At 67.1% G+C, this 229,294-nt stretch carries 199 protein-coding genes and 2 tRNA genes (2 of these 201 cut by a window edge); 113 read left to right on the top strand and 88 right to left on the bottom strand.

Annotated elements, in window-relative coordinates; all coding sequences use genetic code 11:
- The 16 genes from kdpB to rimO form a co-directional block, all read left to right on the top strand.
- Positions 1-1,261: the 3' portion of a potassium-transporting ATPase subunit KdpB gene (kdpB, locus tag ASE66_RS26970; RefSeq protein ID WP_057192790.1), read on the top strand. It extends 776 nt beyond the left edge of the window; 1,261 of the gene's 2,037 nt are visible here — the last part of the coding sequence; its start codon lies beyond the left edge, outside the window; its stop codon occupies positions 1,259-1,261.
- A gap of 22 nt (positions 1,262-1,283) precedes the next feature.
- Positions 1,284-1,865: a potassium-transporting ATPase subunit KdpC gene (gene kdpC / locus ASE66_RS26975; protein ID WP_057192791.1), complete on the top strand. Its 582-nt coding sequence runs from the start codon at positions 1,284-1,286 to the stop codon at positions 1,863-1,865.
- Positions 1,866-1,870: 5 nt separating this feature from the next.
- Positions 1,871-4,594 (top strand): sensor histidine kinase, encoded by a 2,724-nt coding sequence (locus ASE66_RS26980; RefSeq protein WP_057192792.1) that lies wholly within the window; start codon positions 1,871-1,873, stop codon positions 4,592-4,594.
- Positions 4,591-5,286, top strand: a complete 696-nt coding sequence (locus tag ASE66_RS26985) for a response regulator (protein WP_057192793.1) — start codon at positions 4,591-4,593, stop codon at positions 5,284-5,286. The genes ASE66_RS26980 and ASE66_RS26985 overlap by 4 nt, the downstream gene beginning before the upstream one ends.
- A 320-nt stretch (positions 5,287-5,606) precedes the next feature.
- Positions 5,607-5,960 (top strand): DUF2849 domain-containing protein, encoded by a 354-nt coding sequence (locus tag ASE66_RS26990; RefSeq protein WP_057192794.1) that lies wholly within the window; start codon positions 5,607-5,609, stop codon positions 5,958-5,960.
- Between the two features lie 3 nt (positions 5,961-5,963).
- Positions 5,964-7,634, top strand: a complete 1,671-nt coding sequence (locus tag ASE66_RS26995) for a nitrite/sulfite reductase (RefSeq protein ID WP_057192795.1) — start codon at positions 5,964-5,966, stop codon at positions 7,632-7,634.
- The gene (locus ASE66_RS27000; RefSeq protein ID WP_082613756.1) at positions 7,621-8,139 is read left to right on the top strand and encodes a DUF934 domain-containing protein; all 519 of its coding nucleotides are present in this window, start codon (positions 7,621-7,623) and stop codon (positions 8,137-8,139) included. Before ASE66_RS26995 ends, ASE66_RS27000 begins: the two co-directional genes overlap by 14 nt.
- 4 nt (positions 8,140-8,143) lie before the next feature.
- Complete coding sequence (locus ASE66_RS27005) at positions 8,144-8,383, top strand: hypothetical protein (RefSeq protein ID WP_156412343.1); 240 nt, start codon at positions 8,144-8,146, stop codon at positions 8,381-8,383.
- Complete coding sequence (gene cysG, locus ASE66_RS27010) at positions 8,380-9,837, top strand: siroheme synthase CysG (RefSeq protein WP_057192797.1); 1,458 nt, start codon at positions 8,380-8,382, stop codon at positions 9,835-9,837. Before ASE66_RS27005 ends, cysG begins: the two co-directional genes overlap by 4 nt.
- A 173-nt stretch (positions 9,838-10,010) precedes the next feature.
- A complete protein-coding gene (locus tag ASE66_RS27015; protein ID WP_057192798.1) occupies positions 10,011-11,048 on the top strand; it encodes a sulfate ABC transporter substrate-binding protein in 1,038 nt (345 codons plus the stop codon).
- Positions 11,049-11,051: 3 nt separating this feature from the next.
- A complete protein-coding gene (gene cysT / locus ASE66_RS27020; RefSeq protein ID WP_057192799.1) occupies positions 11,052-11,897 on the top strand; it encodes a sulfate ABC transporter permease subunit CysT in 846 nt (281 codons plus the stop codon).
- Entirely contained in the window at positions 11,890-12,783 is an 894-nt protein-coding gene (cysW, locus tag ASE66_RS27025) for a sulfate ABC transporter permease subunit CysW (protein WP_082613757.1), read from the top strand. Before cysT ends, cysW begins: the two co-directional genes overlap by 8 nt.
- A 12-nt stretch (positions 12,784-12,795) precedes the next feature.
- The gene (locus ASE66_RS27030) at positions 12,796-13,842 is read left to right on the top strand and encodes a sulfate/molybdate ABC transporter ATP-binding protein (protein WP_057192800.1); all 1,047 of its coding nucleotides are present in this window, start codon (positions 12,796-12,798) and stop codon (positions 13,840-13,842) included.
- Positions 13,843-13,907: 65 nt separating this feature from the next.
- A complete protein-coding gene (locus ASE66_RS27035; RefSeq protein ID WP_057192801.1) occupies positions 13,908-14,345 on the top strand; it encodes an OsmC family protein in 438 nt (145 codons plus the stop codon).
- Positions 14,342-15,199 carry a sulfurtransferase gene (locus ASE66_RS27040; RefSeq protein ID WP_057192802.1) on the top strand — a complete coding sequence of 286 codons (858 nt, stop codon included), beginning with the start codon at positions 14,342-14,344 and terminating at the stop codon, positions 15,197-15,199. Before ASE66_RS27035 ends, ASE66_RS27040 begins: the two co-directional genes overlap by 4 nt.
- A 248-nt stretch (positions 15,200-15,447) precedes the next feature.
- Positions 15,448-16,767 (top strand): 30S ribosomal protein S12 methylthiotransferase RimO, encoded by a 1,320-nt coding sequence (gene rimO, locus ASE66_RS27045; protein WP_057192803.1) that lies wholly within the window; start codon positions 15,448-15,450, stop codon positions 16,765-16,767.
- A 12-nt stretch (positions 16,768-16,779) separates the two neighbouring features.
- On the opposite strand, the gene ASE66_RS27050 is transcribed toward rimO, so the two are convergent.
- From ASE66_RS27050 to ASE66_RS27060, 3 genes are all read right to left on the bottom strand, one after another.
- The gene (locus tag ASE66_RS27050) at positions 16,780-16,992 is read right to left on the bottom strand and encodes a hypothetical protein (protein WP_057192804.1); all 213 of its coding nucleotides are present in this window, start codon (positions 16,990-16,992) and stop codon (positions 16,780-16,782) included.
- 102 nt (positions 16,993-17,094) lie between these two features.
- A complete protein-coding gene (locus ASE66_RS27055) occupies positions 17,095-18,147 on the bottom strand; it encodes a hypothetical protein (RefSeq protein ID WP_156412344.1) in 1,053 nt (350 codons plus the stop codon).
- Between the two features lie 126 nt (positions 18,148-18,273).
- Entirely contained in the window at positions 18,274-19,245 is a 972-nt protein-coding gene (locus tag ASE66_RS27060; protein ID WP_057192806.1) for a quinone oxidoreductase family protein, read from the bottom strand.
- Between the two features lie 179 nt (positions 19,246-19,424).
- Between ASE66_RS27060 and ASE66_RS27065 the strand changes: the two genes are divergently transcribed.
- Positions 19,425-20,597: a UbiH/UbiF family hydroxylase gene (locus ASE66_RS27065; protein ID WP_057193434.1), complete on the top strand. Its 1,173-nt coding sequence runs from the start codon at positions 19,425-19,427 to the stop codon at positions 20,595-20,597.
- Positions 20,598-20,600: 3 nt separating this feature from the next.
- Here the strand turns inward: ASE66_RS27065 and ASE66_RS27070 are convergent, their stop codons facing one another.
- Together ASE66_RS27070 and ASE66_RS27075 are read right to left on the bottom strand one after the other, a co-directional pair.
- A complete protein-coding gene (locus ASE66_RS27070) occupies positions 20,601-21,704 on the bottom strand; it encodes a CaiB/BaiF CoA transferase family protein (RefSeq protein WP_057192807.1) in 1,104 nt (367 codons plus the stop codon).
- 28 nt (positions 21,705-21,732) lie between these two features.
- The gene (locus tag ASE66_RS27075; RefSeq protein WP_057192808.1) at positions 21,733-22,704 is read right to left on the bottom strand and encodes an AEC family transporter; all 972 of its coding nucleotides are present in this window, start codon (positions 22,702-22,704) and stop codon (positions 21,733-21,735) included.
- Between the two features lie 232 nt (positions 22,705-22,936).
- On the opposite strand from ASE66_RS27075, the gene ASE66_RS27080 reads away from it, so the two are divergent.
- From ASE66_RS27080 to ASE66_RS27100, 5 genes are all read left to right on the top strand, one after another.
- The gene (locus ASE66_RS27080) at positions 22,937-24,622 is read left to right on the top strand and encodes a hypothetical protein (protein WP_156412345.1); all 1,686 of its coding nucleotides are present in this window, start codon (positions 22,937-22,939) and stop codon (positions 24,620-24,622) included.
- Positions 24,623-24,706: 84 nt separating this feature from the next.
- Positions 24,707-25,180 carry a nucleoside deaminase gene (locus ASE66_RS27085; RefSeq protein ID WP_057193439.1) on the top strand — a complete coding sequence of 158 codons (474 nt, stop codon included), beginning with the start codon at positions 24,707-24,709 and terminating at the stop codon, positions 25,178-25,180.
- Between the two features lie 170 nt (positions 25,181-25,350).
- Positions 25,351-25,848: a hypothetical protein gene (locus ASE66_RS27090; RefSeq protein WP_082613820.1), complete on the top strand. Its 498-nt coding sequence runs from the start codon at positions 25,351-25,353 to the stop codon at positions 25,846-25,848.
- Between the two features lie 15 nt (positions 25,849-25,863).
- Complete coding sequence (locus ASE66_RS27095; RefSeq protein WP_057192809.1) at positions 25,864-26,490, top strand: L,D-transpeptidase; 627 nt, start codon at positions 25,864-25,866, stop codon at positions 26,488-26,490.
- 44 nt (positions 26,491-26,534) lie between these two features.
- Positions 26,535-27,572 carry an amino acid ABC transporter substrate-binding protein gene (locus tag ASE66_RS27100; RefSeq protein WP_057193443.1) on the top strand — a complete coding sequence of 346 codons (1,038 nt, stop codon included), beginning with the start codon at positions 26,535-26,537 and terminating at the stop codon, positions 27,570-27,572.
- Positions 27,573-27,682: 110 nt separating this feature from the next.
- Here ASE66_RS27100 and ASE66_RS27105 read toward each other — a convergent pair.
- The 3 genes from ASE66_RS27105 to ASE66_RS27115 all read right to left on the bottom strand — a co-directional run bounded on the left by ASE66_RS27105 (position 27,683) and on the right by ASE66_RS27115 (position 31,139).
- Positions 27,683-27,757, bottom strand: a tRNA-Glu gene (locus ASE66_RS27105).
- Between the two features lie 93 nt (positions 27,758-27,850).
- Positions 27,851-29,653 (bottom strand): single-stranded-DNA-specific exonuclease RecJ, encoded by a 1,803-nt coding sequence (recJ, locus tag ASE66_RS27110; RefSeq protein ID WP_057192810.1) that lies wholly within the window; start codon positions 29,651-29,653, stop codon positions 27,851-27,853.
- 46 nt (positions 29,654-29,699) lie between these two features.
- Positions 29,700-31,139, bottom strand: a complete 1,440-nt coding sequence (locus ASE66_RS27115; RefSeq protein ID WP_057192811.1) for an MFS transporter — start codon at positions 31,137-31,139, stop codon at positions 29,700-29,702.
- Between the two features lie 293 nt (positions 31,140-31,432).
- Here ASE66_RS27115 and ASE66_RS27120 point away from each other — a divergent pair, with 293 nt between their 5' ends.
- The 10 genes from ASE66_RS27120 (at position 31,433) to ASE66_RS27165 (ending at position 43,970) form a co-directional block, all read left to right on the top strand.
- Positions 31,433-31,765 (top strand): hypothetical protein, encoded by a 333-nt coding sequence (locus ASE66_RS27120; RefSeq protein WP_057192812.1) that lies wholly within the window; start codon positions 31,433-31,435, stop codon positions 31,763-31,765.
- A gap of 269 nt (positions 31,766-32,034) precedes the next feature.
- Positions 32,035-32,496 (top strand): hypothetical protein, encoded by a 462-nt coding sequence (locus ASE66_RS27125; RefSeq protein WP_156412346.1) that lies wholly within the window; start codon positions 32,035-32,037, stop codon positions 32,494-32,496.
- Positions 32,497-32,676: 180 nt separating this feature from the next.
- Positions 32,677-34,170, top strand: a complete 1,494-nt coding sequence (gene guaB, locus ASE66_RS27130; protein WP_057192814.1) for an IMP dehydrogenase — start codon at positions 32,677-32,679, stop codon at positions 34,168-34,170.
- A 98-nt stretch (positions 34,171-34,268) separates the two neighbouring features.
- Entirely contained in the window at positions 34,269-34,679 is a 411-nt protein-coding gene (locus ASE66_RS27135) for an MAPEG family protein (RefSeq protein WP_162262538.1), read from the top strand.
- A 215-nt stretch (positions 34,680-34,894) separates the two neighbouring features.
- Positions 34,895-36,157, top strand: a complete 1,263-nt coding sequence (locus tag ASE66_RS27140; RefSeq protein WP_057192816.1) for an efflux RND transporter periplasmic adaptor subunit — start codon at positions 34,895-34,897, stop codon at positions 36,155-36,157.
- Positions 36,157-39,303, top strand: coding sequence for an efflux RND transporter permease subunit (locus ASE66_RS27145; protein ID WP_057192817.1), 3,147 nt, complete (start codon positions 36,157-36,159; stop codon positions 39,301-39,303). The genes ASE66_RS27140 and ASE66_RS27145 overlap by 1 nt, the downstream gene beginning before the upstream one ends.
- Positions 39,304-39,565: 262 nt before the next feature.
- Positions 39,566-40,675: a DUF2865 domain-containing protein gene (locus tag ASE66_RS27150; protein WP_156412347.1), complete on the top strand. Its 1,110-nt coding sequence runs from the start codon at positions 39,566-39,568 to the stop codon at positions 40,673-40,675.
- Between the two features lie 125 nt (positions 40,676-40,800).
- The gene (locus ASE66_RS27155) at positions 40,801-41,850 is read left to right on the top strand and encodes an HpcH/HpaI aldolase/citrate lyase family protein (protein ID WP_057192819.1); all 1,050 of its coding nucleotides are present in this window, start codon (positions 40,801-40,803) and stop codon (positions 41,848-41,850) included.
- A 112-nt stretch (positions 41,851-41,962) separates the two neighbouring features.
- Positions 41,963-42,292 (top strand): heat shock protein HspQ, encoded by a 330-nt coding sequence (gene hspQ, locus ASE66_RS27160; protein ID WP_082613759.1) that lies wholly within the window; start codon positions 41,963-41,965, stop codon positions 42,290-42,292.
- A 49-nt stretch (positions 42,293-42,341) separates the two neighbouring features.
- On the top strand, positions 42,342-43,970 hold the full coding sequence (locus tag ASE66_RS27165; RefSeq protein WP_057192821.1) for a phytoene desaturase family protein: 1,629 nt from the start codon (positions 42,342-42,344) through the stop codon (positions 43,968-43,970).
- 52 nt (positions 43,971-44,022) lie between these two features.
- Here the strand turns inward: ASE66_RS27165 and hflX are convergent, their stop codons facing one another.
- The 7 genes from hflX to dusB form a co-directional block, all read right to left on the bottom strand.
- On the bottom strand, positions 44,023-45,372 hold the full coding sequence (gene hflX, locus ASE66_RS27170) for a GTPase HflX (RefSeq protein ID WP_082613821.1): 1,350 nt from the start codon (positions 45,370-45,372) through the stop codon (positions 44,023-44,025).
- 62 nt (positions 45,373-45,434) lie between these two features.
- Entirely contained in the window at positions 45,435-45,683 is a 249-nt protein-coding gene (gene hfq / locus ASE66_RS27175; protein ID WP_057192822.1) for an RNA chaperone Hfq, read from the bottom strand.
- Positions 45,684-45,880: 197 nt separating this feature from the next.
- On the bottom strand, positions 45,881-47,248 hold the full coding sequence (locus ASE66_RS27180) for a sigma-54-dependent transcriptional regulator (RefSeq protein WP_057192823.1): 1,368 nt from the start codon (positions 47,246-47,248) through the stop codon (positions 45,881-45,883).
- Positions 47,245-49,491: a sensor histidine kinase NtrY-like gene (locus ASE66_RS27185; protein ID WP_244495075.1), complete on the bottom strand. Its 2,247-nt coding sequence runs from the start codon at positions 49,489-49,491 to the stop codon at positions 47,245-47,247. Before ASE66_RS27185 ends, ASE66_RS27180 begins: the two co-directional genes overlap by 4 nt.
- Positions 49,492-49,754: 263 nt before the next feature.
- The gene (gene ntrC / locus ASE66_RS27190; RefSeq protein WP_057192825.1) at positions 49,755-51,206 is read right to left on the bottom strand and encodes a nitrogen regulation protein NR(I); all 1,452 of its coding nucleotides are present in this window, start codon (positions 51,204-51,206) and stop codon (positions 49,755-49,757) included.
- A 26-nt stretch (positions 51,207-51,232) separates the two neighbouring features.
- Positions 51,233-52,285, bottom strand: a complete 1,053-nt coding sequence (locus ASE66_RS27195; RefSeq protein ID WP_244495098.1) for a two-component system sensor histidine kinase NtrB — start codon at positions 52,283-52,285, stop codon at positions 51,233-51,235.
- A gap of 107 nt (positions 52,286-52,392) precedes the next feature.
- Positions 52,393-53,430, bottom strand: coding sequence for a tRNA dihydrouridine synthase DusB (dusB, locus tag ASE66_RS27200; protein ID WP_057192826.1), 1,038 nt, complete (start codon positions 53,428-53,430; stop codon positions 52,393-52,395).
- A gap of 183 nt (positions 53,431-53,613) precedes the next feature.
- Between dusB and ASE66_RS27205 the strand changes: the two genes are divergently transcribed.
- Together ASE66_RS27205 and ASE66_RS27210 are read left to right on the top strand one after the other, a co-directional pair.
- Positions 53,614-54,807, top strand: a complete 1,194-nt coding sequence (locus tag ASE66_RS27205; protein ID WP_057192827.1) for a bifunctional 2-C-methyl-D-erythritol 4-phosphate cytidylyltransferase/2-C-methyl-D-erythritol 2,4-cyclodiphosphate synthase — start codon at positions 53,614-53,616, stop codon at positions 54,805-54,807.
- 4 nt (positions 54,808-54,811) lie between these two features.
- Positions 54,812-55,309 (top strand): CinA family protein, encoded by a 498-nt coding sequence (locus ASE66_RS27210; RefSeq protein ID WP_057192828.1) that lies wholly within the window; start codon positions 54,812-54,814, stop codon positions 55,307-55,309.
- On the opposite strand, the gene ASE66_RS27215 is transcribed toward ASE66_RS27210, so the two are convergent.
- From ASE66_RS27215 to ASE66_RS27270, 12 genes are all read right to left on the bottom strand, one after another.
- Positions 55,296-55,775, bottom strand: coding sequence for a type II toxin-antitoxin system RatA family toxin (locus tag ASE66_RS27215; protein WP_057192829.1), 480 nt, complete (start codon positions 55,773-55,775; stop codon positions 55,296-55,298). The two genes, ASE66_RS27210 and ASE66_RS27215, sit on opposite strands and share 14 nt — an antisense overlap.
- Before the next feature lie 14 nt (positions 55,776-55,789).
- A complete protein-coding gene (gene lipA, locus ASE66_RS27220) occupies positions 55,790-56,794 on the bottom strand; it encodes a lipoyl synthase (protein ID WP_057192830.1) in 1,005 nt (334 codons plus the stop codon).
- A gap of 95 nt (positions 56,795-56,889) precedes the next feature.
- Positions 56,890-57,165, bottom strand: a complete 276-nt coding sequence (locus ASE66_RS27225) for a GlsB/YeaQ/YmgE family stress response membrane protein (RefSeq protein WP_057192831.1) — start codon at positions 57,163-57,165, stop codon at positions 56,890-56,892.
- Positions 57,166-57,240: 75 nt separating this feature from the next.
- Positions 57,241-57,576: a GlsB/YeaQ/YmgE family stress response membrane protein gene (locus ASE66_RS27230; RefSeq protein WP_057192832.1), complete on the bottom strand. Its 336-nt coding sequence runs from the start codon at positions 57,574-57,576 to the stop codon at positions 57,241-57,243.
- A 46-nt stretch (positions 57,577-57,622) separates the two neighbouring features.
- Complete coding sequence (locus ASE66_RS27235; protein WP_057192833.1) at positions 57,623-57,871, bottom strand: GlsB/YeaQ/YmgE family stress response membrane protein; 249 nt, start codon at positions 57,869-57,871, stop codon at positions 57,623-57,625.
- Positions 57,872-57,941: 70 nt separating this feature from the next.
- On the bottom strand, positions 57,942-59,381 hold the full coding sequence (lpdA, locus tag ASE66_RS27240) for a dihydrolipoyl dehydrogenase (protein WP_057192834.1): 1,440 nt from the start codon (positions 59,379-59,381) through the stop codon (positions 57,942-57,944).
- Between the two features lie 74 nt (positions 59,382-59,455).
- Complete coding sequence (locus ASE66_RS27245; RefSeq protein WP_057192835.1) at positions 59,456-60,148, bottom strand: SGNH/GDSL hydrolase family protein; 693 nt, start codon at positions 60,146-60,148, stop codon at positions 59,456-59,458.
- A 6-nt stretch (positions 60,149-60,154) separates the two neighbouring features.
- The gene (locus ASE66_RS27250; protein WP_057192836.1) at positions 60,155-61,525 is read right to left on the bottom strand and encodes a pyruvate dehydrogenase complex dihydrolipoamide acetyltransferase; all 1,371 of its coding nucleotides are present in this window, start codon (positions 61,523-61,525) and stop codon (positions 60,155-60,157) included.
- 14 nt (positions 61,526-61,539) lie between these two features.
- On the bottom strand, positions 61,540-62,949 hold the full coding sequence (locus tag ASE66_RS27255) for a pyruvate dehydrogenase complex E1 component subunit beta (protein ID WP_057192837.1): 1,410 nt from the start codon (positions 62,947-62,949) through the stop codon (positions 61,540-61,542).
- 66 nt (positions 62,950-63,015) lie between these two features.
- A complete protein-coding gene (gene pdhA, locus ASE66_RS27260; protein ID WP_057192838.1) occupies positions 63,016-64,113 on the bottom strand; it encodes a pyruvate dehydrogenase (acetyl-transferring) E1 component subunit alpha in 1,098 nt (365 codons plus the stop codon).
- A 285-nt stretch (positions 64,114-64,398) separates the two neighbouring features.
- Positions 64,399-64,710 carry an FtsB family cell division protein gene (locus ASE66_RS27265; RefSeq protein ID WP_057192839.1) on the bottom strand — a complete coding sequence of 104 codons (312 nt, stop codon included), beginning with the start codon at positions 64,708-64,710 and terminating at the stop codon, positions 64,399-64,401.
- 34 nt (positions 64,711-64,744) lie between these two features.
- Entirely contained in the window at positions 64,745-65,827 is a 1,083-nt protein-coding gene (locus ASE66_RS27270; protein WP_156412348.1) for a hypothetical protein, read from the bottom strand.
- Positions 65,828-65,986: 159 nt separating this feature from the next.
- Here ASE66_RS27270 and ASE66_RS27275 point away from each other — a divergent pair.
- Positions 65,987-66,061, top strand: a tRNA-Lys gene (locus ASE66_RS27275).
- A 187-nt stretch (positions 66,062-66,248) separates the two neighbouring features.
- On the opposite strand, the gene glmU is transcribed toward ASE66_RS27275, so the two are convergent.
- Positions 66,249-67,604, bottom strand: a complete 1,356-nt coding sequence (gene glmU, locus ASE66_RS27280; RefSeq protein ID WP_057193449.1) for a bifunctional UDP-N-acetylglucosamine diphosphorylase/glucosamine-1-phosphate N-acetyltransferase GlmU — start codon at positions 67,602-67,604, stop codon at positions 66,249-66,251.
- 510 nt (positions 67,605-68,114) lie between these two features.
- Here glmU and ASE66_RS27285 point away from each other — a divergent pair.
- The 3 genes from ASE66_RS27285 to ASE66_RS27295 all read left to right on the top strand — a co-directional run bounded on the left by ASE66_RS27285 (position 68,115) and on the right by ASE66_RS27295 (position 72,224).
- Positions 68,115-69,647, top strand: coding sequence for a glucan biosynthesis protein (locus tag ASE66_RS27285; RefSeq protein ID WP_244495076.1), 1,533 nt, complete (start codon positions 68,115-68,117; stop codon positions 69,645-69,647).
- Positions 69,648-69,739: 92 nt separating this feature from the next.
- Positions 69,740-71,842: a glucans biosynthesis glucosyltransferase MdoH gene (gene mdoH / locus ASE66_RS27290; protein WP_057193450.1), complete on the top strand. Its 2,103-nt coding sequence runs from the start codon at positions 69,740-69,742 to the stop codon at positions 71,840-71,842.
- A gap of 124 nt (positions 71,843-71,966) precedes the next feature.
- A complete protein-coding gene (locus tag ASE66_RS27295; RefSeq protein WP_057192842.1) occupies positions 71,967-72,224 on the top strand; it encodes a hypothetical protein in 258 nt (85 codons plus the stop codon).
- Positions 72,225-72,255: 31 nt separating this feature from the next.
- Here the strand turns inward: ASE66_RS27295 and ASE66_RS27300 are convergent, their stop codons facing one another.
- Genes ASE66_RS27300 through ASE66_RS27315 form a run of 4 tightly spaced genes read right to left on the bottom strand, consistent with a single transcriptional unit; the run spans position 72,256 to position 75,365 of the window.
- Positions 72,256-73,131 carry a VOC family protein gene (locus ASE66_RS27300; protein WP_244495077.1) on the bottom strand — a complete coding sequence of 292 codons (876 nt, stop codon included), beginning with the start codon at positions 73,129-73,131 and terminating at the stop codon, positions 72,256-72,258.
- Between the two features lie 21 nt (positions 73,132-73,152).
- On the bottom strand, positions 73,153-74,319 hold the full coding sequence (locus ASE66_RS27305) for a glutathionylspermidine synthase family protein (protein WP_057192843.1): 1,167 nt from the start codon (positions 74,317-74,319) through the stop codon (positions 73,153-73,155).
- Between the two features lie 2 nt (positions 74,320-74,321).
- The gene (locus ASE66_RS27310; protein ID WP_057192844.1) at positions 74,322-74,954 is read right to left on the bottom strand and encodes a DUF1190 domain-containing protein; all 633 of its coding nucleotides are present in this window, start codon (positions 74,952-74,954) and stop codon (positions 74,322-74,324) included.
- 9 nt (positions 74,955-74,963) lie between these two features.
- Positions 74,964-75,365 (bottom strand): DUF350 domain-containing protein, encoded by a 402-nt coding sequence (locus ASE66_RS27315; protein ID WP_057192845.1) that lies wholly within the window; start codon positions 75,363-75,365, stop codon positions 74,964-74,966.
- A 117-nt stretch (positions 75,366-75,482) separates the two neighbouring features.
- Here ASE66_RS27315 and ASE66_RS27320 point away from each other — a divergent pair, with 117 nt between their 5' ends.
- Positions 75,483-75,863: a GFA family protein gene (locus tag ASE66_RS27320; RefSeq protein WP_057192846.1), complete on the top strand. Its 381-nt coding sequence runs from the start codon at positions 75,483-75,485 to the stop codon at positions 75,861-75,863.
- A 111-nt stretch (positions 75,864-75,974) separates the two neighbouring features.
- Here ASE66_RS27320 and ASE66_RS27325 read toward each other — a convergent pair whose 3' ends face one another.
- The 3 genes from ASE66_RS27325 to tpiA all read right to left on the bottom strand — a co-directional run bounded on the left by ASE66_RS27325 (position 75,975) and on the right by tpiA (position 79,015).
- Complete coding sequence (locus tag ASE66_RS27325) at positions 75,975-77,603, bottom strand: CTP synthase (RefSeq protein WP_057192847.1); 1,629 nt, start codon at positions 77,601-77,603, stop codon at positions 75,975-75,977.
- Between the two features lie 127 nt (positions 77,604-77,730).
- The gene (gene secG, locus ASE66_RS27330) at positions 77,731-78,135 is read right to left on the bottom strand and encodes a preprotein translocase subunit SecG (protein WP_057192848.1); all 405 of its coding nucleotides are present in this window, start codon (positions 78,133-78,135) and stop codon (positions 77,731-77,733) included.
- A gap of 118 nt (positions 78,136-78,253) precedes the next feature.
- Entirely contained in the window at positions 78,254-79,015 is a 762-nt protein-coding gene (gene tpiA, locus ASE66_RS27335) for a triose-phosphate isomerase (RefSeq protein WP_057192849.1), read from the bottom strand.
- Between the two features lie 149 nt (positions 79,016-79,164).
- Between tpiA and ASE66_RS27340 the strand changes: the two genes are divergently transcribed.
- The 5 genes from ASE66_RS27340 to ASE66_RS27360 all read left to right on the top strand — a co-directional run bounded on the left by ASE66_RS27340 (position 79,165) and on the right by ASE66_RS27360 (position 85,584).
- Positions 79,165-81,072, top strand: a complete 1,908-nt coding sequence (locus tag ASE66_RS27340; RefSeq protein WP_057192850.1) for a peptidylprolyl isomerase — start codon at positions 79,165-79,167, stop codon at positions 81,070-81,072.
- A 10-nt stretch (positions 81,073-81,082) separates the two neighbouring features.
- Positions 81,083-82,597, top strand: a complete 1,515-nt coding sequence (gene trpE, locus ASE66_RS27345; protein WP_057192851.1) for an anthranilate synthase component I — start codon at positions 81,083-81,085, stop codon at positions 82,595-82,597.
- Positions 82,598-82,818: 221 nt separating this feature from the next.
- On the top strand, positions 82,819-83,793 hold the full coding sequence (locus tag ASE66_RS27350) for an ABC transporter substrate-binding protein (protein ID WP_057192852.1): 975 nt from the start codon (positions 82,819-82,821) through the stop codon (positions 83,791-83,793).
- A gap of 76 nt (positions 83,794-83,869) precedes the next feature.
- Complete coding sequence (locus tag ASE66_RS27355) at positions 83,870-84,793, top strand: ABC transporter permease (RefSeq protein ID WP_057192853.1); 924 nt, start codon at positions 83,870-83,872, stop codon at positions 84,791-84,793.
- Positions 84,790-85,584 carry an ABC transporter ATP-binding protein gene (locus ASE66_RS27360; RefSeq protein WP_057192854.1) on the top strand — a complete coding sequence of 265 codons (795 nt, stop codon included), beginning with the start codon at positions 84,790-84,792 and terminating at the stop codon, positions 85,582-85,584. The genes ASE66_RS27355 and ASE66_RS27360 overlap by 4 nt, the downstream gene beginning before the upstream one ends.
- 5 nt (positions 85,585-85,589) lie before the next feature.
- Here ASE66_RS27360 and ASE66_RS27365 read toward each other — a convergent pair whose 3' ends face one another.
- Positions 85,590-86,504 (bottom strand): LysR family transcriptional regulator, encoded by a 915-nt coding sequence (locus ASE66_RS27365; protein WP_057192855.1) that lies wholly within the window; start codon positions 86,502-86,504, stop codon positions 85,590-85,592.
- Between the two features lie 106 nt (positions 86,505-86,610).
- On the opposite strand from ASE66_RS27365, the gene ASE66_RS27370 reads away from it, so the two are divergent.
- From ASE66_RS27370 to lexA, 14 genes are all read left to right on the top strand, one after another.
- Positions 86,611-87,798 carry an MFS transporter gene (locus tag ASE66_RS27370; protein WP_057192856.1) on the top strand — a complete coding sequence of 396 codons (1,188 nt, stop codon included), beginning with the start codon at positions 86,611-86,613 and terminating at the stop codon, positions 87,796-87,798.
- A gap of 37 nt (positions 87,799-87,835) precedes the next feature.
- A complete protein-coding gene (locus tag ASE66_RS27375; protein WP_057192857.1) occupies positions 87,836-88,870 on the top strand; it encodes an aldo/keto reductase in 1,035 nt (344 codons plus the stop codon).
- Between the two features lie 225 nt (positions 88,871-89,095).
- On the top strand, positions 89,096-89,461 hold the full coding sequence (locus ASE66_RS27380) for a YciI family protein (RefSeq protein ID WP_057192858.1): 366 nt from the start codon (positions 89,096-89,098) through the stop codon (positions 89,459-89,461).
- Positions 89,462-89,463: 2 nt separating this feature from the next.
- Entirely contained in the window at positions 89,464-90,726 is a 1,263-nt protein-coding gene (locus ASE66_RS27385) for an RNA polymerase sigma factor (protein WP_057192859.1), read from the top strand.
- Positions 90,727-90,928: 202 nt separating this feature from the next.
- Complete coding sequence (locus tag ASE66_RS27390; RefSeq protein ID WP_057192860.1) at positions 90,929-91,705, top strand: DUF899 domain-containing protein; 777 nt, start codon at positions 90,929-90,931, stop codon at positions 91,703-91,705.
- A 23-nt stretch (positions 91,706-91,728) separates the two neighbouring features.
- Positions 91,729-91,995, top strand: a complete 267-nt coding sequence (locus ASE66_RS27395) for a hypothetical protein (RefSeq protein WP_057192861.1) — start codon at positions 91,729-91,731, stop codon at positions 91,993-91,995.
- 125 nt (positions 91,996-92,120) lie between these two features.
- Positions 92,121-92,672 carry an SRPBCC family protein gene (locus tag ASE66_RS27400; RefSeq protein WP_057192862.1) on the top strand — a complete coding sequence of 184 codons (552 nt, stop codon included), beginning with the start codon at positions 92,121-92,123 and terminating at the stop codon, positions 92,670-92,672.
- 54 nt (positions 92,673-92,726) lie between these two features.
- Positions 92,727-93,263 carry a DUF1579 domain-containing protein gene (locus tag ASE66_RS27405; protein ID WP_244495078.1) on the top strand — a complete coding sequence of 179 codons (537 nt, stop codon included), beginning with the start codon at positions 92,727-92,729 and terminating at the stop codon, positions 93,261-93,263.
- Between the two features lie 134 nt (positions 93,264-93,397).
- Positions 93,398-94,015 (top strand): anthranilate synthase component II, encoded by a 618-nt coding sequence (locus ASE66_RS27410; protein WP_057192863.1) that lies wholly within the window; start codon positions 93,398-93,400, stop codon positions 94,013-94,015.
- Between the two features lie 14 nt (positions 94,016-94,029).
- On the top strand, positions 94,030-95,043 hold the full coding sequence (gene trpD / locus ASE66_RS27415; protein ID WP_057192864.1) for an anthranilate phosphoribosyltransferase: 1,014 nt from the start codon (positions 94,030-94,032) through the stop codon (positions 95,041-95,043).
- An 8-nt stretch (positions 95,044-95,051) separates the two neighbouring features.
- Complete coding sequence (trpC, locus tag ASE66_RS27420; RefSeq protein ID WP_082613761.1) at positions 95,052-95,921, top strand: indole-3-glycerol phosphate synthase TrpC; 870 nt, start codon at positions 95,052-95,054, stop codon at positions 95,919-95,921.
- The gene (gene moaC / locus ASE66_RS27425) at positions 95,918-96,406 is read left to right on the top strand and encodes a cyclic pyranopterin monophosphate synthase MoaC (RefSeq protein WP_082613762.1); all 489 of its coding nucleotides are present in this window, start codon (positions 95,918-95,920) and stop codon (positions 96,404-96,406) included. Before trpC ends, moaC begins: the two co-directional genes overlap by 4 nt.
- Positions 96,403-97,614 (top strand): gephyrin-like molybdotransferase Glp, encoded by a 1,212-nt coding sequence (gene glp, locus ASE66_RS27430; protein ID WP_057192865.1) that lies wholly within the window; start codon positions 96,403-96,405, stop codon positions 97,612-97,614. The genes moaC and glp overlap by 4 nt, the downstream gene beginning before the upstream one ends.
- A gap of 102 nt (positions 97,615-97,716) precedes the next feature.
- A complete protein-coding gene (gene lexA, locus ASE66_RS27435) occupies positions 97,717-98,448 on the top strand; it encodes a transcriptional repressor LexA (protein ID WP_057192866.1) in 732 nt (243 codons plus the stop codon).
- On the opposite strand, the gene ASE66_RS27440 is transcribed toward lexA, so the two are convergent.
- Positions 98,442-100,715: a ComEC/Rec2 family competence protein gene (locus ASE66_RS27440; RefSeq protein ID WP_156412349.1), complete on the bottom strand. Its 2,274-nt coding sequence runs from the start codon at positions 100,713-100,715 to the stop codon at positions 98,442-98,444. The genes lexA and ASE66_RS27440 overlap by 7 nt on opposite strands.
- A 158-nt stretch (positions 100,716-100,873) precedes the next feature.
- Between ASE66_RS27440 and gltX the strand changes: the two genes are divergently transcribed.
- From gltX to ASE66_RS27455, 3 genes are all read left to right on the top strand, one after another.
- Positions 100,874-102,292 (top strand): glutamate--tRNA ligase, encoded by a 1,419-nt coding sequence (gene gltX, locus ASE66_RS27445; protein ID WP_057192867.1) that lies wholly within the window; start codon positions 100,874-100,876, stop codon positions 102,290-102,292.
- 268 nt (positions 102,293-102,560) lie between these two features.
- Positions 102,561-103,850, top strand: coding sequence for a citrate synthase (gene gltA / locus ASE66_RS27450; protein ID WP_057192868.1), 1,290 nt, complete (start codon positions 102,561-102,563; stop codon positions 103,848-103,850).
- A 141-nt stretch (positions 103,851-103,991) separates the two neighbouring features.
- Positions 103,992-104,984: a Bug family tripartite tricarboxylate transporter substrate binding protein gene (locus ASE66_RS27455; RefSeq protein ID WP_057192869.1), complete on the top strand. Its 993-nt coding sequence runs from the start codon at positions 103,992-103,994 to the stop codon at positions 104,982-104,984.
- A gap of 3 nt (positions 104,985-104,987) precedes the next feature.
- Here the strand turns inward: ASE66_RS27455 and lpxB are convergent, their stop codons facing one another.
- The 11 genes from lpxB to frr form a co-directional block, all read right to left on the bottom strand.
- Positions 104,988-106,163, bottom strand: coding sequence for a lipid-A-disaccharide synthase (gene lpxB / locus ASE66_RS27460; protein ID WP_057192870.1), 1,176 nt, complete (start codon positions 106,161-106,163; stop codon positions 104,988-104,990).
- On the bottom strand, positions 106,160-107,029 hold the full coding sequence (locus tag ASE66_RS27465; protein ID WP_057192871.1) for an LpxI family protein: 870 nt from the start codon (positions 107,027-107,029) through the stop codon (positions 106,160-106,162). The genes lpxB and ASE66_RS27465 overlap by 4 nt, the downstream gene beginning before the upstream one ends.
- The gene (gene lpxA / locus ASE66_RS27470; RefSeq protein WP_057192872.1) at positions 107,026-107,835 is read right to left on the bottom strand and encodes an acyl-ACP--UDP-N-acetylglucosamine O-acyltransferase; all 810 of its coding nucleotides are present in this window, start codon (positions 107,833-107,835) and stop codon (positions 107,026-107,028) included. The genes ASE66_RS27465 and lpxA overlap by 4 nt, the downstream gene beginning before the upstream one ends.
- 52 nt (positions 107,836-107,887) lie before the next feature.
- A complete protein-coding gene (fabZ, locus tag ASE66_RS27475; RefSeq protein ID WP_057192873.1) occupies positions 107,888-108,346 on the bottom strand; it encodes a 3-hydroxyacyl-ACP dehydratase FabZ in 459 nt (152 codons plus the stop codon).
- Between the two features lie 91 nt (positions 108,347-108,437).
- Positions 108,438-109,502, bottom strand: coding sequence for a UDP-3-O-(3-hydroxymyristoyl)glucosamine N-acyltransferase (gene lpxD / locus ASE66_RS27480; protein WP_057192874.1), 1,065 nt, complete (start codon positions 109,500-109,502; stop codon positions 108,438-108,440).
- Positions 109,503-109,540: 38 nt separating this feature from the next.
- Positions 109,541-112,036: an outer membrane protein assembly factor BamA gene (gene bamA, locus ASE66_RS27485; protein WP_082613825.1), complete on the bottom strand. Its 2,496-nt coding sequence runs from the start codon at positions 112,034-112,036 to the stop codon at positions 109,541-109,543.
- Positions 112,037-112,376: 340 nt separating this feature from the next.
- A complete protein-coding gene (gene rseP / locus ASE66_RS27490) occupies positions 112,377-113,525 on the bottom strand; it encodes an RIP metalloprotease RseP (protein WP_057192876.1) in 1,149 nt (382 codons plus the stop codon).
- Between the two features lie 22 nt (positions 113,526-113,547).
- On the bottom strand, positions 113,548-114,729 hold the full coding sequence (gene dxr, locus ASE66_RS27495; RefSeq protein ID WP_057192877.1) for a 1-deoxy-D-xylulose-5-phosphate reductoisomerase: 1,182 nt from the start codon (positions 114,727-114,729) through the stop codon (positions 113,548-113,550).
- A gap of 7 nt (positions 114,730-114,736) precedes the next feature.
- Positions 114,737-115,555 carry a phosphatidate cytidylyltransferase gene (locus ASE66_RS27500; RefSeq protein WP_057192878.1) on the bottom strand — a complete coding sequence of 273 codons (819 nt, stop codon included), beginning with the start codon at positions 115,553-115,555 and terminating at the stop codon, positions 114,737-114,739.
- On the bottom strand, positions 115,552-116,301 hold the full coding sequence (locus tag ASE66_RS27505) for an isoprenyl transferase (RefSeq protein WP_057192879.1): 750 nt from the start codon (positions 116,299-116,301) through the stop codon (positions 115,552-115,554). The genes ASE66_RS27500 and ASE66_RS27505 overlap by 4 nt, the downstream gene beginning before the upstream one ends.
- A gap of 65 nt (positions 116,302-116,366) precedes the next feature.
- The gene (frr, locus tag ASE66_RS27510; protein WP_057192880.1) at positions 116,367-116,930 is read right to left on the bottom strand and encodes a ribosome recycling factor; all 564 of its coding nucleotides are present in this window, start codon (positions 116,928-116,930) and stop codon (positions 116,367-116,369) included.
- 245 nt (positions 116,931-117,175) lie between these two features.
- Between frr and ASE66_RS27520 the strand changes: the two genes are divergently transcribed.
- Positions 117,176-117,589 (top strand): VOC family protein, encoded by a 414-nt coding sequence (locus ASE66_RS27520; RefSeq protein WP_057192882.1) that lies wholly within the window; start codon positions 117,176-117,178, stop codon positions 117,587-117,589.
- Positions 117,590-117,610: 21 nt separating this feature from the next.
- On the opposite strand, the gene pyrH is transcribed toward ASE66_RS27520, so the two are convergent.
- The 4 genes from pyrH to ASE66_RS27540 form a co-directional block, all read right to left on the bottom strand.
- Positions 117,611-118,318 (bottom strand): UMP kinase, encoded by a 708-nt coding sequence (gene pyrH / locus ASE66_RS27525; RefSeq protein ID WP_057192883.1) that lies wholly within the window; start codon positions 118,316-118,318, stop codon positions 117,611-117,613.
- A gap of 108 nt (positions 118,319-118,426) precedes the next feature.
- Positions 118,427-119,350, bottom strand: a complete 924-nt coding sequence (tsf, locus tag ASE66_RS27530; protein WP_057192884.1) for a translation elongation factor Ts — start codon at positions 119,348-119,350, stop codon at positions 118,427-118,429.
- A gap of 171 nt (positions 119,351-119,521) precedes the next feature.
- A complete protein-coding gene (locus ASE66_RS27535; protein ID WP_057192885.1) occupies positions 119,522-120,532 on the bottom strand; it encodes a 30S ribosomal protein S2 in 1,011 nt (336 codons plus the stop codon).
- 195 nt (positions 120,533-120,727) lie between these two features.
- The gene (locus ASE66_RS27540; RefSeq protein WP_057192886.1) at positions 120,728-121,123 is read right to left on the bottom strand and encodes a pore-forming ESAT-6 family protein; all 396 of its coding nucleotides are present in this window, start codon (positions 121,121-121,123) and stop codon (positions 120,728-120,730) included.
- Between the two features lie 204 nt (positions 121,124-121,327).
- Here ASE66_RS27540 and ASE66_RS27545 point away from each other — a divergent pair, with 204 nt between their 5' ends.
- Positions 121,328-122,494, top strand: coding sequence for a sensor domain-containing diguanylate cyclase (locus tag ASE66_RS27545; protein ID WP_057192887.1), 1,167 nt, complete (start codon positions 121,328-121,330; stop codon positions 122,492-122,494).
- 10 nt (positions 122,495-122,504) lie between these two features.
- Here ASE66_RS27545 and pncA read toward each other — a convergent pair whose 3' ends face one another.
- The 3 genes from pncA to dnaE all read right to left on the bottom strand — a co-directional run bounded on the left by pncA (position 122,505) and on the right by dnaE (position 127,443).
- The gene (gene pncA, locus ASE66_RS27550; RefSeq protein ID WP_413814294.1) at positions 122,505-123,131 is read right to left on the bottom strand and encodes a bifunctional nicotinamidase/pyrazinamidase; all 627 of its coding nucleotides are present in this window, start codon (positions 123,129-123,131) and stop codon (positions 122,505-122,507) included.
- A 34-nt stretch (positions 123,132-123,165) separates the two neighbouring features.
- Complete coding sequence (locus ASE66_RS27555; RefSeq protein WP_057192888.1) at positions 123,166-123,888, bottom strand: FkbM family methyltransferase; 723 nt, start codon at positions 123,886-123,888, stop codon at positions 123,166-123,168.
- An 87-nt stretch (positions 123,889-123,975) separates the two neighbouring features.
- Positions 123,976-127,443 carry a DNA polymerase III subunit alpha gene (gene dnaE / locus ASE66_RS27560; RefSeq protein WP_057192889.1) on the bottom strand — a complete coding sequence of 1,156 codons (3,468 nt, stop codon included), beginning with the start codon at positions 127,441-127,443 and terminating at the stop codon, positions 123,976-123,978.
- Between the two features lie 469 nt (positions 127,444-127,912).
- Here dnaE and ASE66_RS27565 point away from each other — a divergent pair, with 469 nt between their 5' ends.
- Positions 127,913-128,824 (top strand): DMT family transporter, encoded by a 912-nt coding sequence (locus ASE66_RS27565; RefSeq protein ID WP_162262539.1) that lies wholly within the window; start codon positions 127,913-127,915, stop codon positions 128,822-128,824.
- A gap of 7 nt (positions 128,825-128,831) precedes the next feature.
- Here the strand turns inward: ASE66_RS27565 and ASE66_RS27570 are convergent, their stop codons facing one another.
- Together ASE66_RS27570 and ASE66_RS27575 are read right to left on the bottom strand one after the other, a co-directional pair.
- Positions 128,832-129,611 carry a hypothetical protein gene (locus tag ASE66_RS27570; protein WP_057192891.1) on the bottom strand — a complete coding sequence of 260 codons (780 nt, stop codon included), beginning with the start codon at positions 129,609-129,611 and terminating at the stop codon, positions 128,832-128,834.
- 1 nt (position 129,612) lies between these two features.
- Positions 129,613-130,113, bottom strand: coding sequence for a PAAR domain-containing protein (locus ASE66_RS27575; protein WP_057192892.1), 501 nt, complete (start codon positions 130,111-130,113; stop codon positions 129,613-129,615).
- A 190-nt stretch (positions 130,114-130,303) separates the two neighbouring features.
- Here ASE66_RS27575 and tssK point away from each other — a divergent pair, with 190 nt between their 5' ends.
- From tssK to ASE66_RS33470, 6 genes are read left to right on the top strand one after another with little or no spacing between them, the layout of a single operon-like run.
- Positions 130,304-131,641 carry a type VI secretion system baseplate subunit TssK gene (tssK, locus tag ASE66_RS27580; protein WP_057192893.1) on the top strand — a complete coding sequence of 446 codons (1,338 nt, stop codon included), beginning with the start codon at positions 130,304-130,306 and terminating at the stop codon, positions 131,639-131,641.
- Positions 131,638-133,161 carry a type IVB secretion system protein IcmH/DotU gene (icmH, locus tag ASE66_RS27585; protein ID WP_082613764.1) on the top strand — a complete coding sequence of 508 codons (1,524 nt, stop codon included), beginning with the start codon at positions 131,638-131,640 and terminating at the stop codon, positions 133,159-133,161. Before tssK ends, icmH begins: the two co-directional genes overlap by 4 nt.
- A 31-nt stretch (positions 133,162-133,192) precedes the next feature.
- Entirely contained in the window at positions 133,193-136,861 is a 3,669-nt protein-coding gene (tssM, locus tag ASE66_RS27590) for a type VI secretion system membrane subunit TssM (protein ID WP_057192894.1), read from the top strand.
- Positions 136,862-136,863: 2 nt separating this feature from the next.
- Positions 136,864-137,568: a type VI secretion system-associated protein TagF gene (gene tagF / locus ASE66_RS27595; protein ID WP_057192895.1), complete on the top strand. Its 705-nt coding sequence runs from the start codon at positions 136,864-136,866 to the stop codon at positions 137,566-137,568.
- A complete protein-coding gene (locus ASE66_RS27600; RefSeq protein ID WP_082613765.1) occupies positions 137,565-138,362 on the top strand; it encodes a PP2C family protein-serine/threonine phosphatase in 798 nt (265 codons plus the stop codon). Before tagF ends, ASE66_RS27600 begins: the two co-directional genes overlap by 4 nt.
- Entirely contained in the window at positions 138,359-140,326 is a 1,968-nt protein-coding gene (locus tag ASE66_RS33470; RefSeq protein ID WP_057192896.1) for a serine/threonine-protein kinase, read from the top strand. The genes ASE66_RS27600 and ASE66_RS33470 overlap by 4 nt, the downstream gene beginning before the upstream one ends.
- Before the next feature lie 123 nt (positions 140,327-140,449).
- On the opposite strand, the gene ASE66_RS27610 is transcribed toward ASE66_RS33470, so the two are convergent.
- From ASE66_RS27610 to ASE66_RS27630, 5 genes are all read right to left on the bottom strand, one after another.
- Positions 140,450-140,728: a hypothetical protein gene (locus ASE66_RS27610; protein WP_057192897.1), complete on the bottom strand. Its 279-nt coding sequence runs from the start codon at positions 140,726-140,728 to the stop codon at positions 140,450-140,452.
- 114 nt (positions 140,729-140,842) lie between these two features.
- Positions 140,843-142,432: a transglycosylase SLT domain-containing protein gene (locus tag ASE66_RS34055; RefSeq protein WP_057192898.1), complete on the bottom strand. Its 1,590-nt coding sequence runs from the start codon at positions 142,430-142,432 to the stop codon at positions 140,843-140,845.
- 68 nt (positions 142,433-142,500) lie between these two features.
- Complete coding sequence (locus tag ASE66_RS27620; RefSeq protein ID WP_057192899.1) at positions 142,501-144,066, bottom strand: methyltransferase domain-containing protein; 1,566 nt, start codon at positions 144,064-144,066, stop codon at positions 142,501-142,503.
- Positions 144,067-144,116: 50 nt separating this feature from the next.
- Positions 144,117-145,289, bottom strand: a complete 1,173-nt coding sequence (locus ASE66_RS33475) for an OmpA family protein (RefSeq protein ID WP_082613766.1) — start codon at positions 145,287-145,289, stop codon at positions 144,117-144,119.
- Positions 145,290-145,420: 131 nt separating this feature from the next.
- Entirely contained in the window at positions 145,421-146,938 is a 1,518-nt protein-coding gene (locus ASE66_RS27630) for a caspase family protein (RefSeq protein ID WP_057192900.1), read from the bottom strand.
- 141 nt (positions 146,939-147,079) lie between these two features.
- Between ASE66_RS27630 and ASE66_RS33480 the strand changes: the two genes are divergently transcribed.
- From ASE66_RS33480 to ASE66_RS27655, 4 genes are all read left to right on the top strand, one after another.
- The gene (locus ASE66_RS33480; protein ID WP_082613767.1) at positions 147,080-148,336 is read left to right on the top strand and encodes a DUF4399 domain-containing protein; all 1,257 of its coding nucleotides are present in this window, start codon (positions 147,080-147,082) and stop codon (positions 148,334-148,336) included.
- Positions 148,333-148,803, top strand: coding sequence for a DUF4399 domain-containing protein (locus ASE66_RS27645; protein ID WP_057192901.1), 471 nt, complete (start codon positions 148,333-148,335; stop codon positions 148,801-148,803). The genes ASE66_RS33480 and ASE66_RS27645 overlap by 4 nt, the downstream gene beginning before the upstream one ends.
- A gap of 59 nt (positions 148,804-148,862) precedes the next feature.
- Complete coding sequence (locus ASE66_RS27650; protein ID WP_057192902.1) at positions 148,863-150,632, top strand: SUMF1/EgtB/PvdO family nonheme iron enzyme; 1,770 nt, start codon at positions 148,863-148,865, stop codon at positions 150,630-150,632.
- Positions 150,633-150,822: 190 nt separating this feature from the next.
- On the top strand, positions 150,823-152,988 hold the full coding sequence (locus ASE66_RS27655) for a caspase family protein (RefSeq protein ID WP_057192903.1): 2,166 nt from the start codon (positions 150,823-150,825) through the stop codon (positions 152,986-152,988).
- Between the two features lie 75 nt (positions 152,989-153,063).
- Here ASE66_RS27655 and ASE66_RS27660 read toward each other — a convergent pair whose 3' ends face one another.
- From ASE66_RS27660 to ASE66_RS27690, 7 genes are all read right to left on the bottom strand, one after another.
- Positions 153,064-153,402, bottom strand: coding sequence for an SUF system Fe-S cluster assembly protein (locus tag ASE66_RS27660; RefSeq protein ID WP_244495099.1), 339 nt, complete (start codon positions 153,400-153,402; stop codon positions 153,064-153,066).
- Positions 153,403-153,479: 77 nt separating this feature from the next.
- A complete protein-coding gene (locus ASE66_RS27665; RefSeq protein WP_057192904.1) occupies positions 153,480-154,718 on the bottom strand; it encodes a cysteine desulfurase in 1,239 nt (412 codons plus the stop codon).
- 1 nt (position 154,719) lies between these two features.
- The gene (locus ASE66_RS27670; protein WP_057192905.1) at positions 154,720-154,929 is read right to left on the bottom strand and encodes a tautomerase family protein; all 210 of its coding nucleotides are present in this window, start codon (positions 154,927-154,929) and stop codon (positions 154,720-154,722) included.
- Positions 154,929-156,278: a SufB/SufD family protein gene (locus ASE66_RS27675; protein ID WP_057192906.1), complete on the bottom strand. Its 1,350-nt coding sequence runs from the start codon at positions 156,276-156,278 to the stop codon at positions 154,929-154,931. The genes ASE66_RS27670 and ASE66_RS27675 overlap by 1 nt, the downstream gene beginning before the upstream one ends.
- Entirely contained in the window at positions 156,278-157,030 is a 753-nt protein-coding gene (gene sufC, locus ASE66_RS27680; RefSeq protein ID WP_057192907.1) for a Fe-S cluster assembly ATPase SufC, read from the bottom strand. Before sufC ends, ASE66_RS27675 begins: the two co-directional genes overlap by 1 nt.
- Positions 157,031-157,165: 135 nt before the next feature.
- Positions 157,166-158,638, bottom strand: coding sequence for a Fe-S cluster assembly protein SufB (gene sufB / locus ASE66_RS27685; protein WP_057192908.1), 1,473 nt, complete (start codon positions 158,636-158,638; stop codon positions 157,166-157,168).
- Positions 158,639-158,698: 60 nt separating this feature from the next.
- On the bottom strand, positions 158,699-159,904 hold the full coding sequence (locus ASE66_RS27690) for a cysteine desulfurase family protein (RefSeq protein WP_057192909.1): 1,206 nt from the start codon (positions 159,902-159,904) through the stop codon (positions 158,699-158,701).
- 290 nt (positions 159,905-160,194) lie between these two features.
- Between ASE66_RS27690 and ASE66_RS27695 the strand changes: the two genes are divergently transcribed.
- The gene (locus tag ASE66_RS27695) at positions 160,195-160,866 is read left to right on the top strand and encodes an alpha/beta hydrolase (protein WP_057192910.1); all 672 of its coding nucleotides are present in this window, start codon (positions 160,195-160,197) and stop codon (positions 160,864-160,866) included.
- A 75-nt stretch (positions 160,867-160,941) separates the two neighbouring features.
- The gene (gene tyrS / locus ASE66_RS27700) at positions 160,942-162,192 is read left to right on the top strand and encodes a tyrosine--tRNA ligase (RefSeq protein WP_057192911.1); all 1,251 of its coding nucleotides are present in this window, start codon (positions 160,942-160,944) and stop codon (positions 162,190-162,192) included.
- A 36-nt stretch (positions 162,193-162,228) separates the two neighbouring features.
- Here the strand turns inward: tyrS and ASE66_RS27705 are convergent, their stop codons facing one another.
- Positions 162,229-165,708, bottom strand: coding sequence for a hypothetical protein (locus ASE66_RS27705; RefSeq protein ID WP_057192912.1), 3,480 nt, complete (start codon positions 165,706-165,708; stop codon positions 162,229-162,231).
- A gap of 227 nt (positions 165,709-165,935) precedes the next feature.
- Here ASE66_RS27705 and ASE66_RS27710 point away from each other — a divergent pair, with 227 nt between their 5' ends.
- Both ASE66_RS27710 and ASE66_RS27715 read left to right on the top strand, forming a co-directional pair.
- Entirely contained in the window at positions 165,936-166,394 is a 459-nt protein-coding gene (locus tag ASE66_RS27710) for a peroxiredoxin (protein ID WP_057192913.1), read from the top strand.
- A gap of 239 nt (positions 166,395-166,633) precedes the next feature.
- Positions 166,634-167,911 (top strand): M23 family metallopeptidase, encoded by a 1,278-nt coding sequence (locus tag ASE66_RS27715; RefSeq protein ID WP_162262540.1) that lies wholly within the window; start codon positions 166,634-166,636, stop codon positions 167,909-167,911.
- 81 nt (positions 167,912-167,992) lie between these two features.
- Here ASE66_RS27715 and ASE66_RS27720 read toward each other — a convergent pair whose 3' ends face one another.
- The 5 genes from ASE66_RS27720 to ASE66_RS27740 form a co-directional block, all read right to left on the bottom strand.
- Complete coding sequence (locus ASE66_RS27720) at positions 167,993-169,108, bottom strand: SGNH/GDSL hydrolase family protein (protein ID WP_057192915.1); 1,116 nt, start codon at positions 169,106-169,108, stop codon at positions 167,993-167,995.
- Positions 169,105-170,233 (bottom strand): peptide chain release factor 2 gene (gene prfB, locus ASE66_RS27725; RefSeq protein ID WP_156412353.1). Its coding sequence is split into 2 segments (ribosomal slippage): positions 169,105-170,163 and positions 170,165-170,233, totalling 1,128 coding nucleotides; the frame shifts between segments, so codons are not numbered across the junction. The genes ASE66_RS27720 and prfB overlap by 4 nt, the downstream gene beginning before the upstream one ends.
- 95 nt (positions 170,234-170,328) lie before the next feature.
- Entirely contained in the window at positions 170,329-170,466 is a 138-nt protein-coding gene (locus ASE66_RS32790; RefSeq protein WP_200964643.1) for a hypothetical protein, read from the bottom strand.
- Positions 170,467-170,591: 125 nt separating this feature from the next.
- Positions 170,592-173,039, bottom strand: coding sequence for a penicillin-binding protein 1A (locus ASE66_RS27735; protein ID WP_057192918.1), 2,448 nt, complete (start codon positions 173,037-173,039; stop codon positions 170,592-170,594).
- A gap of 155 nt (positions 173,040-173,194) precedes the next feature.
- A complete protein-coding gene (locus tag ASE66_RS27740) occupies positions 173,195-174,406 on the bottom strand; it encodes an N-acetylmuramoyl-L-alanine amidase (protein WP_200964644.1) in 1,212 nt (403 codons plus the stop codon).
- 696 nt (positions 174,407-175,102) lie between these two features.
- On the opposite strand from ASE66_RS27740, the gene ASE66_RS27745 reads away from it, so the two are divergent.
- The 4 genes from ASE66_RS27745 (at position 175,103) to ASE66_RS27760 (ending at position 178,916) form a co-directional block, all read left to right on the top strand.
- A complete protein-coding gene (locus ASE66_RS27745) occupies positions 175,103-177,874 on the top strand; it encodes an Rne/Rng family ribonuclease (RefSeq protein ID WP_057192919.1) in 2,772 nt (923 codons plus the stop codon).
- Positions 177,875-177,929: 55 nt separating this feature from the next.
- On the top strand, positions 177,930-178,295 hold the full coding sequence (locus ASE66_RS27750) for a hypothetical protein (protein WP_057192920.1): 366 nt from the start codon (positions 177,930-177,932) through the stop codon (positions 178,293-178,295).
- A gap of 92 nt (positions 178,296-178,387) precedes the next feature.
- Positions 178,388-178,645, top strand: a complete 258-nt coding sequence (locus ASE66_RS33485; RefSeq protein ID WP_057192921.1) for a type II toxin-antitoxin system Phd/YefM family antitoxin — start codon at positions 178,388-178,390, stop codon at positions 178,643-178,645.
- Entirely contained in the window at positions 178,635-178,916 is a 282-nt protein-coding gene (locus tag ASE66_RS27760; protein WP_057192922.1) for a type II toxin-antitoxin system RelE family toxin, read from the top strand. Before ASE66_RS33485 ends, ASE66_RS27760 begins: the two co-directional genes overlap by 11 nt.
- A 7-nt stretch (positions 178,917-178,923) precedes the next feature.
- On the opposite strand, the gene ASE66_RS27765 is transcribed toward ASE66_RS27760, so the two are convergent.
- From ASE66_RS27765 to ASE66_RS27785, 5 genes are all read right to left on the bottom strand, one after another.
- A complete protein-coding gene (locus tag ASE66_RS27765) occupies positions 178,924-181,209 on the bottom strand; it encodes a mechanosensitive ion channel family protein (protein WP_082613774.1) in 2,286 nt (761 codons plus the stop codon).
- Positions 181,210-181,268: 59 nt separating this feature from the next.
- Positions 181,269-182,459, bottom strand: a complete 1,191-nt coding sequence (locus ASE66_RS27770) for a pyridoxal phosphate-dependent aminotransferase (protein WP_082613827.1) — start codon at positions 182,457-182,459, stop codon at positions 181,269-181,271.
- Between the two features lie 64 nt (positions 182,460-182,523).
- Positions 182,524-183,090 (bottom strand): ImmA/IrrE family metallo-endopeptidase, encoded by a 567-nt coding sequence (locus ASE66_RS27775; protein WP_057192924.1) that lies wholly within the window; start codon positions 183,088-183,090, stop codon positions 182,524-182,526.
- Between the two features lie 61 nt (positions 183,091-183,151).
- Entirely contained in the window at positions 183,152-184,120 is a 969-nt protein-coding gene (locus ASE66_RS27780; RefSeq protein WP_057192925.1) for a Gfo/Idh/MocA family protein, read from the bottom strand.
- Positions 184,121-184,178: 58 nt separating this feature from the next.
- A complete protein-coding gene (locus ASE66_RS27785) occupies positions 184,179-185,390 on the bottom strand; it encodes a diguanylate cyclase (RefSeq protein WP_156412354.1) in 1,212 nt (403 codons plus the stop codon).
- Positions 185,391-185,564: 174 nt separating this feature from the next.
- On the opposite strand from ASE66_RS27785, the gene ASE66_RS27790 reads away from it, so the two are divergent.
- The gene (locus ASE66_RS27790; RefSeq protein WP_057192927.1) at positions 185,565-186,485 is read left to right on the top strand and encodes a MerR family transcriptional regulator; all 921 of its coding nucleotides are present in this window, start codon (positions 185,565-185,567) and stop codon (positions 186,483-186,485) included.
- A gap of 89 nt (positions 186,486-186,574) precedes the next feature.
- Positions 186,575-187,240: a thiaminase II gene (tenA, locus tag ASE66_RS27795; RefSeq protein WP_057192928.1), complete on the top strand. Its 666-nt coding sequence runs from the start codon at positions 186,575-186,577 to the stop codon at positions 187,238-187,240.
- 137 nt (positions 187,241-187,377) lie between these two features.
- Here the strand turns inward: tenA and ASE66_RS27800 are convergent, their stop codons facing one another.
- The 4 genes from ASE66_RS27800 to ASE66_RS27815 form a co-directional block, all read right to left on the bottom strand.
- Entirely contained in the window at positions 187,378-188,313 is a 936-nt protein-coding gene (locus tag ASE66_RS27800) for a serine hydrolase (RefSeq protein WP_057192929.1), read from the bottom strand.
- Between the two features lie 36 nt (positions 188,314-188,349).
- Complete coding sequence (locus ASE66_RS27805) at positions 188,350-189,162, bottom strand: ABC transporter permease (RefSeq protein WP_057193471.1); 813 nt, start codon at positions 189,160-189,162, stop codon at positions 188,350-188,352.
- Positions 189,163-189,166: 4 nt separating this feature from the next.
- Entirely contained in the window at positions 189,167-190,102 is a 936-nt protein-coding gene (locus tag ASE66_RS27810) for an ABC transporter permease (protein ID WP_057192930.1), read from the bottom strand.
- A gap of 146 nt (positions 190,103-190,248) precedes the next feature.
- Positions 190,249-191,775: an ABC transporter substrate-binding protein gene (locus tag ASE66_RS27815; protein WP_057193472.1), complete on the bottom strand. Its 1,527-nt coding sequence runs from the start codon at positions 191,773-191,775 to the stop codon at positions 190,249-190,251.
- A gap of 120 nt (positions 191,776-191,895) precedes the next feature.
- Between ASE66_RS27815 and ASE66_RS27820 the strand changes: the two genes are divergently transcribed.
- The 16 genes from ASE66_RS27820 (at position 191,896) to ASE66_RS27895 (ending at position 209,000) form a co-directional block, all read left to right on the top strand.
- The gene (locus ASE66_RS27820) at positions 191,896-192,771 is read left to right on the top strand and encodes a LysR family transcriptional regulator (protein ID WP_057192931.1); all 876 of its coding nucleotides are present in this window, start codon (positions 191,896-191,898) and stop codon (positions 192,769-192,771) included.
- Entirely contained in the window at positions 192,768-193,655 is an 888-nt protein-coding gene (locus ASE66_RS27825; RefSeq protein ID WP_057192932.1) for a LysR family transcriptional regulator, read from the top strand. The genes ASE66_RS27820 and ASE66_RS27825 overlap by 4 nt, the downstream gene beginning before the upstream one ends.
- Positions 193,656-193,760: 105 nt before the next feature.
- Positions 193,761-194,915, top strand: a complete 1,155-nt coding sequence (locus tag ASE66_RS27830) for a LacI family DNA-binding transcriptional regulator (protein ID WP_156412355.1) — start codon at positions 193,761-193,763, stop codon at positions 194,913-194,915.
- Between the two features lie 79 nt (positions 194,916-194,994).
- Complete coding sequence (locus ASE66_RS27835; protein WP_057192934.1) at positions 194,995-195,870, top strand: carbohydrate ABC transporter permease; 876 nt, start codon at positions 194,995-194,997, stop codon at positions 195,868-195,870.
- Complete coding sequence (locus ASE66_RS27840; RefSeq protein WP_057192935.1) at positions 195,860-196,693, top strand: carbohydrate ABC transporter permease; 834 nt, start codon at positions 195,860-195,862, stop codon at positions 196,691-196,693. Before ASE66_RS27835 ends, ASE66_RS27840 begins: the two co-directional genes overlap by 11 nt.
- 24 nt (positions 196,694-196,717) lie before the next feature.
- Positions 196,718-198,013 carry an ABC transporter substrate-binding protein gene (locus ASE66_RS27845; protein ID WP_057192936.1) on the top strand — a complete coding sequence of 432 codons (1,296 nt, stop codon included), beginning with the start codon at positions 196,718-196,720 and terminating at the stop codon, positions 198,011-198,013.
- A 74-nt stretch (positions 198,014-198,087) separates the two neighbouring features.
- Positions 198,088-199,527, top strand: coding sequence for an FAD-dependent oxidoreductase (locus ASE66_RS27850; RefSeq protein ID WP_057192937.1), 1,440 nt, complete (start codon positions 198,088-198,090; stop codon positions 199,525-199,527).
- 1 nt (position 199,528) lies between these two features.
- Positions 199,529-201,184, top strand: a complete 1,656-nt coding sequence (locus tag ASE66_RS27855; protein WP_057192938.1) for an FGGY-family carbohydrate kinase — start codon at positions 199,529-199,531, stop codon at positions 201,182-201,184.
- A complete protein-coding gene (locus tag ASE66_RS27860) occupies positions 201,181-201,909 on the top strand; it encodes an SDR family oxidoreductase (protein ID WP_057192939.1) in 729 nt (242 codons plus the stop codon). The genes ASE66_RS27855 and ASE66_RS27860 overlap by 4 nt, the downstream gene beginning before the upstream one ends.
- A gap of 156 nt (positions 201,910-202,065) precedes the next feature.
- Positions 202,066-202,887: a metallophosphoesterase family protein gene (locus tag ASE66_RS27865; protein WP_057192940.1), complete on the top strand. Its 822-nt coding sequence runs from the start codon at positions 202,066-202,068 to the stop codon at positions 202,885-202,887.
- Between the two features lie 83 nt (positions 202,888-202,970).
- The gene (locus ASE66_RS27870; protein ID WP_057192941.1) at positions 202,971-204,158 is read left to right on the top strand and encodes an ABC transporter ATP-binding protein; all 1,188 of its coding nucleotides are present in this window, start codon (positions 202,971-202,973) and stop codon (positions 204,156-204,158) included.
- 2 nt (positions 204,159-204,160) lie between these two features.
- Positions 204,161-205,084, top strand: a complete 924-nt coding sequence (locus ASE66_RS27875) for a carbohydrate ABC transporter permease (RefSeq protein WP_057192942.1) — start codon at positions 204,161-204,163, stop codon at positions 205,082-205,084.
- Positions 205,085-205,194: 110 nt separating this feature from the next.
- A complete protein-coding gene (locus ASE66_RS27880; protein WP_413814299.1) occupies positions 205,195-205,959 on the top strand; it encodes a carbohydrate ABC transporter permease in 765 nt (254 codons plus the stop codon).
- Between the two features lie 59 nt (positions 205,960-206,018).
- The gene (locus ASE66_RS27885) at positions 206,019-207,290 is read left to right on the top strand and encodes an ABC transporter substrate-binding protein (protein WP_057192944.1); all 1,272 of its coding nucleotides are present in this window, start codon (positions 206,019-206,021) and stop codon (positions 207,288-207,290) included.
- 86 nt (positions 207,291-207,376) lie between these two features.
- Positions 207,377-208,216: a phosphodiesterase gene (locus ASE66_RS27890; RefSeq protein ID WP_057192945.1), complete on the top strand. Its 840-nt coding sequence runs from the start codon at positions 207,377-207,379 to the stop codon at positions 208,214-208,216.
- Complete coding sequence (locus ASE66_RS27895; RefSeq protein WP_057192946.1) at positions 208,209-209,000, top strand: inositol monophosphatase family protein; 792 nt, start codon at positions 208,209-208,211, stop codon at positions 208,998-209,000. The genes ASE66_RS27890 and ASE66_RS27895 overlap by 8 nt, the downstream gene beginning before the upstream one ends.
- Before the next feature lie 6 nt (positions 209,001-209,006).
- Here the strand turns inward: ASE66_RS27895 and ASE66_RS27900 are convergent, their stop codons facing one another.
- Positions 209,007-209,948, bottom strand: a complete 942-nt coding sequence (locus tag ASE66_RS27900; RefSeq protein ID WP_057192947.1) for a sugar-binding transcriptional regulator — start codon at positions 209,946-209,948, stop codon at positions 209,007-209,009.
- A 155-nt stretch (positions 209,949-210,103) separates the two neighbouring features.
- Between ASE66_RS27900 and ASE66_RS27905 the strand changes: the two genes are divergently transcribed.
- The 9 genes from ASE66_RS27905 (at position 210,104) to ASE66_RS27945 (ending at position 219,944) form a co-directional block, all read left to right on the top strand.
- Entirely contained in the window at positions 210,104-211,144 is a 1,041-nt protein-coding gene (locus ASE66_RS27905; RefSeq protein WP_057192948.1) for a zinc-dependent alcohol dehydrogenase, read from the top strand.
- A 28-nt stretch (positions 211,145-211,172) separates the two neighbouring features.
- Positions 211,173-212,633, top strand: a complete 1,461-nt coding sequence (xylB, locus tag ASE66_RS27910; protein ID WP_057192949.1) for a xylulokinase — start codon at positions 211,173-211,175, stop codon at positions 212,631-212,633.
- A 73-nt stretch (positions 212,634-212,706) separates the two neighbouring features.
- Positions 212,707-213,381, top strand: a complete 675-nt coding sequence (locus ASE66_RS27915; RefSeq protein WP_057192950.1) for an HAD family hydrolase — start codon at positions 212,707-212,709, stop codon at positions 213,379-213,381.
- Between the two features lie 4 nt (positions 213,382-213,385).
- Complete coding sequence (locus ASE66_RS27920) at positions 213,386-214,333, top strand: sugar-binding transcriptional regulator (RefSeq protein ID WP_057192951.1); 948 nt, start codon at positions 213,386-213,388, stop codon at positions 214,331-214,333.
- Positions 214,334-214,488: 155 nt separating this feature from the next.
- Positions 214,489-215,802: an extracellular solute-binding protein gene (locus tag ASE66_RS27925; RefSeq protein WP_057192952.1), complete on the top strand. Its 1,314-nt coding sequence runs from the start codon at positions 214,489-214,491 to the stop codon at positions 215,800-215,802.
- Positions 215,786-216,787, top strand: a complete 1,002-nt coding sequence (locus tag ASE66_RS27930; RefSeq protein WP_082613777.1) for an ABC transporter permease subunit — start codon at positions 215,786-215,788, stop codon at positions 216,785-216,787. Before ASE66_RS27925 ends, ASE66_RS27930 begins: the two co-directional genes overlap by 17 nt.
- Positions 216,788-216,795: 8 nt before the next feature.
- A complete protein-coding gene (locus tag ASE66_RS27935) occupies positions 216,796-217,686 on the top strand; it encodes an ABC transporter permease subunit (RefSeq protein WP_057192953.1) in 891 nt (296 codons plus the stop codon).
- 27 nt (positions 217,687-217,713) lie between these two features.
- The gene (locus tag ASE66_RS27940; RefSeq protein ID WP_057192954.1) at positions 217,714-218,454 is read left to right on the top strand and encodes a glycerophosphodiester phosphodiesterase family protein; all 741 of its coding nucleotides are present in this window, start codon (positions 217,714-217,716) and stop codon (positions 218,452-218,454) included.
- A 5-nt stretch (positions 218,455-218,459) separates the two neighbouring features.
- Positions 218,460-219,944 (top strand): mannitol dehydrogenase family protein, encoded by a 1,485-nt coding sequence (locus ASE66_RS27945; protein WP_057193474.1) that lies wholly within the window; start codon positions 218,460-218,462, stop codon positions 219,942-219,944.
- A gap of 315 nt (positions 219,945-220,259) precedes the next feature.
- On the opposite strand, the gene ASE66_RS27950 is transcribed toward ASE66_RS27945, so the two are convergent.
- Positions 220,260-223,991, bottom strand: a complete 3,732-nt coding sequence (locus tag ASE66_RS27950; RefSeq protein ID WP_057192955.1) for a vitamin B12-dependent ribonucleotide reductase — start codon at positions 223,989-223,991, stop codon at positions 220,260-220,262.
- A gap of 713 nt (positions 223,992-224,704) precedes the next feature.
- Here ASE66_RS27950 and ASE66_RS27955 point away from each other — a divergent pair.
- Both ASE66_RS27955 and ASE66_RS27960 read left to right on the top strand, forming a co-directional pair.
- Positions 224,705-225,400 (top strand): NIPSNAP family protein, encoded by a 696-nt coding sequence (locus ASE66_RS27955; protein WP_057192956.1) that lies wholly within the window; start codon positions 224,705-224,707, stop codon positions 225,398-225,400.
- A 73-nt stretch (positions 225,401-225,473) separates the two neighbouring features.
- Entirely contained in the window at positions 225,474-225,884 is a 411-nt protein-coding gene (locus ASE66_RS27960) for an NADH:ubiquinone oxidoreductase subunit NDUFA12 (protein WP_057192957.1), read from the top strand.
- A gap of 75 nt (positions 225,885-225,959) precedes the next feature.
- Here the strand turns inward: ASE66_RS27960 and ASE66_RS27965 are convergent, their stop codons facing one another.
- Positions 225,960-226,856 (bottom strand): alpha/beta fold hydrolase, encoded by an 897-nt coding sequence (locus ASE66_RS27965; protein ID WP_057192958.1) that lies wholly within the window; start codon positions 226,854-226,856, stop codon positions 225,960-225,962.
- A 167-nt stretch (positions 226,857-227,023) separates the two neighbouring features.
- Here ASE66_RS27965 and ASE66_RS27970 point away from each other — a divergent pair, with 167 nt between their 5' ends.
- Entirely contained in the window at positions 227,024-227,614 is a 591-nt protein-coding gene (locus ASE66_RS27970) for a CGNR zinc finger domain-containing protein (protein ID WP_057192959.1), read from the top strand.
- A gap of 43 nt (positions 227,615-227,657) precedes the next feature.
- Here the strand turns inward: ASE66_RS27970 and ASE66_RS27975 are convergent, their stop codons facing one another.
- The gene (locus ASE66_RS27975) at positions 227,658-229,004 is read right to left on the bottom strand and encodes an Nramp family divalent metal transporter (protein ID WP_057192960.1); all 1,347 of its coding nucleotides are present in this window, start codon (positions 229,002-229,004) and stop codon (positions 227,658-227,660) included.
- Positions 229,005-229,263: 259 nt separating this feature from the next.
- Between ASE66_RS27975 and ASE66_RS27980 the strand changes: the two genes are divergently transcribed.
- Positions 229,264-229,294, top strand: partial view of a DUF2155 domain-containing protein gene (locus ASE66_RS27980; RefSeq protein ID WP_057192961.1) — the 5' portion only. The gene runs 575 nt beyond the window's last position; the window shows 31 of its 606 coding nt (coding positions 1-31); it begins with the start codon at positions 229,264-229,266; its stop codon lies beyond the right edge, outside the window.

Here is a 229,294-nt window from a genome sequence, read left to right on the forward strand (position 1 = left end):
CACGCTGATCCCGACCACGATCGGCGGCCTGCTCAGCGCTGTCGGCATCGCCGGCATGGACCGGCTTCTGAAAGTGAATGTACTGGCGACCTCAGGCAGGGCCGTCGAGGCAGCCGGCGACGTCGATACGCTGCTGCTCGACAAGACCGGCACGATCACCTTCGGCAACCGCATGGCTGTCGAGGTAATCCCGGTTCCGGGCGTGCGCCCGGATGCGGGCTTACGCGCAGCGCTGATGGCCTCGCTCGCTGACGAGACGCCGGAAGGCCGTTCGATCGTCGAGCTCGCCCGCAACCAGGGCGTCACCGCCGAGGCTCCGGCAGGAGCCACCACGATCCCGTTCAGCGCCACCACGCGCCAGTCCGGCCTCGACCATGACGGCAAGTCCTGGCGCAAGGGCGCGGTCGACGCCGTGATCAAGACGCTCGACCTTGCCGACAGCCAGGTGCCGGCCGAGTTTCGTCAGGCGGTCGACGGCATCGCCCGTTCGGGCGGCACGCCGCTCGCCGTCAGCGAGAACGGCGCGCTGGTCGGCGTCATCCACCTCAAGGACGTGGTGAAGCCGGGCGTGAAGGAGCGATTCGCCGACCTGCGCCGCATGGGCGTGCGCACAGTGATGATCACCGGCGACAATCCGGTCACCGCGGCGGCGATCGCCTCCGAGGCCGGCGTCGACGATTTTCTCGCCGAAGCGACGCCGGAGGACAAGCTGCGGATCATCCGCACCGAGCAGGCCAAGGGCCGCCTCGTCGCGATGTGCGGCGACGGCGCCAACGACGCCCCTGCCCTCGCCCAGGCCGATGTCGGTGTCGCCATGCAGACCGGCGCGCAGGCGGCGCGCGAGGCCGGCAACATGGTCGATCTCGACAGCGACCCGACCAAGGTCCTGGAGATCGTCGAGGTCGGCAAGCAGTTGCTGATCACCCGCGGCGCGCTCACCACCTTCTCGATCGCCAATGACGTCGCGAAGTACTTCGCCATCATCCCGGCGCTCTTCGTCGTCTCGCTGCCGGCGCTCGGCGCGCTCAACATCATGGGCCTGTCGAGCCCGCAGAGCGCCATCCTCTCGGCGGTGATCTTCAACGCGCTGGTCATTGTCGCACTGATCCCGCTGGCCCTGCGCGGTGTGCGCTACCGGGCGATCGGCGCGGCCAAGCTGCTCTCGCGCAATCTCACCCTCTACGGCATCGGCGGGCTGATCGCGCCCTTCGTCGGCATCAAGCTGATCGATGTCATCGTCTCGGCCTTCGGGCTCGTTTGATGGCCTGAACAGGACACATGTCATGATCGCCAATCTTCGCCCCGCCATCGTCTCGATGGTCCTCTTCACCGCCCTGCTCGGCCTCGCCTACCCGCTCGGCGTCACCGGGCTGGCGCAGGCCCTGTTCCCGGCCCAGGCCGGCGGCTCGCTGATCCGCAATGCCTCCGGCGAGGTCGTCGGCTCGCGCTTCGTCGGGCAGAACTTCAAGGACGAGGCCTATCTGCGCCCCCGCCCCTCCGCGGCCGGCAAGGACGGCTACGATGCCGCCGGCTCCTCCGGCTCCAATCTCGGCCCGCTGAACGAGGATCTCGCCGCGCGCATCAAGACCGATGCCGAGGCGCTACGCGCCGAGAGCAAGGCGCCGATTCCGGTCGACGCCGTCACCACCTCGGGCTCGGGGCTCGACCCGCATGTCTCGCCGGCCAATGCGGCGCGGCAGGTCGCGCGGATCGCAGCGGCTCGCAAGGCCCAGCCGAGCGAGGTCCTGGCCGTGATCGCGGCCAATACCGAGGGCTCGACCTTCGGCCTGCTTGGTGAGCCGCGCGTCAATGTGCTTGCGGTCAATTTGGCACTCGACGCGCGCTGGCCGCGCGCTCAACGTTAGGATCTATGGCAAGCGACGAATCTCAATTCCGCGAGGCAGGGCGGCCCGACCCCGACGCCCTGCTCGCTTCAGCCGGCCGCGGCAAGCGCGGCCGGCTGAAGATATTTCTCGGCATGGCGCCGGGCGTCGGCAAGACCTACGAGATGCTGACGCAAGGTCGGCGTGCCCAGAAGGAGCATGGCGAGGTCCTGGTCGGCGTGGTCGAGACGCATGGCCGGCGTGAGACCGAAGACCTGCTCGACGGCCTCGAGGTGATGGCGCGCCGGCCGCTCGAGCATCGAGGCCGGCTTATGATGGAGTTCGATCTCGACGCAGCCCTCGCCTTGAAGCCGAAGCTGCTGCTGGTCGACGAGTACGCCCATTCCAATGCGCCGGGCAGCCGCCATCCCAAGCGCTGGCAGGATGTCGAGGAACTGCTCGACTCCGGGATCGACGTCTGGACGACGCTGAACGTCCAGCACCTCGAAAGCCTGGTCGACGTCGTCTGGAAGATCACCGGAGTGCGCCAGCGCGAAACCGTGCCGGACAGCGCGCTCAGCCGCGCCGACGAGATCGAGCTGATCGACATCACGCCGACCGAACTTCGCCAGCGCATGGAGGAAGGCAAGGTCTACGTTCCCGAGACCGCCCGGCTCGCCGCCGGCAATTTCTTCAAGCCGGAGAACCTGACGGCACTGCGCGAACTGGCGCTGCGCCGGGCGGCGCAGACGGTCGACGACCAGCTCAGCCAGGCGATGAAGCGCGCTGGCGTCGAGGGCCCCTGGGCGGCGGGCGAGCGCATCCTCGTGCTGATCGGCCCTGACGCGATGGCCGGCTCGCTGGTCAGGGCCGGGCGGCGCCTCTCCGACATGATGATGGATGCGCCCTGGACGGTCGCCCATGTCGAACGGCCCAGCGGGGCGGAGCCGGATTCTGCCCGTGGCGCGCATCTCGCGGAGGCGTTGAAGCTTGCCGAACAGCTTGGCGGCGCGAGCGTCGTGCTCAATGGCGACGATCTCGTCGGCGCAGTGCTCGATTATGCCCGCCGCAACAACGTCACCCAGATCGTCGTCGGCAAATCGCATCGCAAGGGTTGGCGCGCCTGGTTGCGCCCTTCCCTCGCCCCAGAGCTGCTGAAGGCGCAGAACGGCGCCGCCCTGCACATCGTCACCGAAATTACGAGCGGGCCGGTGCAACAGGTGATGCCGAGCACGCCGCGGGGCCGATTCAACTGGCTCACCCATCTCGGCGCGGTCGCCATGGTCGGGGTCGTGATCGGCCTCGCCGAGCTGATCGACAAGCGGGTCGAGAATGTCAACCTCGCCATGCTGTTCATGGTCAGCGTGCTCGGCGCCGGTCTCGCCTTCGGCCTCTGGCCGGCAGTGACGGCAGCCGCGCTCGCGGCCTTCGCCTACAACTTCTTCTTTCTCGAGCCGCGCCTCTCCTTCTGGATCGGCCACCCGGCCGACGTGCTGACCTTCCTTGTCTTCTTTGCGGTGGCGCTGACGACGGGCGGCCTGACCGGGCGCATCCGCGACCAGGCCAGGGCAACGGCGCGGCGCGCCTCGGCGATCACCGCCTTGCTCGCCGCCAGCCGCCGGCTTTCGGCGGCGGCGCGGCGCGAAGATGTCGCGTCGATCCTGGCCGAACAGGTCTCGGCCGCGACCTCCGGCAAGATCGTGGTGCTGCTGCCGGCCAATGGCGAGATCGCCCCGGCCGCCGGCGCGCCCGAGCTCGAAGCCCTATCGACCGCTGACATGACCGCGGCGCGCTGGACCTGGAACCGCGGCGAGCCGGCCGGGGCCGGCACTGGCACCTTGCCGAACGTCGCCTGGACCTTCAGGCCATTGCAGGGCGTGCGAGCCCGCTCCGGCGTCGTCGGCTTCGAGCCGAAGGCGCTGGCGACGGCTGAGAATGCGCGCTTCGCAATGGCGCTGCTCGACCAGGGTGCGATCGCGATCGAGCGCGCCGAGCTCGCCGCTGCGGCCGTCGATGCGGAAGCGCTCCGCCGCAGCGACCGCCTGCGCTCCGCCCTGCTCAACTCGGTCAGCCACGATCTGCGCACGCCGCTCGCCACCGTGCTCGGCTCGGCGACGACGCTGATCGATTACGGCGATGGCATGAAGCCGGCCGTGCGCGACGATCTCCTGCTCTCGATCCGTGAGGAGGCCGAGCGGCTCAACCGCTATGTCGGCGATCTGCTCGACATGACCCGGCTCGAAGGCGGCGCGCTGGTGGCAAGACGCGACTGGATCGATGTGCGCGACGTGATCGCGGCGGCGCTTTCACGCGTCTCGCGCCGGCTCGGCCAACGGCGGGTCCAGCGCGATTTCCCGGCAGAGCTCTCTTTGGTTCGGGCCGACGCTGGCCTGCTCGAGCAAGTGCTGGTCAACATCCTCGAAAACGCCATCGCCTATAGCGAGGACGGCGCGTTGATCGAGGCGGCCGCCTATGAGGACCGCGGCAATGTCGTGATCTCGATCGAGGACGAGGGCCGCGGCATCCCGACTGCCGAGCTGGAACGCGTCTTCGAGAAGTTCCGGCGGCTGGAGGAATCGATCGATCGTGGCGGCGAGCGCGGCAAGGGCGCTGGGCTCGGCCTCGCCATCGCCAAGGGCTTCGTCGAGGCCATGGGCGGCCGCATCGCCGCCGCCAGCCCGATCCATGACCGCCCGGACGGCAGCAAGGGCGGCACCCGCATCCTGATCAGCCTGCGCAAGGACGTCGCGGGCGGAGAACCCAAGTCATGACCGCCTTTCGCCCCCGCATCCTCGTCATCGACGACGAGCCGCAGATCCACCGTTTCCTTGGCCCAGCGCTCGACGCGGCCGGCTACGAGCCGATCCGCGCCGACGACGCCACCACCGGCCTGCGCGAGATCGCCCGAAAGCCGCCCGACGCGGTCGTGCTCGACCTCGGCCTGCCCGACATGGACGGCAAGGAGGCGCTCGCCAAGGCGCGGGCCTTCTATGACGGCCCGGTGATCATCCTCTCCGCCCGCGACCGCGAGACCGAGAAAATCGACGCGCTGGACGCCGGCGCCGACGACTATGTCGAGAAGCCGTTCGGCGTCGGCGAGTTGCTGGCGCGCCTGCGCGTCGCGCTGCGCCATCGCCTCGAACGCCAGGGCTCGGAGCCTGCGCTGCAGGTCGGCGATGTCGAGATCGACCTGGTCAACCGCCGGATCAGCAAGGCCGGCGTTGCGGTGAAGCTCTCGCCCAAGGAATACGACCTGCTCGCCAGCCTGGCCGGCGGCAATGGCCGGGTCCTGACCCACAAGCAGATCCTCACCGCCGTCTGGGGCCCGGCCCATGAGCACGACGTGCAGTATCTGCGCGTCTTCGTCGGGCAGCTCCGGCAGAAGCTCGAGGACGATCCGGCCGAGCCGAAGCTGATCGAGACCGAGCCCGGCGTCGGCTATCGGTTGGGCGGGCTGGTTTGAGCGCGCTTGCTCTCCTCTCGTACTATCGCCCGTCATCCCGGACACAGCGAAGCGGAGATCCGGGATCCATGCCGGAGCCTTTCCGAATAAGGTTCCGGAATGGGTCCCGGGTCTCCCTCCGGTCGCCCGGGATGACTCGCGTATTGTGTGTCGCGGCAGCAGAATTTTTCCGGCCGCGTGCCGTATCGCAGCAAGGCGAAGAGAGATTTCCTCTTTTGGAACGGGAATAAGAAAAATCACACTACCTGACGTGAATTGATGCCTGAAGGCCTGTGCCTTATGCAAAACGTTCGAAATAGCGAACGTAGCGAGCATCATTCATGGCTGTCGCCAAGCGCCCTGCCCTACCGGTGATCCTGCTGGCCAACGACCTGCTCGACGGCGACGTCGTCTTCGCGGCGGGCGATGCGAACAGCCTCCACTGGTCGCGCGATCCCGGCGCGGCGCTGGTCGGTGACGATGATGCGACGGCCGATCGGCTCGACGCCTTCGCCACTGCCGAGCTCGGCAAGCAGCAGGTCGTCGACGCCTATCTCGTCGATGTCGCGATCGAGGACGGCGTGCCGGTGCCGCGCCATTACCGCGAACGGATGAAGACGACCGGCCCCAGCATCCGGCGCGACCTCGGCAAGCAGGCTGAATTGCCGCTCGCCCAAGCTTTTCTGAGAGCCTGACGCATGTATCGCTACGATGAATTCGACGAGCGTTTCGTCCGCGAGCGGGTCGCGCAGTTCCGCGACCAGGTTGGTCGCCGGCTTAGCGGTTCGCTGACCGAGGACGAGTTCAAGCCGCTGCGTCTGAAGAACGGCGTCTATCTGCAGCTGCACGCCTACATGCTGCGGATCGCCGTCCCCTACGGCACGCTGTCGTCGAAGCAGATGCGCCAGCTCGCGCTGATCGGCGAGCGCTATGATCGCGGCTACGGCCATTTCACCACGCGCACTAATCTCCAGTTCAACTGGCCGAAGCTGCGCGACATCCCGGACATTCTCGACCTGCTCGCCGATGTCGAGATGCACGCGATCCAGACCTCGGGCAACTGCATCCGCAATGTCACCGCCGACCATTTCGCCGGTGTCGCGCAGGACGAGGTCGAGGATCCACGCCCGACCGCCGAATTGATCCGGCAATGGTCGAGCCTGCATCCCGAGTTCGACTACCTGCCGCGCAAGTTCAAGATCGCGGTGACCGGCGCCGAGCATGACCGCGCCGTGATCAAGGCGCACGATATCGGCCTGCGCATCCTGCGCCATCCGGACACGCACGAGATCGGCTACGAGGTCATCGTCGGCGGCGGCCTCGGCCGCACCCCGATGATCGGCAAGATCGTGCGCGAGTTCCTGCCCAAGGCCGATCTGCTCGCCTATCTCGAGGCGATCATGCGGGTCTACAATCTCGAAGGTCGGCGCGACAACAAGTACAAGGCCAGGGTCAAGATCCTCGTCCACGAGATCGGCACGGAGGAGTTCTCCCGCCGCGTCGAGGAGGAGTTCGCCCGGCTCGATGGCCCCTCCGTCAACGCCGATCCGGCCGAGGTCGCGCGCATCGCCGCCTACTTCGCGCCGCCGGCCTATGAAAAGCTGCCGGCGACCAGCGGCGCTTTCGAAGCGGCCAGGGCCGGCAATCCCGATTTCGCCCGCTGGGTCGAGACCAATCTCACCCCGCATCGCCAGCCGGGCTATGCCGCGCTGACGATCTCGCTGAAGCCGATCGGCGCGCCTCCCGGCGACGCCACCAGCGAGCAGATGCGCGTCGTCGCCGATCTCGCGGACGAGTTCTCGCTCTCCGAAATCCGCGTCACCCACGCGCAGAACCTCGTCCTGCCGCATGTAAAGCTGTCGGACCTGTTCGCCGTCTGGCAGCGCCTCGGCGAGGCGGAGCTGGCGACGGCCAATGTCGGGCTGATCACCGACATCATCGCCTGCCCCGGCCTCGACTATTGCGCGCTGGCGACGGCCCGCTCGATCCCGATCGCGCAGGCCCTGGCGCAGCGTTTCGCCGACCCCGTCAGGCAGAAGGAGATCGGTGTGCTCAACATCAAGATTTCCGGCTGCATCAATGCCTGCGGCCATCACCATGTCGGCCATATCGGCATTCTCGGCCTCGAGAAGCGCGGCATCGAATCCTACCAGATCACGCTCGGCGGCGACGCGACCGAGAACGCGGCAATCGGCGAGATTCTCGGCCCCGGCCTCGCGGCCGAGGACGTGCCGGACGCGATCGAGCGCATCGTCTCGGTTTACCTGGGGCAGCGCCAGACCGGCGAGAGCTTCATCGACAATGTCCGCCGCATCGGCCTTGCGCCGTTCAAGGCGGCTTTTCAGGAGGTCAGCCATGCCGTTGCTTGATCGTCACGGCGCCAAGGCCGAGCTCTGGACACGCAGCGAGGGCGCGGCGATCGACAACATCTCGCATGCGCTCGTCGACTGGGCGGCGCTGCCGGAGGCGTTGGCGCAGAAGACCCGCGACCAGCGCATCGGCGTCGTCATCCCCAATACCGTCCGCATCCCCGAGCTCAAGCTGCTGATGCGCCAGCTCTCGCTGATCGCGATCAGCTTCCCGTCCTTCGGCGACGGGCGCGGCTTCAGCCTGGCGCGCTTGATCCGCAATCACGGCTTCACCGGCACGTTGCGGGCCAGCGGCCCGCTGATCGTCGACCAGTTCGCCTATGCCCTCGCCTGCGGCTTCGACGAGGTCGAATTGCCCGAGGCGAGTGCTGCGCGCCAGCCGGTCGAGCAATGGACCCGGGCGCTCGGCCAGATCAGCCATGGCTATCAGCGCGGCTATGGCGACAGCGGCAATATCCTCGACCGGCGCCGCTCGGCCCGGCTGAAACATGCCGCGGCGAGCTGAGACGATGCACGGTTCGGCCCAGACCAGCCTGCGCCGGCCGGCCGACCGCCATAGCGACGATGAATGGGAGGAGGCCATGCTGAACGACGCCTTGAGTCACTCCGCTCCCGGCCCGCGCGAGCGCTGGTTCGATCTTTGCTTCCGGCTTATCATCCTGGTGCTTGCCGGTCTGTGGCTGTTCGTGCCACCTGCGGGCGATAGCCGGGTGCAACCCGATGTGAAGGCCGCAGCGACGCAAAGATGAGCGCAAGACGCCCGCAAGCCACCGCCCCGCGCCGGATCGAACGGCTCGCGACCCTGCCACTCTTCCACAAACTGGAGGGGCGCAAGGTCGTGCTTGCGGGCGCGAGCGAGGGCGCGCTCTGGAAGGCCGAACTGCTGGCTGCAGCAGGCAGCAACCTGCTGATCCTCGCCGGCGACCAGCCTGATATCTTCTCCGGCCTTGCCGCCGATCCGCCCGCCGGTTCGGTGACGGTGTTGCCGCGCGCCTGGCAGGCCAGCGACCTCGACGGCGCCGCGCTCGCCATCGCGGACATCGATTCCCTTGACGAAGCCAAGGCCTTCGCTGCTGCAGCCCGCCAGAGCGGCGTGCCGGCCAACATCGTCGACAAGCCCGAATTCTGCGACTTTGCCTTCGGCTCGCTGGTCAACCGCTCGCCGCTGGTGGTCGCGATCTCGACCGACGGCGCCGCCCCCGTCTTCGGTCAGGCGATCCGCGCCAAGATCGAGGCGTTGCTGCCGTCCGGCCTCAAGGCCTGGGCCCAGGCCGCGCATGATTGGCGTCCGCTGGTCAAGGCGCGCGAGCTCGCCTTCCCGCTCCGCCGCGATTTCTGGGAGCGCTTCACCAGTCGCGCGCTTGCCGAGCCGCAGCGTCGGCCCGATGAAAGCGACCGGGACAGCCTCTCCGCCGCGCTCGAAGAGATCGAGCGGACCGGGACTCAGCATGGCCGCGTTACGCTGGTCGGCGCCGGCCCAGGCGATCCGGAGCTGCTGACGCTGAAGGCGATCCGGGCGCTGCAGAGCGCCGACATCATCCTCTATGACGACCTCGTCTCGGCCGGCGTGCTCGAGCTCGCCCGGCGCGAGGCCAAACGCATGCTTGTCGGCAAGCAGGGTTACGGCCCCGCCGTGAAGCAGGACGACATCAACGCGATGCTGGTCTCGCTCGCCGGCCAGGGCAAGCATGTGGTCAGGCTGAAAGGCGGCGATCCCGGCATTTTCGGGCGCGCCGGCGAGGAGATCGAGGCCTGCCATCGCGCCGGCATCCCGGTCGCGATCGTGCCCGGCATCTCGGCGGCGCAAGGCGCAGCGGCTTCGCTCGGCCTGTCGCTGACCCATCGCGACCATGCCCGCCGCCTGCAATTCGTCACGGGCCATGCCCGCGACGGCAAGCTGCCGCAGGATCTCGACTGGAAGGCGCTGGCCGATCCCGCCGCGACCACGGCGCTCTACATGGCGCGCGCCACCCTGCCGCTGTTTCGCGAGAAGGCGCTCGCCGCCGGGCTCGATCCGGCGACACCGGCGATCGCGGTCCTTGGTGCGACAACGCCGGCGGAGAGGCGGATCGCCACCACGATCCTGGACCTGCCGGAACGGCTCGGCGAGCTGCCGAGCAAGGGGCCTGTCCTCGTCCTGATCGGCCATGCGATGGGCGCCGCCTTGCCGGCTGCCGCCAGCGGAAAATTGGCTCACGGCTGAAACGAACCAAACCGCCGGAGATGCGTTTTCTCTCTGGCGCGAAAAGTTTGGAAGGGCTCTACTGCCGCCACCAGTTGAGCGATGACCGCCAATTCAGTACGTTCTGTTTGTTTTTAAGAACAGTTTTGAGCCGTTTCGGCGGCTTTCCGGACTGTCCGACACGGAGCACTGAGATGACGCGACAGAGACTTCACCGCCTGCTGCAAGCCGGCCTGACGCTCGGAGCCTTCGCCCTGTGCTTCGGCGTGATCAGCGGCGCTCGGGCCCAGACCGAGCTGCTCAACGTCTCCTATGATCCAACCCGCGAGCTCTATCGCGACATCAATACTGCCTTCATCGCCGACTGGAATGGCAGGAACGCCAAGAAGATCAGCACGATCCGGCAGTCGCATGGCGGCTCGGGCGCACAGGCCCGCACCGTCATCGACGGCCTCAACGCCGATGTGCTGACGCTGGCCCTCGCCGGCGACATCGACGCCGTCGCGCAGCGCTCGAAGAAGCTGCCGCTCGACTGGCAGAAGCGCCTGCCGCAGAACTCCTCGCCCTACACCTCGACCATCGTCTTCCTCGTTCGCAAGGGCAATCCGAAGGCGATCAAGGACTGGGGCGACCTGGTGAAGCCGGGCGTCCAGATCATCACGCCGAATCCGAAGACCTCGGGCGGCGCCCGCTGGAACTATCTCGCCGCCTGGGCCTATGCCGAGAAGGCCTTCAACAAGGACGAGGCCAAGGTCCGCGACTATATCGGTAAGCTGCTGACCAATGTGCCGGTGCTCGACACCGGCGCACGCGGCGCGACCACGACCTTCACCCAGCGCGGCATCGGCGACGTCTTCCTGTCCTGGGAGAACGAGGCCTTCCTAGCGCTGAAGGAGTTCGGCGAGGACAAGTTCGACATCGTCGTGCCCTCACTCTCGATCCTGGCCGAGCCGCCGGTCACGGTCGTCGACGGCAATGTCGATGCCAAAGGAACGCGTGCCGAGGCGCAGGCTTATCTCGAGTTCCTCTACACGCCGAAGGGCCAGGCGATCATCGCCAAGCATTATTACCGCCCGCGCAATCCGGAAGCTGCCGACCCGAAGGACATCGCCCGCTTCCCGAAGGTCGAGCTCGTCACCATCGACGAGAGCTTCGGCGGCTGGGCCAAGGCGCAGCCCACTCATTTCGGTGACGGTGGCACCTTCGACCAGCTCTACAAGCCGGCGCGCTGAGCCATGACGGCGGCAGTTTTCCGCTGGCGCGAGCCCAGCATCCTGCCCGGCTTCGGCCTGGCGCTGGGCATCACCGTGACGGCGCTGTCGCTGGTCGTGCTCATTCCCCTCGCCGCCTTGTTCCTCAAGGCGGCGAGCGCCGGTCCGGCCGATATCTGGGCGGTGGCGACCTCGCCGCGTACGCTCGCCGCCCTGAAGCTTTCCTTCCTGGGCGCGCTCTTCGCGGCGGCGATCAACGCGGTATTCGGGCTGATACTGGCTTGGGTCCTCGTCCGCTACGACTTTCCGGGCAAGCGCCTGATCGATGCGGCGGTCGACCTGCCCTTCGCCTTGCCCACGGCGGTTGCCGGCATCTCGCTCGCGGCGATCTATGCGCCCAATGGCTGGGTCGGCGGCCTGCTCGCGCCCTATGACATCAAGGTCGCCTATACGCCGCTCGGCGTGATGGTGGCTCTGATCTTCATCGGCCTGCCCTTCGTCGTCCGCACGATCCAGCCGGTGCTGGAAGAGCTGCCGGCCGATATCGAGGAGGCCGCGGCCCTGCTCGGCGCCAGCCGCTGGCGCACCATCTTCACCGTGCTGCTGCCGCCGGTGCTGCCGGCGCTGCTGACCGGCTTCGTGCTCGCCTTTGCGCGCGCCGTCGGCGAATACGGCTCGGTGATCTTCATCGCCGGCAACGTGCCGATGGTGTCCGAGATCGCGCCGCTGCTGATCGTGATCCGCCTGGAGCAGTTCGACTATGCCGGGGCAGCCGTGGTCGCGACGATCATGCTGCTTCTGTCCTTCGCCCTGATCCTGCTGGTCAACCTGATCCAGGCCCGCGCCCGCCGGAGATTCGGCGATGTCTGACGCCAGCCTGCCCTATCAGATCGAGGATCTCGCTCCCGCCCGCGCCGCCCGGCGCGTCAAGGGCGAATCCCGCCTGGTCCAGTTCGTGCTGGTTGCCGTCTCGCTCGCCTTCCTCTGCCTCTTCCTGTTCCTGCCGCTGATCTCGGTCTTCGTCGAGGCCAGCGCGCGCGGCTGGCATGCCTATCGCGAGGCGATCCTCGAACCCGATGCGCTGGCGGCGATCCGCCTGACCCTGTTCGTCGCGGCGGTCGCCGTGCCGTTCAACGTGGTCTTCGGCCTGGCGGCGGCCTGGGCGATCGCCAAGTTCGAGTTCCGCGGCAAAAACCTGCTGATCAGCTTCATCGACCTGCCTTTCTCGGTCTCGCCGGTGATCTCGGGCCTGGTCTTCGTGCTGCTCTTCGGCGCCCAGGGCTATTTCGGTCCGTGGCTCGCGGCCAACGACATCAAGATCGTCTTCGCCGTGCCGGGGATCCTGCTGGCGACGATCTTCGTCACCTTTCCCTTCGTCGCGCGCGAACTGATCCCGCACATGCAATCGCTCGGCTCGGCCGACGAGGAGGCGGCGCTGACGCTCGGTGCCTCCGGCTGGACCACTTTCTTCACGGTCACCCTGCCGAATGTGAAGTGGAGCCTGTTCTACGGGGTGCTGCTCTGCAATGCCCGCGCCATGGGCGAGTTCGGCGCGGTCGCCGTCGTCTCGGGCAAGATCCGCGGCCTGACCAACACCATGCCGCTGCATGTCGAGATTCTCTACAACGAGTACATGGGCGCCGCCGCCTTCGCGGTCGCCTCGCTGCTGGCGGGCCTGGCCCTCATCACGCTCGTCCTGAAAACCGTGCTGGAATGGCGCTTCGCCGACGCGATCGCCGCCAGCCGCCGTCATTGAGTGGAAGAGCCCATGTCGGTCGCCGTCACCATCGAAAGCGTCGAGAAGCGCTTCCAGAACTTTCCCGCTCTGCGCGGCGTCTCGCTCGACATCCAGCCGGGCGAGCTCGTCGCGCTACTCGGCCCGTCCGGCTCGGGCAAGACGACGCTGCTACGCGTCATCGCCGGGCTGGAACAGGCCGAGCGCGGCCGCGTGCTCTTCGGCGAGACCGATACGCGCGAGCTCTCGCTGCGCGAGCGCCGGATCGGCTTCGTCTTCCAGCACTATGCGCTGTTCAAGACGATGAGCGTCGGCGAGAACATCGCCTTCGGCTTGAAATCGCGGCCGCGCGCCGAGCGGCCGAGCCCCGCCGAGATAAGAAAGCGCGTCTCCGACCTCCTCGAGCTGATCCAGCTGCCCGGGCTGGAGAAACGCTATCCGAGCCAGCTTTCCGGCGGCCAGCGCCAGCGCATCGCGCTTGCCCGGGCGCTGGCGATCGAGCCGCGTGTACTGCTGCTCGACGAACCCTTCGGTGCGCTCGACGCCAAGGTCCGCAAGGATTTGCGCGCCTGGCTGCGTGAATTGCACCGGCACACCGGCCACACCACCGTCTTCGTCACGCATGACCAGGAAGAGGCGCTGGAGCTGGCCGACCGGGTCGCGATTCTCCATGACGGCCGGCTCGAACAGGTCGGCTCGCCCGACGATGTCTACGACCATCCGGCGACGCCTTTCGTCTGCCAGTTCCTAGGCGACGCCAATCATTTGCCGGTCAAGGTCGTCGGCAGCCAGGCCTTCTTCCAGGATCGTCCGGTGCTCGGCGGCCTGCGCCAGAATCTGGGCGGGCCGGCCTCGCTCTATGTCCGGCCGCAGCACCTGCGCATCGTCGATGATGCGCCGCTGGCTCTGCCGGGCGTGGTCGAGCATCTCAGGCGCAACGGGCCGCTGCGCCGCGCCGAAGTCGCTGTCGAGGGGCTGCCGAAGCGGCTCGATGTCGACCTTGCCAGCCAGGTCGCGCCGGCAATCGGAGAACGCATCCGGCTGCGCATCACGCATGGCAACCTGTTTGCTGCGGCCTGAAGCCGCCCTCGCCTCTGCCTGCCTGGCGGGTTATCCCTGAGGCAGAACGAACGGAGGAGAGCGCGATGAAAGCACGGGCACGCTGGGTCGAGGGCATGGCCTTCATGGGCGAAGCTGGCAGCGGCCACGCCGTGATGATGGATGGCGCGCCCGAATATGGCGGCCGCAATATCGGCATCCGGCCGCTGGAGATGCTGCTGATCGGGCTCGCCGGCTGCACCGGCTTCGATGTCGTGCAGATCCTCAAGAAGGGGCGCGAGGCGGTGACCGGTTGCGACGTCGAAGTCGAGGCCGAGCGCGCGACCGAGGATCCCAAGGTCTTTACCAAGATCCACATCGCCTACCGCGTCAGCGGCCGCGGCCTGTCGCAGGCCAAGGCCGAACGCGCCGTCACATTGTCGAAGGAAAAGTACTGTTCCGCTTCGATCATGCTGGGGGCGACGGCCGAGATGAGCACCTCGCTCACGGTCATCGACGAACTGCAAAAGGAGGCCGCGGAATGACGGATATCCCGACCTCGGGGCTGGTATCCCCCGAAGTCCTGGCCGGAGCGCTGGGCTCGCCCGAACTCGTCATCATCGACATTCGCGCCGCCGCCGAAGGCGGACGCCAGGCTTTCGAGGCCGGCCACATCCCCGGCGCGGTGCACAGCGACTACGCCGCCGATGGCTGGCGCGCCAAGGTTGGCAATGCGCCTGGCATGCTGCCGCCGCTCGACCATCTCGCCGCACTGGCTGGCCGGCTCGGCATCATCCCGCCGAGCAAGGCCGTGATCGTGCCGGCCGGGCTCACCGCCAGCGACCTCGCCGCCGCGACGCGCGTCTACTGGACGCTGAAGCTGATCGGCCACGGCCAGCAGGCGATCCTCGACGGCGGCTTCAAGGGCTGGCAGACCTCTCCGGGCCTGCCGATCGAGACCGGGCCATCCAAGCCGGCGTCGGCATCGCCCTACCCGGTCGTGGTGCAGCAGAAGCTGCGCAGCACCGCCGACGCCACGCTGGTCGCCTCGCGCAGCAAGCTCGCGACGCTCGTCGACGCCCGCTCGACCAGCTATTTCGAAGGCAAGGAGAAGGCGGCCGAGGCGACGCGCGCTGGACACATCCCGGGCGCCGTCTCGCGCGACTACGCCGCGGCCTTCGATCCGGCGACCGGACGGTTCAAGCCGGCCGGAGACCTAGGCGCCCTATTCGGCCCGGTGCCGAAGGGCCCGGCGATCTCCTATTGCAACACAGGCCATACCGCCTCGCTCAACTGGTTCGTGATGTCGGAGCTGCTCGGCCGCGACGAGGTCTCGCTCTACGACGGCTCGATGACCGACTGGACCCAGGATCCGGAGCGGCCGGTCGAGGCGGGCTGAAGCTGCAGCCGACCGCGCGACGTCATTGCGAGCGAAGCGAAGCAATCCTGGGGCACTTAGAGCTCTGCCGCCCCTGAATTGCTTCGTCGCTGCGCTCCTCGCAATGACGGAGAGGGTTGCGGTCGAAGCTTCAGCGCCCATCTGCCCGCCCCGCATTTGCAAATTTGTCCAAAAAGGATCAAAGGAGGCGCCAACGCGCCGGCTTCGCCGCGCCCTTCCCTTGCTCCGTTTTCCGAGTTCTGCCGCCGATGAATGCCGTCGCGCCGAAAATCTCGTTCGTCTCTCTCGGGTGCCCCAAGGCGCTCGTCGATTCCGAACGCATCATCACCTCGCTGCGCTCGGAGGGCTACGAGCTCAGCAAGACCCACGCGGGCGCCGATGTCGTGATCGTCAATACCTGCGGCTTCCTCGATAGCGCCAAACAGGAATCGCTGGAGGCGATCGGCTCGGCCATGGCCGAGAACGGCAAGGTCATCGTCACCGGCTGCATGGGCGCCGAGCCCGAGCAAATCCGCGACGCCTTCCCGAACCTGCTCGCGATCACGGGGCCGCAAGCCTATGAGAGCGTCGTCTCGGCCGTGCACCAGGCCGTGCCGCCCAAGCACGATCCCTTCCTGGATCTGGTCCCGGACCAGGGCATCAAGCTGACGCCGCGGCACTACGCTTATTTAAAGATTTCAGAAGGTTGCAATAACCGCTGCAGCTTCTGCATCATCCCGAAACTGCGCGGCGACCTGGTCTCGCGCCCGATCGGCGACGTGCTGCGCGAGGCCGAGAAGCTGGTCAAGGCCGGCGTCAAGGAACTGCTGGTGATCTCGCAGGACACCAGCGCCTACGGGCTCGACATCAAATACGCACCCTCGATGTGGAAGGATCGCGAGGTCCGCACCCGCTTCTTCGAGCTGGCGCGCGAGCTCGGCCAGATGGGCGTCTGGGTGCGGATGCACTACGTCTACCCCTATCCGCATGTCGACGAGGTCATTCCGCTGATGGCGGAAGGGCATGTGCTGCCCTATCTCGACATTCCGTTCCAGCACGCCTCCCCCTCCGTGCTGAAGGCGATGCGCCGGCCCGCCCATCACGAGAAGACGCTGGAACGCATCCGGAAGTGGCGCGAGATCTGCCCGGACCTCGCCATCCGCTCGACCTTCATCGTCGGCTTCCCCGGCGAGACCGAGGAGGATGTCGATTTCCTGCTCGACTGGCTGAAGGAAGCGAAGCTGGAGCGCGTCGGCTGCTTCAAATACGAGCCGGTCAAGGGCGCGACCGCCAATGATCTCGGCCTGCCGCTGGTCGACGAGGACGAGAAGGAGGCGCGCTGGCACCGCTTCATGAAGACGCAGGCCGAGGTTTCGGCCCGCATCGTCAAGGCGCGCGTCGGCAAGCGTATCCAAGTGATCATCGACGAGGCCGGGCCGACCGTCGCCAAGGGGCGCTCGAAATGGGATGCGCCCGAGATCGACGGCAATGTCTATGTGTCGAGCCGCCGGCCGCTCCGGCCGGGCGATATCGTCACGGTGAAGGTCGAGCGCGCGGACGCCTATGACCTGCACGGCATGGCGGTCTGATTCAGAATCGTCTCACGCAAGTGCCACAGGCACGGGCCGCGACATGCGACGCGCTTCGGTGACACGGCCGACGCGCGGCCGCGACGACTTCTCGAACACGATCTGCGCATCGCTGACCTGAGTGGCGAGCCGGAGCGTCGGACGGGCGGTGAGCTGCGCCTGGAGCGCCATCGCGACGATGGCGAAGGAGAGGATGAAACCGAGGCGGCGAAAAAACGGGGACATGACGTAGGGACCAAAGTTCTTGTTGTTGGTCCCGCTTTGCCGGCTCCAGGCAGGCTTTCGCTTTCAGGTTTCGGAATTTTCGTTTTTCTTGCTCCACCTACGTCAGGTGCTTGCCGCGGACGCCTCTGCGTGGGCCAGTGCGCGGCGCTTTCGGCCGAGCCCACCAAGCCACCAGCCGAAGCGCTGCGCCGCCATGGCAATGGCCAAGGCATAACCGAGCAGAGCCAGCATCCAGCCGGCTGCCTGCAGGCTGAGAGCGCCGAGCACGAGAGCCGAGCGTCCGAGCAGCTTCAGGACTGCGCGCGCCGTCGACGGCTTGGCCGCTGCGAGCTTCGCTGCCCGGCCGACGTCGCCGGCATCCTCGGCGACGGCGAGCACCTGGCGCAAGCCGCGCTGGCCGGTACGGGCGTAGAGCGCGCCGGCGTCCTGGCCGAGTGTGGTGAAGCGCGCCAGCGCCGCCGGCCGGACGATGCCGCCAGCGGCCGCTTTCGCCGCCGCGAGGTCCAGACGTGCTGCCGCGCCGAGGCTCGTCGCCAGGGCCGGCCGGTCGACCGCGCCCGCCGCCATGCGGCCGAGGTTGGCGGTGAGCACCGGGGAGAGCAGCTTGGCCTTGCTCGCAGCCTTGACCGCGCTGACGCCGCCGCGGGCGGGAAGGCCGCCGCCGAGGCTGATCCAGGTCGCAGCCGTGATCGCCAGGCCGACCGCGGCGAGCGCCAGCACCGTCTCATCCGTCCGCTCGCCGTCGATGAACTTGCGCCCCTCGCGGGCGAGATCGCGCAGGTCGCCGAAGCCGCTGATGTCCCCCACCAGCGCGCCGGCGAAGGCGGCATCGCTCTCGCGTTCGCCGGCAATGAAGCCGTGGCCGAAATCGGAGACGGCCTGAGCCAGCGCGTTCGCCTTCAAGGCTTCGGTCCGCGCGATGCGTTCGGGTGCGATGGCAATTCCGCGCTCGGTCGCCAGCGTGATGAAGCTCTCGGCGAGACCGAGATCGCCGGCCGCCAGCGCCCGATCGATCTCATGAGCGATGCGATCCTGCGTCGCGATGCCGGCAAGGCGAAGCCGCGACAGCTCGGCGGGATCATCTTTCACCTGTTGAAGCTGCCAGCTCTGCAGGGCCGGCGGAGCGATCACGGCACTGCCCACTGCGAGTGCCACGATGATGCTCGACGAGACAATGACCCTGGCGATGCGCAAGCGGGATACCTGAAACGGAAACGGTCCGGCCGCCTGGCCGGACCGCAGTTCGCATAACCTTCGATTCAGGCGGAAATTGCGCCGCCGCTACGGCACGATCACCGTCGAGCCCGTGGTGCCACGCCCTTCCAGCGCGCGATGGGCGTTGGCGGCGTCCTTGAGTGCGAAGCGGGCATTGATTGCGACGCTGACCTTGCCGGAACCGACGGCCTCGAACAGATTCTTCGCCATCGCGACCAGCGTGTCACGGTTGGCCGTATGCGTGTTCATCGTCGGACGGGTGACATAGAGCGAGCCCTTCGCCGAAAGGATGCCGAGATTGAACGCCTCGACCGCGCCCGAGGCGTTGCCGAAGCTGGCCAGCAGGCCGAAAGGCTTCAGCGAGTCGAGCGAGCCCATGAAGGTGTCCTTGCCGACGCCGTCATAGACGACATCGCAACGCTTCCCGGCGGTGATCTCCTTGACGCGCGCCGGAACGTCCTCGTCGCGATAGAGGATGACGTGGTCGGCCTTGTTCGCCTTGGCGAGCTCGGCCTTCTCCTTGCTGCCGACCGTGCCGATCACGGTCGCGCCCAGAGCCTTGCCCCATTGGCAGAGGATCGAGCCGGTGCCGCCGGCTGCGGCATGCACCAGAATCGTGTCGCCCGGTTTGACCGGATAGGTGCGGTGGAGCAGGTACTCGGCGGTCAGCCCCTTCAGCAGCATGCTGGCGGCAGCCTCGTAGGAGACGTTGTCCGGCAAGGCGACCACAGCCGAGGCCGGAACGATGCGCTCCTCGGCATAGGCGCCGTGCGCTGCGACGACGGCGATGCGGTCGCCCGGCTTGAAATCGCTGACGCCAGGGCCGACAGCGAGCACATCGCCAGCCGATTCATTGCCGAGCGTGATCGGCAGCGACGCCGGGTAGAGCCCGGTGCGGAAATAGGTGTCGATGAAGTTCAGCCCGATGGCGCGGTTGCGGATCAGGATCTCGCCCGGCCCCGGCGCCGGCAGGCTGACCTCCTCCAGCTGCAGAACCTCGGGTCCACCGGTCTTGTGTACGCGGATAGCTTTCGCCATGGCGATCTCCTGATGTCGATGGCCGCAACGATAGGGACTAGCCTTCCTCCGGCGCAACGGCGCAGTGCGTGTCAGGCAGGCGTACGGCGCCGAAGCGTGCCGGCAAATTTGCATGATCAGCTAGGAGCTGCGGCAAGCAGGCGCTCGCCAGTGCCGCCGGCTTGGGCTACCCAAAGGCCATGACGGATCAGCAGCATTGCGACATCGCCATCGTCGGGGCCGGCGCTGTCGGCCTCGCCGCAGCGCTTTCGCTCGCCGCAGCCGGGCGCGAGGTCGTGCTGTTCGGGCAGGCGAGCGCGCCGCGCGACGGCCGCACCGTCGCTTTGCTCGACGGCTCCTGGCGCCTGCTCGAAGCGCTCGGCCTGATTGAGGTGCTGGACCCGGTCGCGGCGCCGCTCGCGCTGATGCGGCTGGTCGACGACACCGGCAGCCTGTTCCGGCAGCCGCCGGTCGAGTTCAAGGCGGCCGAGCTCGGCCTGCCGGCCTTCGGCTGGAACATCGAGAACGCCGCGCTGGTCGAGGCGATGGCGGCGAAAGCGGTGGCCGAGCCGCGCATCCGCATGATCCCGCAGGCGGTGACGGAGATCACGGCAGGTGCCGACGCCGTCAATCTGGCCGGCGATGGCTTCGCACCGGTCGCGGCGCGGCTTGTCGTCGGCGCCGATGGCCGCAAGTCGCGCGTCCGGGAGGCCGCTGGCATCACCGCGCGCGACTGGAGCTATCCGCAGGTCGCTCTGACCGCGATCTTGAGCCATCGCCGCGAGCATCAGGATGCCTCGACCGAGTTCCACACCCGCTCCGGCCCGTGCACGCTGGTGCCGATGTCCGGCCGGCGCTCCTCGCTGGTCTGGCTGGTCGAGCCAGGCGAGGCCGAGCGCATCGCCGGGCTCGACGATATCGCCTTCGCCCGCGCGGTCGAACGCCGGACCCATTCGATCCTCGGCGCGATGACGCTCGCCGGCCCACGCGGGCGCGTGCCGATGGGCGGCCTCTCGGTCGATCGCTTCGCCGCTGCGCGCATGGCGCTGATCGGCGAAGCGGCGCATGTCTTCCCCCCGATCGGGGCACAGGGGCTCAATCTCGGCCTGCGCGACGTCGCGGCGCTGCGCGATGCCGTCGCCGGCGCGGACGATCCCGGCGAGGCGGACGCGCTCTCGGCATACGACCGCTCGCGCCAGGCCGATGTGCGCCTGCGCACCGGCGCGGTCGATGCGCTCAATCGGACCTTGCTGACCGATCTCCTGCCGGCCGATCTGATGCGCGGCGCCGGATTGCTGGCGCTGTCGCGGATCGCGCCGCTGCGCCGCCTGGTGATGCGCCAGGGGCTCGCGGGCGGCACTGCCGCAGGCTGAGCCTCAGATCTCGTAATCGCCGATCGGTGGGCTCGCCCGCAGCGCCGGGACGGCGTCGCGGAAGACCGGCGCGAGCGGCAGCGGCGTCGAGACCATGCGTCGCCCGCCCGGCTCCTCGACCTGCCGGTCGAGCAGGCCGCGCGCGGTCAGCTGCGGATCGGCCAGCGCTTCATCGAGCGTCCTGACCACGGTGCAGCAGCAGTCGAGCGGCTCGATCGCTATTCGCCAATGCTCCGCCGGCCGGGACGCGATGATCGCGGCGATTGCGGACTGCGTCGCCGTGGGATCACGCCGGTCGTCGCGCAATCCGGCATCGAGGCCGATGCCCTCGCAAAAATTCGTCCAGAACTTCTCCTCGAGCGCGCCGACGGCGAGGAACCAGCCATCCGCCGTCGCGTACAGGCCATAGCGCGGGCTGGCGCCGGTGAGCAGCCCCTCCCCGCCGTTGGGATAGCGGCCCGAGGCCTGCCCCTGCGCCAAGGCGTACCAGGAGAAGGCGAGCATCGCGTCGGTCATGGCGATGTCGAGATGGCAGCCCTGGCCGGAGCGGTCGCGTTCGCGCAAGGCGAGCAGGATGTTGATCACTGCCGGCATGGCGCCGCCGGCGATGTCGGCGACCAGGGTCGGCGGCAGGGGCGCCTGCCGGCCGCGCGCGAGCGACTGGCCGAGCAACCCGCCGATCGCCTGGTAGTTGATGTCGTGGCCAGCCTCGAAGGCGCGTGGGCCGTCCTGGCCGAAGCCGCTGATCGAGCAGTAGACCAATCGCGGATTGAGCCCCTTCAGCGCTTCGTAGCCGAAGCCGAGCCGCGCCATCACGCCGGGCCGGAACTGCTCGATGACGATGTCGGCCTGCTCGATCAAGGGCGTCAGGCGCGCCAGGGCATCGGGCGCCTTGAGGTCGATGGCGAGGCTCTGCTTGCCGCGATTGAGCGCGGCGAAGGGCGCCGAGGTCTCGCCGAAGCGCGGCGGGAAACGGCGCATGTCCTCGCCATCCGGCCGCTCGATCCGGATGATGCGTGCGCCGGCCTCGGCGAGGAAGAGGCTCGCCAGCGGACCGGGCAGCAAGGTCGAGAAATCGAGGACGAGAAGATCGGAGAGCGGCTGCATCGGCGGGCTCGCAAGCCCTTGCGGGCCGTCAGTGGAACAGGTCAGCCGGCATCCTGCCCGTCTTCACCAGCCACAGGAAGCCCGTCAGCGTCACCGTCGAAACGATGGTGCCGACGAGGATGCAGGCCGAGGCGCGCTCGATGCCGACGCGGTACTGTGTCGAGATGACGAAGATGTTCAGCGCCGGCGGCAGCGCCGCCATGATCACGGCGGCATAGACCCAGGGCGCCGAGAAATCGCCGAGGCCCGACAGCAGCAGCCAGACCAGCAGCGGGTGCAGCAGCAGCTTGATCGCGACGAGCCAGGGCAGTTCGCCGGGCATGCGCCGGATCGGCTGCAACGCCACCGTGACGCCGAGCAGGAACAGCGCGCAGGGCGCGGCCGCCTGCGAGAGCCAGAGCGTCATCTTGTCGAGCGCGGTCGGCAGTTCGAGCTTGAGAAAGGCCGCGAGCACGCCTGCGACGGTCGCGACATTGAAGGGATGGGTGACGACCCGCCAGGCCACCTCGCCCGCCGTGGCGGCAAAGCTCCTCTTCTCGACGCCAGCCAGCGCCATCAGGAACGGGATCAGCGAGAACAGAAGGAGGTTGTCGAAGACGAAGATCAGCACGACCGGCGCGCTGGCGGCGGGGCCGAGCGCCGCCAGGATCAAGGGCGGGCCCATATAGCCGATGTTCGAATAGGAGCCGGCGACGCCCTGCATCACCGCTTGCGGCATGTCGCCCTGGGTATGGCGCCAGCCGAGCGCGAAAGAGAGCACGAAGGCGCAGAAGGTCGCGAGCGTGGTCACCGCGACGAAGCGCCAGTTCGTGAGTTCGCTCAACGGCTTGTCGGCGATCAGCCGGTAGAACAGGCAGGGCAGCGCGACATAGATCAGGAAGAACTGCATCCAGGCCAGCCCTTCCCCGGGCAGGCGCTTGTAGCGGCCGATCAGGAAGCCGAGCAGGATCAGCCCGAAGAAGGGCGCAACCAGGTTGAACAGGCTGGCGATGTCGGCCATGCGGCAATCTCGAGCGACCGACGATGGCGACGGCGACGCCTTATAGGATGGGCGTCGGCGCCTGAGAACCCGGCCAGGCGCACGCCTGCGCGGGCCGCTGGACACTGCCCCGAGCGGCCGGTTGTCCAAGCGGCTCTCGATGCAACCGGTAATTGCAGCTGGCAGAGTCGCGGAAGCAATCGGGTAACATATTTCTGCCATGTTCCGCGAACGGCTCATGGAACAGGCGAAGATGACCAGCACTCAGGCGGCGGCAGGCAATCCGGCATCCGGGGCGCACTGGCGATATTTCATCGCGTCCCCGACGTTCTGGATCGTGTCGTTCCTGGTGGCGGTGATCCTCGGCCTCGCGCTTCCGATAAGGCTGCCGCTCGGGCCGAATTATTGGGACACCGACATCTATCTCGACGCCGCCCAGCGCATCCGGCAGGGGCAGATTCCCAATATCGACTTCTTCACGTCGATCGGCCCGCTCGGCTTCTATCTCACTGCCGGAATCAGGGAGCTGTTCCCGGACGCGCAGCCTGCCCTGCTCGCCAACTGGGCGATCGTGCCGGTCCTGCTGCCGATCGCGGCGCTGATCGCCTGGGATATCGACGCGCGCTCGCGCCGGCTGGCCCTGGCGATCCTGATCCCGCTCCTGTTCCTGACTTCGCTGCCGATCAACCTGCACAGCCTCTATCCGTCGCCGGGGTTCGACGGCTTCGGCTACTACAACCGCCACGTCGCCCTGCTGCTCTACCTGCTGCTGGCGGCGCTTCTCTTCGTCGAGAACCGGGTTTTGCTGACGAGCCTCGTCGCGGTCCTGATGACGGCTCTGTTCTTGGTCAAGGTCACCGGCCCCGTGTCGGGCGCCGTTCTTGTCGGCTACTCCGTTCTGGCTGGCCGCATGCGCTTCCGCGACGCCGCAATTGCCGCGGCGAGTGTCATTGGCGCCTTGATCACGCTCGAACTCTCGACCGGTGTGATCTATGCCTATGTCGAGGACGTCTTCGTCCTGGCGATGCTCAACACCGGATCGTTCCTGTGGCGCTTCCTGACGCTGGGCTCGATCAAGTTCAACGTCATCGCGCCCTGCCTGATGCTGCTCGGGGCGCTTGCCTTCGCTGCCTGGCGCGATAGGCCCTCGCTGGCAGAGCTGCTTGCCTCGCCATTAGGCTGGCTTGCTGCGAGCCTTGTCGCTTTGGTCTTGGGTGAAACGCAGAACAGCGGATCGCTGGAATTCATCGGGCTCTGGCCGGCGCTGATCCTGATCCTCAAGACCTACTATCCTCGCTCCGGGGATTCTCTGCGCCCTTATGTGCTCGTTCTCGTGATGGCCGTGTCGCTACCCAGCGCCATCATCTTCCTCGAACGAGGTGCGCGGGCGGTGATCGCCGCGCCGCGCTACCAGGCACTGGACGTGCCGGATGTCGGACCGCTCGGTCGAGTGAGCCTGAAACCGGAACTGGCCGAGCGCGCAATCACGCAGGTTGATCACTATCCGAAGTACCAGGATGCCTATGAGGATCTCGTTCAACGAGGCATCCTCCCGTCCGCCACCCTGTTCTCGGAAATCGATCATCAGGCGACCTGGTTGCTGGAGGTGCAACAGGGAATTGACGCGATCAAGCGCTGGGAGGCGGCCAACGGTCGCCAGCTGAACGGCTTCTTCGCGCTCGACTTCGTAAGCCCGTTCAACCACCTGCTCGGTCGCGCAGCACCGCTGCATGTCGCGCTCGGCATCGATACCGAACGCACCAATCCCAAGGTCACTCGCGAGATGCTCGAGGCCTTGCGCGGCATCGACGCCCTCTTGAGGCCGAAATGTCCCGTCGAGGTCAAACGTGCCGCGATCTGGAAGCATTTCGCTCAGGCTCGGGAAGGCCGCCGGCTCGTCTCCCTGTCGCCTTGCTGGGACATGTATCTGAAGCAGTGAATCCTTTCGAGTACCATTGCCGGCAGAGCCCGGTCGACGCTGCCAGCACAAGGCGGATCAGCCCAGGTGCTGATGGAGACGATCATGAGCGCCCCCCGCCGCTTCCTCTGCGAGGCCATCGCGCTCGCGCAGGCGAATATGGAGAATGGCGGCCGGCCCTTCGGCGCCGTAGTCGTCAGGAACGGCAGCATCATCGCCCGCGGCGTCAACGAGATCCTGCGCACCAACGATCCGACGGCTCATGCGGAACTGGTGGCCGTCCGGGCGGCCAGCCAGACGCTCGGCTCGCCGAATCTCGCCGGCTGCGCGGTCTACGCCAGTGGCCATCCCTGCCCGATGTGCATGGCCGCGATGCGGATCGCGGGGGTGGGCGAGGTCTACTATGCCTACTCGAACGATGATGGCGCACCCTATGGCCTGTCGACCGCGGCCATCTATGCCGACCTGGCAAAGCCCTTCTCCGAACAGTCGATGACGATCCGCTACGAGCCGGTTCGCCCCGAATCCGGGCCGGATCTCTACGAGGCGTGGCGGCAGAGGCAGGCCGGCAGAGGCTGAGCTCGACCGCCCCCGGCGGCGCCCTTGGGACGAGCCGCGATCACACCGATCAAGGAAAAGGGTTGATTGAGAGCGCACTTCCGGCTGTCTTAAGGCTGAGCCCGGGGGGCGCTCATCGCCCGGTGCCCTGGGATGCCGCGAACAAGCTGGCGACTTGGCGAGGAGTGATGATGAGAAAACAGCGTTTCGGGTTCGCAAGGACGAAGCCCTTCCCGATCATCGCCGTAGCCGTCGGGCTGCCGCTTCTCCTCGCCGGCTGCGGCGGCGGCGAAGGCCTGTCGTCCTCTGGGAGCAGCGCCGCGAGCGCCCCAGCGCCGACCGGCATCACGCGCGACGTCCTGGTCGGGCGCTGGGGCATCGCTTCCTTCCACACCGAAAAGGACCGCAAGCGCACCGAGGCGGAAGCGCGGGCGGGGTGCAAGCAGCCCTACACGATCACGCAAGGGGCCGGCGACGGGGTGATGATGCATGTCGCCGACGATCCCAAGCCCTATGAGCTCAGGCTCAAGGCCGGGGGCGGCAAGGCCTATGTCGGCTTCGAGGCGCCGGCCGGGGATCCGCAGGACCGCGAAATCCTCTCGCACAGCAAGTCGATGCTGGTGATGCGCTTCGTCGATCCGGATGCGCAGCGGCGCTACGGCACCTTCATCTATTACCGCTGCGCCTGATCGGAGACGACGCCCATGAGCACCACTCGCTTCATCCTGCGCAGCCTTTTGGCCTGCGGCCTCACTGCTCCCCTGCTCGCTTTGCCCGGCGCCGCCCAGCCGCGCCCGGCCGCGGCGCTGCAGGAGACGATGGACATCGGCGACGAGCCGGGCCGCGTCTCGACCGAGGAGGTCAGCATCACCGAGGGCCCCTATGCCCGCCAGATGGTGCTGTTCCGCTCAACTGAGGCGCCGGGCACGGTCGTGATCCATTCGGGCGAGCGCTTCCTCTATGTCGTCCAGGGCAATGGCCGGGCGCTGCGCTACGGCATCGGCGTCGGCCGCGAGGGCTTCACCTGGTCGGGCCAGGTCCAGGTCAGCCGCAAGGCCGAGTGGCCGGACTGGCGCCCGCCGCCGGAGATGCTGCAACGCCAGCCCTATCTGCCGCGCTTCATGGCCGGCGGCCCCGGCAATCCGATGGGCGCGCGCGCCCTCTATCTCGGCTCGACCGTCTTCCGCATCCACGGCACCAACCAGCCGGAGACGATCGGCCAGGCCATCTCGTCGGGCTGCTTCCGGCTCGCCAATGGCGACATCGTCGATCTCTACGACCGCGTGCCGGCCGGGACCAAGGTCGTCATCCGCCACAAGGCGACGCTGTGACCGGCCTCGCTGTCTTCATCGATCTTCGTAAGGAGCAGAGCGCCATGTCGAAGGCCCCACCGGTTCGTTCGCGCAATCTTGGTCTCGCCGCCGCCTCCGCGCTGGCAGGCCTGTTCACTCTGCCGGCCGTCGCCGGAACGCTCGATACGGTCAAGCAGCGCGGCACGCTGCAATGCGGGGTCAGCGAGGGCGTGGCCGGTTTCTCTGACAAGGACGCCCAGGGCAATTGGCGCGGTTTCGACGTCGATTTCTGCCGGGCCGTCGCGGCCGCGGTGCTCGGCGACAAGGGCAAGGTCGCCTTCACGCCGCTCTCGGCCAGCGAGCGCTTCGACGCGCTGAAAAGCGGCAAGGTCGACCTGCTGGCGCGCAACTCGACCTGGACGCTCGAGCGCGAGGCGCAGCTCGGCCTCGCCTTCGCCGGCATCACCTTCCATGACGGCCAGGGCTTTTTGGCCAAGCGCTCGCTCAAGGTCGACAGCGCGCTCTCGCTCGACAAGGCGAAGGTCTGCGTCGAGGCCGGCACCACGACGCAAGCCAACCTCGCCGACTTCTTCAAGGCCAACTCCATGACCTATGAGGAGAAGGCCTTCCCGAGCGCGGCCGAGGCGCTCGCCGCCTTCCAGTCCGGCCAATGCGACGTGCTGACCCGCGACCAGTCGGCCCTGCATGGCGAGCGCCTGAAACTGGCCAAGCCCACCGATGCGGTGGTGCTGCCCGACGTGATCTCGAAGGAGCCGCTCGGCCCGGTGGTGCGCGGCGACGATTTCGCCTGGTTCAACGTGGTGAAATGGGTGAATTTCGCGCTGGTCAACGCCGAGGAACTCGGCATCGGCACAACCACTATCGACGAGGCGTTGAAATCGCAGAAGCCGGATGCGCGCCGTTTCACCGGGGCGGAGGGCGGTTTTGGTAAGGCGCTCGGCCTCGAGTCCGACTGGGCGGTCCGCTCCGTCAAGGCTGGCGGCAACTATGCCGAGCTCTACGAGCGCAATCTCGGCACCGGCTCGCCCCTCGCCATCCCGCGTGGCCTCAACCAGCTCTGGAACATGGGCGGCATCCTCTACGCCCCGCCGCTGCGCTGAGCCGCGGCGGCGACGAGCACAACCCGCCTCGTCCCTGGCACCGGTCGAAATCGACCGGTGCTCACAAAGCTTGGTGCAGGATGGAACGGAGTTGTGTGCGCCTGGAAGAGTGGCGCGGTCTACGGGAGTCGAACCCGTCTCCCCAGCGTGAAAGGCTGGTGTCCTAACCGATAGACGAAGACCGCAGGCCGGAGCGCGAAGCGCTCTTGCGAAGCGGGGCGAGCTATAATGTCCCGGCGAAGCTTGGGCAAGCCCGCTGTCGGGGTTTTTCGCAACTCTCAGGAGGGGCGAGCGAGGTCGACCACGCGCAGCTCGGCTCGCTCGCTGCCGCCCCAGCGATTCAGCGTCAGCGTACCGGCGAGATGCACGCTCTCGCCGCGTGCCGCCAGCAGCGCCTGGCCGAGCGGCTCGCGCGCGGCGCGGAAGGCGATTCCGCCGATGGTGGCCCCGTCACCGGCGCGCAGCTTGATGCGCAGATGTCCGCCCGCCCCGACTTCGATCACCTCGGTCAGCCGGTGGGCCGGCAGCACGAAGACCGGCTCGGGACAACCGGCTCCGAACGGTCCAGCCTGGTCGATCTCGGCGAGCAGGCGCGGATTGGCGCCGCCGGCGCTGATCGCCGCGTCGACCAGCAGCGCCTCGGCCTCGCGCGAGCTGGCAACGCCGCTGGCGAGCCGTTCGCTGACGAAGCTCGCAAAGGCCCCCTCCTGCCCCGGCGCCAGCGTCACGCCCGCCGCCATGGCATGGCCGCCGCCCTTGACTGCGAGCTTGGCCTCGACCGCCAGCCGCACCGCCGAGCCGAGATCGACGCCGGCGATCGAACGGCCCGAGCCGGTCGCGCCGCCATCGCCATTGCGCGCCAGCGCGAAGGCCGGCCGGCGGAAACGCTCCTTCAATCGGCCGGCGATCAATCCGACGATGCCCGGATGCCAATCGGCCGAGCCGACGAGAAGCACCGGGTGCGAAGCGGCATCCTCGAAGCGATGCTCGACCTCGGCCACCGCCTCCTCGACAGCGGCCCGCTCGATCTCTTGCCGCTCCTGGTTGAGCCGGTTGAGCTCGGCCGCGATCGTGCGCGCCTCGACCTCGTCAGATGTCAGCAGCAGCCGGGCGCCGAGCGCCGCATCGCCGATACGCCCGCCGGCATTGATGCGCGGCCCGAGCAGGAAGCCGAGATGCCAGGGCTGCACGGGGCCGTCGAGCCCGGCAATGTCGAGCAGCGCCGCGAGGCCGGGCCGGTGGCGCTGCCGCATGATCGCGATACCCTGGCGGACGAAGGCGCGGTTGAGGCCGATCAGCGGCACGACGTCGGCGATGGTCGCGAGCCCGACGAGATCGAGCGCCGCGAGGAGGTCGGGCTCGCTTCCCCTCGCCTGCCAGGCGCCGCGCCGGCGCAGTTCGCGATTCGTCGCCACCAGCGCGAGGAAGACGACGCCGGCGGCGCAGAGATGGCCGAAGCCCGCGAGATCGTCCTGGCGGTTCGGGTTGACCAGCGCCTGGACGTCGGGGAGCAGCTCCGGCGCCTGGTGATGGTCAAGCACCACGATGTCGAGGCCGAGCCGCGCCGCCTGTTGCAGCGGCTCATGGCTGGTCGTGCCGCAATCGACGGTGACGAGCAGGCTCGCGCCCTCGCCCGCCAGCATGGCGATCGCCTCGGCATTCGGGCCGTAGCCTTCGATCAGGCGATCGGGGATGTGGATGCGCGGCCTTGCGCCCGCTTCGGCGAGGAAACCGGCGAGCAGCGCCGCGGAGCAGGCGCCGTCGACATCATAGTCGCCGAAGATCGCGACCTTCTCGCCCGAGATCGCCGCCTGCGCCAGACGTTCGGCGGCGCGGTCCATGTCGCGCAAGACGGACGGGTCCGGCAGCAGGTCCCGGAGCTTCGGCTCGAGATGCCGCAGCGCCTCGCTGGAGGTCACGCCGCGACCGGCCAGGATGCGCGCCAGCGTATCGGGCACGCCCTCGACCTGCGCCAGCGCTTCAGCCTGCGCCAGGCCGGCGATATCGAGCCGGTCGCGCCAGGGGCGCCCGAGGGCCGAGTGCCCGACGCCGAGGAACAGGCGATTCTGGCCAGAGTTCATGCGTCACCGCTGGCCCGGAAGTGCGGCTTCGTCAATCCTTGGCGCATCACTCGAGCGGCTTCTGGTCCTCGATCGCCTGCGCGGTGACCCTGCGGGCGCTCACCGGCGCATGGCCGGAGACCTCGGCGCCGGCATCGGGCTTCAGCCGCATCATCCACAGCGCCGACGAGGCCGAGATCAGGCCGACCAGGACGAAGGCCGGCCAGAAATCCGCGGCGCCGAGGGTCTTGCCGCCATTGTAGAGATTGGCGGCCTCGAGCGCGAAGGCGCCGATGGTGATGCCGAGGCTGAGCGACAATTGCTGGGCGACGCTGGAGAAGCTCGTCGCGCTCGACATGTCGCGGTTCGAGACGTCGGCATAGCTCAGCGCATTGATGCCGGTGAACTGCAGCGAGCGGAAGCAGCCGCCGACGAAGAGCACGCCGAGCATGATCCAATGCGGCGTCGTCGGCGTGAACAGGCCCGAACAGGCCAGGAAGGCCGAGCCAATCAACGCGTTGAAGGTCAGCACGCCGCGGAAGCCGAAGCGGGCGAGGATCGTCTTCGCCAGCGTCTTCATCACGAGCGCGCCCGCGGCCGAGGCGAAGGTGATCAATCCCGATTGCAACGCATCGAGGCCGAAGCCGAGCTGCAGCATCAGGGGCAACAGGAACGGGATCGCACCGATGCCGACGCGGAAGATCGAGCCGCCGAGAACGCCGATGCGATAGGTCGGAATCCGCAGCAGCGAGAGGTTGAGCACCGGATAGGCCAGCCGGCGCGCATGGAACCAGTAGACGACCAGCGCCGCGATGCCGAAGGCGACGCAGCCATAGGAGACCGCAACCGGCACGAGATGGCGCCCGCCCGTGGCGAGGCCGAGCATCAGCGCGGCAAAGCCGGTCGAGGACAGAAGGAAGCCGGTGATGTCGAGCGGAGCGACGTCCTCCTCACGGACGTCCTCGAAGAACATTGTCGCGAGCGCGATGCCGAGCAGGCCAATCGGCAGGTTGATGAAGAAGATCCAGCGCCAGTCGAAATAGGTGGTGATGAAGCCCCCGACCACCGGCCCGACGACCGGCCCGACCAGCGCCGGCACCGTCAGATAGGCGAGCGCGCTGACCAGCTCCGACTTCTCGACGCTGCGCAGGATGACGAGCCGGCCGACCGGCACCATCATCGCCCCGCCCATGCCCTGGACGAAGCGCGCCCCGACGAAGGCGCCGAGCGAGTTCGAGAAGGCGCAGAGCACCGAGCCGAGCATGAAGATGCCGAGCGCCGTCCTGAAGATGGTGCGGGCCCCGAACTTGTCGGCCATCCACCCGGAGATCGGGATGAAGACAGCGAGGCTGACGAGATAGGAGGTCAGCGCCAGCTTCAGGGCGATCGGGTCCTCGCCGAGCGACTTGGCGATCACCGGCAGCGAGGTCGCTATCACCGTCGAGTCGGTGTTCTCCATGAACAGCGCGCAAGCGACGATCAGAGGCAGGAGCTTGGCGCGCTGCAAGGAATTGGACTTTCGGATTTGGCCGCCTGCTGCCCTTTAATGCGGGTGTATCCGGCTGGCGAGAGCCGATCGGAGCCCGGTGACGAGGGTTGCACGCGGCGCATGACGCAATGTGATGTCGCCTCTGAAAACGGCGACATCTCGACCCGCACCCAAAGCATCACAAGGACGTGATAGCACCTCCGCCATGCGTTTGAAGCGGATCATTTTGACTGAATCGTTCCTATTTCCTGTGAGAGGGGCGATGACTTCGTACCCGCCCATGCAGCAGGCCGCCGGGCAGGAGGTGTCTCATGATCAGTCAAGCTGTTTTTCAGGGATCGCGTCGTGTCATCGGGGCGAGGCTGTGCGCGTTGACCCTCGGCGCAGGTTGGGCCTTCCTAGGCTTGACGGCGACGCCGGCGGCGGCGCTCGACACGAACTGGAAGGGTGTTTGCACCTTTCCGGTCGCGCCCCAAGCCTATAACGAAATGATGCGCGAGCGCGTATGCCTCGATCAGAACTACTGCCAGCAGATGGCCGACGCGCAAGGTAGCCCCTTTACAGGCAATGGCTGCATCATGGTGGCGCCTTCGGCCATCGCCAATGCGGGCTCGGCGCCGCGGTCGAGCTACGCCAGACGCTAGATCCGGATCTGATCAGGTTGAATCAACCTGATCGGTGAATCGGTCTCTAAGATACTGATAGAGAACGCGTTGTCCGATCAGATTGCGGTGCGATCTGATCGGCGCGCGCTCCAGAAGGAAAGCCGCAGGACCCGGGGCAAGTCTTGCGGCTCTATGATCAGGCTGTCTCACTCTGATGCCCCAGCAGAATCACGATGGTCTTCGTGATTTTGAGGAGCTGACGGCGCCTGGTCGGTAAAGCATCGTCCCGTCGGCCTCGACACGAAGACGTGAATGTCGATCACGCGCCCGCAGCAACGGTGTCATTGCCGAAGCCGATCACTATCTGGAGCATTGACGGGGCATTATTTCAGCGAGCCGCGGCGATCGCCGCGAGAGACCTTTTTATGATCGACTTGTTTCATCGCAACTCACGCACCTTGACCGCCAGCGCGTTCCGCCATGGCGCAGCGGTCGCCTTGCTGGCCGGAGCCGCCTTGTTCGGCGCCGGGCAGGCACCTGCCCTGGCCCAGTCGACGAGCTGGGAGGAAGGCTGCGCGATGCGTGTCGTTACGCCGGGCTCAGGCGATATTCTGCGGACGATGAACTGCGCCCGCCAGAAAGAATGCCAGCAGATGGCAAACGCCAAAGGCAGCACGATGATGGGGCTGGGCTGCTTCGGCGTCGCGCCACAGGCTCAAGCTCCTGTAGCACGGCAGGCGGGCCGTACTCGCCCGGCACAGCAGCAGTAGGCAGCGCTGCTTCGGATGCGTGAGCGGCCGCGGCTCCGTGCCGCGACCGCCTTGGCAGTTTTTGTTGCACCGCCCCTAGCGGGCGCGTCTCACGCGTGATATCGGGCCTCGTCAACTCGGCTTAGGGCATATCCGCCCTGCCCCTTTTCAGTGCCGGCCGTACCGGCCCCGGAGTTGACGATGGCGACGATCACTGACGGCCTCATTCGCGACGGTTTGACCTTCGACGACGTGCTGCTCGAGCCGGGCCCGTCCGAGGTGATGCCGAGCGATGTCAACATCGCGACCAAGCTCACCAAGACGATCTCGCTCAACCTGCCGATCATCGCCTCGGCAATGGACACGGTCACCGAGGCGAAGATGGCGATCGCCATGGCCCAGGCCGGCGGCCTCGGCGTCGTGCACCGCAATCTCGACCCCGACCAGCAGGCGGCACAGGTCCGCCTCGTCAAGAAGTTCGAATCGGGGATGATCGCCAATCCGATCACCATCCACCCGGACGAGACGCTGGCCGATGCGCTCGCGCTGATGAAGAACAACGGAATCTCGGGCATCCCGGTGGTGGAGCGCGGCCCGCAAGGACATAACGGCAAGCTCGTCGGCATCGTGACCAATCGCGATGTGCGTTTTGCCGCCAATCCCGAACAGCCCGTCTCCGAACTGATGACCAAGGACCGGTTGATCACGGTGCGCGAGGGCGTGGGCCAGGACGAGGCGCGCCGCCTGCTCCATCAGTTCCGCATCGAGAAGCTGCTGGTGGTCGACGACCATTATCGCTGCATCGGCCTGATCACCGTCAAGGACATGGAAAAGCAGGTCGCCCATCCCCATGCCGCCAAGGATTCTCATGGCCGGCTTCTGGTTGCAGCCGCCACCACGACCGGCGATCTCGGCTTTGAGCGCTCGGAGCTGCTGATCGAGGCGGGCGTCGACCTCATCGTCGTCGACACCGCGCATGGCCATTCCGCCAAGGTGCTGGAAGCGGTCACGCGGGTGAAGAAGCTCTCCAACGCCGTCCAGGTCATTGCCGGCAATGTCGCGACCGCCGGCGGCGCGCAGGCGCTGATCGATGCCGGCGCGGACGCAATCAAGGTCGGCATCGGCCCGGGCTCGATCTGCACCACCCGCATCGTCGCCGGCGTCGGCGTACCGCAGCTCACTGCGATCATGGACGCGGCCTCGGCCGGGCAAAAGGCCGGCATCCCGGTCATCGCCGATGGCGGCATCAAATATTCCGGCGATCTCGCCAAGGCGCTCGCCGCCGGTGCGTCTTGCGCCATGGTCGGCTCGCTGCTCGCAGGCACGGACGAGACCCCGGGCGAGACCTTCCTGTACCAGGGCCGCTCTTATAAATCCTATCGCGGCATGGGTTCGGTCGGCGCGATGGCGCGCGGCTCGGCCGACCGCTATTTCCAGCAGGACATCAAGGATGCGCTGAAGCTGGTGCCCGAGGGTATCGAAGGCCAGGTCGCCTATAAGGGGCCGGTCTCGAACGTGCTGCACCAGCTCGCCGGCGGCCTGCGCGCCGCGATGGGCTATGTCGGCGGTCGCGATCTCGAGGATTACCGCAACAAGGCGCGCTTCATCCGCATCACCAGTGCGGGCCTGCGCGAGAGCCATGTTCACGACGTGACCATCGTCCGCGAGAGCCCGAACTATCCGACGCGCTCGTAACGCTGGATCGCCACAAGGCGATCCTTCTTTTCATCGAGCTTCGGATCAGCCCGAAACCGGGACCACTTTTCGGTCCGATGCTTCAGGACGAGGACGACATGACGCTCAAGCTGATCTATCCGGCGCTGGCCCAGATCCTCTGGACTTTCGTCGTCCTCGTCATCGTGTTCCTGCGGCGCCAGAAGGCCTTCGCCAACAAGGAGGTCCGGCTGGCGGATATTGCGGTCTCGACCGAACGCTATCCGGAGCCAGCGCGGCTCGCCGCAGCCAATTTCAGTAATCAGTTCGAGACCCCGCTGCTGTTCTTCGCGCTGATCCTGATCGCGATGCATGTCGGCGCAACCGGCTATGTCATGGCGGCGCTGGCGTGGGCTTATGTGGCAACCCGGGTTGTCCATACACTGATCCACACTGGTTCGAACAGGCTGCAACAGCGCGCGATCGTCTTTGCGGTCGGCGTTGCATGCCTGTTCTTCATGTGGCTCGGCATTGTGATTGCCGTCGTCTGAGCGGCTTTTACTTTACGCACGCAAGACGTGTGGCGACGATTTCGCTCGGCTGAATTGTCGTCCTGTCACATCGTCGCTACAGCGCTCAATAAACCGTGTTGGTGACTTGCGTCGAAACTCGGCCGTCTTCATGCTAAACTCTTGCGGTGAGGACGGTTTGGGGAGCAGCCGTTCGACAGGGTCGACGTAGCGCTCCCCGTGGCGCAAGGCTTTCTATGGCAGTCCTGACTTTCGGGCGTGTGGCTCTGTTCTCGGCCGCGGGCGTTCTCGCCGCGGGCGCGTTTCTTCATTACACCGGGCGTCCGGTACCCTGGCCGCTCGATCAGGTCCCCTACGGCAAGGTGATCCCGGGGCCAGTCAAGCCGGCGGCGAGCGCATCCGCTCCGGCGGGCAGTAACCGCTCCGGGCAGGCCAGCCGGCCGCCGGTGACGGTCGTCACCGCCAAGGTCGAGCGCCGGGCGATGCCGGTCCGGATCGATGCGATCGGCACAGTCCAGGCGATCTCCACCGTCAACATCCGCTCGCGCGTCGACAGCCAGATCATGGCGGTCGAGTTCCGTGACGGCGCCATGGTCAACAAGGGCGACGTGCTGTTCCGGCTCGACTCGCGCCAGCTCGAAGCGCAGTTGCGCCAGGCCGAGGCCAATGTCGCGCGCGACAAGGCTTCGCTCATCGCGGCCGAGTCCGATCTGCGCCGGGCGGAGGAGCTCTCCCGGCGCGAGATCGCCACCGACCAGCGCCTCGACACCTCCCGCACCGCCGTGAGCACGCTGCGCGCTGCGATCCGCGGCGGCGAAGCTGCCGTCGACAACCTGCGTGTCCAGCTCAGCTACTACACCATCACCGCGCCGGTCTCCGGGCGCGTCGGTGTCGCCGCACTGAAGGAAGGCAACATCGCCAAGAGCGGCGACAGCTCGGCCACCTTGGCAACCATCAACCAGATCGATCCAATCTATGTCAGCTTCGCCGTGGCGCAGCGTTACCTACCGGAGATCCGCGAGGCGATGCTGGCGAAGACGGCTGGCGTCCAGGCGACCCAGCAAGGCGCCGGCAAGAGCGTCGAAGGCGCGATCGCGGTGGTCGACAACTCCGTCGACGCGACGACGGGCACGATCCAGCTTCGCGCCAGCTTCGACAACCCCGATGAGACGCTCTGGCCCGGCGCGCTCGGCCAGGTCCGGCTGACGCTGCGGACCGAAGCCGATGCCGTCACTGTGCCGCGCGAGGCTGTCCAGACCGGCCAGAACGGCTCCTATGTCTTCGTGATCGAGAACGCCCTCGCCCGGGCCCGGCCCATCGTGGTTGCCCGCAATGTCGACGACCGCGCCGTCATCGCCTCGGGCCTGACCGGTGACGAGACCGTGGTGATCGACGGGCAACTGCTTTTGACCGAAGGCGCGCGCACAACCGAGCGCGGCCGCGGCGGCCAGAGCCCGCCGGCACCCAATCTGACCTCCCAACGCGGGAGCGCAGGCTGATGAACCTGCCCGAGGCCTGCATCCGTCGCCCGGTCATGACGACCCTGCTCATGGCGACGTTCCTGATCTTCGGGCTGTTCGCCTTCAAGCAGCTGCCGGTCGCGGCCCTGCCCCGCGTCGATTTCCCGACCATCAATGTCAGCGCCCGCCTGCCGGGTGCGAGCCCGGAGACGATGGCCTCCTCGATCGCCGCCCCGCTCGAGCGCGAGTTCGCCTCGATCTCCGGCATCACCTCGATGTCATCGGTCTCGCAGCAGGGCTCAACCTCGATCACGCTGCAGTTCGACCTCAACCGCAATATCGACGGCGCGGCGCTCGACGTGCAGGCGGCGCTCAGCGCCACGACCCGGCGCCTGCCGCCTGAGTTGCCTGCGCCGCCGAGCTTCAGGAAGGTCAATCCTGCCGACCAGCCGGTGCTGTTCTTGGTGCTGACCTCGGCGACCAAGCCGCTCTACGAGGTTCATGAGTTCGGCGAGAACATTCTGCAGCAGCAGATTTCGCAATTGGCCGGCGTCGCCCAGGTCAACGTCTTCGGCGCACAGAAATATGCGGTCAGGGTGCGGGTGAACCCGGATGCCGTCTCGGCTCGCGGCCTCGCTTTGAGCGATGTCCGCAGCGCCATCGCCGCCGCGAACTCGAACTCCCCGGTCGGGACGCTGAACGGCACCAACCAGCGCCTGACGCTCGGCGCCACCGGCCAGATGGAGCGCGCCGGCGAATACGGCAACCTGATCATCTCGCAGAAGAATGGCGTGCCGATCCGCCTCAACGACGTGGCGCAGATCCTCGATTCGGTCGAGAACGACCAGACCGGCAGCTGGTACAACGGCCAGCGCTCGATCATGCTCGCGGTCTATCGCCAGTCGGACGCCAATACCGTCCAGGTCGTCGACAGCATCAAGAGCCGTCTCGACGCCTATCGCGCGCAATTGCCGGCCGCGATCGACCTGGTCGTGCTCAACGACCGCTCGATCCCGATCCGCGAGGCGGTCGAGGATGTCGAGGTCTCGCTGATGATCGCGATCGCCCTCGTCATCATGGTGATCTTCCTGTTCCTGAAGAGTTTCGCCGCGACGGTGATCCCGACCCTGGCGCTGCCGATCTCGCTGGTCGGCACCTTCGCGATCATGCACGCGCTGGGCTATTCGCTCGACAACATCTCGCTGCTGGCGCTGACGCTTGCGGTCGGCTTCGTCGTCGACGACGCCATCGTCATGCTGGAGAACATCATCCGGCATATCGAGATGGGCAAGAAGCCGTTCCAGGCGGCGCTCGACGGCTCGCGCGAGATCGGCTTCACCATCCTGTCGATCACCATCTCGCTGGTCGCGGTCTTCATCCCCGTCTTCTTCATGGGCGGGGTGGTCGGCAAGGTCTTCGCCGAGTTCGCCGGCACGATCGCGGCGGCGATCATCGTTTCCGGTTTCGTCTCGCTGACGCTGACGCCGATGCTCTGCGCCCGCTTCCTCAAGGCGCATGACCACCACAAGAAGCCGAACATTGTCGAACGCGTGTTTGAAGCCGGTTTCCAGGGCATGCTCAGCGCCTATCGCTGGACGCTGGACGCGGTACTGAAGGCGCGCTTCCTGATGCTGCTGGTGACGCTGGGCACGGTCTACGTCTCGGTGCAGCTCTACATGGACGTGCCCAAGGGCTTCTTCCCGACCGAGGATACCGGCCTGCTGCGGGCCTCCACCGAAGGCCCGCCAGATACCTCCTTCGAGGCGATGGCGGCGCGCCAGATGCGCGTCGCCGAGATCGTCAAGGCCGATCCGGCGATCGACTACCTGACCTCGAACATCGGCGGCTTCAACGCCACCAATAACGGCTTCATGTTCATTGCGCTGAAACCCAAGGACCAGCGCGACAAGGCCGATGTGGTGATCGGGCGCCTGCGTCGCGCCGTCTCCGAAGTGCCGGGCATCACCGCGGTCTTCCAGCAGGTCCAGAACATCAACCTCAACGCCGGCCGCTCCTCGCGGGCGCAGTATCTCTATTCGCTGCAGGGGCCCGATCTTGGCGCCCTCTTCAATTATGCGCCGCTGATGCAGCAGCGGCTCGCCCAGTTGCCGCAGCTGCGCGACGCCAATATCGATCTGCAATTGCGCAATCCCCAGCTCTCGATCGATATCGACCGCGAGCGCGCCGCCAGCCTCGGCATCTCCAGCGACCAGATCCGCCAGGCACTGGGCAACGCCTTCGGCTCGCGCCAGATCGCGACGATCTTCACCCCGTCGACCGATTACCAGGTGATCATGGAGGCCGACCGCGCCTACCAGCAGGACCCGGCTGTGCTGTCGCGCCTTCTGCTCAAGGCCGCCAACGGCCAGAACGTGCCGCTCGAGACGGTCGCGACGATCAAGCCGAGCGTCGGGCCGCTCGCCGTCAACCGGATCTCGCAGCAGCCGGCAGTGACGATCTCGTTCAACACCGCGCCGGGCGTCTCGCTCGGCGACGCCGTCAACGCGATCCGCGCGGCCGAGCGCGAGGTCAATCTTCCAGCCTCGATCGTGACCAGCTTTGCCGGCTCGGCCCAGCTCTTCCAGGATGCGCTGAAGGGCCAGGGCCTGCTGATCTTCGCCGCGATCCTGGTGATCTACATCATCCTCGGCATTCTCTACGAGAGCTTCATCCACCCGATCACGATCCTGTCGGGCCTGCCCTCGGCCGGTCTCGGCGCCTTGCTAGCCCTGCAGTACTTCCACATGGACCTGTCGGTGATCGCGATCATCGGCATCCTGATGCTGGTCGGCATCGTCAAGAAGAACGCGATCATGATGGTCGATTTCGCGATCGAGCGTCGCAAGATGGGCGACGATGCGCTGACCGCGATCCGCGACGCCGCGCTCGTCCGCTTCCGGCCGATCATGATGACGAGCTTCGCCGCGATCTTCGGCGTGCTGCCGATCGCGCTCGGCGCCGGCGCCGGCGCGGAACTGCGCCAGCCGCTCGGCATCGCCGTGGTCGGCGGCCTCGTCGTCTCGCAATTGCTGACGCTCTACATCACGCCGGTCGTCTACTTTTATCTCGACAAGGTCGACAGCTTCATCTCCGGCCGCGGTCGCGGCGAACGGGAGGAAGCGGCGTCGGTTCCGGGCGCGATCCCGGTCGCGATCCCGAAGGCGGTGCATCGGCAGCCGGATTGAGGGAGCGTTCAGCCTCGTCCTAGTCATCCCGGACGGAGCGAAGCGTAGATTCGGGATCCATTCCTGAGCCTTGCCGAAAGAGGTTCCGGAATGGGTCCCGGGTCTCCCTGCGGTCGCCCGGGACGACCCGCACCATTTCGGCTGTTAACGATGAAGCCCGCTTTCCGGTGGCGGAAATGCGGCGCCCGTTGAACCTTAACGAAAAGTAAACTAAGCCAATCAAGCGGCGGACAATGAACTAGCGAGCGATGGAGTGATCGCGGTGCTTCGTGTCCGTAATGTCGATTGCCTGCGTTCCGATCCTGTCCCGCCGACCGGTTCCAGCTCCTCGACGACAGTGAATTCCGTTTCGCGTGGCCGCAGCGGTGGCCTGCGCCTCGTGGCCATGGCCGGCCTCGGGCTCGCGCTCGGCGCTGGCAGCACGATCCTGACCGTCTCACTGGTCCAGGCCGAGGACGATGCCGGCATCCGCGCCTTCCATCGCCAGGAGGCCGCCAACCGCGCCGAGCGTGTCCCGACGAGAGCCGCCTACGCCTCCGTCCCCGTGTCGGCCTATGCCCCGGCCCGCCAGACCTGGTCCCTGCCCTTCTTCCAGCAGGCGCGTCCGGACGGGCGCCTCGCGCCGCCGCCGGTCGAGCTCAATCCGTTCAAGCCGGTCCAGGCCGCACCGAAACAGGCGCAGCACAAGCCGAAGCTGCCGGCGATCCGCTACGACACGGTGTCCGGCGCGGCCGATGTGACGCGGACCATCTGCGTGCGCCTCTGCGACGGCTTCCACGCCCCGATCGGCCATCTGCGCAGCCAGTCCGATCTGCGGGCGCATGAGGCGCTCTGCCAGGCCGCCAATCCGGGCGTGCCGGTCAAGGTCTTCAAGGTCGCGGCCGGCGCCGCGACCATCGACGACGCCGTGGCGAATGACGGCAAGACCTATCGCGCGCTGCCGATGGCCTATGCCTATGAGCGCGGCGCCGATCCGGCCTGCCGGCCCGCCATCGCGACTGCGAACGACCGCCGCGTCTCGCTGCTGCGCGACTTCACCTTGCGGCCCGGCGACAGCATCGTGCTCGACGGGCGGGTGCGGACCTTCACCGGCTCCGGCAAATGGCCCTATACCACCGCGGATTTCCGCGATTTCCGCGGCTCGCCCGAACTGACCGCCAGCGACCGCCGCAAGATCGACGAGAAGGTCGGCATCTCGCACATGGAAGCGCAGGTGCGCGCCTTGCGCCGGCAGATGCGGATTCGCGAAGCCAGCCTGCATGACGACAACTACGCCAGCGATGCGCTCGGCCTGCGCGGCGTGCTCAATCCGCGCGATCCGATCGCCAACCCGCCGCGCGTGGTGCTGCAGACGCCGTTCGCGCGGAACTGAACGGTCTTGAGATAATTATCCTAGGCTTTTTGCCCTAGGATAATTCACCCAAATCTCGTCGAAAGACCGATGGACGGCGGGCTGCCCTTCCGGCACATTCGCTGCATTGCAGCATGGAGCCGAGCATGACGACCAAGACGCCGCGCCAGTTCTTCCGTCCGCTGGCGATCGGCGCGCCCGAGCCCTATCGCGAGCTGCCGCTGCGGCTGGAGCGCATGATCCATTTCGTGCCGCCGCATCTGGAGAAGGTGCGCGCCAAGGTTCCCGAGCTCGCCGGCCAGGTCGACATCGTGCTCGGCAATCTCGAGGACGCCATTCCGGTCGAGGCCAAGCTGGCCGCCCGCGACGGCTTCATCGCGCTGGCGAAGGCGACCGATTTCGGCGCGACCGGCCTGTGGACCCGTGTCAATGCGCTGAATTCGCCCTGGTTCCTCGACGACATCGCCGCGATCATGAGCGAGATCGGCGGCAAGCTCGACGTCGTCATGGTGCCGAAGGTCGAGGGCCCCTGGGACATCCATTATGTCGACCAGTTGCTGGCGCAATACGAGGCGCGCCATGCCCTGCCCAAGCCGGTGCTGATCCACGCCATCCTGGAGACCGCGGAGGGCGTCAAGAACGTCGACGCGATCGCCACCGCCTCCCCCCGCATGCACGGCATGAGCCTGGGGCCGGCCGACCTTGCCGCCTCACGCGCGATGAAGACCACCCGCGTCGGCGGCGGCCACCCGGAATACAAGGTCATCGCCGACCCTGCGCCCGATGGCGGCCCGCGCGCGATCGCGCAGCAGGATCTTTGGCATTACACCCTCGCGAAGATGGTCGACGCCTGCGCCTCGGCCGGCCTCAAGCCGTTCTACGGCCCGTTCGGCGACTTCTCGGACGCCGCCGCCTGCGAGGCGCAGTTCCGCAACGCCTTCCTGCTCGGCTGCGCCGGCGCCTGGACGCTGCATCCCTCGCAGATCGAGATCGCCAAGCGCGTTTTCAGCCCAGATCCGGACGAGATCGCCTTCGCCCGGCGCATCCTGGAGGCAATGCCGGACGGCTCGGGCGCGGTGATGATCGACGGCAAGATGCAGGACGACGCGACCTGGAAACAGGCCAAGGTCATCGTCGACCTGGCGCGGCAGGTGGCGGGGCGCGATCCGGCGCTGGCGGCGCGCTACGGCTTCTGAGGCTCGCCCGCGACATCCACGGATATTGACGCATTTGCGACGTAATCCTACGTCAAGCGCAGGGGGCGGCGACATCGGCTGTGACGGGCCGGTTTTGGGCTGAACGAGGATCATGGAATCACGCACGGCGAAATTTCGGATCGGCGACGTGGTGCGCCATCGCGTCTACCCGTTTCGGGGCGTGATCTTCGACGTCGATCCGGTGTTCTCGAACTCGGACGAATGGTGGCTGGCGATCCCGGAGCATCTGCGGCCGTCGAAGGACCAGCCCTTCTATCACCTCTTCGCCGAGAACGAGGAAACCGAGTACGTCGCCTATGTCTCGGAACAAAATCTCGTGATCGACGAGTCCGGCCGGCCGGTCCGGCATCCGCAGGCGCGCGAATATTTCCGGCGCGACCGCAAGGGCAAGTACCGGCTCGACAAGGCCGAGCTGAACTGAGCGCCGGCTTTCCGGTGCCCGGGCTCCATGCCGGCGAAAGGGCAGGTTCGTGAGCGTCAGCCATGCCGACATCGTCATTCTCGGCGGTGGCCATAACGGGCTCGTCTGCGCCTTCTACCTCGCCAAGGCCGGGCTGAAGGTCACCGTGCTGGAGCGGCGCGCCGTGGTAGGCGGCGCAGCCGTCACCGAGGAGTTCCATCCCGGCTTCCGCAATTCCACGGCGAGCTACACGGTCAGCCTGCTCAATCCACGCATCATCGCGCAGATGGAGCTCGCCCGGCATGGGCTGCGCATCGTCGAGCGGCGCATGGCCAACTTCCTGCCCTTGCCGGACGGGCGCTATCTCGCGGCCGGAGAAGGCCGGACCGAGGCCGAGGTGGCGAAGTTCTCCGCTCGCGACGCCGAGCGACTACCGGCCTATGGCGAGCGGCTCGAACGCATCGCCGGGATGCTCCGCGATCTTGTGTTGCAGGCACCACCCAATCTCGGAGAAGGCGGCTGGCTTGCCGCCCTGCCGCAGATGCTGGAAGCAGCGTCGCTCGGGCGGCGTATCGCCGGGCTCGATCAGTCCGGCCGGCGCGATCTCGTCGACCTTTTCACCAAATCAGCCGGCGACTGGCTCGACGGCTGGTTCGAGAGCGATCCGGTCAAGGCGCTGTTCGGCTTCGACAGCGTCGTCGGCAACTATGCCAGCCCCTATACGCCGGGTTCGGCCTATGTGCTGCTCCATCACGTCTTCGGCGAGGTCAATGGCAAGCGCGGCGCCTGGGGCCATGCGCTGGGCGGCATGGGCGCGATCACGCAGGCGATGGCGCGGGCCTGCGCGGAGCAAGGCGTCGAGATCAAACTGGAGACGCCTGTCGCGCAGGTGCTAACCGAGAAAGGCCGTGCCGTCGGCGCCGTGACGGAGCGGGGCGATGTGGTGCGGGCGCGCGCCGTGGTGTCGAACCTGCACCCGCGCCTGTTGTTCGAACGGTTCGTCGATCCCGCGATCGTCCCGACCGATTTCGGCGAGCGCATCCGCCGCTATGCCTCGGGCTCCGGCACCTTCCGGATGAATCTGGCGCTGTCGGAGCTGCCGCGCTTCGCCTGCCTGCCGGAACCGGGCGACCATCTCACCGCCGGCATCATCATCGCGCCGTCGCTTGCCTACATGGACCGTGCCCATGCGCAGGCGCGGCTGTCGGGCTGGTCGGGCGAGCCGATTGTCGAGATGCTGATCCCGTCGACGCTCGACGACGGCCTCGCCCCCGCCGGCCGGCATGTCGCGAGCCTGTTCTGCCAGCATGTCGCGCCGAGCCTGCCGGACGGTGAAAGCTGGAACAAGCATCGCGACACGGTGGCCGATCTGATGATCGACACCGTGGACCGCTACGCACCGGGCTTCCGCGCCTCCGTCATCGGCCGGCTGGCTCTGGCGCCGACCGATCTGGAGGACCGTTTCGGACTGGTCGGCGGCGACATCTTCCATGGCCGATTGACGCTCGACCAGCTCTTCAGCGCCCGCCCGGTGCTCGGCCACGCCGATTATCGCATGCCGGTGCCGGGCCTCTATCTCTGCGGCTCCGGTGCCCATCCTGGCGGCGGCGTCACCGGCGCGCCGGGCCATAATGCGGCGCGCTCCGTGCTTGCCGATCTGCAGCCCCGGCGCTTCGGGCTGCGACCGTTGCGGGTGTAACCGAGCTTATCGACCCGGGACGGCCGCAGCGCCCACCGATCAGAGGGCGACGCTAACCGATGCGTTCAGCCTGCGGGAAGCGTGCGCCGAAGGTCCCTTCCCGCTCGGGCGGCAGCCGCACCAGCAGGCTGAGCGCGCCGTCCTCCGCATCCTCGCGCTCGAGGATTTCGCCATTGGCATGCAGCCAAGCCAGCGACTTGCCGTCGCCCGGCTCCAGAATGAGCCGATAGACCGGCCGGGCCCGCGCGATACGCTGCTCGATCGCATCGGTCAGCCGCTCCATGCCCTCGCCGGTCAGGGCAGAGACCAGAACCGGCCGCGAGGCGCCCGGCTTGAGCGCCGTCAGCGCGCCCTGGCGCTCACGCTCCTCTCCCGAGAGCAGGTCGGCCTTGTTCCAGACCTCGATGACGCGGTCGCCGTCTTCCGGGTCGATGCCGAGATCGCGCAGAATGCCCTGGACATCGGCGGCCTGGGCCTGCGTGTCCTCATGCGAGACGTCGCGGACATGCAGCAGGACGTCGGCCTCGATCGCGTCTTCGAGGGTGGCGCGGAAGGCGGCGACGAGCTGCGTCGGCAGCTCGGAGATGAAGCCGACCGTATCCGACAGCATGATCCTGGCACCATGCGGCAGCTTCAGCGCCCGTGCCGTCGGATCGAGCGTGGCGAAGAGCATGTCCTGCGCCAGCACCTCGGCCGAGGTCAGGCGGTTGAACAGGGTCGACTTGCCGGCATTGGTGTAGCCGACCAGCGCGACGACCGGATAAGGCACGCGCTTGCGGCTGGCGCGATGCAGCGAGCGGGTGCGCTTCACGCTGTCGAGATCGCGCTCGATCTTGGTCATCCGCTCCTGGATGATACGCCGGTCGGCCTCGATCTGGGTCTCACCCGGGCCGCCGAGGAAGCCGAAGCCACCGCGCTGGCGTTCCAGGTGGGTCCAGGAGCGCACGAGCCGGCTCTTCTGGTAGTTGAGATGGGCGAGCTCGACCTGCAGCGCACCCTCTCGCGTGCGGGCGCGCCGGCCGAAGATCTCGAGGATCAGGCCGGTGCGGTCGATGACCTTGCAGCCGAACGTCTTCTCCAGATTGCGCTGCTGCACCGGAGACAGCGCGCAATCCATCACGACGAGGCCGATCTCCTCGATCTTGACGCGCTCGGAGAGCTCCTCGACCTTGCCCTTGCCGAGATAGGTCGCGGGCCGCAGCGCCGTCAGCACCACGGGGATCGCCTCGACGATCTGGAGATCGATGGCGCTGGCCAAGCCGAAGGCCTCGTCCAGCCGCGCCGCGTGGTTGCGCTGGTTCTCGTCGGCCGTGGCGGCCCGGCTGGCGGCATGGCGCGCCAGATACGGGCCGACCACGAAGGCGCGGGTGTCGGCCGCGAGGGCGTGCTCGGCCGCATCGATCGAGATCCCGATCGCGTTACCGCCGCCCGTCGTCGTCGAGTTGCCGGCCTTCCCGCCCACGATCAGGCCTTGTCCGTGTCCTCGGGCTCGAACAGCTGCACGGGGTGACCCGGCATGATCGTCGAGATCGCGTGCTTGTAGACGAGCTGGGAATGCCCGTCCCGGCGCAGCAGCACGCAGAAATTGTCGAACCAGGTGACGACGCCCTGCAATTTGACGCCGTTTACGAGAAAGATGGTGAGAGGGATCTTCTGCTTGCGGACATGATTGAGAAACGTGTCCTGAAGATTCTGGGCCCGTTCTGCGGCCATGGGTAGCCCCTGTTGTTGGGATCGCACATCGGCTTGCGCATGCGATCCAGATCGTCCCGTTAGGCTTCGGCGCCAATCGCCGGGCATTCGGGACACCGACGCTTCATTAGATCGTGACCCGGCGAGAACGCGCAAGGGTTGCGAGACGCGAAATTCGGCCTGCCGCCCTGCGTGCAGTGCAACACGGCAGCCTGAGGTCAGCCCACCCCCAGCGATTTAAGCTTACGGTGGAGAGCTGAACGCTCCATGCCGATGAACTCGGCGGTGCGCGAAATGTTTCCGGAGAAACGGGCGATCTGCGCCATCAGATATTCGCGCTCGAAGATCTCGCGCGCATCGCGCAGCGGCAGGCTCATCAGCTTCTCGCCGCCCGAACCGGAGGGGGTCGTCGGCACCATGGCGCCGACCTCGGCCGGCAGCATGTCGACCGTGATCTCGGCCATCGGATCGCCCTTGGTCAGGATCATCAGCCGCTCGACATTGTTGCGGAGCTCCCGGACGTTGCCGGGCCATTCATGCGACTGCAGGATCGCCATGGCGTCGCCACCCATCCGGCGTTTCGGCAGGCCGGTCGCGACCGAGATCTGGTCCATGAAGAACTCGATCAGCTCGGGCACGTCCTCGCGCCGTTCCGACAAGGCCGGCACGCGGATCGGTACCACGCCGAGCCGGTGATAGAGGTCCTCGCGCAGCAGCCCGTCAGCGATCAGCTTGGCGAGGTCACGGCTGCTGGAGGAGATGATCCGGACGTCGACATGGACGCGGGTCGCCCCGCCGACGCGCTGGAAGTTCTGGTCGACCAGCACGCGCAGAATGCGGTTCTGGGTCTCGCGCGGCATGTCGCCGATCTCGTCGATGTAGAGCGTGCCACCATGGGCCTCTTCGAGCGCGCCGACGCGGCGCGAGCGGCCGTCGCCGCCCTCGACGCCGAACAGCTCTTCTTCCATGGTCTCGGGCGTAATCGTCGCCGCGTTGATCACGACGAAGGGGCCGGACGAGCGGGTCGAGGCGTCGTGCAAGGTGCGCGCGGTCAGTTCCTTGCCGCAACCCGGCTCGCCGGTGATCAGCACGCGGGCATTGGTCGGCGCGACGCGCTCCAGCGTCTGGCGCAGCTGGTTGACCGCGGTCGAGCGGCCGACGATCCGGCTGGCCTGGACCGAACGGGTCTTGAGATCGCGCACCTCGCGCCGCAGCCGCGAGGCTTCGAGCGCGCGCTCGGCGACGAGCACGAGCCGGTCGGCCTTGAACGGCTTCTCGATGAAGTCGTAGGCGCCGCTCTTGATCGCCGAGACGGCGGTCTCGATGTTGCCGTGGCCGGAGATCATCACCACCGCGAGGTCGGGGTGGCTCTCCTTGATCAGCTCCAGCACCTGCAGCCCGTCGAGCCGGCTGCCTTGCAGCCAGATGTCGAGGAAGACGAGGTTTGGTCGCCGCGCCGCGATCGCGCCCAGCGCCTCGTCGGCGGAGCCCGCCTTGCGCGTCCGATAGCCTTCGTCCTCCAGGAGGCCGGCCACCAGTTCGCGGATATCGACCTCGTCGTCGACGACGAGAATGTCAGCACTCATGCCTTCGTCCCGTTCACTTGTCTTGTGGCGGAATCCGCCGTGCTATTGCCAGTTTCTGATCTGTCTTCGCCGGCCGGCGGCGGGCCGGTCTCGATGAACCAGAGCTTGATCCGCGCGCCGCGGGCGCCGTCGGGCCGGTCGAGCAGCTCGATGCCGCCGCCATGGTCCTCGAGGATCTTGCCGACGATGGCGAGGCCGAGCCCCGTCCCGCCGTCGCGGGTGGTCATGTAGGGCTCGAGCAGCTTCTGGCGCTGATCGGCCGGCAGACCCTTGCCGTTGTCGAGAATGTCGATGACGATCCGTCCATCCTGCGTCCGTTCGAAACCGATCTCGATGCGCCCCTTGCCGCGCTCCTCGGTCGGTACGGCCTGGATCGCCTCGGTCGCGTTCTTGATGACGTTGGTCAGGGCCTGCGAGATCAGGCGCCGATCGAAATGCGCCAGCACCGGATTCTCCGGCAAAGTGTCGGAGATGTCGATCTCGGGATTGCCGACCCGCATCAGGAAGATGACCTGCCGTGCCGTCTCGACGATGTCGTCCCGCGCCAGCGATGGCTTGGGCATGCGCGCGAAGGAGGAGAACTCGTCGACCATGCGGCGGATGTCCTCGACCTGCCGCACGATCGTGGCGGTGCACTGGTCGAAGATCTCCTTGTCATCGACGATGACGCGGCCGAACTTGCGGCGGATGCGCTCGGCCGAGAGCTGGATCGGGGTCAGCGGGTTCTTGATCTCGTGGGCGATGCGACGGGCGACGTCGGCCCAGGCGGCTGTGCGCTGCGCCGAGACGAGATCGGTGATGTCGTCGAGCGTCACCACCAGCCCGGCTCCGGCCCCCTCGCCTTCGCGCGTCGCCCGGATGTTGAGCATGCGCTCGCGGCCACCGCGGGTGATCGCGGCCTGGCTCGAGCTCAGGCGCTGGCGGTTGGTCAGCGCCTCGGAGACGAAGCCGGCGATCTCCGGCACGACGCGAGCGACAGGCTCGCCGAGCAGACGCCCGCCGCCGAGCAGGGTCTCGGCAGAACGGTTGCTGAGCGTGATATGCCCGTCCTCGTCGATGCCGAGCACGCCGGAGGAGACGCCGGACAGCACCGTCTCGGTGAAACGCCGGCGCCGGTCGATCACCTCACTTGCGGTGACGAGCCCGTCGCGCTGGCGACGCAGCTCCGCGGTCATCTTGTTGAAGGTCTCGCCGAGATGAGCGAGGTCACCCTCCGATCGTCGTATCGGTACCTGGACGTAGAAATTGCCGCTGGAGACCTGGTCGGTCGCGTGAATCATTCGCCGGATCGGCGCGACGAGGCCGTTGGCGAAGTTGAGGCCGAGCCAGATCGCCGAGAGCAGCAGAATCACCGAGATCAGCGCGTACATCGAGGCGAAGGCGATCTGCACGCCCTTCCGGCGTGCGTCGATGCCGAGATACTCGACCGCTGCACCACGGGCGACGGCCGGAAATTCGACCGCGAGCGGGTCGACCTCGCGGGCGACATAGAGGAAGGCGCCGTCATAGCTCGGCAGCTTCATCAGCGCGCCGAAGACCCGGCCGGTCGACGGCAGCACGCAGATTGGCTCGGGCGAGCTCTGTGCATCGTCGAAAGCGTCGGCATTCGGCTTGTGGGCATCCGGCAGGACGTCGATATTGGCCCGGACGAGGATGTTGTCCGGCGGCTTCATGATCCAGGCCACCGGCAGGCCGAGCGCCGTGGCGCGCGCCGTCAGGAAGTTCTCGAACCAGCGCCGGTCAGCGTCGTAAGCCGTCTTCGCCCGCCCGAGATCGTCCGCGAGCAGCCTGATTTCGCGACCGAGCGAGCGGCATTGCCCGGTGGTGTAGGCGTCGGCGACCTCGACGGATTTGAAGATCACGTCGCGCATGCGGTCGGAGAACCAGGGCTCGAGGCCGCGCTCCAGAGTCGCAGTTGCGATGATCGCGACGAGCACCGCCGGCAGGGCGGCGACGATGCTGAACAGGCTGACGATCCGCACATGCAGGCCCGCGGCGGCCACACCCTTGCGCCGGGCGCGGATCAGCACCGCCGCTTCGAAGGCGACGATGGTCAGCAGCAGCAGGATCAGCAGGCCGTTGATGACGAAGACGCCGACCACGACCTCATGGACCGGCGCGACCGGGGTCGCGCCCGAAAGCACGAGGAAGGTCGTCAGCGCCGAGACCAGAGCGAAGCCGACGACGAGCGCGCCGAGCCAGCCCGAGACCCGGCGAGGCGGGTCGTCGGTCCGGGGCGTCATGCGCATGTCACCGGTCGAGGTCGTCAAGGCTATGTCGAGGCTCCGTTGCCTGCGGCCCTCACCTCATGGAGGCTACCGCACGGCGCACTGATGCGCCGCCGCAACGGTGTTGTCAAAATATGACAGATGCAAGGCAGCCACAGTGCGAGAGCTCATTCGACCAGCTTGCGGTACAAGTTGGTCGGAAAGAATGGTCTCTCATTCAAAGCGGAGACGGATTCATCGATCAGATTGAGCCAATCTGATCGGATTCGGCTCTTGCCTCAGCGCGGCGAGCGCATCACCTGCATGTCGAGCTCGCGGATCTTCTTGCGCAAGGTATTGCGATTAAGTCCCAGCAGCTCGGCGGCACGAATCTGGTTGCCGCGCGTCGCCGCCAGGGCCGCGGCGATCAGTGGCGGCTCGATCTCGCGCAGAATGCGGTGATAGAGCCCGGGCGGGGGAATCTGGTCGCCGAAACCGCCGAAATACTGGCTGAGATGGCGCTCGACCGAACCTGAGAGGGTTTCGGACCGCTCCGGCGCACTGCCGCCTCCGGCTTGGATCGGGCCTCCGCTCGCCGGTTGCAGTTCGGCCTCGACGATCGGCGCCGTAATCGTGTCCTGCGGATAGAGCGCGGCCAGTCGCCGCACCAGGTTCTCCAGCTCGCGGACATTGCCGGGCCAGCGATAGCGCCGCAGCACGTCCATCGCTTCCGAATCGATCTGCTTGCGCGGCAGGCCCTCCTTCTCGACCAGCGCGAAGAAATGGCGGACGAGGTCCGGAATGTCTTCGACCCGCTCGCGCAAGGGCGGCAAGCGGATCGGCACAACGTTGAGGCGGAAGAACAGGTCCTCGCGGAAGAGGCCGTGCGCGATCGAGATGCGCAGATCCTTGTTGGTCGCGGCGACGATGCGGACATTGGTCTTGATCGGCGTGCGCCCGCCGACCGTCGTGTACTCACCCTGCTGTAGCACGCGCAGAAGCCGCGTCTGCGCCTCCATCGGCATGTCGCCGATCTCGTCGAGGAAGAGCGTGCCGCCCTCGGCCTGCTCGAAGCGGCCGGAGGAGCGGGTCAGTGCACCGGTGAAGGCGCCCTTCTCATGGCCGAACAGCTCCGATTCGATCAGGTCCTTCGGGATCGCCGCCATGTTGATCGCAACGAAAGGCCCGTTGCGGCGTTTGCCGTAATCGTGCAGGGCACGGGCGACCAGCTCCTTGCCGGTGCCGGACTCGCCGTTGATCATCACGGTCAGGTCGATCGGCATCAGGCGCGCCAGCGCGCGGTAGACGTCCTGCATCGCCGGCGAGCGGCCGACCAGCGGGATGTCCTCGGGCTCGGCGGGCTGATTGCGCGGTACATCGCCGCGCGGCCGCGACAGAGCCCGCCCGACGATGGCAACGAGCTCCTTCAGGTCGAACGGCTTGGGCAGGTATTCATAGGCGCCGCGCTCGGAGGCCTTGATCGCGGTCATGAAGGTGTTCTGCGCGCTCATCACGATGACCGGCAGCTCGGGCCGGACCCGCTTGATGCGCGGCAGCAGGTCGAAGGCGTTGCCGTCCGGCATCACCACGTCGGTGATGATGAGATCGCCGAGCCCTTGCGCAGCCCAGGTCCAGAGCGTCGCCGCCTGGCCTGTCGTGCGGACCTCGTACCCGGCGCGGGCGAGGGCCTGGTTGAGGACGGTGCGGATCGCGGCATCGTCGTCGGCGATGAGAATGTTACCCGTCGGCATGCGTTTTTCCGTGTCCTACTCGTTTTTCACCCAAGTCGAGGCGGCTTCGCCTCGTGCAGGGGCAATCGAATGCGGAATGTCGTGCGTCGCGGCGCGGACTCGCATTCGACGATTCCGCCGTGATCGCCGATCACCTTGGCGACGAGTGCAAGTCCAAGGCCACTTCCCTGCGCCTTGGTGGTGACGAAGGGATCGAACAGGTGCTGGTGCAGGTCGGGCGGCACGCCCGACCCGTTGTCGCGGATGCCGATCTCGAGCGGCAGAGCGAGGCGCGCGCCGGAGCCTGGCGCCTGCATGCGGATGCCCGGGCGATAGGCAGTGGTGAGCGTGATCTCGCCGTCAATGGCGTCGCTGCCGATCGCCTCGGCCGCGTTCTTGACCAGGTTGAGCAGCACCTGGACGAGCTGGTCGCGATTGCCGGCGACCGGCGGCAGCGAGGGATCATAGGCCTCGCTGAAGCGGATGTGGCGGGCGAAGCCCGATTGGGCCAGCCGCTTCACATGGTCGAGCACGTCATGGACGTTGACCGGCCCGCGCTCGGCCGGCCGGTCGTCGCCGAACAGTTCGACGCGCTCGACCAGCTTCACGATCCGGTCGGCTTCGTCGCAGATCAGCTGGGTCAGCAGGCGGTCATCGTCCTCGACCGAGGCCTCGAGCAGCTGAGCCGCGCCGCGGATGCCCGAGAGCGGGTTCTTGATCTCGTGCGCCAGCATCGCGCCGAGCGCCGTGATCGAGCGAGCTGCCCCTCTATGCGTCAATTGCCTGTCCATTTTTTCGGCAATTGTCCGTTCTTGCAGCAGAAGCACCACGGCATCGGGTTGGCTGGGCAGCAGCGAGGCAAAGACGTCGACCACCCGGTCGAGGCCGAGCCGGGGCAAGGCGAGCTCGAGCCGGTACTCGCTGACGCTGGCGCCGCGCCGCTGCACCTCTTCGACCAGCGTCAGAACCGGCGAGCCGAAGGCGACGAGATCGTCGAGGCGCTGGCGCTTCAGGACGAGCGCGCTGGCCTGGAAGAAATCCTCGGCAGCGGTGTTGGCGTAGAGGATGCCGTGCCCCTCCCCGATCACCAGAACGGGCATGGGCAGGACGTTCAACGCCTGGACTTCGAGAAGATCGTACAAGGCCCCGTGCCGCCCTTCCGCATCGTCGTTGAACATCGCCATCGTCATATGCGGGACTTTCGTGATCAGGCGGCAGCGCCGAGACGGTCGGTCGAGAACAGCCGTCCGAGCGCGGTGATGGCGTGGGCGGGCTCGTTGGTGGTGAGGAGCTCGCGGCGGGCGGCCTCGTCCGGCTCCAGCCCGCTGGCGAGCGCCTCGTCGGCATAGGCGGCCAGATGCTTGCGGGCGTGGCGGACGCCGGTCTCGCGTCCCATCAGGGACAGGAGGCCCTCATAATGCTCGCGGGCGATGTCGTGCTTGGCGGCGAGCGACATCCTCGCCGGCTCGCGGCCGGCGAGCGCGGCGCCGATCGCGCCGGGCAGCCAGGGGCGGCCCATCGCGGCGCGCCCGACCATGACGTAGTCGGCACCCGACGTCTCGAGGCAGGCCTGCGCCTGCGCGAGCGTCGCGATGTCGCCATTGGCGACCAGCGGGAACGTCCCCGCGGCGCGCACCGGGCGGATCGCCGCCCAATCGGCCTGGCCCTTGTAGAATTGCTGGCGCGTGCGGCCATGGACGGCGATCGCAGCCGCGCCGGCCATCACGGCGCGGCGAGCCAGCTCCGGTGCGTTGCGGCTGGCATCGTCCCAGCCGAGCCGCATCTTGACCGTGACCGGCACTTTCACCGCCGCGACGACCGCCTCGACCAGGCCGATAGCGTGATCGAGATCGCGCATCAGCGCTGAACCGGCCCAACCGCCGACGACCTTTTTCGCCGGACAACCCATATTGATATCGACGACGTCTGCGCCCGACGCCTCTGCCACCTGCGCAGCTTCCGCCAGCCAGCGCGCCTCGCAGCCGGCGAGCTGGACGACGTGCGGTGTGACGCCGGAGCCCTCGGCCCGCAGCCGGGCCTCCTCGCTGCCACGGACGAGTTCGTCCGAAGCGACCATCTCGGACACGACGAGCCCCGCGCCGAAGCGCGCGGCGATCCGGCGCATGGCCAGATCGGTCACGCCCGACATCGGTGCGAGGAAAGCGCGCGACGCCGGCAGCAGCCCACCGATCGCGGCCTGATGCTCGCCCGGATTTGGCTCGCCTGAATTTGAGGCAGTTTCCATTGTGCTGATTTATTGGACAAATGCTGCGCCGCGCAAGAGAATTTCACGTCATATTGCAATGCAATATCCACATGTGCGGCAAGGGCTCGCGGCGCCGCCTCCTGCTTCCGAACGGCGACGGCTTGGCGGCAGGCCTTTGCCGTCCTATCAGCGAGGCCCTGAATAGCGGAGCCAAGAGGATCGATGACACCGGCCATCGCAGCCCTGATTGTTGCCGCCGGGCGCGGATTGCGCGCCGGCGCCGAGGCTTCCAAGCAGTATCGGCAGCTTGGCGGCGCGCCTGTCCTGTGCCGCACGCTTGCTCCGTTCCTTGCCGACGATCGCATCGGCACGGTGCTGGTGGTGATCGGCGCTGGCGACGGCGTTCGCTACGACGAGGCGATCGGCCATCTGCCGGAAGCGACCCGTGGCCAGCTGACCAGACCGATCGACGGCGGTGAGACCCGGCAGGATTCGGTTCGCGCCGGGCTGGAGGCGCTCGCGGCCACAGGGTTCGACGGCTGTGTGCTCGTGCATGACGCTGCCCGCCCGTTCGTCTCGCCGGCCCTGATCGAGCGGGCGCTTGCGGCAAGCACTGAGCATGTCGCCGCCATCCCGGCGCTCGCCGTCACCGACACCGTCAAGCGCGTCGACGCCGCCGGCCGCATCGAGGAAACCCTGCCGCGCGAGCAGCTCGTCTTCGTGCAGACGCCGCAGGCCTTCGCCTTCCAGCCCCTGCTCGCCGCGCACAGGGACGCGCATGCGGCCGCTGCCGGCGGCTTCACCGACGATTCCGCCATCATGGAATGGGCAGGCCACTGGGTCGCGACCTTCGCCGGAGATGCGATGAACCTGAAGCTGACCTATCCCGGCGATTTCGAACTGGCCGAGCAGCGCCTCGCCCGCCCGCTCGTGACCCGCACCGGCACCGGCTACGACGTCCACGCCTTCAGCGACGGCGACCATGTCTGGCTCGGCGGCGTCCGGATCCCGCATAGCCGTGGCGTCACCGCTCATTCGGACGGCGACGTCGCCCTGCACGCGCTCACCGACGCCGTGCTGGGGGCCTTGGCCGACGGCGACATCGGCAGCCACTTCCCGCCGAGCGATCCGCAATGGCGCGGCGCCTCCTCCGATCGCTTTCTCGCCTTCGCGGCGGACCGCGTCCGGCAGCGCGGCGGCAGGATCGACCATCTCGACCTGACCGTCATCTGCGAAGGGCCGAAGGTCGGCCCGCATCGCGAGGCGATCCGCGCCCGCATCGCCGAGATCGCCGGCCTGCGTCTCGACCAGGTCGGGGCCAAGGCGACGACCTCGGAGCGCCTCGGCTTCACCGGGCGTGGCGAGGGCCTCGCCGCGCTCGCCACCGCCACCATCCGCCTGCCCGAGCCGGAGTGAGGCCATGTTCGATCTCGACATCCGTTCGCTTGCCGCCGAACTGCTGAACATCTCCCGCGAACGCGGCATCACCGTCGCAACGGTCGAATCCTGCACGGGCGGGCTCGTCGCAGGCGCGCTGACGGCGATTTCCGGCTCGTCCAGCATGGTGCTCGGCGGCCTCGTCACCTATTCCAACGAGGCGAAGACAGTGCTGGCCGGCGTTCCGGCCGAATTGATCCGCCGGCATGGCGCGGTCAGCGAGCCGGTCGCGCGCGCCATGGCGGAGGGCGGCCGGGAGCGCTTGTCGTCACGGCTCGCCGTCTCGATCACCGGTATCGCCGGCCCGGACGGCGGCAGTGAAGCGAAGCCGGTCGGGCTGGTACATTTTGCCTGCGCCAACGGCGCGACGACACTGCACCGCGAAAAGCGATTCGGCGCCCAGGGGCGCGACGAGATCAGGCGCCTCAGCGTGCTGGAGGCGCTCGACCTGCTGCGCGAGGCTTCGCTCAGCCTGAAGTGATCGAGGCGGTCGCGCCGCCAAGGCCGTAGATCATGTCCGCGCGCTTCTCGAAGGCTTCGGCGAACTTGCGGAAAGCCTTGTCGAACATCGCGCCCATCAGCAGGCCGAGCATGCGGCTGGCGAATTCGTAGGAGATGAAGAAACCGACCTCACAGCCGGGATCGAGCGGCTTGAAGCTCCAGCGATTCTCGAGATAGCGGAACGGTCCGTCGACATACTCCACCAGGATCTTGCGATTGGCGGGGTCGAGCGTGACGCGGCTGGTGAAGGTCTCGCGGATCGCCTTGTAGCCGACCGTCATGTCGGCGAGCAGCACCTCGCCGCCGCCCTCACGCGGTGTGCGCCGGCGGACCGTCAGTCCCTCGCAGAGCGGCAGGAACTGCGGATACTTCTCCACATCCGCCACGAGCGCATACATCTCTGCGGGCGAATGCTTCACCCGGCGGGTGCTGTTGAACATCGGCATGGGACTTAAGCCGATCAGCCGCCGAGCTTGGCCGCGCGCGCCGCCTTCAGCCGGGCGAAGTCCTCGCCGGCATGGTGCGAGGAGCGCGTCAGCGGCGTCGAGGAAACCATCAGGAAGCCCTTCACATAGGCGATGGTCTCGAAGCTCTTGAACTCGTCCGGGGTGACGAAGCGCATGACCGCATGATGCTTGCGCGACGGCGCCAGGTACTGGCCGATGGTGATGAAGTCGACCTCGGCCGAGCGCAGGTCGTCCATCAGTTGCAGGACCTCGTTCCGCTCCTCGCCGAGACCGACCATGATGCCGGACTTGGTGAAGATGGTCGGGTCGAGCTCCTTCACCTGCTGCAGCAGCCTGAGCGAGTGGAAATAGCGGGCTCCGGGGCGCACCTTCAGGTACTTGCCAGGCACCGTCTCGAGATTGTGGTTGAAGACGTCGGGCTTGGCCGCGACGACGACTTCGAGCGCGCCGGGCTTGCGCAGGAAGTCGGGCGTCAGGATCTCGATCGTCGTGCCGGGCGAGGCCTTGCGGATCGCCCTGATCACCTGCGCAAAATGCTCGGCGCCGCCATCCTTGAGGTCATCGCGATCGACCGAGGTGATCACGACATGTTCCAGGCCGAGCTTGGCGACGGCGTCGGCGACCTTGCGCGGCTCCTCATGGTCGAGCGCCGCGGGCACGCCGGTCTTGACGTTGCAGAAGGCACAGGCGCGCGTGCAGGTGTCGCCCATGATCATGAAGGTGGCGTGCTTCTTCTCCCAGCACTCACCGATATTGGGGCAGCCCGCCTCCTCACAGACGGTGACGAGCTTCTCGGCCTTCACGATCTTCTGGGTCTCGGCCCATTTCGGCGAGCCCGGTGCCTTGACCCGGATCCAGTCCGGCTTGCGCAGGATCGGGTTTTCCGGCCGCTTCTGCTTTTCCGGATGGCGCAGCTCCACAGCCGGCTTCACCTCGGATTTCGGGTTGCCGGCATTGGGGCGCGGATCGCGGTTGAGGAGATCGAGCACGACGGCCATGGACGGGTCCGTAATTGGCGCCGCGCAACAGGGCGCGGCCACTCCCGTCTAGCTAATGCCGAAGTGCGGCGCGGGCAACCCGCGCGCACCGGGAGTCAGTTGCGCACCGCGCGCCAGACCACGATGAGCAGGCAGGCGCCGGCGATCGCAGCGGTCAGGGTGCGCCAGAAGCCGAAGACCGGGATATCCAGCAGTTCGGCGATCCGGCTGCCGACGAAGGAGCCGGCGACTCCAACGATCATGTTGGTGAAGAGCCCGTGATCCGACGAAGTGACGCGCTCGGCGATCCAGCCGGCGATCATGCCGATCAGCAGCGTCATGAAGAAGCCGTAGCCCGGCGTGCCGAGCGCGGCATAAATCTGGTCGTTCATGGTAGTCCCCCTGCCCTCGAAGGCCGGCCATCCGGCCGCCGTTCACAACGCACCGAGCGTCGCTTGGTTCCTGCTTCAGGCGATGAAGCGCGCCAGCAGCACGACCAGGATCGCGCCGATCACCGCCATCGCCATCGAATCGAGAAAACGGTAGCCGGTGCTCGCCCGCCAGCCGGTGAGGTGGACAATGCCCTGCCCGACCAGCATGCCGAGCAGGCCGACCACGGCATGGCGCAGGAAGCCGCCGCCACCGACGACGATACTGGCGATGAAGCCCGCGGCAGTGCCGAACGCGACCGGTGGCAGCAGCCGGCGCCAGTCGAACGTCAGACCCCGCCGTGGAGGCAGGATCTCGACCTTCTCGTCTGGGACGATCTTGTCGGGCTTGGCGGATTTTCGGGCGCGGCTCATCGGCGGGATATGGCCTGTGCCGCGCCTGAATTCCAGCGCCCGGCGATCAGGCGACCAACCGGGCCAGGAACACCACCACGATCGCCCCGATCGTCGCCGTGATAATCTGCGAGATCAGCGGGTTGCCGATGCCGAGGTTGATGCCGAGCGCCGACAAAAGGAAGCTGCCGACGAAGGCGCCGATCAGGCCGGTGATGATGTAGCGGATCAGCCCGCCGCCACCCATGACGATGCTGGCGAGCCAACCGGCGACGGCGCCGATAGCGATGGCAACCAGAATTGCACGCAAATCCATGACAACCCTCCCGATCAGGCCCTAATCATTGCCGGGCCGGGGTGAAGCGCGGATGAATGCGCGTTCCGGCTCAGGCGTTCAGCACCTTGCCATAGGCGTCGAGCACAGCCTCCTTCATCGTCTCCGACAGGGTCGGATGCGGGAAGATGGTGTGCATCAGCTCTTCCTCGGTGGTCTCGAGGTTCATCGCGACGACGAAGCCCTGGATCAGCTCGGTGACTTCCGCGCCGACCATATGGGCGCCGAGCAGCTTGCCGGTCTTGCCGTCGAAGATCGTCTTGACCATGCCGCTGTCTTCGCCGAGCGCCACAGCCTTGCCGTTGGCGACGAAGTTGAAGCGGCCGACCTTGAGTTCGTGGCCGGCCTCCTTGGCCTTCGCCTCAGTCAGGCCGACGCTGGCGATCTGCGGGTGGCAATAGGTGCAGCCCGGGATCATCGCCTTGTCCATCGGGTGCGGATGCAGGCCCTTGATCGCCTCGACGCAGATCACTGCCTCATGCTCGGCCTTGTGCGCCAGCATCGGCGGGCCGGCGACATCGCCGATCGCATAGATGCCCTTCACATTGGTACGGCAGAGCCCGTCGATGGCGATCACGCCGCGATCGAGCTTCACGCCGAGCGCCTCCAGGCCGAGATTCTCGACATTGGCGACGACGCCGACCGCAGAGATCATCCGCTCGGCTTGAATTGTCTGCTTGTTGCCCTTGTCGTCCTCGACATGGGCGGTGACGGAGTTCGCCGACTTCTCGACCTTGGTGACCTTGGTCGAGGTCAGGATCTTCATGCCCTGCTTCTCGAAGGCCTTTCGGGCGAAGGCACCGATCTCGGCATCCTCCACCGGCACGACCTGCGGCAGGACCTCGACCACCGTCACCTCGGCGCCGAGCGTGCGATAGAAGGAGGCGAATTCGATTCCGATCGCACCCGAACCCATCACCACCAGCGATTTCGGCATGGTCGGCGGCACCAGCGCCTCGAAATAGGTCCAGATCAGCTTGCCGTCCGGCTCCAGCCCGGGCAGCGCGCGCGGGCGGGCGCCGGTCGCGACAATGATGTGGTCGGCGGTGTAGGTGCCCTCGCCCTTGGCGCCCTTCGGCACCGGCCCCTGCGGCTGCATCGCCGGCTTCTTGGTCGGCGCGACCACGATCGTGTTGGCCTTGGTGAGCTTGGCCTCGCCCCAGATCACGTCGACCTTGTTCTTCTTCATCAGGAACTGGACGCCGTTGTTCATCCTGACCGCGATGCCGCGCGAACGCTTCACCACGGCCTCCAGATCGGCCTTGAACGAGCCTTCCAGCACCAGCCCGTAATCCTTGGCGTGCTGGCCATAGTGCAGGATCTCGGCCGAGCGCAGCAGCGCCTTGGTCGGGATGCAGCCCCAGTTCGAGCAGATGCCGGCAAGGTGCTCGCGCTCGACGATCGCCGTCTTGAAGCCGAGCTGCGCCGCGCGAATCGCCGCGACATAGCCGCCGGGGCCGGAGCCGATGATGATGATGTCGTAGTCAGCCATGGGAGATGCCTCGGCTCTTTCTGCCCATTGCGGGCAGTGTTGATGTGCGGGGCTGGGCCCCGGTCGAATTTCGTCTACGGGCCAGCGATCCGCAGCGCCGGCCCGCGCGCCGGCAGCGGCAGGCCGAGCAGGCCGTCGACCACGGGCGCGAGCGCGAGGCCGATCGCGCGGGTATTGTCGGCGTCGAGATGGATGCCGTCCGCGCCGGTCACGGTCGCGACCGCCGCCGCGTCGAAGAAGTTGACGCCGATCTCGTCGGCGATGCGGCGGTAATAGGTCGCCAGCAGCGCCATCTTCTCGGGCGCCCCCTCCATGAAGAAGTTGGCCTCGTGCTCGGGATCATCCGGCCTGCGCACCAGCGGCGGCGCGACGATCAGCACCTCCGGCACCGGCATGCCTGGCTCGACCGGCGGTCTCTGCGCCACCTGCGCCAGCATCCGCATCGAACGGGCGACGTCGTAGGGCGCCAGCGAGTGCTGACGCTGGCAGTCGTTCGTGCCGAGCATCAGGATGACGAGATCGAGCGGCGCATGACACTCGATGAAGAGCGGCAGCAGCGAGATGCCGGAGCGATAGGGACGCAGCGGATCGTCGAGCGCGATCCGCCGGCCGTTGAGACCTTCCTCGATCACCGTGGCATAGCCGCCGAGCGCCTTCTCGAGCACGCGCGGCCAGCGCACATCGTCGCCATGCCGCTCCGGCCGGTTGGCGATGCGGCCCCAGGTCAGGGAATCGCCGAAAGCAAGGATGCGAGCCTGGCGGGTCATCGCCGCCTACACCAGCATCGCCATCGGCTTCTCGATATAGCCCTTGAAGGCTTGCAGCAGCTCGGCGCCGAGCGCGCCGTCAACGGCGCGGTGGTCGGTCGAGAGCGTCACCGACATCACGGTCGCGACGGCCGGCTGGCCGCCCTTGACGATGACGCGCTGCTCGCCGGCGCCGACCGCCAGGATCGTCGCATGCGGCGGGTTCACCACAGCGGCGAAGTCCTTGATGCCGAACATGCCGAGATTGGAAACGGCCGTGGTGCCGCCCTGGTACTCTTCGGGCTTCAGCTTGCGCGCCTTAGCCCGTGCCGCCATGTCCTTCATCTCATTGGAGATCTGGGAGAGCGTCTTGTGGCAGGCGTCGCGGATGATCGGCGTGATCAGCCCGCCCGGAATCGAGACCGCGACGCCGACATCGGCGTGCTTGTGCTTCAGCATCGCGCCTTCGGTCCAGGAGACGTTGGCATCGGGCACCGCCTTCAAGGCCAGGGCGAGAGCCTTGATCACCATGTCGTTGACCGAGAGCTTGTAGGCCGGCTTGCCGTCCTTCTCCGGCGCGGCGGCATTGAGCTCGGCGCGCAGCTTGAGCAGCGCGTCGAGCTCGCAATCGAGCGTGGCGTAAAAATGCGGGATGGTCTGCTTGGCTTCGGTCAGGCGCCGCGCGATCGTCTTGCGCATGCCGTCATGCGGGATCTCTTCATAGGAGCCCGGCGCGAACAGCTTCTTGGTCTGCTCGTCCGAGGGGCCGGTCGCGAGCGGCGCGGCCGCAGGCTTCGGCGCGGCCGGAGCACTGGCTGCGGGAGCTGGCGCAGCCTTGGCCGCTCCGCCCTGCTTGGCGGCCTCGATGTCCTTCTCGACGATGCGGCCATGCGGGCCGGAGCCCTGGACCTTGCCGAGATCGATGCCGGCGTCCTTGGCGAGGCGGCGTGCCAGCGGCGAGGCGAACGGCCTGTCGCCGCCCACGCTCGGCCTGCCACCGGTGTTGAACCCGGCCTCGGCGGTCATCTGCGGCGTCGATTCAGGCTTCGGTTCGGCCTTTGGCGCAGCGCCGTCCGCCTTGGGCGCTTCGGCCTTGGGCGTTTCGGCTTTCGGAGCATCGGCCTTGGCCGGTGCGGAAACGCTCTTGGCGTCCTCGCCCTCGCCGGCGATCACGCCGATCACCTCGTTGACGGCGACGTCGGCAGTGCCCTCAGGCACGACGATCTTGGCCAAAATGCCCTCGTCGACCGCCTCGACCTCCATGGTCGCCTTGTCGGTCTCGATCTCGGCGATGATGTCGCCGGACTTGATCGTGTCGCCTTCCTTCTTCAGCCACTTGGCGAGATTGCCCTTCTCCATCGTCGGAGAGAGCGCGGGCATCAGGATGTTGGTCGGCATCGGTCAGCCCTCTCTCAGCGATAGCAGACGGCCTTGGCCGCCGCGACGACATCGCCGATGTTCGGCAGTGCCAGCTTCTCGAGATTGGCGGCGTACGGCATCGGCACGTCCTTGCCGGTGACGCGCGCCACGGGCGCATCGAGATAATCGAAGGCCGCTTCCATGATCTTCATGCCGATCTCGGCGGTGATGCCGGACTGCGGGAAGCCTTCCTCGACCGCGACGCAGCGATTGGTCTTCTGGACCGAGGCGATGACGGTCTCGATGTCCATCGGCCGGATGGTGCGCAGGTCGATGACCTCGGCCTCGATGCCTTCCTTGGACAGCGCCTCAGCGGCGCCGAGCGCATAGGTCATGCCGATGCCGAAGGAGACGATGGTGACGTCGCTGCCGGGCCGCACGACCTTGGCCTTGCCGATGGGAACCAGGAAATCATCGCCCTTGGGCACGTCGAAGGAGCGGCCGTAGAGGATCTCGTTCTCGAGGAAGATGATCGGGTTGGGGTCGCGGATGGCGCTCTTGAGCAGGCCCTTCGCGTCGGCAGCGCTGTAAGGCATCACCACCTTGAGGCCCGGCACGTTCGAGTACCAGGCGGCATAGTCGTGGCTGTGCTGGGCGCCGACGCGGGCGGCAGCGCCGTTGGGGCCGCGGAAGACGATCGGACAGCCCATCTGGCCGCCCGACATGTAGAGCGTCTTGGCGGCGGAGTTGATGATGTGGTCGATCGCCTGCATGGCGAAGTTGAAGGTCATGAACTCGACGATCGGCTTCAGGCCGGTCAGCGCCGCGCCGACACCGATGCCGGCGAAGCCGTGCTCGGTGATCGGGGTGTCGATCACGCGGCGGGCGCCGAACTCCTGCAGCAGCCCCTGCGTGACCTTGTAGGCGCCCTGGTACTCGGCGACCTCCTCGCCCATGACGAAGACGTCGGCATCGCGGCGCATCTCTTCGGCCATGGCGTCGCGCAGCGCCTCGCGCATCGTCATCGAGACGACCTCGGCGCCGGCTGGGAATTCGGAGGAGGCGTCATAGGACTTCGCCTGGGCTGGAACGCTCGCTGCCGCGGCAGGCGCCGGGCTGGCAGGCGCCTCGGCTGCCTTTTCGGGCTCTGCCGGTTTCTCTGCCGCCTTGGGTGCGGGAGCAACTGCCTTGGCAGCGCCGCTTGCGGCGGAGGCATCCTCACCATCGACTGCGATCACGCCGATCGGCGTATTGACCGCGACGTTGTCGGTGCCATCGGCAACCAGGATCTTGGCGAGGACGCCCTCATCGACCGCCTCGACCTCCATGGTCGCCTTGTCGGTCTCGATCTCGGCGATGATGTCGCCGGCCTTGATCTTGTCGCCTTCGGCTTTGAGCCATTTGGCGAGCTTGCCCTGTTCCATGGTGGGTGACAGGGCGGGCATCAGAATGTCGATCGGCATGAACGCACCCGGAGTTCTGGAGTGGCCGCGAGGGCCTCGATGTCGGGGAGGAAGCGAGGCCCGGCTTTACGCCTGCGCCGGCTCCAGCAGGATGTCGGTGTAGAGCTCGGAGACGTCGGGCTCGGGATCATGCGTCGCGAATTCGGCCGCGTCGTTGACGATCTCGCGGATCTTGGCGTCGATCGCCTTGAACTCGTCCTCGCCGAGCTTGTGCTCGCGCGTCAGGCGGCCGCGCACCTGCTCGATCGGGTCGTGCTCCTCGCGCATGCGCTGGACCTCGTCCTTGGAGCGGTACTTTGCCGGATCGGACATCGAATGGCCGCGATAGCGATAGGTCTGCATTTCCAGGATGTACGGACCCTTGCCGGTCCTGGCGTGCTCGATGGCGCGCGACGCCGCCTCGCGTACGGCGCGGACATCCATGCCGTCGACCTGTTCGCCGGGAATGCCGAAAGAGACGCCGCGCCTGGAGAAGTCGGTCTGCGCCGAAGCCCGGTTCACCGAGGTGCCCATGGCGTAGCGGTTGTTCTCGATCACGAACACGACCGGCAGCTTCCAGAGCTGGGCCATGTTGAAGCTCTCGTAGACCTGGCCCTGATTGGCGGCGCCGTCGCCGAAATAGGCCATCGATACGCGTCCGTCCTGGCGATACCAGTTGGCGAAGCCGAGACCGGCGCCGAGCGAGACCTGGGCGCCGACGATGCCGTGGCCGCCGTAGAAATTCTTCTCGCGGCTGAACATGTGCATCGAGCCGCCCTTGCCGCGCGAATAGCCGCCGCGCCGCCCGGTGAGCTCGGCCATCACGCCGCGCGATTCCATGCCGCAAGCGAGCATGTGGCCGTGGTCGCGATAGCCGGTGATGACCTGGTCGCCATCCTTGGAGGCCATCTGCATGCCGATCACCACGGCTTCCTGGCCGATATAGAGATGGCAAAAGCCGCCGATCAGGCCCATGCCGTACATCTGGCCCGCCTTCTCCTCGAAGCGGCGGATCAGCAGCATCTCGCGATAGGCGTGAAGTTCCTCGTCCTTGTTGAAGGTCGGCACGTTGGGGATCGCCTTGGCGGGTCCCTTTCCAGCGCTCTTTGCCGCTGCTCTCGCCGGCGCCTTTCCGGCTGCCTTTGCAGTTACTCCTGCTTTCGTCTTCCGTGCGGCAGTGGCCATGAACGGCTCCTCCAAGCTCTACTGCTTTGGTTGTAGAGGAAGCCAAAAGCCTTGGCGAGACGGGTATCTCGCACTGCAACATCACTTAAGCTTTTGTATTTTCTATCGAAATGTCATTTAACTGATTATCAGTTAATCGATCTTTTTGCGACCATTGACGCTAGGAAAGCCGGTTCGAAGCCGGATAATCAGGCAGGCGCAGTCCTGGCGGCAAAGCCGCCTCTCGCTGCGGGATGGGATCGTGTCTTACCGGCCGACTTGCGGCCCGAGCGCGCCGAGACCGCCTCAGCGCCCCATGATAACGACGTCGTTGCGATGGATGCGGCCGAGCATCGCACGCGCCCTCTCCTCGAGCAGATCGCGATCGACGGCTTCGTCGCGCATCAGGCTCAGGCGCTTTTCCCAATCCTGCCGCTCGGTGGTCAGGCTGGCGAGTTCCGCCTCCATCTCGCCGAGCTTCTCGCGCAGGCCGCCCAAGGTCTCGAGCCCGCGCGCGCCATGCTGCGCATGGAACAGGAAATAGCCGACCACGGCGCTCGACACGAGATAGAGCGCGAGCGTGACGAGGATGGAGCGGAGACCGCGGCGGATGACCATGCCGCCACGGTAGAGTCGCTTGGTTGATGCGCCGTTAACGCGGTGCGCCGACGACGGTCAGGGCCGGGTCGTCCGGGGCCGCCTCGCCCCGCCCCAGAGCGATCAGGTCGGCCTCGATCCGGCGCGCGATCGGCAACCGGTAATGCGCCGGATCCCAGTAGTTGGAATCCTCGCGGGTGAGCACCGAGGGATGCGCATAATCGGCGACCACGGCCTTTTGGCGCGCCGCGATCGCCGTAATCTCAGCCTTGCAGGCCGCGAAGCGCTGCCAGGCGGCGCTCCCCTCGCGCGGCATCGCGCCGGCATGGACCGGCGGCAGCACGATCAGGCGCCGCGTCGTGGCTGGAAAAGCGGCCAGGCCCTGCTCCAGCCAGGCGAGCGCCGGGAAGCGCCAGCTCGCCCGTTCCTTGGCCGGCGCCGCCGCAGGCGGCGATTGCGGCGCCAGATCGGGCGCCTGGCCGTGATAGAGATGGAAGCGGGCCCGGGCGAGGTCATAGGTCGCCTCGGGCGGGGTGAAGACCTCGTAGCCGTCGCCGCGCAGGCGCTGCGGCTGCAGGCCGAGCCGATGGGCGGCAAGCCGCAGCGCGATCTCGAGCGTGGTGAAATTGAGCTGCTTTGCCCAATCGTTCCAGGCATTGTCGTCATAGAGCCAGGGCGGGAACGGCCGCGGCGTCAGCCGGCGCGCCTCGTCGGTCGCATCGGCCTCGCACCATGTCTGGTCAATGCCCCAGATCACCAGCTTCGGCGCGGCGACGCGGTGCGCGAACAGGCCGGCGAGTTGGCTCTGCTCCCAGGGTGTCGCGGCGTTCATGCCGAGATTGGCGAAGCGGGCGGACAATCCCTTCGACAGGATCTCCGGGTCGAGCAGCCGCATCGTTGAGGTGCCCAACACCGCCGAATCGAAGGCGCCCGACTTGACGATCTGCGGGTACATGAAGCGCTGGTTGAGATCCATCAGCGGCCGGGCCGGCTGCCCCGCCTGCACCCGCGTGCCATAGGGATCGAGTGCGACGATGAAACCGAGCAGGAGCGCCGTCAGCATCAGGGCGGCGATCGCGAACGCCCTGATCCAGCCGCGCCAGCCTTGCTGGTCACCGCTCGAAGCCACGTCTGTCATGTGCTGGTTCGCCATCGCCGCGGCTTCTGCCACGATGCGTTCGCCGGAACAATGTTGACCCGCGCGCGCCACCTGCCTATGTCAGCGCGCCAGGGCAAACTGAGTTGGCGCGCTGCACGGTCGCTTCGGCGATCGGGCGAACAGAAGGCGCGCCGGTGAGGGCGGGTAGCTCAGTGGTAGAGCACGTGACTTTTAATCATGTGGTCGAGGGTTCGATCCCCTCCCCGCTCACCAAAATCAAAGCCATTTGAAATCAATGGCTTGGGCCGGCTTTATCGCATTGCGCGACAACGTGCGAAGGGGCTGAACGCCCGCTCTTGCCTTGATCAGACCCTGAACAAATCAATCCTGCCGAGACTAGGCCGATTCCAGGATTGACCTCGGAGACATCGCTTGCCCGGACGTCGTCCCGGCGCAAGCGTCAGCCTGCTGCCTTTCGAGCCTTCGCCGCGGCCCGGAAGGCCGATGCCCAGCCCTCGCGCTCCATCTGCCGACCACGCGCCACGGCGAGCGCATCGGGCTTGACGTCGCGGGTGATGACCGAGCCCGAGCCGATATAGGCGCCAGCCCCGATCGTCACCGGGGCGACCAGAGCGGAATTGGAGCCGATGAAGGCACCCTCGCCGATGATCGTCTTTGCCTTGAAGAAGCCGTCGTAATTGCAGGTGATCGTGCCGGCGCCGATATTGGCGTTCGCACCGATCTCGGCGTCGCCGATATAGGTCAGGTGGTTGACCTTGGCGCCCTCGCCGATCGACGCCGCCTTGATCTCGACGAAATTGCCGACCCTGACGCCCTTGGCCAGGTCCGCCCCCGGCCGCAGCCGCGCATAGGGGCCGATCGAGGCGCCCTGCCCGACGCTGGCACCTTCGAGATGCGAGAAGGCGTGGATGACGGCATTGTCCGCGACCTTGACCCCCCTGCCGAAGACGACATTGGGCTCGATCACAACGTCGCGGCCGATCTGCGTATCGTAGCTGAAGAACACGGTCTCGGGCGCAGCTAGCGTGGCGCCAGCCAGCATAATCTCCAGCCGCTTGCGGTGCTGGAAATCGGCCTCCACCGCCGCGAGCTGAGACCTGTCGTTGACGCCCTGCACCTCCGCCTCGGGCGCAACCTGCGCTACGGCCTTCAAGCCCTGGGCGCGCGCCACCGCGACGGCGTCGGGCAGATAGTATTCGTTTTGCGCATTGGCGCAGCCGATCGCGTCGAGGATGGCGAGCGCCTTGCCGCCGTCGAGCGCCATCAGCCCGGCATTGCACAGCGTGATCCTGCGCGTCGCCTCGTCGGCATCCTTGTGCTCGACGATTGCCTGCAACTCGCCGTCCTGCGTGACGAACCGGCCATAGCCGTTCGGATCGCTCGCCTCGAAGCCGAGCGCAGCGACGGCCACGCCGCCGTGCAGGGCCTTGCGCAGGTCGGCGAAGGTCGAGGGACGCACCAGCGGCGTGTCGGCGAAGGCGACCAGCACATCGTCATGATCGCCCGCTAGGCTGTTGCGGGCCGCGAGCACCGCATGCGCCGTGCCCCTGCGCTCGGCCTGGACGAAGATCGCGGCGTGCGGAGCGTGCCTCTTCACCTCGGCCGCGACGTCGGGGCGATCGGGCCCGATCACCACGGCGAGCGCATCGGCGCCGGCGGCAGTCACGGCCGCCAGGGCATGGCCGAGCAGCGAGCGGCCCGCCACCTCGTGCAGCACCTTGGGCCGCGCCGATTTCATCCGGGTCCCCTCGCCCGCCGCCAGCACGATGGCGAGACAGGTCCGGGCGGGCTGCATTTCCGTCATGATCGTCCTGTCACATGCTCTCTGGTGTCTCGATTCTAAAATTCGCCACCGCCCGATATCAAGTGCGGAGCGAATTTCAGAATCGTCAGGGACACTAGCAACTCTTTGATTTCTAGTGCCGTTCTTTGATTTCGAAGTTCGCTCCGCATCTGATACCAACCGGGAGCGAACTTCGAAATCACGACACTGGAGAGGAAACGCGGCCACGACCGGTCGTCGTCCCGGGCGCAGGCGAATGCCGCACCGGCGGTGGATAGCCGATAGCGAGCGGATTTGGCAAAGCCCGGCGGAAGAAGCGCCCTCGAGCCGGCTCTGGACCGGCCATCCGGTGCGGCTTCGTTTTCGGCATGGCACTCCTGCATGCAAGGCTTCCCTTTTTTCGCCTTTGGCCTTGCGCCGCGCTTTTCAGCCCGGCGCGAAATGCTCTAGAAGCGCATGGCGGCAGAGCTTTGCCGGCCCAAGTTGGACCTGATGTCGAAATCCTTGAATCGCCGTCGATTTTTGAGCCTTGCTGCGACCGGCGCCATCGCGCAGCGGTTTGCCGTCGGCCCTGCGGCGGCGCAGGCCCCGACGACCTGGGCCGGGCTGGTGCAATCGGTCATCGCCGAAGGACAGCGCTTCGATCCCGCGCTCGTGATCGAGGCCGCCCGCGTGCTCTCGCGCCGGCCGATGGTGCCGCTCCTTGCGACCGACCTGCCGGAAGGCTACGCCACCCTGCCCTTCGACCAGTATGTCGGCATCCGGGCGCAGCCCTCCGGCATGATCTGGGCCGGCGAGAATCGCGGCTTCACCGTCGAGCCGCTCCATCGCGGCTACGTCTTCTCCTCGCCGGTCAGCCTGTTCACTGTCGAGGACGAGGTGGTCAGGCGCGTCGCCTTCGACCCCGGCAAGTTCAACTACGGCCGCGTGACGCCGCCGCCGGCAGGGGCCGATCTGCAGTTTTCGGGCTTCCGCGTCTCGGCCGGGCTGGAGCGCCCCTACGAGCTCGCGCTCTTCCAGGGCGCGACCTTCTTCCGCTCGCTGGCCCGCGGCCAGAATTTCGGGGCGCTGGCCCGCGCCCTGATCCTGCGGCCGGGCGAGCAGCGCGGCGAGGAGATCCCGTTCTTCCGCGCCTACTGGATCGAGCGGCCTAGCCCGGCCGCCGGCGTGCTGATCATCCATGCGCTGCTCGATTCCGAGAGCGTCACCGGCGCGGTGCGCATGACGCTGCGCCCCGGCGACGTCACCTTCATCGATGTCGAGATGACACTGTTCGCCCGCGCCAATCTCGACCATGTCGGCTTCGGCTGCGTGATGGGCACTTATCTCTCCGGCCCGCAAAGCCGGCGCAGCTTCGACGATCTGCGCCCAGCGGTGCACGAGGTCTCCGGCGTGCAGATGCTCACCGGCAACGGCGAATGGATCTACCGGCCGCTGAGCAACCCGGCCAACCTCCAGGTCTCGTCCTTCCAGGATTCCAACCCGCGCGGCTTCGGCCTGGTCCAGCGCGAGCGCGATCCCAACGCCTTCATCGACGACGACCAGCGCTTCGAGCTACGGCCCAGCGTCTGGATGGAGCCGCTCGGCGAGTGGGGGCCGGGTTCGGTCCAGCTCATCGAGATTCCCAGCGAATCCGAGCTCAACGACAACATCATCAGCTATTGGCGGCCGCGCCAGCCGATCGTAGCCGGCAGTGAGACGACGATCGCCTATCGCCAGGCCTGGTGCTGGCAGCCGCCGGAACGTCCGCCACTCGCCATCGCCACCCGCCTCCGGCAGGGGCGCGGCTCGCAGGCGCGCCGACGCCGCTTCCTCGTCGATTTCACCGGTGACCGGCTCGGCGATCCCGCCCTCGTCGCCGCGATCCGCGCCAACGTCACGGCGACACCGGGCACGATCCAGAATCTGCGGCTCTGGCCCTATCCGGAGCGCCGGACCATGCGCGTCACCTTCGAGGTCGACCCGGGCAGCGAGACGCTCTCGGAACTGCGCCTGGTGCTCGACGCCGGTGGCCAGCCGGTTTCGGAAACCCTGCTCAATCGGTGGACCTGGTGACCGTGGACGCACTTGCCCGCCCGACCGAGACCGAGGTCGCGACCGGCTATTGCGCCCCGGTCGAGGCGACGCCGCCCGAAAGCCGGCTGGAGATGCCGGTGCAGTCCTTCCGCAGCTGGAAGGCTTCCGAGGGACGCGAGCCGGTGGCTCCGCAAGCCTGGCGTACGCCCTGGCTGGCCAGGGTCTTCGTCTTCGGCGGGGCCTGGGCGCTGACCGCCTACGGCGCCTTTGAAATGTACCATGTCGTGTCGGTCAGCCGCACGACCTTCCTGCAGTACGTGCTGCTCGTCCTCTTCACGGTGAACTTCTCCTGGATCGCGCTCGCCTTCACCAGCGCCATCCTCGGCTTCGTCGCTTTGCTCTTCCGGATGGTGAAGAGCCCGCGCGCCGAGACGCTGACACAGAAGACCGTCGTGGTCATGCCGATCTACAACGAATCGACGGCGCGAACCTTCGCTGCGGTGGCGGCGATCCGGGAATCGATCGAGGCGACCGGCCTGGGCGCCCATTTCGACTATTTCATCGTCTCCGACACCACCAATCCCGACATCTGGGTGGCTGAGGAACGCGCCTTCCTCGCCCTGCGCCAGCGGCTCGGTGCCGATGCGCGGATCTACTATCGCCACCGGCCGAAGAACCATCACCGCAAGGCCGGCAACATCGCCGACTTCGTCGCGCGCTGGGGCGGGCACTACCCCCACATGGTCGTGCTCGACGCCGACAGCCTGATGACCGGCACCTGCATCGTGCGCCTCGCCGCTGCGATGGAGGCCGATCCCGACGCCGGCATCATCCAGTCGCTGCCGCTGATCATCAACCGCAACACCTTCTTCGCGCGCCTGCAGCAGTTCGCGGCGCGGGTCTACGGGCCAGTGATTGCGACGGGTCTGGCGATCTGGTCCGGCCGGGACGGCAATTACTGGGGCCACAACGCGATCATCCGCACCAAGGCCTTCGCCGACCATTGCGGCCTGCCCGACCTCAAGGGCAAGCCGCCCTTCGGCGGCCATGTCCTCAGCCACGACTTTGTCGAGGCCGCGCTCATGCGCAGGGCCGGCTGGTCGGTCTACATGCTGCCCGACCTGACGGGATCCTATGAGGAGAGCCCCCCCTCGCTGATCGACATCGCCACGCGTGACCGGCGCTGGTGCCAGGGCAATCTGCAGCATTCGCGGATCATCGGCGCCAAGGGCCTCAAGCTGTCGACCCGCCAGCACTTCGCCACCGGGATGATGGCCTATCTCGCCTCGCCCTTCTGGCTGATGCAGCTCGTGGTCGGCATCCTGATCGTGCTGCAGGTCAACTACGCCAGGCCCGAATACTTCACCGAGGAGTTCAGGCTCTTCCCGGTCTGGCCGCGCTTCGACCCCGAGCGCGCGCTCAACCTGTTCGGGCTGACCATGGCGATCCTGCTGGCGCCGAAGCTGTTCGGGCTCTTGCTGACGCTGTTCGACGGCAAGCTGCGGCGCGCCTGCGGCGGTGGTATCCGGCTCGTCCTCTCGGCCTTCCTGGAGATCCTGTTCTCGGCCTTCTTCGCGCCGATCATGATGGTGATCCAGTCCGGCTCGGTCTTCCAGATCCTGGTCGGGCGCGACACCGGCTGGAATCCGCAGCGCCGCGACGACGGCTCGATCCCCTTCAAGGACATCGTCCGCCGGCACCGTGCCCACGCCCTGCTCGGCCTGGTCGCCGGCCTCTCGGCCTTCATGATCGCGACCACGCTGTTCGCCTGGATGTCGCCCACCATCGTCGGTCTCGTGCTGGCGATCCCGCTCTCCTGGGCCTCCGGCCATCTCGCGCTCGGCCTCTGGCTGAAGCGGTGGGGGTTGTTGATGACCCCCGAGGAAGGCGACCCGCCGGCGATCGCGCTCCGCGCCAACGCACTGCAGGCCGAATTCGCGCAGGCCGGCTTCGACGATGCCGACGGGCTCACTGTACTCCATGCCGATCCGATGCTGCGCGCGACCCACGAAGCCATGCTGCCGCAGGTCCAGCCGCGCCGGCGCGGTGAGATCGAGCCCGATCGGGCCGTGGCGCAAGCCAAGCTGGTCGATGCCGAGACGATCGCGGACGCCGCGATCTGGCTGAAGCCGAAGGAGCGCATGGTCGTGCTGCACGACCGCGCCTTGCTCGGCCTGCTGGCGAACCTGCCCGAAGGCCCGGCTCATGCCGGGGCGGAGCCGGTCGGCCGCTGAGTTGCCGGGCGATCGCCGGCTCCGCGGCGCGCCACGGTTTCTATCGGGACATCGTTCGTTCGAAGGATTTTCGGCTCGCACCGATCCGGCAAGCTTCTCTTCGTCATCTAACGAGGAGAAGGTCATGCGGCGTCGCCAGTTTCTTTTAGGCCTGATCGGAATCGTCGCGGGCGGCGCTACGCTGGCCGTATCGCCACCCGTCCAGGCCGCAGCCAGCCCGCTCGATCTCGACCGGGCCCTGGCAGCGGCTCCCCAAGCCGACGCCGAGTACTCGCTGCTGGTCGGGCGATTGACGCATCGCCGGCGGGCGGGCGGCTGGTGGCGCCAACGCGTGGCCAGAGCCCGGGCCTGGGGGCGCAGAGGGCGGCCGGGCCGGCGCTGAGCCGCCCCGAGCCTGGAAGAGCTGCCCCTGCTCAGCCCAGCTCGAAGACGATGGCGCAGCCGAACGCCGCGCTCGCCGGAACGACGAGCCGGCCCCCCTCGCGGCGGCAGGCGATGCCATGCTCGGCGAGCCGCGTCCGGACGGTGTCGAGATCCGGCACCGTGACTGCGAAACCGGCGAAGCGGGGCTGATCCCGCCGGCTTTCATCGTCGAGCATCGCCGCGGCCGCTGGCGGCGTCAGCACCTCGAGGCGCCCGCGCGGCAGTGGCAGGCGCAGGCCCGCTTCCGGCGTCGCCAAGCTCTCGGCACCCGAGAAGGCGCTGAGGAAATCCGTCTGCGCGGCCGGCTCCCGCGTTACCAGGAACACGGCGGAAAGCCCGCTCGCGCCATTGTCGTGCTGCTGGAACGCCGGATTCCAGAAATTCTGCGGCTCGTGCTGCTGGCACAGGAAGAAGCCGCATTCCGGCGCGGCCGGATTGTCGGCGAAGGCGAGCGAAAACGCGACGCGGACCTCGCTGCCGTCAGGGCGGCGCGCCTGCCGCTCGAAGAAGAAAGGTTCGAAATCGCCGATTCCCGCAGTACGGAAGCCTTCGGCGTCGCCGGTCGAATCGCGGCTTTCCAGCACCAGCATCGACATGCCCTCGCCCCGCGCCAGACCGTCGCGCACGAAGGCGCCGAAGGAGAAACTCCGCGACGCATGCGGCGGAATCAGCGTGGCGTCGCCGACCGTGATCAATTCGAGGAAGGCGCCCGGGAACTGGACGATCCGGTTCTCGGTGCCCCAGGGGTGGCGGTTGCGCGCGCCGACGCGGAAACCGAGCTTCTCATAGAAGGCGCCGGCGGCATCGAGATCGGCGACGCCGATGACGAGATGATCGAGGCCGCGCGTTTCTGAAGGCATGGTCATGGGCAAGCCGTAGCGTTGGCGCTACGGCTCGATGAAATGCGGCACGAAGCGCGAGGTGTTCTTGGTGATCGGAGTCGTATCCTCGCGGACCCCCAGCCCGCAAGGCTGCGAGGCGACGAGCCAGGAGCCGAGCACCGGATAGTTGCCGTCGAAGTTCGGCAGCATCGCGGTCGCCTGCAGGATGAAACCCTCGGCGCCATAGGGGCCGTCGTCGCTGTCGCGCACCGCACCGCCCTCGACCAGCGTCACATTGGCGCCCTCGCGCGAATAGAGCGGCTTGCGGACATGGTTGGCGCCGAGCTCCGCACAGCGCGGATCGTCCTCGAAAAACGCCGGCAGCAGATTGGGATGGCCGGGCGCCATCTCCCAGAGATAGGGCAACAGCCCCTTGCTGGAGACCAGCGCCTTCCAGGGCGGCTCGACGAACTGGCAGCGCGAGCCGGCGAGCGCCGAGGCATACTGCTCCCGGAACAGCCACTCCCAGGGGTAGAGCTTGAACAGCATCTCGATCGGCAGGCTGGCGCCGTCGCAAAAGCGCCCGTCGGCGAGCAGGCCGAGTTCCTCGATGAAGGTGAAGCGGGCGTCGATCCCGGCCTGGCTGGCGCAGTCGATCAGGTAGTCGACCGTGCCCTTGTCCTCGACGCTGCCCTGCACGCAGGTGAAATGCATGCGCTCCGGTCTGGGGCTGCGCAGGTCGCCGAAGGCGGCGATCAGGCGCTCGTGCAGCGAGTTGAACTGGTCGCAGCCGCGCGAGATCGCCCCACGTGCCATCGCCTGCTCGAGCCAGTCCCATTGCACGACGGACGCCTCGAACAGCGAGGTCGGCGTGTCGGCGTTGTATTCGAGCAGCTTGGCGGGGCCCTTGCCGTCATAGGCGAGGTCGAGGCGCCCGTAGAGATTGCGGTCGCCGCGCTGCCAGCTGTCGCGGATCAGGCCCCACTGCGCTTCCGGGACGGCGAGACGGCGCAGGATCTCCTCATCCTTGAGCGCGCGCTCGACGAAGGCGAAGCACAGCCCTTCGATCTCGCTGCTCGGCGCCTCGATATCCTCCTCGATCTGCTTCAGCGAGAAGGCGTAGGCGACGCTCTCGTCCCAGTAAGTCTCGCCGTCGAGCGTGTGATAGGCGAAGCCGAGGCGCTCGACCTCGCCCTGCCAATCCTTGCGTGGCGCGACGCGAAGCCTTTGCATGGTCAGGACGACGATGAGGAGGAATAGGAGCGCGAGGACGAGCCGAAGCCGCCGCGCGAGGCGACGCTGGGCGTGCTCGCCATCCCTGTCGAGGAGATGTTGCGGGCGACCATCGCCTGGCCCGCGGTCGTCGTATAGGCGCGCGAACGGCTGCTGCTGCCACCATAATAGCCGCCTGACGACGATGAAGACGACGAACTGCGGGCCGGCTGCTCGCATTCCGGCCGGCCGGAGCCGGGCTGGCGGGTGCCGGGTGGGCAGGCCGAACTGGTCGGTGGCAGCAGAGCCTGGGCCGCGCCACCGCCTGACATGAACTGGCGCGCCAGCATGATCCCCGCCAGCGCCGGGATGAAGACCTGGGCATTGTTCCAGGTCGCGCTCTGGCAGCCGCTGGCGCCGAACTCCTGCTCGCAGGAGGCGCTGCTGGTGAACTTCTTGGCCTCGCGCAGATGATTGGCCGAGGCCTCGTTGAAACGCTGCTCGCACTGGCTGGCGCTGAGCTGGTTGGCGGCCCGGCACTCGGCGACGTTGTTGTAGACCAGCGAATCGTCGGTCTCGCCGCCGGAGAGCGACCAATAGGTCGCGACCAGCACCACGCCCGCAGCGGCAAGCCCGATCTGGGTCGAGCGCTTCATCGGCCCCTCCTACAAGGTCATGCTGGCGGCGGCGAGCGTGCCGCTGATGACGGCGATCACCGCCAGCATCGCCGCCGAGGGAATCCGGTCTTCCTCGATCTTGCGCGACAAGTCGGGGATGACGATGCGGGCGAAGCCATAGGCGCCGAACTGGACGACCATGGCGATCACCGCCCAGATTACCAGATCGGGGATGCTCGCGGCCTGCTCGATCGCCGTCTCCAGCGGCACCGAGAAGCCGATCAGGTTGCCCCCGAAGGCGATCGCGGCGGAGAGGTTGCCACCCCGGATCAGCGCGATCTCGTCATGGGCGGTCAGCCGCATATAGACCGCGGCGAAGCCGGCGATCAGCGCAAAGCCGACGCAGAAATAGAGGATGAATGCCGGCAACCCGGCCATCGAGATCGTCATGCTGCCGCCCCTTGCATGCCATGATGGTCAAGGCGGACACTATACGTCAGCGGCGCCGCTGCGCCAGACTGTCGCGGCTTGTGCTGTGGGCACGCGAACGACGTCACGGAGAACCCCATGAAGGAGAGACATGCCCGATGCTCTTGCGGGGCTCTGAGCCTGATCTGCCGCGGCGATCCGGCGCTGGTCTCGCTCTGCCATTGCCGCGAATGCCAGCGCCGCACCGGCAGCACCTACGGCATCGCCGCCTTCTTTCCGCGCTCGCAGGTCGAGATCAGTGGCGAAGCCACGGCTTATCGCCGCGAAGCCGACAGCGGCTTCGAGGTCACGCAGCACTTCTGCCCGCATTGCGGCAGCACGGTCTACTGGGAGCCCTTGCGCAAGCCGGAGATGATCGCGGTCGCGGTCGGCGCCTTCGCCGACCCGGATTTTCCGGCGCCCGGCAAGCAGGTCTACGCCCAGCACCGCCACCCTTGGGTCGCGGTGCCGGCCGACTAGAACATTTTCGAGCGAAGTGGATACCGATTCGCCTGAAGAAAATGCGATAAAACAAAGAGATAGAGCATTTCCGCGATTCGGAGAAACGCGGAAATGCTCTAGATCGTAGGGTCAGACCAGGCGGCTCTGCACCACCGCCGCTTCGATGAAGCTGGCGAACAGCGGATGCGGCTCGAACGGGCGTGACTTCAGCTCGGGATGGTACTGCACGCCGATGAACCAGGGATGGTCGGGATATTCGACCGTCTCGGGCAGCAGCCCATCGGGCGAGACGCCGCTGAAGCGCAGGCCCTTGGCCTCGAGCATCTCGCGATAGCCCATATTGACCTCGTAGCGGTGGCGATGCCGCTCCGAAATCTCGGTCGAGCCGTAGATCTGCGCGATCTTGGTGTCGGCCGAGAGCTTCGACTGATAGGCGCCGAGCCGCATTGTTCCGCCGAGATCGCCGCCGGAGAAGCGCTTCTCCAGATCGTTGCCGCGCATCCATTCGGTCATCAGGCCGACGACGGGCTGTTCGGTCGGGCCGAACTCGGTCGAATTGGCGTCCTTAACGCCGGCGAGCGAACGCGCAGCCTCGATCACCGCCATCTGCATGCCGAAGCAGATGCCGAAATAGGGCACCTTGCGCTGCCTGGCGAAGCTCGCCGCCTTGATCTTGCCCTCGGCGCCGCGATGGCCGAAGCCGCCGGGGACGAGGATGCCGTGGACATGCTCGAGGAAGGGCGCCGGGTCCTCCTTCTCGAACACCTCGGATTCGATCCAGTCGAGATTGACCTTGACCCGGTTGGCGATGCCACCATGGGTCAGCGCCTCGATCAGCGACTTATAGGCATCCTTCATCCCGGTGTACTTGCCGACGATGGCGATCGTGACCTCGCCTTCCGGGTTCTTGATCCGCTCGGAAATGCGCCGCCAGTTGCTGATGTCTGGAGCGGTCTTGTCTTCAATGCCGAACGCCGCCAGCACCTCGGTGTCGAGCCCCTCCGCATGGTATGACAGCGGCACGTCGTAGATCGAGGCGACGTCGCGCGCCTCGATCACAGCCGTCTCGCGGACATTGCAGAACAGTGCGAGCTTGCGCCGCTCCTCCACTGGGATCTCGCGATCGGTGCGGCAGAGCAGGATGTCGGGCTGGATGCCGATCGAGCGCAGCTCGGCGACCGAATGCTGCGTCGGCTTGGTCTTCAATTCGCCGGCGGTCGGGATATAGGGCAGCAGCGTCAGGTGCACGAAGATGCACTGGCCGCGCGGCAATTGCTGGCCGGTCTGGCGGATGGCCTCCAGGAAGGGCAGGCTCTCGATGTCGCCGACCGTGCCGCCGATCTCGACCAGCACGAAATCGTAGCCGTCATTGCCAGAGAGGACGAATTCCTTGATCGCGTTGGTGACGTGCGGAATCACCTGGATGGTGGCGCCGAGATAGTCGCCCCGGCGCTCGCGCGTCAGGATGTCCATGTAGATGCGACCGGTGGTGATGTTGTCGCCCTTGTTGCAGGGCCGGCCGGTGAAGCGCTCGTAATGGCCGAGGTCGAGATCGGTCTCGGCGCCGTCATCGGTGACGAAGACCTCGCCATGCTGATACGGGCTCATCGTGCCCGGATCGACGTTGAGGTAGGGGTCGAGCTTGCGCAGGCGGACCGTATGGCCACGCGCCTGCAGGAGAGCAGCCAGAGCCGCCGCCGCCAGGCCTTTGCCGAGCGAGGACACCACGCCGCCGGTGATAAAAACATACCGCGTCATGGGAGGTGACCTTTAACGCCTTGAGTTCGATTCGCTAAGCGGCTCGGTGCAGACCGATCCTGCGCCTTACGCTTGTCCACAAAAGAGAAGGGCCGGTTTCCCGGCCCCTGCCCTAGTTCCGTCCCGGTCACCGCGTCGGTGTTCCCGGTTGCGGCGGTTGCGATCCGCCTTGGTTCTGCATCTGCCGGAGCTGGTCGAGCACCCCGCCGGCATTCGGCGCCGAAGGCCCGCTCGGGGCGGCCGGAGCGGTCGTGCCGGCCGGAGCCGGGGCGCCGTCGATGATCGAGCGCTGCGTACGACCATGCGTCGCCATGATCGCGAGCGCGATCGAGGTCATGAAGAACAGGCCGGCGAGAATCGCCGTGGCCCGGGTCAGCGCATTGGCCTGGCCGCGGCCGGTCATGAAGCCGCCGACGCCGCCGCCACCGCCCGAGCCCATGCCGAGGCCGCCGCCTTCCGAACGCTGGAGCAGCACGACGCCGACCAGCGCGATCACGATCAGCAGGTGAATGACGATGAGGACGTTTTGCATGGCTCACGAAATGGGTATGGCGCGGGCGCCTGCCAAGATGGCGGCATCCCGCGGGTCGGCGCTGGCCATAGCATGGGCTTTCCGCCCATGCCACCCGCGATTTTGATGCAGCGGTCGATCAGGCGCAGGCGCGTGCGATCGCCAGGAAGTCGTCGGCCTTGAGGCTGGCGCCGCCGACGAGCGCGCCGTCGACATTGGCGACGTTCATCAGCTCGGCCGCATTGCTCGGCTTGACCGAGCCGCCATAGAGCAGCCTGACGCCGGCCGCTGTCGCCTTGCCGAGGATGCGCCCGAGCTCGGCCCGGATCGCCTCATGCATCTCGGCGACATCGGCCGCGGTCGGGGTCAAGCCCGTGCCGATCGCCCAGACCGGCTCGTAAGCGACGACCAGCGAAGCTGCCGTCGCGTCTTCGGGCACCGAGCCGCGCAGCTGCTTCTTCACGATCGCCAGCGCCTTGCCGGCCTCGCGCTCGTCCTTGGTCTCGCCGACGCAGACGATCGGCGTCAGCCCCGCCGCCAGTGCCGCCTCGGCCTTGGCCTTCACCTGCGCATTGCTCTCGCCATGCAGCGTGCGGCGCTCGGAATGGCCGACGATCACATAGGTCGCGCCGGCATCGACCAGCATCGGCGCCGAGACCTCGCCGGTATAGGCGCCGCTCGCATGGGCGCTGCAATCCTGTCCGCCGGTCGCGATGCGCGAGCCGATCAGCGAAGCCGTCAGCGTGAACAGCAGCGTCGCCGGTGGGCAGACCGCGAGGTCGACAGCGCGCCGCAAGGTGGCGTCGGCGCCCTTCGCCACCTCGGCTGCGATGGCGAGGTCCGCCTTCAGCCCGTTCATCTTCCAGTTGCCCGCCACCAGCGGCTTGATCGTTCGCGTCACGGCTGCTCTCCAAATCTTGTCCGTTCGGCTCTAGCAATGCAGCCCCTCGATCGCAATCGAGCCGGTTCGCAGCGATTGCCCGAAGGCGTCGCTCTTCCTATAAGCGGCGCGCAGCGGCACGGCCGCGAGAAGATTGGGAAGACAAGACCATGATGATGCAGGGCATCCGCAAGGCGGGGCAGAGCTTGATCGGCAAGCTCATCATCGCCGTGATGTTCGGCTTCCTGATCATCTCCTTCGCGGTCTGGGGCATCGGCGACATTTTCCGCGGCTATGGCCGCAATGCGGTTGCCGTCGTCGGCAAGACCGAGATCGGCCTCGAGCAGGTGCGCACCGCCTATCAGAACGAAATCCAGCAGTTGCAGCGCCAGCAGCGCCGCCAGATCAGCCCCGATCTGGCGCGGGCGCTCGGCCTCGACCAGCGCGTGCTCTCGCGCCTCGTCACTGACGCGACGCTGGACCAGACCGCGACGAAAATGGGCCTCGCCGTCTCCGACGAGACGGTGCGCAACATCCTGTTCAATGATCCGAACCTGAAGAACGCCGCCGGCCAGTTCGATCCGGCCCGCTTCAACGAGCTGCTGCGCACGATCGGAATGAACGAGCAGCAATTCGTGCGCGAACAGCGCTCCGCGACGATGCGCCAGGAGCTCGCCGAAATGGTGGTCGGTGCCGTCACGGCCCCGGTCGCGCTGCAGGAACTCGGTCATCGCCTGCGCCATGAGCAGCGCGAGATCGGCTACATCACCCTGCCCGACAGCGCCGCCGGCGAGATCGCCGCGCCCGCCGAGGAGGCGCTGCGCAAGTATTTCGACGAGCGCAAGGCCGCCTTCCGCGCCCCCGAATACCGCACCGCCAATGTGCTCGTGCTGACGGCCGCCAACCTCGCCGACCCCAGCAAGGTCAGCGAGGCCGACGCCCGCGCCCGCTACGAGCAGATCAAGACGCAGCGCTTCGGCTCGGCCGAGCGCCGCACCCTGCAGCAGATCGGCTTCCCCTCCATCGAGGAGGCCAAGGCGGCCAAGGCCAGGATCGATGCCGGCGAGACCTTCGAGGCGATCGGCGCCAGCCGCAATGTCGCCGAAGCCGATCTGACGCTCGGCACCTTCGCCCGCGAAGGCCTGTTCGACCCGGCCGTGCGCGACGCCGCGTTCGCGCTGGCGCAGGGCGCGGTCAGCGAGCCCGTGCAGGGCGGCTTCGGCGTCGTGCTGTTGCGCGTGCCGACGATCGAGGCGGCTCGGCTCAAGAGCTTCGAGGAGGTCGCTGACGAGGTCCGCCGCGATGTCGCAACGAGCCGCGCCGGCGAGCAGATGACCGAGCTGCACGACAAGATCGAGGATCAGCGCGCCTCGGCCAAGCCCCTGCCCGAGATCGCCAAGGAATTCGGCCTCGCCCTGCGGACTTTCGGCCCGGCCGATTCCAGCCTCGGCAAGGCCGATGGCACGCAGGAGACCGCCCTCCCCGGCGGCGACGCGACACAGCAGGCGATCTTCCGCACCGATATCGGCGTCGACAACGAGGCGGTGCGCCTGCCGGGCAATGGCGGCTATGCCTGGTTCGAAGTGACCAAGATCGATCCGCCGCGCGAGCGCAGCTTCGATGAGGTCAAGGCCGAGGTCGAGAAGCAATGGCGCGCCGACGAGGTCGCCTCCCGTCTCTCGGCAAAGGCACGCGAGATCGTGCAGAAGCTCGACGCCGGCGAGAAGCTCGACGCGATCGCCTTCGCCCAGGGGCTCGCCTACGAGGATCTTACACTCGGCCGCCAGGACCAGAGCGTGGCCCTGCCCCGCAACGTCGTCTCGCTGGTCTTCGGCACGCCCGCGGGCAAGGCCGGCTCGGCCGCGGTCGACAATGCCGGCCGTGTCGTCTTCCAGGTCAAGGCGGCGACGGTCAGCCCCTATGCCCGCACCACCGAGGATGCCGAGAATTTCGTGCGCCTGCTGGCTTCGAGCATCAGCGAGGACCTGCTCGCCCAATATGTCGGCAAGCTGCAGAACGATCTCGGAGTCCAGGTCAACCAGGCGGCGCTGCGCAACGCCACCGGCGGCCAGAACTGAAGCCTGCCGAATGGATCCGGCCGCCGACTTCGCCCGCTTCGCCGCCGCCTACGCGGTCGGCGAGCCGCAATTGCTGACGCTGTCGCTGGTCGGCGATTGCGAGACGCCGGTCGCCGCCTTCCTGAAGCTGCGTCACGCTTACAAGGGGCCGGCCTTCCTGCTGGAATCGGTCGAGGGCGGCGCCGTGCGTGGCCGCTATTCGATGATCGGGCTCGACCCCGACCTGATCTGGCGCTGCCAGCGTGGTGAGGCCTCGCTCTGCCGCCCTGCACTGGGCGAGGATTTTGTCGCGGATCCACGCCCGGCTTTCGACTCGCTGCGCGCACTACTCGCCGAGAGCGCGATTCCCGACCGCGATGGCCTGCCGCCGATGGCTGCCGGCGTCTTCGGCTATCTCGGCTACGACATGGTGCGCCTGATGGAGCGCCTGCCGGAGCCGAAGGCGACTGGGCCGGACGTTCCCGACGCCATCCTGACGCGGCCGACGCTGATGGTCGTGTTCGATTCGATCCGCGACGAGATCACGGTGGTGACGCCGGTGCGGCCCCAGGCCGGCATCCCGGCTCGCGCCGCCCATGAGCGGGCGCAGGAGCGGCTCGACGCGGTGGTGCGGGCCCTCGAAGGGCCCCTGCCCGCCGAGGCCGGCATCGACATCGCCGCGATCCCGCATCCGGAATCGACCTCGAACACCAGCGAGGCCGAGTTCCACGCCATAGTGGCGCGGGCGCAGGAATATGTCCGCGCCGGGGATGTCTTCCAGGTCGTGCTCTCGCAGCGCTTCGAGGCGCCGTTCGAATTGCCGCCCTTCGCGCTCTACCGCGCCCTGCGGCGGATCAATCCCGCCCCCTTCCTCTGCTATCTCGATTTCGAAGCCTTCCAGATCGTCTGCTCCAGCCCCGAGATCCTGGTCCGCCTGCGCGACGGCAAGGTCACGATCCGGCCGATCGCCGGCACACGGCCGCGCGGCGCGACACCGGCAGCCGACGAAGCTCTCGCCGGCGAATTGCTGGCCGATCCGAAGGAGCGGGCCGAGCATCTGATGCTGCTCGATCTCGGCCGCAACGATGTCGGCCGGGTCGCGGAGATCGGCAGCGTCACCGTCACCGATTCCTTCTTCATCGAGCGCTACAGCCAGGTGATGCACATCGTCTCGAACGTCGAGGGGCGGATCTCCGGCGAGCACGATGCGCTCTCGGCGCTGGCCGCCGGCTTCCCGGCCGGCACGGTCTCCGGTGCCCCGAAAGTGCGCGCCATGGAGATCATCGACGAGCTCGAAAAGGACAAGCGCGGCGCCTATGGCGGCTGCATCGGCTATTTCGGCGCCAATGGCGAGATGGACACCTGCATCGTCCTGCGCACCGCGGTCGTCCAGGACGGCCGCATGCAGGTCCAGGCCGGCGCCGGCATCGTCTACGATTCGAACCCGGCCTCCGAACAGCTCGAATGCATCAACAAGGCGAAAGCCCTGTTCAAGGCTGCCGAGGAAGCCGTCCGCTTCGCCGCGCGCAGCCGGCGGGGGCAGTGATCCGGCGCGCCTTTTCGCATGCGCAGGTCCCGGAGGCGCATGCGGCGCGCTCACTTGCGCGCCGCGTTTTCGCCCGCGCATATTGCCGGTAGTCGAGAGCGCCGCTCCCTAGCCTCAGGGTTGCTTCGGACGGCAACTCAACAATCACGACCGGCCCTGCCCGCTGGCGCAGATGCTTGCAGCGGATCAACCAGGGTTCGGCGACAAATGGAGAGGAAACCATGCGTTTGCGCGCAACCATGATCGGCAGCAGCCTTGCCCTGGCGCTTCTGGCCGGGACGGCCGCCTTGGCACAGCAGTCCCAGAAGGTGACGGTGGCCGTCACCGCGATCGTCGAGCATCCGGCGCTCGACGCCGCCCGCGACGGCGTCAAGAAGGCGCTGGAGGAGGCTGGCTACAAGGACGGGGCCAACCTGACCTTCCGCTATGAATCGGCGCAGGGCTCCCCGGCGACCGCGGCGCAGATCGCCCAGAAATTCGCCGGCGAGAACCCGAACGTCATCGTCGCGATCGCAACGCCCTCCGCCCAGGCGGTGGTGACGGCGACGCAGACGATCCCGGTGGTCTTCACCGCCGTGACCGACCCGGTCGCCGCCCAGATCGTCAAGGACAAGCAGGCGCCGGGCGGCAATGTCACCGGCATCTCCGACTTCTCGCCGCTGGAAGCCCAGTTCGACCTGATCAAGGAGCTGGTCCCCGCCGCCAAGAAGGTCGGCGTGGTCTACAATCCCGGCGAGGCCAACAGCGTCGCCCTCCTCAACGCCGTCAAGGCGCTGGCACCGGCCCGCAGCCTCCAGATCCTCGAGGCCTCGGCCGGCCGCACCGCCGATGTCTCCGCCGCAGCGCAGAGCCTGGTCGGCAAGGTCGACGCGATCTACCTGCCCACCGACAATACGATCATCTCGGCCCTCGGCACGGTCCTGAACGTCGGCACCGACAACAAGCTGCCGGTCTTCACCGGCGACACCGAGTCGGTGCAGAAGGGCTCGGTCGCCTCGATCGGCTTCGACTATTTCCAGGTCGGACTGGAGACGGGCGCGGTCGTGGCGCGCGTGCTCAAGGGCGAAAAGCCCGGCACAATCCCGGTCAAGAACGCCAGCGGCAGCAACCTCGTCATCAACGCCAAGGCAGCCGCCGCCATGGGCGTGACGATCCCGGCTGCCGTACAGGCCCGCGCCAAGCAGGTGATCAACTGATCCGGCGCGGCGGCGTCTTACGCCGCCGCTCTCTCGGCCGCCTACCCCTTCCAGGCCAGAACAAGCAGGGCGACCGATGAGTCTCATCGCTACCCTGGGCGCCATCGAGATCGGACTGGTGTTCGCTCTCGTGGCGCTCGGCGTCTACATCACCTTCCGCGTCCTCGACTTTCCCGACCTGACGGTCGACGGCACCTTGCCGCTCGGCGCCGCCGTCGCGGCAGCGATGATTGCGGGCGGGGTCAATCCCATCTTCGCCACGCTGGCGGCGATCGTCGCCGGCTGCCTCGCCGGCACCGTCACCGCCTGGCTCAACATCCGCTTCGCGATCCTGCATCTGCTCGCCGGCATCCTGACGATGACGGCGCTGTTCTCGATCAACCTGCGGGTGATGGGCGTGCCCAACATCCCGCTGATGAATCGGCCGACGGTGATCGACTTCTTCGCCTGGCTGAATCCGCTCGTCGCCGCCATGGGCATGCCCGCCCGCCCGACATTGCGCGTGCTCGCCCTGTTGATCATCGTCACCGTGATCGCCGCCCTGCTCGCCCGCTTCCTGAAGACCGAGTTCGGGCTCGCCATGCGCGCGACCGGGGCCAACCCGCGCATGGCGCGGGCGCAGGGCATCCGCACCGACATGTACATCTATGTCGGCGTCGCCCTCTCGAACGGCCTCGTTGCCTTGGCCGGCGCGCTGTTCGCGCAGACGGCGGGCTTCGCCGATGTCAGCATCGGCACCGGCACCATCATCGCCGGCCTCGCCGCCGTGATCCTGGGTGAGACCATCTTCCGCACGAGGTCGATCGTCGTGGCGGTGTTCTCCTGCCTGATCGGCGCCATCGCCTACCGCCTCGCCATCGCGCTTGCGCTGAATGCCGGCTGGCTCGGCCTGCGTGCCTCCGATCTCAACCTCGTCACGGCGGTGCTGGTCGGCATCGCCCTGATGCTGCCTGGTGTCGCCAATCCGCTGCGCGACCTGTTCAAGCGGAGCGCGCCATGATCAGCGTCCGGGACGTCCATGTCACCTTCGGGCGCGGCACGCCGCTGGAGAACCGGGCGCTGCGCGGGCTCGACCTGACGGTGTCGGATGGTGAGTTCATCACCGTCATCGGCTCGAACGGCGCTGGCAAGTCGACGCTGCTCAATGTCCTCAGCGGCGATGCCCGGGCCGAGCGCGGCACGGTCGAGGTCGACGGCATCGACGTAACGCGTTGGCCGACGCCGAAACGGGCCGGCCTGATCGCCCGCGTCTTCCAGGACCCGATGGCCGGCACTTGCGAGCGCCTGACGATCGAGGAGAACATGGCGCTGGCCCAGGCGCGTGGCCGTGTCCGCGGCCTCGGTCCGGCGCTCGACAGATCGCGCCGGTCCGTGTTCCGCGACAAGCTGGCGATGCTGGGCCTCGGATTGGAAGACCGCCTTGGCGATTCGATGGGGCTCCTGTCCGGCGGGCAGCGCCAGGCGGTCAGCCTGCTGATGTCGACGCTGGCGGGAACCAAGACCCTGCTGCTCGACGAGCATACCGCCGCCCTCGACCCGCGCACCGCCGCCTTCGTCCTCGACCTGACCCGGCGCATCGTCGAGGAGCAGAAGCTCACCGCCCTGATGGTCACCCATTCGATGCGCGATGCGCTCGACCATGGCAGCCGCACGGTCATGCTGCACGAAGGCAAGGTCGCCTTCGACATCGCCGGCGAACGCCGCAAGACGATGGACGTGCCGGACTTGCTGAACCTGTTCAAGCAGGTGCGCGGCGAGGAACTCGCCGACGACAGCCTGCTGCTGAGCTGAGCCTGCTAGGCCCGGATCCTGACGTTACGGGCCAGGAAATCGATGAACGCCCGCATCCGCGCCGGCACGAAGCCGCCCTGCCCGAGATAGACGGCGTGGATCACCTCGATGTCGCCGGCGTTGAAATCCTCCAGCACCGTGACGAGCCGCCCCGCGGCGATCTCGGCCGCGGTATGGAAGCGCCCGAGCCGCGCGAGGCCGATGCCAGCGACGGCGAGCTGGCGCGCCGTTTCGCCATCTCCGACCATCGTATTGCCGACCGCGGCGATCGAGATCAGCTCGCCACCGACGCGAAACGGCCAGCCTTCGACCGAGCGGGCGAAATTGAAGCCGATCAGATTGTGCTTCTCGAGCTCGGTCGGCGTCTTCGGCTCGCCATGGCGAGCGAGATAGTCCGGCGACGCGACCACCGCGACGCCGCTCTCGCCGATCTTGCGCGCCATCAATTGATTGCCGCGCAACGGGCCGGGCCCGACGCGGATCGCGATGTCGGCCCGCTCCTCGATCAGGTCGACGACCTGGTCGGTCAGGACGAGATCGATGGAGAGTTCGGGATGCTCGGCGAGGAAGGCCGGCACCAGAGGCAGCAGCACCTGATTACCGAAGGCGACATTGACGTTGACGCGCACCCGCCCACGCGGGGCGCGGCCGGCCGCCGCCTCGCATTCCGCCTCGGCGATATCCGAGAGGATGGTGATGCAGCGCTGGTGGAAGGCTTGTCCCTCCGCCGTGAGCTGAAGCTTGCGTGTCGAGCGGTTGACCAGCCTCGCGCCGAGCCGGGCCTCCAGCCTAGTGACCAGCTTGCTGACGGCGGACGGCGTCATGCCGAAGCTCTTGGCGGCGGCGGAGAAGCCGCCGCGCTCGACCACTGCCGAGAACACTTCCATCTCGCCGGAGCGGTTGCTGAGCAGAGCGGCCATGATGAACTCAAATCACAAGTGATGTTACGGGCGGCATTCTAGTTCAGCCCGCTGCATTGCACCATCTGATCGGGATCGTTCCCTTGCGCCCTGCGCGGAGCTTCCCATGCCCATTGCCGTCTACGCCCTCACCGCCGGAGCCTTCGGCATCGGCACCACAGAATTCGTCATCATGGGCCTGCTCTTGCAGGTCGCGACCGATCTCGGCGTCTCCGTCTCGATGGCCGGTCTCCTGATCTCCGGCTATGCGCTCGGCGTCTTCGTCGGCGCGCCGATCCTGACGCTGGCCACGCGCACGCTGCCGCGCAAGCAGGTGCTGATCCTGCTGATGGCGATCTTCACCCTCGGCAACATCGCCTGTGCGATCGCCCCGAGCTACGGGCTGCTGATGGTAGCGCGCATCATCACCTCGCTGGCGCACGGCACTTTCTTCGGCGTCGGCTCGGTCGTGGCGACGAGTCTCGTCCCCGAGGACAAGAAGGCCTCGGCCATCGCCGTGATGTTCACCGGCCTCACCATCGCGACCCTGCTCGGCGTCCCCGCCGGCGCCTGGCTCGGCCTGCATTTCGGCTGGCGCGCCACGTTCTGGACCATCGCCGCGATCGGCGTCATCGCCATGCTGGTGCTCGCCCGCCTAGTTCCGGCCGACAAGGGCAAGGTCGAGGTCGCGCCGTTGCGCCAGGAACTCGCCGTGCTGGGCGAACCGCAAGTACTGCTCGGCCTCGCCATGACCGTGCTCGGCTTCGGCGGCGTCTTCGCAGTCTTCACCTATATCCAGCCGATCCTGGTCGAGATCACCGGCTTCTCGCAGGAAGCCGTCTCGCCGATCCTGCTGCTCTTCGGCCTCGGCCTGATCGTCGGCAACATGCTCGGCGGCAAGTTCGCCGACCGCAACCTGCCAGTCGCACTGCTCGCGACCACGGCGACGCTCGCCATCGTGCTTTTCGCCATGACGGCGACCCTGCGCTCGCCCATCGCGGTCACGATCTTCGTCGGCTTGATCGGCGCCGCCGCCTTCGCCACTGTCGCGCCCTTGCAGATGCGCGTGCTCGACAAGGCCGGGCCTGCCGGGCGCAATCTCGCCTCCAGCCTCAACATCGCCGCCTTCAACCTCGGCAATGCCTTCGGCGCCTGGCTCGGCGGCGTCACCATCGACCATGGGCCGGGGCTCGCTGCCGTGACCTGGGTCGCAGCCCTGGTGCCACTGGCGAGCCTGGTGCTGGCCGTGATCAGCCTGCGCCTCGACAAGCGCGAGCGAGTGGCGCTGCAGACCGCCCCCGTTTCCTGCCCATAGTCATAAATATCAACGGCTTCGCAGAAGGAACTCGACCATGGACTACAGATATCTCGGCCGCTCCGGCCTGAAGGTCCCCGCGCTCAGCTTCGGTGCCGGCACCTTCGGCGGCCAGGGCCCGCTCTTCAGCGCCTGGGGCACCAGCGATGCCAAGGAGGCCACCCGCCTCGTCGACATCTGCCTCGAGGCCGGCGTCAACCTGTTCGACACCGCCGATGTCTATTCGAGCGGCGCCTCCGAAGAGGTCTTGGGCGCCACGATCAAGGGCCGGCGCGACAAGGTCCTGATCTCGACCAAGATGACCCTGCCGATGGGCGACGGCCCGAACGATGCCGGCTCCTCGCGCAGCCGATTGATCGACGGCACGGAGGCCGCGCTGCGCCGGCTCGGCACCGACCATATCGACCTGCTCCAGCTCCATGCCTTCGATGCCTTCACCCCGATCGAGGAGGTTCTGTCGACGCTCGACGCGCTGGTCCGCGCCGGCAAGATCCGCCAGGTCGGCGTCTCCAATTTCGCCGGCTGGCAATTGATGAAGTCGCTCGCGCTTGCCGAGAAGCACGGCTTCCCGCGCTATGTCGCGCATCAGGTCTATTATTCGCTGGTCGGCCGCGACTACGAGTTCGACCTGATGCCGCTTGGCCTCGACCAGGGCGTCGGCGCTCTGGTCTGGAGCCCGCTCGGCTGGGGCCGCCTCACGGGCAAGATCAGGCGCGGCCAGAAGCTGCCCGAAGGCAGCCGCCTGCATCAGACCGCAGATTTCGGCCCGCCGGTCGATGATGAGAAGCTCTACGCCATCGTCGATGTGCTCGACGCGCTCGCCAAGGAAACCGGCAGAACCGTGCCGCAAATCGCGATCAACTGGTTGCTGCAGCGTCCCACGGTCGCGTCGGTGATCATCGGTGCTCGCAACGAGACCCAATTGCGCGACAATCTCGGCGCCGTCGGCTGGGCGCTGACGCAAGAGCAGACCGCCCGGCTCGACAAGGCCAGCGCAACGGTTCCGCCCTACCCGGCCTTCCCCTATCATCGCCAGGAGGGCTTCGCCCGGCTCAATCCGCCGGTCGTCTAGCAACTCCAATTCTCTCTAGGTCATCCCGGACGCAGCGAAGCGGAGATCCGGGACCCATGCCGGAGCCTTCCCAAAAAAGAGGTTCCGGAATGCGTCCCGGGTCTCCCTTCGGTCGCCCGGGACGACTTGGTTTGAAGGAAGCTCGAAGCGGCTTGATTTTTTCTGCCCGGCCCTGTCGGCTGCCGGCCCGGCCGAACGTCCTTGGCCTGAACCGGAGCGCCGCGCATGCACTACGCCATCCTTTGCTATCATTCCGAAGAGGTCGTCATGGCCTGGTCGAAGGAGCAGAACGACGAGGTCATGGGCCGCCTCGAAAAGATCCGCCAGCGCATCGCCAAGGAGGGCAAGCTCGGCCCCGTGGCACGGCTGCTGCCGACTACTGCTGCCACGACGCTGCGCAAGGACAGCGATCCGCCGCTGATCCTCGACGGCCCGTTCGCCGAGACCAAGGAGCAGTTCCTCGGCTTCTACATCGTCGACGTCGCCGATCTCGACGAGGCGCTCGGCATCGCGCGCGAACTCGGCGAGGCCAACCCGGGCGGCGCCTTCGAGGTCCGCCCGCTCGCCGTCTACTATCCGGCCGGCGTCTGATCATGGCCGAGATCGCCTGGATCCATGCGGCGCTCACATCGGCGCGCCCTCAGGCGATCAGCGCCCTGCTGCGCTATTTTCGCGATCTCGACGTCGCCGAGGAGGCCTATCAGGAGGCCTGCCTCAGGGCACTCCGGACTTGGCCGCAGAACGGCCCGCCGCGCGATCCCGCCGCCTGGCTGATCTTCGTCGGCCGCAATGTCGCGCTCGACCAGGTCAGGCGGCAGAAGAAGCAGACAGCTCTGCCGGAGGACAACCAGCTCTCCGATCTCGACGATGCCGAGAGCGAGGTCGCCGAGCGGCTCGATGGGGCGCATTACCGCGACGACATCCTGCGGCTGCTGTTCATCTGCTGCCACCCCGACCTGCCGTCGACGCAGCAGGTCGCGCTTGCCTTGCGCATCGTCTCGGGTCTGACCGTCAAGCAGATCGCCCGCGCCTTCCTCGTCGGCGAAAGCGCGATGGAGCAGCGCATCACCCGCGCCAAGAGCCGGGTTGCTGCCGCCAATGTGCCTTTCGAGACACCCGGCCCGGTCGAGCGTTCCGAACGCCTCGCGGCGGTCGCGGCGATGCTCTACCTCGTCTTCAACGAGGGCTATTCCGCCAGCGGCGCCGAGAGCGACCGCCGTCGTCCCTTCAGCGAGGAGGCGATCCGGCTGACGCGGCTTCTGCTGCGGCTGTTCCAGACCGAGCCCGAGATCATGGGGCTGCTGGCGCTGATGCTGCTCCAGCATGCCCGCTCAGCCGCCAGGCTCGACGCAAGTGGCCAGATCATCCTGCTTGAGGAACAGGACCGCTCGCTCTGGGACCGGGAGATGATCGCCGAGGGCCTCGCTCTGGTCGACAAGGCGATGCGCCACCGCAGGCCCGGCCCCTATCAAGTCCAGGCCGCGATCGCCGGAGTCCATGCCCGCGCTTCCGAACCGCAAGAGACGGACTGGGCGCAGATCGACATCCTCTACGCCACGCTGGAGCATATCCAGCCTTCGCCGGTGATCACGCTCAACCGCGCCGTCGCCATCGCCAAGCTGCGCGGGCCGGCGGCCGCTCTCGCGATGGTCGAACCGCTGGAACAGCAGCTCTCGGGCTATTTCTACTTCTTCGGCTTCAAGGGCTGGCTGCTGATGCAGCTCGGCCGCAGCCGCGAGGCGCGCGCCGCCTTCGACCGCGCCATCGGGCTCGCCGGTTCGGCCAGCGAAGCTGCCCATATCCGCCAGCATATCGACCGGCTGATGCGCGAGAGCGGACAGGTCGCAGCGGGCTGAAGCCGGCGACGGATCGCTGTCAAAAAATCTGCAGGCGCCGTGTCGGCACCGCGCCCGCCCGTTCGTCCTTGGCACAAAGGGGCGACGAGCGGATGGCATCGGCCGAGCCCGGCCTGAGCCGAAAACTCGTCGATGACAACCGCTTGCTTCGGAATCCTGACTTCCAGGATCGGAAGTGGCCATTGCAGCGAGGAGAACGACCATGACGCAGACCACCGTCAGCAAGGAAGACTGGATCGCCGCCCGCAAGGCCCTGCTCGTCAAGGAGAAGGAGCTGACGCGTCGCCGCGATGCGATCGCCGCCGAGCGCCGCGCCTTGCCGCGCATCCGGATCGGGAAGGACTACGTTTTCGACACGCCGGCCGGGAAGCAGACGCTCGCCGAGCTCTTCCGCGGCCGCAGCCAGCTCATCGTCAAGCACTTCATGCTGGCGCCCGGCCAGATCGAAGGCTGCGTCGGCTGCTCCTTCGAGTCCGACCATGTCGACGGGGTGCTCAGGCATCTCGAACGGCACGACGTCGCCTATGTCGCGGTGGCGCGCGCGCCGCTCGCCGAGATCGAGGCCTACAAGCACCGCATGGGCTGGAGCTTCCATTGGGTTTCGTCGCATGGCAGCGACTTCAACTACGATTTCGACGTCTCCTTCACGCCGGAACAGCTTGCGAACAGTGAAGTCTTCTACAATTTCGAGACGATCGGAGCGCCGCTGGAGGACCTCTCCGGCTTCACCGTCTTCGAGAAGGATGCGGACGGGACGATCTACCAGACCTACTCGACCTTCGGGCGCGGCGCCGAAGAGGTGCTCGGCACCTACATGTTCCTCGACATGACGCCGAAAGGCCGCAACGAGACCGGGCCGGGCCGCAATCTGACCGACTGGGTCCGCCCGCACGATCGCTATGACACCCCCGGCAAGACCGACATGACCGGCCGTTGGCGCGAGGAGGCCTCCTGCTGCCACGCCCCGGCGGCGGAATAAGAGCTGCGGAACGGGAGGGCGCGATGATCTGCTGCTCGCTCGGTGCGGTGACGTTGGCAGCCGGCCTGGCACGGCGGCGCCAGCTTGCCCGGCGGCTCGGCGTCGCCCTCCCGCTCCTGTCGATCGCCTTGCTGGGTGCGGCAGGTCTGTTTCTCGGCCAGCACGCCGGCCATTACGCCGAGCGCGCCCGTCTCAACCAGCGCGACCTCCTCGCCGAGGTCCTGGCCGCGCCGCTCTGTAGCGGCGCGCCGCAGTTCGCGCAGCGCGATCAAGCCCTGCGTCCCGAGTGATCGAAACAGGCCAGGCGCGGCCCGAAAAGATTTTCGTTCGTCCTGTCGGATCGCCCAAGGCGCCAGCGTCCTTGCAGCAGATGGGCGAATATCGGCCCCGAAACGCCTGCCAACAGGAGGAAAACATGCTCACCACTATCGCCATCGCCGTGCTCGCCCTTATCGCCGGCCTCCTCATTGTCGCCGCACGCAAGCCCGACGTTTTCGAGGTCAGCCGTTCCGCGACGATCCGGGCGACACCCGAGCGCATCTTCGCTTTGCTCGCGGACTTCCAGGAATGGGGCGTCTGGTCGCCCTATGAGAAGAAGGATCCGGCGATGAAGCGCAGCTTCAGGGGCGCGACCTCCGGCGTCGGCGCCGTCTACGCCTTCGACGGCAACAAGCAGGCCGGCACCGGCGAGCTCGCCATCGTCGAGGTCCAGGCACCGGTAAAGCTCGCCGTCACGCTCGACATGACCCGCCCGATGGCCTGCAGCAACCTGATCACCTTCACGCTCACCCCGAACCAGGGCGGCACGTTGGTGACCTGGCACATGCAGGGCGCCTGCCCGTTCATGGGCAAGCTCATGGGCACGATCTTCAACATGGACCGCATGGTCGGCGGCGATTTCGAGAAGGGCCTCGCCGCGCTCAAGCAGGCGACTGAACGCCCGCAACTGGTTGCTGCCGCGGCCTGACCGCGTCGCATTCGACTGTTCACCCCAGAGAAGCCAAGCAAAGGAGGAAGAGCCATGAGCAACGCAGCAGAACTCGACAAGCCGCAGGCCGCCGACATGTCCGGCTGCATGCCGGCCAAGCCCCAGGCGGAGCATGACTGGCTCCACCAGTTCGTCGGCGAATGGACTTATGAGACCGAGTGCATGATGGGTCCGGACCAGCCGCCGATGAAGGCAAGCGGGACGCAGTCCTACTCTTCCATCGGCGGGCTCTGGCTCGTCGGCGACGGCACCGGCCAGATGCCGGACGGCAGCCCGGCGACGACCCGGATCACGCTCGGCTACGATCCGCTGAAGGAGCGCTATGTCGGCTCCTTCATCGGTTCGATGATGGGCAATCAGTGGATCTACACCGGCACGCGCAGCGCCGATGGCAAAGTGCTGACCCTCGACACCGAAGGCCCGGACTTCACCAAGCCCGGCAAGACGGCGGCCTATCAGGACATCGTCGAGATCAAGAGCCCGGACCATCACGTCCTGTCCTCACGCGGCAAGGGCGAGGATGGCGAGTGGGTCCAGTTCATGACGGCGCATTACCGCCGCGTGAAGTGACGGCTCAGGGCCGACACGGCTGAAGACTTCCGAGGGCGCGGAGCGACCAGCTCCGCGCCCTCGCGCTTGACCGGGGCGCGCGTTCGGGGGCATGTGCAGCCCTGAGAAACTGGGTTGGGGACGGCCTAGAGGCGATGCGCATCCTGCTGATCGACAATTACGACAGCTTCACCTGGAACCTGGTCCACCTGGTCGGCGGGCTCGGGGCAAAGGTCGATGTGCGCCGCAACGACACGCTCTCGGTCGATGAGGCCCTTACCGGCGACCATGATGCGATCGTGCTCTCGCCTGGCCCCTGCACCCCGAACGAAGCTGGCATCTGCCTCGACCTCGTGCGCGATGGCGCGGATAAAAAGCCGATCTTCGGCGTCTGCCTGGGCTTGCAGGCGATCGGCCAGGTCTTCGGCGGCGAGGTCGTGCGTGCGCCGCTGCCGATGCACGGCAAGGTCTCGACCATCACCCACCGGGCCCGCGGCCTGTTCCACGGCATCAACGGCCCGCTCGAGGCGACGCGCTATCACTCGCTGGTCGTCCGGCGCGAGAGCTGCCCGGCTGAACTCTCGATCGAGGCCGAATCCGGCGACGGCATGATCATGGCACTGTCGCATCGCGACCTGCCGGTGCATGGCGTGCAGTTCCATCCCGAGAGCATCGCCTCGGAGCACGGCGCGACGATCCTGCGCAATTTCCTCGATCTCGCCGAGCGATGGTCGCGCCAGAACACCAACGCCGCCCTTTCCGCGACAGCCTGATCGATCGAGTTCCCATGGACGACTTCAAACCCTTCATCGCCAAGGTCGCGACCGGCGCTTCGCTGTCGCGCGAGGAGGCCCGTGACGCCTTCGAATCCATGCTCTCCGGCGAGGTCACGAATGCGCAGGCTGCCGCCTTCCTGATGGCGCTGCGCGTGCGCGGCGAGACCACCGAGGAGATCGCCGGCGCCGTCACCGCCATGCGCTCGCGCATGCTCATCGTCGATGCTCCGGCGGACGCGATCGACATCGTCGGCACCGGTGGCGACGCTTCGGGCTCCTACAACGTCTCGACGCTGGCCTCGATCATCGTCGCGGCCTGCGGCGTCCCGGTCGCCAAGCACGGCAACCGCGCCGCATCCTCGCGCTCCGGCGCGGCCGACGTGCTGACCGCGCTCGGCGTCAAGGTCGGGCTCGAGCCGGCCGCGACCGAACGCTGCATTGCAGAGGCCGGCGTCGGCTTCATGTTCGCGCCGACCCATCACGCCTCGATGCGCCATGTCGCGCCGGTGCGCACCGAGCTCGGCACCCGCACCATCTTCAACCTGCTCGGGCCGCTCTCCAACCCCGCCGGCGTCAAGAAGCAGCTGATCGGCGCCTTCTCCGAGACCTGGCTCGAGCCGATGGTCAAGGTGCTGCAATCGCTCGGTTCGAAGACGGTCTGGGCCGTGCATGGCTCCGACGGGCTCGACGAGATCACCACGACGGGCCCGACCCGCGTGGTCGCGCTGAAGGACGGCAAGATCGAGAATTTCTCGATCGCTCCCGAAGATGTCGGCATCGCCCGTGCCCGGCCCGAGGATCTGCGCGGCGGCGAGCCGGCGCAGAATGCCAGGGCCTTGCAGGATGTGCTCGGCGGCGCCAAGATCCCCTTCCGCGACATCGCCGCCTTCAACGCAGCCGCGGCGCTCGTCGTCGCCGGCAAGGCGGCCACGCTCGGCGAGGGGCTGGCGCAGGCCTATGCGGTGCTGGACAATGGCAAGGCCAAGGCTGCGCTCGCGACCCTTGTCGCCAGCTCCAATGCGTGAGGCTGCCCATGTCCGACATCCTGAAGCGGATCGAGGCCTATAAGCGCGAGGAGATCGCGGCGGCGCGCATCGCCGTGCCGCAGGCCGAGATCGAGAAGCGCGCTGCGGCGATGCCGGCGCCGCGCGACTTCATCGGCGCGCTCGAAGCCAAGCATCGCGCCGGCGGTCCGGCCCTGATCGCCGAGATCAAGAAGGCCTCCCCCTCCAAGGGGCTGATCCGGCCGGACTTCGACCCGCCTGCACTGGCAAAGGCTTATGCCGAAGGCGGCGCAGCCTGCCTTTCGGTCCTGACCGACACGCCCTCCTTCCAGGGCCAGCCGGAATATCTTGGCGAGGCGCGCGCCGCTTCCGGCCTGCCCGGCCTGCGCAAGGACTTCATGTTCGAGCCCTACCAGGTCTTCGAAGCCCGGAGCTGGGGCGCCGACTGCATCCTGATCATCATGGCCTCGCTCGACGATGCCGCGGCGCGCGAGCTCGTCGCCACCGCCAAGGCGCTCGGCATGGCCGCGCTCGCCGAGGTCCATGACGAGGCCGAGCTGGAGCGCGCGCTGACGCTCGACACCAGGCTGGTCGGCATCAACAACCGCGACCTGCGCAGCTTCGAACTCAACCTCGCCGTCACCGAGCGACTGGCGCCGCGCGTGCCGAAGGACCGCTTGCTCGTCGGCGAAAGCGGCATCTTCAGCCATGCCGATATCGCCCGCCTGCAGGCCTGCGGCGTCAACACCTTCCTGGTCGGCGAGAGCCTGATGCGCCAGGCAGACGTGGCGGCTGCAACGCGCGAGCTTCTGACTGGCAAGACCGGAGCATTTTCAAGCGAAGTGGGTTCCGGTTCGCGTGAAGAAAATGCGACCACTCAAAAAGGGGCGGCGGCGTGAGCCGCCTCACCCATCTCGACCAGAAGGGCGCGGCCCATATGGTCGATGTCGGCGACAAGGCCGAGACCGTCCGCATCGCGGTCGCCGAAGGCCATGTCGTGATGCAGGCCGAGACGTTGGCCATCGTCCGCGACGGCGAAGCCAAGAAGGGCGACGTGCTCGGCACCGCCCGTCTCGCCGGCATCATGGCCGCCAAGCGCGCGCATGAACTGATCCCGCTCTGCCATCCGCTGCTGCTCACGAAGATCGCGGTCGACCTGTCGATCGACGAAACCCTGCCGGGCGTGCGCGTTCGCGCCGAGGTCAAGCTCACCGGCAAGACCGGCGTCGAGATGGAAGCGCTGACCGCCGTCAGCGTCGCCTGCCTCACCGTCTACGACATGGTCAAGGCGGTCGATCGCGCCATGCATATCGAAGGCATCCAGCTCGTGCATAAATCCGGCGGCAAATCCGGAACCTACGAGATCGCAGGGCCATCGGCATGAGCCTCACCCCAGTTCCCGTCGCGCTCAGGGCGCTGCTCGACAGCGTGCCCGGCCCGACGCCGGCCGAGACGCTGCCGCTGGCGCAATGCGCCGGCCGTGTGTTGGCTGAGGATGTCGTAGCGCTCAGGACCCAGCCGCCCTTCGCCAATTCGGCCATGGACGGCTATGCCGCCCGCGCCGCCGATCTGGAGTCGGGCAAAGAGCTGAAAGTCGTCGGCGAATCCGCCGCCGGCCGCGGATTTTCCGGTCCGGTCGGCCCGGGCGAGACCATCCGAATCTTCACCGGCGCGCCCATTCCAGATGGTGCCGACGCGATCTTGATCCAGGAGCATGCCGAGGGCGTCGGCAGCCCGGTCATCCGCGTCACCAAGCCGGCGAACAAGGGCCAGTTCATCCGCCCGGCTGGGCTTGATTTTGGGGCCGGCGAGGTCCTGCTGAAGGCCGGCCGCCGGCTCGATAGCGCCGCGCTCGGCCTCGCCGCGGCGGCGGGACATCCGACGCTCGCCGTCCGCCGCAAGCCGCTGGTCGCGATCCTCGCGACCGGCGACGAGCTCGTCCTGCCGGGTGAGCCGGTCGGTCCCGACCAGATCGTCGCCTCCAACAGCTTCGCCCTCGCCGCCTTGGTCGAGCAGGCCGGCGGCACGGCGCTCGATCTCGGCATCGCCCGCGACAACCATCCCGACCTCGCCGGCAAGATCGAGGCGGCGCTCAAGGCCAGGGCCGACGTGCTGATCACGCTCGGCGGCGCCTCGGTCGGCGAGCACGACCTCGTCCAGGCCGCGCTGAAGGCGCAGGGCATGGCGCTCGGCTTCTGGAAGATCGCCATGCGCCCGGGCAAGCCGATGATGATGGGCCGGCTCGGGCCCATGGTCGCACTCGGTCTGCCGGGCAATCCCGTTTCCTCGATCGTCTGCGGGCATCTCTTTGCGATGCCGCTGGTCGAAGCCCTGCTCGGCATCGCCGATCTCGAGCGCGACCGCAGCGAGCCCGCCATCCTCGCCAGCGATCTGCCGGCCAATGACGAGCGTCAGGACTATCTGCGGTCGACAGTCGAGACGATCGACGGCGAGCGACGCGTCCGCCCCTTCGCCAAGCAGGATTCGTCGATGCTGGCGAACCTGTCGCGCGCCGAGGCGCTGGTGATCCGCCCGGTCTTCGCCGAGGCGGCCAAGGCGGGCGATCCCTGCCGCATCATCCGGCTACGCTGACCGCCTCGCCCTACGCATGGCGCGTCTTGCGGAACACAAAGCGAACAGTTATGGTGTTCGTGCTTTGTTTCGATTCTAGCCCGAGAGGCGAGCGGCGCGACCATGCTGACACGCAAACAGTTCGAACTGCTTCGCTTCATTCATGAGCGCCTGCGCGAATCCGGCGTACCGCCCTCCTTCGACGAAATGAAGGACGCGCTCGACCTGCGCTCCAAATCCGGCATCCACCGGCTGATCATGGCGCTCGAGGAGCGCGGCTTCATTCGCCGGCTTCCCAACCGGGCGCGAGCCCTCGAAGTCATCAAGATGCCGGACGGGATCGGCGGACCGCAGGCGCAGCGCGCCCGCTTCAGCCCATCGATCGTCCAGGGCGGACTCGGCCAGACCCCGTCGGCACAGGCAGCCACCTTGGCGAAGCCGCGCCCCGCGGGCGCCGAGGAGAACGGGCGCTCCACCGTCTCCATACCGGTCATGGGCCGCATCGCTGCCGGCACGCCGATCTCGGCGATCCAGGATCGCAGCCACAGCGTCTCGATGCCGGCCGATATGCTCGGCGGTGGCGAACATTACGCGCTCGAAGTTCGCGGCGATTCGATGATCGAGGCCGGCATCCTCGACGGCGATACCGTCGTGATCCGTAAGCAGGACACGGCGAACACCGGCGACATCATCGTCGCCCTGATCGACGATGAGGAAGCCACGCTGAAGCGTCTGCGCAAGCGCGGCTCCTCGATCGCGCTCGAAGCCGCCAACCCGGCCTATGAGACGCGCGTCCTCGGACCCGACCGGGTCAAGATCCAGGGCCGGCTCGTCAACCTGATGCGGCGTTACTGAAGCGCCTCGGCCTCCTGTGCCGGCTCCGCAGTCGCAGGAGTCGGCGCGGGAGTTGGTTCTGGTGCCGGCCTCGGTTCCGGTCGCGCACGGGTCCAGGGACGCAGGCGCGCGACTTCGTCGGCCGTATAGGCGCGCCAGCCGCCGCGGGCAGCGTGATAGGCGGTTGCGCCGTCGCGGATGAGCGCGCTGCGGTCGATTAATCGAGCCGCGCAGGGCGCGCTCCAATAAAGCGACGTCACCACGAGATCGGCGCGCTGGCAGTCTTCGACCAGGGCAATGCGGTCGCGGGTATAAGCGACGCTGCGGCCATCCGGCAGGCGGACGACACAGCCGCGGGCATCGCAGGCGGCGCCTTCGCGCAAGGCCGCATCGTCGGGCGAGCGCGCATCGCCGTCGGCATGAAGCCATTGCGTCAGCACGAAGCGGCTCGGCTTGCCCGCCAGCACCATCTTCCCCTCCGGCCCGCGTACCAGCACGCCGGAACCGTCGCGCTCGATCAGGATGTCGGGCCGTGACGGAGCCGAAGCCAGCGCCAGCCCGCCGACCAGTGGCAACGCGGCGAGGAAACGCAGCGCCGTCGTCCACAAGGTCAGCCAGAGCAGCGACAGCGAGAACAGGATCAGGGCGAGCGAGCCGAAGGCCGGCAACACGAGCGTCGAGCGGTCGATACCGGCGACCCAGTGGGCGAGCTGGAGCACGAGGCCGGAGGCCCAACCCATCAGCGCCCAGGCCGGCCAGTCGAGCCCGAACGGATAGGCGAGCACGCCGAAGACCGCCGCCGGCATCACGATCAGCGAGACGAAGGGCAGCGCCAGCGCGTTGCCGAGCAGACCGAACGGGTTGAAGGTCTGGAAATGGAAGACGCCATAGGGCGCCGTCGCCACGGTCGCGACCATGGTGGTGGTCAGGATGCCGACGGCCGAGAGCCAGAGCGGCCGCAGTGGCCAGGGCCAGGACGCGGCGGCGGCATCGGGCGGGCGCTCCTGCCAGCGTTCGGCGAAGGCGATCAGCGCGGCCACCGCCCCGAACGACATCTGGAAGCTCGGGCCGAGCAGCGCCTCCGGCTCGCGCAGCAGCACGATGATCGCGGCGAGCGCGAGGTTGCGCATGCTGAGCGCCGGCCGGTCGACCAGGATCGCCCCCAGCATCACCAGCATCATGATCAGCGAACGCACGGTCGCGACATCAGAGCCGGAGAAGATGCAATAGGCCGTCGCGCCGAGCATGGCGGCGAGCGCGGCCAGTTTCTTCACCGGCCAGTACAGCGCCGCCGTCTGCGACAGCGCGAGCAGCGCCCGCGCCAACCAGAAGATCGTGCCGGCGGCGAGCACCATGTGCAGGCCGGAGATCGAGACGATGTGATAGATGCCGGCGGCGCGCAGGTCGTTATTGGTCGCTTCGTTGATCAGCCCGCGCTTTCCGGTGACGAGCGCCGCGGCCACAGCCCCTGCCTGCCCGCCGCCGCTCGTCGCGATGCGTTCGGTCAGCGCATTGCGGGCCTGGTCGATCGCGACCGCCAGAGCGAGCCGGCGCGGCATCGGGATTGGCGCCGGCGTGAGCGCGATCTTGCCGGCGATGCTGCCGACCGCGCCGATGCCCTGGAAGAAGGCGTCGCGGGCGAAATCATAGCCGCCGGGACGCGCCGGGCCGGGCGGCGGCAACAGGCGCGCCGTCGCGCTGATGTGATCGCCGGGCTTCAATGTCGTCACCGGCGTGGTGACGCGCACCCGTCGCGGCTGCAGCGCCGGCGCGATGCCCGGCAGGTCCGTGAGCTGGATGATGACACGCACGCCCTTCTCGCGCTGTTCGAGCGTCTCGACGAAGCCGGTGAGCTTGCCGACATGGTTGCGTGCGAGCGCCGGCGCCGCGATGCCTGCCGTCCGCCAGGTCGCGGCTGCAAAGCCGGCAAAGGCCGCAGCCGCGGCGATGCAGATCACCATGGCAGCCCGCCGCTGCCGCATCAGCAGCGCGGCGAGCACGCACAGCACCAACCCGGCCAGGGGCGCAGCCAGCCCCGGTTCGCGATCGGCGAGGAAGTAGAGTAGCACTCCGGCGCCCATGCAGACCGGCAGCCAGTTGAACAGCCGGCGTCGCTCGATCTCGGTTTCGAGCGCCCGGCGGAAAGGGCCACCCCAGTCGCTCAGCGGAAAGGATAGCGGCTGGGCGAAATCGGCCGCGCGCCGCAAGCGCGCCGGCAAGGCCAACGCGGCGACCCGCACCCTGCTACGGCGCTGTTCTGGCCCGTAGGAGAGCATCCGTCCCCCCATCGCGGCCGCGTGACGATCGTGCCCCCTCCTTGTCAGGGGCACTTAACGGCAGCCGGCAAGCCATGTTACAGCGGCGGCGCCGGATGTCAGCCCCGGCCGAGGCCCGCATCGACGCCGCCCTCGCCTCACGCTTACCCGTTCCGCCGGAGCCTCCTTTCATGAGTGACACGGTCGTCACGCGCTTCGCGCCGTCGCCAACCGGATTCCTGCACATCGGCGGTGCTCGCACTGCGTTGTTCAACTGGCTCTATGCCCGCCGTCATGGCGGCAAGATGCTGCTGCGCATCGAGGATACCGACCGCGAACGCTCGACCGAAGGCGCCATCGCCGCGATCCTCGACGGCCTCGCCTGGCTCGGCCTCGATTGGGACGGGCAGACCGTCTACCAGTTCCAGCGCGCCGCCCGCCATCGCGAGGTCGCCGAGCAGATGCTGGCGGCCGGCAAGGCTTATTATTGCTACGCGACCCCGCAGGAGCTCGAGGCGGAGCGCGAAGCTGCCCGCGCCGAGGGCAAGCAGTGGCGCTATGACGGGCGCTGGCGCGACCGCGATCCCGCGACCGCGCCCGAAGGCGTCAAGCCGGTGATCCGCCTCAAGGCCGAGCAGACCGGCGAGACCGTCGTCGAAGACGAGGTCCAGGGCCGCGTCACCTGGCAGAACGAGAACCTCGACGACCTCGTGCTGCTGCGCTCCGACGGCAACCCGACCTATATGCTCGCCGTCGTCGTCGACGATCACGACATGGGCATCACCCATATCATCCGCGGCTCGGACCACCTGACCAATGCCGCCCGCCAGACGCAGATTTACCAGGCGATGGGCTGGACCGTTCCCAGCATGTCGCACATCCCGCTGATCCACGGGGCGGACGGCGCCAAATTGTCGAAGCGGCATGGCGCGCTCGGCATCGAGGCCTATCGCTCGATGGGCTATCTGCCGGTCGCGTTGCGCAATTACCTGCTGCGCCTCGGCTGGAGCCATGGCGACCAGGAGATCTTCTCCCCTGAAGAGATGATCTCGCTGTTCAACCTCTCCTCGATCGGCCGCTCGCCGGCCCGCTTCGACTACGCCAAGCTCGAGAACCTCAATGGTCTCTACATGCGCGAGGCCAAGGATCACGAATTGATGATCGCGCTGAAGGCGATCTGGTCTGAGATCGGCCCGCCGCGCGGCATCGGCACGCAGCCGGCCCCGGAGCTGGAAGCCAAGCTGATGGCGGCGATGCCGGGGCTGAAGGAGCGCGCCAAGACGCTGATCGAGCTGATCGACAGCGCCTCCTATCTCTATGCCCAACGCCCGCTGGCGCTCGAGCCCAAGGCGGCAGCCCTGCTCGACGAGGCCGCGCGCCAGCGTATGCCGAAGCTGGCGCAGAAGCTCTCGGAAGTCGCCGACTGGGCGCCGCCGCCGCTGGAGAGCGCGATCCGCGATTTCGCCGAGGAGAGCGGCGTCAAGCTCGGTCAGGTCGCGCAGCCCCTGCGCGCGGCGCTGACCGGCAAGACCACCTCGCCCGGCCTGTTCGACGTGATGGCGGTGCTCGGCCGCGACGAGGTGCTGGCGCGGCTTGCCGACGCGGCCTGAAGGCCGGCAGAAAGGCTAATGACCGCTTGGTTGAACGCCTCGCGGAATTGGTCTAGCAACGCGCTGCGGACCGGCGGCTCCCGCTGCCGGTCCGGCACAAAAAATGCTTCAAAATCAGTCCGATGACCCCTTCCCGCCTGCCCGCCTCCGACATTCCCGTCATGGAGCCGTCATCGTGGGACGTTCGGATGACGCCGGAACGCGACAAGCAGCCGGCGCTCCGTCCGCCGGGGAATGACTGAAGAACGAGCCTGAAAGGATCGGATCCATGAGCGGAACTACCAGTCAGTTGACTGTCGACGGCAAGGCCGTCGACATGCCGATCAAAACAGGTTCGATCGGGCCGTCGGTCATCGACATCGCCAAGCTCTACGGCCAGACCGGGATGTTCACCTACGATCCCGGCTTCACCTCGACGGCGAGCTGCGAGTCGCAGATCACCTATATCGACGGCGACGAGGGCGTGCTGCTCTATCGCGGCTATCCGATCGAGCAGCTCGCCGAGCATGGCGACTTCCTCGAGACCTGCCACCTGCTGCTCTACGGCGAGCTGCCGACGGCGGCGCAGAAGGCGGATTTCGACTATCGCGTCACGCGCCACACCATGGTGCACGAGCAGATGGCTCGCTTCTTCCAGGGCTTCCGCCGCGACGCGCACCCGATGGCGGTACTGGTCGCCTCGGTCGGCGCGATGTCGGCCTTCTACCACGACTCGACCGACATCTCCGACCCGCAGCAGCGCATGATCGCTTCGATGCGGATGATCGCGAAGATGCCGACGCTGGCGGCGATGGCCTACAAGTACACCATCGGCCAGCCCTTCGTGTATCCGCTCAACTCGCTGGACTACACCTCGAACTTCCTGCGCATGTGCTTCGCGGTGCCGGCCGAGGAGTACAAGGTCAACCCGGTGCTCTCGCGGGCGCTCGACCGGATATTCATCCTGCACGCCGACCATGAGCAGAACGCCTCGACCTCGACGGTCCGGCTCGCCGGCTCGTCGGGCGCCAATCCCTTCGCCTGCATCGCCGCCGGCGTCGCGTGCCTGTGGGGGCCGGCGCATGGCGGCGCCAACGAAGCGGCGCTGAAGATGCTCGAGGAGATCGGCAGCGTCGACAACATCCCGAAATACATCGCCAAGGCCAAGGACAAGAACGATCCGTTCCGCCTGATGGGCTTCGGTCACCGGGTCTACAAGAACTACGATCCGCGCGCCAAGATCATGCAGAAGACCACGCATGAGGTCCTGGCCGAGCTCGGCATCAAGGACGATCCGCTGCTCGACGTCGCGATGGAGCTTGAGCGCATCGCCCTGCACGACGAGTACTTCATCGAGAAGAAGCTCTATCCGAACATCGATTTCTATTCGGGCATCACCTTGAAGGCGATGGGCTTCCCGACCTCGATGTTCACCGCGCTGTTCGCGCTGGCGCGCAGCATCGGCTGGATCGCGCAGTGGAAGGAGATGATCGAGGATCCGTCCCAGCGCATCGGCCGTCCGCGCCAGCTCTACACCGGCGCGCCCAAGCGCGACTACACCCCGATCGGCCGCCGCTGAACGGCACTGCCTTTAGGAACGAGGCCGCGACGGAACCCCGTCGCGGCCTTTATTGTTTCTGCTGATTGATGCATCAAACGCAGATGATGGTTGCGCTCGGCGCGTTACAGTCGCCGACCCATTTTGAAAGGTTCATCGCTCATGTCGACTGAGGGTCTCAGCCGCCGCGGCTTCCTCGCCGGTGCCACCGCCCTGCCCTTCGCCGGCGCGGCCGGCTCGGTGTCAGCGCAGGCGCAGTTCCCGACGCGGCCGATCTCGCTGATCGTGCCCTTCGCCGCCGGCGGCTCGACCGACATCGTCGCCCGCCTCGTCGGCCAGAAGATGGGCGAACTGCTCGGCCAGTCGATCGTGATCGACAACCGCGCTGGCGCCGGCGGCAATATCGGCTCGACCGCGGTCGCCCGTGCCACACCTGATGGCTATACGATTCTGATGGGCACGATCGCGACCCATGCGCTCAACCCGGCGATCCTGAAGACCGTGACCTTCGACGCCGTCAAGGATTTCACCCCGATCTCGCTGCTGGCGGTAGTGCCGAACGTCATGGTCGTGCATCCGGGCTTCCCGGCCAAGACCGTGCCGGAAGTGATAAAGCTGCTGAAGGACAATCCTGGCAAGTATTCCTACGCCTCCTCCGGCGTCGGCACGCCGCTGCACCTCTCCGGCGAACTGTTCAAGTCGCTCGGCGGCGTCAGCATGAACCATGTGCCCTATCGCGGCGCCGGCCCGGCGCTGAACGACGTCGTCTCCGGCGCGGTGCCGATCATGTTCGACAACCTGCCCTCTTCGGCCCAGTTCATCCGCAGCGGGCAGTTGCGCGCCATCGGCGTCACCACCAAGGAGCGGGTCTCGTCCTTCCCGGACTTGCCGACCCTCGCCGAGGGCGGGCTCGCCGGCTACGAGACCTATACCTGGAACGCGCTGTTCGGCCCGGCCAATTTGCCGCGCCCGATCGTCGACAAGCTCAACGCCACCGCCAACGCGGCCGTGAAGGACGCACATGTGAAGCAGCGCCTGGAGGATATCAGCGCCGTGATCGTCGGCTCGACGCCGGAAGCACTGGCCGAGCACGTCAAGGCCGAGCTGGCGAAATGGGCGCCGATCGCCAAGGCCTCAGGCGCTGTCGTGGAGTGACGACTAGCCGCCGACAGGATCCCGAACGAGGGCGAGCGCCGCGCTGACGGCGTTCGCCGCCGGGCTCGGCCCCGCGCTACGCATATCCTGCTCGACCGCCGCGAAACCATCGAGCTGGCGCTGGCGTGCCGGGCCATCGGCGATCGCGGCGAGAAGCGCCCCGGCCAAGGCCTGTGGCGAGGCGGCGTTCTGGATGAACTCCGGCACCACGCTCTCGCCCATGATCAGGTTCGGCAAGATCACGGTCGGCAACTTGATCAGCCGCCGCGCCAGCACGGCCTCCCAGCCCGCCCCTCTATAAGCTGCCACCGTCGGTACTTGCGCCAACGCGAGTTCGAGCGTCACGGTTCCCGAGGCGGCCAGCGCCGCCCTGGCCTGCCGAAAAGCCGCGAGCTTCGCCGCCTCGCCCGCCACGATCTCCGGCTTGATACGCCAATCGGCTGTAAGCGCCGTGATCTCCTTCACCAGGTGCGATACCGCCGGGAGCACGAAACGCGCCTGCGGCAGTCGCTCGGCGACGAGCGCGACCGCCTCGCCGAAGGGCGGCATCAGGTGATGGATCTCCGAGCGCCGGCTGCCGGGCAGCACCAGGATGGTCGGCGCCTCGGCGTCGCCACGCCGCGCCGCCTCCCCCGGCCCTGGTCGATAGTCCTGCAGCCGCTCGATCAGCGGGTGGCCGACATAGACGGTCTGCGGTCCGCCGAGCCGCTCCAGCGCCGCCGGCTCGAACGGCAGCAGCGCCAGGATCCGGTCGACATGCGGCTTCATCCGCCTGGCTCTTCCTTGCCGCCAGGCCCAGACGCTCGGGCAGACCCAATGAGCGGTCGGCACGGCCGGCGCGAGCTGCCGAAGCTTCTTCGCGACGCGCAGGTTGAAATCGGGCGCGTCGATGGTCAGGAGCAGGTCGGGCGCGAAGGCGGCAGCGGCCCGCGCCGCGTCCGAGATCCGGCGCAGCAGCAGCGGCAGACGCGCCACCACCGGGCCGAAGCCCATCACGGCAATGTCCTCCTGCGGGAAGATGCTGTGCAGCCCCTCCGCGATCAGCGCCTCGCCGCCGACGCCGGACAATTCCAGCGGTCGATCGCCCAGAACCTCACGCAGCCGCGCTACGAAACGTGTGCCGAGGGCATCGCCCGAAGCTTCGCCAGCCACGATGAAGAGCCTGAACGGGCGGATCACGCCACGCCCTCGATGAACAGGCCAGAGGCGTCCGCGAGCGTAACCAGCCGCTGCCGGTCGCCGACCAGCACCTTGCCGGCCTTGACCGCGATGCCGGCAAGACCGGCAGCCGCCACGCGCGTCACCGTGTCCAGGCCGATCGCCGGCATGTCGACCCTGAGATCCTGTCCGAGCTTGGGCGCCTTGACGAGCACGCCGTCGCCTTTGCCGAGCTTCAGGCGTCCGGCCTGGACGAGACCGGCGACGCGCTCGATCATCGCGTCGGTGCCCTCGGCTGCCTCGACGGCAACGACGCGATGATCGGCGACGATCGCCGCTTGTCCCATATCGAACGGCGAGAGCGCTGCGAGCAGGTTGAAACCGGTCGCGATCGCCTCGCGCGCGACGGCGGAAGGCTTGTGGCGCCCCAGTGCTCCAACGGGAGCGACGAGATCAGGCGCGATGTCGGCCGGCCCGAGCACGCGCAACCCCTGGCCCTCGAAAAAGCTGACGACGCCGCGCAACAGATGGTCGTCGCCGCCCTGGAAGGCGCGGGCGAAGTGAGGCAGGTATTTCAGGGTCGACAGTTCCGGCGCCAGCGCGCCGAAGCTCGGCCGCGGCAGGGCACCGACCATGACGATCTCGTCGATCTCGCGGCGCTTGACCTCGTCGAGAAAGCGCCCGAGCTGGCCGAGACGGTACTCCCGGGCATCATAGCTGGCGTAGTCGGCCGGATCGGCGGCGCCGGAGAGGATCGCCACATAAACGTTTGCGCCCTGCGCCGTGGCCGCGCTGGCAACCCGCAGCGGAAATTCGCCACGGCCGGCCAGGATCGCGACGCGTCGCCCCTGCGGTCGGCCAGCTGCGTCGGCCGTTCCTGCGCTCACCGCTCGGGCGCGTTGACGTCGCGCGGCACCGAAATCCCACGGTCGCCGCCGGCGCGGATGAAGTCGAGGATCTCGTGGATCAGCGGATGTTCGGCGAACTCGGTGGCAACGTCTTCGACCCGCTCCGAGAGTGTTCCTTCGTCGGCGAACAGCAGGCGATAGGCCCGGCGCAATTCGTGGATCTGCTCGCGCGAGAAACCGCGCCGCCTGAGGCCGACGAGGTTGAGCCCGGCGAGGTGAGCCGGGTTGTCACGGACCATCCCGAACGGGATGACGTCGAGCAGAACGCCGGAGCCGCCGCCGATGAAAGCGTGATCGCCGATCCGAACGAACTGTTGCAACCCGGTGCCACCGCTGACGATGACGAAATCACCGACGGTGACGTGGCCGGCGCACATGACATTGTTCGAGAAGATGACGTTGTTGCCGATCACGCTGTCATGGCCGACATGCGAATTGGCCAGGAACAGGCCGCGATCGCCGATGACGGTCTTCATGCCGCCGCCTTCGGTGCCGGGATTCATCGTCACGCCTTCGCGGATCACGCAGTCGGCGCCGATCGTCAGCGTAGAAGGCTCGCCCTTGTACTTCAAATCCTGCGGCGGGTGGCCGATCGAGGCGAAGGGGTAGACCTTGGTGCGCGGACCGATCGTCGTGCGGCCGGCGACGACGACATGGCTGATCAGCTCGACGCCGTCGCCGAGGGCGACATCGGGACCAACGGTACAGAACGGGCCGATCTTGACGCCCACACCCAGCTTGGCGGCCGGATCGACGATCGCCATCGGATGGATCGAGGTGTTCATGGCAGGGTCCTGCGTCTGGCCGGGAACGGGAGCATGCATCTGGGCTGCCCGTTCAGATGACCATGGCCGAGAGCTCGGCCTCGGCAACGAGCACGCCGTCGACCTTGGCCTCACCGCGGTAGAACCAGATATTGCGCTTGCGCGCCACCTTGGTGAGGTGGAAACGCAGCGTATCGCCAGGCCCGACAGGCTTGCGGAACTTCGCCTTGTCGATCGTGGTGAACAGCACGGTCGAGACGGCGAGCTCATCGCTGCCGCGCGCACTCACCACGAGCACGCCCGCCGTCTGCGCCATCGCCTCGATCATCAGCACGCCGGGGAAGACCGGACGGCCGGGAAAGTGGCCGGTGAACTGCGGCTCGTTGTAGGTGACGTTCTTGATGCCGACGCCGGACGCGTCCCCGTCGATCTCGACGACCTTGTCGACCAGCAGGAACGGATAGCGATGCGGAATGCAGGCCATGATCTTCTGGATATCGGCCACGCCAAGCGCTTTCGTCGCATCCGTCATCGTGTCGTTTCTCCTCGAACGCTTGCGACCCGCGCAGGCGCACGCCACCACCTGTCATCAAAAGCTGGTTTTGCCGGAAGCCGGCGCGAGATCAAGCGTTTTCGCTGCCGCCCGGCCCTTTACCACGCTTGGCAACGAGTTGCTTCACCAAGGCGATCTCGCGCGCCCAGCTCAGCGCCGGCTGCGCGGGAGAACCGCCATAACGCGCGCCGCGTGGAACATCGCCAACGACACCGCTCTGCGCCGCGATCTGCGCGCCCATGCCGATGGTCAGGTGCCCGGCCAGGCCGACCTGCCCGCCGAGCACTACAAAATCCTCAAGCGTGCTGGAGCCCGCCATGCCGACCAGGGCGCAGATGACGCAATGTCGGCCGATCACGCAGTTGTGCCCGATCTGCACGAGATTATCGATCTTGGTGCCCTCGCCAATCACCGTGTCGCGGCTGGCGCCGCGGTCGATCGTGGTGTTGGCACCGATCTCGACATCGTCCTGGATGATGACGCGGCCGACCTGCGGCACCTTCATGTGCCCTTGCGGCCCCATCGCGAAACCGAACCCGTCCTGGCCGATGCGCGCGCCCGGATGGATGATGACGCGATTGCCGATCAAGGCGGCCTGCAGCGTCGAGCCCGCGCCGACCGAGCATTGCCGCCCGATCCGGACCTGCGGGCCGATGACGGCGTTCGGCCCGATCACCGTGCCGGCACCGATTTCCGCACCCGGCCCGATCACCGCCCCCGGATCGACCGTGACGTCGGCTTCAAGCCTTGCCGTCGCATGCACGAAAGCGCCCGGCGCAACGCCGGCCGAGCCGAACATCGAGCCCGGCCGCAGCGCCTGCGGGTGGAACGTCGACAGCAGCTTGGCGAAGGCATGGTACGGAGCCGGCGTGACCAATGCGACCGTGCCGGCCGGCACGCGCGCGGCAAAGCGCGTCGAGACGAAGCAGAGCGCCGCCGCGGTTCCGGCTAGCGCTGCGACGTATTTCGGATTGTCCATGTAGGCGGCATCGCCGCCGCCGGCCGTTTCGAGCGGGGCGACGCCCTCGACCCGGCGTGCCGGATCGACTCCATCCGGCAAGGCGACGCCTGACAGGGAAGCGACCTCGCTGAAGGACAGCGAGGTCGCGATCGGAAAGAAACTGGGTTCTGCCATTAGCTGGTCCGTTGTGGGGCGCTCACGCGCCCCACAGGTCAGAAGCGGGTGCCGCCCGAGAAGCGGAAGGCCTGGACGCGGTCGCCGCCGTACTTGCCGGTGATCCCGGTGCGCGGATCGGTGCCGATCTGGCCGTCGTCCTTCGAGAGCGCATAGGCGTAGTCGAAGCGGATCGGGCCAAGCGGCGACTGCCAGAGCAAGCTCACGCCGACGGACGAACGCAGCACGTTCTTGTCGCGCACACAGGCGATGTTGTTCTGGTAAGGCACGCCATAGGTCGAGTCGATCGCGACGTTGAACTGGCGCGCCTCGCTGCCCGCCGGGCAGGCGAAGCCGCCGACCTTGCGGCCGCCGTCATAGTTGAACAGCGTGCCGGCGTCGGCGAAGACCGCGCCCTTCAGGCCGAGATCGCGCGGCAGGCCGAAGATCGGGAACTGCACTTCGAGCGAGGCGCCGAAATAGGTGGTGCCGCCGAGCGCGTTCGCCGTCGGGTCGTTCGAGACGTCGCGCGGGCCGATGCCGGAGGGCGCGAAGCCACGCACCAGGGTCGGTCCGAGGAAGTAGTGGTCGATCATGCGCAGATCGCCGCTGGTGGCCTGAACGTGACCGCCCTGGAGCCGGGCGATACCGACGAAATCCTCAAGGAACTCCTTGTAGTAGCGCGCATCGGCGCTGACGCGCAGGAACTTCGAATCGCCGCCAAGACCGGCGAACTCCGGCTTCAGCTCGGCGATGAAGCCGTTGCGCGGGCTCTGGTAGTTGTCGAGCGAATTGTAGTTGAAATTCAGGCCGACCAGCGAAGTCAGAGTCGTGCCCTGAGCCTCCTTGACCGCGACCGTGGCCTCGCCGTTCGTCAAGCAGTTGAAGGCCTGCGTAGCACCCGTCGCGCCCGGCGTTCCGGGGGTGATCCCGAATTGCGGGAGACTGCAGTCGTTATAGGGCTGCGAGAAGGTGTTCGGGATTTTGATCTCGGTCGTATAGATCGAGTAGCGCGGCGTGATCGAGAACTCTTCCGTGATCGGGAAGGAGAAGCGCACCTGGCCGCCGGTCACCCGGCTCTCGAAATAACCGATATTGGTGTTGTCGTTGAACTTCGAGAAGAGGTCGAAGCCCGCCGCGATGCGGTGACCGAGGAAGTACGGCTCGGTGAACGAGAAGTCGATGCCCTGGGTCCGCTGACCGAGGGTGCCGGCGATTCGGACGAACTGACCGCGGCCGAGGAAGTTCGACTCGGACAGCGAGACTTCGCCGATGATGCCGTCCGAGGTCGAGTAGCCACCCGCGACCGAGAACGAGCCGGTCGCCTTATCCTCGACGTCGATGTTGACGACCACGCGATCGGGCGCGCTGCCCGGCTCGTTGGTGATGCGGACCTTGTTGAAGAATCCGAGATTGTTCAGGCGGCGCTCAGCCCGGTCGACGAAGACCTTGTTGTAGGCGTCGCCCTCGCCGAGATCGAGCTCGCGGCGGACGACATAGTCGCGCGTGCGGGTGTTCCCGCGCACATTGATGCGCTCGACATAGACCCGCGGGCCTTCCTCGACGACATAGGTGATGCCGATCTGCTGGCCGGCCGCATCGCGCTCGCCGCGCGGACGAACCTGCGCGAAAGCATAGCCACGCTTCGCCACCTCGGTGGTCAGGGTGACCAGCGAACGCTCGACAGCCTCGGCGTTGTAGGTATCGCCGGCGGAGGTGTTGACGAGCGACTGCAGCGCAGCGGGATCGACATCGCGCAGCCGGGAATCGACCGCGACATTGCCGACCTTATACTGCGGGCCTTCATCGACTGCGACGTCGACGACCCAGCCACCCGCCGCATCGTCGAAGCGCGCATCGTTCGCGACGATGCGGAAGTCGGCATAGCCGTTCTTCAGATAATAGCGGCGAACCAGCTCGAGGTCGGAATTGATCCGGTCCGGATCGTAGACGTCGGACGTCTTGATCCAGCTCAGGAAGTTCGACTCGGTCGAGGTCATCAACCCGCGCAGGCGCGACGAGGAATAGGCGCCGTTGCCGCTGAAATTGATCGACTTGATGCCGGTCTTGCCGCTCTCCACGATGGTGAAGACCACGTCGGAGCGGCCGTTCGGCAGCGGCTGGATACGGCCGCTGATCGTGGCCAGGCCGTAACCGGCGCGACGATAGACGTCCTTGAGACGCTCGACGTCGGCATCGATGAGTTGCTGGCTCAGCGGGCCGCGCGCTTTGGACTGGACCTGACCGAGCAGCATATCGCCCTTCAGGCGACGGTTACCCTCGAAGGCGACACGGTTGATCGTGTCGTTCTCCTGGACGGAGACGACGGTCTGCGCCCCGCGGCGGCTGACCTGAACGTTGGAGAACAGGCCCGTCGCCATGAGATTCTGGCGAATCTCCTGCGGGTTGCCCGAACCCTGCCCCGCCACATAGGAGCGGATCGTCTCCGCATCGACACGACGGTTGCCTTGGACAATCACGGATTGCGCGAACACCACGCTACCGCTGACGGCCACCATGATGGCCGCAAGTCCGACTGATCGAGAGAGCCGCATGCGCAAGGACCGGCTCTGAAGCGTCGACGTCATCGGGTCGCCTATTCCATTCTTTGGGTCACCCCCCCGCGAGCGGGGAACCCCGCTACAGGCGAGGCTCGGCGACATTGAAGACCAAACGCTTCTACAAAGTTTCCCGCAGGGTGCAAACCGCCATTGTCGTTAACAAAAGATTTTTGCGGGGGTCGTTGCCGGGAGGTCACGCGCACCGTTCGAAAAACCGACCCAGCCTATGAAAACAGGCTATAAAAAGCCACAATCCAGAGGTGCGGGCCGGCTTTGACGGCAGGCGCTTCAGCCCGGTGCAATCTGGTTTGCCCGGGACTGACGGCCGGAAGGGTCAGAGCAGCGAACGAACGTGGACGAGGTCGTTCCAGGTCACGAACAGCATCAGCATCAGGACGAGTCCCAGTCCCATTCGGAACCCGATTTCCTGCGCGCGCTCACTCAGCGGTTTCCCGCGCAGCGCCTCGATCGCATAAAACAACAGGTGTCCGCCATCGAGCATGGGCACCGGGAACAGGTTCATCAGCCCGATCGAGACCGACAAGATCGCCGCGAGATTGATCAGCGCCAGCAGCCCGCCGCTGGAGGCGACCATGCCCGAGACCTGGGCGATGCGGATCGGCCCCGAGAGCTGGTCGGTCGATTCCTTCCCCTTGATCAGCTTGGCGATGTAGTCATAGGTCCGCTCGACCACGAACCAGGTCTCGTTCAGGCCGAGCAACACGGATTCGCCCAGGCTGAAATGCTGGGTCGACCAATCCTCGGGCTTCGCCGAAGCCTGGACGCCAATGATCCCCAGCCGCTGCTTGCCCAATGGCGAGGAGGTCTCGACCAGATCGGGCGTTACCGAGACCACGACGTCGGCGCCGCCGCGCTCGACCGTCACAGGAAAGGTCTCGCCGGGGCGGATCGAGATCGCCCGTTGCAGATCGGCAAAGCTCTTGACGTCGCGGCCGTCGACCTGGCGGATCAGATCGCCTGACTGCAGGCCGGCGCGCGCCGCGGCTCCGCCGACCGTGACGGCGTCGACGCGAGGCGCCAGGACCGGCTTGCCGAGGAAATAGGCCGTCCCGCCGAAGATCAGGATGGCGAGCAGGAAATTGGCGATCGGTCCGGCAGCGACGATCGCGGCCCGTTCGCCGACCGATTGGGCCGGAAAGGACCGGTCGCGTTCCTCACGGCTCATGCCGGTGAGCGAATCGGACGTGGTCGAGCTGGTAGCATCGGCGTCGCCCGAAAACTTGACGTAGCCGCCAAGCGGAATCAGCGCGAAGCGCCAGCGCGTGCCGTGCCGGTCGTTGAAACCGAACAGCTCGCGCCCGAATCCGATCGAGAACGTCTTCACATCGACGCCGCACCAGCGCCCGACCAGGAAATGGCCGAGTTCATGCACGAACACGACGAGAGTGAGGACGAACAGGAACGGCAGCAGATAGCCCAGCAGGAAACTCGCCGCGTGCCAGACCGATCCGACGATATCCATAAAACTCTCCCGACTTCAGCCACTAAGTGACAGTGAAGCGGCCTCCGGACAAGAGCGCGCGGGTCCGGTTTCTTGCATCTTGGTCAACGGCGAGGGCTTCAGCCAGATCGGCGGGAGCCGACGACTTTGCCCCGGCAGCCCGCTCGCAGACGGCCTCGACCAGGGCCGGAATCGCGGGAAAGGCGATCCGTCTGTTCAGGAAGGCATCGACGGCGACTTCATTCGTGGCGTTCAGCACGGCCGGCATCGCGCCACCCTCCGCGAGCGCGGCCATGGCGAGGCGCAGCGCCGGGAAACGGACAAGATCGGGCCGCTCGAACGCGAGCGGGCCGGTCGCCACCAGATCGAGGAAGCGGCTTTGCGGCGCGTCGAGCCGGCCGTCGATCCCAAGGCAATGGGCGGCCGCGACGCGCATGTCCGGCACCGCCATGCCGGCGCTGACCGAGCCGTCCCGGAAGGTGACGAGCCCATGCACGATCTGCTGCGGATGAACCAGTACCTCGAGCTGGTCGGCGCCGAGTCCGAACAGGAACGAGGCCTCGATCAGCTCGAGCCCCTTGTTCATCATGCTGGCGGAGTCGATCGTGATCTTGGCGCCCATCGCATAATTGGGATGGGCTAGCGCCTGCTCCGGCGTGGCGGCTGCTATCGCCTCGGCCGGCCAAGTCCGGAACGGGCCGCCCGAAGCGGTCAACGTCATCGTGCGGATCGCCGAGATCGGTTCGGTGCCCAAGACCTGGAACAGGGCATTGTGCTCGGAATCGAGCGGCAGGATGCGGGCGCCGACTGCGCTTGCCCACGCCATCACCGCGGCGCCGGCGCAGACCAGGCTTTCCTTGTTGGCGAGCGCGACGACCCGCCCCGGCGTCAGCGCCGCGAAGGTCGCCTCCAGCCCGGCCGCCCCTGAAATGGCGCTGACCACGATGTCGCTGTCGAGTGCCGCAGCTTCAAGCACCGCCTCCCGGCCCGCGCCGTGGCGGATGCCGCTGCCGGCCAGGGCCGCGGCGAGTGCCTCGCCCTGCCCTTCGTCCGCAATCGCCGCGAAGCTTGCGCCGGTCTCCCGGGCGATTCGCGCCAGCCCCGACGCATCGCGGCCGGCGACGAGCGCAGCGACCTGCAGCCGCCCCGGATTCTCGGCGATCACGGCGCGCGTCGAGCGGCCGATGGAGCCCGTGGCTCCCAATATCGTGACGGTACGGCGCATAGGATGATCAGTGTCCCAAGCGCGCCAGATAAAGCAGCAGGCCGGCGAACGCCAGCACGGCCCAATAACCGTCGAGCCGGTCGAGGAAGCCGCCATGGCCGGGAATCAGATGGCTCGAATCCTTGGCGCCGAAACGCCGCTTGATCGACGATTCGAACAGGTCGCCAGCCTGACTCGCCGCCGAAGCGGCGAGCGAGACGGCGAGCACCGGCCAGAGCCCCGATGGCAGTCCCGGGAAGAAGAACGCCCAGACGGCGGTGCCGCCCAAGGTTCCCGTCAGGGCGCCGCCGAGCGCGCCCGACCAGGTCTTCTTCGGGCTGACGCGCGGCAGCAGCTTCGGCCCGCCCAGCGCCCGTCCGGTGAAATAGGCGGCGATGTCGGTGAGCCAGACCACGGCGAAGGTCCAGATGATCAGGGCGAGCCCCATCCCTTGGGTCTCGCGCAGAGCCGGCGTCACCAGCGCGAAGCAGAGCGCATAGGCAACGCCGCAGGCTTCGAGCACGCGCTGGTTGCTGGCCTGGACCGTGACGACCGCGCCGATCAGCCCGGCGAGCGCCGCGACACCCGCAAGCGCCGCGCCGCTCAGCGGCAGGAAGCCGAGCGCGAGCCCTGCCAGTCCGACGCCGATGCCGCCTGCGACGGCGTTCCGGCGGCTGACCATGGCGAGCCATTCATAGGCTACGACGCCGGCGACGGCGGTCCAGATCAGGCGGAAGGGCCAGCCACCGAGCAGGGTGACGCCAAGGATGACTGCGGCGAGCACCAGCGCCGAGATGACCCGCAGGCGAAGCTCGGATGCGCCCGCGCTGGCGCCACCCGCATTCACGCGACCCCCATTTTGGCTGCGGCCGGCTGGCCGACACCGCCATAGCGACGCTCGCGCCGATCGAATTCGGCCAGCGCATCCTCCAGCGCCTTGCGGTCGAAATCGGGCCAGAGCACCGGCGTGAAGATGAACTCGGCATAGGCCGCCTGCCAGAGCAGGAAATTCGAGATGCGGGTCTCGCCCGAGGTGCGGATCACCAGATCCGGATCCGGCAGCGCGCCAGTGTCGAGATGCAACGACAGCATCGTCTCGTCGATCGCCTCGGGCTGGATCCGGCCGGCCGCTGCCTCCTGTGCCAGGCGCTTGGCTACACGCGTGATCTCGTCGCGGGAGCCGTAATTGAAGGCGACGACCAGGGTGAGGCCGGTATTGCCTTCCGTCATCGCCTCGGCCCGCTCGACGAGCGCGCGCAGATCGGGCGCGAGGTCATCGCGACCGCCGATGATGCGCACGCGCACGCCGGCCTCGTTGAGCTCGGCCAGGTCGTTCTCGACGAAACGGCGCAGCAGCCCCATCAGGAAGGAGACCTCGGCCATCGGCCGGCGCCAGTTCTCGGTCGAGAACGAATAGAGCGTCAGGACGCGAATGCCGAGATCGGCGGCATTGCGGACCGTGCGTCGCAGCGCCTCGAGCCCGCGCCGGTGCCCCTCCTGCCGCGGCAGGCCACGCATCTGGGCCCAGCGGCCATTGCCGTCCATGATGATGGCGACATGGGCGGGAACCGCCGGGCGCGAGCCGTCTGACATCAAATGCCTCTTCTGGGCCAAACGTTCATGCGTCGATGATACAGGACGGTACCGCGTCGCGCACTTTAGACGTGCAGGATTTCCTTTTCCTTGGTGGCGAGCGCCTGGTCGATGTCGCCGATATGCTTGTCCGTCGCCTTCTGGACGAGATCGGTCTGCTTGGTGACGTCGTCCTTGGGCATATGCCCGTCCTTCTCCAGCTTCTTGATCAGATCCATGCCGTCACGGCGCACATGCCGGACCGCCACTTTGGCGTCTTCGGCATATTTGTGCGCGACCTTGACCATCTCCTTGCGGCGCTGCTCGTTGAGCTCGGGAATGCGGATGCGCAGCACCTGGCCCTCGGTCTGGGGATTGAGGCCGAGATCGGATTCGCGGATCGCCTTCTCCACCGCCTGGACCATGCTGCGATCCCAGACCTGGACCGAGAGCAGGCGCGGCTCGGGGACGCTGACGGTCGCGAGCTGGCTTAGCGGCGTGCGCGCGCCATAGGCCTCGACCGTGATCGGATCGAGCACATTGGCCGAGGCGCGGCCGGTGCGAAGCGAAGCCAGGTCGCTCTTGAACTTCTGCACGCCGCCGTCCATGCGGCGATTGATATCGGCGAGATCGAAAGTGGTCTGGGCCATCGTCTTCAAAACCTTGTCGAAACCGGCTGGATGAAGCCGGAAATGCGCGCGACCATGGCGAGCGACCGCTCCAGGGTCAAGGATTTATGCGTCAACAGCATTTCCCCGCAGGTCAGCAAGGAGAAACGGATCTCGATCGCTGATGCATGGCTGCTGGACCGGCTGTCTCGCTGGCAAAAGGTGGACGTGCTTTCTAGGTCAGCCTTGCAGCAGCACGCTCCGGCTCCCGTCCCAAGGAGATTCCCATGCCCCGCCTGAACCGCATCGTCGAAACAGCGCTCTACGTCGATGATCTCGACCGCGCTGCGGCGTTCTACGAGGGAAAGCTCGGCCTCAACACCATGCTCAGAACCGAGACGCTCTACGCCTACGATATCGGCGGGCAGAACGTCCTGCTGCTGTTCCAGCGCGGCGCCTCGTTGGAGACGCAAAGCTCGGAGCGCGGCAGCATCCCGCCGCATGACGGCCAGGGCCCGCTGCACATCTGCTTTGCCGTCGACGCGGGCGAGCTCGCCTCATGGGAAGCACAGCTCGCGCAGCACGGCGTGCCGATCGAAGGCCGCATGCGCTGGAATCGCGGCGGGACAAGCCTCTATTTCCGCGATCCCGACGGCCATCTGCTCGAGATCATGACGCCCGGCAATTGGCCGAATTATTGAGTGGCCTCATGCCGTGGGAAATTACGGCGTGACGTAGGTTGCCCTGCCTTCGCCGCGCAGCACGGCGGCGAGCATGCCGGGTTCGGCGATCGAGAAGACGACGATGGTGAGCGCCGCGTCGCGCGCCAATGCGAAGGCAGCCGTGTCCATCACCTTGAGATCACGCCTGATCGCGTCCTCATGGGTCAGCGTGTCGTAGCGGGTCGCGCTCGGATCCTTCTTCGGATCGGCCGAGTAGACACCATCGACCTGCGTCGCCTTGAGCAGATGGCTGCAGTCGAGTTCGGCCGCGCGCAGGGCGGCGCCCGTGTCGGTGGTGAAATAGGGATTACCGGTGCCGCCGCCGAGGATCACGACCTTGCCGTTGCTGAGGTGGTCGAGCGCGCGCTTGCGGGCATAGCTCTCGCAGAGCGAGGGCATCGGCACCGCCGACATGGCGCGCGCCGGGGCGCCCGCGCTCTCGATCGCGTGTTCGAGCGCGAGCGCGTTCATCACCGTTCCGAGCATGCCGATCGAATCGGCGCTGGTGCGGTCGAGGCCCTTGGTCAGCCCCTGGACGCCGCGGAAGAAATTGCCGCCGCCGACCACGATGCCGATCTCGACGCCCTCGCGCGAGGCATGCGAGATATCGGCCGCGAGCGCTGTCAGCGTCGCACCGTCGAGGCCATTTCCTTGAGGCCCTGCAAGGGCTTCACCGGAGAGCTTCACGAGAACGCGTTTAGGTCTCATCGGGGCTCTCCTTCGTTCGCAACTGAGGCAGGCCGAATCGACCACTGCCCCTTCTTACAAAAAAGGCCGCGCGAGGCGCGGCCTTTCTGTGTCCTATCAACGGGCTTGTCAGCCTGTGGTGCCGCCGGCCGCCGCAACCTCGGCGGCGAAGTCGGTCTCTTCCTTCTCGATGCCCTCACCAAGTGCGAAGCGGGCGAAGCCGGTGATCTTGAGCGGACCGCCGACCTTGCCTTCGGCCTCCTTCAGCACCTGGGCGACCGACTTCGAGCCGTCATGGATGTAGGCCTGCTCGAGCAGGCAGTACTCCTTGGCGTAGCTCTTCAGCCCACTCTCGACGATCTTGGCGAGCACATGCTCGGGCTTGCCGGCATTCTTCTCGGCCAGGATCGCCTTCTCGCGCTCCAGCACCGCCGGATCGACCGAAGCGAGGTCGAGAGCGACCGGATTGGTCGCGGCGACGTGCATGGCGAGCTGGCGGCCGAGGGCCGTAAGCTCGTCACCCTTGCCGCTGGTCTCCAGGCCGACGATGACGCCGATCTTGCCGAGGCCGTCGGCGACTGCGCCGTGGACATAGGAGCCGATCGCGCCCGAGGTGACCGAGACCTGCGCGACGCGGCGCAGCGTCATGTTCTCGCCGATCGTGGCGATGGCGTTGGCGATCGCGTCGGCGACGGTGCCGCCGCCCGGATAGTGATGGGCGGCCAGCGCCTCGACGTCGCCGCCGCGCTCGAGCGCGACATCGGCGATGGTGCGGGCGAGCGCCTGGAACTCGAGGTTGCGGGCGACGAAGTCGGTCTCGGAATTGACCTCGACCACGACGCCGCTATGGCCGCGCACGACGACCGCGACGAGGCCCTCGGCGGCGACGCGGCCGGCCTTCTTGGCGGCCTTGGACAGGCCCTTGGCGCGCAGCCAGTCGATGGCGGCTTCCATGTTGCCGTCGGTGGCCGAGAGCGCGGCCTTGCAGTCCATCATGCCCGCGCCGGTCTTGTCGCGGAGTTCCTTCACCATGCCGGCGGTGATCGCAGCCATTTGCGTCGTCCTTGCTGTCTTGCGGCCTTCACCCGGTGGCGCGCCGCATTGTCGAAAAAGCGAAGCCTCGATTGGCAAACGCCGACGCTCCGTTTCCGGCCGCCGGCGCTGCTTCGGCTTTAGTCAGTATCGAAGTGCGACGCGCCGATGACGCGCCGCAATCTCGAACAATCAGGCGTCGGCGAGATCGCGCGCCTGGGCGACCCAGCCCTGGCTCTCGATGCGGCCGGCAAGCTTCAGGTCGTGATCGACCTTGGTGACCTCTGCCGGCGTCATGGCAGCGAGCTGCCAGAAGTGGAAGATGCCGCCATCATTGAGCTTCTGCACGATCTCCGGGCCCATGCCCGAGAGCTTCATGAAGTCGTCCGGAGCGCCGCGCGGCCCGGTCAGCAGCTCGAAAGCCTGGGCCTGCCCCTCGACGGCCACCGGCTCGGCAATCACCGGCTCGACGATCGGGGCCTCGGCGGCGCCGAGGTCGACGCCATGGTCGCCCGAAGCGCGCGAGATGCCGTCGATGGCCGAGCGCGCGACGAGATCGCAATAGAGCTGGATGGCGCGGCCGGCGTCGTCATTGGCAGGAACCGGGAAGGTGATGCCATCCGGATCGCTGTTGGAGTCGATGATGGCTGCGACCGGGATGCCGAGGCGCTGGGCCTCCTTGATCGCGAGCGCTTCCTTGTTGGTGTCGATGACGAAGATCATGTCCGGCGTGCCGCCCATGTCCTTGATGCCGCCGAGCGCCTTTTCGAGCTTGTCGCGCTCGCGCGCCAGCATCAGGCGCTCCTTCTTGGTCAGGCCGGTGCTGGCGCCGTTCAGCAACTCATCGACCTTGCGCAGGCGCTGGATCGAAGCCGAGATGGTCTTCCAGTTGGTCAGCATGCCGCCGAGCCAGCGGGAGTTGACGTAATACTGGGCCGAACGCTTGGCCGCATCGGCGATGGCGTCCTGCGCCTGGCGCTTGGTGCCGACGAAGAGGACGCGGCCGCCGCGGGCGACGGTGTCGCTGACCGCCTGCAGGGCGCGCGAAAGCATCGGCACCGACTGCGACAGGTCGAGGATGTGGATGTTGTTGCGCGTCCCGTAGATGAACGGCGACATCTTCGGGTTCCAGCGATGAGCCTGGTGGCCGAAGTGGGCGCCGGCCTCGAGCAGCTGACGCATGGAGAAATCTGGCAGAGCCATGGAATTTTTGTCCTTCCGGTTGAGCCTCTGGGGAGCGAATGAGCCGGCCATAAGCTGACCAGTCACCGGAACGCCTCGGTGTCGAGGTGATGCTCCCCATGTGGGATAGGCCGCGCCATACACGCGATGGCGCGGGAATGCAAGGCCGAAGCCCCCATGCCGCCCGATCGCACCGGGCGCGCCTCGGGCTCGAACCTATTTCGGCAGCGAGGCTGCGGCCTTCAGGATGACGTCGCCGATCTGCTTGCAATAGGTCGCCGCCGAGCCGCCCTGTGCCTTGGCGATCGTCTCGAGCTCCTGGGTCACGCCCATCATCGCGATGGTGCCCTTCTTGCCGGCCGCTTCGGCCGTGTCGCCGGCGCTCTTGTCGGCCGGCGGCGGAATCAGGGCCAGCACCTTGCGCTGGACTTCGACGACGTCGGCGCCGACATGGCCCTTCTCGGCGCAGTAGCTGAGAATGCCGAGCTGGTTGCGGCCAGCCTGATAGGCCGTGGCGAGCTGGTCGGCCTGGCTTTGCGCAAAGGCAGAAGAGCCTGCCGAAAGGGCGGTGACAATGACAAGCGCGCTGAACGATTTCTGGGACAATGGCATGCTGCTTCTCTCTTTCGAGTTGTTCGCATCCGGTGATGCACGCCCCAGTTCCCCGCCCCCCGCATAGCCGGCCGAAGCTCCCGCGACAACCATGCGTGCCGCGGGCCGTTAATCAGTCAGGCGAGATTCTCGCCTCCCTGTTTGGAATCCCTTCATGCCCATCTGCTATCGACAGGCCGCTAACAGGAAAGGTCCGGCCGCGGCGTGTTGCTCGATCTGAGGACAATCTATCTGGCGGGTGCGATCACCGCCTTGATTCTCGGCTTCGTCCAGCTTGCCGCCTACGCAACCGGCCGCTTCGAGCGCTGGCCGCTGTGGTGGGGGCTGAGCAACCTGCTGATCGGCCTCGGCTTCATCGGCGTAGGGCTGCGGGACACCATCCCGGACATCGTCTCGATCCCGCTCGCCAACACCGTCAGCTGGACCGGCTACCTGCTCGTCCTGTTCGGCGTACGGAGCTTCGCCGGGCGCCCGGCGCGCCTGCCGCTTTACCTCCTGGCGGTCGCGGCCGCCGCCATCCCGCTGTTCCTGTGGAACGAACCCGACGGCTTCGTCAGACGGGTCGTCCTCGTCTCCGTCCTGGTCATGGCTTGCGATGCGTTGCTGGTCCGGGAAGGCCTGGAGTTGTGGCGACGCGAGCGGCTGGTCTCCGGCGCGATCCTGGCGGCCCTGTTCGCACCGACCGTGCTGCTGTTCGCGCTGCGCGCCTGGCTCGCCGCGACCGGAAAGCTCGGCACCGAATTGTTTCCTGCCGAAAACGCCAATCAGTGGTTCACCGTCACCGGCACCGCCTTCGTGCTCCTCCGCAGCAGCGCACTGCTGTTGCTCGCCGCCGAGCGCAGCCGCAACACGCTGGTCACCATCGCCCAGCACGACCCCCTCACCGGCGCGATGAACCGCAGCGGCCTGGAGCGCGCCATGGCCCAGATCGCGGCGGATGCCGGCAAGCGCCCGGGCCGACTGATCCTGCTCCTGGTCGATATCGACCATTTCAAGACCTTCAACGACACGCACGGCCATGCCGCCGGCGACCGCATCCTGCAGCTCTTCGCCGAGGCCGCCCGCAGCGAACTGCGCGCCAGCGATATCCTGGCGCGCCATGGCGGCGACGAATTCGTCGCCGTCCTCCCGCACATGACCACGAAGGACGCCGTGCGCGTCGCGAACCGGATCCGGGCCGCCTTCGGGCGAGTACTCGCCGACTGGGACGGGGGCGCGCTCCAGCCGACGCTCAGCATCGGCGTCGCCGAGGGTGACGCGGCCGGCGACCAGCTGGAGACCTTGCTGGAACATGCCGACGAGGCGCTCTACCGCTCGAAGCGGCTCGGCCGCGACCGGGTCCAGGTGCAGATTCGCGCCTTGGCGCGGTGAGCGCTGGCCCTCAGCCGCCCAAATCGGCGAGCCGCGTCCGCCTGACGCCGAGCGCCGTCATTTCCGCCCAGGCTCTGTCGAGCGAACCATTGAGGTCGATGGCGCGGCAGGCCTCCTCGACGACGAGGGTATCGAAGCCGTCGCGGGCCGCGTCCTGCGCCGTCCAGCTCACGCAGAAATCGGTGGCGAGGCCGACAACCACGACGCGGGCGATGTCGCGCTCCTTGAGATAGCCGCCGAGCCCGGTCGGCGTGGTGCGGTCGGCCTCGACGAAGCCGGAATAGCTGTCGACCTCGCGGCGACAGCCCTTGCGGATGACCGCCTGCGCCATGGTGAGGTCGAGGCCGGGATGGAAGGCCGCGCCCTCGCTGCCCTGGACGCAATGGTCCGGCCAGAGCACCTGCGTCCCATAGGGCATCGCGGTCGTCTCGAAGGGCTTGTGGCCGGGATGGCTCGACGCAAACGAGGAATGCCCGGCCGGGTGCCAGTCCTGGGTCAGCACGACCGTGGCGAAGCGCCGGCCGAGCATGTTGACGAGCGGGGCGATCTCGTCGCCTCCAGCGACCGCCAGCTTGCCGCCGGGGCAGAAATCGTTCTGGACGTCGACGACGATCAGTGCGGTCCTGGCGTCGATCACGGGCTTCCCCAGTGCTGGCGCGATGATCCGCCGCTCACCCAACTACGGTGCGAGTCATCCGCGAGAGTCCCCTTCGGGCGGCGAACATGCGTCCATAAACGTCACCGGCGAGGTCTGGCCGGTAGCAGCGCTGCTCGAGCAGCGGATCCCAGATGTGCTCCACCGTGTCGATCAGCTCGAAATCGGCGGCGAGGCGCGCTTCCAGCTGCAGGCGATTCTTGCGGTTCTGGTATTCGAGCAGCACCAGCGAGGTCCTCGACAGGTCGAGATGGTCGAGCACGTCGCCCTCCCCGCCCTCGATGTCGATCTTGACGATGTCCGCCGAAGGCAGGCTCGCCGGATCGACCACCGCGACCTCGTAGCGCTCGACCATCGCGCCGGCCACGAACGTATCGCCGGCATAGGAGGCAAGGCCGGATTCGCCATCGCCGGCAAAGCGGCTGAGGAAGGTCGCGGTCTTCTGGCCACCGGGGAACAGCGCTGCATTGACCGTGACGATGTCGCGGCGCCGGTCCGTGTTGCGCTTCAGCAGCTCGTAGGTGCCGGGATGCGGCTCGTAGGAGGTCACGGTGCTGCCCGGCCAGCGCGCGCTCGCCCAGAGCGCGAACGAGCCGACATTGGCGCCGATGTCGAGGATATCGAGGCCGACGCCGTCGAAGCCGGCTTCGTACTCACCTTCGAGCACGTCCTTGATCGCCCAGTGCATCGCCTCGGGCACGGCAAGGCTCATCGGAATACGCGCGACATACTGCTTCATTCGGTCCCCCCGGACATCATCGTGATCTTGCGCGCACTCTGATGCCTTGGCCGCCGGCAGCGCAAGGCTGGGGATTGACGAGGCCCGTCAGCGCAGCTCGACGTTCACCACTCCCGGCGCGGCGCGCACCGCGTTGGCGACCTGCTGGTTGACCGGATAGCGCCCGGGCAATTCGATCTCGATCTCCTGGGCGCCGTCATCGAGGATCATCACCAGCGAGATCTTGCCGTCGGCGCGCACGCCCTCGCGCGGCTTCACCCGTTCGGCGATCGAGGCCAGCGCCTTGTCGTCGCGCAGGAAGATGCAGAGGTCCTGCTTCTGACGATTGGCGAGATCGTCGAGCCGTTCGACATCCTCGATGCGCGGGCGCACCTCTTCGCCGTCGAGCACAGCCGAAAGCCGCAGCACCAGCGCCGCTCCCGGTTCGAGCAGCTCGCGATAGCGCTGCAGGCCTTCCGAGAACAGGATCGCCTCGAACTGGCCGGTGGGATCGGAGAGCTGGACGATGCCCATCTTGTTGCCGGATTTGGTCCGTCGCTCCGACCTGTCGATGACGGAGGCGGCGACCTTGGCGATAGAGGTGCCGCTGGCGCGGACATTGCGGGCGAAATCGGCATAGCTCTGTACGCGCAGGCGCTTGAGCAGATGCTCGTAATCGTCGAGCGGGTGGCCGGAAAGGAAGAAGCCGACCGCATCGTGCTCGCGCTGCAGCCGCTCCGCCGGCGCCCAGGGCTCGAAAGGCGGGATGCGGAATTCCTCCTGCACTACTCCACGGCCGAGCATGTCGAGCTGTCCGGCCGCCGCCTCGTCGCGAGTGCGGTTCGAGAGGGCCAGCATGCCGTCGACCGCCACCATCGCCTTGGCGCGCTCCGGCTCGATCTCGTCGAGCGTACCGGCCGAGATCAGCGCCTCGATCGTGCGACGGTTGACCAGGCGCGTGTCGATCCTGCGGGCGAAATCGGCGAGGTCGCGGAAGGGGCCGTCCTTGGCGCGCGCCGCGACGATCGATTCCACAGCCACTCGACCGACGCCCTTGATCGCGCCGAGCGCATAGCGGATCGCGCCATCCGCAACGTCGAAATCGACGCCGGAGCGGTTGATCGAGGGCGCCTCGACCTTGATGCCGAGCCGCTCCGCATCGCGACGGAATTCCGAGAGCTTGTCGGTATTGCCGATGTCGAGCGTCATCGACGCGGCGAGGAATTCTACGGGAAAGTTTGCCTTCAGATAGGCAGTCTGGAAGGCGACGACGGCATAGGCTGCCGCATGGCTCTTGTTGAAGCCGTAATCGGCGAACTTCGCCAGCAGGTCGAAGATTTCGGAGGCGACGTCCTTTTTCAGGCCGCCGTCGATGGCGCCCTTCACGAAACGGTCGCGCTGGGCGTCCATCTCGGCCTTGATCTTCTTGCCCATGGCGCGGCGCAGCAGGTCCGCTTCGCCGAGCGAATAGCCCGAGAGCGCCTGCGCCACCTGCATCACCTGTTCCTGGTAGACGATGATGCCATGCGTCTCGGACAGGAACGGCTCCATGCCGGGATGAAGATAAGTCGGCTCCTCCAGCCCGAGCTTGCGGCGGCAATAGGTCGGGATGTTGTCCATCGGGCCGGGGCGATAGAGCGCCACCAGCGCGATCAGGTCCTCGATCCGGTCGGCCTTCATCTCGACCAGCGCCTTGCGCATGCCGACCGATTCCACCTGGAACACGCCGACCGTCTCGCCGCGCGACAGCATCTCGTAGGTCTTTGGGTCGTCGAAGGGCAGTTGCGCCAGATCGACCGCGATGCCGCGCTGAGAAATGAGCTGCACGGCAATGTTCAACGTCGTCAGCGTCTTGAGGCCGAGGAAGTCGAACTTCACCAGCCCGGCCTGCTCGACCCATTTCATGTTGAACTGGGTGACGCGCATGCCGGTGCGCGGATCGACCGATAGCGCGACGAGCTGCTCCAGCGGCCGGTCGCCGATGACGACGCCGGCGGCGTGGGTCGAGGCGTGGCGGTGCAGCCCCTCCAGCTTCTGGGCGATCTCGAGCAGGCGGGCGACGACCGGCTCCTCGGCCGCGGCCTCCTGCAGCTTGGGTTCGCCGGCGATCGCTTCGGGCAAGGTGATCGGCTTGGCCGGGTTTTGCGGCACCAGCTTGGTCAGCTTGTCGACCTGGCCGTACGGCATCTCCAGCACGCGGCCGACGTCGCGCAGCACGCCGCGCGCCTGCAGGGTGCCGAAGGTGATGATCTGGGCGACGCGCTGCTCGCCATAGCGGTGCTTGACGTACTCGATCACCTCTTCACGCCGGTACTGGCAGAAGTCGATGTCGAAGTCCGGCATCGAGACGCGGTCGGGGTTGAGGAAACGCTCGAACAGCAGGCCAAAGCGCAGCGGGTCGACATCGGTGATCGTCAATGCGTAGGCGACGAGCGAGCCGGCACCCGAGCCGCGGCCGGGGCCGACCGGGATGTCATGATCCTTGGCCCATTTGATGAAGTCGGCAACGATGAGGAAATAGCCCGGGAATTTCATCCGGGTAATAATTGAGAGCTCGAAGGCGAGCCGCTTTTCGTAGTCCTCGACACTAAAGCTCTCGGCCGGCCCATGCTTGGCCAGCCGCGCCTCGAGCCCCGCTTTCGCCTGGCTCTCCAGCTCCTCGGCTTCGTCGCGCCCCTCCTCGCCGAAGCGCGGCAGGATCGGTTTGCGCAAGCCGACGCGCCAGGAGCAGCGCCGGGCGATCTCGACCGTCGAGGCCAGCGCTTCCGGCAAATCGGCGAAGCGCCGCTTCATCTCGGCCCGGCTAGCGAAATAATGCTCCGGCGTGACGCGCCGGCGCTCGTTGTCGGACACCAGCCGGCCAGCCGCGACCGCGAGCAGCGCGTCATGCGCCTCGAAATCGCCGGGCTTGCCGAAGAAGGGCTCGTTGGTGGCGACGAGCGGCAGGTCGGAATCATAGGCGAGCCGCAGCAGCCCGGCCTCGATCGCCGCGCCATCGTCACGGTCATGGCGCTGGAGCTCGACATAGAGCCGATCGCCGAAAATCTCATTCAGGCGCGCAAGCCGTGCAGCAGCCTGGGCCGGCTGGCCGGCACGCAGCGCCGCGTCGAGCGGACCACCGAAGCCGCCGGTGAGCGCGATCAGGCTCTGACCGCATTCCGCGAGATGATCGATCGCCGCGACCGGAGCGCCGGCGCCCGCCACGAGGCAGGCCTGCGTCACCAGTTTCATCAGATTGCTGTAGCCGGCCTCGTCCATGGCCAGCAGCACCAGATGCGGCGTGACGCTCTGGACAGGCTTGCGCCCACCCGTGTCCTCATCGGCGAAGTCGACGGAGAGCTGCACGCCCGCGATCGGCTGGACGCCGGAACTCGCCAGCTTCTCGGAGAATTCAAGCGCGCCGAACAGATTGTTGGTGTCGGTCAGTGCCATGGCCGGCTGGCCGTCGCCGGCTGCGAGCTTGGCGAGCGTGCCGACCTGGATCGCGCCTTCGAGCAGCGAGTAACTCGAATGGACGTGCAGATGGACGAAGCCGACCTCGTCCTGCACCAGCTTGTCGTCTTTGCGGTCGGTCATCGCGCCCTCCGGCGCACCGCCCGTTCAGCCAGTGGGCCGAACGAGAGGACCTGCGCCGATTCTTGATCCTTGGAGCATGCTCCGATCCGGTTATGGCGCGCCACTCGCACCCGGTCGAGCGGCTGCGAATGCGAGGCTGTGGACATGCCGGCGAAGCGTAGCCAGCCCCTGTCCGCAACGCCGTCAGACGTGCGGTCCGGAGGCGAGCGCAGCCCAGACCCAGATCATTCCGACGAATAGCGCCAGTGCGAGGAACTCCACGGCTCCGGCCATCAGCTTGCGAGCAACGAGCATGTCCGATCTCCAATGTTCTCTATATGTTCATATTAGTTTTCTGTTTGTTCGCGTCAATATCGCAAGGTCAGCGGGCATCGGGAGATGCAGCACGCAGTTAACGCGGATTTACCGAAGCTGCGAAGGCGTTAACGGCGACACTGCCGACACGGCGGAATCAGCTAGGGTCGGCGCCATGACCGCCTCCCCTGACCAGACGCATCACAAGCGACGAGACGAGACACTCGGCGTCCTGCTCATGGCGGCAGCGATGCTGATCATCCCGACCTCCGACGCCATCGCCAAATACCTCAGCGGAGCCCATTCGCCGGCCTTCCTCAGCTGGGTGCGCTATGTCGCGGCGCTCGGCTTCATCCTCCCGGTCGCCCTGTTCTGGCGTGGACAGCAGCCAGCGGCCCCGCTCGCATCGCCGCGCCGTTACTGGCTGTCGCATATCCTGCGGACCGCCTTTCTCGTCACGGCGATGACGCTCTATTTCGTGGCGATCACGCGCATTCCGCTGGCCGATGCACTCGGCGCCTATTTCATCGCCCCGATCGCAGCGACCCTGCTCGCCTCGATCACGTTGCGCGAGCGGCTCGATCGGCGAAAGCTGCTCGCCGTCGCCCTCGGCTTCGTCGGCGCCATCCTCGTCGTGCGTCCCGGTGCCGAGACCAGCGCCGACACGCTGATCGCGCTGGCTTCTGGTATCTGCATGGCCTGCTATCTGGTGCTGACCCGCGCCACCGCCCAGAGCCGATCGCCTGTGGCGACGCTGACGATCCAGCTTATCCTCGGCATCCTGATGCTGATGCCTTTCGCCCTGTTGCAATGGACCACGCCGACGCGCGAAGGGCTGCTGCTGATCCTGTTGATGGGTCTTGTCTCGACCTTCAGCAACCTGATGACGATCAGCGCCTTCCGGCTGGCGCCGGTCGCGACGCTCTCGCCCCTGGTCTATCTCGAACTGATCGGCGCGACTGCGCTTGGCTTTGCCCTGTTCGGCGACCTGCCCTCGCCGACGACCTGGGCCGGGATTGCGGTGATCGTCGCAGCCGGGCTGATCGTCGCGACGGCGCGGCCGGCGACGCGGCGCTTGCCGTCCTGAGCCGCCCTCAGTTCACCATCGTGTTCAGGGCCGAGACGATGGCCCGGGGCTCGATCTCGGACGGCGCCTCGTCGAAGGCGGCGCGGTAATAGTCGAGCATGCTGAGCTGCTCGAAATTGTTCCAGGTGTCCTCGTCGTTCATCGCCTCGCTGCGCTCCTCCAGATTGAGGATCATGCCGTAGTCCTCGGGGCTGGTGCCGTAGACCAGCGGCGGCGGCAACGGCTCGGAACGCAATTCGTGTTCGGCAGCAGCGATCGCTGCCAGCGCACCCGGCACCCAGACGCGATGATAGGCGTTGGAGACGTCGGTCTCGGCTTCCCCTGCACTGGTCAGCACGGCGCGGCAGGCGTCGGCGAACGTATCGACCATGCCGTTGCGCTCGGCCACCCTGTCGGCTGCGTTGTAGTTGGCGTGAATCGGGTCGACATAGGCGAACTCGTTCTGCAGCAGCCGCGCCGGCTCGCCCTGCAGGAAGAGCCAGGGATAGGTGTTGTCGATCAGGATCTGCCCAGGCAGCAGATGCGCCGCCTGGTTCTCGCCGGAGGCGCTGAAGAACTGCTGCTCGGCGCCCTTGCAGGTCACGCCCGGATTGGGCGTCAGCGGTAACCCCGGCCTGTCCGGCATGCGGATCGCCGCCATGTAGACCAGCACCTTGGCGACGCGGGTATTGCGCGAGCGGCCGTGCCAGAGCGCCTTCTCAGTGTCGGACGAAAAGCGCTGGACCCGCAGCAGACGGAAACGTTCCTCGGCCGCGACGGCCCGGTCGGGAGAACGACGACGTCCCATCTCAGCCGCCGATGATGACGGTCGGCATGCCCATGGCGATCTTGTTCGGCGGTCCCACCGCCTCGATGATCGTGTCGCCGACGCGGCAAGCCGGGAGGCCGTTGATCAGCACGGTCTGCGAGCCGTCGATCACCACGCCCGGCCCGTGCGGGGGAATCGGCAGCGGCGTGGCGCAGATGTGGATATCGGCGCCACCGGCCGCGCCGGTGATCGTCGAGCCCATGGTCGTCGCGGCGGTTGCCTTGACGCCCTCCTCCGCCGTCTTGGCGGCCGCCGCGCCAGGCGTTGGGGCGGCAGCCACCGTCGCCGCCTCGGCCGTCTTGATCGCCGCATCGGAGATGGCCTTGGCCGCCTGGATCGCCGCTGCGGCGCCGGCCGGGACACCGCGCCAGGCGAATTTGCCTCCGATGAGCACAGTTGGGCTTCCGGGACCCGGCATCAGCGTGCCGGGCAGCGGATGGATCGTGGGATCGAGAATGCGCGCGGCGGGGCCTGTCGGCATCGGACACCTTCTTGGATCGCTCGGCTGGGAGCTTGGCTCCGGCCGGCCGGGCAAGTCAACGAATCCGCTCGCCCCGGCGAAAACCGTCTTGTGGCAGACAGAGCCGGTCTTGCCCTCCCCCATACGAATGGTGACGCTCGGGAACGAGCTGTATATGCTCCCGACAAGGCCTTGAGATAGCGAGAACCGGATGTCGTGGTATAGTAAGGTCGTCTGGTCCGAAGGCTTGTTCCTGCGGCCGCATCACCTGCAGCAGAACGATCGCTATCTCGAGAACCTGCTGGAGAATCGCGTCCGGCATGTCACGCCTTATCCGTGGGGGTTCTCGGTGCTCGAGATCGACCGCGACCTGGCGCAGCAGAGCCGCATCGGGCTCAGGCGCGCTGTCGGCGTGATGCCGGACGGCACACCCTTCGCCATGCCGGACAACTCGCCTCTGCCGCCGGCGATCGAGGTGCCGGAGAACGCCGCCGGCCAGATCGCCTGGCTGTCGCTGCCGCTCGCCGCCTCCAACACCCGCGAGGTCGAGGACAGCCTCAGCGGGTCGGCCAGCCGCTTCTATCCGGCGACCGAGATGCTGATCGATTCGACCGCCTCGCTGCGCGTCGACGAGGAGATCGACATCGCCCATCCGCGCTTCGGCCTGGAGCTGCGCAAGACGAGCAAGCCGGGCTATGTCGGCCTGGCGCTCGGGCGCATCCTCGAAGTGCGCGACCGCGCCATCCTGTTCGACGAGAAATTCGCCCCGCCGGTGCTGCTCTGCTCGGCCCATCCGGTCGTCGACGGCTGGATGGACCGCGTCATCGGCTGGATAGACAACAAGCTCGAGGAGCTCGCCCGCTACGCCGCCGACCCGACCGCCGGCGGCGGCCTGCAGAGCGCCGACTATTTCATCCTGCAATTGCTCAACCGGCACATCCCGGTGCTGAAGCACATGCGCGGCTCGCGCTTCGTCCACCCCGAGCGCCTGTTCGTGGCCCTGCTCGCCATTGCCGGCGAGCTTGCCACCTTCACCACCGCCGAGCGCCGCGCCCGCGATTACCCGGCCTATGACCATGACGACCTGGAGGGCTGCTTCACCCCGGTGGTGCGCGACATCCAGGACTTCCTCTCGGCCCAGCTCGGCCGCCGCGCCATCCGCCTCGAAATCGTCGAGCGGGCGCAGAATGCCTTCATGTCGACGATCCGCGACCGCGCCCTGATGCGCAATGCGACGCTGGTTCTGGAAGTGGCCGCGCGCCGCCCGCTGACCGAGATCCAGTCGCAGTTCCCGCATCTGTTCAAGATCGGCCCCAACACCAAGATGAACGAGATCGTCCATGCCCATCTGCCGGGCATCAACCTCGTCCACCTGCCGACGCCCCCGCCCCAGATCCGGGCGCTGACCGACCACGTCTATTTCTATCTCGACCGCACCTCGCCGCTCTGGCCGGAGTTCAGCTCGGCGAGTTCGATCGGCATGCATTTCTCCGGTGACTGGCCCGATCTCGAAATGGAGCTCTGGGCCGTGCTCGAGGGCAGGCGATGAGCAACGACGGCTCCGATCCGTTCGGCCGCTCCGACCGGACCTTCATCCGGCCGAACCCGGCCGGACGGCGGGTGCCGCCGCCCTCGCGCCCTGCGGACGCGCCGGGCAATCCGCAGCAGGGGCAGCCCTACCCGCCTCCGAACGCGCCTTATGCGCCGCCGCCCGCCGGCTACCCGCCGCAGGGCTCGCCCTATGGGCCCTCAGGCGCACCGCAATACCCGCATGCGGCGCCCTCGCCCGGCGTGCCGGGCGGCGAGGAGTGGATGGCGCAGCCGCAGCCGCGGCAAAGCGCGCCGCCCCCGCCACCGCAGGGCTACGTGCCGCAGGCTCTGCCCAAGCGCGAGCAGATGCTCACGCCGAACATCAATCCGCTGCTCAAGGCAGCCGGACCGCTCTTGCTCCTGCTCGGGCGCCTGCGCGCCAATCTCAGCAGCGCGCCGGCGACACAGATGATCGGCCAGGTCGGCGAGACGATCGAGGCCTTCGACCACGAAGTCAGGGCGGCGGGCTTCACCGCCGAACAGACGCGCACGGCCAAGTACATCATCTGCGCCTTCTCCGACGACATCGTCCAGAACATCCCCGGCGAAGAGCGCCATGTCTGGACGCAGTACAGCATGCTCTCGCGCTTCTTTGGCGAGCGCACCGGCGGCGTCCGCTTCTTCGAGGAGCTCGAGCGCGCCAAGAAGGATCCATCAGTCAATTACGACCTGCTCGAACTGATGCATGTCTGCCTGGCACTCGGCTTCGAGGGCGTGCACCGCACCTCCGCCGGCGGCGCCGCCAACCTGCAGATGATCCAGCGCAACCTGTTCGAGACGCTCAGGCGCGTGAAGCAGCCCGATCCCGAGCTCTCGCCGCGCTGGCAGGGGCAGGCTCTGGTCGCGCGCCTGGCGCGTTTCAAGCTGCCGGTCTGGACGGTTGCCGCGGTGGCGGCGGTCGCCGTGCTCGGCCTCTATTTCATCTTCCGCGCCCTGCTCGGCGGCAATGCCGAGGCATCGGCCAGCGCCATGCTCACGGTGCACCCCAAGGGCGACATCGAGATCCTCCGCAAGGTCGCCGCCCGGCCGCCACCGCCGCTGCCGCAACCGCCGCCGGCACAGCAGCCCAAGGTCTGCGGCACGGTGCAGCCGCCGATCACCTGCGAGGTGACCCCGAACCTGATCATCGTGCGTCTGATGGACATCACGCTGTTCGACCCTGGTCAGGCGGTGGTGCGCAACGAGTTCCGCCCGCTGATCGAGCGCATCTCCACCGTGCTCAACGAGGAAGGCGGCACGATCAAGGTCGTCGGCCACTCCGACTCCGACCCGATCCGCACCGCCCGCTTCCCCTCCAATCTCGAGCTGTCGAAGGCGCGCGCGGTGGCAGTCGGCGAACTCTTGAAGAGCAAGCTGAAGCAACCGGCCCGGATCAGCACCGACGGCAAGGGCCCCGACGTGCCGATCGCCACCAACGCAACCCCAGCCGGCAAGGCGAAGAACCGACGTGTCGAAATCCTGATCCAGCGCAACGGCTAGGACGGACGGCGATGCAGGAGACGGGTAGACAATGAATCTCGCGACTTGGCTCAGGATCGCAGCCATCTTTGTCGGCGCATTCGCGCTGACGCTGCTGATCTGGTTCGGCGGCCCCTTCGTCGCCTTCGGCGAGGTGCGCCCGTTCGAGTCGATCTGGGTCAGGCTTCCGATCGCCCTCGTCCTGATGCTCGGCGCGCTCGCCTGGATCGCCTGGATCGTGATCAAGCGGCGCAGGGCCGTCGCCGCACTCTCCGATGCGATGGCGAAGGAGGAAAGCCAGACCGGTGACGGCGCGGCGCTCTCGGCCGCCATGCGCGATGCGCTGGCGACGCTGCGGCGCACCCGCGGCAAGGATGGCGGCGACTATCTCTACGACCTGCCCTGGTACGTGATCATCGGCCCGCCCGGCGCCGGCAAGACCACCGCGCTCGTCAATTCCGGACTGAAGTTCCCCCTCGCCCGCGGCGGCCAGGTGCCGGCTGCGGTCGCCGGCGCCGGCGGCACGCGCTATTGCGACTGGTGGTTCGCCGAGGAGGCGGTGCTGATCGACACCGCCGGCCGCTATACCACGCAGGACACCGACACCAAGGCCGAGCGGACGAGCTGGCTCTCCTTCCTCGATCTGCTCAAGACCAACCGCCCGCGCCAGCCGATCAACGGCGTCATGGTCGCGATCAGCATCGAGGATCTGCTGACCTCCTCGCAGGAGGAGGTCATCGCCCATGCCGATGCGATCCGCGCCCGCCTGCTCGAGCTCAACGAGCGGCTCAAGGTCGATTTTCCGGTCTATGCGGTCTTCACCAAGGCCGATCTGATCGCCGGCTTCAACGAGTTCTTCGCCGCGCTCTCCGAGCCGCAGCGGCGCATGGTCTGGGGTCACACCTTCCAGACCGTCGACAAGACTCGCAACATGATCGGCGACGTGCCGCCCGAGTTCGACGCGCTGATCGAGCGCCTGAACGAGCGCCTCTCCGACCGCCTGCAGGACGAACACAACCCGACCTCGCGCGCCAAGCTCTTCGGCCTGCCGAGCCAGATGGCGACGCTGAAGCCGGTGATCATCGACTTCCTCGGCCGCGTCTTCGAGCCGACGCGCTACCAGTCGAGCGCGACGCTGCGCGGCTTCTACTTCACCTCCGGCACCCAGGAAGGCACGCCGATCGACCAGCTGATCGGCGCGCTCTCGCGCAATTTCGGCAGCGCGCATGCCGATTCCGGCTCCTATTCCGGCCGCGGCAAGAGCTTCTTCCTCACCGACCTGATCCAGAAGGTGATCATCGGCGAATCCGGCTGGGTCTCGACCGATCTGCGCGCCGCGCGCCGCTCGACCCTGATGCGCATAGCCGGCTTCAGCGCGGTCGCGCTGGTCTCGCTGGCGCTCGGCGGCATGTGGTGGACGAGCTATGCCCGCAACAGCGACCTGATCAACCAGACCAATTACGGCCTCGCCGATTATCGTTCGAGCGCCGCGCCGGTGCTGCAGGAGACCACCCTCTCCGATCGCAATTTCAGCCGTGTCCTGCCGCTGCTGCACAAGCTGCGCCACATGCCGGCCGGCTATGCCGACAAGGACGAGCCGACGCCGGTCGCGGCCACCTTCGGCCTGAGCCAGCGCGAGCGCCTGCAATCGGCGACGCAGGAAAGCTATCATCAGGCGCTGGAGCGGCTGCTGCGCTCGCGCATCATCTTCCGGCTCGAGGAGCAGCTCGAGGCCAACGTCAACAATCCCGGCTTCATCTACGAGGCGCTCAAGGTCTACCTGATGGTCGGCGGCCGCGCGCCGCTCGACCGCGACCTCGTGCTCGCCTGGATGCGGCAGGACTGGGCCGAGAACCTCTTCCCCGGCGCCGCCAACGCCAAGGGCCGCGAGGCGCTGGAGGAGCATCTCGTCGCGCTGCTCGATCTCGACGACGGCGGCGAGCCGGTGGTCAAGCTCAACCAGCCGCTGATCGAGAGCAGCCAGCGCACATTGCGCCGGCTCAGCATCGCCGAGCGCGCCTATGAGCTGCTGCGCACGCAAGGGCGCAACGCTGCTCGCGACTGGGTCGCGGCGATCCGCGGCGGCTCGGATGCGCGGCTGGTCTTCGAGGGTGTCTCCGGCGAGGATCTCGATACGATCCGGGTGCCGTATTTCTACACCTATGACGGCTTCCAGGGCGCCTTCGTCGACCGGCTCGGCGATATCGGCGAGCGCATCGAGAAGGAGCGCTGGGTCCTCGGCGACAATGCCGACCAGGCGGCGATCACCTCGCAATATGCCAGCCTGTTCCAGGACCTGCTCAAGCTCTATGCGCGCGACTTCACCGCCTCCTGGCAGAAGGCACTGCGCCGGCTGAAGCTGCGGCCCCTCAACGCCGACAAGCCGAAATACATCGCGCTTTCGGCGATCGCCGCACCGACCTCGCCCTTCAAGCAACTGCTTGAATCGATCCGCGACGAGACGCAACTGACGAAGGAGCGCGCGGCGAAGCGGCCGGCGGCGGCGCAGGCCGCCGAGAAGATGGCTGGTCAGGTCGCGGACCATGCAGCCAAGACCCTGGAGCAGCGTGCCAATTATTCGCTGAGCCGCCTCGGCACCAGCCTGCCGCTCAGCGCTCCCGGCGTCGATCGCGTGCTCTCCGGCGCTGGTGGTGGCGGCGGCGAGGCGCTCGGCGCCAATATCGAAGCGCAGTTCAAGGCCTTCCATGTCCTTGTCGAGGGTGATGGCGGCAAGCGGCCGGTCGACCAGGCCCTGCAGATCTTCGCCGAGATCAACCAGAACCTCGCAATGGCCGCGACCACGCCGGCCCAGTCCGCCGCCGCCAATGCGGCCCTGGTGCCGCTGATCGCCTCGCTGCGCGGCAACTCCTCGCGCTATCCTGCGCCGTTCGATGCGATGATCGTCGCCGCGGTCAACGATTTCGAGGGCGATGCGACCGGCGCGACCGTCGCGCTGCTGCGCCAGGCGCTGGCCAGCGAAATCACCGGCAGGTGCTCGAGTCTGCTGGCCAACCGCTATCCCTTCGCCAAGGGCAGCACCAGCGAGATCGGCCTCGCCGACTTCGCCCAGCTCTTCGCGCCGGGAACAGGGGCGATGGACAAGTTCATGAAGGAGCGGCTCGACCCCTATATCGACAAGTCGGGCCAGAACTGGAGCTGGCGGCAGGACAGCCGCGTCGCGCGAGCGCTCTCGCCGACGACATTGCGCGAGTTCCAGCGCGCCAGCGACATCCGCGAGGCCTTCTTCCCGACCGGCGGCAACCTTCCGAACTTCCAGATGGTGGTGGTGCCAACCACCCTCTCCTCCGACGCCTCCGGCGCCAAGCTCGAGATCAACGGCTTCACGGTGGCGAGCCAGCAGGGCGTCAACACACCGACCCCGGTGATGTGGCCGGGCGGCGGCCTCGCCAAGACCTCGATCACGCTGACGATCGGCAGCGCCGCCGCCAACAACAATGCCGGCGGCATCTTCGGCGGCGGCTTCTTCTCGAACAGCCCGACGCCGGCGGCGCCGAGCGAGGTGAAGATGTTCGACCGTCCTGGCGTCTGGTCCTTCTTCCGCCTGCTCGATGCCGGCTCGGTGCTGCGCCAGGGCGACAATGTCGTCTTCACGCTGGCCGCCGGCGGTCGTCAGGTCGGATACCAGTTCGGCGTCGGCTCGCTGAAGAACCCGCTGGTGCTGCCGGCACTGCGCGAAATCCGTTGCCCGGCGGGGATTTAAGCATGAGCTGCGGATTGTTCGGGAAGCTTCCCGGCAAGCGGGACTTCATCGCGTTGAATGCGCCCACGACTTTCCTGTCGGTCTACGAGCGCTGGCTCCAGGGCGGGCTCACCGCCAGCCGGCTCGAACTCGGCGCCGGCTGGCAGGACGCCTTCCTCAACGCGCCGATCTGGCGCTTCTGGTTCGGCAGCGCCTTCTGCGGCACCACCGCTGCTGGGGCCTTCATGCCCTCCGTCGACGGCATCGGCCGCTATTTCCCGCTGACGGTCTTCGCCCTCGCCGGCCCCGGCGCCGCGATCCCGCCGCCCGAGCTCGACCCACAGGACGCCTGGTTCGCGCAGGCGGAGGACTTCCTGCTGCGCGCGCTCGAGCCCGAGGCGAGCTACGAGGCCGTGGCACATGCACTCGGCGGGCTCGCCATGCCCAATGACGACCTCAAGGCGGCCCCGCCCGCCGAGATGGTCCGGCTCTCCGACGGCACCATCGTCAGCGCGCTCGATTCGGCCAGCTTCCCGTCCCGGCTGTCGGCGCTGCGCGTCGAGGACCATGCCCGGTCCTATGCCCATGCCAGCTATCTCTGGACCATCGGCGGCGACGATTTCGAGCCGCTCGCTCTGGTCGGCCAGGGCCTGCCCAGCCCCTATCTCTTCACCGGCCTCCTGACCGGCCGCTTCGACGCCTTCCTCGGAGCGGGATCGACAGCATGAACGAGCATCGCCCCGGCTCCCCCTTCGAGACGGGCGCAATCAGCCATGCCGGGCGCGTGCGCAGCCACAACGAGGACAATCTGGTGGTCCGCCCCGAATACGGGCTCTGGGCGGTCGCCGACGGCATGGGCGGCCATCAGAACGGCGCCATGGCCAGCGCGACCGTGGCGACGAGCCTCTCCGCCGTCGGCGCAACCGGCTCCGCCGCGGAGCTGCTCGACAAGCTCGAACGGAGCGTGGTCGAGGCCAATGCGGAACTGCGCCGCAAGATCCGCGAGAACGACGGCGCCACCATGGGCGCGACGCTGGCCGTGCTGCTCGCCCATGGCCGCCATTTCGCCTGCGTCTGGTGCGGCGACAGCCGCATCTATCTCGTCCGCCACGGCTATATCACCCAGGTCTCGCGCGACCACACCGAGGCGCAGGACATGATCGAACGGGGCCTTTTGACCGTCGAGGAAGCACGGACCTGGCCGCGGCGCCACGTCATCACCCGGGCCATCGGCGTGCATGACCGGCCCGAGCTCGAGATCGACCATGGCGAGCTCGAGAACGACGACGTCTTCGTGCTCTGCTCGGACGGGCTCACCGACCATGTCCGCGACGAGGAGATTCTGCACGCAGCCATCTCCGGCGGTGCCCAGGCCGCCAGCGACGCCCTGCTGGCGCTGACGCTGGAGCGCGGCGCCACCGACAATGTCACCGTGATCGTGGTGCGCTATCATCATGACGGCGGAAGCGAAAAGACGCGCTGGGTGCCGAACATGCGCCAGCGCAGGAGCGATGCGCCATGAGCGATTCCGACCGCACCGTCTTCATGCCACGCACGGGCCTGGCGCCCGGCGTGCGGCTCAACGGCATCTACGAGATCGAGCGCCTGATCGCGACCGGCGGCATGGGCGAGGTCTACCAGGGCCGGGCCATCCAGACCGGCGACGCGGTCGCGATCAAGATCGTCCGCTCCGACATGGTCCAGGACGCCAATGTCATCACCCTGTTCCGCAACGAGGCGTCGGCGCTGCACAACCTCTACAACGAGGCGATCGTCCGCTACTACGTCTTCACCGTCGACCCGGCGACACAGGCGACCTATCTCGCCATGGAGTTCGTCGACGGGCAATCGCTCTCCGACCGCTTGAAAGATGGCCCGTTGCCCCTGGAGGAGGTCGACCTGCTGCGCCGGCGCATCGCGTCGGGCCTGCAGGCCGCCCATCTGCTCGGCATCACCCATCGCGACGTCTCGCCGGACAACATCATCCTGCCGGGCGGCCAGGTCACGCGCGCCAAGATCATCGATTTCGGCATCGCCAAGTCGAAGCTGGCCGAGAAGACGGTGATCGGCTCCGGCTTTGCCGGCAAATACAACTACGTCTCGCCTGAGCAGCTCGGCCTCTACGGCGCCGAGGTCACCGGCAAATCCGACATCTACAGCCTTGGCCTCGTCCTCGTCGAAGCGCTCGGCGGCCGCCCGCTCGACATGGGCGGGACACAGATGCAGATCCTCGAAAAACGCCGCCGCGTTCCGGATCTCTCAGCCATCGACAAGCGCATTCGCCCGCTCCTGGCGCGCATGCTCGCGCCCGATCCGAAGGACCGCCCGGCCGACATGGCCGAGGTCGCAGCTTGGCAGGCCAAGGGCAGCGCAAGCTCAGGCGGTGGTGGCGGACGCAGCTTTCCCTGGCCGTTGGTCGCCGGGGTCGCGGCACTCGCGCTCCTCGCCGGTGGCGGTTTCGTCGCCTGGCAATTGCTCGGCGGAGCCGCCCCGGTCCAGCAGGCGCTGAACAATCCGCCCCCCGCACTAAATGACGATCGCCCGCAGACTCCCTCTGGCACGGGATCGAGCCCCCCGCCGCCTGAGCTCACACCCGCGAGCCCGCCGCCGGCCAATCCGGCTCCCGCACCGCAGCCGACGAGCCAGAACGAGCCGCCATCTCTCCAGCCCCCGGCGGCGCCCACGCAGACTGCGCCGACGCAGGCCCCGCCTTCTCCGCAGCCGCCCACGCCTGCCCCGCCGGAACTCAACCCGACACCGACGCCACCTCCGACAAACCCGGTATCGACGACCGGGCCGAAGCCGACACCGACCGTGCCACTGCCGACGCCGTCCTCTGCTCCGGACCCCGAGCCGCGGACCGCCGCCGAGCGGACCGAGCGCTATGTCACGACCTATGAGGGTGGCGCCTGCTTCTTCCTGTGGCCGACAGCGATCGCCGACAAGCGCACCACGGTCGAAGGCTTCGGCAGCACGGCCGAACCCTTCGTCAGCTTCGACGCCGCCTTCAAGAAGGCGCAGGGCTACGAGGCGCAGATCAGCCTACGCACGGTCACCGCGGCGCAATGCCCGATGGTCGACTTCCTGCGCCAGCTCGGCCGCGGCATCGACCGCAGCCCGGTGATGCAGATCGGCGCCTTCACCATGCGCAGCGGCGACACGCTTTCCGGCTCGGTCGAGAGCGATCCGGGCAAGAATCTCGACATCCTGCTGATCGGCGATGACGGGCTGGTCTACAACCTCGCCAACTACACCCGCCGCGAGGGTGGCAAGGCGACCTTCAGCCTGAAGCTGGAATCGACCGCCGCCTCGGGCGCCCCGGTCAGGCCGCAGACCGTGCTCGCTCTGGTGAGCCCGGCGCCGCTGCCGACGCTGTCGGGCCCAAACCCAGCTCCGGCCGGCGACATCTTCCCCGGCCTGCGCCAGGACCTCGCCCGCGTCGGCGGCAAGGTCGGCGTCGGCATCAAGTATTTCAGGATCGAGTGAGGGTAACCGTCATTCTCGGGCGGCGCGTAGCGCAGGCCCGAGAATCTCAGGGCGAGACGGCACCAATAAGAGGCTCCTCCGGGCCGAGATGCTCGGCTCAAGGCCGAGCATGACGCAAGGCCGTCAGTCCTCGCGGTAGAGCTCGCCCCACTCGTCCTGCCAGAGCCCGTCGGCATCCAGGACGACGATCGGCGCCTTGATCTCGTTGGCGAGGCGGACCGCCGAGCGGAAACCCTCGATCGGCTCGAGCTCGTCGCTGACGAAGTCGTTGGCGAGATGGCCGGCGGCCAGATCCGCCGGGCAGGCGATGCTGGCGAAAGTCTTGCCGTCGCGCTGGCCGAGGCTCAGCGTGATGGCATCGGGTTGCGGCTCATCGACCTGTTCGAACCGGTTCTTCGCCATCGTCGTCTCCTCGCCTCTGCGATCGGTTGATCATGGGCCAGCACCGCCTTCGCGGCAAATCCGCTGCGCCCGCGATCGCCTTGGCCCGGCTTGGCGGCAATTCGCCGCCAGCTCCTACTTCTGTGGCGGCCGCGCCGGCGCCACAGCGGGCCCGCGCACGACCTTGTAGCGGTCGAGCCTGACCTTGATCATCTCGTCGAACTTCTTGTGCACCTCGGAGACCGAGAGCGTCTTGGTCTCGCCGCCGGACTGGGCATAGAAGATCGGGCGATTGGCCTCGGCCGGCCGCGGCAGCAGCGCGGCGGCGCTGGCGCCCGGCGTCTCCTCCATCGTCTCGATGAAGGTCTGCGCCGCATCCGGCCCGAGGAAGTGGATCAGGTAGATCTCGCCGCCGGTGAGATGGCGCCCCATCGCCTTCTCCAGCCTGAGCGTGTCGCGCTTCAGCATCTCCCCGGCGAGCAGGGCCGAGAGATAGGGCTCGCGCCTGAGGTCGAGGATGCGCTGGCGCTCGTTCGCGTCGGCGATCACGAACTGCCGGCCGCTGCGCGTGACCAGCGCGGCCTCCGCGTTGAGCCCGTGCTTGCGGCCGAACTCGAAGATCACGCCGAGCCAGGTCTGCTCGATGAACTGGTAGAGCCCGGTGGCCGAGGAGGTCTTCGCCTGAACCGCGGTCGAGAACGAGGATTCCTTGTCGGCGACCGCCATCAGCAGGGTCGGGTCGGCCCCGACGACGCGCCCTGCCCTGACGATCATCTCGACCAGGTGCCGGCGGATCTTGATCGGCCCGAAAGTCAGGACCTGGTTGGGATCGCCGGCATAGTTCACGGGCGCCTGCGGCAGCTGGCTTCGCGGCGCCGCGATCGGAGCACCCGGCTTACCTGATGAGGTCGGCGGCACCAGGATGATGTTGGACGGCGGCATCATCGGGATCGGCAGCGCCGGCTGGTTCGGCGTCTCTGCCGCAACTTGCTCCTTGATCGCCGCGAGCGACGGATCGGCGTTCAGCGCGAACTGTGTCGCCTGCCTGGCAGCCTCGAGGTCGCCCTCGACCGAGGACAGGATCAGCGAAGGCCGGGTCGGCGCCTTCAGCGAGGGCGCCTCGACGCTTTCCATCGGCTCGAAACCACCGGTCACCTCGGTGGAGCCGGGCTTCAGCGTCGCGACCGCGACACCGCCGGCGATCGCCAGCACGAGCGCCCCGCCACCGATGAGGGAGACGAGCCGAAGCCGCGAGCCGCCGTCAGCAGCGGCGAACGGCACGCCGGCAGCGACGTTGGTGGCATTGGCGGAGCCGGTCACCGACTTTTGCGCCATCAGAAGCCAGTCCGGCGCCTTGCCATCCTTGCCGGCTGTCTCCTGCAATTCGGCGATCATCCGGCGCGCCTGCTGGGCCGGGACATCCGCCTCGCGCTCCAGCGTCGTGGCAGCGCCGCGCGCGCCCTGTTCGGTCAGCGCCTTCAGCGCGAAGAACCAGAGCTGCAGCGAGATCCGCCGGCTCTCCAGCGGCGTGCCCTTGCAGGGCGAGACGAGGAAATTGCAGTGCGGGCAGGCATAGGCGCGCATCTTCACCCGCGGCGCGAAGGCCGAGGTCTTGCCGCAGGCGGAGCAGGTGAGCGTGATGCCGCCCTGCCGCGTCTGCATGATGGTTTCGAGGCAGGCATCCTCCTGGAATGCGGCCTGAAACTGCTTGAAGCGCTGCCCCATCCTTCGCTACCGCTGCTGCCGCGCCCCGCAATACGCAGCCGATGCGGGTCCGACAAGCTCAGAGGCCATTATTCTGCCAGCAAGGCCAGCCGCGCGACATCCTGCAAATGCATGTCGACTTCGGCCGCCGTCGCCTGCTTCGGCAGCGCCGGGCCGCCGCGCCCCGACGCATGCGCCTCGCTCAGGAAGGCATTGATCTCGTCGAGCAGCATCGCCGGCGTCCGCGTCCCGTCCAGCAGACTGACGAATTTGCGCACCACCACCCCGTCGAGCGCGACCGCGCGATGGCGCAGATCGGTGACCTCGTGGCTGGTCAGCGCCTGACGCCGGGCGAGCGGGCTCGCAACCGGCCGCTCGCTGATCCGCGTCGCCAGACGGTGCGGCTCCAGCCTGATCTCGATGAGGCCGGCGCGATAGATCGCGGTCAGCGCCTCGTTCAGCCGCGCGATCTCGCGCTCGCGATCGGGGCCGACGCTCCCCCCGGCCTCGCGCAGCGCCAGGGCGACCACTTCCGCGTAGCCGATATTGCCGGGCCAGGCCTTGCCGAGCGCCCGTAGCGCCGCCTTGGCCACCGGCAGGTCGATTGCGAGACTGACACCATCCGCGAACAGGAAGCTCACCGCTCCCGGCCGCTTCTCGTCCGTCTGCTCCTCCTCCCGGACATTGGCGGCGAGGTGATAGGGCGCGAAGCTGAAGCCGGAGAGACCGCGATGCAGCGCGATATCGGCGCGGCAGAGCAAGGTCTGGCGGAAGCAGCGGCCGATCAGCAGGTCGAGCGCCTGCTCCTGCCGCAATGGCTCGGAGAGCGGAATCGTATTCAGCACCTGCTGCGCCGGCCCGCGCGCACCGCCGAAATTGTTCGGGAAGGAGGTCTCGGCCAGAAACTGCAGCCCTTGGAGCTCCGCCGCCGCCAGCACCTCGTGCAGGGCGAAGGCGCGCGCGCCGGGGTTGAGATCGTCATGATAGAGGACGTTGTCCGGAATATCCTCGATCTGCTTGGCCCGCTCGCGCAGCGCCGCGCCATGGAAGGTCTCGGCATCGGTCGCCTCGGCGAAGCGCTTGATCGCTGCCCTCGCCACCCTGACCTTCTCGATGGGATCATCGATATCGCGCGTCTCGAACAGCATGACGTCGCGGGCGATATCGCGCAGCCGGCAGCCCGGCAAGGCGTTGTAGCTGACATAGGCGATGCCTTTCGGCGCCAGCAATTCGCCGAAGAGTGCCATGATCCGCTCGCGCACCGGCTGCGGCACCCAGGAATAGACGCCGTGGACGAGGATGTAGTCGAACTGGCCGAGCGTCGCCGTCGCGGCCATGATGTCGAGGTGATGGAAGCTGAGATTGGTGAACCCCAGCTCCGCGGCCTCCGCCTTGGCGCGCGCGATCGCCCGCCCGCTCAGGTCGATGCCGACGAACTCCGCGCCCGGGTATTGCAGCGCCATCGGGATCAGGTTGCCGCCGCTGCCGCAGCCGAGCTCCAGCACCCGCATCGTTGCGGTCGGCGCCGGGGTCATGCCGTGGATATGCGCGATCGTCGCCAGATGCGCCGGATGCGTCTGCGAGAAAGCGTGCCCGGGATAGGCGACCGCGTCGTAAGGGGTCGTCGCCAAGTCTTTCAAGGCCATGTCGTTCATCGAGGAAGCCCGCTTATCCTGCTGAAATCGTTGTGCATTCTGCGGCGCGGTCAGCAGCCGATCACCTTGAACTCGACCCGGCGGTCGAGCGCATCGCTGGCGTCGTCCTTGCCGGTGCCGATCAGGTTCTCGTTGTAGCCGCGCCCGGTCGCGAGCATGCGGCCCCGGCTGTCGGGTGCTCCGGCCTGGAGCAGATCCATCACATATTGCGCCCGCAGCACGGAGAGCCGCTCGTTGACCTGCGGCAAGCCGGTGCGCGAGGTGTGGCCGACGATCTCGAGGCAGGCGCCCTTCTGCTTGGCGCGGGTCGCGATCTGGCTCAGCCACATCGGATAGGGCTCGGTGACCTGGGGATTGGCGATGAACTGGGTCGAGCCGGGCTGGAACAGCAGCTTGACCATCAACTGGTTGCCGGTGAGGCCGCTGTCGACAAGGTCGCCGAAGGCCTCGACCGCATCGTCCTTGCGCCCGAGCCTGCTGGTCGCGAGATAGGCGCCGATGCGGACGCGGTGCTGGTCGCCGCCGGGCAGCGCCCGCGCGGTCCGGTAAAAGGCGAGCGCCTCGCGAAAATGCCGCGCCTCATATTCGAGGATGCCGTCATTGATCAGCGCCGCGATATTGAGGCGCTCGGCATAGAGCGGATCGATGGGATCGCCGAGCTTCGTGCCTTGGCACGTCTTGATATAGGCCTCGGTCGACGGATCCTTCGACCATATCGGCGCGTCGCGATAGTAGGTCGTCGGCGTGACATCGACGCCTTCGGGCTTGGCCCGGGCGACGCCCTTGGACACCACTCGTTTCGATTTCAGGTCGAGCAGAGTCAGGCAGATCCGGTAGGCGTCGCGCGCGCCGCCGGCGTCGCCGGCATTGTTGACCGCGGTGAAGGTCCCAACCAGCACCGCCGGATTGCGCGCCAGCACCTCGGTCGAGAAGGGCTGCGCTTGGAAGCGCGGATAGGATTTGCCGACCAGCTCGATCAAGGTCTGCTGCATCGAGCGCGTCGAGGTCGATTGCGCGCCGGAGATGCCGTCGATCAGTGGATCGATCACCAACTCGACGCGCGCCCCTTCGAGCTGCGCCTTCGAGAACAGATCATTGGCCGCCCGCTGCAGCGCCTCCGGAAACGGGACGGGCGTCGGAGCCGGTGGCGTCTGAGCAAGGGCTGCGGCCGGTGACGCCAGCAGCGCCAGCAGCGCAAAACGGACGAGCGGAGAACGACGCATCGAAGCCCCCAGTTGCATCCTGTCCGGAGCGGTGTCCGGTTCTCGCTAGAGCAATTTCAGCACAACTGCGAAGCGGTTCTGCGTCCGCACCTGCGTGAAACCAAAGAGACGGAGCCCGCTCCGGCGCACCGTCAGCGGCAATTCTTCGGGACGTTGCCATCGCCGAGCTGGGCTCGCATCAGCGCGTCGGTGCAGTCGGCCGCGCCACCATTGCCCGGCCGGCGCCGGCTGTTGCGCGGCTCCGGCTGAGCTTCGACACCGCCGGTCAGGATGCCGGTCGACTTGCGGTCGAGCACGACTCGCGGCTGCTGGATCTCGCGCGGCTCATGGCGCTGCGGGCGCGTGCCGGGAGCGGTCGGCAGCAGCGGCTTCTGCGGGGTCGGCAGTTCGGTCACGCCGCCGGAGTTCATCCGCGTCGCCACGGCCTTCTCGCGGTCCTGGCGCTCCTGCGACAGCTTGGCCTTCTCCGCCTCGAGCGCGGCGAGCTCCTGCTCCTTCTTGGCGAGCTCCTTGGCGAGGCGGTCGCGCTCGTTCGCATCGGTCTGCTTCGCTGGAGTAGCATCGCCCGGCTTCGGCACGGCGCGCTCGGTATCCGCGGTCTTGCCGGCGTCGCGCCCGGCAAGATCCGTCGCCGCTCTGATGCGATCCTTCTCGGCCTGCTGGACCCGCTCCATCAAAGCCTTCTCCTTCGCCGCGAACTCCTGCTCAAGCTTCTCGCGCTCACCGGAGGCGAGGCCGCGGCGCTCGATCAGATCGAGCCGGGTCTTGGCGTCGACGGCGAAGAAGCTGGTCGGAAAGCGCTGGATGAAGGCCTTGATCTCGGCAGGGTTGTCGCTGCTGCGCAGCTGCTTCCAGATATCGGCGTCGGTCTCCTCGCGGTTGAGGTAGAAATCGCCGAGCAGCGAAAGCGAGAGCTCCGGCGTCTGCTTGCCGCCGGTGGAATCGTAGACCGCCTTCTGGACGCGGCGGAACATGGTCGCGATCTCAAGGCCGGGCTGCTTGATCTCCTGGACCAGCGCCGCGGTGAACGGGCTGTTGCGGCCGGCGCCGTCGGCGGCGACGTCGTTCGCCTGCGTCGCATAGGCGGTGACCATGCCCTGCGCCTTGACGATCGGCGCCAGGCCGGAGCCGACCGACATGCTGCGCGTCGTCGTCTTCTTCGACAGCTGCGCGAGGAAGGGATTGTTGCGGCAGGCGTCGAGCACCATGATCTTGACGCCCTTGGCGAAGCCCAGCGCGGTGGTCACTTCGCTGAGCTTGACCGTCTCGTACTGGACCGAGACCTCGTCGTCGATCTTGGCCTCGACCGGAACCAGGAAGTTCTCGCCGTTGAACTGGAAGCCGTGGCCGGCATAGTAGAACATCACCGCGTCGGCGTCCTGGGCGAGGCGCGCGAAGCGCGACACGGCGGCATCCATGCCGCGCTTGTCGAGATCGACGCCGTCGACCACCTCGAATCCGACCTTGCGCAGGGCCTCGGCCGTATCGCGTGCATCATTGGGCGTGTTGGGCAGGACGGGCGCGTTCTTGTAGGCGGAGTTGCCGATCACCAGCGCGACGCGGCGCTCCTGCGTCTGCGCCAGAGCCGGCAGCACGACGAGCTGGGCAAGAAGAGCGACCAGTGCGCAAAATCTGACGGCTGCAGTCATGGCACCATTCCTTGCGTCACCCTAAAGAAAGCGACCCCGAAAATCCAGTTCTATCCGCCTGTCATGACAGGCGGTTTGCTTGCTCCCCTCTCGGCCGGCTGCTAGCTTTACGGCTATCACGCGCCGCGAGGAAGAGCGTCGATGCGGGGTCTTCGGCTACACCTGATTGTCGGGGTTACGGCCGTTTTCGCGGCGACGGCTTCGATCGGCTTCGCGCAGGAGCGCGCCCGCCCGCGCAGCCCCGCTCCCGCCGGGGCGAAACTCACCTTCGTCGACCTGCAGAACAATGCCCGCATCGCCAGCAAGACGACGATCCGCTTCGCCGTCAGCGGCATGGAGATCGCGCCGGCCGGGACTGTGCGCCGCAATGCCGGGCACCACCATCTCCTGATCGATACCGAGCTGCCACCGCTCGGCCAGCCGATCCCGAGCGATTTCAACCACCTGCATTTCGGCGGCGGCCAGAGCGAGGCGGAAATCCTGCTCTCGCCCGGCCGCCATACGCTGCAGCTTCTCTTCGCCGACCACGACCATGTCCCGCACGATCCGCCGGTGATCTCGGAGAAGATCATCGTCGAGGTCATGGCCGCGCCGGAGGAGAAGCCGCGCACGGCCGCGGCGCCCAATGCCAAGGTCTTCTTCCCCGGCCTGCAGGACGGCGCTGTGATCCCGCCGCGCTCGCTCGTCCGCTTCGGCCAGGAGAACATCGCGATCGCCCCCGCCGGCACCAGGCAGGACAATGCCGGCCACCATCATCTCCTGGTCGACACCGAGCTGCCGCCGCTCGACCGCGAGATCCCGAGCGATTTCAACCATCTGCATTTCGGCCGCGGCCAGACCGAGACCGAGCTCACTTTGCCGCCCGGCGAGCACACGCTCCAGCTCCTCTTCGCCGACCATGAGCACGTCCCGCACGACCCGCCGGTGATGTCGCAGAAGATCAGGGTGCGGGTACAAGCAGCCTCGGTGACGGCCCCGGCAGCGGCTGCGCCCCCGCCCGCCCGCGCCGCCTCGGGCCGGACGCCGGCGCCCAACGACGCCTCGGTCTATTTCATCTATCCGCGCGACGGCACGCGGATCTTCGCGACCTCGACCATCCGCTTCGGCTTGCGCAACATGGGCGTCGCGCCGGCCGGCGTCGTCAGGCCCAACACCGGCCACCACCATCTGCTGGTCGATGTGGCGACGCCGCCGCTCGACGTGGCGATCCCGTCCGATCTCAACCATATCCATCTCGGCAACGGCCAGACCGAGCGCAAGATCACCCTGCCCCCGGGCGAGCATACGCTGCAGCTCATCCTCGGCGACGACCAGCACGTCCCGCACGATCCCCCGATCATGTCCGAGCGCATCACGATCTATGTCGGCGCGCCCGCCAAGCGGAGGCCGCGCCGATGACCATTGGCACTCGCCTTCCCGCCTCTCGCCATCACGCCAAGGCCGCGACGCTGCTCCTGCTGCTCGCGGCGCTGGCGCCGACAGCCGCTCCGGTCTTCGCGCAGACGAGCCCGCGCCAGCCGGCGCCGCGCAACGCCATCGTCTATTTCCACTATCCGCTCGACGGCCTGCGCGTGCCCGAGCGCTTCACCGTGCGGATCGGGCTGAAAGAGATGGGCGTCGCCCCGGCCGGCATCGACAAGCCCGGCACCGGCCACCATCATCTGCTGATCGACACCGATCCCGGCCCGCCGGACCAGCCGATCCCGTCGGACTACAACAACATCCATCTCGGCAACGGCCAGACCGAGGTGGTCGTCACGCTGCCGAAGGGCACGCATACGCTGCAGCTGCTACTCGGCGATCACACGCATACGCCGCACCAGCCGCCGGTTATGTCTCAGAAGATCACAGTCTACGTCAGATGAGGGATCGATGCGGGCTGGCCGCATCGCCAAGTCGAAGGCCACAGCGAAGGGTGAACGCCATGTCCTGGTATCGTTGCCTCGCCGTCGCTACGCTGGCCCTCCTTGCGCCGCTCGCCCCGGCCCTCGCCCAGGGCGGCGACGGCCAGCCGCCGCGCATTGCCCTGGTGGTCGGCAACGCCGCCTATCGCACGGCCCCCCTGGCCAATGCCGCAGCCGATGCCCGCGCCGTCGCGGATGTGCTGCGCCAGGGCGAGTTCGACCTCGTCAGCATCGAGAACGCCGACCGGCCCGCGCTCGAGCAGGCGCTCGCGACCTTTCGCGGCAAGCTCGCGCGCGGCGCCCAGGTCGTCGTCTTCTATGCCGGACACGTCGTGCAGTCGCGCGGCCGCAACTTCCTCGTCCCGGTCGACTCCGCGCCACGCGGCCCGGTCGAGGTCGCGCGCGAGACCATCGACCTGGACCAGCTCATCGACGCGCTGATCGTCAGCCGGCCGGCCAGCGCGCTGCTCGTGCTCGACGCGGCGCGCGACAATCCCTGGCAGGCCGGGCTCGGCGCCGGCAAGGGCCTCGCCCCGATCGAGCCGATCGAAGCGGTCGCGATCATGGCGCCGGTCGCGCCAGGGCGGATAACGACCGAAACACCCGGCCGCGCCAACCCGGCGATCGACGAATGGCTGAAGGCGATCCGCACGCCGGGTCTCGACATGACGACGGCCCTGAACCGCACCCGCGACGCCGTGAGCCGGACGACGCGGAAGGCCCAGCAGCTCTGGATCTCGTCCCTGCCTCCGGCCGGGCTGGTCGTCACGCCGACCGGCCGCCCGGTCGCGACCGCGCTCAACACCACCCGCGCCATCATCAGCGCGCCGCCGCCGCCGGGCCCGCAATCCGACCAGCTCGGCCCTTATGAGCTCTCCTTCTGGGAGACTGTCAGCAAGAGCCAGAACCCGGACGAGTACCGCGCCTATCTCGAGGCCTACCCGAATGGCCGCTTCGCCGGGCTCGCCCGCACCCGCGAGCAGTTCTACCGCAGCCGGCTGCAGCCCGCGGCGGCCACCCCGGCACCGGTCTCGACGGCCCCTGCCCCTACCCCAGCTTCTTCCACCGGTTCGCCGGCCAAGACCGCTCGCGACTGCGACGACTGCCCCGAATTGAGCCTGATCCCGGCGGGCAGCTTCGAGATGGGCTCGAACGAGATGTTCGAGTTCGAGAAGCCGGTCCACGCCGTCGCCATCGCCAGGCCGTTCTATCTCGGCACCGACGAGGTCACCTTCGCGCAATGGGATGCCTGCGTCGCCGAAGGCGGCTGCAGCCATCGCCCGGGGGACCGCAATCTCGGCCGCGGCAAGCGCCCGGTCACCGACATCCACTGGAACGACGCCAACGCCTATGCCGTCTGGCTCTCCTACAAGACCGGACGCAAATACCGGCTGCCGACCGAGGCCGAATGGGAGTACGCCGCCCGTGGTGGCACGGCGACAGCCTATCCCTGGGGCAATTCGGTCGACAAGGAGATGGCCAACTGCATCGGCTGCAACACGCAGCCACGCCGGCAGGCGAGCGAGGTCGGGCAGTTCCCGCCGAATCGTTTCGGCCTGCGCGACATGGCCGGAAACGCTGCCGAATGGGTCGCCGATTGCTGGAGCGAGAACTACCGGTCGGCGCCGCGCGATGGCAGCGCCTATGCGCCCGCCGGCTGCCGCGAGCGCGTGCTGCGCGGCGGCTCCTTCAACAACGACCCGCGCTATCTGCGTTCGGCCGCGCGCTTCAAATACGAAAGCGATGTGCGCTTCTACACCAATGGCTTCCGCGTCGCCCGCGAGCCTTGATCCGGCCCTGCCGGGTCTATCAAGATCTGCCGCGGATCGTGGCAATTTGCACACAGCTGCGAAACTGAGGCCGCTCGACGGCAATTTGTTGTTCTCCTCATGACGTTCCTCTCGGTAAGCTGTCCCGGCTGGTGGAGTGATACGAATCGATAGCGGCTTGGCTTTGAAGCTGGGCCGCCGAGGAGGCGCCATGCCGACCGGCCTGCGGCTACCCATCTGCGTCCTGCTGGCACTCGCTGCCATCGCGAGCGCCCTCGCCCTGACGATCTCGCCAGCCATGGCGCAGCAGCGCCGTTTCGCCTTCGTCATGGGCAACGGCGCCTACCAGAACATCGCCAAGCTGCCGAATGCGCTCAACGACGCCAATGCGACGCGCACCATGCTGCAGGAGGCCGGGTTCGACGTCACCGCCGCGACCGATCTCTCGCTCGCCGGCCTGCGCAGCGCGCTCGACGTCTTCGTCGAGAAGGTGAAGCAGAGCGGCACGGGTGCGACGGCCCTCGTCTATTATGCCGGCCACGCCGTGCAGCTCGACGGCGCCAACTACATCCTGCCGACGGATGTCCGTCCGGAAACCTCGGCGAACATCCCGAACCAGTCGCTCTCGCTCACCGAGATCCTGCGCAAGCTCGACGCTGCCGGCGCCCGGTCGAAGATCGCGATCCTCGACGCCTGCCGCAACAATCCCTTCGCCGCGCGTGAGCTGTCGCGCGGCCTGTCACTGCAGATGGTGGATGGTGCGAACGAGGGCATTCGCAGCGAAGCCGGCCTCGCCCGCATCGATTCCAGCAGCGGCACCTTCGTCGCCTTCGCGACATCGCCGGGCTCGACCGCGGCTGATGGCACCGGCGCGAACAGCCCGTTCACCACCGCCTTCCTGCGCGAGGCGCGCGAGCCCGGCCTGCCGATCGAGCAGGTCTTCCGCCGCATCCGCCTCGCCGTCTACGACACCACCAGCGGCGTCCAGATCCCGTGGGACACTTCCTCGCTGATCACCGATGTCAGCTTCTTCCCGCGTCCGGCCGGCGCCGCCCCGGCACAGCCGGCAGGTGCCCCCGCGGTCGCCGGGGCCGTCCCGCTCGCGGCGCGCCCGACCCCGGCTACGCTGCGCGCCATGTCGCCGGCGGACGCCTATCGCACCGCCATCGCCTGGGATCGCCGCGACATCTATCGCAGCGCCCTCGACATCAATCCGGATGATCCGAACGCCTTGAGGCTGCATCGCATCCTGGCGCAGCGGACCGAGGAGACCGCCTGGTCCGAGACCGTGCTCGCCGGCGATGCCGAATCCTTCAAGCTCTTCGCCCGCCTCTATCCCGGCTCGCAGCATCTGAACGAGGCGTTGCGCCTGGCCGCGAGTGCGCCGAGCCGCAACCGCATCCAGGTCGCCCAGACCTGTCCGGTCTGCCCGGCCATCCAGCCCCGCGTCCGCCGGGGCGAGTATACGCCGCGCTCGCCGTCCCCGGGCCGCCCCGGCATGCCGCGGCAGCCGCAGGCGGCAGCGCCTTCGCTCTATACCCCGCCTTTGCCGGCCATCCTGCCCGACCGGCCGCACTGGACCGGCTTCTATGTCGGCGGCTCGCTCGGCGGCGGCCAGCAGAGCGGACGCACAACCGTCGGCGGCCCCTTTGGAAGTCCGACGGCGACACCGACCACCACGACGACCACCACCACCACCACGACCACCGAGGAGACGGTCATCAGCCCGACTCCCGGCACCACGATCACGACCACGACGAGCACCAGCGCCGTCACGACCATCGGCGTGCCGACGCTCGCTCCCTGGGCAATCGCGCCCTCGGCCGTCCCGCGCAGCCTGACGCCCGATGGCGCCGGCGCGGTCGGCGGCGCCCAGCTCGGCTTCAACTACCAACTCGGCGCGTTCGTCATCGGCGCCGAAACCGACCTCTCCGCCGCGCGACTCGGCGGCAGCAAGAGTACGTCCGCCAACCCCGGCACGCAGTTCACCACCCGCTCCAGCAACGAACTCTCCATGCTCGGCACCGTGCGGATGCGCGCCGGCGTCGTGCTCGGCAATTTCCTGATCTACGGCACCGGTGGCTACGCCTATGGCCTGGTCGAGCAGAAGGGCTCGATCTTGCCCACCAACCTGCAGACCACCTCGGCGGCCAGCGGCTCGCGCTCCGGCATCTTCAATGGCTGGGCGCTCGGCGGCGGCGTCGAATATGCCATCGCGCCCGGCATGACGGTCCGGCTCGACTACACCCATTACGAGCTCGGCCAGAAGCGGATGACGCTGCAAGACTTCACCGGACTGGCGCCCGGCCAGTACGCCACCATGCAGACCCGCACCGCCGGCGACATCGTCAAGGCCGGCTTCAACTTCGGCTTCTGATCAGGCAGCTCGCCTCATGGAAAAGGCCGCGGCATGAGCCGCGGCCTTTTCAGTTTTCGACGATCCTGCTCGATCTCACCACATATCGAGGGCGACCCGGGCCTCGTCCGACATGCGCGACTGGTCCCAGGGCGGATCGAAAGTCATGTTGACGGTGACGCCAGCGATGCCCGGCACGGCGCCGACCGCGTTCTCGACCCAGCCCGGCATCTCGCCGGCGACCGGGCAGCCCGGCGCGGTCAGTGTCATGTCGATCGCCACCTGCCGGTCGTCGGCGATGTCGACGCGGTAGATCAGGCCGAGTTCATAGATGTCGGACGGGATCTCGGGATCGTAGACCGTCTTCAGCGCCGCGACGATATCGTCGGTCAGCCGATCGATCTCCTCCGGCGGCAGTCCACCGCTCGCGCCCATAGTCGGCGCGTTCGGCTTGAGGTCTTCGGCAACGGTGTCGGTCATGGCGATATTTCCATTCGTCACGAGGCGGAGCGTCACGAGAACAGCTCTTCCGCCTTGCGCAGAGCTTCCACCAATATATCGACTTCCTCGAGCGTATTGTAGAGGCCGAAGGACGCACGGCAGGTCGAGGTCACGCCATAGCGCGCCAGCAGCGGCATGGCGCAATGCGTGCCTGCCCGAACCGCGACGCCGGCCCGGTCGATCACCGTCGCGACGTCATGGGCATGGGCACCGGCGAGCTCGAAGGCGATGATCGCGCCCTTCTCCCTGGCCTTGCCGAAGATGCGGATCGAATTCATCTCGCCGAGTCGCTGCATGGCGTAGGCGTTGAGCCTGGCCTCGTGCGCCGCGATGTTCTCGCGTCCGAGCGCCATCATGTAGTCGAGCGCGGCGCCCAGACCGACCGCCTCGACGATAGCCGGCGTGCCGGCCTCGAAGCGATGCGGCGGGTCGTTATAGGTGATCGCATCCTCGCTGACGGTCGCGATCATCTCGCCGCCGCCTTCATAGGGCGGCAGCTTCTCGAGCCATTCGCGCTTGCCCCAGAGGATCCCGGAGCCGGTCGGCCCATAGGTCTTGTGGCCGGTGAAGGCGTAGAAATCGCAGCCGAGCGCCTGCACGTCGACCGGCAGGTGCACCGCGCCCTGCGAGCCGTCGACGACAAGCGGGATGCGATAGGCCTGGCAGATTTTTGCGACCTCGGCGATCGGGACGATGGTGCCGATCGCGTTCGACATATGCGTCAGCGCCACCACCTTGGTGCGCGGCGTGATCAGCTTCTCGAATTCCTCGATGAGGAAGTTGCCGTCCTCGTCGACCGGCGCCCATTTGATCACGGCGCCGTGGCGCTCGCGCCAATAGTGCCAGGGCACGATGTTGGAATGGTGCTCGAGGATCGAGAGGATGATCTCGTCGCCGTCCTGGATCTTGAGATACTGCCCGAGCGAGGATGCGACCGTGTTCAGCGCCCCGGTCGAGGAGCGCGTGAACAGCACCTCCTCGATATGGGCAGCGTTGAGGAAGCGCCGGGCGCTCTCGCGCGCCGCCTCATACGCCTCGGTCGAGGCGTTGGCGAGGTAGTGCAGCCCGCGATGGACGTTGGAATAATCCTCGCGCATCAGCCGCGTCATCGCCCCGATCACCGCTTCGGGCTTCTGCGCCGACGCGGCGTTGTCGAGATAGACCAATGGCTTGCCGTAGACCTCGCGCGAGAGGATCGCGAAGTCCTTGCGGATCGTCTCGACGTCGTAAGGCTTCGCGATCGCGTTCATCTCAGGCCTTTCCGGCAGGCGGGGCGGTCCGGTCGGCGACGAGCGAGCCGGCATGCCCCCAATCCTCGCGCTCGATCTCCTGGATCACGATATGGGTGTTCTGCGGGTTCTTGCCGAGCACGCGCACGAGCGTCTGCGTGAACTCCTTGACGATCTCGGCCTTCTGCTCGCGCGTCGCGCCCTTGGTGATCTGCAGGTTGACGTAAGGCATCAGGCAGCTCCGAGCTTGGGTGAACCCTCGCGCTGGCCGAGCCATGCGTCGATCTCGCGGCCGACGATCTCGCGAACGCACTCGTCGCTGACAAAATCGGCGACCTCGCCGACGAAAGCGGCGAGCACGAGCGCCTCGGCCTGCGGCCGCGGCAGGCCGCGTGCCATCAGGTAGAAGAGTTGCTCGGTGTCGACCTGCGCCACCGTCGCGCCATGGCCGCAGACCACGTCGTCGGCGAAGATCTCGAGTTCCGGCTTGTTGAACATGGTCGCGCCGTCGTTCAGCAGCAGCGCATGGCTCTTCATGCTGCCGTCGACCTTCTGCGAATGCTGGCGGACGATGACCTTGCCCTGGAAGACGCCGGTGCCCTCGCCTTCGATGATGCTCTTGAACAGCTCGCGGCTCTCGCCATGGGCCGCGGCATGATCCATCACCAGCGTGACGTCGGAATGCTCCTGCTTGCGCAAGAGGTTGATGCCGCGCAGCGCCGCTTTGATGTGCTCGCCGCCATAGCGCAGGAAGCTCTGCTGGCGCAGCACACCGCAATTCACCGCGACCGCGACCGAATCGAACGAGACATGCGCCCCGAGCTCGGCGAGCAGCGACTGGACCTGCACCGTCTCGGCACGCTGGCGCGAAACCACGCGTACATGCTCGACCTCGGCGCCCTCGCCGATGACGAAGGACGTCGCGTGGTTGATCTGCACCGGCGCCGGGCCGACGCTCTCCTGCAGCTCGACGATCGTGACCTTGGCGCCGGCGCCGATCCTGACCAGCGAGCGTGAGACGATCGAGGCCTCGCTCTCACCGGAACCGAGGGCCAGCAGCACGATCGGCTGGTCGACCTCGGTGCCGGCTGCGATCTCGATCACGACGCCGTCCTGGGCGAAGGCGGCGTTGAGCATCAGCGCACCGTCATCGCGCGCCACCTCGGGCGGCGTGAAGGCATCTGCGATCTCGTCCGGCGTCTCGGTCAGCGCCTCCGCCAGGCTGCGTGCCGTGATGCCGGCGGGCAGGCCCTGCAGATCGGAATCGGCCGCGCTGAACACGCCGTCGATGGTGACGAAACGGCGGCCGGCGATGGTCTGCAGCGCCAGGCGGTCGGCGATCGCCTGTGACCGCAGCGAGCGGCGCGCCAGCGGCTTCGCTTCGCGCCAGAGCGTGCGCAGATCGGTGTAGCGCCAGGATTCGAGACGGCGATGCGGCAGGCCCTTGGCCTCGAAGCCGGCGAAGGCATCTTCACGGACCTTGCGCATCGCGCCGGCGCCCGGCAATTCAGCCTTTACGTTGGCGTACTGCTCGGCGAGCTGCTGCTCGGCCGCGGTCTTGAGCGGGGTGATGATCGCCATCACGCCGCCTCGCCATAGGCGGCGTAGCCGTTCTTCTCGAGCTCGAGCGCCAGTTCCTTGCCGCCGGTCTTCACGATCCTGCCCTTCGACATCACGTGCACGGTGTCGGGCACGATATGATCGAGCAGGCGCTGATAGTGGGTGATGACGAGGAAGCCACGGTTCTGGGCCCGCAGCGCGTTGACGCCATCGGCGACGATCCGCAGCGCGTCGATGTCGAGGCCGGAATCGGTCTCGTCGAGGATGCACATCGACGGCGACAGCAGCGCCATCTGCAGGATTTCCATGCGCTTCTTCTCACCACCGGAGAAGCCGACATTGAGCGGCCGGCGCAGCATGTCGCGGTTGATGCCGAGCTTGTCGGCGGCAGCGTTGACCCGTTTGATGAAGTCGGGCGTCAGCAGCTCGGCCTCGCCACGCGCCTTGCGCTGCGCGTTCATCGCCGCCTTGAGGAAGGTCATGGTGGCGACGCCGGGGATCTCCAGCGGGTACTGGAAGGCGAGGAAGATGCCGGCGGCGGCGCGGGCATCGGCCTCCATTTCCAGCAGGTTTTCGCCATTGAGCAGGATCTCGCCGTCGAGGACCTCATAATCCGGCTTGCCGGCGATGACGTAGGACAGCGTCGACTTGCCGGAGCCGTTCGGCCCCATGATCGCGGCGACCTCGCCGGCGTTCACGGTGAGGTTGAGGCCGTTGAGGATCTGCTTGTCCTCGTCGGCGATCTTGACGACCAGATTGCGAATTTCGAGCATTGTTCAGTTCTTTCGTGAGCCCTCATCCTGAGGAGCGCGCGCAGCGCGCGTCTCGAAGGATGCGTTTCAGGAGCAAACCCAGCATCCTTCGAGACGCCGCCTGCGGCGGCTCTTCAGGATGAGGGCTGGTAAAAATCAGCCGACCGAGCCCTCGAGCGAGATCGTGATCAGCTTCTGCGCCTCGACGGCGAACTCCATCGGGAGCTGCTGCAGCACCTCTTTGACGAAGCCGTTGACGATCAGCGCCACCGCCTCCTCCTGGGAGAGGCCGCGCTGCTGGCAGTAGAACATCTGGTCCTCGCCGATCTTCGACGTGGTCGCCTCGTGCTCGAAGATCGCGGTCGCGGTCTTGGCCTCGATATAGGGGATGGTGTGCGCACCGCACTGGTCGCCGATCAGCAGCGAGTCGCAGTTGGTGAAGTTGCGCGCGTTCGTCGCCTTGCGGTGGGCCGAGACCATGCCGCGATAGGTCGAGTCGGATTTGCCCGCCGCGATACCCTTGGCGATGATCTTCGAGGTCGTGTTCTTGCCGAGATGCAGCATCTTGGTGCCGCTATCGACCTGCTGGGCGCCGTTCGAGACCGCGATCGAGTAAAACTCGCCGCGCGAGCCGTCGCCGCGCAGGATGCAGGATGGGTACTTCCAGGTGATCGCCGAGCCGGTCTCGACCTGCGTCCACGAGATCTTCGAGTTCTTGCCACGGCAATCGCCGCGCTTGGTCACGAAGTTGTAGATGCCGCCCTTGCCCTCGGCGTCGCCCGGATACCAGTTCTGCACGGTCGAGTACTTGATCTCGGCGTCGTCGAGCGCGATCAGCTCGACTACCGCCGCATGCAGTTGGTTCTCGTCGCGCTTCGGTGCCGTGCAGCCTTCGAGATAGCTGACATAGGAGCCTTCGTCGGCGATGATCAGCGTGCGCTCGAACTGGCCGGTGTTCTGCTCATTGATGCGGAAATAGGTCGACAGCTCCATCGGGCAGCGCACGCCCTTGGGGATGTAGACGAAGGAGCCATCGGTGAAGACGGCGCAGTTCAGCGTCGCGAAATAATTGTCGGTCACCGGCACGACAGTGGCGAGGTACTTCTTCACCAGCTCCGGATGTTCCTTGATCGCATCCGAGATCGAACAGAAGATCACGCCGGCCTGCGCCAGTTCCTTCTTGAAGGTGGTGACGACCGAGATCGAGTCGAACACGGCATCGACCGCAACGCGGTTCTCCGGCGCGACGCCGGCGAGGATTTCCTGCTCGCGCAGCGGGATGCCGAGTTTCTTGTAGGTCTCCAGGATCGCCGGATCGACCTCGTCGAGCGACTTCGGATCGGCGCCCGTCTTCGGCGCGGCGTAATAGTAGATGTCCTGGTAGTTGATCGGCGGGTAATTGACGCGCGACCAGCTCGGCTCGGTCATCGTCTTCCAGCGGCGAAAGGCGTCGAGCCGCCATTCCAGCATCCATTCCGGCTCGCTCTTGCGGGCCGAGATGTAGCGGACCGTGTCCTCGGTCAGCCCCTTGGCCGGCTTGTCGACCTCGATCTCGGTGACGAAGCCGTATTTGTACTCGGTCACGTCGATCGACTTGACCTGATCGATGGTCTCCTGGACCGCTGCCATCTCTACACTCCTGTCGCGGGTTCAAGGCCCGCCGGTTCGGTCTTGGTCTTGCAGAAGGCCTCAGGCGGCTGCCTGAACCTTCCGGTTCGGGTTCGCGGCCAACGCCTTGGCATAGGCCGCGATGAATTGGTCGATGTCCGCCTCGCAGGTGGTCCATCCGAGCGAGGCGCGCAAGGCCCCTTCGCTCATGACAGGGTCGACGCCCATGGCTGACAGGACGTGCGAGCGCCTGACCTTGCCGGACGAGCAGGCCGAGCCCGAAGACAAGGCGACGCCGGCAAGATCGAGCATGATCAGCGCAGTCTCGGCCTTGATGCCGGGCGTCGCGAAGGCGGAAGTGTTGGGCAGGCGCGAAGCCTCGCCGCCGAAGACAATCGTATCGGGCGCGAGCGCCACAAGCTGGGTCTCCAGCTGGTCACGCAGCGCAGCCAAGCGGGCTGCCTCGCCTGCGAGCGCCTTGCGCGCTTCTTCAGCGGCAACGCCGAAGCCGACGATGCCCGGCAGGTTCTCGGTGCCGGCGCGCCAGCCGCGCTCCTGACCGCCACCGCGCAGGGGCTTGTCGGCGAGCTCGAGCGCCCCGGTGCGGAACACGATCGCGCCGACGCCCTTGGGGCCACCGATCTTGTGGGCGGACAGCGTCAGAGCATCGACGCCCAACGTATTGATATCGATTGCGATCTTGCCGGCGGCCTGGACCGCGTCGGAGTGTACGAGCGCGCCATGACGCCTGGCGATGCCAACGATCTCGGCGATCGGCTGCAGCACGCCCGTCTCGTTGTTGGCGAGATGCACCGAGACCAGCGCGCGCTCATCGGGCCGCTCCGCCGCGAGGCGCGCGAGCCGCTCATCGAGCCAGCCGAGATCGAGGAGCCCCTCGCCATCGACCGGGATCGCCTCGGCCTGTCCGGCTGGGAAACGATGTCCGTCACGCACGCAAGGATGTTCGCTGGCGCTGTGCAGCAACAGCGTAACCGGCGCCCGCACGCAGTCGCGTGCACCGCTGCAGTCGCTGAGACCCGGCGACAGGATCGTCGCATTGGCCTCGGTACCACCGCTGGTGAAGACGACATTGCTCGCCTTGGCGCCGACGAGCGCGGCGACCTGCTCGCGGGCCTGTTCGATCGCGCCACGGGCCGCGCGGCCCTCATTGTGGACGGAGGACGGGTTGCCCGGCATCTGCAAGGCCCGCAGCATCGCCTCCGCCACGGCCGGGCGAACCGGCGTCGTGGCGTTGTGGTCGAGATAGCTGCGGGTCGTCGCGAACACCTGCGCTCATGCTCCGTTCCGGAGGGCTTGCCCGAAGGCGCGGCACGAAATGCTTGAAATCGCACCCCTGCGCCGTGCTATAGCCGCCCGTCCGAGCCGCGACGGCCGGAACAGCAAGCGGCGTCCCGCTCGTATGTTCCGGTCTTGTTCACGGCTGTTAGAACCATTCTAAGCGCTTGATGTAGGGCGCGAGTGGCGGGGCCGTCAAGGGTGAGCAGGCTTTTCAGCGGCAGCAAAGCCGCTTTTCAGCAAGCCGCCCGCGAGCTTCGCCCGACAAAAGGCGAGATGCGATGCCAGAGGTGATTTTCAACGGACCGGCCGGCCGGATCGAGGGTCGGTACCAGCCCGCCAAGAAGCGCGGCGCGCCGCTGGCGATCATCCTGCATCCGCACCCGCAATTCGGCGGGACGATGAACAACCAGATCGTCTACAACCTGTTCTACACCTTCGTGAACCGCGGCTTCTCGGCCCTGCGCTTCAATTTCCGCGGCGTCGGCCGCAGCCAGGGCCATTTCGACCACGGTGCCGGCGAGCTCTCCGATGCCGCCGCCGCGCTCGACTGGATGCAGGCGCTGAACCCCGAGGCCAAGAGCTGCTGGATCACCGGCGTCTCGTTCGGCGCCTGGATCGGCATGCAGCTGCTGATGCGCCGCCCCGAGATCGAAGGCTTCATGTCGATCGCGGCGATGGCGAACCGCTACGACTTCTCCTTCCTCGCCCCCTGCCCGTCCTCCGGCCTGTTCGTGCACGGCTCGGAGGACCGCGTCGCCCCGGTCAAGGAGGTGATGGCGGTGATCGAGAAGGTGAAGACCCAGAAGGGCATCCAGATCGAGCACGCGGTGGTCGAGGGCGCCAACCACTTCTTCGATGGCCGCGTCGAGCAGCTGATGGAGCAGGTCAGCGCCTATCTCGACCGCAAGGTCGGCCCCGAGATCCTCAAGAGCGAGCAGGAAAAGGCCTAAAGCGCCCCGCTTCGCACCGGCCGGAATGACGGCGCCCTCCTCGGAGGGCGCCGTGCGCCAGAACCGAGAACCGTCATGACCGCCTTCAAGTCCGATTTCCTGCGCGTGCTCGACGAGCGCGGCCTGATCCACCAGATCTCCAATCCGGAGGAGCTCGACAAGCTCTGCCGGCAGGGGCCGCAGACCGCCTATGTCGGCTATGACGCGACCGCGACCAGCCTGCACATCGGCAACCTGATCTCGGTCACCATGCTCTACTGGTTCCAGGAGACCGGGCATCGGCCGATCACGCTGATGGGCGGCGGCACCTCGATGGTCGGCGATCCGTCCTTCCGCGACGACCAGCGCAAGCTGCTCTCGATCGAGGAAATCAACGCCAATATCGAGAGCATCAAGAAGGTCTATTCGCGCATCCTGCGCTATGGCGACGGCCCGAGCGATGCGCTGATGGTCAACAATGCCGACTGGCTGCTCAAGCTCAACTATGTCGAGTTCCTGCGCGATGTCGGCCGGCACTTCTCGGTCAACCGCATGCTCTCCTTCGACTCGGTGAAGCTGCGGCTCGATCGCGAGCAGTCGCTCTCCTTCCTCGAGTTCAACTACATGATCATGCAGGGCTACGACTTCGTCGAGCTCAGCCGCCGCTATGATTGCCGCCTGCAGATGGGCGGCTCCGACCAGTGGGGCAACATCATCAACGGCGTCGACCTCTCGCACCGCATGGAGGGCAAGCAGCTCTTCGCGCTGACGACACCGCTCTTGACCACCTCGTCCGGCGCCAAGATGGGCAAGACTGCCAGCGGCGCCGTCTGGCTCAACGGCGACCTCTTCAGCCCCTATGAGTTCTGGCAGTATTTCCGCAACACCGAGGACGCCGATGTCGGCCGCTTCCTCAAGGTGTTCACCCGCCTGCCGCTGGACGAGATCGCCCGGCTCGCCGCGCTCGGCGGCTCGGAGATCAACGAGGCCAAGAAGGTGCTGGCGACCGAGGCGGCTGCGCTGCTGCATGGCCGCGAGGCCGCCGAAGCCGCTGCCGAGACCGCCCGCAAGACCTTCGAGGAAGGTGGGGCCGCCCACGACCTGCCCAGTGTCGAGGTGCCGGCAGCCGAGCTCAAGGCTGGCATCGGCGCGCTCAACGCCTTCGTCAGCGCCGGCCTCGTGCCCTCGACGGGCGAGGCCCGCCGCCAGATCAAGGCCGGCGGCCTGCGCGTCAACGATGCGCAGGTCAGCGACGAGCGCGCGACGTTGACGCCGGCCGATCTGGTCGACGGCGCGATAAAGCTCTCCTTCGGCAAGAAGAAGCACGTGCTGCTGCGGCCGGTCTGACGGCCACGGTCTCGAACCGGGAAATGGCCTGAGCGCTCAGCGCTCGGCCGTCCCGGGCACGGGCAGGTTTCCGCCCGGCCGTGTCTGCCCCATCGGACCGCCGCCGAGCGGGTCGACGAAGCGGCGCAGGATGCCCGGCGCGATCGCCGAGAGCGGGTTCACCGTCATGGTCGGCTGGCTCGCCGAGCCCGAAACGCGGAAATTCACCGCGAACAGCCCGCCATATTGCCCACCGCCGAGGATCATGCCGACCACCGGCACCTGGGCGAAGGCGTTGTTGAAGGCATAGCCCGGAACGAAGGTGCCGCCGATATCGACGCGGTCGCGGCCATAGTCGACATTGCCCTGGATGGTGAAACCGATCTGCTGGCCCCAGAGCACGGCGTCGCTGATGTCGATCCGGCTGGCACTGCGCGCGAACTCGGCGCGCAGCTTGGTGAAGGCGACATCGCTAGCATCGATGCGCGGAGCGGGTGCGCCGGTGCTGTCCAGTGCGCCAGGCGATTGCGAACCCGGCGGGCCGACGACGCGGCGCAGGGCCGGCTCGTCCCGCACCGTGAAGTTCCGCATCAACAATTCGCCCGGCTGGCGTCCTTCGCCGGCGCCGAGCTGCAGCGTCAGGTCGCCGCCATAGGCACGGCGATAGAGGTCGAGGAAGCGCAAGGTGGCGCCGCCATTATCCGACTGCACCACGATCGAACCGGCCCCATCGCCTTGCTTGACCTGCTTGATCGTCAGGTCGGCTCGCCCGATCCGACCCTGATAGGCGATCGAGCGGACGGCGCTGTTCCGGCGCGAGAGCTTGAGCTGCGAATTGCCGAGTGCCTCGTTGTTGAAGCCGGTCAGGATCGGCACGTCGAGATCGAGATCGAAATCGGGGCCCGATGCGGCGTTCTGGCTGCCGCGCGCGCCGGCTCTGGCGGGCGCGGCCGGCGTGTTGAAGAGATCGCGGACGAAAGGCCGCGCATCGAGCACCGCCCCACGCACCGAAAGCTTGGTCAAGCCGCCGTCGCGGCCGATCTCGACCTTGGTCAGATTGTCGCCCGGCGACAGGCGCAGCTGCGAGAAGCTGGCGCTCTCGAACGCGTTCTGCTTGGTCAGCGAGATGCGCCCCTTGGCCAGCAACGGCGCGCTCTCGATCGTCAGATCCTCCAGATCCGGGCCGTCATCGTCGCTGACATAGGTGAAAGTCGCCTTGCCCGCCCGGCCGGCCGGCTTGCTCACGCCGGGAACGCCGGTGTCGATCGCAGCCTTGGTCAGGTCGACCTCGACGCGCGGTGGCGCCTCCGGAGTCTTGCCGAGCGGCTTCACGACCTTGACCTGCAAAGGCCCGCTGATGCCAGTCTCGGGCCCGAAGCCACGCCGCTTCAGCGCAGCGTTGTCGAGCATCAGCGAGACGCTGGCCTCGCCCTGGCCCTTGACGTTCTGCTTGAGCTCGATCGGCGCCTTGTCGCCGCCGACCCTGCCCTCTCCCTTGATCGAGAGCTGCCCGCGATCGTAGTTCAGCGCCAGATTGGCGCCCTCCAGCTTTTCGCCGCCGAGCAGGTTGTCGGAGGCGATGTTCGACAGCGCGCCGCTGCTGCGGATCACGACGTCGTTGAACTGCAGATCGTTGGCCAGCGGCAGGGAGAGCTGGTTGCTCAGGTCGATCGCGCCACGCAGCGCGCCCGGCTCGATCTTGAGCGGCGAGAACTCGCGCAGCGACGGGAAATTGAGAAGCGCGACCAGCGCGTCGGCCGAGCCCGTCGACTTGAAGCCGATCTGCGCCTGCGGCCGGTCCCCCCAGGTCTCGGACATGGCGAAGGTGCCTTCGCCAAGCTGGAGCTTGCGGCCCTCGCCGAGCTCGGCCGTGGCCTGGGAAACGGTGAGATCGACGGTGCGGCCGGTCGTCGAGCCGACGACGCGCGCATCGGTGAGCAGCGGCAGGCCGGGATTGGGCAGGAAGCTGACCTGCGAGGCCTTCAAGCGCACTGCGACGGCATCGTCGTCCATGCCCTTGCCGCTCCACAGCCGCATATTGGCCTCGTGCGACATCGTCACCTTGACGTCGATCTCCTCGACCCGCCCGCTTTTCACCATCTCGGAGAGGGCGCCATGCAGATCGGGCGAGGTCACAGCCGGCCAGACCGCGAGCGCCGCCCGCATGTCGGTGTCGACCGCCCTGATCTGGAATTGATGCGAATTCTGCTCGTCACGCCGGCGCGCCATGCCGGAGCCCTCGGCATTGATCAGCGGCCCCTTGATCGAGAGCTTGCCCATCCGCACCTCGCCCGCGCCCGGATCGACCTCGATCTGCGTGCTCAGCGCCGAGAGGACGACGGCCGCGTCCTTGCCGATGCCGGCCACCTGCCCGGCGCCGTCGAGACCCAGCCGCCAGATGCCGCCTTCATTGTGAGCTTCGCCGCTTCCAGCGAGCTTCGTCTCGCCGGCCAGGAGCTGGGCGGTGGCTACCTTGATCGTCTTGAGCCCGTCCTCACTGGTGAAGTCGAGCTTGGCGCCCTGGACCTCGATCGGGTCGAGTCCGGCATTGTGGACCCTGATCACGCCCGGGGCGACGGCGAGTCCCGCCGCCAGCCTCCGGTCACCGCTGCCGGTCTGGGTCATCGAAATCTTGCCGCTGAGCGCCAGGCCGTCGAGCGCGACCGTGGCGTTGCCGAAGGCGAGCGCCACCGCCTCGGCCGGCTCGAAGCGCTGGATGTCGATCGTGGCGCTGCGCGTGCCGTCCGGCGCACTCGCAAGGTCGATCGCCAGCTCCTTCCAGCGCGGACCGATGCGCCCCTTCATCGACAGCCGCGCCTGCCCGCCACCGAAGCGCTCCAGCTTGAGGTCGACATCCTCCAGGCCGGAGCGCTGCCGCCCGGCCGGGTCGATCAGCGTTACCCGTGCCCCGCCAATGCCGGCGACCTCGAGCGAACCGAGCAGGCCGTCATTCGAGACCAGCGCGCCGATCGCGTTCATCGCCCCCGCGAATGCATCCCAGTCGACCGGGTCGCCGGCCACGGGTGTCTTCGAGACCTGTTCCGGCTGGGCATCCTGCTCCAGCAGCAGCGACCCGTCCTGCCTGACGCCGAGGCGGATATTGACGCCGCGCAGGTCGAGCGAGACCAGGCGGAAATCGCCGCGCAGCAGCGCCATCGCATCATAGCCCAGCACCGCCTCCGGCGCCCGGAACGAAGCCCCGCCCGCATGCCGGAACGAGACCTCGCGGAGGCGCAGGCGCGAGCGGCCGTCGGCGCGGTTGAGCTCGGCATGCTCGGCCTCGACCTTCCAGTTCGGCCCGAGCCGTTCCTCGATGGCAGCCGAAATCCGGCCCTCCAGCCCGGAGAGCGGGATGAAGCCGCTGACCAGCAAGGCAGCGGCTGCGAAACCGAGCATGACGAGCGCGACGCAGGCCGTGACGGCGATGGTGACGATGCCGCGCCAGGCACGCTTGGCGACGGCGACCACTTCCTCGCACTCCGCCGCAGGCGCAGCACCGGATACGGGGGCCGCCTCGATCTTGCTGTCGTTGGTCAACGAATCGCTTCTTGTCTTGCTGTTCGAATCGTGCGGATCGATGCGATGGCTGGTGCAGGGGTCGCCGCGCCATTCGCATGATGCGCCTGATCCCGGGAGCGGTACAGCAACAGCCAAGCTAGCTGATTCGTTCCCGGCGGGTCTGGTTTGTGGTCTGAGCCGGCTTGTCGCGTGCGGCTTGCCCCGCCCTTGCATGTGATCGAGACCAAAGGAAGGCGACGAAGGCGTTGAACGAAGGCATTCCGGCTCCAGACTTCACCCTGCCGACCGATGGCGGCGGCTCGCTCACGCTCTCCAGCCTTCGCGGCCGCAAGGTCGTGCTCTACGCCTACCCGCAGGACGACACGACAAGCTGCACCAACGAAGCGCTCTCCTTCGACGCGCTGCGCGACGATTTCGCCGCCGCCGGCACGACCGTCATCGGCATCTCGCCGGATTCGGTGAAGCGCCACGACAAGTTCAAGCAAAAATACGACCTGAAGCTGACGCTCGTCTCGGATGAGCATCGGCAGGCGATCGAGGCTTATGGCCTCTGGGTCGAGAAGCAGCTGTATGGCCGCCACTATATGGGCGTGGAACGCAGCACCTTCCTGATCGACGCAGCCGGCAAGATTGTCCGCGTCTGGGCCAAGGTCCGGGTCAAGGGCCACGCCGAGGCCGTGCTCGCCGCCGCCCGCGAGCTCTGAAGCGACAGCCTTACCCTGAGCCTTCATTCCGGGAAGCAGCCTTCGCACTGCGCCCCGGGATGAAGACCGGGTTTCCGGAGACAGCCTTACGAAATTCCGACCCGAACGCGGCGAAACCGACCGTGATTTGCGATTGATTAACCCTAACGGGGTCTAATCACCCTATCGCAGCGTCACTTCCGGTTTTGCGTATGACCTCCTCGGATTCCCGCGCCCAGGCCACCGGCCAAGAGCTTGCCGTGACCGGCCTTCTCTCCCGCCGCAGCTTCACTGTCCGCCGTTCGACCGCCTTGCTCGGCTTGAGCCTGCTGGCGCTGACCACCGCCTGGAGCGGCGCGACGAGCTGGTACATCCTGCGCAAGGACGACCTCGCCGCACGCTTGATCAGCCGCGAGACCTCGCGCCAATACGCCTATGAGGACCGGATCGCGGCGCTACGCGCCGATGTCGACCGGCTCGCCAGCCGCGCCTTGCTCGATCAGGACGGGGTCGAAGCCCGCGTCGGCGAGATCGCCATGCGCCAGGCCGAGCTCGAATCGCGGCAATCCCTGGTCAACGCCGTCGCCGAGAGCCTGCAAACGGTCGGCGTCGGCGCGTCGCAGGCCGCCAAAAATCCGCTGCGTCAGCGCATGATCAAGCCCGAGGAGCCGATCCGCGCCTCCGGCGTCACCAGCTTCGCGCCTTTCGCCACCGGCAAGCCGACTCCGGCGCCGGAAACCCTGCCATTGCGCGGCGCCGGCGACCGCTCGACGCCATGGCAGTCGGGCGAGGCCGAGGAACCGGTACCTCCGGCCAAGCGCGTCGCCGAAACCCTGACCCAGCTCGACCAGTCGATCGAACGCAGCTCGGCTACGCAGCTCGCAGCCCTGCGCGAGATCGACAAGACTCTCGGCGACACCCAGAAGACCCTGCGCACTGCGCTCGCCGAAACTCGCCTCGACACCGACAAGCTTACCGTCGCGACCCCGGTTCCGAAGGGTGTCGGCGGCCCCCTGGTGCCGGTCAATCTCGACCCCTCGGCGGGACCGTTCGAGGCGACCTTGAGTTCGCTGCAGCCGCGTATCGCGACAGTCTTTCGGCTGCGCGGCCTCGTCGAGCAATTGCCGATCCGCCGGCCGCTCGCCGGAGAGCTCGAGCTGAGCTCCAATTACGGCTATCGCGCCGATCCCTTTACGCGCGGCGCCGCCCTGCACACCGGCATGGACCTGCGTGCCGAGCACGGCTCACCGGTGCGGGCCACCGGGCCCGGCAAGGTCGTGACGGCCGAGTATTCCGGCGGCTACGGCAATATGGTCGAGATCGAGCATGCCAGCGGCATTACCACCCGCTATGCTCACATGTCCGCGATCCTGGTCAGCGAGGGCCAGATCGTCACCGCCGGCACGCTGGTCGGCCGCGTCGGCTCGACCGGCCGTTCGACCGGCCCGCATCTGCATTACGAGACCCGCATCGACGGCGATCCGGCCGATCCGAACCGCTTCCTGCGCGCCGGCGACAAGCTCGCCGGGCAGCTCTGAAGCCGCCTCGGGCGCACGCAAGAAACTTCACAGTCCGCTGCAGCATTCAGCTACAGCGGGCTGTTTTGATTCGATAATGCCTTAGCGCAGAGCGTCAGCGAGCGCCACGCCGGCCACCTGGTGACCGTACTCGTTCCAATGCGCGTCAGCCTGGAACTCGAAGCGCTTGCCGGCCTTCGCCCAATCGGCGGCGAAGACCGGATGCAGGTCGAGGAAGGCAATGCCGCGCTTGGCCGCCATCTCCGCCGCGATCCGGTTGAGCTTCAGGGCCGGGCTGTCCCTGCGGCCGGCATAGATCGCCTCACGGTCGCCATCCATGACCAACTGGAGCCGGGCCCCGATCGAATCGGCGCGCGCCTTCAGCCGGCCGAACAGATAGTCGGTCGCGACGCGGATGTCGGCCTCCTGGGCCAACACGCTCGCCACGTCGATATTGGCGGCATAGCCGCCCTCGCCTGCCGCCTTGGCCGGCCCGAAGATCGCATCGACCAGCGTCTGCGGCCTCACCTGCCAGCGATAGAGCAGGAAGCGCGCCGTCGCGCTCTGGCGCAGGATCTCGAACCAGCCGGCGCGCCAGGGCGCGGGCGCGACCTCGCCGACGACCTTGCCGCCTTCGATCTTCAGCTTGAGGAAGCTCGACGTGTAGCGCCCCGGCCTGAAGACGAAGCTCTCGTCGAAGTCATTATGGACCAGATTGACTACGATCAGATCGGGGCGCCGCTGAACGACCTCGCGCTCGATCATCTGCAGATACTGGCTGAGCGGCGCGCCGGCGACGCCGAAGCGCTGGACCTCGACCGGGCCCTTGGCGGCCAGCCGGGTGCCGAGCACCTCGGCGAAGGTCTTGTCGAACGGCACCTGCAGCGCCTCGACGAAGCTGTCGCCGACGAAGGCGACGCGGCTCGTTCCCGGCTTGCGCTCGACGAGATAGTCCGGCAGCGGCGAGTTCCAGCCCTGCGCATTGATCCTGTAGGGCGCGGCGATTTCGTCGCGCACGCGCCAGACGCCGCTCTGCCCGGGCTGGTAGCGCACGACCTCGTTGACGAAGGCATTGCGCGGCACATCGCTCGCCGGCATCACGAAGCGGAACAGCACCAGCTCGCAGAACAGCAGGAAGACGACGACGCTGCCGAGGGAGACCGCGAGATTGACCAGGATCTCGCGGCCGCGGGAGCGTCTACCCTCGCCCTCGCTCAATCGATGTCCTCGACTTCGACGCTGGTGCCGTAGACGCGCTGCGCCAGCGACGCCTCCATGAACGGGTCGAGATCCCCGTCGAGCACGTCCGATGGCGCGGTCGAGGTGACACCGGTCCGCAGGTCCTTCACCAGCTGATAGGGCTGGAGCACATAGGAACGGATCTGGTGGCCCCAGCCGATATCGGTCTTGGAGGCCTGCTCCGCGTTCGCTTTCTCTTCCCGTTTCTTCAGCTCGGCCTCGTAGAGGCGGGCACGCAGCATGTCCCAGGCCTTGGCCCGGTTCTTGTGCTGAGAGCGTTCCTGCTGGCAGGCAGCCACGATACCGGTCGGGATATGGGTGATGCGCACCGCCGAATCGGTGGTGTTGATGTGCTGGCCACCCGCGCCCTGCGCCCGGTAGGTGTCGATGCGGCAGTCGGATTCCTTGATGTCGATGACGATGCGGTCGTCGACCACCGGGTAGACCCAGACCGAGGCGAACGAAGTCTGCCGACGCGCGTTCGAATCAAACGGTGAGATGCGCACCAGCCGATGCACACCCGATTCCGTCTTCAGCCAGCCATAGGCGTTGTGGCCCTTGAACTGCAGCGTCGCCGACTTGATGCCGGCCTGGTCGCCATCCTGGTATTCCAGCATGTCGACCTTGAACTTCCGCCGCTCGCCCCAGCGCCGGTACATGCGCAGCAGCATCTCGGCCCAGTCCTGGCTCTCGGTGCCGCCGGCGCCGGGATGGATCTCGACATAGGTGTCGAGCATGTCGGCCTCGCCCGACAGCAGCGTCTCGACCTGCCGGCGCGCCGCCTCGGCCTCGACGGCCTTGATAGCGGCCTCACCCTCGGAGACGGTGGCCTCGTCGTCCTCCATCTCGCCGAGCTCGATCAACGTCAGCGCGTCGTCGAGCTCGCGCTCGAGCTTGGTGATGCCGTTGATCTGGTCCTCGAGCGAAGTCCGTTCGCGCATCAGCTTCTGCGCGTTCTCCGCGTCGTTCCAGAATTCGGGACCTTCGGAGAGTGCGTTCAGCTCCGCCAGGCGTCGTTGTGCGACATCCCAGTCAAAGATGCCTCCTCAGCAGTCCGATCGACTGCTTGGCGTTATCGAGTTGCGTCTGGATTTCGGGGCGCATGATCCTGGATCGAGGTCCTGTGCAGAGGGCTGTTCGGGCGCTGGCATAGAAAGGATGCGCGGCGCTGTAAATGCCCGGCCCTGAATGGCCGGCGCTCAGAAGCCGCAGGCGAGGCAATGGCGCCCGCCGTCATGGCGATATTCGGCCTTCCAGTAATGCGGGTCGTCGATGTCCTCGTAGTCGAGCCCCGCCGTCAGCGTGTAGCGTTTGCGAAAGGGTCGTTGGAGGATCACCAGCAGCTCGCAATGCGGAGGCCAGTCGGCGATCTCCGCGATCCGGTTGCCGCGTGCCAGTTCCGCCCGCAGGATATCCCGCAGAGGCGCGGCGAGCGCCGCCGCCTTGGCGGGAATGGGAGGGCTCAGTAGAGCCCGCCCGTGCCGGAGCCGACCGAGCGGCCGCCTGCAGGCGCCACGCTCATCGCGCCACCGCTGCCGTCGGATGCGCCGATCACCGAATAGCTGTCCGGCGGCGCCGTGCCCGGCTTGAACGCCTCAAGGATGCCGCCCTCGCCGCCGGCGCGCATGCCGGTGCGGGGATCGACGCGGATCAGCTTGATGCCGGGCGGCACGCGGAACGGCGTCGCCGGCTTCTCCTTCAGCGCGGCGGTCATGAAGTCGCGGAAGATCGGTGCCGCGTACTGGCCGGCGGTCGCCGAGTTGCCGAGCGATTTCGGCTTGTCGAAGCCCATATAGACGCCGACGGCGAGGTCAGGCGAGAAGCCGACGAACCAGACATCCTTGGCGTCGTTGGTGGTGCCGGTCTTGCCCGCGAGTGGCTTGCCGACCGACTTGACCACCTGCGCCGTGCCGGCGTTGACGACACCCTCCAGCATCGAGACCATCTGATAGGCGGTCAGCGGATCGAGCACCTGCTCGCGATTGTCGATCAGGCGCGGCTCACGCTGGTTGGCCCACTTGTCCGCCTCGCAGCCCTCGCAGGTGCGCTGGTCGTGCTTGAAGATCGTCGCGCCCCAGCGATCCTGGATGCGGTCGATCAGCGTCGGCCGGATGCGCTTGCCGCCATTGGCGAGCATCGAGTAGGCCGCAGTCATGCGCATGACCGTGGTCTCGCCGGCGCCGAGCGACATCGAGAGCACCGGCAGCATGTCGTCATAGATGCCGAAGCGGCGGGCATATTCCGCGATCAGCGGCATGCCGACATCCTTGGCGAGACGCACCGTCATCAGGTTCTTCGAGAACTGGATGCCGTAACGCAGCGTCCGCGGTCCGGTGAACTTGCCGTCGTAATTGCTCGGCGTCCACATGCCCAGGCCGCCGCCCTGATCGACCTCGATCGGCGCGTCGAGCACGATGCTGGACGGGGTGTAGCCATTGTCCAGCGCCGTCGCATAGACGAAGGGCTTGAAGGACGACCCCGGCTGGCGCAACGCCTGCGTCGACCGGTTGAACTCGGACTGGTCGTGCGAGAAGCCGCCGACCATGGCGAGCACGCGGCCCGAGAACGGATCCATCACGGTGATCGCGCCGTTGACTTCCGGCATCTGGCGCAGGCGGACCTGGCCCGGCTTGCCGTCGATCGGCTCGACATAGACGACATCGCCGGGCGAGACCGCCTGCGAGACGCGGGTGCGCCGCGTCCAGCGGATGCCCTCGGCTCCGAGCGTCGCCGTCTCGCGCTCTGGCCTGAGCAGGCCGGAGGCCTCGCGGATCGGCTGCAGGCCGACGCGGGCGCTGTCGCCGGCAACGTCGAGCACGACGGCGAGGCGCCAGGGCTTGACGTCACCGAGAACCGGCAGCTCGCCCATGGCAAGGCCCCATTCGCGGCTCGCTGCATCGATCTTCTGGATCGCGCCGCGCCAGCCACGCGCCTCGTCGAAGCGCACGAGACCGTCGACCAGCGCCTTGCGCGCCATCAGCTGCATCTTGGGATCGACCGTGGCGCGGACCGAGAGACCACCCTCGAGCAGCTTCTTCTCGCCATAGCGGTCCTGCAGCTCGCGCCGGATCTCCTCGGCGAAATAGCCGGCGGCGATCTGGTTCGGCGAGACCGTGCGCGGATTGACGCCGAGCGGCTGCTTCTTGGCAGTCTCGGCATCGGGGCGCTTGATGAAGCCGTTCTCGGCCATCCGGTCGAGCACGTAGTTGCGGCGTTCGATCGCGCGTTCGCGGTTGCGGAACGGGTGCAGGTCGGTCGGCGCCTTCGGCAGCGCGGCGAGATAGGCCGCCTCCTGCGCGTTGAGCTCGTGCACCGACTTGCCGAAATAGTTCAGCGCCGCCGCGGCGACGCCGTAGCTGCCCTGCCCCGGCGCCGGCGCGCCGAGATAGATCTCGTTGAGATAGAGCTCGAGGATCTTGTCCTTCGAATAGGTCGCCTCGATGCGCAGCGCGATCAGCGCCTCGCGGATCTTGCGCTCGATGCTCTGCTCGGAGCCGACCAGGAAGTTCTTGGCCACCTGCTGGGTGATGGTCGAGGCGCCCTGCGGCCGGCGGCCGGAGCCGCGATTGCGGAAGTTCGAGATCGCGGCGCGGGCAAGGCCTTCGGGATCGACGCCGAAATGCTTGTAGAAATTCTTGTCCTCGGCCGAGAGGAAGGCGTCGATGATCAGCTTCGGCACCGCCTGGATCGGCAGATAGAGCCGGCGTTCCCTGGCGAACTCGGCGATCAGGCTGCCGTCTCCGGCATGGACGCGGCTCATCACCGGCGGCTCGTAATTCCGCAGCTGTGCCGAATCAGGCAGGTCCTTGGAGTAGTGCCAGATCACGCCGGCCGCACCCGCGACGCCGATGACGAACAGGATCGTGCCGGCAGCGAACGCCCATCCGAAAAGGCGCAGTATGAACCGCATCGAGAACTTTGACCTCGGCTAGCGGCAGTATCGGCGCCCTCCCCCTTTGGCGTCTCAACCTGCCCGGCTGATCTTCAACTCATCTCTATATCATGGCGGAGATGGCGGAACCGTGGCTTTGCGACCACAAATCGCCATGTTCGACCATTGCGCCGTCAAGGCTTGCTTTGCGCAGCCTTGCCCGGCGTCTGCAGGCGTTCGAAATACTGATCCACGGCCTGTTGGACCGCCGTCGCTGCCTGGTTGCGCCAGCCCTCGGAATTCAACAGCTCCGCATCCCGGGGGCTCGACATGTAACCGAGTTCGATCAGCACCGACGGCACGTCGGGGGCGGTCAATACGCGAAAACCCGCCGAACGCAACGGCACCTTGTGCATTTTGACCGAACCGCCGAGCTTATCGACCAGATTTCGCGCGAAGATCGTCGAGAAGCTGCGGGTCTCGCGCTTGGCTAGATCCATCAGGATGCCGGCGACATCCTGCACGTCCTCGCTAGAATCGAGACCGGCGACGGCATCGGCCTGGTTTTCCTTGGCCGCCAGCCGCGCCGCCTCGGCGTCGCTGGCGCGTTCGGAGCCGGTATAGATGGTCGCTCCACGCACGTCCTGCGCTTGCGCCAGCGAATCGGCGTGGATCGAGATGAAGAGATGTGCCTCGACGCCGCGTGCGATGCGGACGCGGTCGTTCAGCGAGATGAAGGTGTCGTCCGAGCGGGTCATGATCACCCGATAGTGCCCCTGCGCCTCGAGCTGCTCCTTCAGTCTCAGCCCGAAGGCCAGCACCACCGCCTTCTCGGCGATCGCCGCGACCTGCGTGCCGGGGTCGATGCCGCCATGGCCGGGATCGATCACCACGATCCGGCGCGAATCGCCTTCGGCCTTGCGCTCGACCGGAATGCTCGGCAGCTGCGTCTTCGCCGCCGCCTCGCGGGCGAGAGCGGCGAAGTCTTCGCGGCTCGTCCGCTTCAATTCGACGACGAGCTCGCCGAAGCCGCCGCGCACCGGCTTGACCGAAACACTCTCGACCACGGCCGGCTGGGCGAGATCGAGGATGATCCGGGCCCGGTCGGCCATGAACAGGCCGTAGCGGAAGCCGGAGACGAAGCCCGCCGACTTGCGGCCCTGCTTCGTTTCGACCTGGAAGTTGATCGACGGCAGCTCGACGATGACGCGGTCGGGCCCGGCCATGACCGAGGCGACCGCCGTCACCGGCCGGGACAGCGCCATGGTCAGCCGGACGGTATCGCCCTGGACCTCGAGCCGCGCATCGGTAGCGACCGGAAGATCGTTGCTGGCACGACCGGGCGAATTCGCTGCCGCGAGCGAGAGAGACGACAGGAGCAGTGCCGCACATGCGAAAAGCCGCAACGCCGGCGGGGCGATGCGGCGCGGGACGCCCCTGGCAGACAGGCGAAGCCGGTGAAGCAGGAGAAAGCTCCTCGATTCGCTGGTTCGACGCTTAACAAGGTTTAACCATAGCGTCGCCAATCGTTGACAACCCGTTACCATGCCCGGGCGACACCGGAAACCGCGCCCCGCCGATCACCCACCGTTAACGCGCTTGCAAAAATGCATCGCCTGTCTGTAATGGAGACGGTTGCATCGCGAAGGCTACCGCAGCGCGCAAGCCGGGTCCCTGATCCGCTGACGCCCTGCGAACTGGCCGAACGACCGGATCATCCCGATCCGTGCCGGCGCGAAGGCAGCCAGCAACGGAATCGTCCGCGGACGGGCTTGCGCCAGGCAGCAATCGGCGCCGGTATCCTTGTCCGCGAGCGTGTCAACGCGGTGCGCCCCGTCTTCGCGGCGTGCCGCAGGTCAAAGGTAAGATGTCGAGGCAAACGACGCCGCTTTCCCTTTCGGTGTTTCGTCGAAACCTCTCAGGTGGCGACGGGCTGTCCGCCTGCCGCGCCGCCCGCTTCCGTCGTCCTTCCTTGATCGAATTTTTCTCCCTGCAACATGCCGGCTTCAGCCGGTCGACGCGCGGCGCCCCTGCCCGCGGCCGCGGATTCACATCCGCAGCCCGGCGGATTGCCAAGGCCGCCGCGCCAATGGAATTGTCCCATGGCCAACAAGATGCTTATCGATGCCACCCACCCGGAAGAGACCCGGGTCGTGGTATCCCGCGGCTCGCGTATCGAAGAGTTTGATTTCGAATCAGCCAGCCGCAAGCCGCTCCGCGGCAATATCTATCTGGCGAAGGTGACGCGGGTGGAGCCTTCGCTCCAGGCCGCCTTCGTGGAGTATGGCGGCAACCGCCACGGCTTCCTCGCCTTCTCCGAGATTCATCCCGACTACTACCAGATCCCGGTCGCCGACCGGCAGGCCCTCCTCGCCGAGGAAGCCCGCGCCGAGCGCGAGGAAGAGCGCGACGAGGAGAAGCGCGAACGCCGCGGCCGTCGCGGTCGTCGCGATCGCGACGGCCGCGCCAAGCGCACCGCCGAGAGCGGTGAGACCGTCAGCGCCGACGTCGAGGCGTCCGCCGACGAGTCCCCCAACGGCCATGTCGAGACCGACGGCAAGGAAGCCGCGATGGTCAACGAGGGCGCTCCGGCCTTCGGCGAATTCTTCGCCCCGGCCGTCGCTGAATCCGACAGCGAGGACGTCGTCGAGAACGCCGCGCCGCTGACCTTCGAGACCAGCGAGGCCGCAGCTTCGGAGAATGGCGACGCTTCGGAGAATGGCGACGAGGCCCCCCGGGGCCGCCGCCGCTCGCAGGATGACGAGAACGGCGACGAGGAAAACGGCGGCGAGGACGCCCAGGAAGAGCCGGAGCAGCTCGGTGGTGGCGACGCCCTCGACGACATTGCCGAGCGGCCGCATCGCCATTCGCGCCGCCAGTACAAGATCCAGGAGGTGATCAAGCGCCGCCAGATCATCCTGGTCCAGGTCGTCAAGGAAGAGCGCGGCAACAAGGGCGCCGCCCTCACCACCTATCTCTCGCTCGCCGGCCGCTATTCCGTGCTGATGCCGAATACCGGCAAGGGCGGCGGCATCTCGCGCAAGATCACCAATGCCGAGGACCGCAAGCGCCTCAAGGAGATCGCCCAGGAGCTGGAGGTGCCGGAGGGGATGGGCATCATCCTGCGCACCGCAGGTGCTTCCCGCACCAAGCCCGAGATCAGGCGCGACTATGAATACCTGATGCGGATGTGGGAGAGCGTGCGCGAGCTGACGCTCGGCTCGGTCGCCCCCGCGCTCGTCTATGAGGAGGGCAACCTCGTCAAGCGCTCGATCCGCGACCTCTACAACAAGGACATCGACGAGGTTCACGTCGCCGGCGAGAGCGCCTATCGCGAGGCGAAGGACTTCATGCGCATGCTCATGCCGAGCCAGGCCAAGAGCGTGAAGCCCTATCGCGAGCAGACGCCGCTCTTCGCCGCCTTCGGCGTCGAGAGCCAGCTCGACGCGATGTTCTCGAACACGGTAACGTTGAAGTCGGGCGGCTACATCGTCATCAACCAGACAGAGGCGCTGGTCGCGATCGACATCAACTCCGGGCGCTCGACCCGCGAGCACAACATCGAGGATACCGCCCTCAAGACCAATATCGAAGCGGCGGAGGAAATCTCCCGCCAGCTGCGCCTGCGCGACCTTGCCGGCCTCATCGTGATCGACTTCATCGACATGGAGGAGAACCGCAACAATCGCGCTGTCGAGAAGAAGCTCAAGGACTGCCTGAAGAACGACCGCGCCCGCATCCAGGTCGGCCGCATCTCGGCTTTCGGCCTGCTGGAGATGTCGCGCCAGCGCATCCGCACCGGCGTGCTCGAGAGTTCCTCGGTGCCGTGCCCGCACTGCGCCGGCGCCGGCCTCGTCCGCTCGACATCCTCGATCGCGCTGCAGATCCTGCGCGCGCTCGAGGAGGCGCTGATCAAGAGCGCCTCGCATAATCTCGAGGTCCGCACCCGGCCGGAGGTCGCGCTTTACGTGCTCAACCAGAAGCGCGCCCATCTGCGCGACCTGGAGGAGCGCTTCAACATCGCGATCATCATCTCGGCCGACGCGGCCCTGCTCGGCACCCGCTATTTCGAGGTCGAGCGCGGCGAGTTCGTCGGCAACGAGAACCGCGTCGTTCCGGTCTCCAGCATGCGCGCCGAGGCGATCATCGACGAGCCCGAGGACGAGGACGAGGACATCGTCGAGATCGAAGTCGAGGCGGAGAGCGAGGAGGCCGATGGCGAGACCGAGGCTGCTCCGCGCGCCGCCGCTGAGGGCGAAAGCCAGGAGAGCCGCGATGGCCGTCGCCGTCGCCGCCGTCGGCGCCGTCGGCGCGGTGGTGAGCGTGACGGGCAGGACCAACACGCCGAAGGCGCTGCCGACGGGGCAGAAGACCAGGATGAAGCTGAGGATGGCGACGACGAGTCCGGCGATGCGACGCCGGTCGCAGCCGCTGCTCCCGTCGAGGAAGCCGTCTCTCCCGTAAGCGAGACCGCCGCCGAGCCGGAGGCGGATGCCAAGCCGAAGCGCGCCCGCCGCAGCCGCAGCAAGAAGGCCGAGGCGGAAGTCGAGGCTGCGCCTGCCGAGGTCGCCAAGGCTGCCGACACGACCGCCGAGGTCGTCGCCGAGCCGGCCGAGAAGCCCAAGCGCAGCCGCTCGCGCAAGAAGGTCGTGCCGATCACCGAGGACGGCATCGCCGCCGCTCCGGCCGAGGTCGCGCCCGCTCCCGAGCCGGCCGTGCCTGAAACCAAGGCAGCCCCGCTCCCGGAGCCGGCCGCTGAAGAGGCGCCTGCTCCACGCGTGGTCGAGGAGCCCGTCGCGGTCGTGCTGACGCCGCCGGATCCGGATCGACCCAAGCGCGGCGGCTGGTGGAACAAGCTGGCCGGACGCAAGTAGAAATCAGGGCCGTCGCGAGCGATCGCGGCGGCCTTTTTCATGATGGAGAGGAAGAATGCGGCCGCCGCGAAGCCGTGAGCGACTGCTGATAAGGGCGATCGCCTGCGCCGGTCTGATCGGGCTGGCCTGGCTCGCCCAGCAGGCGATCGGCTGGATCGGTGTCGGCCTCATCGGCCTGTTCACCCTCTTCGTCGCGGTGCGCTACGAGTTGGAGGGCAACCTGCCGGTCGGCCCGCAGATGACACCGGACCTCTACGCCAGCCAGTTCGGCAAGCACGGCCCCGAGCATGCGGCAGAACGTGCCGGCCGGCGCCATGAATGGGCAGGCCAGCTCTCGGCCGCCCGCCTCGCCGCCGGCCTGGGCGCCTTGCTGGCGCTGGTCGGCTTCGGTTTCTTCTTCATGCTGGAATTCGGGCAGTAGCGGTCGACGCTCCTCTATCGGCTTTGGTTGGTATTGATTTTGGTACCGATTTTCGTACCATACTATCCACTGAAACATCCGGAGAGGCCACGGTGAAGTCTGCGCTCCAGCGTGTCGAGGCCGGCCTGGCGGTCAGTGTATCGGACCTCAAGAAAAGCCCGTCGGCGGTCATGGACAAGGCCGACGGTTCGACGGTTGCGATCCTGAATCACAACCGGATCATGGCCTATATGGTGCCGGCGAAGACTTTCGAGGCCATGTTGGAGCGCCTCGACGATCTCGCTCTCGTGGAGATCTCCAAGTCACGGGCGGATGAACGCGGCGTCGCGCTGACGCTTGATGAGCTATAGGCTCGAGTTCCTGCCATCGGCGCTGAAGGAATGGCGCAAGCTCGGCACCACGATCCGCGAGCAGTTCGTCAAGAAGCTGAAGGAGCGGCTCGAACAGCCACATGTGCCAGGTGACGCGCTGCACGGCATGGCGCGCCATTACAAGATCAGGCTGCGGCAGGCCGGCTATCGCTTGGTCTACCGCGTCGATGACGACGTGCTGATTGTCACCCTCGTTGCTGTCGGCAAACGCGAGCGGTCGGAAGTGTACCGCACAGCGAAGAAGCGTTGACGTCCCCTCACTCCGCCGCCGGCGCGAGCGCGGTCGGCGGCGGCACGGCCGCGATAGCCGCGGCGGCGCTCTTGCCGGCCCCCTCCTTCACCGTGACCGCATTGGAGGCGAACGGCACCTCAGCCTCGTTCAGCCCGCGATAGACCCGCTTCAGTGCCTCGCGCTGCAGCATCGAGGCCTGGTTCGGCTTGCCGGTGAACTTCAGCCTGATCACGACAGCCGAATCGGTGATGTCGGCGACGCCCTGCATCTTGAGCTGGGTGATGAAATGCGGCCCGTATTCCGGATCCTCCAGCAGCGTCGCCCCGATCTTCTTGATCGTCTTGCGCGCCTTCTCGATATCGGCGGAATGGTCGAGGCGGACGTTGAACTTCACCGTCGCCCAGTCGCGGCTGGCATTGGTCAGCGACTGCACCTGGCCAAACGGGACGGTATGGATCTGTCCGCTCTGGTGGCGCAGTTGCATCGAGCGCAGCGAGATCTTCTCGACCGTACCCTTGAGCCGACCGGTATCGACATATTCGCCGACACGGAAGGCGTCCTCGAGCATGAAGAAGAATCCGGAGACGATGTCGCGCACCAGCGCCTGCGAACCGAAGGAAATAGCGAGGCCGAGGATGCTGAAGGCCGCCAGCAGCGGGCCGATGTCGACGCCGAGGCGCGACAGCAGGACGAGCCCGGTCAGGCCGAACACGGCGGTGAGCACCACGCCGCGCAAGATCGGCATCACGGTCGCCAGCCGTGACGGCACATGGTCGTGCGCAACCGCATCCTCATCGGCCGGACCGGCTGCGGCCGGGTGCGGCGCATAGGCGTCGAAGAAGCTGCGCAGGAAGACGATCGCGACCCAGCCGCCGAAGGCGAGCACGGCGACGCCGCCTGCCTGGCGCATCAGCACGGCGAACTGATCGGAGCTGACGCCGAACAGGAAGCCGGCCCAGAGCCGCGCCAACAGATAGAAGCCGCCGGCCCAGATCGCACCGCCCGCCGCAGCGCGCAAGGCATGGCCGATCGCGAGCGAGAGCGGCGCCGTCTCGCCCATCGCGGCCGCATGCGCCTGCCGGCAGGCCATCAGGCTGGTGATGCCGACGGCCAGAATCGGCGCCAGCACGATGATGAACTGCGTCAGTGCAGCAGCCTCCGCCCAGCGCCCGCCGCCTTCCATCATCGCCGCCGCATTGCCGACCATCCAGATCAAGACGGCAAGAGCGGCATAGAGCCAGCCGGCGGTGTGAGCGATCACGCGCCGGAACGGCCCCGGCTCATGCGCGGAATGGAGAATGAGCGCGGCAAGGTCGTGCCGCGCATCGATGAACCACCAGACCTTGAGCAAGGTCGAGGCGATGCCGACCAGAGCGAAGAGACCGACGACGGCTGCGGGACCGGTGGCATGCTGGATCGACACCGTCGCCGTCAGTACGACGGGCGTGAGGATGCCGAAGAAGACCAGGAATTTGAAAGCCCGCTCGGCCCGCGGCAGCGGCATGACCCGACGTTCCGGGGCGCCGGGAGCGAGCAGGAAGCGTCCGAGGATCAGATATGCGGCGCCGATGGTGAGGCCGTTGGCGATCGTGCGCAGCACCATGTGGGCGAGGTCCGGCTCGGGTAACCAGACCACGCGGACCGCATGCAGCACTGCGAGCCAGAGCCCAAGCGTCGCCAAGTCCTGCAGCAGGCCCCAGGAGGACGCGATCAGACGCGGCGTGAACTCGGGCCCCTGCGGCCGGAGCCGGCGTGCGAACCAGGCTGCGGTCACCAGGCGGTACAGCCCGGCGATGGCGAGCGCGAGCGCGAGGCCAAGGACGAGCCGCCAGCCGGCGGAGCCTCCGCTGGCGCCGTTGCGGTTCTGTCCCCAGGCGCGGCTCCAGGCTTCCGGGAGCTGGCTCAGGCGCGGCACCGCGCCGAGACCCTCTACCGCCCCATCGACGAAATGATCCCAGAACACCTCGACCGGCGTTTCGCCCTCGGCCTGGGTCTGGGCCTTGCTCGAAGGTGGGACGGTGCCGGCAGCGGCCGGTGCGGATGCGGTCGCTGCTGCAGCGGTCGGTGCTGCAGCGGTCCTGGGCTCGTCCTTGCCGGCGAGCCGGACCTCGACCCTGCGTCCCCCGGTCGACAGGGCATCGACCAGTCTGCGCACCGCCTCGGGTGTTTCATCGCCGCGCAATGTCAGCACCGGCGAGGAGTCAGGTTGGGCCTGCTGCGCCGCGACTGGCCCCGTGCTGGCGGCAACGCCGGCCAACAGCGCCGCCGCGCACAACGCCATGGCTTTCAGCCAGTTCCGCATTGCAACCATGTCCTGCCCCCAAGCCGGATCAGATTGAGTCTACCACTTCGCGTTGGCAAGCGCTCGTCTCAGCGCGTCTTCAGCCAGCGCCCCAGGCGCGCCACCGCCTCCTCGCATTCGGTCAGCGAGCCGGCGAAGGAGAGCCGAACCGTCCGCGCTCCCCGCTCTTCGTCGAAATCGAGTCCGGGCGTGATCGCAACGCCGGCATTCTCAAGAGCATCGCGGCAGAAAGCCATGGAATCATTCGAATATCGACCGATGTCGAGATAGATGTAAAAGGCGCCGTCTACGGGCAGGAAATCGCCGAGCCCGATCTCCGGCAGCGCCTTCAGCAGATAGGCGCGGTTTTCCGCATAGCCGGCCTTGATCGCTTCGCACTCCTCGATCGCATCGAAGGCGGCCTCGCCCGCGACCTGGCTCAGCATCGGCACCGAGATCGAGAAATTCTGCTGGAGCCGCTCGATCACACGCACCAGCCGCTCCGGCACCACCAGCCAGCCGACGCGCCAGCCGGTCATGCAGTAGTACTTGGAGAAGGAGTTGACGACGATCGCGTCCGGATCGGCGGCGAGCGCCGTGGTCGCCGGCCGCTCATAGGTCAGGCCGTGATAGATTTCGTCGGAGATGTACCAGAGCCCGAGCCGCCGGCACTCGGTCGCGACGGCAGCGATCGCCTCCGGCGTCATCACCACGCCGGTCGGATTGGCCGGGCTCATCGTCAGCACGCCGGCGAGCGGCTTCTCGGCATGCGCCCTGGCGATCAGCTCCGGTGTCAGCGCGTAACGTGTCTCCGGCCCGACCGGGATCGCGACCGGCTCGAGTCCGAGCGCGATCAGGATGTTGCGATAGGCCGGATAGCCCGGAGCCGTGATAGCGATGCGCGCACCCGGCTCGAAGCAGGCGAGGAAGCTGAGGATGAAACCGCCGGAGGAGCCGGTCGTCACGACGACGCGCTCAGCCGGCACCTCGACGCCGTAAGTGTCGCGGTAATGCTGCGCGATCCGGGCCCGGAGCGAGCCGATGCCCAGCGCCTGGGTATAGCCGATCCGGCCATGCTCCAGCGCCCGCGCCGCAGCGGCCCGGATGCTCGCCGGCGTCGCCGCCGAAGGCTGACCGACCTCCATATGGACGACCGATCCGCCACGCCGCTCGATCGCCTCGGCCGCGTTCATCACGTCCATGACGATGAAGGGCGAGACGCCCTGCGCCCGCTGGGCGGGCTTCGGCGCCGGCGGCAGGCCGGTAGCGGCGATGGTCATGATAGCCTCGATGATCGTCACGTTACCCGAGCCATGCCTTGCGCACGCGCCGACCGCAAGCGGCTCAAATGTCGAGCCCGGCCTGTCGCAATAACAGGGTCCGCGCGCTCTCGCCGGATCTCAGCTCGCTATGGCGCACGATCGCGGCGCTCATGCTGACGCGGTAGTGCTTGCTCAGCGCGGTCGCATCGAGCAGGCGCACCGCCGGCGTGTCCGGGATCAGGAAGGCGGCCGCATAGCGCCGCGCCTGATACTCCATCGACCGGAGCTTCGCCGAGACGCGCTCGGCCCGGCCGCCGGCCGGCGCGCGATTCAGATGGCCTTCGTGGCCCAGCAAGGCATGGCCGACCTCGTGCGCCAGCGTCATCAACGCCCTGCCCTCGCCACGCCTGGCCGCCTGGAACACGCTTTCCGGAATGAGCAGGCGCTTTTCTCGCGAATCCCATTGCGCCTCGGCCTCGCCGAGCGAGCCGTCGGCCACGCGCTCATGCGAGAATTCCGGATAACGCGCCGCGAGCCTCTCCAACAGCGTCAGGGCGTCGATGGGCTCGTCATCATGGAAGCCGAACCCGCGCCGGTGCGCCAGCGCACGGGCGTCGATCTGCACGTCGGTGAGGAAGGCATGGCGCATCGGCAGGCCTCCTGAGCCCGCCGATCATAGACCTCGCGCCATGTCGCCTCAATGAAGGCGTCTAGCTCGCCAGGATCGCCTCGACGATCTCCTGCACGTTCAGCGCCTCCTCCAGCGTCGCCAGCTGATGCGTCTCTCCGCGCGCCAGCCTGGCGACGCCTTCGAGCTGTCGTTTCAGCGCGACCGGACGCGCCTCGAGCTGGGTCAGCGCATCGGGAGCGCGCTGCCAGGAGCCGTCCGGCTGGCGCTGCTCCGCCAACGACCAGTCGCAGAGCCGGAGCGCGCCGCCCTCGCCTTCCAGCATCCAGATGTTGTGGTCGTCCTTTTGCGTCGTGCCGACGCTGCCGGTGAGCGTCACCGGGATGTCGCCCGCCATCAATTGCGCCTCGATCCGGCGTTCCGACTTGCCTGGTTCCGGGAAGGAGACACTCGCCTGCAGGCCGTGCAATCTCCCGCCGAGCCGGCGGCTGAGGAACAGGAAGTGCGAGACGACCTCACGGGTGAAGCCGCCCTGCTCGCGCCGGTCGAGCCAGCCCGCCGCATCGGCCTGCCAGGAGCGCGGCCAGGTGGCGAAGGCGACCTCGATCGTGATCCGCCGACCACCGCCGACGCCTCCGGCCGCAACCCAATCCTGCAATTGCGCGACGGCCGGCGAGGAGGCGAAGGGAAAGTTGACCGCGCCGCGCCCGCCGGCCTCGGCCACGAAGGCGCGGGAATCGGCGACGTCGATCGCCAGCGGCTTCTCGCAGAACACGCTCCTGCCGGCGGCGAGCGCAACGCGGGCATGGCCGAGATGGGAGGCCGGCGGCGAAGCGATGTAGACGCAGTCGCTCGCTGCGATCACCGCGGCCGCGTCGGCCATCTGCGCGACCTGCGGCAGCTCGCCGGCGATCCGCGCCATCGCCTCGGCCGACGGGTCCCAGATCCCGGCGGCACTGACCAGCTCGGGCGACTGCGCCAGGATCGCGCGCAGCATGCGCTCGCCCATGATGCCGGCGCCGATCAGGCCGATGGAAACGGGTGCGGACATGGAGGCTCTCTTTCAGTCGCAAGACGAGTGCCGCATAGCAGCTCGGGTGCGCGCCAGGCTAGCCCGCGAGGCGCTCGCTGCCCTCGCCGAGCTCGACGCGGTTGCGGCCCGAGGCCTTGCCGGCATAGAGCGCCGCATCGGCGCGCCGGTAGAGATCGGCGGCCGCCTCCTGCCCATCGAAAGCGGCCGCGCCCATGCTGACGGTGATGAATTGCGCCGTCGGCGAGGCCGCGTGCTCGATTCCGAGCTCGGCGATCGCCTGCGCGACCCGTTGCAGCCGCTCCTGCGCCTTCTCCGGCGTGGTGTCGTAGAGCAGCAGCCCGAACTCCTCGCCGCCGAGCCGCCCGACCATGTCCATCGGCGGGCGCAGCTTGCTGTCGATGGCGCGGGCGATCAAGACCAGCGCGATGTCGCCGGCCTGGTGGCCGTAGCGGTCGTTATAGCGCTTGAAATGATCGACATCGAGCACCGCGAACACCACCGGCACCCGGTCTCGCCGCGCCTGCAGCAGCGCTATCGCGACATGCTCCTCGAAGCCGCGCCGATTGGCGATGCCGGTCAGCGCATCCGACATCGCCCGGTTGTGCAGCATGCGCCGCAGCAGGAACTGGTCGCGCTCGGCCCGCTCGCGCAGCCAGGCGCCGACGGCGCTGACCAGCACGGCGAAGAGCGTCAGGATCGATAGCCGCATATGCTCGGCGAACTGGGCCGGCTCGAGCATCACGAAGCCGAGGCCGGTGGTGAACAGGCCAATGAACAGGGCGACGCCGAGGCTCTGCACGAAGGTCAGGCCGACCGGCAGGAAGACGGCGGCGATGATGACGAGCTGGGCGATGTCGGCCTGCGGCAGGCCGCGCAGCTTGAAGACATTGGCAATATAGGCGCTGGTGACGCCGATCAGCCCCAGCGCCAGCATCGAGAGCCGATGGTAGGCGCGCGGCAGCCGGCGCGCCGCCAGCACCACGAGCAAGGCGAGGATCACCCCGAGCGCCGACAGCCGCAGCGCGACCGCCAGGACGATATCGGGCTCGCCGGCAAGCAGCGCCGTCATGCCGTGCAGGCGCGTGAGGTCGAAGCCGATGAAGGTCAGCCAGATGCCGAGCGCGGTGATGACGCAGACGAGCGTGCTGTTGCGCTGGGCCGAGCGCATGTGCAGCCGGTATTCGCGCTCCAGCGTCGGCGCGAAGCGAAGCCCGTCCAGGCGACGCGGCCCGGCGGCACCGTCCGGCGCATCGTGTTCGGCTGTCTGGTCGTGGCGAGGGGTGTGCACGCGCGCGACAATGGCCGCGACTGGCTAACGCTGCTTTGACGCCGACGCCCCGCTGCACAGCTTTTGCCGGACAGGGTTTCCCCTGCCTTGCCGCGATCGGTCGCATTCGAACGATGCGCCGCGGCCTTCATGGCCACTTGACCCTCCACCAGATGGAGACGCTAGGACGGCGCCATGACCCCGACCGACCAACGCTACACCATCGGCGAACTCGCCCGCCTCTGCGGCGTGCCCGTGCGGCGCATCCGCTTCTATTCCGACAAGGGGCTGCTACCGCCGGCGACCCGCACCATGGCGAACTACCGCGTCTATTCGAACGCCGATGCGGCACGGCTCGACCTGATCCAGGCGCTGCGCGCCATGGGCACGAGCCTTGCCGCGATCGGCGGCATCCTCGCCCGCCAGGGCTCGCTCGCCGAGCTCTTGCAACTGCGCCTCTCGGCGCTCGAAGCCGAGATCGCCGGCAAGCGCCGCATCGCCGCGACCCTGCGTGCCGCGCTGCGTCATCCCGAACCCACCGCCGAGGACCTCAGGAGACTCTGGACCATGACCAGCCTGTCCAATGCCGACATGCGCAACCTGACCGGGCGCTTCTACGACAAGGTCACCGGCGACAGGATGAACCCCGACTGGCGCCAGAAGGCGCTCGAGGCCGGGACGCCCGAACTGCCCGATGATCCGACACCGGAGCAGATCGACGCCTTCGCCGCGCTCAGGGCGATGCTGTCGGACGAGACGGTCATCGCCCAGGCCAAGGCCGATGCCGAGCTGATGTGGACGCGAGATTTCGACCCGGCCGCCTATCACGCCGCCGCCGAGCGCATCTTTGCCGAGGTTCGCAAGGCGATCGCGGCTGGCGAAGCTCCCGGTTCGGAGGCCGGCCGCGTCATCGCCCGCGACTGGCTGGACGCCTCGGGCAGGGCAATGAAGCGCGAGCCGGACGATAGCTTCCGCGCCTGGCATCTCGACCAGTACCGCCGGCACCACGACCGCTCTCTGCGCTACCAGCAGCTGCTCGCAACCTTGCGCGGCGAGGATGCGCCCGGCCGTGAATGGTGGTGGATCAACGAGGCAATGACGGCGCTCGTGCTGTGACGTAAGGACGCCGCGCACCGGCCGCGGCTTCCCCCAGTCGCCAGCCGCGCTAAGACTCCCCCGGCGATCTGAGTCGCGAGAGGAAGAGCGTGGACATCTTCGACAGGTTGAAGGCCGCCGCGGCGGCGGATTGGGATTCTTACGTCGAGCACGGCTTCGTCCGGCAGATGGGCGACGGCTCGCTGCCCGAAGGGGCTTTTCGGACCTATCTCGTCCAAGACTATCTCTTCCTGATCCAGTTCGCCCGCGCCTATGCGCTCGCGGCCTATAAGAGCCGCAACCTCACCGACATGCGCGCCGCCAAGGCAGGCTTGTCGGCGATCCTCGACCTCGAAATGGACCTGCATGTCCGGCTCTGCGGCCGCTGGGGCCTATCGCCGGAACAGCTGGAGGCTGCGCCCGAGCACCAGGCGACGGTCGCCTATACCCGCTTCGTGCTCGATTGCGGCGTCTCCGGCGACCTGCTCGACCTGCATGTCGCGCTCGCGCCCTGCATCGTCGGCTATGCCGAGATCGCCGCCCGGCTCAAAGCCGATCTCGGTCCGGCACTCGAAGGCCATCCCTATCGCGACTGGATCGGCGAATATGCCGGCGAGCCCTATCAGCAGGTCGCCCGCGACGCCCGCCGCCATCTCGACACCCTCGCGGCCCGGGCGATGACCGAAGCGCGCTTCAGCGAACTCGCCGCCCTGTTCGGCCAGGCCTCCAGGCTGGAGGCCGATTTCTGGCAGATGGGACTGGCGGCGGCGGAGTAGTCTCACCGAGGAGGTAATCGCCTCGGGAGCCTCTTTCTGAAAGGTCTGACTATCCCCAGCCGAAGAAATCGGACGGGCTGCCGGAAGGCAGTCGGCTTCTTTGGGACCGTCAGGTCACTCCAGAGCTGCAGGCGGCATCATTGGCCTCCCTGCGCGAGGGTCGATAGTTCTGTTGCGGCCAGCGCACCGATTCCGGGGAGGAAGCGCTCGTCCTCCGCAATGGCCTCGCCCTGGGTGAAGACGGTGAGCTGGAATTCCTGGCCCTGCGGCAGGATCGCACGTAGCGCGTCATGCCGGCGGAAGGAGGCGCGGTCGTCGCCGAGCCAGCGCGTGCGCCCCGCCTTGGACCAGATCTGGGTGCCCGGCGGCAAGGTGTCGCCGAGATAGCCAAGCAGCTGATAGGCACCCCGGTCACGGTCGGGATCGTTGGCGTCTCGGGCGAGATGGTCGCAGACGACGGCACGGCGCGCCGGCGACAACAGGGCGGAGTCGCTGAAGATCTCGTGGATCAGCCGCGCCATCGCGATCGGCGTCAGGCAGTTATGTCCGGCTGCCGAGCGGTCGAGCGCGACCTTCTCCCGCCCGTAGCGCAGATCGTCCATCAGCTTCTGGTTGAGGTTGATGCCGGCGAGTTCCGGCCAGCCCAGCTCGGCGAAGATCCGGTTGATCTCCTCGCGGCGCTCGCACCACGCGCTCATGTCCCTGTCGTCCAACAAGGTGTCGCCGGTCGTGCCCGTGATCAGGTCGATGATGTAGTTGGTCGCCGAGTTGGACGACCACAGGATCATGTCGCGCATGGCGCGGTCGAGCTCGTCGTGGGCAGCCAGCCGCCCCTGCTCGAGCCATAGCTGCGCGGCGACGAGATGGAACACCTTCACCAGCGAGCAGGGATAGGCGCGCCAGTTCGCCCGCAATGCCGCGCCTGGGGGCTTGCCGCCCTCGTTCCCCGGCTGCGTCAGCACATAGGCGAACTGCTTGAAGGGGATGTCGCGCGCGGCATAGATCGGGGCGGCGTAGGCCTCGATCAGCGCACCGATCCGCTGGAGTTCGGCATTCTCGGTGAAGAAGCTCATGGCCGTCTCGCGATACAGGGCGGAAGGGAAGGCGCGTCAGCCCTTGGGGCGGAGCGCGGTGTCTAGGCCCTCGCCGATCAGGGCGAAGGCCACGCCGGTGTAGATGATGGCCAGGCCGGGAGCGGTCGCGATCCACCAGGCGTCGAACAGGAACTGGCGTCCGTCGGCGATCATCAGCCCCCATTCCGGTGTCGGCGGCTGGATGCCGAGACCGAGGAAAGACAGCGAGGTAACCGCCAGGATCGTCAGCACGACGTCGGCCATGGCGAAGACGATCGCAGGCGTGACCGCATTGGGCAGGATGTGCGCCGTGATGATGCGGCTATCGGTCGAGCCGAAGCTGCGTGCCGCCTGCACATATTCGAGTTCGCGCAGCACCAGCACCTCGCCACGGGTGATGCGCGCGAAGGAGATCCAGTTCACCAGCAGGAAGGCGAGATAGAGATTGGCCTCGCCCGGGCCGAGCACGCCGACGATGGCGATCACCAGAACATGGAAAGGGAAGGCCCAGAAGATGTCGGTGATACGCATGATCACGGTATCGACCCGCCCGCCGACGAAGCCCGAAAGCGCGCCGATCGCGATGCCGAGGATGGCGGGCGCGGCGACGCAGACCAGCGCGACCCGCAGGTCGACCAGCCCCCCGGCCATCACGCGCGAGACGACGTCGCGGCCGAGATCGTCCGTGCCGAGCCAGTGTTTCGCCGAGGGCGGCTGCAGCGTGTTGCCGTAGTCGACCAGGAAGGGGTCGTGCGGCGTCCAGACCTGCCCGAGGCCGACGAACAGGCACAGCAGCAGGAGCATGGCGAGGCCGACGAGGAGCGTCGGATCGAGGCGGAGCTTGCTCATCGCGTCAGTCCAGCCGAATGCGCGGATCGGCCAGCGCATAGGCGATGTCAGTCGCAAGATTGATCAGGACGACCAGCACGGCGAAGACGATGGTCAGCCCCTGGATCATCGGGTAGTCGCGGGCGAAGATCGACTCGACGAAGAGCGAGCCCAGCCCCGGCAGGGCGAAAACAGTCTCGATCACCACCGTCCCGCCGATGACCCAGCTCGTATGAGCGCCGAGCACCGAGATCGAGCTGATCAGCGCATTCGGCAGCACATGGACGCGCATGGTACGGCTGGTCGCGTTGCCCTTGGCGCGAGCCGTCGTGACATAGTCCGAGCCGAGCACGTTGAGGATGCCGCTGCGCAGGCTGCGGATCGTCAGCGAGGCCGTCGCCAGCGCGATGACGAAGGCGGGCAAGGTCAGATGGTGCAGGCGCGAGAGGAAGCCCGTGCCGTAGCCCGAGGTCGGAAACAGCGGCACCCAGATGGCGAGGACGACGACGAGCACGAGCCCGAGCCAGAAGGAGGGAATCGCGAGCAGCACCGTGAAGACGAGCTTGATCAGGATGTCGGGTGCGCGGTCGCGCCGGACCGCCGACCACAGCGCCAGCGGGATTGTCAGCACCACCGCGATCGCAGTCGAATAGGCGACGAGCCACAGCGTCGCCGGCAGGCGCTCCAGCACCAACGAGATCACCGGCTGGCCGTAGACGACCGAGCGCCCGAGGCTGCCGGAGAGGATGTCGCTGAGGAAGAGCAGGTATTGGCGCCACAGCGGCAGGTCGAGCCCGAGCCGCTGCTTCATCGCCGCGATCTCCTCCGCGCCGCCGCGTGCGCCGAGAAGCAGCGTCGCCGGATCTCCCGGCAACGCCCGCAGCAGGAAGAAGCAGGCCAGCGTGATGCCGAACAGCACCGGGACGAGCTGGACGAACCGCTTGAGAATGTAAGTCAGCATGGGAATGGGCCGGAGCGCAGGGCGGGCCTAGATCATCGCGCGTCCGAACGGGCGCGACCACAATGATCAATCGCATTGTTTTAGCATCGGATTCTTCCGAAAAGTGGACTCCACCTTTCGGTCCGATGCCATGGGCCGCCCCCTCCTCACTTCAGCTTGACGTCTTCGAGGCGGAAATTGCCGGTCGGCAGCACCTCGAAGCCGCTGACAGTGCTGCGATGCGCGTAAGGAGTGCCGGGGTAGAACAGGAAGATCGAGGGCGCGCCCTCATGGGAGAGCTTCACCATCTCCTTGAACATCGCGCCGCGTTCGGGCCCGTCCTTGGTCGCGCGCTCCTTCTCGTAGAGTTCGTTGACGCGCTCGTTCTTCCACTCGGTGTGGTAGGCGTTGGCGCGCTCCGGGTTGACGATCAGGAAGCCGGCCATCTGGTCGGGGTCGATCGTGTCGCTGGAGGCGTAGGAGACGGCCATCTCGTAGTCTCCGGCCTTGGTGGTCGACCAGTGCGTGCCGCCTTCGGCAAGGCGGATCTCGGCCGTGACGCCGATCTGTGCGAGCGCGCTCTGCAGCGCCTGGCTGACCTGGCGGTGCAACGGTCGGCCCGAATGCACCAGGAGCGAGGTCTTGAAGCCCTCGGCATAGCCGGCCTCCTTGAGCAGCGCCTTGGCCTTGGCGATGTCGTGCGCATAGGGCTTCAGCTCGGGATCGGCATAAGCCATCAGCGGCATCGGCGAGTTCGCCACCTTGCCGGCGCCGTAGAGCAGCGCCTTGACCAGCCCCTCCTTGTCGATGGCGTAGTTCAGCGCCTGGCGGACACGGACATCGTCGAAGGGCTTCTTCTTGGTGTTCAGCAGCACGAAATCGGTGCGCAGCACATTGGCGACGGCGGTGTTGACGGTACCGGCGCGGCCGAGGCTCTGCATCTGGTTCAGCGGGATCTCGAGGGCGGCATCGATCTCGCCGGCCTGCAGCTTCAACACGCGGCTGTTGCCTTCGGGCAGGACGAGAATCTCGGCGCCGTCGAGGCTCGGCTTGCCAGCCTGCCAGTAATGCACGTTCTTCTTCAGCGAGAGCGCCTGGCCCTTATTCCAGGCCGCGACGGCGAAGGGACCGGAGCCGAGCGGCTTCTCGAAGAATTTGTCCGGCGCCGCCTCGAACGCCTTCTGGGGCAGGATCGCCGAGGAGAACAAAGCGAGGTTGTTGAGCAGCGGCGTGAACACGGTCTTGAGCTTGAGCACGACGGTGCGCTCGTCGGGCGTCTCGATCGCATTGATCCCGGCGAAGAAGCGCTTCCAGCTCGACGCATCGCTGCCGGCCCGCTTCAGCGAGAAGGCGACGTCGGCTGCGGTGACCGGCGTGCCGTCCGAGAACTTCGCCGCCCTGAGCTTGAAGGTATAGGTCAGGCCGTCATCGCTGACCGTCCAGCTCTCGGCGAGGCCAGGCTCCAGCTTGGTGGCATCGGTGCTGGGGCGCAGCAGGGTGTCGTAGATCAGGAGTTGGGCATGGATCGACGGATTGTCGCTCGTCGCGATCGGGTCGAGCGAGACGAGGTCCTGTGTCTGCGCCAACTTGAGAACGCCCTGCGCAAAGGCGCTGGAAGGTGCGACGGTGAGGGCCGGGCCGAGCAGGGAAAGCGCGAGCGCGGCACCCGACACCATGGAACGGAAAGTAGTCATGGAGATCCCCTGATCTTGGCCGCTCTGCCTCGGCGGCGGCAGCTTGCAACCCTCCATGCGCATGCCTAGTCTCGCAAATGAAACATTCGGCAAGATTGTCAACCAAGTGGAATAGGAAGAATGAGGCTGGGCGCGCTGCAGGTGATCGATGCCTTCGTCCGGCTCGGCGGCACCGGTGAAGCGGCACAAGGGCTGGGCGTCAGCCAGTCTGCCGTGATCAAGTCGTTGCACCTGGCGGAAACAGAGCTCGACCTCAGCCTTGTCGCAATCGTCCAGGGGCGGCTGACCCCGACGCCCGAGGCACTTGAGTTGAGCCGGCTCGCACGTCCAGCCTTCGGCGCGTTGCGCCGGGCGCATCATGAAGCCGACATGATCCGCGTCGGCATGGCCGATCGCCTGCGGATCGCGACCGTGCCCGGCCTGGCGCACAGCATCCTGCCGCCCGCCATCGCCAGCGCGCGCCGCGACCTCGGCGATCGGGCCGCCGTCGAAGTGATGTTCGACCATGTCCGCGATCACCTCAGCGCCAACGAAGTCGATCTCGCGATCTCCTACGGCCCGATGGCGACAGAAGGGTTGCTGGATATCGTCCTGCGCAGCAGTCCGCTTGTCTGCGTGCTCGACGAGGCTCATCCGCTCGCCGCCCATGACAAGCTGTCGCGCGAGGCCCTCGAAGGCCAGCGCCTGATCAGCTACGGACCCGACGGCATCAGCCTGGCCGACAGCTTTCAGGACGCACTGGGCCGGATCGGCCTGTCAGACCAGATCGCGATCACCGTCCGCCATACGGACAGCGCCTGCCATCTGGCGCGCGAGGGCGTCGGCATCGCCATCGTCGACGGCTTCGTCATCAGCAGCAGCCTGACGCAAGGGCTGGCGGTCCGTCCGCTCGACGAGAGCCCCCTTGTCACGGCCTTCGCTCATCATCGCGACGGCGCGCCGCTCGACCATGCCGCGCGGATCCTGCTGGAGCATCTCGTGGGAGCAGGCGGATGAAGGCATTGACGCCATCCCACGCGACGGTCCTGCGCGCCGTCGACCGTTGCGGCACCACCGTCGAGGCCGCGCGGCAGCTTCATCTGACGCAGTCGGCCGTCAGCAAGATCATCGCCCGCAGCGAATCGGCCCTCGGCGTCCCGGTCTTCGATCGCCGCGACGGCCGCCTCGTCCTGTGTTCCGAAGCTCACGGCCTGATGTCGGCGCTGGGCCATGTCGAGGACGAATGGCGCACCTTGCGCGGAGCCGTCGGCGACGTGCGCTCCGGGCGCGCCCTGCCACTGCGGATCGCATCGACGCCCAGCATCGGCCAGGGGCTCATAGCGCAGGCGATCCGGCGGCTGGTGACGGACTATCCGCAGGCCCGCATCGAGCTAATCATGGGCGACGCGCCGACGGAGCTGTCGAAGGGCGCCGCCGATCTCGGCGTGATGTTCTCGCCCCGCGTCACCGACGACATCGCCCTGACGCCCTTCGCGCAGGCCTCGATCATCGCCCTGGTGCGCGAGGACGATCCGCTGGCGCGCCGCGGCCGAGTCAGCTTGCCTGAGCTCCGGAGCCATCGGCTGATCTGCTTCGATCGCGAGAAATCGCCGCTGGGCTGGCTGATCGCGCGCGCCCATGAGCAGGCTGGCCTCGACTATGCCCCCTTCATGACCGTGCCCTACAGCATTTCCGCCGCCCATCTACTGGCGCGCCAGGGCGATGTCATCCTGATCGACAGCCTGCTGACCCAGGCCCAGCGCTTCGAGGGGCTTGTGAGGCTGGATGTGACGCCGGAACTGCCGATCACCATCTGCCTCATGACGGTCCGGAGCCGGCCTTTGACCCGGCTCGCGGCTCGCTTCGTCGAGATACTCGTAAGAGATCGGAAGCCCAGCTAACAGACTGGTTCGTTACCCAGGTCGCCGCATTGAGCTCTGCAGGTGCTCCGTTGCGCCACTTGTGGACATCGGACAATCGCCGAGAGCAGACCCTCAGAACGACGCTTGCTAGGTAGCTCGCGCCCTGTTAAACGTTTAACTGTAAAACGTTTAACAGGCCGAATGGTGGATAGTCGACGGATAACGATCCGGGATGTCGCGAGCCGCGCAGGGGTGTCCATCGCGACGGTCTCGAATGTCTTCAGCGGCAACAAGCCGGTGAACGATGATCTGCGCGAACGTGTTCTGCAGGCCGCCAAGGAACTGGCGTACCAGGTGGATCGGGCGGCATCGCAGCTGCGCTCGGGCCAGGCCCGCGTTGTGGGCGTCCTGGTTCCTGATCTCGATGACGTCTTTTTCACCTCGCTCGTCTCGCGACTGGAGCTCCTGGCGCAGGCCGACGGCTACGACATCGTCGTAGCGAGCTCCCGCGACGATGTCGGCCTCGAGCAGTCGCGCTTGAGCACCTTGCTCGCCTGGCGCCCGTCAGGCCTCATCGTGGTGCCCTGCTCCGACGAGGTGCCGCAAGCCCTCGCCATCGAAATCGGGCGGCTGCCGATCGTCTTCGCCGACCGTGTCCACCCGGGAGGCTCGGTCGTCGACACGGTCGCGATCGACAACCGCGAAGCCGGGGAGATCGCAGCGCGCCATCTCCTGGCACTGGGGCATCGCGACTTCGTCATCGCCGCCTCCAGCCTCGCGATCTCGCCGATCCGCGAGCGCGTCCGCGGGGCTGGCGACCTGATCCGTGAGACGGCCGGTTGCGCAGTGACGGTGATCGAGCTCGGATCCGTCGCCGAGCACGGTGCCGAGCTCTTTCGGAACTGGCTCGAGCGGCATCCGCAGCCGAAGGCGGTGATCGCACTGACCAACGTCACGACGCTGAGCGCGCTGTCTGCGCTGGCCCGCCTGAAGATCGATATTCCCGAGCCCGTTTCGGTGGTCGGCTTCGACGATTACCCGTGGATGAGCGCCCGCAAGACGGGGCTGACCGCGATCCGGCAGCCAATCGTCGAGCTTGCCGCGGCGACATGGCAGCGCCTGCGTGCGCGCATGGCGGGCGACAGCGCGCCGGCGCAAACCATCGTGCTGCAGACCAGCCTGCAGGTGCGCGACTCCGTGCGCGACCTCACCGCCGCGACGGATCGGGGGAATACCCGCGCGCCCGATCTGCTTGCGAGCCCAGAGAGACCGGCCGCTGCGCTCAAGGCGGTGCACTGACGAAGACCGACTGCGGACGCCCAGCGTCCGAGCCACCGGGCCGACAGAGCCCGGAGCGAAAGAAGATCTGGAGGAAAGCGTGCAGCTTCAAAGAACGGCACGGATACTGCCGCTGCTAGCGCCGGTGCATCTGCTCATCCTGAGCGTGATCGTGCTGCCGTCGCTCTATGTCGTCTGGCTGAGCCTGAACACGTCGAGCTTCGGCCAGGCGCCGAGCTTCGTCGGCCTGCAGAATTACTGGCGCGTCCTCACCGACCCGGCCTTCCACAGCGCATTGTGGAACACGGTCGTTCTCGTGGTCGTCGCCGTGCATCTGGAGCTGGCTGTCGGCCTCGGCATGGCCCTGCTCTTCGCCAGCGGCCTGCCGTTCCGGCGCTTCCTGCTGGTCGCGGTGCTCGCGCCCTATGCCGTCAGCGAAGTCACCGCCGTGGTGATGTGGCGTTTCCTGTTCGATCCCGACGCCGGCCCGATCACCCTTGCGCTGCGGGCGTTCGGCCTGCCGACGCTCGACTGGTCGTTCGAGCCATCGCATGCGATGGGCCTGATAGGCCTTCTGACGATCTGGCTGCACCTGCCCTTCACCTTCGTCATCGTCTATGCGGCGCGCCTCGCCATCCCGGGCGAGCTCTATGAAGCCGCGCGGATCGACGGGGCGACGCGCTGGCAGGCGTTCCGGCGCGTGACGCTGCCGCTTCTCGGCCCGGCGATGCTGATCGCGTTGCTCTTCCGCTACATCTTCGCCTTCCGCCTGTTCTCGGAGGCCTGGCTACTGACCAAGGGCGGACCGGCCCGCTCGACCGAGGTGGTGGCGATCTACCTCTATCAGGAAGCCTTCAGCTTCAACGCCTTCGGCCCGGCCGCCGCGACCGCCTGGATCATGGTGCTGGCGTCGCTCCTGCTCGCCGGCGCCTATGTCCTCCTGCTCAGGCGCGGAGGGGTGGCCCATGCGCACTGAGCGCCTTCTCATCGGGGCCGGCAAGGCGCTCGCCGTCATCGCGATCCTGTTCTGGTCGCTGTTACCGATCCTGTTCATCGCGATGTCGTCGCTGAAGCCCGGGCAGGACATCTTCGCCGTGCCGCCGAAATGGCTGTTCGCGCCGACATTCAAGCACTACGCCGAGCTCTGGCGCTCCTGGGGCGTCTTCTTCGACGGGCTGCTGAACAGCTTCGTGATCACGCTCGGCGCCACGCTGCTCGCCATCGTCGTCAGCGCCTGCGCCGGCTATGTCTATTCGCGCAATTCCGGGCGCTGGCTCGGGGCGAGCCTGCTCGGGCTCATCATTGTCCGCCTGATCCCGCCGATCGTGGTGACGCTGCCGCTGTTTCCGATCGTCAACGCGCTCGGCCTCAGCGACACGCATCTCGTGCTGATCCTGCTCTACGCGACCTTCTTCGTCTCGCTCGGCACGGTACTGATGCGCACCTTCATGGACCAGATCCCGCGCGAGCTCGACGAAGCCGCCTCGATCGACGGGGCGAGCCGGATCACCATCCTGCGCAAGGTCATCATGCCGCTGGCGATGCCCGGCGTCCTCGCCGTCGCGGTCTTCGTCATCGTCTTCTCCTGGAACGAGTTCCTCTTCGCCTTCATCTTCACGGCGACCAAGGCCAAGACCGCCCCGCTCGTGATCTCCGAGATGATCGGCTCCATCGACGGGGTCGACTGGGGAATCCTGTTCGCCGCCGCGACGGTGCAGCTCGTGCCCGTCCTCGTCTTCGTCGTCTTCATGAACCGCTACCTCGTGGCCGGCCTCACCGCCGGTTCGACGAAGGGGTAGCCAACCAGAAAGAGGGAGGAAGCCATGTCGAAAAAACCCGCCACCGAACTGACGCGCCGCGGTTTCATCGTCGGGGCAGCCGGGACCGCAGCCCTGCTGACCGCAGGTCCCGGCCTTGCCGCCGGCAAGACGCTGAACGTCCTCAGTCACAAGGTCCATCAGACCGTGCTCGGCAGCGGCGACGGCGACCTGCTCAAGGATTGGCGCAAGGCCAACGATGCCGAGATCGCCTTCACGACCTTCGACTCGAACCCGCTGCAGGACCGGCTCTTCCGCGAGGCCAGCCTGATGGAGACCGAGTACGGCGTCGGCTACCTGATCGACAATCGGCCGACATCGCAGATCGCCGCCCTGTTCGAGCCACTCGACGCCTATCAGAGCAAGGACGCGATCGAGGATTTCGGCGATATCGCGGCCGGCCTCGTGCAAGGCATGACGGTCGACGGCAAGCTGATCGGCATCCCGGTCCGCCATGCGACGCAGGGGCTGTTCTACAACGAGGCCCTTCTGGAGGAAGCCGGCATCTCCGCCCCGCCGACGACGCTGGAAGAACTGATCGAGCAGGCGAAGAAGGCGACCTTCACCTCGAAGGCTGGCACGCCCGTCACCGGCATGGTGCTGGCCAGCGACCTCGCCGTCTTCCCCGTGATGTTTGCCCGTGCCTATGGCGGTGACTTCGTCAGCCCCGACCTCAAGCTGGTGCCGAACCGCGAGGCGCTGGAAAGCGGGCTTGCCGCACTGCGCAGCATGTTCGAGACCGGCAGCCTGCCTCGCAGTTACGCAACCACGAAGAACGACGACCAGGTCACCTGGCTGCAGCAGGGCCGCGCCGCCTTCACCGTGCTGCCCTTCGCCCGCGGCGCGCAGCTGAACAATGCCGAGCAGAGCAAATTCCCCGGCAAGATCAAGGCGGTCGAGTTCCCCGGCTCCGCTGCGATCAAGGGCAAGGTGCCGATGGCCTCCGTCGTCGAGGCCTGGGCGATGTCGATCCCGAAGAACGCCAAGGACAAGGCGCTCGCCTGGAGCTTCATCAGGGAGGTGTCGAGCAAGCGCGTGACGCTCGGCATGGCGATCAACGGCAACGGCCCGGTTCGTGTCTCGAGCTATGGCGATGCCGGGTTGAAGGCGAAGAACCCGCTCGCCGAGGTCGAGGCCAAGGTGCTGGCGACGGCGCGCGGCGCCTTTCCGCCGTTCCCGGAAGCCGCCCGCGCCCAGGCGACCTTCCTCGAGGAAGTCCAGCTCGCCGTGCTCGGCCGCAAGCCCGTCAAGGATGCCGTCTCCGCCATCATCGAGCGCGTCAAGCCGATGATGCCGGCCTGATTGCGGACCCTGGCTGCGGGACGCACTACCCCGCAGCCGTCACCGAATTCATCGTACTCTGAAGGACCTTCGTCATGTCGACCGCAGCGACCCGTTTCATCGAGGAGCCGGCGCGCTCCATCCCAGTATCCGCCGAGTATGATGTGCTCGTCGTCGGTGGCGGCCCCTCAGGCCTGACAGCGGCGCTGGCCGCGGCCGAGGACGGTCTGCGCGTCGGGCTGATCGAGAGCCGCAGCTTCGTCGGCGGCAACATGACGATCGGCCTGCCGGTGCTCGGCTTCCTCGGCCAGAAGGGCAACCAGATCATCGACGGTCTGCCGCAGAAATTCATCGAGCGGCTGCGCCGGGAGCGCCAGGGAGCGAGCGAACACAGGCCCTGCCCGCTGCACATGGGCATCACCTTGGTCGAGCCGGAGGCGGTGAAGACGGTGGCGCTCGAAATGCTGACGGAAGCCGGCGTCGATGTGCTGTTCTACACCTTCTTCGCCGGCGCGCTGGTCGAGAACGACACGATCCGCGGTGTCATCACCGAGAGCAAGAGCGGCCGCACCGCGACCCTCGCCAAGATCGTGATCGACTGCAGCGGCGATGCCGATGTCGCCTATAGCGCCGGCGTGCCGACCGAGAAGGGCAATGCCGATGGCGGCATGCAGCCGCCGACACTGATGTTCTGCCTCGCCGGCGTCGACACCGATGCGCTGCGCCTGAGCATCGCCAATGCGCCGCCAGAGGCGCGGACTTATCTCACCGACTTCATCCCGGCCGAGTATTTCGGCCAGAACCACCAGTTCATCGTCGTCGGCATGCGCGAGCTGATGGCCAAGGCCAAGGCCGAGCGCGGGCTGAAGATCGCCAACGAGCGCACCATCATCATCACCGGCCTGAAGAAGGGCGAGGTCTGGATCAACATGACCCGGGTCAAGGGCACTGATGGCACCGATGCCCGCAGCTTGACTAAGGGCGAGATCGAAGGCCGCGCCCAGATCGACGACATCGTTGCCTATCTCGTCGGCTATGTGCCCGGCTTCGAGAACGCCTATTTCACCAAGACCGCGCCCTTCCTCGGCATCCGCGAGACACGGCGTATCATCGGCCAATACGTGATGACGCAGGAGGACGTGCTCGCCTGCACGCATTTCGACGATTCAATCGCGGTTGCGAGCTATCCGATCGACATCCACCGGCCCGCGGACGATGGCTGCACCCTGATCTGGTGCGGCGACTGCTACGACATTCCCTACCGCTCGCTCGTTCCGCAGAAGATCGGCAATCTGCTGGTCGCGGGCCGCAGCATCTCGGCAACGCATGAGGCGATGGGCGCGATCCGCGTGATGGCGACCTGCATGGCGATGGGCGAGGCGGCAGGCCGTGCGGCCAAGATATCGGTGCGCGGCAATCGCCCGCCCGCCGAGATCGACATCGATGAGCTGCGCCGCCAGCAGCTCGATCACGGGGTCTATCTGCGCAATCCCGACGGCACCCGTGCCGGATCGCCGAAGCGCGCTGCGGCCTGACATGGCCGGGCATTTCATCGGTATCGATGTCGGCACTGGCAGCGCCCGGGCCGGCATCTTCGATCCGAGCGGACGCATGGTCGCGACGGCCAGGCGCGACATCGCGCTCTACCGGGACGGGCCGGACATCGCGGAGCAGTCGAGCGAGGATATCTGGCAGGCCGTCTGCGCCAGCGTGCGCGAGGCGATGGCAAACGCCGGGCTTTCACCGGACGCTATCGCCGGCATCGGCTTCGACGCGACCTGTTCGCTGGTCGTGCTGGGGCCGGGCGGAATGCCCTTGCCCGTCGGTTCCCATGGCGAAGCCAGCCGCGACATCATCGTCTGGATGGATCACCGCGCCATCGAGCAGGCCGCGCGCATCAACGCGACCCGCCATCCGGTCCTCGCCTATGTCGGTGGCACGATCTCGCCCGAGATGGAAACGCCGAAGCTGCTCTGGCTCAGGGAAAACCTGCCCTCCACCTATGGCGCAGCCTGGCAGTTCTTCGACCTGCCCGATTTCCTGACCTGGCGTGCGAGCGGCTCGCTGGCGCGCTCGACCTGCACCGTGACCTGCAAATGGACCTATCTCGCGCATGAAGGGCGCTGGGATACCGGCTATTTCCATGAGGTCGGGCTCGGCGATCTGGCTGATGACGGTTTCGCCCGGATCGGGACGGAGATCGTTCCGGGCGGCACTGCGCTCGGCAACGGGTTGACCGAACGGGCCGCGGCCGAGCTCGGTTTGAAGCCCGGCACCATCGTGGCTGCGGGGCTTATCGACGCTCATGCAGGCGGCCTCGGCTCGATCGGCGTGCGCTCGCCGCACGGCAGCGCCCTCACCCGCATGGCCTATGTCTTCGGCACCTCTGCCTGCTCCATGGCGAGCAGTCGCGAACCGATCTTCATCCCCGGAGTCTGGGGGCCGTATTTCGCTGGAATGGTCCCGGGCCTCTGGCTCAGCGAAGGCGGTCAGTCGGGGGCCGGCGCCGCCATAGAGCAATTGACCGCGTTTCATCCGGCCACGCCGGAGGCACGGCGCCGGGCCGAAGCGGAGGGGCTCTCGCTGCCCGATTGGCTCGCCGAGCAGGGCTTGCAGCATGTCGATCGACCATCGGAGGCGGCTCGTCTCGCCGGCGAGCTGATCGTGATACCGGACTTCCTCGGCAATCGCTCACCCCATGCCGATCCTCAGGCGCGGGCGGTCATCTCCGGGCTCGGCATGGAGCAGGATCTCGACAATCTCGTCGCGCTCTATGTCGCCGGCCTGACCGGCATCGGCTACGGCCTGCGCCAGATCATCGATGTGAGCCTGGCGAAGGGCGCCATCGTCGAGGCGATCGTGCTCAGCGGCGGCGCCGGGCGCCATCCACTCGTCCGGCAACTGCTGGCGGACTGCGTGGGTCTGCCGGTGCTGGTGCCGGACGATGTCGATCCCGTCCTGCTCGGCTCGGCCATGCTCGCCGCAACCGCGGCAAAAGCCTTCCTCGACCTCGGCGAGGCCATGGCCGTGATGGCTCCCGGCGCCACGGTCTTTACTCCGGCCGGCGGCGAGATCGCCCGATTGCACAGCCGGCGTCTGGCCGCCTTCGAAGCGATGCAGGTCGCCGCACGCCAGGCGCGAGAGCTTATGCGGCCAGCGCGAACCCAAGCCGGATCGGAGACCCCAACGTGAGCCAGGACCTGACCGGAAAAGTCGCTGCGATTACCGGCGCGGCCTCGGGGATCGGCCTTGCCTGCGCGAAACGGCTGATCGCCGCCGGCGTGCGCGTCGTCCTCGTCGACCGCGACGGGCAAGCCCTGGCGCAGGTCTGCAAGCCTCTCGGCACGGATGCCATCCCGCTCGTCGTCGATCTGACCGATCCCGCCTCCGTCGCCGGCATGCTGCCGCAAATCCTCGAAATGGCGGGCCCACTCGACATCTTCCACGCCAATGCTGGCGCCTATGTCGGCGGACCGGTCAGCGATGGCGATCCCGACGCCTGGGATCGCATGCTGAACCTCAACATCAATGCTGTTTTCCGCAGCATCCACGCCGTGCTGCCCCACATGATCGCACGCAAGACCGGCGACATCCTCGTCACCAGTTCGGTTGCCGGCGTCGTTCCGGTGGTCTGGGAGCCGGTCTACACCGCTTCGAAACATGCGGTGCAGGCCTTCGTCCACACGGTGCGCCGCCAGGTCATCCCGCATGGCCTGCGCGTCGGAGCGATCCTGCCCGGCCCGGTGGTGACCGCCTTGATCGCCGACTGGCCGGCGGAAAAGCTCGAGGCGGAACGCGCCCGCGGCGGCCTGATCGAAGCAGAAGAAGTGGCGGAGGCCGTGCACTTCATGCTGACCCGCCCGCGCAATGTCACGATCCGCGATCTGGTGATCCTGCCACAAAGCACGGATCTCTAGCCGACAGCTCCAAGCGCGATTTCGGAGAGGCATCGCGCTCGAAAATACATTTGTGTCACAAAACATTCATTTGTATGCTCCATGGCAAAACCGCTGCCCCGCATGGACGGAAGGCAGCCCGCATCCCGGCATCGGGGGCGTGTTCGGAGGGTGGTCATGCGTCGGATCGTGCAAATCTCGGACACTCATCTCAGTCCGGCCAAGCAGCATTTTGCCGGCAATTGGCAGCCGCTGACGGCCTGGCTGACGATGCAGAAGCCCGACCTCGTCATCCATACTGGCGACGTCACCGTCGATGGTGCCGATGTCGACGAAGACTTCCGCTATTGCAGCGGCCTCCTGACGGCTCTCGGCATGCCAGTGCTGAGCACCCCCGGCAACCATGACGTCGGCGAGGCCCATCATCCGCATCAGCCGGTCGGCGCACAGCGCCTGGCGCGCTGGCGCGAGCATCTCGGGGCGGATTTCTGGAGCCATGACGTCGAGGACTGGCGGCTGATCGGCCTCAACTCGATGCTGTTCGGCAGCGACGAGGCCGATGAGGCACGCCAGCTCGGCTGGCTCGAGCAGCAGATCGCTGAAGCCGATGGCCGCCGTCTCGGCTGGTTCCTGCACCGGCCGCTGTTCATCGAGGCGCCCGACGAGGGCGACAAAGGCTATTGGAGCGTGCCGCCGAAGCCGCGGGCGCAACTTCTCGATCTCGTCGGCAGGCATGAGGTCGCCTTCGTTGCCAGCGGCCATCTGCACCGCGCCCATGATTTTGCGGTCGATGGCACGCGCTACATCTGGGGTCCATCCTCCGGCTTTGTGGTCGGTCCCGAGCTGCAGCCAGGCATGGCCGGCACGACGACGCTCGGCGCCGTGACCTATGATTTCGACGGCAGGGATTACAGCGCCGCGATCCACGAGATCAGCACGCTCCAGACGTTCTGGATCGACGATGTGATCCACGAGGTCTACCCGCCGCGCGCCGCCTGAGACACCAGCTGGCCCGACGGGCCGCCTTCGACGACGTCAAACGCAATAAGCCCGCTCGGGCCCCGCACAGAAAGGCGAGCGACGTGGCAACGGTCACCCTGTCCTCCATCGCCAAGTCCTTCGGCGCGACCCGCGTGCTCGGCGGCGTCGATCTCGACATCGCCGATGGCGAATTCCTGACCCTGGTCGGCCCCTCCGGCTGCGGCAAGTCGACCCTGATCCGCATCATCGCCGGCCTGGAACACCAGGATGGTGGCGCGGTCGCGATCGGCGGCCAGCCGGTCGATCACCTGCGCCCGCATGAGCGGCGGGTGGCGATGGTGTTCCAGTCCTATGCACTCTACCCGCATATGAGCGTGCGCCAGAATATCGCGCTGCCGCTGACTATGTCGCGCTTGAAGCTCTGGCAGCGCCTGCCCCTATTGCGGGCGCTCTCGGGTCAGCGTCGCACGGTGATGCGCGGGATCGAGGCCGATGTCGCGGCCGCTGCGGCGCAGCTCCAGCTCGATCACCTGCTCGATCGCAAGCCAGCTCAACTATCGGGCGGCCAGCGCCAGCGTGTCGCGCTCGGGCGCGCCATGGTCCGCCATCCCGACGTCTTCCTGATGGACGAGCCGCTCTCCAATCTCGACGCCAAGCTGCGCGTCCATATGCGCACCGAACTCGCCGAGCTGCACAAGCGGCTGGGCGCCACCTTCATCTATGTCACGCACGACCAGGTCGAGGCGATGACGATGTCGGACCGCGTCGCAATGATGGATTCCGGCACGATCCTGCAGCTCGGTACGCCTTCGCAACTCTATGAGAGGCCGGCCTCGCTCAAGGTCGCGCAGTTCATCGGCAGTCCGGCGATCAACCTCCTGCCCGCAAGCGTCGGCGCGGGTGGCCGGCTCGAACTGTTCGGCCGTCCGATGTCGCTCGCTGTGCAACAGGCCCAGGGACAGGCAGTGTCTCTGGGTGTGCGCTCGGAAACGCTATCGCTCGTCCATGGCGAGCCCAGCGGGACGGGTCGTGCCTGGTTCTCGGCCCGTTTGCGGCGCAAGGAGAATCTCGGCTCCGAATACATCCTGCATTTCGATCTCGCCGGCCGCGATCTGCCGGGCGTGACGATGCGCACCAGTCCGGCCCAGGCTGCCGGTGTCAGCGAGGCCGCAGAGGTCACCCTCGGCTTCGACGAGGCCGCCTGCCATCTCTTCGCCGCCGATGGCGAGCGCATCGAGCCGCGCGGACTGGGCGTCGCAACGGCCTCCATCGTCCCGCTGAGGGCCTGAGCATGACGCTCGCGCTCGACATGCCCGTACAACTCGCGCCCAGCCGGCGCCGTCGGCTCTGGATCGAGCGCGCCACCGGCCTCGGCTTCGCCATGCCGGCGCTTGTCCTGCTGCTGCTGACTATCCTGGCGCCGCTGGCCGTGCTCGTCGTGCTCAGCCTGACCAATTACGAATTCGGCGGCGTCGACCTCGACTTTGTCGGCCTCGCCAATTTTCAGAAGGCGCTGGCCGACCCGATCATCCGCCGCTCGCTGCTCAACACGCTGATCTATGTCGCGATCATGGTGCCGGGCGGGGTCTTCGGCGCGCTGCTGATCGCAATATTGATCCATCGGCGGACACGCTCGCGCTCGCTCTACGAGGTCATCTACTTCCTGCCGGTGACCTCGACACTGATCGCGATGGCGACAGTCTGGCAGTTCCTGCTGCATCCCTCGCTCGGGCCAATCAACGGCCTGCTGAAATGGCTGGGTTTTAGTCCAGTCGCCTTCCTCAGCGAACCCTCGACCGCGCTGGCGACGCTTGCCGTGATCGGCATCTGGCAGATCCTCGGCTTCAACATGATCCTGTTCCTGGCCGGGCTGACCGCGATCCCGCGCGACCTCTACGAAGCCGCCGACATCGACGGCTGCTCAGGCGGTATCGACCGCTTCCTGACGATCACCTGGCCGCTGCTCGGCCCGACGACGATGTTCGTGGTGATTACGACGATGATCACCGCCTTCAAGATCTTCGACACGGTGGCGGTGATGACGCGCGGTGGCCCAGTCGGCTCGACCGAGGTGCTGCTCTACAACATCTATCTCGAAGGCTTTCAGTATTTCCACACCGGCTACGCCGCGGCGCTGACCTTCATCTTCCTCGCCTTCATCCTCGTCTTCTCGGCTGTGCAGACCTTCGCCCTCGACAAGAAGGTGCACTACTGATGTCGGCTCCAGTTCCCACCGTTGCGACTGTCTCGCCCGCGCATTCGGCGGCGCGCCGCTTCCTTTCGCTCGTGCTGATCCATGGCGTGCTGGTCGCCGGGGCACTGTTCATGCTGGCGCCCTTCATCTGGATGCTGGTCACCTCGATCAAGCCGCCGTCGGAGATCTTCAGCGCCGAGATCGCGCTCTGGCCGAAGCAGTTCTACGGCGTCGAGAACTATCGCTTCGCCATGGAGAAGGCGCCGCTGCTGCGCTTCGCGCTGAACGGCGTGATCATCTGCGCCGGCATCCTCGTGGTGCAGCTCCTGGTCGCGATACCCTGCGCCTATGCGCTGGCGAAGCTCGAATTTCCCGGGCGCAACCTGCTCTTCGTGCTGGTGCTGCTCGGCCTGTGCATCCCCGTGCAGGTGCCGGCGATGCCGCTCTATATCGGCCTCGCCCAGCTCGGCCTGCTCAACACCTATTTTGCGATGATGGTGCCGTTCTTCCTCTCGGTCTTCGCCATCTTCCTGTTCCGCCAGTTCTTCCGCAGCTTCCCCGACGACATCATCAACGCCGCCCGGCTCGATGGGATGAGCGAGTTCGAGATCGTCTGGCGCATCGTCACGCCCAGCGCTTGGCCGGCGATCGCCGCGTTCGCGGTGTTCTCAACCGTGGCGCACTGGAACGACCTGTACTGGCCGCTGATCGTCATCTCCGACGCCAAGCTCGCGCCGCCGCCGCTCGGGATGATGTTCTTCGCCGATGCCGAGACCGGCTCGAACTACGGCGCGCTGACCGCCGCGGCGACGATCCTGACCACCCCGCTCGTCCTCGCCTTCCTGATCGCCCGACGCAGATTCATCGACGGCATCACAATGACCGGCGTGAAATAAGCCGACCTCGCGAAGCGCCTAAGCCTGACAAAAACTCTATCCTCTCAAGGAGAACCCCGATGAAAGCTTTCGGCAGAACCCTGGCCGCCGCGGCGTTTGCGCTGGCCGCCTCGACGGCGGCGCGGGCCCAGGAGGTCACGCTCGACGTGCTCTACGCCTTCCCGGCCTTCGCCAAGTTCCACGAGCCCATCGCCGCAGAGTTCATGAAGAAGAACCCGGGCATCAAGATCAACTTCCGGGCCCCGGCGGCGAGCTATGACGAAGGGCATCAGGCGATGCTGCGCTCCTCCGTCACCAACCAGCTGCCGGACGTCTATTATTCCGGCTTCCACCTGCTGACCGAGCTGGTCGAGACGCTCGACAAGCGCAAGCAGGTCGTCGACCTCGGCGCGCTGCTCAAGGCCGAGCCGGAGGCCTGGCGCAAGGCCAATTATTCCGACGCGTTGCTCTCGCTCGGCCAGGCCAATGGCAAGCAGGCGGGCCTCGCCTTCAATGCTTCGACGCCGCTGATGTATTTCAATGCCGAGCTGGTGAAGAAGGCCGGTGGCGACCCGGAGAAGATGCCCGATAACTGGGCCGACACCATCGCGCTCGCCAAGAAGATCAAGACTGCCGATGTCGCCGGCCTCGCCTACAACATCCATGACTGGCCGGATGACTGGCTCTGGCGCGGCATCGTCCAGCAGGGCGGCCATACCCTGCTCGACGCGAGCGGCAAGAAGGTCGCCTTCGGCGGCGATGTCGGCCTGAAGGCGTTGGAGACGCTGCGCAGTCTCGTCACCGAAGACGGCATGCCGCTGATCGACTGGGACCAGTCGCGCCAGCAGTTCATCGCCGGCAAGATCGGCATCTTCTTCGACACGCCGGCCCGCCTGCGCCAGGTCACCGACCTCGTCGGCGAGCGCTTCACCCTGAAGACTGCCCTCTTCCCCATCGACCACAAGGCCAAGGGTACGCTGCCGACCGGCGGCAATGCGGCGATCATCACCGCCAAGGACCAGGCCAAGCAGAAGGCGGCCTGGGAGTTCGTGAAATTCGTCACTGGCCCGGAGGCGCAGAAGATCGTCGTCGAGACCTCGGGCTACATGCCGACCAATCTGCGTGCCGGCGAGGACGCCTTCCTCGGCCCGTTCTACAAGGACAACGCCAACTTCCGCACCATCAACGGCCAGGTGAACCGCGCCTCGCCCTGGCAGGGCTATCCGGGCGGCAACTCGGTCCGCATCTGGCGCCAGCAGCGCGAGGTCATCGCCGGCGTGATGCGCGGCGAGATTCAGCCCAAGGCCGGCCTCGAGCGCATGGTCGCCGAGACCGAAGCGCTGATGAAATGATCGCGTCGCCCTGACGCGCTCGTAATCTGCCGCCCGGCGTCCGCGCCGGGCGGCCTCGTCGTTTCTGCCCACTGGACCAAGACCCGATGATCATCGCCCAGCTCAGCGACTTTCACGCCAGGCCGCATGGCCGGCCGGCATATGGCATAGTCGACACCAATGCCGCGATCGAGCGCGCCGTCGACGCCGTTCTGGCGCTCGATCCGGCACCGGATTGCGTGCTGGTCACCGGCGATCTCGCCGACTGCGGCCTCGCCGAGGAATACGCGATCGTGCGCGCGGCGCTGTCGAGGCTGCCGATGCCGGTCCATGTCCTGCCAGGCAATCACGACCGGCGCGAAAGCTTCGTCGAGGCGTTTGGCGCCGACTACCGCTACCTGCCGCAAGCCGGCTTCCTGCATTACACGGTCGAGGATTTCCCGGTCCGGCTGATTGGGCTCGACACGGTGAGCGCCGGCGAGGATGGCGGTGAGATCTGCGCCGAGCGCGAGGTCTGGCTGGCGGAGCGCCTGGGCGAAGGGAAGGGTCGCCCGACACTGATCTTCATGCATCACCCGCCCTTCGCAGTCGGTGTCGACGGCATGGACGTGATCCCTTGCCGCGTCTCCGAGAGCTTTGCCGGGCTGATCGCCGCTCACCCCGAAATCGAGCGCGTGCTCTGCGGCCATTATCATCGGCCGATCCAGCGGCGTTTCGCCGGCACGATCGGCTATGTCGCGCCGGGGACGGCCCATCAGGTCGCGCTCGACCTGCGTCCCGGCACGGAGAACTGGTTCATCATGGAACCGCCAGCTTTCGCCGTGCATGCTTGGCGCCCCGAGACCGGCGTCGTCAGCCATCTCCAGCCGATCGGGAACTATGGCCCCCGTCGGCCCTTCGTGCTCGACCCCGCCTATCCCGGCAAGCCGCAGGTCGTCCATGCCTGAGCCCCGCCTCCTTTCACTGCTCGACCAGTCCGCCGCGATCGCACGGCAGGCGGCCGAGCTGCTGGTCCGCATGCAGGACGGCGACCTCGTCGTTGCCCGCAAGGACTTCCGCGACGTGGTAACGGCCGCCGATCTCGCCTCGGAGCAACTGGTCATCGACGGCTTGCGGCAACTGACGCCAGGGGCGGCGATCCTCTCGGAAGAGGCCGGCTTCTCCGGCTCGGAGGCAGCGCCGCGCTGGATCATCGATCCACTCGACGGCACGGTGAACTATGCCGGTGGCCTGCCCTGGTTTTCAGTGACTATGGCCTATCAGGAGGAGGGCCGCACGCTGCTCGGCCTGACCCATGCACCGCTCGCCGGGCTTATCGCGCATTATGTCGAAGGCGGCATCGCGACGGTCAACGACCGCCCGGCCGCCGTCTCGGCAACGACGAGCCTGGCCGATGCCGTGGTCTCGATCTGCCTGACCTCGCATTATGCGCCGGAGGATCTGGAGCGGACCAACGCCGTCATCCGCCGGCTGTCCGGCCTGTGCCGGGGCGTGCGTATCCTGGTCTCGGGAGGGCTGGAGATGTCGCTGGTCGCGGCCGGTCGGCTCGACGCCTTCATCGGGCTCAAGGCCGACATCGTCTCGCATGCGGCGGCGACGCCATTGGTGCGCGCGGCCGGCGGCAAAGTGACAACCGTCGCCAGCGTGGATTCGCGCGACGAAGATTTGGAGAAGGTCGTCAGCAACGGCCTGATCCATGACGAACTGCTTGACGCGATCCGCGCTGCCTGAAGCCCGTCAGCGCAAAGCGAGCACGGCGGTCGCGGCCTGCTCGTCGGTGATCAGCACCGAGGCGAGCCTGCCCTTCAGGGCGGCAGCGATGACCGCGGCCTTGTTGCTCCCCCCCGAAGCCAGAATCGCGGTCGGGATGCGCGTCAGCGCCTCCAGAGGCAGCGCGATGGCGCGGCGGTTGATCGGATGGTCGAGGGGCTTGCCATCCTTGTCGATGAACTGGCCGAGCAGGTCGCCGACCGCGCCCTGCGTCGTCAGTTCGGCGATATCGAGATCGCGCGGCAAGCCATAGCGCACCAGCAGCGAGCGCTCGCTCATATCGCCGGCGCTGAGGATCGAGACGTCGATGGCGCGGATGCGGGCGAAGGCCTCCTCGAACACGTCCTGCGCCAGGATGGTGTCGCGCGATTGCGGCGTGCCGGCATAGATCGGCGCGGCGAGGTAGTGACACTGCGCTTGCCAGAGCCGAGCGAACTGGCTGGCGATCTCGAAGGTGTTGAGCTCGATGCCATAAGTCAGCCCGCCCATCATCGAGGTGACGCCGAGCTCGCGGAACTGCCCCGGCCTGATATGCCGGATCGTCTCGCGCAGCGTACTGCCCCAGCCGACGCCGAAGACGCCGGAGGGGCGCTCCTCGATGATCCGCGAGACGAACTCGCCGGCGGCCCGGCCGATCTGGGCCGGCACCAGCGCCGGGTCACCGGGCGTCGGCACCACCACGGCGGCCTGCAGCCCGAAGGTCTCGACCAGCGCGCGCTCCAGCCGAACGCAGCTTTCGAGGCGCGAATTGATGGTGATGTTGACGAGGCCGCTGCCGCGCGCCTCGACCAGCAGCCGGTTGACCCGTAGCCGCGTCATCTTCAACCGGTCGGCGATTTCCGCCTGGGTCAGCCCCTCCATGTAGTACAGCCAGGCGGCTCTCACCTGGGTCTGGGCATCTTCCGGCATCGCAGGTCCTTGTGTTTGCCGAGGTTATATCGCGCTGGCCAGCCCCTACAACCGAGGGCTGTCGGCCTGCTGTTTTCGCCTTGACCGAAACCAATGTAAATAAGAGAATACATTTGTTAATCTGAGTGTCGATTGTACCGGAGTGCCGTCCCGAAATGTCCTATGCCGTGTTCCTGCATGCCGCCGGCGATGCGCGCGTCGCGACCTTCAATCTGCGCGAAGGCGCGCCGGGCGAAACGCTGATCGACGTGGCCGCCGTCGGACTCTGCGGCAGCGACCTGCATTATTACAAGGATGGCGGGATCGGCTCGGCGGTGATCGCAACGCCCTTCGTGCCAGGGCATGAGTTCAGCGGCTGGCTGACGGAGGATCTGCCCGAGCTCGGTCTGGCTCGCGGCACGCTCGTCGCAGTCGATCCAAATCAGGCCTGTGGCCATTGCGAGCACTGTCGTGCGGGACACCCCAATCTCTGTCCCGAGGTCGTCTTCATCGGCGCACCGCCCCATGATGGCGCGATGACCGAACGGATCTGGGTGCCGACGTCGCAGATCATCCCGGTGCCGCAGCATTTCACCCCGAGCGACGCGGTCATGCTGGAGCCGCTCGGCGTCGCTATCCATGCCGTCGATCTGGCGAAGCCGCGCCTGCTCGAGCGCGTCGCGCTGCTCGGCTGCGGGCCGATCGGCCTGCTGATCCTGCAGGTGCTGCGGGCGGTCGGTGTCGGCGAGGTCCTGGCCTGTGATCCTCAAGCGCATCGGCGCGCCCTGGCGCTGAAGCTGGGCGCCAGCAAGGCCGGTGAGAGTGTCGCCGACATCGCCAAATGGACCGACGGAGAAGGGCTGCCTCTGGTGATCGAGGCGACCAATGCGCCGGAGGGATTTCGCGACGCCGTGCGCGCCGCGCGGATCGGCGGGCGCGTCGTGCTGGTTGGGATCCCCGACGGCGACAGCTATGTCGTCCCGGCGGCGGAGACGCGCCGGCGCGGGCTGACGATCAAGTTCTCGCGCCGGATGGGCCATGTCTATCCGCGCGCGATTGAGCTGGTGGCGCTCGGCAAGGTTGATGTCGAGGCGGTTGTCAGCCACCGCTTCGCCCTGACAGACGGGCCGGAGGCCTTCCGTCGCCATGCCGCCAACGAAGCGGGTATGGTCAAGAGCCTGATCTATCCCGGCGGCTCCGTGGCGCTCCGGCGCTGACCGTCACCTTGCGCCAGCGGCAATCGCCATGAGCTATATAGGCATCGATCTCGGCACGTCCTCGGTCAAGGCCGTCCTGGTCGATGACCGACAGAGCGCGCTCGCCGGCGCCACGGCTGAACTTTCCGTGCAGCGGCCGCAGTCGCTTTGGTCGGAGCAGTATCCGGCAGACTGGATCAGCGCGACGCTGTCGGCCTTGCACCGGTTGCGGGATGCTGATCTCCCTGCATTTCGCGCCTGTCGCGGCATCGGCTTGTCCGGGCAGATGCATGGCGCCGTCCTTCTCGACGAGGTGGACCGGCCGCTGCGGCCCTGCATCCTTTGGAACGATGGCCGCTCGGCTGCCGAATGCGCCGAGCTGGAAGCGGCCGAGCCGGCTTCGCGCAAGATCACCGGCAACATCGCCATGCCGGGCTTCACCGCGCCGAAGCTCGCCTGGGTCCGCCGCCATGAGCCGGAGATCTTCCGAACGACGCGCAAGGTCCTGCTGCCGAAGGCCTATCTCAGGCTCGTCCTGACCGGCGAGACGATCGAGGAGATGTCGGATGCATCCGGCACGCTCTGGCTCGATGTCGGCGCCCGCGACTGGTCCGAGCGGATGCTGGCGGCGACGGGGCTCGATCGCAGCCAGATGCCGACCCTCGTCGAAGGCTCGCAGCCCGCCGGGCGGATGCGAGCCGAGCTCAGCCGCGAGCTCGGTTTCGACACGCCACCGCTTTTTGCCGCCGGGGCAGGCGACAACGCCGCCGGCGCCATCGGCCTGGGCGCGATCGAGCCGGGTGACTGTTTCCTCTCACTGGGGACTTCCGGCGTGCTCTGGCGCACGACAGAAGCGTTCGAACCACGGGCCGAGAGTGCCGTGCATGCCTTCTGCCATGCAGTGCCGGATCGCTGGCACCAGATGTCGGTGCATCTCTCGGCGGCAGCGAGCCTACGCTGGTGGGCGGCAATCGTCGGCTGCAACGAGGCGGCGTTGCTGGCGCCGCTCGGAAGTCGCGCCAGTCGGCCGTCCTCGACGCTGTTCACACCCTATCTCTCTGGCGAGCGCACCCCTCACAACGACCCGCAGATGCTGGGCAGCTTCACTCGCCTGGCGCACGAGACCGATCGGGACGCGATGACCCAGGCCGTGCTGGAGGGCGTCGCCTTCGCCTTCCGCGACGGCAAGCTCGCGCTCGAAGGCGCGAACGCTGTGATCGATCGGGCGCTGGTCATCGGCGGCGGCTCGCGGTCCGATCTGTGGCTGTCGATCCTCGCCAATGTGCTCGGCATTCCGCTTGAGCGCTACGCCGACGGCGACCATGGCGCGGCCTTCGGTGCAGCGCGGCTGGCGCGGCTCTCCTGCACGGGCGAACCTATTCGTGACATCTGTCGGAAGCCGACAGGCGAGGCGGTGCGCTTCGATCCCGACCCCGATCTCGTTTCCACCTATGACCGGCATTACGTGGTTTGGCGGCAGGCCGCTTGCGACAGCCAGGGACTGCGCTAATCGGTCGAGGAGTTTGACAGAAATTCGAGCAGATGTTCTTGATAAGAGCATCTGATCGATTTTTGTTGACTCCATGCCCCACCGACCACGTCAATTCGACCTCGTTATCCTCGATTGCGACGGCGTGCTCGTCGACAGCGAGACCATCAGCTGCCGGATATTGGCCGAGCTTCTCTCGCCGCTCGATCCCGATTACGATCTGCCCCATGTGATGCGGCGCTATCTCGGGCGGCCGGCCAGCGCTGTGATCGGGGACTATGAGCGAATGACGGGCCTTCCCGCCCCCGACGGCTTCACGCGAGATTGGCGCGCCCGGCTGTTTTCGGCCTTCAGGGCGGATTTGCAGGCGATCGCCGGCGTGCGCGCCGCGGTCGAAGCCTTCGACGCCGATTATTGCGTCGCGTCCTCCAGCGACGAAGAGCGTATCGAGCTCTGCCTGTGCCAGGTCGGCCTCTGGGACCTGTTCGAGGGGCGGATCTTCAGCACTACGCGCGTGAAGCGGGGCAAGCCCGCCCCCGATCTCTTCCTGCTGGCGGCGTCCGAGCGCGGCGCCGCGCCGGAGCGGTGCCTCGTCATCGAGGACAGCGTCAGCGGCGTGAAGGCAGCCAAGGCTGCGGGCATGACCGCTTTCGGGCTCGCTGCGGGCAGCCATTTCGCAGTGCTCGACCAGCGCAGCGCCCTGATGGAGGCTGGGGCAGACCGATTGCTCGGATCCTGGCGCGAACTGGCAATGCAGGATGCGGATTGACGGCATGGCCGACGCAGACAACGCGCGCCTGGACGACGCAGCCCGCGCCGGCTGGCTGTACTATATTGCCGGCCGGACGCAGGAGGACATCGCTCAGATCCTGAACATCTCGCGGCCGGCGGCGCAGCGCCTCGTCTCGCTCTGCCGAAGCGAGGGGCTGATCAGCTTCAGGATGAACCACCCGATCGCCGACTGCATGGACCTTGCGACACGCCTGCGCGATCGCTTCGAATTGCAGCACTGCGATATAGCGCCAGCTGACGGCTCGGCCGAGACGGCAGCCTCCGGCGTCGCCTCCCTCGGCGGCCTGTTGATCGAGCGCTGGCTGCGCTCGCGCAAATCGCTGGTGATGGCGTTGGGCACCGGTCGCTCGATGCGCGCCAGCATCGAGCGTGTCTCGCCGATGTCCTGCCCGCTGCATCGGCTGGTCTCGCTCGTCGGCACCATCTCGCCGGACGGCTCGGCGAGCCGGTTCGACACGCTGGTCAAGCTGGCCGAGATCACCAAGGCCCAGCATTTCCCGATGCCGCTGCCGCTCTATGTCTCCAGCGCGGAAGAGCGGGCGCAATTGATCGAGATCGAGTCGGTCCGGCGGATTCGCGCCATCGCCAGCGAGGCCGATCTCTGGCTGATGGGAATCAGCCAGATCGGCGACGACGCGGTGCTCTATCGCGACGGCTTCATGACCCGCAGCGAATTGCTCGAGCTGGTTCGCGCCGGGGCCGTCGGCGAAGTGACCGGCTGGGCGTTCGATGCCGAGGGCAGAATCCTCGACCAGGGCCTGAACCAGCGCGTCACCAGCGTGCCGCCGGAGCCGAGCAGCGACCGCTTGCGCATCTGCATTGCTCACGGCGCCGCGAAGGTGGCGCCACTGCGAGCCGCCCTCGCCGGCCGCATCGTCAACGGCCTGATCACAGACGAGGACACCGCGCGCGCCCTCCTGGCCGATTGAGCGCCGCAACACCTTCCATCCCGATCGACCTGGTGACGGCAAGCCTGCTCGCGCTGTCATCGCCCTGTCATGGCCGGTTGACATAGGAAGGCGATGTGCGAGCATATGCTTCAACAAAGAGCATATGCTCACATAATGTTACGAGGGAGGCTTTCATGCGACCTATCCATGCGGTACTGGCGGGTGCGGGTGCCCTGCTGCTGGCTGGCCTGTCGACGGCCCGGGCCGCGACCGAGATCGAATTCTGGCACGCGATGAGCGGCACGCTCGGCGAGCGTGTCGACGAGCTGGTCAAGAAGTTCAACGATTCCCAGAAGGACTACATCGTCAAGGCGATCGCCAAGGGCAATTACGACGAGGTGCTGAACGGCACGATCGCGGCGTACCGCGCCAAGCGCCAGCCCGAGATCGTGCAGTCGAACGAGCGTTCCTTCCTCACCATGGTCAATTCCGGCGCCATCGTCTCGACGACTGAGCTGATGGCGCAGCAGGGCCGCCCGGTCGACGTCTCGAAATTCATCGCACCGGTGGTCAGCTACTATGCGATCGACGGCAAGCTCCAGGCGATGCCGTTCAATTCCTCGACGCCGATCCTGTTCTACAACCGCGACCACTTCAAAGCCGCCGGTTTCGACAAGCCCGGCGCGACCTGGCAGGAGCTCGAGCCGCAGCTCGACGCGATCAAGGCCAAAGGCGTGTCGAAATGCGCGATGGTGCTGCCCGGCGACTATGAGTGGAGCTTCCTCGAGAACTACAGCGCGGTGAACGACATCCCGTATGCGACGAAGCGCAACGGCATGGACGGCCTCGACACCAGCTTCGTCTTCAACAAGGGCAAGCTCGTCGGCCAGGTCGAGCGCATGAAGCGACTGGTCAGCTCCGGTGTGATGCAGCTCGCCGGCCAGGGCATCATCCCGATCCAGCTCTTCACCTCGGGCGAGTGCTCGACGATCATCGCCTCGACCGCATCGCATGCCGCGGTCGTCGCCGCCGCGAAGTTCGACTGGAGCGCGGCCGAGCTTCCCTACGAGCAGGGCGTGACCCCGAAGAACAGCGTCATCGGCGGCGCCGCGCTCTGGACCCTGAAGGGGCATACGCCGGAGAAGTACAAGGCGATCGCCGCCTTCTACGACTTCCTCGCGAAGACCGACACGCAGGTCTGGTGGCATCAGGCGACGGGCTATGTCCCGGTCACGACCGCCGCCTACGACGCCGCCAAGGCGGAGGGCTACTATCAGAAGAACCCGACGCGCGAGATCGCCGTGGTGCAGCTGATGCGCGGCACGCCCAGCGACAACTCGCTCGGCTTCCGGATCGGCAACAGCAATCAGATCAACGTCGCGATCATGGAGGAGGTTTCGGCCGCCTTCCTCGGCAAGAAGCCGGTGCAGCAGGCGCTGGACGACGCAGTGGGCCGCGGCAACGAGGTGCTGCGCCGCTACGAGCAACTCAATGCCGGCAAGAAATAGTACGGCGGCTCTTCCCGCGGCGGCTGGCGGTGGCGCTTTGCGCCTCCGCTGGCCGTTCCGGCGCCTGCTCCTCAAGGGCGACGGTCAGGCCGAAAGCGGGCTGAAGCGCGCGCATTTCCGGGACTGGCGCCTGCCGTTCTGGCTGCTCGCGCCGCAGCTCTTCATCCTGTTGCTGTTCTTCTTCATCCCCTCCATCAGGGCGCTGATCCAGGCCTTCCAGCTGACCGACCCGTTCGGCGCCACCACACAATGGGTCGGCTTCCAGAATTTCGAGCGGCTGTTCCGCAGCAGCGTATACTGGTCATCGGCGCAGGTGACGCTGATCTTCACCATCGCGCAGAACGTGCTGACGCTCTCGGTCGCGCTTCTGCTCGCCTTCGCCTCGAACCATATCCTGCGCGGACGCGGCGTCTACCGGACCGTGCTGCTGCTGCCCTACGCCATCGCCCCGGCGATCGCCGGCATCATGCTCGCTTTCCTATTCAACCCCCGGGTCGGCCCCGTCGCGCACATGCTGCAGGGGCTGGGATTCGACTGGGATCCGAACCGCAACTCCTGGCATGCGCTCAGTCTGATCGTCATGGCCGCCTCGTGGAAGCACATCTGCTACAACTACATCTTCCTCGTCGCAGCGCTGCTCTCGGTACCTCAGTCGATCCTCGAATCCGCCTATCTCGATGGGGCAGGACCGATCCAGCGCTTTCTGCGCATCTCGCTGCCGATGATCACGCCGACGCTGTTCTTCCTGATCGTGATCAACTTCGTCTATGGGCTGTTCGAGACATTTGCCATCGTCGACGCCACGACCCTTGGCGGCCCGGCCGGTGCGACCTCCATCCTCGTCTACAAGGTCTATCAGGACGGTTTCGTCACGCTCGACCTCGGTTCCTCCGCTGCGCAATCAGTCGTGCTGATGGCGCTCGCCCTGTTCCTGACCTTCGCGCAGTTCCGCTTCGTCGAGCGCCGCGTGAACTACAGCGTCTAGGAGCGGCGATGAACGAACGCACGCCGATCATCGACGCCGCCTGCCATCTCATCCTGCTGGTGGGCGCCGCGCTCGTCTGCCTGCCGATCTACTTCGTCCTCGTCACCGGCTCACTCTCGCAGCAGGAGATCATGCGGGTGCCGATGTCCTGGCTGCCGGGCACCGAGTTCTTCGCGAACATGCAGACCGTCCTGAGCACCGCGAATTTCGGCCGGCTGCTGCTCAACTCCTTCATCATCGCCGTCGGCATCACCATCGGGAAGCTGTCGATCTCGGTGATTGCAGCCTTCGCCGTCACCTATTTCCGCTTTCCCTTCCGGATGACGGCCTTCTGGCTGATCTTCATGTCGCTGATGCTGCCGATCGAGGTGCGCATCGTGCCGACCTACGAGTCGGCGGCGAATGTCGCGCTGCCCCTCAACATCCTGGGCTCATGGCTCGGCGTCCAGGCGCTGGTCGATCTCGACTGGAATCTGGTCAACACCTATTCGGGCCTGATCCTGCCGCTGATCGCCTCCGCTACGGCGACCTTCCTCTTCCGCCAGTTCTTCCTCACGGTCCCCGATGAGCTTTGCGAGGCGGCGCGCATCGATGGCGCCAGCCCGTGGCAGTTCTTCCGGCTGATCCTGCTGCCGCTGTCGCGCTCGAACATCGTGGCCTTGGCGATCATCCTCTTCCTGATGGGCTGGAACCAGTATCTCTGGCCGTTGCTGCTCACAACCGACCCGGCAATGGCCAATGCGGTGATCGGCCTGAAGAAGCTGATGCCGCGGGGCGACTCGTTGCCGACCTGGCACCTGCTGATGAATGCGGCCTTCCTGACGATGCTGCCGCCGACCCTCGTCATCCTCATCCTCCAGCGATGGTTCGTGAAGGGGCTGGTGGACAGCGGCAAATAGCAGTCAACCCGGACAACGGAACTCATCATGCGGATCATCGGCCATCGCGGCGCGCGCAATATCTGGGCGGAGAACAGCCTCAGCGGCTTCCGCAACGTCTGCGGCCTCAAGGTCGAAGCCGTTGAGCTCGACGTGCATCTCTCGAGCGATGGCGAGATCATGGTGATCCATGACCCGCTGCTCGAGCGCACGACGGACCATAAGGGACCGGTCGGGCGCCTGAGCCGCGAGGCCCTGCGAAAGGTCAAGCTCCACGACACGCTCAGCGAGACGATCCCGACCTTGCCTGCCGTCCTCGACGTCTTCGCGCCGACGACAATCGAGCTCGAGATCGAGATGAAGATGGATGCTTTCGGCAATCCCTATCCCGGCCTGCTCGACAAGGTGATCGCGCTGGTCAGGGAGCGCGGGCTCGCTGCACGCGTCGTACTGACCTGCTTTGTTCCGGAGGTCATCGAGGAGATCAGGGCCAAGGCGCCCGAGATGCGCCGGCTCGCCTCGGTCGACCGCCGCTCCTGCGAAGCCTACGGCGGGATCGAGCGGACACTGAAGCGGTTCGTCGATCTCGGTTGCATCATCGCCGTGGAGCAATCGCTGCTGCGCCTCACGCTCGACCGGGCGCTCGGCATCGTCGGGCGCGAACGCCTCGGCGTCTGGGTGCCGAACACGGTCGGCGACATCGACTTCTGGCTCGGCCAGCCCGTTTCGCAGATCACCAGCGACCGGCCGGATCTCGTCATCCAGTTGGCCGCCGCCCGGGCCAGGTGACGCCGATGGCGGTCAGGCTCTCGCGTGCGACGCTGGCCGGCATCGTGGGTCCCGTCGCGGTCCCTGGCTACCAGCCGGGCGAGCTCTCGCCCGGCATCGTCCATATCGGCGTCGGCAATTTCCACCGGGCGCATCAGGCGGTCTACCTCGACGAGCTCTTCGGGCGGGGGCTCGACCGGGACTGGGCGCTGATCGGTGCGGGCGTACGCGAGAGCGATGCCGAGATGCGGACCGACCTTGCGGCACAGGATTTCCTGACAACCGTCGTGGCGCAGGAGGCCGCATCCTCGCAGGCACGCGTCATCGCGCCGATGCTCGACTTCGTTGCACCAGGAGACACCGAAACCGTTCTGGCCAAGCTCGTCGATCCACGTACCCGCATCGTCTCGCTGACCGTCACCGAGGGTGGCTATTATGTTGATCCGGCGAGTCAGGCTTTCGCAGCCGATCACCCGGAGATCGTCGCCGACGCCGCCGACCGGTTGCAACGCCCGAAGACGGCTTTCGGGCTCATCGCTGCGGCACTGTTGCGGCGTCGCGCCGCCGGTATCGCGCCCTTCACCGTGATGTCCTGCGACAACCTTCCGGGCAACGGCCATGTCGCCGAGGCAACGGTCGCAGGTCTCCTCGAGCTGGTCGATCGCTCCGACGCGGCCTGGATCAGGGAGAACGTCGCCTTCCCGAATGGGATGGTCGATCGGATCACACCGGCGACCACGCAGCGAGAGCGCGATAGCCTGCAGGCCGAGTTCGGCATCGACGATCGCCGCCCGGTCTTCTGCGAGGACTTCCGGCAATGGGTGCTGGAGGACCGTTTTCCAGCCGGCAGGCCGAGGCTCGAGGAGGTTGGCGTTCAGTTCGTTGCGGATGTCGCACCGTTCGAGCTGATGAAGATCCGTATCCTCAACGGCGGCCATGCGGCGATCGCCTATCCGGCCGGCCTGCTCGATATCCACTACGTCCACGAAGCGCTGGCGGACGAGCAGATCGCGCGATTTCTGTCAGCACTGCTCGACGCCGAGGTTATCCCGATGGTGCCGCCGGTGCCGAAGACCGATCTGCACCAGTACAAGAGCACGATCGAGCGGCGCTTCGCCAATCCGAAGATCGGCGACACGATCCGGCGTCTGTGCCTCGACGGCTCGAACCGCCAGCCGAAGTTCATCCTGCCGACGATCCGCGATGCGCTGAAGGCCGGGCGCGCCATCGACGGGCTCGCGCTCGTCTGCGCTTTGTGGTGCCGCTACTGCTATGGCGAGACGGAGACCGGCCAGCCTATCGCGCCGAACGATCCGATCTGGCCGCGGCTGACGATGCGGGCGCGGCAGGCCAGGCTCGCGCCGGAGGCCTGGCTTGCGATGCAGGACATCTATGGCGACCTGGGAGATGACCGGCGCTTCCGGGAGGCGTTCAGCCGGGCATTGGAGAGAACCTGGGAGTTTGGAACGCGCTCGACTATTGACCGCTATCTCGCCTCGCTCGGTTCGTGACACGTGCGGATAGCCGACCGACCCAGTGCTCAGGGGCCGGACCGAAAGCCGACTTTCCCAAGGTCCGCAACGGGCCAGCCTCTGACTCGCGCCCCATGACAAACTGGCATCCTTCCAGCGGACGTTCTCGACGCGCATACCGGCTAGATATTTCAGCTTCCAAGTGGCTGTCAGTATCGCGTTGACCCGGCACAACGGTGCGCTTCAAAAAAAAGCGCCCGGCCTCAAGCCGGGCGCTTCTCTCTCACTCGCGGAACTTTTCCCGCAATCGCGGCAACACTATGCCTCGATTTTCAGCTGTTGAGCTTCAGCGGACTACGAACACCCGGTCGTCGAGCCACACGTGTTGCACTTCAGGCAGGTGCCGTTCCGCACCAGCGTGAAGTTGCCGCACTCGCCGCAGCTGTCGCCGACATAGCCCTTCATGATCGCCTCGGCCCGGCGCTCGGAGGCGGTCGGCTGGGCGGCCGGCGCGGCGAAGCCGAGCTTGCTCATCTCGGCCTCGCCGAACTCTTCCGGCTCCTCCTTAAGCGCGGTCGCGCCGACGGTCGAGAGGCCGGTGAGGTGGGCGCCGCCGCGGGCGACTGCGTCGTTCGCGGCCCCGCCTTGCCCGCCCTGGATGGCCAGCAGGTTGATCGGCTTGCCGCGGCGGAAGCCCGAGGAAGCCAGCGGGGTCGAGGTGATCGGCCCGGCCGCATCCGGCGCCCGGCCCTGCTCGACGCCGCCGCCCATCACGTCATGACCGATCTCGGAGGGATCGACATGGGCGAGGTCGTGCCGGCCGAGATAGGAGATCGCCAGCTCGCGGAAGACATAGTCGAGGATCGAGGTCGCGTTCTTGATCGACTGGTTGCCCTGCACGAAGCCCGAGGGCTCGAAGCGGGTGAAGGTGAAGGCCTCGACATACTCCTCCAGCGGCACGCCGTATTGCAGGCCGAGCGAGACCGCGATGGCGAAGTTGTTCATCATCGCCCGGAAGGCCGCGCCCTCCTTGTGCATGTCGATGAAGATCTCGCCGAGGCGCCCGTCGGAATACTCGCCGGTGTGGACATAGACCTTGTGGCCGCCGACAACCGCCTTCTGGATGTAGCCGGTGCGGCGCGAGGGCATCTTCTCGCGGTCGCGCACCCGCTCGACCCGCTCGACGATGCGCTCGACGATCTTCTCGGCGATCTGCGTGGCGCGCGCCGCCAGCGGCTGCTGGTAGAGCGCCTCGGTCGCGTCGTCGGCGTCGTCATCCTCGTCGGCGATCAGGGCCGAGTTCAGCGGCTGCGACAGCTTCGAGCCGTCGCGATAGAGCGCGTTCGCCTTCAGCGCCAGCTTCCAGGAGAGCAGATAGGCGCTCTTGCAATCCTCGACAGTGGCGTCGTTCGGCATGTTGATGGTCTTGGAGATCGCGCCCGAGATGAAGGGCTGCGCCGCTGCCATCATGCGGATATGGCTCTCGACCGAGAGATAGCGCTTGCCGATGCGTCCGCAGGGATTGGCGCAATCGAAGACGTTGTAGTGCTCTTTCTTCAGGTGCGGCGCGCCTTCCAGCGTCATCGCCCCGCAGACATGGACGTTGGCGGCCTCGATCTCGGCCTTGCTGAAGCCGAGGAAGGGCAGGAGCTCGAACGACACGTCGCTGAGCTTCTCGGCCGGCACCTTCAGCGTCCCGGTGAGGAAGTCCTCGCCCAGCGTCCACTTGTTGAAGACGAACTTGATGTCGAAGGCGCTCTTCAGCCCCTTCTCGATCGCCTCGATCTTCTCGTCGCTGAAGCCCTTGGCCCGCAGCGAGCCCGGGTTGACGGCGGGCGCCTGCTTCATCGAGCCATGGCCGACGGCATAGGCCTCGATCTCGGCGATATCAGCCTCGCGATAGCCGAGCGCCCGCAGCGCGTCCGGCACGGCGCCGTTGATGATCTTGAAGTAGCCGCCGCCGGCGAGCTTCTTGAACTTCACCAGCGCGAAGTCGGGCTCGATGCCGGTGGTGTCGCAATCCATGACCAGGCCGATCGTGCCGGTCGGCGCGATCACGGTCGACTGGGCGTTGCGGTAGCCGTGCTTCTCGCCGAGCGCCAGCGCCTCGTCCCAGCTGGCCTTCGCCCGCTCCGACACCGTCACCGAGGAGCCGCCGAGGCGCTCCAGCGTCGCATGGTCGAGCGGCACCGGCGTGACCTGCAGGCTTTCATAGCCGGCAGCCTGGCCATGCGCCGCGACGCGGTGGTTGCGGATGACGCGCAGCATGTGCTGGGCGTTCTTCTTGTAGCCCGGGAACGGGCCGAGCTCGCCCGCCATTTCGGCCGAGGTCGCATAGGCGACGCCGGTCATGATCGCGGTCAGGCCGCCGGCGAGCGCCCTGCCCTCGTCGGAGTCGTAGCCGAGGCCCATGGTCATCAGCAGGCCGCCGATATTGGCGTAGCCGAGGCCGAGCGTGCGATACTCATAGGAGAGCTCGGCGATTTCCTTCGAAGGGAACTGCGCCATCGTCACCGAGATCTCGAGCACGATGGTCCAGAGCCGGCAGAGATGCTCGTAACCGGCGACGTCGAAGGCCTTCGCCTCGCGATCGTAGAACTGCAGCAGGTTGGCCGAGGCCAGGTTGCAGGCGGTGTCGTCGAGGAACATGTACTCCGAGCACGGGTTCGAGGCGCGAATGCGTCCCGAGGCCGGGCTGGTGTGCCAGTCGTTCATCGTGGTGTTGAAATGCAGGCCGGGATCGGCCGAGGCCCAGGCGGCGTAGCCGATCTTCTCCCAGAGGTCGCGCGCCTTCAGGGTCTTGGTGACCTTGCCGGTGGTGCGGCCGATGAGGTTCCAGTCGCCATCGGTCTCGACGGCGCGGAGGAAGTCGTCGGTGAGCGAGACCGAGTTGTTCGAGTTCTGACCGGAAACGGTGAGATAGGCTTCCGAATCCCAGTCGGTGTCGTAGGTGTCGAACTGGATCTCGGTGTAGCCCTGCTTGGCGAACTGGATGACGCGCTTGATGTAGTTGTCCGGCACCAGCGCCTTGCGGGCGAGCTTGATCTCGCGCTTCAGCGCCGGGTTCTTCTCGGGGTCGAAACAGGCGTCGTCGGCAGCCTCGCAGTTCACGCAGGCCTTCATTACCGCCTTCATCGCCTTCTGGACGATCTTGGAGCCGGCGACGAGCGCCGCGACCTTCTGCTCCTCCTTCACCTTCCAGTCGATATAGGTCTCGATGTCGGGGTGATCGACGTCGACCACCACCATCTTGGCGGCGCGGCGGGTGGTACCGCCCGACTTGATCGCGCCGGCGGCCCGGTCACCGATCTTGAGGAAGGACATCAGGCCGGAGGAACGGCCGCCGCCGGCGAGCTTCTCGCCCTCGCCGCGCAGCATCGAGAAGTTCGAGCCGGTGCCCGAGCCATACTTGAAGAGGCGCGCCTCGCGGACCCAGAGGTCCATGATGCCGCCCTCGTTGACGAGGTCGTCCTGCACGCCCTGGATGAAGCAGGCATGCGGCTGCGGGTGCTCGTAGCTCGACTTCGACTTGACGAGCTTGCCGGTCTTGAAGTCGACGTAGAAATGGCCCTGGCTCGGCCCGTCGATGCCATAGGCCCAGTGCAGGCCGGTGTTGAACCATTGCGGCGAGTTCGGCGCGACCATCTGGGAGGCCAGCATAAAGCGCAGCTCGTCATGGAAGGCGTGCGCATCCTCCTCCGAGGAGAAGTAGCCGCCCTTCCAGCCCCAATAGGTCCAGCAGCCGGCGAGCCGATCGAAGACCTGCTTGGACGAGATCTCGGAACCGAAGCGCTCAGCCTCAGGCAGTTTCGCCAGCGCGGCCTCATCCGGAACCGAACGCCAGAGGAAGGACGGGACGTCGTTCTCCTCGACCTTCTTCGAATGCGCCGGCACGCCGGCCTTGCGGAAATACTTCTGCGCGAGCACGTCGCTCGCGACCTGCGACCAGGCGTCGGGCACCTCGATGCCCTCGAGCCGGAAGACGATCGAACCATCGGGATTGCGGATCTCGCTCACCGCCGAGCGGAACGGGATCGCCGAATAAGGCGACTGGCCAGCGGTGGTATGGCGGCGCTCGATGCGCATAAGCTTCGTCCCCAATGCTTGCCGCGGACGCATCCTGGCGCCCCGCGCGGCCGGTTGCTCACCGGCTCCTGATGTCAGACCAACTCGGTTTGATGCCCCTGGATCCCGCAGCGGTGTGATCCCGCCATCGGCTTCCGGACGCGACCAGGCGGAGCATACGTCCCCGTTCGCCGTCGCCATTGCTGGCGCGCCGCGGTGATCGTCCGACCCATCTGGGAACTCGTTTCGCGGGTCGAAAAAGGCGTCTCCGCCAACCGTCACGCGACCGTCAAAATTTAGTCCCGAATGGGCCGCGACGTCAAGGATTAGTGCGCACCGATAGGTGTGGATACGACATCTTGTAGTAAGGTGTGGATCACGGGGATAAGTTTCAAGGCACCCGCTAAGCCCAAGGAATCACATGCGGAATCGCGGCACCGTTGCGAGCTTGCAACGATCCTTGCCGCTGTAAAACCACTAAAATCCACCGGACCATGGTTAACGAAACGTCAATCGGGACCAGCAAGTCCTACTAGCGGAAGCGCGCTCTGCAGCAGCAGCCACAAGTGCTTGAATCCGCGCGATGCTTCGCTGGCGCGCCCGCCTTTCGTGTCCAAGCGCCCCCGCCTCGAATCATGTCCGAATCGTGGCCGAGGTCGGGATGACGCTGCTGACGGATCTGGGCGGACCTGCCGCCTAGGTGCCAGGGCAGCTCACGGCAGCCGGAGAACGCCATGACCGACACCGTCTTCGAACTGCGCCGCTACACCTTGAAGCCCGGCGCGCGCGAGGCCCTGATCGCGGTCTTCGACAGCCATCTCGTCGAGACGCAGGAGGCGACCCGGATGAGCGTGGTCGGCCAGTTCCGCGATCCCGCCGCGCCCGACCAGTTCGTCTGGTTCCGCGGCTTTCCCGACCAGGAAGCCCGGACCCGCGCCCTCCCCGCCTTCTATGGCGGGCCGGTCTGGGCGGAGCACGGCCCCGCCGCCGACGAGACCATGCTGGAATGGCACGACGTATTGATGCTGAAGCCGGCCACTCCCGGTTCCGGCTTCGACACGAGCGGGCTCGAGCGGCTGCCGCCAGGAACGGCCGATCTCGAAGACGGGCGGATCCATCTCGTCGCCATTCACCATCTCATGCAGGACACAGCCGACAACGTGGCCTCGCTCGCCGCCAAGGCGATCGCCGAGGCAGTGCATTCCACCGGCAGCGAGGTCCTCGCCAGCCTGATCAGCGACCGCAGCCAGAATGGCTTCGAGCGCCTGCCTGTGCGCGAGGGCGAATGCGTCGTGGTGACGCTCATCCGGCCCGCCGTATTGCAGGCGATACCGGCGCTCGAAGCGGCCCTGCGCGAGAGGCCGCTCGGCATCGGTCGCGCTCCCGATATCGCCCGCCTCGTTCCGACCGCCCGCTCGCTCTTGCGCTGAGCCACACTGGACATCGCGCGCCGGCCTCTTCATAAGTCGCGCGACGGCCTATGGCCTGCGCGGACGCGAAGCGATGACCAAGACCCTGCTCCAGCTTTTCACCTGGTGGAACGGCCAGACCATCGGTACCCGCTTCCACACCTGGCGCTTCGGCGAGAAGGTCGGCGAGGACGAGTTCGGCAACGTCTACTACCGCACCAAGGGCGGCAAGAAGGACAAGGCGCTCGGCATCCAGCGCCGCTGGGTCGTCTATAACGGCCCCGTCGAGGCTTCGATGATCCCGGCCGGCTGGAACGGCTGGCTGCACCATACCGTCGACGTCGCCCCCTCCGAGGAAAAGTACGTCGCTCGCGAGTGGCAGAAGCCGCACCAGCCGAACTACACCGGCACGGCGCTGGCCTATCGCCCGCCGGGCTCGACCCTCGGCGACAACCAGACCCCGGCAGCGACCGGCGATTATCAGGCCTGGACGCCCGGGCGCTGAGACTAGGCGCAAGAACAGCAAAGGCCGGCTCCCCCCGCGAGCCGGCCTTTTGTTTCGCCAGCGCAGGTGCCTGCCTCAGCCTGCCGTTTGCAATCGCGCCATGAACACGCGGATGTGCTCGGCGATCTCGCCGGCATGCGTCTCCAGTGCGAAATGGCCGGCATCGAACAGGTGTACCTCGGCAGCTGGCACCTGCTCCTTCAGATAATCGACACCCTTGGTCGTGAAGAACGGGTCGTTCTTCCCCCAGACGATCAGCATCGGCGGTTGCCGCTCGGAAAGGTAGCGCTGCCAGGCCGGATAGGCGGCGAAATTGCTCTGATAGTCGTGCAGCAGCCGCAGCTGGATCTCGCGATTGCCCGGCCGGTCCAGCCCGGCCTGATCCGCCGTCCAGGCATCGGGCGAGAGGCGCTCGGCCCGCGCGGCGCCATGGCTGTACTGGAAGCGCGTCGTCTCCGGCTTCAGCAGATCGACGAAGGGCTTCTCAGTCTCGGCATTGCGCTCACGCCAGAACGGCCCCATCGACGCGGTGATCTCCGGGTTCCAGCCTTCGGCATTGGCGACAGCGTTCTGCACGATCAAGCCGCGCACGCGCTCCGGCCGGCGCAGCGCCAGGCGGAAACCGACCGGCCCGCCATAGTCCTGCAGATAGAGCACATAGCTTTCCAGCCCGAGTTGATCGACGAGTCCCTCCACCACATCGGCGAGCCGGTCGAAGCGATAGTCGAACTCGGCCGGCGACGGCGCGGCACTGTGACCAAAGCCGGGATAGTCCGGCGCAATCACCCGGTATCGTCCCGCCAGGCGCGGGATCAGGTCACGGAACATGTGTGAGGAAGATGGGAAGCCGTGCAGCAGCAGGACCGCCGGCGCGTCCTGCGGTCCTGCCTCGCGATAGAAGATCTCGGTGCCGGCAATCGTGGTCCGGCGGAAATGGGTCTGGACGGGATCGATGGCGGCGACGGGCGTCATGGCGAGAACTCCTGTGGCAAGGGCGATGGCAGCAAGGCGACGGAGGAAATCGACCGTCGCGAGGCGACGTAACCTCTGTAATTATGATTTAACGGTGTCACTTGAATTGAAACCTGTCAACTGATAAATGACAGGTTACAAACTGACATGTCCGTGGAAGGTGTGAAATGGCGTCCGCGACCGAGATCTCCGCCGAATTCCGCGACGGCTTTCCCTTCGTCGGCGGTGCGACGTGGCTCGATCTGCTGAACACCACGCCAACGGGCGAATCCGGCCCTCAGGAGCTGATCGATGGTCCTGAGCGCGCGCTGGCCTGGTTGGCCGAGGCCGGGCTCGGGGATGCTGCCGGTGATGGAAACGAAGCGTTGGCCGATCTGCGCGCCCTGCGCGCGGAGGCCCGTGCCGTCTTCGAGCAGCTCGAAGATGGCAAGGCGCTGTCCGATGCTGATCTGGCGTCAGTGAACCGCCGGCTGGCCGGCCTTAACGGTCATCATGTCCTGCATCGGGGCGAGCATGGACCGACACTCGGATTGGCGCTGGATCATGCCGCCGCAGGTCCGGCTGCACTGATTGCGCTCGATCTCGCCCGGTTCGTCTGCGAGGCCGAGCCGGCGCGGCTGAAGCGCTGCGCCGCCGATCACTGCACGCTCGTCTTCTACGATCGTGGCCGCAACAACACCCGGCGCTGGTGCACGATGAGCGTATGCGGCAACCGCGACAAGGTCGCCCGCTTCCGAGCCAGGCGCGCTGCCCTCTAGAGCCGGCCCCGCCTTTCGGCTCCTGGACGAAGCGCGCCGTCCCTCAGCCTGCCCCGCCGACGAAATCGACCAGCAGCTTGATGTTCAGCGCCGCGATCGTGACCGCGATCAGCACGGCGAAGGCGACGAGCCAGCGTGGCGCGACGAGCTCGCCCATCTTGGCCTTGTCGGCAGTGAACATCACCAATGGAAAGACGGCGAAGGAGAGCTGCAGCGAGAGCACGACCTGGGTCAGGATCAGGAGCCGCGCCGTGCCGGCATCGCCGTACCAGATCGTCACCGCTGCGGCCGGTATGATGGCGATGCCGCGGGTGATCAGCCGGCGCAACCAGGGCGGCAGCTTGATCTTGAGAAAACCCTCCATCACGATCTGGCCGGCAAGCGTCGCCGTCACCGTCGAGTTGATGCCGCAGCAGAGCAGCGCGATGCCGAACAGGGTCGGCGCGATCGCCACGCCCAGCAGCGGGCCGAGCAGCTTGTGCGCGTCGCCGAGCTCGGCGACCTCGGTCTGGCCGGTCTTGTGGAAGGTCGCGGCCGCCAGGATCAGGATCGAGGCGTTGATCAAGAGCGCGAACATCAGCGCGACCGTCGAATCGATCGTGGCGTATTTGAGCGCCTGGCGCTTCTCAGGCAGGGTCTCGCCATAGGCGCGCGTCTGCACGATGCCCGAATGCAAATAGAGATTATGCGGCATCACGGTCGCGCCGAGGATGCCGAGCGCCAGATAGAGCATCTCCGGATTGGTGACGATCTCGGTGGTCGGCGCGAATCCGCGGATCACCTGCCCCCAGTTCGGATCGGCCAGCGCGATCTGGATCGAAAAGCAGATGGCGATCACGCCGAGCAGCGTGATGATCAGCGCCTCGACCCAGCGGAAGCCGAGCCGCTGCAGATAGAGGATCAGGAAGACATCGAGCGCAGTGATGACGACGCCGATCTCGAGCGGAATGCCGAAGATCAGGTTGAGGCCGATGGCCGTACCGATCACCTCGGCGATGTCGGTGGCGATGATCGCGGTCTCGGCGAGGAACCAGAGCGTATAGGCGACGGGCTTGGGGAAGGCGTCGCGGCAAGCCTGGGCCAGATCGCGCCCCGAAGCGATGGCGAGCCGCGCACAGAGCGACTGCAGTACGATCGCCATGATGTTGGAGATCAGCGCGACGACGAGCAGCGTGTAACCGAATTTCGAGCCGCCGGCGATCGAGGTCGCCCAGTTGCCGGGATCCATATAGCCGACGGCGACGAGATAACCCGGTCCGACAAAGGCCGCCGCGCGCCGCCAGCCCGGTCCGGAACCACGCACCGGGATCGAGCGATGGACGTCGGCTAGTGAAGCCTCCCCCCGCTCGCTGCGCCAGCCTGCGGGCAACTTCTCGACCCGAGCGTCCATGCGCGATCCCCATTCTGCTCTTGCATCCCATTCGCAGGATATCGAGTTGCAAACGGTTTGCAAGTGCGGAAACGCCCGCCTGATATGCGCCCTGGTGCCGGACGTGTCCCTGGAAAAGCATGGCCGACGACGGAGCGCCGCCGGAGCTTTCGGTGCGAGCCCGGGCCCTGAACGCTTCCCCGCCCTTTTTCCGCTGCGATTGCCGTGCTACTCCGCCCCGTCGCGGCTCGGGCCCGCTTGAAGAGAATCGCATACCGGCATGCCTTCGCTCCGCAGGATCCTCGCCCTCG

This window comes from Allobosea sp. Root483D1 (assembly GCF_001429505.1).
In the GTDB taxonomy this organism is placed as follows: Bacteria; Pseudomonadota; Alphaproteobacteria; order Rhizobiales; family Beijerinckiaceae; genus Allobosea.

Bases quoted from the DNA above. Each gene is read 5' to 3' on its own strand.
- kdpC (WP_057192791.1), top strand. From the start codon at position 1,284: ATGATCGCCAATCTTCGCCCCGCCATCGTCTCGATGGTCCTCTTCACC.
- ASE66_RS26980 (WP_057192792.1), top strand. From the start codon at position 1,871: ATGGCAAGCGACGAATCTCAATTCCGCGAGGCAGGGCGGCCCGACCCC.
- ASE66_RS26985 (WP_057192793.1), top strand. From the start codon at position 4,591: ATGACCGCCTTTCGCCCCCGCATCCTCGTCATCGACGACGAGCCGCAG.
- ASE66_RS26990 (WP_057192794.1), top strand. From the start codon at position 5,607: ATGGCTGTCGCCAAGCGCCCTGCCCTACCGGTGATCCTGCTGGCCAAC.
- ASE66_RS26995 (WP_057192795.1), top strand. From the start codon at position 5,964: ATGTATCGCTACGATGAATTCGACGAGCGTTTCGTCCGCGAGCGGGTC.
- ASE66_RS27000 (WP_082613756.1), top strand. From the start codon at position 7,621: ATGCCGTTGCTTGATCGTCACGGCGCCAAGGCCGAGCTCTGGACACGC.
- ASE66_RS27005 (WP_156412343.1), top strand. From the start codon at position 8,144: ATGCACGGTTCGGCCCAGACCAGCCTGCGCCGGCCGGCCGACCGCCAT.
- cysG (WP_057192797.1), top strand. From the start codon at position 8,380: ATGAGCGCAAGACGCCCGCAAGCCACCGCCCCGCGCCGGATCGAACGG.
- ASE66_RS27015 (WP_057192798.1), top strand. From the start codon at position 10,011: ATGACGCGACAGAGACTTCACCGCCTGCTGCAAGCCGGCCTGACGCTC.
- cysT (WP_057192799.1), top strand. From the start codon at position 11,052: ATGACGGCGGCAGTTTTCCGCTGGCGCGAGCCCAGCATCCTGCCCGGC.
- cysW (WP_082613757.1), top strand. From the start codon at position 11,890: ATGTCTGACGCCAGCCTGCCCTATCAGATCGAGGATCTCGCTCCCGCC.
- ASE66_RS27030 (WP_057192800.1), top strand. From the start codon at position 12,796: ATGTCGGTCGCCGTCACCATCGAAAGCGTCGAGAAGCGCTTCCAGAAC.
- ASE66_RS27035 (WP_057192801.1), top strand. From the start codon at position 13,908: ATGAAAGCACGGGCACGCTGGGTCGAGGGCATGGCCTTCATGGGCGAA.
- ASE66_RS27040 (WP_057192802.1), top strand. From the start codon at position 14,342: ATGACGGATATCCCGACCTCGGGGCTGGTATCCCCCGAAGTCCTGGCC.
- rimO (WP_057192803.1), top strand. From the start codon at position 15,448: ATGAATGCCGTCGCGCCGAAAATCTCGTTCGTCTCTCTCGGGTGCCCC.
- ASE66_RS27050 (WP_057192804.1), bottom strand. From the start codon at position 16,992: ATGTCCCCGTTTTTTCGCCGCCTCGGTTTCATCCTCTCCTTCGCCATC.
- ASE66_RS27060 (WP_057192806.1), bottom strand. From the start codon at position 19,245: ATGGCGAAAGCTATCCGCGTACACAAGACCGGTGGACCCGAGGTTCTG.
- ASE66_RS27065 (WP_057193434.1), top strand. From the start codon at position 19,425: ATGACGGATCAGCAGCATTGCGACATCGCCATCGTCGGGGCCGGCGCT.
- ASE66_RS27070 (WP_057192807.1), bottom strand. From the start codon at position 21,704: ATGCAGCCGCTCTCCGATCTTCTCGTCCTCGATTTCTCGACCTTGCTG.
- ASE66_RS27075 (WP_057192808.1), bottom strand. From the start codon at position 22,704: ATGGCCGACATCGCCAGCCTGTTCAACCTGGTTGCGCCCTTCTTCGGG.
- ASE66_RS27080 (WP_156412345.1), top strand. From the start codon at position 22,937: ATGACCAGCACTCAGGCGGCGGCAGGCAATCCGGCATCCGGGGCGCAC.
- ASE66_RS27085 (WP_057193439.1), top strand. From the start codon at position 24,707: ATGAGCGCCCCCCGCCGCTTCCTCTGCGAGGCCATCGCGCTCGCGCAG.
- ASE66_RS27090 (WP_082613820.1), top strand. From the start codon at position 25,351: ATGAGAAAACAGCGTTTCGGGTTCGCAAGGACGAAGCCCTTCCCGATC.
- ASE66_RS27095 (WP_057192809.1), top strand. From the start codon at position 25,864: ATGAGCACCACTCGCTTCATCCTGCGCAGCCTTTTGGCCTGCGGCCTC.
- ASE66_RS27100 (WP_057193443.1), top strand. From the start codon at position 26,535: ATGTCGAAGGCCCCACCGGTTCGTTCGCGCAATCTTGGTCTCGCCGCC.
- recJ (WP_057192810.1), bottom strand. From the start codon at position 29,653: ATGAACTCTGGCCAGAATCGCCTGTTCCTCGGCGTCGGGCACTCGGCC.
- ASE66_RS27120 (WP_057192812.1), top strand. From the start codon at position 31,433: ATGATCAGTCAAGCTGTTTTTCAGGGATCGCGTCGTGTCATCGGGGCG.
- guaB (WP_057192814.1), top strand. From the start codon at position 32,677: ATGGCGACGATCACTGACGGCCTCATTCGCGACGGTTTGACCTTCGAC.
- ASE66_RS27135 (WP_162262538.1), top strand. From the start codon at position 34,269: ATGACGCTCAAGCTGATCTATCCGGCGCTGGCCCAGATCCTCTGGACT.
- ASE66_RS27140 (WP_057192816.1), top strand. From the start codon at position 34,895: ATGGCAGTCCTGACTTTCGGGCGTGTGGCTCTGTTCTCGGCCGCGGGC.
- ASE66_RS27145 (WP_057192817.1), top strand. From the start codon at position 36,157: ATGAACCTGCCCGAGGCCTGCATCCGTCGCCCGGTCATGACGACCCTG.
- ASE66_RS27155 (WP_057192819.1), top strand. From the start codon at position 40,801: ATGACGACCAAGACGCCGCGCCAGTTCTTCCGTCCGCTGGCGATCGGC.
- hspQ (WP_082613759.1), top strand. From the start codon at position 41,963: ATGGAATCACGCACGGCGAAATTTCGGATCGGCGACGTGGTGCGCCAT.
- hfq (WP_057192822.1), bottom strand. From the start codon at position 45,683: ATGGCCGCAGAACGGGCCCAGAATCTTCAGGACACGTTTCTCAATCAT.
- ASE66_RS27180 (WP_057192823.1), bottom strand. From the start codon at position 47,248: ATGAGTGCTGACATTCTCGTCGTCGACGACGAGGTCGATATCCGCGAA.
- ASE66_RS27185 (WP_244495075.1), bottom strand. From the start codon at position 49,491: ATGACGCCCCGGACCGACGACCCGCCTCGCCGGGTCTCGGGCTGGCTC.
- ntrC (WP_057192825.1), bottom strand. From the start codon at position 51,206: ATGCCGACGGGTAACATTCTCATCGCCGACGACGATGCCGCGATCCGC.
- ASE66_RS27195 (WP_244495098.1), bottom strand. From the start codon at position 52,285: ATGCCCGTTCTGGTGATCGGGGAGGGGCACGGCATCCTCTACGCCAAC.
- dusB (WP_057192826.1), bottom strand. From the start codon at position 53,430: ATGGAAACTGCCTCAAATTCAGGCGAGCCAAATCCGGGCGAGCATCAG.
- ASE66_RS27205 (WP_057192827.1), top strand. From the start codon at position 53,614: ATGACACCGGCCATCGCAGCCCTGATTGTTGCCGCCGGGCGCGGATTG.
- ASE66_RS27210 (WP_057192828.1), top strand. From the start codon at position 54,812: ATGTTCGATCTCGACATCCGTTCGCTTGCCGCCGAACTGCTGAACATC.
- ASE66_RS27215 (WP_057192829.1), bottom strand. From the start codon at position 55,775: ATGCCGATGTTCAACAGCACCCGCCGGGTGAAGCATTCGCCCGCAGAG.
- lipA (WP_057192830.1), bottom strand. From the start codon at position 56,794: ATGGCCGTCGTGCTCGATCTCCTCAACCGCGATCCGCGCCCCAATGCC.
- ASE66_RS27225 (WP_057192831.1), bottom strand. From the start codon at position 57,165: ATGAACGACCAGATTTATGCCGCGCTCGGCACGCCGGGCTACGGCTTC.
- ASE66_RS27230 (WP_057192832.1), bottom strand. From the start codon at position 57,576: ATGAGCCGCGCCCGAAAATCCGCCAAGCCCGACAAGATCGTCCCAGAC.
- ASE66_RS27235 (WP_057192833.1), bottom strand. From the start codon at position 57,871: ATGGATTTGCGTGCAATTCTGGTTGCCATCGCTATCGGCGCCGTCGCC.
- lpdA (WP_057192834.1), bottom strand. From the start codon at position 59,381: ATGGCTGACTACGACATCATCATCATCGGCTCCGGCCCCGGCGGCTAT.
- ASE66_RS27245 (WP_057192835.1), bottom strand. From the start codon at position 60,148: ATGACCCGCCAGGCTCGCATCCTTGCTTTCGGCGATTCCCTGACCTGG.
- ASE66_RS27250 (WP_057192836.1), bottom strand. From the start codon at position 61,525: ATGCCGACCAACATCCTGATGCCCGCGCTCTCTCCGACGATGGAGAAG.
- ASE66_RS27255 (WP_057192837.1), bottom strand. From the start codon at position 62,949: ATGCCGATCGACATTCTGATGCCCGCCCTGTCACCCACCATGGAACAG.
- pdhA (WP_057192838.1), bottom strand. From the start codon at position 64,113: ATGGCCACTGCCGCACGGAAGACGAAAGCAGGAGTAACTGCAAAGGCA.
- ASE66_RS27265 (WP_057192839.1), bottom strand. From the start codon at position 64,710: ATGGTCATCCGCCGCGGTCTCCGCTCCATCCTCGTCACGCTCGCGCTC.
- ASE66_RS27270 (WP_156412348.1), bottom strand. From the start codon at position 65,827: ATGACAGACGTGGCTTCGAGCGGTGACCAGCAAGGCTGGCGCGGCTGG.
- glmU (WP_057193449.1), bottom strand. From the start codon at position 67,604: ATGCAGCCCGCCCGGACCTGTCTCGCCATCGTGCTGGCGGCGGGCGAG.
- mdoH (WP_057193450.1), top strand. From the start codon at position 69,740: ATGCCGGTGCAGTCCTTCCGCAGCTGGAAGGCTTCCGAGGGACGCGAG.
- ASE66_RS27295 (WP_057192842.1), top strand. From the start codon at position 71,967: ATGCGGCGTCGCCAGTTTCTTTTAGGCCTGATCGGAATCGTCGCGGGC.
- ASE66_RS27300 (WP_244495077.1), bottom strand. From the start codon at position 73,131: ATGACCATGCCTTCAGAAACGCGCGGCCTCGATCATCTCGTCATCGGC.
- ASE66_RS27305 (WP_057192843.1), bottom strand. From the start codon at position 74,319: ATGCAAAGGCTTCGCGTCGCGCCACGCAAGGATTGGCAGGGCGAGGTC.
- ASE66_RS27310 (WP_057192844.1), bottom strand. From the start codon at position 74,954: ATGAAGCGCTCGACCCAGATCGGGCTTGCCGCTGCGGGCGTGGTGCTG.
- ASE66_RS27315 (WP_057192845.1), bottom strand. From the start codon at position 75,365: ATGACGATCTCGATGGCCGGGTTGCCGGCATTCATCCTCTATTTCTGC.
- ASE66_RS27320 (WP_057192846.1), top strand. From the start codon at position 75,483: ATGAAGGAGAGACATGCCCGATGCTCTTGCGGGGCTCTGAGCCTGATC.
- ASE66_RS27325 (WP_057192847.1), bottom strand. From the start codon at position 77,603: ATGACGCGGTATGTTTTTATCACCGGCGGCGTGGTGTCCTCGCTCGGC.
- secG (WP_057192848.1), bottom strand. From the start codon at position 78,135: ATGCAAAACGTCCTCATCGTCATTCACCTGCTGATCGTGATCGCGCTG.
- ASE66_RS27340 (WP_057192850.1), top strand. From the start codon at position 79,165: ATGATGATGCAGGGCATCCGCAAGGCGGGGCAGAGCTTGATCGGCAAG.
- trpE (WP_057192851.1), top strand. From the start codon at position 81,083: ATGGATCCGGCCGCCGACTTCGCCCGCTTCGCCGCCGCCTACGCGGTC.
- ASE66_RS27350 (WP_057192852.1), top strand. From the start codon at position 82,819: ATGCGTTTGCGCGCAACCATGATCGGCAGCAGCCTTGCCCTGGCGCTT.
- ASE66_RS27355 (WP_057192853.1), top strand. From the start codon at position 83,870: ATGAGTCTCATCGCTACCCTGGGCGCCATCGAGATCGGACTGGTGTTC.
- ASE66_RS27360 (WP_057192854.1), top strand. From the start codon at position 84,790: ATGATCAGCGTCCGGGACGTCCATGTCACCTTCGGGCGCGGCACGCCG.
- ASE66_RS27365 (WP_057192855.1), bottom strand. From the start codon at position 86,504: ATGGCCGCTCTGCTCAGCAACCGCTCCGGCGAGATGGAAGTGTTCTCG.
- ASE66_RS27370 (WP_057192856.1), top strand. From the start codon at position 86,611: ATGCCCATTGCCGTCTACGCCCTCACCGCCGGAGCCTTCGGCATCGGC.
- ASE66_RS27375 (WP_057192857.1), top strand. From the start codon at position 87,836: ATGGACTACAGATATCTCGGCCGCTCCGGCCTGAAGGTCCCCGCGCTC.
- ASE66_RS27380 (WP_057192858.1), top strand. From the start codon at position 89,096: ATGCACTACGCCATCCTTTGCTATCATTCCGAAGAGGTCGTCATGGCC.
- ASE66_RS27385 (WP_057192859.1), top strand. From the start codon at position 89,464: ATGGCCGAGATCGCCTGGATCCATGCGGCGCTCACATCGGCGCGCCCT.
- ASE66_RS27390 (WP_057192860.1), top strand. From the start codon at position 90,929: ATGACGCAGACCACCGTCAGCAAGGAAGACTGGATCGCCGCCCGCAAG.
- ASE66_RS27395 (WP_057192861.1), top strand. From the start codon at position 91,729: ATGATCTGCTGCTCGCTCGGTGCGGTGACGTTGGCAGCCGGCCTGGCA.
- ASE66_RS27400 (WP_057192862.1), top strand. From the start codon at position 92,121: ATGCTCACCACTATCGCCATCGCCGTGCTCGCCCTTATCGCCGGCCTC.
- ASE66_RS27405 (WP_244495078.1), top strand. From the start codon at position 92,727: ATGAGCAACGCAGCAGAACTCGACAAGCCGCAGGCCGCCGACATGTCC.
- ASE66_RS27410 (WP_057192863.1), top strand. From the start codon at position 93,398: ATGCGCATCCTGCTGATCGACAATTACGACAGCTTCACCTGGAACCTG.
- trpD (WP_057192864.1), top strand. From the start codon at position 94,030: ATGGACGACTTCAAACCCTTCATCGCCAAGGTCGCGACCGGCGCTTCG.
- trpC (WP_082613761.1), top strand. From the start codon at position 95,052: ATGTCCGACATCCTGAAGCGGATCGAGGCCTATAAGCGCGAGGAGATC.
- glp (WP_057192865.1), top strand. From the start codon at position 96,403: ATGAGCCTCACCCCAGTTCCCGTCGCGCTCAGGGCGCTGCTCGACAGC.
- lexA (WP_057192866.1), top strand. From the start codon at position 97,717: ATGCTGACACGCAAACAGTTCGAACTGCTTCGCTTCATTCATGAGCGC.
- ASE66_RS27440 (WP_156412349.1), bottom strand. From the start codon at position 100,715: ATGGGGGGACGGATGCTCTCCTACGGGCCAGAACAGCGCCGTAGCAGG.
- gltX (WP_057192867.1), top strand. From the start codon at position 100,874: ATGAGTGACACGGTCGTCACGCGCTTCGCGCCGTCGCCAACCGGATTC.
- gltA (WP_057192868.1), top strand. From the start codon at position 102,561: ATGAGCGGAACTACCAGTCAGTTGACTGTCGACGGCAAGGCCGTCGAC.
- ASE66_RS27455 (WP_057192869.1), top strand. From the start codon at position 103,992: ATGTCGACTGAGGGTCTCAGCCGCCGCGGCTTCCTCGCCGGTGCCACC.
- lpxA (WP_057192872.1), bottom strand. From the start codon at position 107,835: ATGAACACCTCGATCCATCCGATGGCGATCGTCGATCCGGCCGCCAAG.
- fabZ (WP_057192873.1), bottom strand. From the start codon at position 108,346: ATGACGGATGCGACGAAAGCGCTTGGCGTGGCCGATATCCAGAAGATC.
- lpxD (WP_057192874.1), bottom strand. From the start codon at position 109,502: ATGGCAGAACCCAGTTTCTTTCCGATCGCGACCTCGCTGTCCTTCAGC.
- bamA (WP_082613825.1), bottom strand. From the start codon at position 112,036: ATGCGGCTCTCTCGATCAGTCGGACTTGCGGCCATCATGGTGGCCGTC.
- rseP (WP_057192876.1), bottom strand. From the start codon at position 113,525: ATGGATATCGTCGGATCGGTCTGGCACGCGGCGAGTTTCCTGCTGGGC.
- dxr (WP_057192877.1), bottom strand. From the start codon at position 114,729: ATGCGCCGTACCGTCACGATATTGGGAGCCACGGGCTCCATCGGCCGC.
- ASE66_RS27505 (WP_057192879.1), bottom strand. From the start codon at position 116,301: ATGTCAGACGGCTCGCGCCCGGCGGTTCCCGCCCATGTCGCCATCATC.
- frr (WP_057192880.1), bottom strand. From the start codon at position 116,930: ATGGCCCAGACCACTTTCGATCTCGCCGATATCAATCGCCGCATGGAC.
- ASE66_RS27520 (WP_057192882.1), top strand. From the start codon at position 117,176: ATGCCCCGCCTGAACCGCATCGTCGAAACAGCGCTCTACGTCGATGAT.
- pyrH (WP_057192883.1), bottom strand. From the start codon at position 118,318: ATGAGACCTAAACGCGTTCTCGTGAAGCTCTCCGGTGAAGCCCTTGCA.
- tsf (WP_057192884.1), bottom strand. From the start codon at position 119,350: ATGGCTGCGATCACCGCCGGCATGGTGAAGGAACTCCGCGACAAGACC.
- ASE66_RS27535 (WP_057192885.1), bottom strand. From the start codon at position 120,532: ATGGCTCTGCCAGATTTCTCCATGCGTCAGCTGCTCGAGGCCGGCGCC.
- ASE66_RS27540 (WP_057192886.1), bottom strand. From the start codon at position 121,123: ATGCCATTGTCCCAGAAATCGTTCAGCGCGCTTGTCATTGTCACCGCC.
- ASE66_RS27555 (WP_057192888.1), bottom strand. From the start codon at position 123,888: ATGAAGCAGTATGTCGCGCGTATTCCGATGAGCCTTGCCGTGCCCGAG.
- dnaE (WP_057192889.1), bottom strand. From the start codon at position 127,443: ATGACCGACCGCAAAGACGACAAGCTGGTGCAGGACGAGGTCGGCTTC.
- ASE66_RS27565 (WP_162262539.1), top strand. From the start codon at position 127,913: ATGACCGCCTCCCCTGACCAGACGCATCACAAGCGACGAGACGAGACA.
- ASE66_RS27570 (WP_057192891.1), bottom strand. From the start codon at position 129,611: ATGGGACGTCGTCGTTCTCCCGACCGGGCCGTCGCGGCCGAGGAACGT.
- ASE66_RS27575 (WP_057192892.1), bottom strand. From the start codon at position 130,113: ATGCCGACAGGCCCCGCCGCGCGCATTCTCGATCCCACGATCCATCCG.
- tssK (WP_057192893.1), top strand. From the start codon at position 130,304: ATGTCGTGGTATAGTAAGGTCGTCTGGTCCGAAGGCTTGTTCCTGCGG.
- icmH (WP_082613764.1), top strand. From the start codon at position 131,638: ATGAGCAACGACGGCTCCGATCCGTTCGGCCGCTCCGACCGGACCTTC.
- tssM (WP_057192894.1), top strand. From the start codon at position 133,193: ATGAATCTCGCGACTTGGCTCAGGATCGCAGCCATCTTTGTCGGCGCA.
- tagF (WP_057192895.1), top strand. From the start codon at position 136,864: ATGAGCTGCGGATTGTTCGGGAAGCTTCCCGGCAAGCGGGACTTCATC.
- ASE66_RS27600 (WP_082613765.1), top strand. From the start codon at position 137,565: ATGAACGAGCATCGCCCCGGCTCCCCCTTCGAGACGGGCGCAATCAGC.
- ASE66_RS33470 (WP_057192896.1), top strand. From the start codon at position 138,359: ATGAGCGATTCCGACCGCACCGTCTTCATGCCACGCACGGGCCTGGCG.
- ASE66_RS27610 (WP_057192897.1), bottom strand. From the start codon at position 140,728: ATGGCGAAGAACCGGTTCGAACAGGTCGATGAGCCGCAACCCGATGCC.
- ASE66_RS34055 (WP_057192898.1), bottom strand. From the start codon at position 142,432: ATGGGGCAGCGCTTCAAGCAGTTTCAGGCCGCATTCCAGGAGGATGCC.
- ASE66_RS27620 (WP_057192899.1), bottom strand. From the start codon at position 144,066: ATGAACGACATGGCCTTGAAAGACTTGGCGACGACCCCTTACGACGCG.
- ASE66_RS33475 (WP_082613766.1), bottom strand. From the start codon at position 145,289: ATGCGTCGTTCTCCGCTCGTCCGTTTTGCGCTGCTGGCGCTGCTGGCG.
- ASE66_RS27630 (WP_057192900.1), bottom strand. From the start codon at position 146,938: ATGACTGCAGCCGTCAGATTTTGCGCACTGGTCGCTCTTCTTGCCCAG.
- ASE66_RS33480 (WP_082613767.1), top strand. From the start codon at position 147,080: ATGCGGGGTCTTCGGCTACACCTGATTGTCGGGGTTACGGCCGTTTTC.
- ASE66_RS27645 (WP_057192901.1), top strand. From the start codon at position 148,333: ATGACCATTGGCACTCGCCTTCCCGCCTCTCGCCATCACGCCAAGGCC.
- ASE66_RS27650 (WP_057192902.1), top strand. From the start codon at position 148,863: ATGTCCTGGTATCGTTGCCTCGCCGTCGCTACGCTGGCCCTCCTTGCG.
- ASE66_RS27655 (WP_057192903.1), top strand. From the start codon at position 150,823: ATGCCGACCGGCCTGCGGCTACCCATCTGCGTCCTGCTGGCACTCGCT.
- ASE66_RS27660 (WP_244495099.1), bottom strand. From the start codon at position 153,402: ATGGGCGCGAGCGGTGGACTGCCGCCGGAGGAGATCGATCGGCTGACC.
- ASE66_RS27665 (WP_057192904.1), bottom strand. From the start codon at position 154,718: ATGAACGCGATCGCGAAGCCTTACGACGTCGAGACGATCCGCAAGGAC.
- ASE66_RS27670 (WP_057192905.1), bottom strand. From the start codon at position 154,929: ATGCCTTACGTCAACCTGCAGATCACCAAGGGCGCGACGCGCGAGCAG.
- ASE66_RS27675 (WP_057192906.1), bottom strand. From the start codon at position 156,278: ATGGCGATCATCACCCCGCTCAAGACCGCGGCCGAGCAGCAGCTCGCC.
- sufC (WP_057192907.1), bottom strand. From the start codon at position 157,030: ATGCTCGAAATTCGCAATCTGGTCGTCAAGATCGCCGACGAGGACAAG.
- sufB (WP_057192908.1), bottom strand. From the start codon at position 158,638: ATGGCAGCGGTCCAGGAGACCATCGATCAGGTCAAGTCGATCGACGTG.
- ASE66_RS27695 (WP_057192910.1), top strand. From the start codon at position 160,195: ATGCCAGAGGTGATTTTCAACGGACCGGCCGGCCGGATCGAGGGTCGG.
- tyrS (WP_057192911.1), top strand. From the start codon at position 160,942: ATGACCGCCTTCAAGTCCGATTTCCTGCGCGTGCTCGACGAGCGCGGC.
- ASE66_RS27735 (WP_057192918.1), bottom strand. From the start codon at position 173,039: ATGCGGTTCATACTGCGCCTTTTCGGATGGGCGTTCGCTGCCGGCACG.
- ASE66_RS27745 (WP_057192919.1), top strand. From the start codon at position 175,103: ATGGCCAACAAGATGCTTATCGATGCCACCCACCCGGAAGAGACCCGG.
- ASE66_RS27750 (WP_057192920.1), top strand. From the start codon at position 177,930: ATGCGGCCGCCGCGAAGCCGTGAGCGACTGCTGATAAGGGCGATCGCC.
- ASE66_RS27760 (WP_057192922.1), top strand. From the start codon at position 178,635: ATGAGCTATAGGCTCGAGTTCCTGCCATCGGCGCTGAAGGAATGGCGC.
- ASE66_RS27765 (WP_082613774.1), bottom strand. From the start codon at position 181,209: ATGGTTGCAATGCGGAACTGGCTGAAAGCCATGGCGTTGTGCGCGGCG.
- ASE66_RS27770 (WP_082613827.1), bottom strand. From the start codon at position 182,459: ATGACCATCGCCGCTACCGGCCTGCCGCCGGCGCCGAAGCCCGCCCAG.
- ASE66_RS27775 (WP_057192924.1), bottom strand. From the start codon at position 183,090: ATGCGCCATGCCTTCCTCACCGACGTGCAGATCGACGCCCGTGCGCTG.
- ASE66_RS27780 (WP_057192925.1), bottom strand. From the start codon at position 184,120: ATGTCCGCACCCGTTTCCATCGGCCTGATCGGCGCCGGCATCATGGGC.
- ASE66_RS27790 (WP_057192927.1), top strand. From the start codon at position 185,565: ATGACCCCGACCGACCAACGCTACACCATCGGCGAACTCGCCCGCCTC.
- ASE66_RS27800 (WP_057192929.1), bottom strand. From the start codon at position 188,313: ATGAGCTTCTTCACCGAGAATGCCGAACTCCAGCGGATCGGTGCGCTG.
- ASE66_RS27805 (WP_057193471.1), bottom strand. From the start codon at position 189,162: ATGAGCAAGCTCCGCCTCGATCCGACGCTCCTCGTCGGCCTCGCCATG.
- ASE66_RS27810 (WP_057192930.1), bottom strand. From the start codon at position 190,102: ATGCTGACTTACATTCTCAAGCGGTTCGTCCAGCTCGTCCCGGTGCTG.
- ASE66_RS27815 (WP_057193472.1), bottom strand. From the start codon at position 191,775: ATGACTACTTTCCGTTCCATGGTGTCGGGTGCCGCGCTCGCGCTTTCC.
- ASE66_RS27820 (WP_057192931.1), top strand. From the start codon at position 191,896: ATGAGGCTGGGCGCGCTGCAGGTGATCGATGCCTTCGTCCGGCTCGGC.
- ASE66_RS27825 (WP_057192932.1), top strand. From the start codon at position 192,768: ATGAAGGCATTGACGCCATCCCACGCGACGGTCCTGCGCGCCGTCGAC.
- ASE66_RS27840 (WP_057192935.1), top strand. From the start codon at position 195,860: ATGCGCACTGAGCGCCTTCTCATCGGGGCCGGCAAGGCGCTCGCCGTC.
- ASE66_RS27845 (WP_057192936.1), top strand. From the start codon at position 196,718: ATGTCGAAAAAACCCGCCACCGAACTGACGCGCCGCGGTTTCATCGTC.
- ASE66_RS27850 (WP_057192937.1), top strand. From the start codon at position 198,088: ATGTCGACCGCAGCGACCCGTTTCATCGAGGAGCCGGCGCGCTCCATC.
- ASE66_RS27855 (WP_057192938.1), top strand. From the start codon at position 199,529: ATGGCCGGGCATTTCATCGGTATCGATGTCGGCACTGGCAGCGCCCGG.
- ASE66_RS27865 (WP_057192940.1), top strand. From the start codon at position 202,066: ATGCGTCGGATCGTGCAAATCTCGGACACTCATCTCAGTCCGGCCAAG.
- ASE66_RS27875 (WP_057192942.1), top strand. From the start codon at position 204,161: ATGACGCTCGCGCTCGACATGCCCGTACAACTCGCGCCCAGCCGGCGC.
- ASE66_RS27880 (WP_413814299.1), top strand. From the start codon at position 205,195: ATGCTGGCGCCCTTCATCTGGATGCTGGTCACCTCGATCAAGCCGCCG.
- ASE66_RS27885 (WP_057192944.1), top strand. From the start codon at position 206,019: ATGAAAGCTTTCGGCAGAACCCTGGCCGCCGCGGCGTTTGCGCTGGCC.
- ASE66_RS27890 (WP_057192945.1), top strand. From the start codon at position 207,377: ATGATCATCGCCCAGCTCAGCGACTTTCACGCCAGGCCGCATGGCCGG.
- ASE66_RS27895 (WP_057192946.1), top strand. From the start codon at position 208,209: ATGCCTGAGCCCCGCCTCCTTTCACTGCTCGACCAGTCCGCCGCGATC.
- ASE66_RS27900 (WP_057192947.1), bottom strand. From the start codon at position 209,948: ATGCCGGAAGATGCCCAGACCCAGGTGAGAGCCGCCTGGCTGTACTAC.
- ASE66_RS27905 (WP_057192948.1), top strand. From the start codon at position 210,104: ATGTCCTATGCCGTGTTCCTGCATGCCGCCGGCGATGCGCGCGTCGCG.
- xylB (WP_057192949.1), top strand. From the start codon at position 211,173: ATGAGCTATATAGGCATCGATCTCGGCACGTCCTCGGTCAAGGCCGTC.
- ASE66_RS27915 (WP_057192950.1), top strand. From the start codon at position 212,707: ATGCCCCACCGACCACGTCAATTCGACCTCGTTATCCTCGATTGCGAC.
- ASE66_RS27920 (WP_057192951.1), top strand. From the start codon at position 213,386: ATGGCCGACGCAGACAACGCGCGCCTGGACGACGCAGCCCGCGCCGGC.
- ASE66_RS27925 (WP_057192952.1), top strand. From the start codon at position 214,489: ATGCGACCTATCCATGCGGTACTGGCGGGTGCGGGTGCCCTGCTGCTG.
- ASE66_RS27930 (WP_082613777.1), top strand. From the start codon at position 215,786: ATGCCGGCAAGAAATAGTACGGCGGCTCTTCCCGCGGCGGCTGGCGGT.
- ASE66_RS27935 (WP_057192953.1), top strand. From the start codon at position 216,796: ATGAACGAACGCACGCCGATCATCGACGCCGCCTGCCATCTCATCCTG.
- ASE66_RS27940 (WP_057192954.1), top strand. From the start codon at position 217,714: ATGCGGATCATCGGCCATCGCGGCGCGCGCAATATCTGGGCGGAGAAC.
- ASE66_RS27945 (WP_057193474.1), top strand. From the start codon at position 218,460: ATGGCGGTCAGGCTCTCGCGTGCGACGCTGGCCGGCATCGTGGGTCCC.
- ASE66_RS27950 (WP_057192955.1), bottom strand. From the start codon at position 223,991: ATGCGCATCGAGCGCCGCCATACCACCGCTGGCCAGTCGCCTTATTCG.
- ASE66_RS27955 (WP_057192956.1), top strand. From the start codon at position 224,705: ATGACCGACACCGTCTTCGAACTGCGCCGCTACACCTTGAAGCCCGGC.
- ASE66_RS27960 (WP_057192957.1), top strand. From the start codon at position 225,474: ATGACCAAGACCCTGCTCCAGCTTTTCACCTGGTGGAACGGCCAGACC.
- ASE66_RS27965 (WP_057192958.1), bottom strand. From the start codon at position 226,856: ATGACGCCCGTCGCCGCCATCGATCCCGTCCAGACCCATTTCCGCCGG.
- ASE66_RS27970 (WP_057192959.1), top strand. From the start codon at position 227,024: ATGGCGTCCGCGACCGAGATCTCCGCCGAATTCCGCGACGGCTTTCCC.
- ASE66_RS27975 (WP_057192960.1), bottom strand. From the start codon at position 229,004: ATGGACGCTCGGGTCGAGAAGTTGCCCGCAGGCTGGCGCAGCGAGCGG.